The organism is Rhizobium leguminosarum bv. viciae, assembly GCF_012276115.1.
Taxonomy (GTDB): domain Bacteria; phylum Pseudomonadota; class Alphaproteobacteria; order Rhizobiales; family Rhizobiaceae; genus Rhizobium; species Rhizobium leguminosarum_T.
Window position 1 is genome coordinate 114,970 of the sequence record NZ_WIEU01000006.1, and the last position, 212,984, is coordinate 327,953.

Sequence of the window (212,984 nt, forward strand, 5' to 3'; positions counted from 1 at the left end):
GATGTGCGCGGCGAACTCGACGCCTAGCGGATGTCGCGCAAAAGTGCGTAACGGTTTGCGACAATGACATGCGACGCGCTTTAGGTGCGGATGATCTCAGGCCCTGATCGACCTAAGATCTGGCTAGGTATCAGCGAAGAAACGTAACTGCCTGCACGGCCTCGACCGCCGTCGAAAACATGTAACCGACGACAACGGTCAGGCTCTGCGAGTAGGTCTTGAGCCGATAACCCTCGCCCTCGACCGCAGCCGGGCTGCGCAGGACGAAAGGAACGCCTGGGCGCACGAAACCGGCGCGGGTCGTCAACGGACCTTCGGGCGAATGGCCGATGGCGGAGGTGTACATCAGATCGCGGGCAAGGCTGGCGGGGCCGACGGCGAATGCCGGCTCGGCAGCGGCAGTGATGGTCAGGGTCAAGGCGATGGCGGCAAGAGTTCTGTGCATGTTGAAGTCCCCGTTTGCGGATCAGCGGGCGTTCGGTTTGCCCGGCTCCAAACGATCGACGCGTCTGTCCACGCTTCGGTCGCTTTCATGAGACCACTCTACACATCAGTATTTTCAGGGCTTTTAAGCAGATCGGTCAAATTTTACGAAATTTGACTTTCCGTCCGGAAGGCTCGCGAGCGCATAGCAAAAACATTTGCTGGCCCGATGTCGAGAATGCAACATCGGGCAATTGTACCGCTGACCTGGACGCTGCATCGCAGTTTATAGAATGCGATCCAGCTTCTTGTTGATGTGCAGGTTCGGCATCAATCCCGCGCTTTGCGCGGCATGATAGGATTCTCGCGCCGCATCGAACGAGATCGACCACATGATGGCGCTGAGCAGCAGCGCGATAATATAAATCTGAATACGCATCGAACCGGCGATACGGAAAGAGCAAGGCAGTTTTGTGTCAAAACAGTGCCGCAGGGATCACGAAAAAGTGGCGGCTTTTTTGTTTTGCGGCCGGTCGGCACCAGACATATTAGTGTCGTGAAAATTAGCGATATTGTATCGCTACCTGTTAGCAGCCGACCCCGAGGCTTGGTACCCTGAGCGACCCGTTCCCACGGGTCTCTTTGCCTTGTTTCCGAACGTTTTCCAGAACAGCTGAGATCGCCCTGATCCGAATTGACGCTGAACCGCTGAACGGCACATCTCGCCCCCCAATCAGGCCACGCATCCCACCATGAGCGATGTCACGATCTTGCCTTGCCTCAGCAAAGGCATCGGTCGATACCATCTACTTTCGAAATATATCAATCGATTGACTTATTTCTCCATCGGCGTTATAAACCCATCATGACTCAGGAACGCGATAACCAACCTTCACCAGCCTCTGCCCGCGCCGAGATCGCGCGCCAGAAGATGCTGACCGCCGCTCTCGACGTCTTCGGCCGCTATGGCTTCGACGGCGCTTCGACGCGCCAGCTCACGGAAGCGGCCGGCGTCAACCTGCAGGCAATCCCCTATTATTTCGGCAGCAAGGAAGGTCTCTACATCGCCACCGCCGAATATCTGATGATGCGGATCAATACGCATGTCGGTGACATGAGGGCACGCGTCGGCGCGCATCTGCTGGCGCTCGACGCTGCAGGCAAACCGCTTGGTGAAGCGGAGGCTCGCCATTTCCTGACCGAGATTTTGCAGACCATGGTGACGCTGTTCGTCGGCAAGGAGTCCGAATCCTGGGCGCGCTTCCTGATCCGCGAGCAGATGGAGCCGACAGAAGCCTTCACACGGATCTATCAGGGCCTCATGCGGCCGATGATCGAGATGGGCCGGCGGCTGATCGGCGCCATCCTTCATGAGGATCCCGCCTCGGAACATGTGCGCCTGCGCACCTTCACCCTTCTCGGCAGCATTCTCGTCTTTCGCGTCGCCCATGCAGCCGTGCTCGCCCAGATGGAGTGGGATGGCGTCGGCCCGGAACAGGTGGAAACCGTGCGCGGCCTGGCTGCAGAGCTGGTCGATGCCATCGGACCGCTGAATGGAGGCGCAGCATGAAACGCATCCTTCCCATCGCCATCCTTCTTCTCGTTGTGGCGGGTGCCGCCGCCTGGTGGTACGCCCTGCCCCAAAAGCTCGGCTGGCGGCCCGAGGCCCGCCGGGAGTTCGTCCTTTACGGCAATGTCGATATCCGTCAGGTCTCGCTCGGTTTCCGTGTCAGCGGCCGTCTCTCCGAACTCCACGCCGACGAAGGCGACGTCATCAAAACGGGAACGGTTCTGGCAAAGCTCGATGCAGCACCCTATGAATTCGCGGTCCGCTCGGGGGAAGCCAATGTCGCAGCCCTCCAGGCAACGCTCGACAAGCTGAAGTCCGGACCGCGGCCGACAGAGATCGCCCAGGCGCGCGCCGCCTATGACGAAAGTATCGCCGATCTCCGCAATGCCAATCTCGCCTATGACCGCGCCCGCCAGTTGCGCCCGCAGGGCACGATCTCCGAGGCCAGCCTTGATCAGGCGACCGCTGCAAGGGCCATGGCCGCCGCACGCTCCGACTCCGCCAACGAGGCGTTGAAACTGCTGCTGGAAGGCTCCCGTGTCGAGGATATCGCCGCCGCCGACGCCCAGTTGAAGGCGGCGCAGGCAACGCTCGCCTCCGCCCGCACCTCGCTTGATGATACCGAACTGCGCGCGCCGAACGACGGCGTCATGCTCTCCCGCGTCCGGGAAAATGGCGCGATTGTTTCCCCCGCCGACACCGTCTTCGTGTTGTCGCTGACAGAACCCGTCTGGGTGCGCACCTATGTCGCCGAACCCGATCTAGGCCGCATCCATCCCGGCATGAAGGTTGCGGTCACCTCCGATACGGCGCCCGACAAACCCTATGAAGGCACGATCGGCTTCATCTCGCCGGTCGCCGAATTCACTCCGAAATCGGTGGAAACGCCGGAACTGAGGACCGACCTCGTCTATCGCCTGCGTGTTGTCATCGACAAGCCCGGCCCGGATCTGCGCCAGGGCATGCCGGTCACCGTGCGTTTTCCAACGCCGACGGCGGGCGGACAATGACCGCGGCCGAGACCGGCCGGGGCGACAAGCCGCTCGTCCGGATCGATGGCGTCACCAAGCGCTTCGGCGATGCGCCAGCCGCCCTTGACGCCGTCTCCGGCATGATCGGCGGCGGCGCAATCACCGGTCTCGTCGGCCCTGACGGCGCCGGCAAAACGACGCTGATCCGCCTGATGACCGGCCTGATGCTGCCCGACACGGGAACGATGGAGGTTCTCGGCTTCGACACGCGCAAGAACCCCGCCGGCATCCAGGCGGCGATCGGCTACATGCCGCAGCGCTTCGGCCTCTATGAAGACCTCTCGGTGCAGGAAAACCTCGACCTTTACGCCGATCTGCGCGGCCTGCCGAAGAGCGAACGCGCAAGCGCCTTCGACGAGTTGCTTACCTTTACCGACCTCAATCGTTTCACCGGCAGGCTCGCGGGAAAGCTCTCCGGCGGCATGAAGCAAAAGCTTGGCCTTGCCTGCGCGCTTCTGAAGAAGCCGCGCCTGTTGCTGCTCGATGAGCCGGGCGTCGGCGTCGATCCGATCTCGCGCCGCGACCTCTGGAAGATGGTCGAGAACCTGACCAAGGAAGGCATCGGCGTCCTTTGGTCGACCGCCTATCTCGACGAGGCTGAAGCCTGCGACCATGTGCTGCTCTTGAACCAGGGAAAGCTGCTGTTTTCGGGAAAACCAGCTGACATGACCGGCCGCGTCAGCGACCGGGTTTTCCGCGTCACGGGCATGACAGGGCGCCGCCGGCAGGTGCTTGCCGGACTTCTGCAGGCCGATGGCGTCATCGACGGCGTGATCCAGGGCGAAGCGATCCGCCTCGTCGCCGCCAAGGACAAGAAACCGAATATCGGCTCGGCCGGCGATGGCGCAACGCTCACCCCTGCCCCGCCGCGCTTCGAGGATGCCTTCATCGACATGCTGGGTGGTGGTCCTGGCGGCCGATCGAGGCTGGCCGAGGCGCAAGAGCCGACGAAGGGCGACGACATCAGGCCGGTGATCGAGGCCAAGGGGCTGACCAAGCGCTTCGGCGATTTCACCGCTGCCGACAATATCAGCTTCGATATCCGCCGCGGCGAAATCTTCGGCCTGCTCGGCCCGAACGGCGCCGGCAAGTCCACCACCTTCAAGATGCTCTGCGGCCTGCTGAAGCCGACCGGCGGCGAAGGCCGCGTCGCCGGTTTCGATCTTCGCCGCGACGCCGCCGAAGCCCGCAACCAGCTCGGTTACATGGCGCAGAAATTCTCGCTCTACGGCGATCTGACCGTCATGCAGAACCTCGAATTCTTTTCCGGCGTCTACGGCCTTCGCGGAAGACACCGGCGCGAGCGCATCGATCTGATGGCCAGCATCTTCGATTTCGGCCGCCATGTCAGCCAGCCGGCCAAGGACCTGCCGCTTGGCCTGAAGCAGCGCCTGGCGCTTGCCTGCGCCGTCATGCACGAGCCGCCCGCCCTCTTCCTCGACGAACCGACCTCCGGCGTCGATCCGATCACCCGGCGCGAATTCTGGACGCATATCAACGCCCTGGTCGAAAAGGGCGTCACGGTGCTTGTCACCACCCATTTCATGGACGAGGCCGAATATTGCGACCGCATCTCGCTGATCTATCGCGGCCGCTCGATCGCGCTCGGCTCGCCCGATGAATTGAAGGCCCGCGTCGCGACCAAGGAGCTGCCCGATCCGACAATGGAGGATGCCTTCATCGCCCTGGTGCAGCAATCCGAGAAGGAGGATGCAGCATGAGCACCTCCTCCGGCCGGATGCGACGTCTCCTGGCCCTGGTGCGCAAGGAAAGCTTTCAGGCGATCCGCGATCCGAGCAGCATCCTCATCGCCTTCGTGCTGCCGCTCATTCTGCTTTTTCTTTTCGGCTACGGCGTCTCGCTCGATACCACCCACACCCGCATCGGCCTCGTGACCGAGGAGATGACGCCGCTGACGCAGGATCTGTCGGCCAGTTTCCAGGCCTCGCGCTATTTCGATGTGGCCATCAGCCGCGACCGGCGTCTGTTCGAGGAAGACCTCGTGCTCGGCAAGCTGCGCGGCATCGTCATCATCCCCGCCGATTTCACCACGCGCTACACCGCCGGCAACCGTCCCGATATCCAGGTGATCGTCGATGGCTCCGAACCGAACACAGCGAATTTCGTGCAGAACTATGCCCAAGGCACTGTTGCCAACTGGGAGCGGCAGAGGCAGGCGGACGTCGCCTCCCACAGTACCGCCATTTCGGTCGAGCAGCGCTTCTGGTTCAATCCCGAACTGACCAGCCGCAATTTCCTTGTGCCCGGCTCGATCGCCATCGTCATGACGCTGGTCGGCACGCTTCTGACCTCGCTCGTCGTCGCCCGCGAATGGGAGCGCGGTACGATGGAGGCGATGATGGCGACACCGGTGACTGCAGTCGAACTGCTCGCCGGCAAGATCCTGCCCTATTTCCTGCTCGGCCTCACCTCGATGACGCTCTGCGTGCTGCTGGCGGTCTTTCTCTTCGGCGTGCCGTTCCGCGGTTCCGTCGCAGCGCTTTACGCGCTGTCGGCCGCTTTCCTGATCCCGGCGCTCGGCCAGGGCCTGTTGATATCGACCGCCACGAAGAACCAGTTCCTTGCCTCGCAGCTGGCGCTGATCTCGGCCTTCCTCCCTGCTTTCCTGCTGTCTGGCTTCCTCTTCGAGATCAATTCCATGCCGACCGTGATCCAGTGGATCACCTTCATAGTGCCGGCGCGCTACCTGATCCCCAGCCTGCAGACGGTGTTCCTGGCCGGCGACATCTGGCCGATGTTTCTGCAGGCGATCGGCGTGATGCTGACGATCGGCGCCATCATGTTTGTGCTAGCGGCCCGCAGCACCAGAAAGAGGATCGGCTGAAATGTGGACAAGGCTCTACACCCTGATCGTCAAGGAGCTGCTCGCCGTGCTGCGTGATCCGAAGGGCCGCGCCATCCTGATCGGCCCGCCGATCGTCCAGCTTCTCGTCTTCTCCTATGCGGCGACGCTCGAAGTCCGCAATGTCGACGTGATGATCCTTAACCGCGACAGCGGTCACTGGGGCCAGGAACTGATCGAGCGCATCGATGGCTCGCCGACCTTCCGGAAAATCGAGATTGCAGGAAGCCAGGCGGAGGTCCGGGTGGCGATCGACAACCAGACGGCCATTGCCGCCGTTGAGATCGGCCCGGACTTTTCCCGCAATATTGAGGCGGGAGCGCCGGCCGACCTGCAGGTGGTGCTCGACGGCCGCCGCTCCAACGCCTCGCAGATCGTCGCGGGCTATCTCTCGCAGATCGGCGCCGCCCTCGCCGCCGAGACGCCGGCCGGCAAACGTGCCGGCGCCGACATCGTCTCGACAGTGCCGCGCAACTGGTTCAACCCGAACCTCACCTATCAATGGTTCATGGTGCCGAACCTGATCGCCAGCATCGCGCTGCTGATCGGCCTCATCGTCACGGCGCTGTCGATCGCCCGCGAGCGCGAGCTCGGCACCTTCGACCAGTTGATGGTCTCGCCGCTGCGCATCCACGAGATCCTGATCGGCAAACTGATCCCGCCGATGATGATCGGCCTCTTCCACATCACCGTCTATATCCTGGCCGCCGTCTTCCTCTTCGATGTGCCGCTGCGCGGCTCTCTCTTTCTGCTGTACGGCAGCGCAATCTTCTATCTCGGTTCGGTCGCCGGCCTCGGCCTGTTCATTTCGGCGCTGTCGATGACACAGCAGCAGGCGATCCTCGGCGCTTTCCTGTTCATGGTCCCCGCCATGCTGCTCTCCGGCTTCGCGACGCCGATCGAGAACATGCCGGGCTGGCTGCAGCCGGTGACATCAGTTAATCCGCTGCGCTATTTCCTGGTGATCGTCAAAGGCGTTTTCCTCAAGGATATCCCGTTGAGCGAGGTGGTGAACCAGACGATCCCGCTGGCGCTGATTGCTGCCGTCACCCTCAGCGCCGCCGCCTGGCTCTTCCGCCGGCGGCTGGAATAACCAGTGCTTCGGCGGCCTCACAGAATGTGAACCGGCCTTCCAAAGCGTGACTCTCTCCTGCCGGAACCTCGGGATTGGCGCGGTCGTTACCCAAGCGCAACCCCAGCAAAGGAGAAGCAAAATGTACAAGATCCTACTTGTCTCCAGCGCCCTTGCGCTGTCGTCGCTCGCCACCAATGCGCTGGCTGACGGAGCCGTCACCGGTGCAGCCGGCGGCGCCATCACCGGCGCAATCGTCGGCGGCCCTGTGGGTGCTGCCGTTGGCGGCGTGGCCGGCGGTGTCGCCGGCGCAGTGATCGATCCGCCGCCGCGCGAGGTCGTCACCTATGTCCAGCAGCAGCCGGCCCCGACCGCCTCCGTGGTGGTCCAGGAACCGATCGTCGTCGGCAAGCCGCTTCCGGCTGATGTCGTCGTGACGCCAGTGCCCGACAATCCGAAATATGCCTATACGGTCATCAACAATCGCCACGTGATTGTCGAACCCCGCACCCACCGCGTGGTGCAGGTGATTGAATAAACAAGAAGAAAGGGTCCGCCTCGGGACCCTATCTTCTCTATGCGAAAACCGCCGCCCCGAAAGGACGGCGGTCGTGCTCTTTGATCGGGCAGGATCAGACCTTCAGCTCGCGGCGCTCGCGTTCGGTCACCATTGCAAGGTCGAGCACCTTCTGCAGGTTGGCGGCATGGCGGAAGTTCGGGTCCGGCTGGATGCCGCTTGCGACGGCCTCGGCAAAACGCTGGTAGTTGGTCGCCACCGGTTCAACCTCGATCTTCGTCCAGGTGGCGGTTTCGACATCTTCGCCGAGGCAGCCATGCAGCTCGGAACCACTGGGACGATGGATGACCTCGAGGCTGCCCCTCTCGCCATAAATGCGCAGCTTCAACTCGTTCAGATGCCCTGTCGCCCAGCGGCTGGCATGGATGACGCCGAGCGCGCCGTTGGCGAAATCGACAGACATGGTGAAGCTGTCATTGGCATCGAGCAGATATTCGCCGATCTGGCCGCCCGGCGCCTTGTTGAAGGTCTTCAGCCGCGCAAAGACGTGGTCGATGTCGGTCGCCGCACCATAGGCGGCGAAATCGAGAATATGGATGCCGACGTCGCCGAGCACGCCGTTCGAACCGTGGCCGGTGGAAAGCCGCCACAGCCAGGTCGATTCCGTGCGCCAGTCGCCCCAGGCGCGTGACACCAGCCAGCTCTGGAGATAGGAAGCTTCCACGTGTCTGATCGTGCCGAGCTCGCCGGCGAGCACCATCTCGCGGGCGCGCTGCAGCGGCGCGACGTTGCGATAGGTGAGATTGACCATGTTGATGACGCCGGCCTTTTCGGCCGCTTCCGTCATCTCCAGCGCCTTCGCATAGTTCTCCGCCAGCGGCTTTTCGCAGAAGACGTGCTTGCCCGCGGCAATCAGCGCCATCGTCGTCGGGTGATGGATGCGGTCGGGCGTGACATTTGTCGCCGCGTCGAATTCACCCCAGGCGATCGCCTCATCCAGCGAAAGAAACCGTTTTTCGATGTTGAACTTGTCGGCGAAGGCCGAAAGCCGCTCGGGATCGGTGTCGACGGCGCCGACCACCGTCACGCCGTCGATGAGGGGGAAGCGGGCGAGTTGGTTTTTCGCCATCACCCCCGTGCCAAGAACGAGTAGTCGCATGGATGCTCCTCAGCGGTAACCGGCTTCGCCGGCCTGGTGCAGTCTCGGGCCGCGTTCGACGATCGGCTCCAGTGCTTTTTCTACCGGCACATTTGGAGCGTCGGTGATACCAGTCAACGCCCCCTCAGGGTTATAGGCCCACTTCACGCCGTTGATCAGCACCTTCTGGACATTGACGTCGTGATAGGTCGGATAGGTCTCGTGGCCGGGGCGGAAATAGAAGATGTTGCCGGCGCCGCGGCGCCAGGTCAGGCCCGAGCGGAACACTTCGCCGCCCTGGAACCAGGAGATGAACACCGTTTCGAGCGGTTCCGGCACCGAAAACTGCTCGCCGTACATTTCCTCGTTCTCAAGCTCGAAATGCTCGCCGATGCCGGCGGCGATCGGATGGCGCTGGTTGATCGTCCACAAACGCTCGCGCTCACCCGCCTCTCGCCGTTTCAGCGCGCAGGGCGTGCCCATCAGCCGCTTGAAGATCTTGGAGAAATGGCCTGAATGCAGCACCAGCAGGCCCATGCCTTCCCAGACGCGCTTGGCGACACGCTCAACGACGACATCGGAAACTGCGCCGTGATCCTTGTGGCCCCACCAGGTCAAGACGTCGGTCTCAGTAAGACGGGCTTCGCTGAGGCCGTGTTCCGGCTCCTGCAGCGTCGCTGTCGTCGCCGAGATAGTTGGATCGGTGTTCAGCGCATTGGCGATCGTTGTGTGCATACCCTCGGGATAGATCCCCCGGACGATCTCATTGGTATTCTCGTGGATGTTTTCTCCCCAGACGACGGTGCGAATGGCCATGATGTGCTCCTGTAGAACCTGGAAGTATCGATAGGCGGGAAGGCAGGATTCAAAGCGCTTTGGAAAACGGCGCCGGCTGCGCCTCGTCTCCTCCACGTCCAAGGAACACATAGACCTTTGTCAGTATTTTGACAAAGGGGAAAATTTACCAGCCGAAGACTGAAAACCCGCTTGGCAATATAACAGCAATATCAATGCGAAACCGATTTAGAAAATAGATTGACGACCAAAACGCCTGATATGATCAGCCCGAGCCCGACGATTGCCGGCAGGTCGAGGCGCTGCTTGAAAAACACCAAACCGACTGAGGAAATCAGCACGATTCCCAAAGCGCTCCAAATCGCATAGGCGATACCGACGGGGATGCTTTTCAGCGTCAACGACAGGCAATAGAAGGCGGCCGCATAACAGGCGACGACGAGTGCCGTCGGCCCGATGCGGGTGAACTGCTGCGATAGCTGCAGCGCGGTCGTGCCGATGACTTCGAGCACGATGGCTGCAAACAGCAGCCCGTAGACGGCGGCCTGGCTCATGGCGGATTCCTTTTCGAATTACCTGCCGGTCAGTTCGACAAGGCGATCGATAAGATCCCGCCTCAGAACGCCGTCGATATCATGGCTCTCCAACGTATCTGCGAACCAAAGTCCATCGGCGGCGAAACGCACGACTTGTGCGTCGAGGGAGGAATCGGTGCCGATATATTCCTCGGCCCGCGCCTGCACCCATTGGCGCCAGCGAAGACGTAGCCGGGGTTCGGCAAGAAGCGCGATCGTCACCTGCGTCCAACTCCTGGAATCGTCGGGACGCTCCTTGAGACCGGATACCGCCCTGAGATAGGCGCGGCTGAAGCGCCCCTGTGGCAGCGGATCGCCGCGCATCAGTTCCTCTATATCGGCGTCGAACTTTTCGAGCAGGCTCTCGAACAGGGCATCGAGCAGCGCATTTTTTGTCGGGAAATGATGCAGCAGCCCGCCCTTGCTGACGCTGGACGCGGCGGAAACCGCATCGAGCGTGATGGCGGCCATGCCGTCGCTGGCAGCAAGGCGCGCGGCGACCTCCAGCAATTGCTGGCGCACGAGCACGGGCTGCTTCCTGCGATGATGAGCGTTCGACATAGAGATAAAAGATACCGTCCGGACGGTTTTGTCAAGGAGAATCGGCCGCCACCCTGCCGTCCCGGCATTATGCGCGAAATGCCGCGGCACCTTGATGACAGTTGCGATCATTTTCCCCCCGGTGCATGAAGAGGCCGGGGAATGGTTGAGGCAATTGGGATGGTTTCGTGACGGGGAAGGTCACCACCTTATATCAGGCGATCGGCGGCGATCCTGTCGTGCGGGCGCTGACGCACCGTTTCTACGAACTGATGGACAGCTTGCCGGAGGCGAGAAACGTGCGCGCCCTACACCCGCCGAGCCTTGTGGGCAGCGAAGAGAAATTTTACGAATATATGACCGGTTATCTCGGCGGCCCGCCGCTCTATACCGATAAGCGCGGCCATCCGCGTCTGCGCAGCCGCCATTTCGCCGCCGAGATCGGCCCTGTCGAGCGCGACGAATGGCTGCTCTGCTTCCGCCGCGCCCTGGACGAGACGATATCGAGCCAGGCGCTGCGCGATCTCATCTGGGCGCCGGTGGAACGGCTCGCCTATCACATGCAGAACAAGGCTACCGACAACAAGGAACAATCATGAGCTTGAACGCGCGTCTGGAGCCGGTGCTTTATCTCTTTGCCGGCCTGTTTGGCGTAGCCGGCGTGGCGCTTGCCGCCCTTGCTGCCCATGGCGGCGGCGAGGCCGATCTTGCGGCATCCGCATCTGCCATGTGCCTTGCCCACGCCCCTGCGCTGCTGGCATTGGCTCTCGGCAACGTCAGGCTCAAAACCGCCTGGCTGGCCGGTTTGCTGATGATTGTCGGAACGCTGCTTTTTGCGGGCGATCTCGTCACCCTGCGCTTTTCCGGCTCCGGCCTCTTCCCCTACGCCGCGCCGACCGGAGGCTGGGCGATGATGCTTGGCTGGCTGGCCGTTGCGGCAGGTGCGGTTCTGCGCGTCAGGCCTTGAGAGAGCTTTTTACTGACCGCTCAAGCCCTCTCCTCCCTCATTCCTGTGCCTGTCACAGGAATCCAGTGCGCCCAAGTCCTTGGGCGCAAAAGACTCTTCCCCCTCGGCATTGGTTCATTCACGGCGCAGACGCGCCGTGACTGGATTCCTGTGACGGGCACAGGAATGAGAGTGTGCGTGGGGCCAGGGCGAATACAAAGTCAAAATTTCAACCAAGAGCTAAGTCACGCCGCATCAACTACAATTAAATGCCGTCGACCACGTTGAAGCCCTCGAAGACCGGCGGCCCCTTGTAGATCGCCTTGTGATCGCCGGCATTGCGGTGCGCCGCGCGAAAACTCTCGGACTTCGTCCAGTTCTGAAAATCCGCTTCGCTTTTCCAGACCGTGTGCGAGGAATAGAGCGTATAGCCCTCCTCTTCGTTGACCTTGCCGCGCAGCAGGCGGAATTCGACGAAACCGGGCACCTCGGGCAGGCTGGAATCGCGATTACGCCAGACCGTCTCGAAATCGCCTTCGCTCCCGGTTGCAACCTTGAAGCGGTTCATTGCGATATACATGGAATCTCCCTACGCTTTCTTCTTGCCCGCCCTTGCAGAACGCAAGGGAAAGGCGAGAACATTATCGCCGTTTGCCGCTGCTGGGCCAAGCGGTCTTGTTGTCGCTTCTCCGGGCATGCGCGCTTCCCAGGTCGGGAACAGCGTCACATTCTGGTAGATCTGCTGGCGTTCGGCATGCTGCTGGAAAAGTTCGTAGAGTTCGGGCACGAGGCCCTCGCCTGTCTGCGCGGCGAGCTTATGCAGGCCGATCATGGTGAAGCCGTCGGGGCGCTGGTCGTTCATCGGGAATTGTCTCGTTCGTTCATCGTCTGCAGCGCACGTTCCAGGCTGGACTTGCTGCCGTTGCGAAGCGGGATGAAGGTCTTGCCGAATTTCTTGCAGCCGGTCTTCACACGCAGGCAGGCATCGTGGCTGATACAGTCGATCGGGCAGAACACGCAGTCGACCGAGGGAAGCACGGTATCGATGCGGGAAACCGCTTCGCGCAACCCGCCGTCATGATGAATGAGCTCGGCGCCGAAATTGCTGCAGATCTGGCGAAGATGCGCCACCTGGCAGTCACGGCCACCGACATAGAGGAAACTGCGGCCATCCAGTTTGGATCGCCCGAGGGATGCCTGACCGGCGTCCTCGCCCGCGCTATCGCGGACCTCCCGGTTCGAACCCTTCTTGCCCTTGCGAGCCATATGCCACCCGTTCGCTCGTTGATCGTCACACGATTCCTGCGTGTGCGGGTGGACCTTATTAAACCTGATTTTTAGAGTAAAGTATAAAGTTGATTATTTTTATCATATTTTATCGAGCGGTGACTTGGACAGGAAAACTGTACGAGCGCGAGGATCCGGCCCAGTCATCCGGCATAGCGGGAAGATTACAGGAAGCGATCCGGGACAAAACAGCGCCATCCACCTCGGCCAAGCCCGAACCTCGGACAAGGCCTGATGCTGTGACATCTCCGTTGCGGTTGATCGTGATGCGAACATTCAAGGATGCAGAATCGCGACGATAGCGCGATTCAATCCGGTCAACGCAACGGAATAGTCGCGAGACGATCTTGCCCTTGTAATTGGCTTCGGATGCACCGCCCGAGCCACTCCTTCCGCCCGACGTGCGTGAATTATTGTCGGAGTTGGCGTCTGCCTGCCCGTCCGCGGCGCCTCTGCGTGACTCCTGTTTGGCCTCTCCCTCTGAACCCTGTGCCTTCTTCGGGGGCTGCTTTCTTTCAACCGGCTTCTTTTCTGCCGGCTTTTCCAACTTCGGCTTCGGCTGTGGCGTGACGATCTCTGCCGGCGGTTCCGGCTCGGGAGAAATCGCGGCCGTTTCGACAGGCTTGATCTCTTCCGGCTCGGATTGCAACGCGGTTGCGACGGGTGGTTCGGCGGATGTTACCGGTATCTCCGGAGACTGCTCCGGCACCACTGTCGACATTGGCTGCGCAACAGAAGTTTCCGCAGGGGTTTCCGACACGAGCACCTCTGGTTCCGCAGTCGTCACCGTCTCCGCTGACTGGCGCGTCACCTCCTGAGTGGGCTGGACGGCCTCGACCGGCTCTGCATCAGTAGGCTGGACAGTTTCCGGTTGGACGGTCTCCGGCTGCATTTCCGCTGTTTCTACTGGCTTGACCGTGTCGGGCTCGACAGCTTCCGGAACAATTTCTTGCTGGATGGTCACCTCGGTCTCGCCAGCGGCGCTCTGATCGGCGTCAGAACTGCCGAGCATGACGACGCTGATCGCTTCGCCCGCCTCCATCAGCGTTTCTTCTGAAGGCTTAGGTATGACCAGGAGCAGCGTGACGGCTAGTGCAGTATGAAAAAAAAGCGATCCGACACAAGTCAGCGCCACCCGTCGCCGCACCGGTGCCTTCTCGTCTTCCTGCTTTTCCACCGCCGCATCCATCGGCGGCGCGGCGGCGACAACATCCGACGCGGTTTCCGGATGATCGGGAAAGGAGGAGATCTGTGCGAAGCGCGCGTAGTGGACCACCGCCTCGCCGGCCGGCTGCCGCTGCACATTGCGCAGGTCGGAAAGCTCGTGGCCGGGATGCATGTTGTTGTCGTTTAGACCGCCGTCAGCGTCCGGCTGCCCGATGAGCACCTGTCTCGATCTGGACTTCGCTGAAATTGCCATTTGTATGCCTCGGACAGTCTGGACATGCCTGCCGGGATTCATCCCCGGCGTATTCTCAGAGCAATTCCAGGAAAAGTGCGAAGCGGTTTTCCGTCCGGAATTGCGTCAAAACAAAAGGTTAGGGCGGTTCTGCGCTTCCCTCAAAAGCTGAACCGCTCTAGCCCTCGAAGGGAACCGAAATCTGCGAGCGGGTGACGAGACCCTTCATGCATTCGCCTGCCGCCGGGCCGTCGCAGACCGGCGTGTCGTTGATGATGATGCGGGTGACCGTCTCGCACTTCACATTCGGCATATCGAACTGGCGCACGCGCTTCTTGCCCTGCGGCAGATCGCGGAAGTCGAGCACGGTGATGCGGTCGACGGCATTCTTGTCGTTGAAAAAGGCGAGCTCGAAGGAGATCTTGTTGATCGGGGTCTGGAGATTGTTCTCGGCGATGAAAGTCATCATGCAGCCCTTTTGCGATGGCGCCAGAGCATTGAGTTCGACATCCAGCTTGGCGGTTGCCGCATCCTGCGCCTGGCATATGCCTGAAACCGCCATCACCATGCCGGCTGCAACAGCCGCAAACCTAACCGTCATCATCTTCTCCGCCATTGTCGCGAACCGCCGCCAGGCGGCCTCATATCAGCAATCTCAAAAACTTGACTGCAATAGTCTCCTATTGCGTCTTTAAAAAACTATGAGTAAGAAAGTCAAGATAATTGTCATCACAACCGGGGACCCCGATCACCGGCCTCACGGAATTGCCAACCGAAATGATGGTTGAAAAGCCAGATAACTTTAAGCATGTGCCGCTGCAGAGCGAGCCTGCGGCGCAGCACCGGATCGTCGAAAGCGCGGATCTTTTCCGCGGCACGAACGAGATCATGATAAGACACGACGGCTTGATCTATCGCCTGAAGATCACCCGTCAGGGCAAGCTCATTCTCAATAAGTAGGGTAGGACATGACCGAACAGACAAGACCGGCGCCAGCCGAAATCCGTGCGTTTCGCGCCGAGAATCCGAAAATGCGCGAGCGTGATATCGCCGCTCAGCTGAAGATTTCCGAGGCAGCCCTCGTGGCCGCCGAAACCGGCATCAGCGTGACCCGAATCGATGGCAGTGCGCTGAAGCTTCTCGAGCGCGTGGCCGGCCTCGGCGAAGTGATGGCGCTGTCGCGCAACGAAAGTGCCGTTCACGAGAAGATCGGTGTCTTCGAAAACATCAAGAGCGGCGCGCAGGCCGCGATCGTTCTCGGCGAGAATATCGATCTGCGCATCTTCCCGAGCCGCTGGGAGCATGGTTTCGCCGTATCCAAGAAGGATGGTGACCAGGAGCGCCTCAGCCTGCAATATTTCGACAAGGCGGGCAGCGCCGTGCATAAGGTGCACCTGCGCTCAAGCTCGAATGTCGATGCCTATCACGCGATCGTCGCCGAGTTGAAGCTGGAAGACCAGTCGCAGGAATTTGTCGAGGCTGAGACCTCTAACGCCACCGATGAGACCACCGACGTCAGCCGCGACGAACTGCGCGACAACTGGAGCAAGCTCACCGATACGCATCAGTTCTTCGGCATGCTGAAGCGCTTGAAGATCGGCCGCCAGGCGGCCGTGCGCACCGTCGGCGACGACTATGCCTGGAAGCTCGACAACAGCGCGACGGCAGACATGATGCATGCCTCGGTGAAATCCGGCCTGCCGATCATGTGCTTCGTCGCCAATGACGGCATCGTCCAGATCCATTCCGGCCCGATCTTCAACGTGCAGGCCATGGGTCCGTGGATCAACATCATGGACCCGACCTTTCACCTGCATCTGCGCCAGGATCACATCGCCGAGACCTGGGCCGTACGCAAGCCGACCACGGACGGCCACGTCACCTCACTGGAGGCTTACAATGCCGAAGGCGAGATGATCATCCAGTTCTTCGGCAAGCGGAAGGAAGGTTCCGACGAACGGGCCGAGTGGCGCGAGATCATGGAAAACCTGCCGCGGGCAGCAAGTGTGGCCGCATAAGGATCGCTACGATGACGATGCGTAACAATCTGCGCCGGATCCGCACTTGGGAACTGGCCCTGACGGCGGCCATCATGGCGCTGTCGCTGATCCCGACGGCGCCGACAGTCGAAGGCTTCGCCTTCATCCGCGCCGCCCACGCCGAGGAAAAGAAGCTCGACACGTCGCGCCTGGTTTCTGTCGGCGGCGACATCACCGAGATCGTCTATGCGCTCGGCGAGGAAAGCCGGCTGATCGCCCGGGACACGACGAGCATGTATCCGGAGGCGGCGCTGACGCTGCCGAACGTCGGTTACATGCGTGCACTCTCACCGGAAGGCATCCTCGCCATGAACCCGACGGCGATCATCGCCGTCGAAGGTTCAGGCCCGCAGGAAGCGCTGGCTGTGCTGAAGAATGCAAGCGTGCCCTTCGAGACCGTGCCGAGCGCCTTTACCCGCGACGGCATCATCGCCAAGATCGACCGTGTCGGCACGCTGCTGGGCGTGCCCGACAAGGCGAAGGCGCTCGAAGAAAAGGTCGCGGCCGACCTCGACGCGGCGATCGCCGATGCCGAAAAGCGCCCGGAGGCCGAGCGCAAGCGCGTTCTCTTCATCCTCAGCGCCCAGAACGGCCGGATCATGGCATCGGGCACCGGCACGGCCGCCGATGGCATCGTCAAACTCGCCGGCGCCATCAACGCCGTCGGCGCATTCCCGGGCTACAAGCCGTTGACGGACGAGGCGATCATCGAAGCAAAGCCCGACATCATCCTGATGATGAATCGCGGCGATGGCGCCGGCACCAAGAACGAGGACCTGCTGGCTCAGCCGGCGATCGCACTGACGCCGGCAGGCGAGAAAAAAGCGATCATCCGAATGGATGGCGTCTACCTGCTCGGCTTCGGCCCGCGCACCGCAGCCGCCGCGCGTGAGCTCAACACGGCGATCTACGGGGGCTGATCATGGCCCTGCCGCAAGCCATGATGGAACGAAGGCGACGATTCCCGATGGCGGACATCCGCGAAATCAGGCAGGCGGGCGACAGGACGCGGCTCGCCTTGCTGGCGATCGCGCTGCTCGTCGTCGGCTCGGTCTTTTCGATGCTGTTTTCGGTGACAACAGGCGCCTCGGATGCCTCGATCCTCGACGTCATCAGCAACATGGCAGGCTCCGAGGCGGCGCTCAGCACGCGTGACCGGATCATCATCTTCGATATCCGCCTGCCTAGGGCGATCCTCGGTTTCCTGATCGGCGCCTCGCTGGCCGTTTCCGGCACGGTGATGCAAGGCCTGTTCCGCAATCCGCTGGCCGATCCCGGCCTCGTCGGCGTCTCCTCCGGCGCAAGCCTCGGCGCGGTCGCCATGATCGTGCTCGGCGGCGGCCTCGCAGCTCCACTCGATGCGCTTCTCGGTATCTACGCTCTGCCGGTGGCAGCCTTCGGCGGCGGCCTCGTCACGACGCTGCTGCTCTACAGGATCGCCACCCGTCACGGACAGACCTCGGTGGCGACGATGCTGCTTGCCGGCATCGCGCTTGGCGCACTCGCCCTCGCCATCACAGGACTGCTGATCTACATGGCCAACGACCAGCAGCTGCGCGACCTGACCTTCTGGAGCATGGGCTCGCTTGCCGGCGCCACATGGACGAAGATCGCCGCCGCCAGCCCGATCATCCTCTTGTCCTTCACCGCCCTGCCCTTCATGGCGCGCGGACTCAATGCCATCACGCTCGGCGAGGCGGCCGCCTTTCATATGGGCGTTCCGGTGCAGCGGCTGAAGAATGTCGCGATCGTCGGTGTCGCTGCGGCGACCGGCGCGTCCGTCGCCGTCAGCGGCGGCATCGGTTTCGTCGGGATCGTCGTGCCGCATATCCTGCGCATGGCGATCGGCCCCGACCATCGTTTCCTGCTGCCGGCCTCAGCTCTTCTCGGCGGCTCTCTGCTGATCTTCGCGGATGTCCTGGCCCGCACCCTGGTTGCCCCGGCCGAGCTGCCGATCGGCATCATCACCGCGGCGGTCGGCGGACCGTTCTTCCTGTGGATCCTGCTGCGGCAGCGTTCGCGCCTTGCCCTGTGAGTACCCCTGTGAGTGACATTCAGATGATCGAAGTTTCCGGCGTCTCCGTGCGCCTTTCCGGCAAAACCATCATCAGCGACGTCTCCTTCACAGCAAGAGCCGGCGAACTGACGGCGATTGCCGGGCCGAACGGCTCCGGCAAGACGACGACGATGAAAGCCATTTCCGGCGAACTTGCCTATGGCGGCTCGGTGCGCATCGGCGGCGACGAGGTGAAGGGGCTGAAACCCTGGCAGCTTGCCGCCATTCGTGGCGTGCTGCCGCAGGCAAGCACCATCTCCTTTCCCTTTACCGTGCGCGAGATCGTCCGCATGGGCCTGACGTCAGGTCTCAACCTGCATCCCGACAAGGCCGAGCAGACGGCGGCGGCAGCGCTTGCCTCCGTTGACTTGACCGGCTTCGAAGGCCGTTTCTATCAGGAACTCTCCGGCGGCGAGCAGCAGCGTGTGCAGCTTGCCCGAGTGCTCTGCCAGATCGCCGAGCCCGTTGTCGACGGCAAGCCCTGCTGGCTGCTGCTCGACGAGCCGGTCTCGAGCCTCGACATCAGCCACCAGCTGACCATCATGACGCTCGCCCGCGATTTCTGCGAACGCGGCGGCGGCGTCATCGCCGTCATGCACGATCTCAACCTGACGGCGCTCTTTGCCGACCGCATCATGCTGATGAAATCCGGCCGGCTCGCGGCCGCCGGAAGCGTCGCTGAAGTGCTGACGAACGAAACGATGCTCTCGGTGTTCGGTTGCGCGCTGCGCATCAACCAGGTACCATCAGACGGCACGCCCTTCGTGCTCGCCCATAGCGCCGTTTCCCGCCCCTAAGCACTGCTCCGGCGGAACTTTTGATCGCCCGGCACGTTTCCGGCATGATCTGGGTCAATGCCGGGCGATATCATTCATGCAACGGACGGTGGTGACCCTCGTGCGAAACAGGCGGGCTTGCGCGCGCCCCAGCCAATGGAGACAGCCATGAGCTATTCTATCTTCCAGTCCGGCCGCAGCCGCCGCAACGGCACCTTCCACAATTTGGAATCCGGCATTGAGGAGCAGATCGAGGCGCTGCGCAACGAACTCGCCGAACTGACGCGCCTCGTCGGCAAGAGCTCACGCCATCAGGGCGAGAAGATCCGTAGCCAGGCCGGTGCCGGCTATGAGGAACTGCTTGGCCGCAGCGAGGATCTGCTGCGCGAATTGCAGCATGGCTATGAGCGTGGAACGACGGAAATGCGCGAGACCGTGCGCAAGCATCCCTTAGCGACCATCGGCGCCGCGGCCGCTTTCGGCCTTGCCATCGCCTTCCTCGCCCGGCGCTGAGGAAGCGCGATGCTCTTACCGATCCTCAGCCTGCTGACGGGCGCAAGCGTGCACCGGACCGTTGCGCGCGCCAAGCGCAACGGCATCTTCATTGCGCTTGCCGTGCTGTTCCTTCTCACCGCCTACGCGCTGGCTGTCACCGCCGGCGCCATCTGGCTCGCCGGCATCTACGGCCCGGTCGGCGCGGCTCTCTTCCTGGCCGCCTGCGCGCTGCTGATCGCCATCATCGTGCTGGTGACGATGTCGATTATCAATGCCCGGGAAGCACGCCGCGCTCGTGAACGCCGTGCGGCGCTCGAATCGCTGGCAACGGTCGGGCTCGGTCTTATCCGCGCCCAGCCGCTCCTGACCGCCGGTGTTCTGGCAGCAATCGTCGCGGCCAATCTGGTGGGCTCGAAGCGCGAGGATTGAAGAGGGACTCGCTCTCCTCATTATGCATACTCGCCACGAAAATGGAGAGAGTGAATAATTTTCTCCCTCACATACGAGCGGAAAATTAGGCAAGGACGCCCACCTCACACTCCCTCCTGTGCCTGTCACAGGAATCCAGCCACGGCGCGTCTGCGCCGTGAATGAACTCAATAACCGCAAGCGGGAAAAGTCTTTCGCGCCCAAGGACTTGGGCGCACTGGATTCCTGTGACGAGCACAGGAATGAGGATGGAGAGGTGGTGCCCCCGCGAAACAATCCACCGCCGTAACATTGTTCCCGACAACGCAAAAAAGCCGGCGCCCCGAGGGGCGACCGGCTTTCCTCCCAAATATAACCCTCTTCAGAATGCAAAAGCCTTCGATGTCAGCGGCGCCGAGGTGGCGTCGGGGCCGAAATCAGCTTCGCCTGATATCTGCAGCAATTCCTGCAACCGCTGGCGGGCACGGTTGACGCGGCTCTTGATGGTCCCCACGGCGCAGCCGCAGATTTCGGCGGCCTCCTCGTAGGAAAAACCCGAGGCGCCGACGAGGATGATCGCCTCGCGTTGATCCGGTGGCAGCTGGTCGAGCGCCTTCTTGAAGTCCTGCAGATCGAGCGCGCCATATTGCGAAGGGTGCATCGCCATCGATTCGGTAAACAGCCCGTCGCTGTCCTGCACTTCGCGGCCGCTCTTGCGCATCTGGCTGTAGAGTTCGTTGCGCAGGATCGTAAAGAGCCAGGCCTTCATATTGGTGCCCATCTCGAAATGATCCTGTTTGGCCCAGGCTTTCATGATGGTGTCCTGGACGAGATCGTCGGCACGATCGTGCCGCCCGATGAGCGAGATCGCGAAGGCGCGAAGGCTTGGGAGTGCCGCCAGCAGTTCCCGCTTGAAGCTGGGTTGCGATTTGTCTTCCATGCGACGATCCTATTCGGCCATCTTGGCAGAAGCCATCATTTCAGCATGGTCAAGCTTTTCGAGAAGGTCGAGAAAACGATCGGGAATCGCCTCATCCTGTGCAGCCGCATAGAGCGACCGTAGCCTGACGCCGATCTGATTGTTCGGGTCCAGGATGTCGCTTGCCCGCAGCTCCAGCTTTCGCTGGTCGGCTGCTTCTTTCTTGCGTGTAGTCATCAATTCGTCTTCTCGCCGGTTGTCTGTCCAGAGCATGATGCCGAAAAGTGGGAGCGGTTTTCGGACGACATCATGCTCTAACTTGCTAATTTAGAACAGGATTCAGATTTTAGGCCGACCCGGCCTAAAATCATCCTGTTCTAGGGGGCGTGGATGGGATCAAACACGATTTCAACCATCGACATCGAACGTTCCGTTGTCGATGTCGCTGACATTTGCCGTTGCATGGGTCAAAACGCTACGCCCTTTCTTCGTCGGCTGGAATAATGCGGCGCGACGAAAAAAGTTCCTGCCGTTCCGGAACTTTTTTATCAAGGCGGCGTTAACCGCTCATTGAAGCCAATGCCGGCCTGTATGCAGGAGCCCATTAATGACACTTTCTACTCGGATTGCGCCGCACCTTCCTTATCTGCGCCGCTATTCCCGCGCCCTTACCGGCACTCAGACTTCGGGCGACGCTTATGTCGCCGCCGTTCTCGAAGCCATTATCGCCGATCTGTCGATTTTCCCGGATACGGCGAATGACCGGGTCGCACTCTACAAACTGTTCACGCAACTGTTTGGTTCCACCGCAGTCCAGATTCCAGAGCCGACTTCGCCCTATGCCTGGGAGCAGCGCGCCACGCTGAACCTTTCCAAGGTGTCGCCGCGCGCCCGTCAGGCATTCCTGCTGGCTTCCGTGGAGAATTTCCGCGTCGCCGAAATCGCCGAAATTCTGGAAACCGAAGAACGGGATGTCATGCATCTGCTCGACGTCGCGTCGCAGGAGATTTCCCGTCAGGTCGCAACCGATATCATGATCATCGAAGACGAACCGCTGATCGCCATGGATATCGAGCAGATGGTCGAGAGCCTCGGCCATCGCGTCACCGGCATTGCCCGTACGCATGCCGAGGCCGTGGCGCTTTACAACAAGACCAAACCGAGCATGGTGTTGGCCGACATCCAGCTTGCCGATGGCAGCTCCGGTATCGACGCAGTCAACGACATCCTCAAGACGTCGAGCGTGCCGGTGATCTTCATCACCGCCTTCCCGGAACGGCTTCTGACCGGCGAGCGCCCGGAACCGACTTTCCTTGTCACCAAGCCGTTCAATCCCGACATGGTCAAGGCATTGATCAGCCAAGCTCTCTTCTTCAATGAATCGACCAGAGTAGCCGCCTGAGACGCAATTTTCCGGCCTTCGGAACTAAATCGCCAAAGCATGCGTTCCGGTGCTACCGGGACGCTCCGGTGGCTTTAACGGTTTTTTGCAGCGCTTTGTTCTAGAGTTGGCAGGCGGTGTCTGGAAGGGCGCTCCCTTCAGCGACGTTCAAGATGTCACAAGGAAAGGCGGCCGAGTGAATACGACTGAACCATTGTCCGGCATGCCTTTTACCTTCGAAGGCAAAGCCGCAATGATGGAACGCGCGCTCGGCAGCGCCGGGATTTCGATCCTCTGCCAGGACGCCCGACTGTCGATTTTCTACGCTGAAAATCTGCCGCCGCATTTTGCAGCACTCTTTGCGCCCGGCAGCAGCGACGCTGTCCTCTTTGGCGATGCGCACGGCCGATATCTGACGGCGCTGAAGCACAAGGTGCTGGAAACCGGCATCCCCAACAATGCCGAGGTCGAGATCGACGTCGACGGCGAAAGGCGCACCTATGAACTGAAGATCCAGCGCACCGGCGAACGCGGCGCGCATGGACTTCTGTCCGTCATGGCTGAAGTCACCGAAAGCCGGCATCGCGAAAAAGTTCTGAAATCACTGCTCCGCGAACTCTCACACCGCTCGAAGAACCTTCTCGCCATCATTCAGGGCATTGCCACCCAGACGGCCCGCAACACGCTCTCTCTCGACAGCTTCCTCCTCAAATTCCGCGGACGGCTGCAATCGCTTTCCAACTCGCAGGACCTGATCACGGATTCGAGCTGGCGCGGCGCCTATCTCTTCGAACTCGCCGAAAAGCAGTTTGCTCCCTATTGGCCGGAGACGGCCGGCTCCATGCCGATCTACGGCATCAATGCTCATCTGACGCCGAATGCCGCCGTGCATCTCGGGCTCGCTCTCCACGAACTCATCGTCAACTCCGCCTCTTTTGGCGCGATATCAGGCGGCGCCGCCTCCATCACGCTGAATTGCCGCGAAGCCATGATCAACGACAGGAAGGCGATCGAAGTCGCCTGGGCGGAAGTTCTGCATGATCAGGCAGAAGTCCACGAATTCAGCGACAACAGCTTCGGCCGCACCGTACTGGAGCGTGTCGTGCCTTCGTCGGTCAACGGCAAGGCGGAGTTGAACCTCGTTCCCGGCCGCATCGAGTACCGCCTCACCATTCCGGAAACAGAATTCGAGATCTTTAAGCGAGTGTGAAAGCCCTGGAGACAGCCGAAAACGGAAAAACAGCCGGTGCGAGGGCGGCGCGCCGGCTGTCTTCACTCACCGGGAGGGGACCGTGAGTACGTCCGGATAGTGGGTTGGGGGCGCGCATGTTGGGTCGATGCGATCACCATCCGGATATCGCAATAACGGCGACATCAAACTTTAGTTCCCTGCCATCCAAAAAAAATTCGGCTTTTTTGAATCTTTTTTCGGATGCCCTTCCCTCGCCGGGCGCTCAGCCGTTTCACCGATGCAGGCCGATTAAATTCTTCCAGTAAAAACAGTGGATTACTTGCGAGATCGCAGGCAAAAATCGTCAAAATTTTACCGTTTGATAAATTTTTAAACCTGAGTTACGCTTTCCCTCACAGGCCGTTTACCAATAATGAGGGAACTTCAATGGAACGACTGGAAACCGGGATTCATCCCAGCCGGCTTTCGCCCGCGGAGTATGAGGCTAATTTTTCCGATCTTCATCCGCGCCTCGATAATCATGAGGCGCTGGTCGCCGCTGACCGCTGTTATTTCTGTTATGACGCGCCATGCATGACGGCCTGTCCCACCTCGATCGACATTCCGCTGTTCATCCGCCAGATTTCGACCGGCAATCCAATCGGCTCGGCAAAGACGATCTTCGACCAGAATATCCTCGGCGGCATGTGCGCCCGCGTCTGTCCCACCGAAGAACTCTGTGAACAGGCCTGTGTGCGCAACACGGCTGAAGAGCGGCCGGTCGAGATCGGCCGCCTGCAGCGTTATGCGACCGATGCCGCCGTGCAGGCGGGCCGGCAGTTCTATGCCAGAGCCGAACCGAGCGGAAAGACGATCGCCGTTGTCGGTGCAGGCCCGGCCGGCCTTGCCGCCGCCCATCGCCTGGCAGTGAACGGCCATTCCGTCGTCATCTATGATGCCAGGGAAAAATCCGGCGGCCTCAACGAATACGGGATCGCCACTTACAAGACCGTTGACGACTTCGCCCAGAAGGAGGTCGATTACGTCCTTTCGATCGGCGGCATCGAGGTTCGGCATGGGCAGCGTCTCGGCCGCGACTTCTCGCTTTCCGATCTGCAGACGCAATATGACGGCGTCTTCCTCGGTATCGGCCTTGCCGGCGTCAACGCGCTGCGCATCGAGGGCGAAAACCTTGCAGGCGTCGACGACGCCGTCGATTTCATCGCCGCACTGCGCCAGGCCGAAGACAAAAGCGAAATCGCCATCGGCCGCCGCGTCGTCGTCCTTGGCGGCGGCATGACGGCGATCGACGCTGCCGTGCAGGCAAAGCTGCTCGGAGCCGAGGAGGTGACGATCTGTTACCGCCGTGGCAAGGAGCAGATGAACGCCTCCGAATTCGAACAGGATCTGGCAAGCTCCAAGGGCGTCATCATCCGCCACTGGCTGGCGCCGAAATCGATCCTGTCGCAGGACGGCAAAGTCGCAGCGATCGAAGTGGAATATACCAAAATCCTCGATGGCCGCCTCATCGGCACCGGCGAAACCGGTGTGATTGCCGCCGACCAGATCTTCAAGGCGATCGGCCAGAGCTTTGACGCCTCTGGTCTCGGTTCGCTGCGCATGGAATCCGGCCGCATCGCTGTCGATGGCGAAGGCCATACCTCGCTCGACGGCGTCTGGGCAGGCGGCGACTGCGTCTTCGGCGGTGACGATCTCACCGTTTCGGCCGTCGCCCACGGTCGCGACGCGGCTGAATCCATCCATCGCACCCTCACCGCAGCAGCCGCTCCGGCTGTCGCCGTCGCTTGAAGGGGAGAATGAACAATGGCTGATCTCCGTAATAATTTCGTCGGCATCAAGTCCCCGAACCCGTTCTGGCTGGCGTCTGCGCCGCCGACCGACAAGGCCTACAACGTCGAGCGCGCCTTCAAGGCCGGCTGGGGCGGCGTGGTCTGGAAGACGCTGGGCGAGGAAGGTCCGCCCGTCGTCAACGTCAACGGCCCGCGCTACGGCGCAATCTGGGGCGCCGACCGCCGCCTGCTCGGTCTGAACAATATCGAGCTCATCACCGACCGCGACCTTTATACCAACCTGCGGGAAATGAAGCAGGTGAAGATGAACTGGCCGGACCGGGCACTGATCGCCTCGATCATGGTGCCCTGCGAGGAAGAGGCCTGGAAGGCGATCCTGCCCTTGGTCGAAGAGACCGGCGCCGACGGCATCGAGCTCAACTTCGGCTGTCCGCACGGCATGTCGGAGCGCGGCATGGGTTCCGCGGTCGGCCAGGTGCCTGAGTATATCGAGATGGTCGTGCGCTGGTGCAAACAGTACACCCGCATGCCCGTCATCACCAAGCTGACGCCCAACATTAGCGATATCCGCCGCCCCGCCCGCGCCGCCAAAGCCGGCGGCACCGATGCCGTGTCGCTGATCAACACGATCAATTCGATCGTCTCCGTCGATCTCGATAACTTCGCCCCCAACCCGACGGTCGGCGGCAAGGGTAGCCATGGCGGTTATTGCGGCCCGGCGGTAAAGCCGATCGCGCTCAACATGGTGGCCGAGATCGCCCGCGATCCCGAAACCTACGGCCTGCCGATCTCGGGCATCGGCGGCATCACCACCTGGCGCGACGCTGCCGAATTCCTTGTCCTCGGCGCCGGCAACGTCCAGGTCTGCACAGCGGCGATGACCTACGGCTTCAAGATCGTCCAGGAGATGATCACTGGCCTCTCCGACTGGATGGACGAAAAGGGCCATCGCAGCCTCGAAGATATCACCGGCCGCGCCGTGCCCAACGTCACCGACTGGCAATATCTGAACCTCAACTATATCGCCAAGGCCAAGATCGACCAGGACGCCTGCATCAAATGCGGCCGCTGCTACATCGCCTGCGAGGACACCTCGCACCAGGCGATCACCAACTTCGTCGACGGCGCTCGCCATTTCGAGGTGATGGACGAGGAATGCGTCGGCTGCAATCTCTGCGTCAGCGTCTGTCCGGTCGAGAACTGCATCACCATGGAGCAGCTTCCCGCCGGCACTCTCGACAAGCGCACCGGCCGCGTCGTCGATCCCAACTATGCCAACTGGACCACACACCCGAACAACCCGATGGCCCGCCAGGCGGCAGAATAAGAATTCGCAACGCCGCGGAGAAGATCGATCCACGGCGTTGTATCCTTCTGCCAACATTCGAAGTGTCAGGCCATTCTAATCGCCGAATGACTTTCGATAGGCGCTCGGGCTCGTCCCGAGCCGCCTGCGGAAATGATGCCGCATCGTCGCCAGTGTTCCAAAGCCGCTGGCAGCGGCGATGTCGTCGAGCGAAACAGCAAGTTCCTTCTCCAGCAGGTCGCGGGCATGCCGCAGCCGCTCCTTCAGCAGCCATTCGCCGACGCTGAGGCCAGTCGTCGCTTCGAAGCGCCGCTGGAAGGTGCGTATGCTCATGCCCGCTCTTTTCGCAAGCAGGCTGATTGGCTGGTCCTCGGAAAGGCTTTCGCGCATCCATTCGATCAGCGGCCCCAGGCGGATCCCCTCTCGTTCCTCGGGAACTGGCGCGTGAATGAACTGAGCCTGTCCGCCTTCGCGGTGCGGCGGCACGACAAGGCGGCGGGCGACGCTGTTTGCGGCTTCCGAACCGAAATCGCCGCGCACCACATGCAGGCAGAGATCGATGCCGGCGGCACTGCCCGCCGCCGTCAGCAGGCTGCCCTCGTCAATGTAGAGAACGTCGGCATCGAGTGCGATATCGGGATAACGCGTGGCGATCGAGGCGACATAACGCCAATGCGTCGTCGCCCTGCGGTTCGTGAGCAGACCCGACCCGGCAAGAACGGCAACACCCGAGCAAAGCGACATGATCCGTGCGCCGCGCTGATGCGCTGCCTTAAGCGCTGAAACAAGCGGCTCGGGAACGGCGGCATCGATCGCCCGCCAACCCGGCACGATGATCAGGTCCGCCTCGTCAAGCACCTCGAGCCCGTCGTCGACCGCGACCGTCAACCCGCCCGCTGCGCGAAGCGGCCCCGGTTCGATGCCGCAGACCGAGAAGCGATACCAGTCTTCGCCCATTTCAGGGCGCGGCAGGCCGAAGACTTCGTAGGCAATGCCGAATTCGAAGGTGCAGAGCCCGTCATAGGCGAGCGCCACGACATGCGGTCCATGGGTTTGCTTGAGCGATAAATTTGGCATGATCTTTACGCTGTCGGTCATGATGGCCAATTTCGCAAAGCTCTAACATCGGCGATGATTGGCGGCAATTCGAACTCTGAAAGGAAATCACAAATGCCAAGTCCCGTCGCTGAAATCCCCGCTGCAATTCCGGAAGCCGCTGCCGCCCACTATGCAGCCAGGCTTGCCTTCGAGACCGATTGCTCCGATGTCCACGCCGCCTTCACCGCAGGCAAGGTCGATTTCGTTCTCCTCGACGTGCGCTCACCGGCGCTATTTGCTGAGTCCCACGTTCCCGGAGCCATCAACCTGCCGCACGGCAAGATGACGGCGCACCGGATGTCGGCGTGGCCCTCCGACACGCTTTTCGTCGTCTATTGCGCCGGTCCGCATTGCAACGGCGCGGATAAGGCGGCGCTGCGCCTCTCCCGCCTCGGCCTGTCCGTGAAGCTGATGATCGGCGGCATCACCGGCTGGACCGATGAAGGCCTCGCCTTCGAAAGCGCTGCCATCGCCGCCGAATGAGAAAGCGATCGTCTCAAAACTCGATGACGACCTTGCCGAACGGCCCGCGATAGAGATGATCGAGCGCCTGCGGCAGTTCCTCGAAAGCATAGCGCCTGTCGATCACCGGCTTCAGCCCGGTCTGGTCGACGGCGCGCACCAGATCCTCCAGCGCCCGCCGGTAACCGACCGAGATGCCCTGGACAACCGGCGCCTTGAGAAGCAGGGGTGCTGCAGGCCCCGACACTTCGAACCCCTCGAACACGCCGATCACCGAAATGCGGCCGTTGACCGCCACCGCCTTCAGCGCCTGGCCGAGATGCGGTCCGCCGACGATTTCGAGGACATGGTCGGCGCCGTAGTCGTCCGTCAGCTCATAGAGCTGTTCGACCCAGTCGCGCTCCCGCCGGTTGATCAGATGATCGGCGCCGAGCGCCAAAGTCCGTTCCAGCTTCTCGGTACTGCCTGAGGTGATGAACACCTCGGCGCCATGCGCCTTGGCGATCTGCAGCCCGAAGAGCGCCACACCGCCGGTTCCCTGCACCAATACTCTGTCGCCGGCCTTGAGCTTGCCGCATTCGATGAGCGCGAACCAGGCCGTCAGCCCAGCGCAGGGCAGCGTACTGGCTTCAGCCGCGTCGAGTGTATCAGGCGCAAGCGCGAACCACTCCTCGGAAAGTACCGTGTATTCGGACAGCGCGCCCGCATAAAAGCCGCCGCGCGTCTTGTAAGAGGGGTTGCGTGCGGTTCCCGGCCCCCGTCCGTCGATCCAGTCTGGCGAAAAGGTGGAAATCACCCGATCGCCAGGCTTGAAGCGCGTCACGCCAAGCCCGACGGCCTCGACCACACCTGCCATGTCGGAGGCCGGCACGAAGGGAAACTGCAATGGCAGACCCATGCCGCTCTCGAGCACCAGCCTGTCGCGGAAATTGAGGGAAACGGCCTCTGTCCGAACCCGTATCATCGTGCCCGATACCTCGGGGATACGACCTTCGCCGATCTTCAGATTGGCCTCCGGGCCGATGGCATCGGTCTGCCATTGTGTTGTCGTCTGCATCCTTCTGCTCCCGTTGATTGGAGAGCATCAATTATATCGTTGAATATTTCTCTCCAGTTGCGATATTAAGTCGCCAGAATGGTGCCATAAAGGAAACAAAGATGGAGCAGCTGAAGGGTATTTCGATCTTCGTCGAGACGGTCGATGCCGGTGGCTTCTCTGCCGCCGCCGAACGGCTGCACCTCACCCGCTCGGCTGTCGGCAAGACGATCGCCAGGCTCGAACAACGGCTCGGCGTCCGGCTCTTCAACCGCACGACCCGGGCCCAAAGCCTGACCGACGAAGGCCGGTTCTTCTACGAGCGCTGTCTGAAGGCCGTCGAGGAAATCCGGATCGGCGAGGCGCAGCTTGAATCGGGCAGGCGCGAAGTTCGCGGCAGGCTGCGCGTGTCGATGCCGGCGCTGTTCGGCCGCCATTGCGCAGCTCCGATCCTCACCCGCCTGCTTGACGAACATCCGGACCTCGAACTCGATCTCTCCTTCAGCGACCGCGTCGTCGATCTCCTGGAAGACGGCTTCGATCTTGCCGTCCGCAACGGTCCGCTGCAGGACAATCCCGACCTGATGGCACGGGCGGTCGCCCGCCAGCCCATGACGGTCTGCGCCTCGCCAGCCTATCTGGAAAAACACGGGCTGCCGCGAACGCTGGAGGATATCGCCCATCATCAGGGCATCGTCTATCGCAGGGGCGACCACGACAAGACCTGGACCTTTCCGGCGGCGGCCGGCCCGGTGCGCGAGGTGCTGCCGAAATCGCGTTTGCGGCTCGACGATCTCGCTTCGATTGCCGATGCGGCAGTCGAAGGCCGGGGGCTTGCCTGGCTGACATGCTGGCTGGTCCGCGACAAGGTGGCATCTGGCGAACTCGTGCGGGTCTTGACTGATATACCGCCGAGCATCTTCGAAGCCAGTGCCGTCTGGCCGAGATCGCCGGTGATGCTGCCGAAGGTGCGGCTCGCCATCGACACGCTGGCGGCAAATCTTCCGCGGATGATGGGCTGACGCTGTCCGCGCTCACGTCCCGCTACAGCGCCGCGTCTTTTCAGACGCGCAAAGGACGCTGTAACACTTTCAATGCTGCATAATTTTATCCTTAAATCGATTTCCGACTTAAGGATAAAATTATGCGGTGATAATCAGCCCGCTGATGAACAGTTGCTCCAGAAACCGCGCCGCATCCTCGAAGCGCCCTTCGCCTGAATGCTCCTGCCCCAGCACGGCGCGAACCTGAACATCGAAATCCGCATAATGCTGCGTCGTCGACCAGATCGAGAAGATCAGGTGGTAGGGATCGCATTTGGCGATCTTGCCTGATTTCGCCCAGGCGCGGATGACCTCCGCCTTCTCGTCGACCAGTTCCTTCAGCGGCCCCTTCAGCTCGTCCTCGATATGCGGCGCGCCCTGCAGCACCTCGTTGGCGAAAAGCCGGCTCTCGCGCGGAAAATCGCGGGCCATTTCCAGCTTGCGGCGGATATAGCTACGGATTTCCGTCTCCGGATTGCCTTCGGCGTTAAAGGCGCGCAGCGGCTCCAGCCAGGTGTAGAGCACCCGGTCGATCAGCGCCCGGTGCATGGCTTCCTTGGTGCGAAAATAATAGAGCAGGTTGGGTTTCGACATACCGGCCACTTCGGCGATCTGGTCGATGGTCGAGCCACGGAAGCCGCTTGCCGAAAACACATCGAGGGCTGCTTCCAGGATCTGCTCTTCCTTTTCCTCCTGGATTCGCGTCCGCCTCAGGGTTTTCGCTGCTCTCGGTATGGTCACAGGCTGTTATTTCCCCTTGAAATTCAATTTCTTCGCTCAAGTTTGGTTGGGGACGACCCTCGCCGCTTCCTTGAGCAACTGCCCGTATTTTTATCGGCAATTTTCGTGATTTTCGTCTTGAGCCCGGCGGTGGAAGTTGTAATGTTTACCAATCGGTCAAATTATCCGCCAGATGCAAAACAAAGGCAACTGGCGATTTTCCGGCGCTCGACAAAACCAATAAGGGGGCGCAGGAAAGGACCACGGGAACAGGCGGGCATGCCCTTTGCATGACTGCCGCAAACAGGTGAGGGCATACGAAATGGTGGCAGCACCAGGCGAGAACATGCGCGTCAATGGCGACCGTCTCTGGGACAGTCTCATGGAGATGGCGAAGATCGGCCCCGGCATAGCGGGCGGCAACAACCGCCAGACGCTGACGGACGCCGATGCGCAGGGCCGCAGCCTTTTCAAAAAATGGTGCGACGATGCCGGTTTGACCATGGGTGTCGACCGCATGGGCACGATGTTCGCCACCCGCCCCGGCGCCGATCCCGATGCTCTGCCCGTCTATGTCGGCTCGCATCTCGACACCCAGCCGACCGGCGGCAAATATGACGGCGTGCTCGGCGTACTTGCGGCCCTCGAAGTCGTGCGCACCATGAACGATCTCGGCATCAAGACCAAACATCCGATCGTCGTCACCAACTGGACCAACGAGGAAGGGGCGCGTTTTGCCCCTGCCATGCTGGCGTCAGGCGTCTTCGCCGGCGTGCACAGCTTGGACTTTGCCTATAACCGCAGGGACCCCGAGGGCAATCTGTTCGGCGACGAACTGAAGCGCATCGGCTGGGTCGGCGACGAAGAAGTCGGCGCCCGCAAGATGCACGCCTATTTCGAATATCACATCGAGCAGGGACCGATCCTCGAAGCCGAGGAAAAGCAGATCGGCGTCGTCACCCATTGCCAAGGCCTCTGGTGGCTGGAATTCACGCTGACCGGCAAGGAAGCCCATACCGGATCGACGCCGATGAACCTGCGCGTCAATGCCGGCCTCGCCATGGCCCGCATCCTGGAAATGGTCCAGGACGTGGCGATGGGCGAACAGCCAGGCGCCGTCGGCGGTGTCGGCCAAGTCTTCTTCTCTCCGAACTCCCGTAACGTACTACCCGGCAAGGTCGTCTTCACCGTCGACATCCGCTCGCCCGACAAGGAGAAGCTCGACCGCATGCGGGCAAAGATCGAGGCGAAGGCGCCTGAGATCACCGACGCACTCGGCGTCGGCTGTTCCATCGAGGCGATCGGCCACTTCGAGCCGATCACCTTCGATCCGAAACTGGTCACGTCGGTGCGCGACGCTGCCGAGCGGCTCGGCTACAGCCACATGAACATTATCTCCGGCGCCGGCCACGACGCCTGCTGGGCCGCCAAGGTCGCACCGGCAACGATGGTCATGTGCCCCTGCGTCGGCGGACTCTCGCACAATGAGGCGGAAGAAATCTCCAAGGAATGGGCGATGGCGGGGGCCGATGTGCTGTTCCATGCGGTGGTCGAGACGGCGGAGATTGTCACCGAATGAACCTTCGGCCGCCGTATCTCGCTTATGCAGTCTTCGCTTGGGCTGCGTTAGTGGGTGTATCTGACGTCTTTGGCGCAACGAGCAACGATGCGGATGCAAGACAGCTTAGAAATGTGAAAGAAAATCAGGAAGTTCACATTGCGCCAGCTGACTTTTGTACACGCAACCAAACGTTGGAGCTGATGATAGCCAATCCGGTGGTGCCAAACTCAAGATCATTGACACCAGCCACAATTACGCGTGAAGGCGACTCCGTTACAGTTATTCTTCAGGACAACAGCGACGTATGGAACACGAGGGACGCCGTTCAGAAATTGAACATGTTCATCATCGAAAGCCTAAACCGGGATTGTCTCACGTTACAAACGTGGAAAGTCAAAGGTATAACTCTGAGAGGCCTTCACATTATTAAGCGTCCTGATGGTCAACCAGATTTCGACTTTAGGAAGGACTAGGATTATGAGTACCACAGTCATCAAGAACGGCACCATCGTCACCGCCGACCTGACCTATAAGGCTGACGTGAAAATCGACGGCGGCAAGATCATCGAGATTGGTCCGAACCTTTCGGGCGACGAGACGCTGGATGCGACCGGCTGTTACGTCATGCCGGGCGGCATCGATCCGCACACCCACCTCGAAATGCCCTTCATGGGCACCTATTCCTCCGACGATTTCGAAAGCGGCACGCGCGCCGCCCTTTCCGGCGGAACGACTATGGTGGTCGATTTCGCCCTGCCCGCCCCCGGCCAGTCGCTGCTCGAGGCGTTGACCATGTGGGACAACAAATCGACCCGCGCCAATTGCGACTATTCCTTTCATATGGCGGTCACCTGGTGGAGCGAGCAGGTCTTCAAGGAGATGGAGACCATCGTCCGCGACAAGGGCATCAACACCTTCAAGCACTTCATGGCTTACAAGGGCGCGCTGATGGTTGATGATGACGAGATGTTCGCCTCCTTCCAGCGCTGCGCCGAACTCGGCGCCCTGCCGCTGGTGCACGCCGAAAACGGCGACGTCGTCGCCTCGATGTCGGCAAAGCTGCTCGCCGAGGGCAATAACGGCCCCGAGGCGCATGCTTATTCCCGGCCCGCCGAAGTGGAAGGTGAAGCCACCAACCGCGCCATCATGATTGCCGACATGGCCGGCTGCCCGGTCTATATCGTCCACACCTCCTGTGAGCAGGCGCACGAGGCGATCCGCCGCGCTCGTGCCAAAGGCATGCGGGTCTACGGCGAACCGCTGATCCAGCACCTGACGCTCGACGAGAGCGAATATTCCAATCCCGACTGGGATCATGCGGCCCGCCGGGTGATGTCGCCGCCCTTCCGCAACAAGCAGCATCAGGACTCGCTTTGGGCAGGGCTTGCCTCCGGCTCGCTGCAGGTCGTCGCCACCGACCATTGCGCCTTCACCACGGCGCAGAAGCGCTTCGGGCTCAGTGATTTCACCAAGATTCCGAACGGCACCGGCGGCCTCGAAGACCGCATGCCGATGCTCTGGACCCATGGCGTCAACACCGGCCGGCTGACGATGAACGAATTCGTCGCCGTCACCTCGACCAACATCGCCAAGATCCTCAACATCTATCCGAAGAAGGGCGCGATCCTTGTCGGCGCCGATGCCGATATCGTCGTCTGGGACCCGCAACGTTCCAAGACCATCTCGTCCAAGGCCCAGCAGTCGGCGATCGACTACAACGTCTTCGAAGGCAAGGAAGTGACCGGCCTGCCGCGCTATACGCTGACGCGCGGCGTTGTCGCGATCGAGGAAAACACCATCAAGACGCAGGAGGGCCACGGCGAATTTGTCAGGCGCGAGCCGGTCACGGCTGTCAGCAAAGCGCTTTCCCAGTGGAAGGACATCACTGCACCGCGCAAGGTGACGCGGAGCGGCATTCCGGCAAGCGGCGTATGACGATGGCGCATGACGAGATGGCCATCAACCGGGGACCGCTGCCTCTATGCCAATGATCTCACGCCGGCACCAAAGCGTCCAACTCAGGCAGAAGCACGACGCTTTCCTGCTCGTTCGGATCGGTGCGCGCGATGATCGCCGTGCACGGCGTGCTGCTGAGGTTCGCCGGCAGGTGCGGCACGCCGGCCGGGATATAGAAAAGTTCGCCGGCATGGACGATGACGTGATGCTCGAGCCGGTCTCCGTACCAGGTATGGGCTTCGCCGGAGAGCATGTAGATCGCCGTCTCGTGCGCCTCGTGCAGATGCGCCTTGGCGCGTACGCCCGGCGGGATCGTCAGGAGGTGCATGCAGATGCCCTTGGCGCCGACCGTCTCGGCCGCGACCCCTTGGAAATAGCTGAGCCCCTGCTTGCCGTCATAGGCATGATTGGGGCGAACGATGTGGCAGGTGGGCTTTGATGTCACGTCCATCCTCATCCTCCATGGAGTGTGTCGTCGATAAAACCGGCGGCAATGATAGCACGCAAACCGCGTTCCCGCGGCGAAAACAAGACTGGTCGCGTTGATGCAAACACCCTCCGTCGTATCCGCCAAGGATCTCTGTCTCACCTACCAGGCAAATGACGGCCCGGTGCGTGCACTGAGCAATGTCAATCTCGATGTCCGCAAGGGCGACTTCGTCTCTTTCATCGGTCCATCGGGCTGCGGCAAGACCACGTTCCTGCGTGTCATCGCCGATCTCGAAAAGAGCACCTCGGGCGAGATCTCGATCAACGGCATGACGCCGGAGGAGGCTCGCAAGGCACGCGCCTATGGTTATGTCTTCCAGGCGCCGGCGCTCTATCCCTGGCGCACTATCGAAAACAACATCGCCCTGCCGCTGGAGATCATGGGCTATTCCGGCGCCGACCGGACGCGGCGCATCGCCGAAGCGCTCGATCTCGTCAGTCTTTCGGGCTTCGAGAAGAAATTCCCCTGGCAGCTTTCCGGCGGCATGCAGCAGCGCGCCTCAATCGCCCGTGCGCTCGCCTTCGACGCCGACCTGCTGCTGATGGATGAGCCCTTCGGCGCCCTGGACGAGATCGTCCGCGACCATCTGAACGAAGAGCTGCTGAAACTCTGGACCCGCACCAATAAGACGATCTGCTTCGTCACCCATTCCATCCCCGAAGCCGTCTATCTCTCGACCAGAATCGTGGTGATGTCTCCGCGCCCGGGCCGCGTGACCGATGTGATCGACTCGACCCTGCCGGCCGAACGCCCGCTCGATATCCGCGAAACTCCCGAGTTCCTGGAAATCGCCCACCGCGTCCGCGAAGGGCTGAGGACGGGACACGCATGAGGAGCGGGAGCGTGTTGTTTGGCAAGACCCCTCCCCAACCCCTCCCCACAAGGGGGAGGGGCAAACACGCGGCGCTCGCTGAATTCTCCATGGAACGTCGCGGGAGAGCGCTGCCGCCACCCACGGGTTCGACGGTTAAGTCCCTCCCCCTTGTGGGGAGGGGTTGGGGAGGGGTCTAGATGCCACACTCAAACATCACCCTCAAAACCCGCCAAACGGCAAAACGCCTCCGCCGTGAACTGACAAAGGCGGAAGCTGCCAGGTGGGATATGCTTCGCGATCTCAGGCCCTATGGCGCCCGGTTTAGGCGCGAGACGCCGATCGGCCCCTATATCGCCGATTTCGCCTGGCTTTCAGCACGACTGATCGTCGAGGTCGACGGTGACAGCCACGAGACTGCCGACGGCCGCCGCCACGATCTTGCCAGGGATGCATTCCTGCGCAATGAGGGTTTCAAAGTGCTGCGCTTCGACAATGCCCAAGTACTTGATGGACCCGATTACGTGTTTCTCACCGTCGAGAAACACGCTGCTCCATTCTTGAAGGAGCCTTTGGCATGAAACCCGACACCTTCAAGGACAAGATCGTCCCGGTCACCACCATCCTGCTGGCCCTCGTCGTCATCTGGTATGTCGCCGCCATCCTGATGAACGCGCCGTTCCAGCGCGACATGGACGGCCGCGCCGGCGCCACACCGACGACCCTCGAATTCATCGGCAAAACGCTGGCGCAGCCGAAGCCGATCCTGCCGGCGCCGCATCAGGTGGCGCAGAACGTCTACGAGAACACCTTTCTGCGCAGCCTTTCGAGCAACCGCAGCCTCGTCTATCACAGCTGGGTAACCCTCTCCTCCACCCTGCTCGGCTTCGGCTTCGGCATGCTGCTCGGCATCCTTCTCGCCGTGCTGATCGTCCATAACCGCGCCATGGATCGCTCGCTGATGCCCTGGCTGGTGGCGAGCCAGACCATACCGATCCTTGCCATCGCGCCGATGATCGTCATCATCTCCTACAACGTACTGACCGGCGACAATGCCGTTGCGCATCTGTTGAACCTCGATTCCGACGCCTCCCGCCTCGTCTCCAAGGCGCTGATCTCCACCTACCTCTCCTTCTTTCCGGTCGCCGTCGGCATGGTGAAGGGGTTGCGTTCGCCTGAAATCATGCATCTCGATCTGATGCGCACCTATTATGCCAGTCCGATGCAGACTTTCTGGAAGCTGCGCGTTCCAGCCTCCATCCCTTTCCTCTTCACGTCGATGAAGGTCGCGATCGCCGCCAGCCTCGTCGGTGCCATCGTCGGCGAGCTGCCGACGGGTGCCGTCGCCGGCATCGGTTCGAAGCTGCTGGCCGGCTCCTATTACAGCCAGACTATCGATATCTGGGCCGCCCTCGTCGCCGGATCGCTGCTGGCGGGCATCCTGGTTGCGATTGTCGGCGTTGCGGCGAAGATCGTCGACCGCGCCATGGGCGGGAGGCCGGCATGAGACATCTGACCTTCTCCTGGCAAGGCGTGGTTGCCCTCCTCCTCTGTGTCGGGGCGCTGACGGCCCTGCCGCTCCTGGCCGAGGGCGCAGCGCGATCCCTTACCGACGGCACGGCAAGCCTCATTTTCACCATCGTCATCGCGGCTGCCCTGCTGTCATTCGCACCGCAGCCGCCGGCCTATCGGGCCACCGTGCTGTTTATCGGCGCGCATGGCGCCGCCTGGATGCTGCTTTCGGCACTTTCCGGCAACGAGGGAACGGCGACGCGGGCTTTCTTCCTGCTGCTCTTCGCCTGCTGGCTGCTTGCCTGGCGATGCGTCACCGAACTGTCGAAACTGCAGCCCGTCACCACTTTCGGCAAGTCGGCGCTCCAGCTCCTGATCCCGTCGATCTTCGGCGCCTGGATCCTCATTCTCTGGGAAGCGGTCACTCGCGGCGCCGGCGTTCCCTTCATCCTGCTGCCGCCGCCGAGCGCCATCGGCGCGCGGTTCATGGCGTCGCTGCCCATCCTCGGCGCGGACGTCAGGCAGACGATCTTCAAGGCGGTGCTGATCGGTTATATCGTCGGCTGCCTCAGTGGCTTCGTCGTCGCGGTGCTCGCCGACCGCATCGCCTTCCTGCGCCGCGGCCTTCTGCCGATCGGCAACATGGTTTCGGCCCTGCCGATCATCGGCGTCGCCCCTGTCATGGTCATGTGGTTCGGCTTCGACTGGCCGTCGAAGGCCGCGGTCGTCATCATCATGACCTTCTTCCCGATGCTGGTGAATACCGTCGCCGGCCTTGCCGCCTCCGGCAGCATGGAGCGCGACCTGATGCGCACCTATGCCTCCGGCTATTGGCAGACGCTGCTGAAGCTCAGGCTTCCGGCGGCAATGCCCTTTATTTTCAACGCACTGAAGATCAACTCGACGCTGGCGCTGATTGGTGCCATCGTTGCGGAATTCTTCGGGACGCCGATCGTCGGCATGGGCTTTCGTATCTCCACCGAGATCGGCCGCATGAATGTCGACATGGTCTGGGCGGAAATCGCCGTCGCGGCGCTGGCCGGCTCGATCTTCTATGGCATCATCGCCCTGACCGAACGGGCGGTGACGTTCTGGCATCCGTCTATCCGTGGTGGCTAGGCGCGCGCGGGCTCCAGAAACGGGTCCGGGCATAACTTCAGAGGGTAAGGATAAGAAAATGAGAAAGTTGATGGTTGCAATGATGGCGAGCGCGATGTCGCTTGCATCGGCCCATGCGATGGCCGCCGACAAGGTGGTGCTGCAGCTGAAATGGGTCACGCAGAGCCAGTTCGGCGGTTATTATGTCGCCAAGGACAAGGGCTTCTACAAGGAAGAAGGCCTCGACGTCGAGATCAAGCCGGGTGGCCCCGATATCGCCCCCGAGCAGGTGATTGCCGGCGGCGGCGCCGATGTCATCGTCGACTGGATGGGCGGCGCCCTGGTTGCCCGCGAAAAGGGCGTTCCGCTCGTCAACATCGCCCAGCCCTATCAGAAGTCGGGCCTGGAAATGGTCTGCCGCAAGGACGGCCCGGTCAAGACCGAAGCCGACTTCAAGGGCCACACGCTCGGCGTCTGGTTCTTCGGCAACGAGTATCCCTTCTTCGCCTGGATGAACAAGCTCGGCCTGTCGACCGAAGGCGGTCCGAACGGCGTCACCGTGCTAAAGCAGAGCTTCGACGTGCAGCCGCTCGTCCAGAAGCAGGCCGACTGCATCTCCGTCATGACCTATAACGAATACTGGCAGGCGATCGATGCCGGCTTCAAGCCTGAAGAACTGACGGTCTTCAACTACACTGAAATGGGTAACGACCTTCTCGAAGACGGCCTCTATGCAATGGAAGACAAGCTGAAAGACCCGGCCTTCAAGGAGAAAATGGTCAAGTTCGTCCGCGCTTCGATGAAGGGCTGGAAATATGCCACCGAGAATCCCGACGAGGCCGCCGAGATCGTCATGGACAATGGCGGCCAGGACGACAACCATCAGAAGCGCATGATGGGCGAAGTCGCCAAGCTGGTCGGCGACAGCTCCGGCAAGCTGGACGAGGCGCTCTATGCCCGCACGGCAAAGGCGCTGCTCGATCAGAAGATCATCAGCAAGGAGCCGTCGGGCGCCTGGACGCACGACATCACCGACGCCGCTTCCAAATAATTCGGCGAGATTGCGAAGCGAAACGCGCGGGAGATTTTCCGCGCGTTTTGTCTATTCTAGAGCATGATGCCGAAAAGTGTACGCTGTTTTCGGACGACATCATGCTCTATTTATTTGATCTAGATGCTGATTTAGATTTTAGGCCAGTCGGCTTACATTATCAGCATCTGGTAACTGGAAAAAAAGCCTTGCAACTGTCGCATTTATCGGGCGTCAAACGTCTTAGCGATAAGACGCGGTCAATCTTCGTAATGTTGACATAACCTTGCGGTGATTGATTGACGTCGGAATGGTAATTATTATCGCCAAATGAGGAATTGTTTTCTGCCGGACTTGTAGATCGAGCAAATCGATACCACCTACAAGCCGAATTTGCCGGCGAGGGATGAAGACGGCAAAGGATCGGCGGATACCTCTGAGAATGCAGGAAGGGCAGTGGCCTGATCGCGCGCTGAGTGGCAGACGCTCGAGTTCGGCCAACCTTATTATAAGATTGGACGAAGACGCATGGCACGCAAGCCGATTGGAATTCTAGGCGCCTCTACACTTTTTGCAGCGGCACTTGCTGCATCCACCGCATTTTCGCAGGAAGCGCCGGTCGCAAAACCGCAGCAAAACCTGCCGGCGATCGTCGTCACCACGGCGGTGAACCGCACCCTCGTCGACCGTGTCATCGGCACCGGAACGGTCAAACCGGTCGAGGAAGTCTATATCCAGCCGCAGGTCGAAGGCCTTTCGATTCGGACGTTGAAGGCCGATGTCGGCGACAAGGTTCAGGCCGAAAGCACGCTGGCGACGCTCAACGATGACGCGCTGGTGCTGGAGAAGAGCCAGATGATGGCGACGAGGGCCAAAGGCGAGGCAAGCCTAGCCCAGCTGCGTGCCCAACTCATCGAGGCACAGGCCAATGCCGAACAGGCTAGGCAGCAGCAGGCTCGCGCTCAGGAAATGGTCAAGAAGGGTACCGTTTCCACCGCCCAGGTCGAACAGGCCGATGCGACTGCGGCCGCCGCCAACGCCCGTGTCGTCTCTGCCGAACAGGCGATCGAGGTCGCCGAAGCCGATCTCAAGGTCTTCGACAGCCAGATCGCAGATGCGGATTTGAAGCTGGCGCGCACCGATGTGAAGACGCCGGTCGGCGGCACGATCTCGGCAAAGAACGCCAAGGTCGGCGCCATTGCCGCCGGCACCAGCGACCCGATGTTCACGCTTATCCGCAACGGCGATATCGAGCTTGTCGCCGAAATCGCCGAAAGCGACATCGTCAGGATGATGGCTGGCCAGAAGGCGACGATTTCGCTTTCCGGCAGCCGCGAGAAACTTTCCGGCGCCGTGCGTCTGGTTTCGCCGACCGTCGATCCCGTCACCCGCCTCGGCCTCGTTCATATCTCCATCGACGATGACAGCAAGGCGCGTTCCGGCATGTACGGCAGCGCCGAGATCATCGTGCGCGAGACGGAGGGCGTATCACTTCCGCTGACCGCGGTGCTCACCGGCAATGAAGGCTCCTCCGCCCGCAAGGTCGAGGACGGCGTGGTGAAATTCGCCAAGATCGAGACCGGCATCCAGGACGGTGCCTATGTCGAGATCGTCGAAGGATTGAAGACCGGCGACGAGGTCGTGGCCAAGGCGGGCGCCTACGTCCGCGACGGCGACCACATCACACCGGTGCGTGAACAGCCCCCGGCTTCCAACTAAAGAGACCATCCGATGAATTTTTCAGCCTGGTCCATTCGAAATCCGATCGCGCCGCTGCTGGCCTTCTGCCTGTTGATGTTCATCGGCATGCAGTCCTTCAATACGCTGCCGATCACGCGCTTCCCAAACATCGACGTGCCGCTAGTTTCGATTAGCGTGACGCAGAGCGGCGCTTCGCCGGCTGAACTCGAAATGCAGGTGACGAAGGAGATCGAAGACGCGGTCGCCTCGATCACCGGCATCGACGAAATCCAGTCGACGGTGACCGACGGCAGCTCGCAGACCAACGTCATGTTCCGGATGGAAGTGCCGACGGAGCAGGCTGTCCAGGACACCAAGGATGCGATCGACCGCATTCGCAGCGATCTGCCGGCAACGGCCGAAGCACCGATCGTCTCCAAGGTCGATGTCGAGGGACAGGCGATCCAGACCTTCGCCGTTTCCTCGCCTGCCATGTCGCTGGAAGAACTTTCCTGGTTCGTCGACGATACGATCAAGCGTTCGCTGCAGGGACAGGCCGGCATCGGCCGCGTCGACCGTTATGGCGGCGCAGAGCGCGAAGTGCGCATCGAACTCACCCCTGACAAGCTCAATGCCTACGGCATCACTGCCGCGAGCGTGAACCAGCAACTGCGCGGCACCAACATCGACCTCGGCTCAGGCCGCGGCCAGGTGGCGGGCAGCGAACAGGCGATCCGTGTTCTCGGCGACGCCCGCAACGTCGCCGACCTCGCCAATACGACCATTGGCCTACCGAACGGCCGCTTCGTCAAACTATCCGATCTCGGCGTTATCAAGGACACCTATGAGGAGCCGAAATCCTTCTCGCGATTCAACGCTACGCCGGTCGTTACCTTCGGCGTTTTCCGCTCGAAGGGCGCCAGCGAAGTCAGCGTCGCCGAAACCGTGGCACAGAACCTCGACAAGGTGCGAGCCGAAAATCCAAATGTGAAGATCGAACTGATCGATGATTCGGTCTATTTCACTTACGGCAACTACGAAGCCGCCATTCATACGCTGCTCGAAGGTGCGCTACTCGCTGTCATCGTCGTCCTCCTGTTCCTCAGGAATTGGCGTGCGACCTTGATCTCTGCAATCGCCCTTCCGCTGTCTGCGATCCCGACCTTCTGGGTCATGGACATGATGGGCTTCTCGCTGAACCTCGTCAGCTTCCTCGCTCTGACGCTCGCGACCGGCATCCTTGTCGATGATGCGATCGTCGAAATCGAAAACATTGCCCGCCACATCAAGATGGGCAAAACGCCTTATCGGGCGGCGATCGAGGCAGCTGATGAGATCGGTCTTGCCGTCATCGCCACCACCTTCACCATCATCGCTGTCTTCGTGCCCGTCTCCTTCATGCCGGGCATTCCGGGCCAATACTTCATCCAGTTCGGTCTGACCGTCGCCTTCTCCGTCTTCTTCTCGCTGATGGTCGCGCGCCTCATCACGCCGATGATGGCCGCCTATCTGATGCGGGCCGAAGACGGCGTCGACGACCATCACGACAATGACGGCCTGCTGATGCGCGGATACACGCGTCTCATACGTGGCACGACTGGACGCTGGTATACGCGTTATGCCACGCTGATTGTCGCGTTCGCCTTCCTGGTCGGCTCCGTTTTGCTGCTGATGCAGGTTCCCGGCAGCTTCCTGCCGCCGGAAGATGCCTCACGCATCGTTCTCTCCGTCGAGCTGCCGCCCAATGCGCGCCTTGACGACACCGAGAAGACGACGGATGCGATCTATGACCGGGTCAGGGACATCAATGGCGTCGAAAGCGTCTTCGTCCTCGGCGGTGCTTCGCCGAAGGGCGATCTCGAACTGCGCCGTGCGACCATCACGCTGGCGCTCGACAAGCTCGACCAATCGCTGGTCAAGAAGATGGTCAACGATGTGCTCGGCCGCATCCCCGTCATTGGCCCGAAACTGCCGAAGGTGGAGGTCCACGGCCGAGAACGCCCGCAGTGGGATATCGAAAAGGAAGTCTTCGCCAAGCTGCGCGATATTCCCGACGTCCGGATCTTGAAGCTCAATGACCGCGGCGAACGCGACCTCTCCTTCAACTTCCTTTCCAAGAACGACAAGGACCTGAACGACGCCGTCGGCATTCTGGAATCCAAGCTGCGCGCCGATCCGCTGCTTGCCAATGTCAGCGCCGACGGCTCCCTGCCCCGTCCGGAACTGCAGGTTCATCCGCGCATGGATGAGGCTGCCCGCCTCGGCATTACGCCGCAGCAGATCTCCGAGACGATCCGCGTCGCCACCATTGGCGATGTCGATGCCGCCCTTGCCAAGATCTCGCTCGACGATCGCCAGATCCCAATCCGCGTTCAGGCCGCGCTCGACATGCGTCGCGATCTCGCGGCCATCCGGACATTGAAGATCCAGACCGCCAGCGGCGGCACCGTCCCGCTCGCAAGTGTCGCCAATATCGACTATTCGGAAGGCGTAAGCTCGATCAAGCGCAACAACCGCAACCGCGTCGTCTCGATCGGTTCCGACCTGCCGCAGGGCGTAGCACTCGACACGGCTTCGGCCCGCTTCCGTCAGATCGTCAACGACGCCAATATCCCGGCCACGGTGCACCTTGCCGAAAGCGGCGACACCAAGGTGCAGACCGAGATGCAGCAGAGTTTCGTCAACGCCATGTTGATGGGCCTGCTGCTGGTGCTGACGGTGCTGATCCTGCTCTTCAAGGACGTGATCCAGCCCTTTACCATCCTGTTCTCACTGCCGCTCGCCATTGGCGGTGTCGCAGCCGGCCTGATCCTCACCAGCAATCCGCTGTCGATGCCTGTCATGATCGGCATCCTGATGCTGATGGGTGTCGTCACCAAGAACGCGATCCTGCTCGTCGATTTCGCAATCGAGATGCGCCATCAGGGCATGCCTCGCGTCGAGGCCATGGTCGAAGCCGGCCGCAAGCGCGCCCGGCCGATCATCATGACCTCGATCGCCATGTCGGCGGGCATGCTGCCTTCCGCGCTTGGCGTCGGCGAAGGCGGCTCATTCCGCGCGCCGATGGCAATCGCGGTGATCGGCGGCATCATCGTCTCGACCGTGCTCTCGCTCGTCGTCGTGCCCTCCTTCTTCCTGATCATGGACGACCTCTCCCGCCTGCTCGGCTGGGCTTTCGGCCGCCTGGTCGGCAGGAAGGACGACGAGGAACTGCCGCTGTCGCGCGAGGATCTCACCCGCGTCACCCGGGAGAACCGCGGCGACATCGACTCGCTGGAGGAGCGCCTGACCGCGATCGAAAAGCCGGAAAGCAAACGCAAGACGGCCAATGGCAACGACACCAACGTGCTGCGCCTGCCGCCCTTCGCGGCTGAATAAGCAAAGCCGAGGAATTGAACGGGCCGGGAGCGATCTCCCGGCCCGTTTCGCTTTTTTTCATTCATCTCTGACGGTTGACCAAAATCAATTCCATCGCCGTCTCCTTCCCGTATTTTGCCCGGCAGGCATAAGGAATTGAAAAGACCGCCATATCAGGGGACCGGGAGATGAACAGGACGCCGACATTCGACGGCCATGAGGCCGCTGTGCTCGCCAAGGCTGACTTCATGGCCGGGCTCGACCACGACGAGGCTGAAGCCCTGCGCGCCTGCGCCACCGTTCTCCTCTGCGACCCGCACGCCGTTCTCTTCGAGGAGGGCGACAAGGCGGCCTATTTCTATTGCATGCTCAGCGGTTATGTCAGGCTCTATCGTCACAACGGCGACGGCAGGCAGGCCGATATCCGCATCTGCGAGCCCGGCGACAGTTTCGCCGAATGCCTGATCCACGCCGACGAAACCTATCGTTACGGCGCGCAGGCGATGGATCATGCCGTGCTGGCATGCTTTCATATCGCCAAGGTCCGGCTGTTGCTCGATGAGCAGCCGCGGATCGGCAAGGCGATCATGCGCAGCCTGTCGCTGCATCTGATCTCGACGATGGAATGCCTGGCAAGCGACCGCATGCAGACTGCGCCGCAGCGCGTGGCTAACTATCTGCTGACCCATTGCATCGAGAACGGTGCGACCGCTTCGCTGCGGCTGCCCTTTCCGAAAAATCTGCTTGCCCGCAAACTCGGCCTCGCACCGGAGGCGCTTTCGCGCGCCTTCTCTGCGCTGAAGACGAAGGGTGTCACGGTGCGGGGCCGGGCAATCGCCGTCGGCGACGTCAAAGTGCTGCGGCAGATCTGATCGCCAAAACCATCCCGCTTTAGAGCCCGCCCTGCTCCCTGAGGAAGCTGACGATCGAGCTGACGCCGTCACCGCGCTTCATGTCGGAGAAGACGAAGGGGCGGCTCGCACGCATGCGCGTTGCATCCCGGTCCATCACCTCGAGATCCGCGCCGACATAGGGCGCCAGATCCTTCTTGTTGATGACGAGCAGGTCCGACCGGGTGATGCCAGGCCCGCCCTTGCGCGGGATTTCCTCGCCCTGGCAAACGGAGATGACATAGATGGTGATATCGGCAAGATCGGGCGAAAAGGTCGCCGCCAGATTGTCACCGCCGGATTCGATGAAGACGACGTCGAGATCGGGGATCCGCTGGTTCAAGCCGGCGATCGCCTGCAAATTGATCGTCGCATCCTCGCGGATGGCTGTATGCGGGCAGCCACCCGTTTCGACACCGACGATGCGGTCCGAAGTCAATGCCTGCATGCGCACCAGCGCCTCGGCATCCTCTGTCGTGTAGATATCGTTGGTGACGACGGCGACGGAATAGTCGTCCCGCATCGCCTTGCAGAGCTTTTCCGTCAGCGCCGTCTTGCCGGAGCCGACCGGCCCGCCGATGCCGACACGCAAAGGTCCGTTTCTTGATTTCATATGCCTTACTCCAATCGAACCCCGATGATAGCGAAGCCGCCCGCCCGCGCCACCGTCAAATGACGCAGCCGCAGCGATAATTTCGGACAATCACGAACGGAACAGCCGTGTCGCCTGCGTCTCGTGGCGCAGGCTGGCAATATCGGCCTGCACTGTCGCCGAACCCAGATCGTCGAGCGTCGAGGCTGCCGCCCGCCGGGCGACCTCCGCGATACGGTCTTCCAGACCGGCAAGAACGGCGAGGCCATCCCGTTGCCCGGCGACACCGAGGCGGATACCTGATGAAACCGCTTGTGAGACATAGGCATGCAGGAAGGCGGCGAGTGCCTTCTCGGGTTTTATGCCATGGGCGCCCGTTACCGCCCCGACCGCAATCGGATAAGCGACTTTGTCAGGTAGCCGCTCGAACACCCCGTCCGGCCAGGCCCGTGCCGCTGCGAGAAAAGCCTCGCCGAGCAGCATCGTTTCCTGATGGCGCTCGCGTGATCCGGCAAGCGCCTCGGCGAGCGCGGCGATCTCGGCAAGGCGCACGGCTTCCGCCTGGTGCCTGTGGCTTTCGGCCAGAAGCACCGCATCGTTCCAGACCGAACCATTGCCGATCAGCGTGCCGGTCCAGGCCGCAAGCGAGGCTGCATCCGTGACGAGCTCGTCGGCAACCGCCCGCTCCAGCCCGCCAGAATAGGCAAAGCTGCCGATCGGAAAGGCCGGTGAGAGCCATGCCGTCAGGCGCAGCAGTGCCTGCAGCTCGCGATCCCCAGTCATCAAAGCTCAGTCATGCTTGTGGTCGTGATGTCCGCGGCCATGATCCTGCCCGTGATCATGATCATGATCATGACCGCGATCGTGGCGGTGCTCATGCTCATGCTCGTAGCCATGTTCGTGATCATGGTCATGGCCGTGATCATGCCCGTGGTCATGCCCGTGGTCATGATTGTGATCGTGATCATGACCATGCGAATGCCCGCCTTGGGAATGGTAGGCGCCGCGCGCCGGCTGGAACGGCTCGTCGATCTCGAGGACGATGGCGCCGAGGCCCTGCAGCATGGTGCGGATGACGTGATCGCGCAGGATGACGATGCGGTCTTCCTCGATCTGGGCCGCAAGATGCCGGTTGCCGAGATGCCAGGCGAGCTCGACCAGGTGCGTGCGGTCACGTCCGCGAACCTCGAAAAGCTTCTCGTCGGCGGCGAGGATCTCGATCAGCTCACCATCGTCGCGCACGAGGAGGTCGCCATTGGCGAAAAGCACCGGATCCTTGAGATCTAGCATGACCATCTCGCCATTTTCCAGATGCAGCAGCTTGCGGCGCAGATGACGCAGATCATGCGGCAGCTTCACCTGGGCAATCGGATGGGAGGAAGGGGTTCCGGCGGGAAGATAGGAGGTGACGCGCTGCATGACATGTCCGTTTTTTCTGAGAGGACGACCATGCAAAATAGCTCTTCCCGATGCAAGCACCAATGGCCTTTCGTCCAGGCCCCGCTCTTATATTCCGTAAGCCTGCATCACATTGTCGCTCTCCGGTCCTCTGCTCTCGCCATCGCCGCCGTTATCGACGAGCCCGTGCCAGGCATGATGCAGGCCCTCTCGTTCATGTACGACGCGATTGCGCCCAAGCGCCTTGGCGAGATAGAGCGCCCGGTCGGCGGAAGCATAGACCGCCTGCTTGTTGCGCCCGGCGACCAGATCGGCAACGCCGCCGGAAACGGTGATGCGGATATCGTGCCCCTCGGCCCTGATGGCGCCGCCGGCGATCCGGGCTCGGACGCTTTCAATGCGCTCCATCCGCGCCTCCAGCGGCTCCCCGGAGACGATGACGCCGAACTCCTCCCCACCCAGCCGTGCGACGACGGACATCTCATCAAAAGCGGATGTGAGCATGCCCGAAACGGCGACGATAACGGCATCGCCGCAGCCATGGCCGAAGCGGTCATTGATCGTCTTGAAACGGTCGACGTCAAAAATCACCAGCGACGCGTTGTCATCGGTATTCTCAAGCGCCTCGGTAAAGGCGCGCCGGTTGAGCAGTTCGGAAAGCGTATCCGTGCGGCTGAGCTTTTCGAATTCCGCCCGCGAGAGCGCGAGATCGCGCATGGCAAAGCCGGCAAACAGCGACAGCATGCCGGAAACGGTACCGCCGATCAGCCAGGAAAAGATCGCGCTGAAGCCGATTGCATGGGCGAGCGTCACCGGCAGGAGCCCGAGAAGATCGAGCGACGGCATCGTCAATGCGATAATCACTCCTGAGAGAATAACGGCAAGAAAAGCCATCTTCAGGGCGAAGACATAGACGTTCCTGCGGTATTGAAGATCGCCGAAATCGGCCTGCAGCGAAATCCAGTTTCTCATGAGAATCAACCTTCCTGCTCGGCGTTTCCAGGCATTGATAAGAGCCAAATTGCTGCGGGTGTCTTAATTGGCTCGTTAAAATTCGAACGGTTTCGGACGTTTCGGTGGGCAGAATTTTTCTAGCAGGGGATGCAGCTTTCCAATCCCTGAATCGAACAGTGCAGAGAGACAGTTAAACAATTGATATAAAACGGATTTATTGAACTTCCAGATGCGGCTGTTCCAGAATGGTTTAGCTGGCGAGAATACCGATTTTTCCACCGATTTTTACAACCAAATGGAGAGCGCTATTCACAATTCACTTTAAGAGCGGACTGGCTCGACGGCTGCTTCAATTGTAGACAGCAACAGACAATCGCAATGCTTGTGGAAGCGGGTTCCATATGCCGGTTCGAAGCCCAGCCGAGCGCAGGGCAGCGGCAGTCCAGGTGTTGCAGCCGAAGAGGGCGTTGAAGTATCCCCTGGCCTCGAAGAACCGGTCGATCTCACCGTAACCCGCATCCGCAATCGGAACCACCGCGCCCGCGTCACGGACGAAGCTGTCCGAGATAAAAGCGCGCAGCTGCGCCAATTGATCCTCACTGACATCGAATGCCGTAACGGTGGGCTGCGGCTCGGTGATAGGGCCGGCAAGGTCTACATGCAGCACTGAACGGTCGATCGTCAGCGCGCGCAACACCGGCAGCGGCTTCAGCTCCGCCCATGTGGGCGTTTCCAGATAGAAGGCACGACCGCCCCAGCCGATAATGAGCCACTCCGCGCTCGGATGGCCGAGCGGAAAATCGGTATTGTTGAGGAAGGAAAAGGCAGCCCGCGTTTCCGCGTCGAGCGGAATGGCAATATCGGTATGGATCGAGCCTGACAGCAGCAGGATCCGATGCGTCACTGCGGCAGACGACGCTTCGACCGGCGCAATCAGCGGCCGGGGAATAAGGGTCCCGCAGACCGCCGAAAGCACGAGCAGGAATACGATCCGCAACAACCAGCGGATGCCTGTCCTCATCGCAACCGTCCATCACACATCGGACGTGGGCCTAGAACAGGAAATAGCGCTGCGCCATCGGCAGCACCGTCGCCGGCTCGCATGTCAGCAACTCGCCGTTCGCCCTGACCTCGTAGGTCTCCGGATCGACCTCGATCTCGGGTGTCAGGTCGTTGTGGATCATCGATGCCTTGGAGATACCGCCGCGCGTATTCTTCACCGCGACCAGTTCCTTGGCGACGCCGAGCCGGCCCTTCAGGCCGGCATCGAGCGAGGCCTGGCTGACGAAGGTGACGGAGGAATTGGTGAGGCTCTTGCCATAGGAGGCAAACATCGGCCGGTAGTGCACCGGCTGCGGCGTCGGGATCGAGGCGTTCGGATCGCCCATCGGGGCGGCCGCGATCGAGCCACCGAGCAGCACCATATCGGGCTTCACCCCGAAGAAGGCCGGATTCCACAGCACGAGGTCGGCGCGCTTGCCGACTTCGACCGAGCCGATCTCACGGCTGAGACCATGGGCGATCGCCGGATTGATCGTGTATTTGGCGATATAGCGGCGGACGCGGAAATTGTCGTTGTCGCCCTTTTCCTCCTTCAGCCGGCCGCGCTGGCGCTTCATCTTGTCGGCCGTCTGCCAGGTGCGGATCGCCACTTCGCCGACGCGGCCCATGGCCTGGCTGTCGGACGAGATGATCGAGAAGGCGCCGATATCGTGCAGGATGTCTTCGGCGGCGATTGTCTCCTTGCGGATCCGGCTTTCGGCAAAGGCGATATCTTCGGGGATCGACGGCGACAGATGGTGGCAGACCATCAGCATGTCGAGATGCTCGGCAATGGTATTGACCGTATAGGGACGCGTCGGATTGGTCGACGACGGGATGACGTTCGGCTGGCCGCAGATCTTGATGATATCAGGCGCATGCCCGCCGCCCGCCCCTTCCGTGTGGAAGGCATGGATGGTGCGGCCCTTGATGGCACCGATCGTATCCTCGACGAAGCCGCTTTCGTTCAGCGTATCGGTGTGGATCATCACCTGCACGTCGTATTCGTCGGCAACCGACAGGCAGCAGTCGATGGCGCCAGGCGTCGTGCCCCAATCCTCGTGCAGCTTTAGCGAAGTGGCGCCGGCCAGCACCATTTCGGTCAGCGCCCCCGGCAGCGAGGCATTGCCCTTGCCGGCAAAGGCGAGGTTCATCGGAAAGGCGTCGGCCGCTTCGATCATGCGCGCGAGATGCCAGGGACCGGGCGTGCAGGTGGTGGCGAGCGTGCCGTGCGCCGGTCCGGTGCCGCCGCCGAGCATGCAGGTCATGCCGCTCATCAGCGCTTCCTCGATCTGCTGCGGCGCGATGAAATGGATATGGCTGTCCATGCCGCCAGCGGTGACGATCTTGCCTTCGGCGGCGATCGCCTCCGTGCCCGGGCCGACGATGATGTTGACACCCGGCTGCATGTCGGGATTACCGGCCTTGCCGATCGCGACGATGCGCCCATCCTTGAGGCCGATATCGGCTTTGTAGATGCCTGAATGATCGACGATCACCGCATTGGTGATGACCGTATCGACCGCGCCATCCGCCCGCGTCACCTGGCTTTGGCCCATGCCGTCGCGGATCACCTTGCCGCCGCCGAACTTCACTTCCTCGCCATAGGTGGTGAAATCCTTCTCGATCTCGATGAAAAGCTCCGTATCGGCAAGGCGCACCTTGTCTCCAGTGGTCGGTCCGAACATGCCGGCATAGGCGGCGCGCGAGATCTTGTAGGGCATCTATCAGGCTCCTTGGGAGGAAGAGACGAGTGTTTCTCCGCCGAGCCGCTTGAGGCGGCCAGCGGCAATATAGCTATCGACAAGTTGTCGTTCGGCCGAAAACGGGTGCCATTCCCAGCCGACGTGGCCAAAGCCGGCAAGTGTCGCCTCGGCGTCGGCATATGTGTTCAGCACCTCGGCAATGACGATCATACCGCTGCTCGGCACGACATAGGGCGCTGGAGAAAACGCCGAAATCGCTGCATCGACGGCATCGTGAATCGACTTGCCGATGACGACGTGCGTCTTGCCGGTGTCTGCGCAGAAGGCGCTGAACTCAGCGGTATAGTCGTCGCAGAAATCATCAAGTTCCGGATGCGAGACGGCAAGCGGCGCCCGCATCGCGGCGAATTTTTCCGGGTCGCGCACGCTCCATATTTCGCCGGCCGACACGACGCCCGGATGGGCGCGCCACTCACGCGAACCGAGCATCGCCTTTGCCGGCCTGCCGGTGTTGCAGACCGCGACGGCATCCGTGCGGCTGCCGCCGGCGCCATAGGAGCGGCAATCATTGAAGCGGATGACAATATCGGCGGCATCGATGATGCCAGCCCCGCCCTCCTCAATGTCGCCATTGCCGACGATCATGATTTTCCTGATCACCCTAGTTGCTCATCGTATCTTCGAGCTCTTTCAGCTCTTTCGTGCGTTTGTCCGTAATGTTGGCGAGACACCCGGCGACCAGCATCGGCTCCATCGTGCCGCCGCGGGCCTGAAAGCCGAAAGCGTCGCATTCGGCATCGCGATAATCGATCCAGGCGCGCTGCGCCTTGACCAGCGCCTGCTCCGCGCCCTTCATGTCGCCATCCAGGTCCTTGTCGATCGCCGCCAGGGCGGCGCGCGTCTTCTTATATTGCGTATTCAGCGCCTTGTCGGCAGTCTCGTGGCGCGCCGCCTCGCAGCCAGTCATGTCCGATTGCGTCTTGGGATTGTTGCAATCGATATCCTCCGCAGAGGCAGCACCTGCCGTCAGCAGCATCGCCGCCCCGACGAGGCAGATATTCAAACGCATGCATTCCTCCGGATTATTGTTCTTAAAGCTTGCCCATCACCAGCTGCCGGAAGCCGTAAACCTCGCGCTTGCCGGAAAGCGGGATCAGCGTCACCGAGCGAGTCTGCCCCGGCTCGAAGCGCACTGCCGTTCCCGCCGGAATATCGAGCCGCTTGCCATGCGCTACCGCGCGATCGAAGGAAAGTCCCGCATTGGTCTCGGCGAAATGATAGTGGCTGCCGACCTGCACCGGCCGATCGCCCTTATTGGAAACCTCCAGCGTCACCGTCGGCGCGCCGGCATTCAGTTCGATGTCGCCGCTCGCGGCAATGATTTCGCCTGGAATCATCTCGTCCTCCTTAAGCCGCCTTGGGCACGCAGCCCTCGGCTTTCAGCACACGCTTCGTCGACGCCGGATTTTTGACAAGCATCGCCGCCGGCCGAATAGGCCTCGCAACGAGATTGCCGCCGCAGTTCGGGCAGACACCCTTCAGCACGCCGTCCACGCAATCGGCGCAGAACGTGCATTCATAGGTGCAGATCCGTGCCTCGGTGCTGTCAGGCGGCAGATCCTTGTCGCAGCATTCGCAATTGGGCCTGAGCTCGATCATCCCTATCTCCTCACCGGATCGGCTCGTGCACGGTGACGAGCTTGGTTCCATCAGGAAACGTCGCCTCCACCTGCACGTCGTGGATCATCTCGGCAATGCCCTCCATCACCTGGGAGCGGCCGATCACATGGGCGCCGGCTTCCATCAGCTCGGCAACCGGGCGGCCATCGCGGGCGCCTTCGACGACGAAGTCGCTGATCAGCGCGATCGCTTCGGGGTAATTCAACTTGACGCCGCGCTCCAGCCGTCGCCGCGCCACCATCGCCGCCATCGAAATCAACAGCTTGTCTTTTTCTCTCGGAGTGAGGTTCATCGCTTGTCCATCTGCTTGACCGAATGCTTACGTTCATAGATTCCAGACTTTCGGCACAGGCGCACCATTGCGCAAGGCGGAAATGACGGGGATCAGGATTTTTCTGAGTGAGAAGCCGTCGGCTGCTGCTAGGCGGACGACCAGCTTGCCATTCCAAGCGCTCGCGCCGCCCATCGATCCTTCGACGAGCGGCCGGACCTTCCCGAGATAGGCTTCCGAAAGCGGCCCGGCATAAAGCAACGTCGCAAAGGCCACCTGTCCGCCGAGCACGGCCTGCCGCGCCGCCAGCGCCGCCACACCTTCGGAAAGTCTGAGTTCCTCGGCATGGATAAGTTGACCCGAGCGGCGGATGCGCCAGCGGTCGCGGAACAGCCCTGATACCACCGCCTCACCCATCGCCTTGCGGCCGAGCAGCACCGCTTCGACAGCCAGAAATTCGGCGCTCTCGTCAAGATCGACATCCAGCCGGCGGAAAAGTGCGGCCCGGTCGAAGAGGATCGTTTCCTGCGGCAGCCAGTCGACGCGGGCTTGGGCCCCGACCTTGATGCTGGTTGCCACCTCGGCGATGCCGGCCGATGCCTTGTAGATCTTCTCGCAAGCTTGAGTGGTGACGTCGATGCGCGTGCCGGCGCCGGCATCCACGCTCCAATCCATCCGATCGCCGCCTGTCAAACCGCCAGCAGTATTGATGATGACGGCTTCCATGGAGGCATCGAAGGTATCGGGCAGGCGGATCTTCGCTGCCCCCTCCTGATAGAGTTCACGAATGCGCGTGCGGCCATCGAACAGCTTTGCCGCCAGATGCCCGCGCCCTTCCGCTCTTTGCGGTCTCGTGCCTGCCGCCGCAATCGTCATATCGTCCCTTTCGGCCGTGCCCCTGGTTTTCATTCAAGCGCGCGGATAGCGGAAAGCAAGCAATTCCTATGCCGCGCCGAGCAGACCTTCGGCAGCGGCGGAAGGTTTTCCAGGCGCCGCGCCTTCTGCTGCAAAATGCGGCATCTGCCGGTCAGACAGTCAGGTGGCGGCGGGCCTCCGGCGTATCCAGCGTCTCGGCAAGCCCTTCATGCACGATTTCGCCGCGGTCCATGATGTAGACATAGTCGGCAAGCTCACGGCAGAAATCGAGATACTGCTCGACGAGCAGGATCGCCATGCCTGTGGAGTCGCGCAGGTAGCGGATCGCCCGGCCGATATCCTTGATGATCGATGGCTGAATGCCCTCGGTCGGCTCGTCGAGGACGAGAATCCTCGGCCGCGTCACCATGGCGCGCCCGATCGCCAGCTGCTGCTGCTGCCCGCCGGAAAGATCGCCGCCGCGACGTGACAACATCGACTTCAGCACCGGGAAGAGACTGAAGATGTCATCGGGGATGTTGCGGTCGCGGCGGCCAAGCGGAGCAAAGCCGGTTTCGAGATTTTCCTTGACGGTGAGCAGCGGGAAGATTTCGCGCCCCTGCGGCACATAGCCGATGCCCTGCTTGGCGCGGGCAAAGGGCGGCAGGCCGTTAAGCCTGGTATCGTTAAAGGTGACGGTGCCCGCTGACAGCGGATGCTGGCCGGTAACGGCGCGCAGAAGAGAACTCTTCCCCACGCCGTTACGCCCCAGCACGCAGGTGATCTTGCCCATCTCCGCTTTGATCGAGATGCCGCGCAGCGCCTGAGCGGCGCCATAATGCAGGTTTGCGTTTTCGACTGTCAGCATGATGCCGTCTCCTGAATCTTTGCGGGTCCAAAAAAGACCCCTCCCCAACCCCTCCCCACAAGGGGGAGGGATAAACTCGGAGCTACCGTCCCACTTCTCAGGAGATCATAGGAAAGCTGGCAATCGCAGCGATGAGCGAGCGCCCAGGTTAAGCCCCTCCCCCTTGTGGGGAGGGGTTGGGGAGGGGTGACACACCCATCAACATCCGATGTATCCATCATCCCTCACCGCCCCAAATAGTTCTCGATGACCTTCGGATCCGAACTCACAAAATCGATCGAGCCTTCCGCCAACACCGATCCTTCAGCAAGGCAGGTCACCTTGACGCCGAGGTCTCGGATGAAGCCCATGTCATGTTCGACGACGACGACTGACCGGGTTTTGGCTATATCCTTGAGCAGGATCGCAGTTTCCGCCGTCTCCGCATCGGTCATGCCGGCCACCGGCTCGTCGACGAGCAGGAGCTTCGGCTCCTGCGCCAGCAGCATGCCGATCTCCAGCCACTGCTTCTGTCCATGTGAGAGATTGGCGGCGAATTCGTCGCGGCGGTGCGTCAGCCGCACCGTGTCGAGGATTTCCTCGATACGTGCCCTGTCCTCGCCCGAAAGCCGATAGAACAGCGTCGAGAACACGCCACGACGGCGGTTCAGCGCCAGCTCCAGATTGTCCCACACCGTATGGCTTTCGAAGACCGTCGGCTTCTGGAACTTGCGGCCGATGCCGAGCTGGGCGATATCGGCCTCGTCCTTCTTGGTAAGATCGATCGTGCCGTTGAAGAACACCTCGCCCTCGTCAGGCCTGGTCTTGCCGGTGATGATATCCATCATCGTCGTCTTGCCGGCGCCGTTCGGGCCGATGATGGCGCGCAGCTCGCCGGGTTCGATGACGATCGACAGCGAATTCAGCGCCTTGAAGCCATCGAAGGAAACCGAGACGCCGTTCAGATAAAGCACGCTGTTGGGTTTGACGTCGGGGATCATGGTGCTCACTCCGCTGCCTGTATTTTCGGCTCGATGCCATCTTCCTGCACCGCCGGCGGAGCAGAATTGGAGACCTTCTTCCGCTTTCCGAGATATTGGGCGATCGTGCCGACGACGCCCTTGGGCAGGAAGAGCGTGACGGCAACGAAGAGGCCGCCGAGCGCAAACAGCCAGAACTCCGGGAAGAGGCCGGTGAAGATCGTCTTGCCGCCGTTGACGAGGATCGCGCCGATGATCGGGCCGATCAGCGTCGCCCGCCCGCCCACCGCCGTCCAGATGACGACTTCGATCGAATTGGCAGGCGCGAATTCGCCGGGATTGATAATGCCGACCTGCGGCACGTAGAGCGCACCGGCAATACCAGCCATCATCGCCGAGACGACGAAGGTGAAGAGCTTGAAGTGCTCGACGCGGTAACCGAGGAAGCGCGTGCGGCTTTCAGCATCGCGCACGCCGACCAGCACCTTGCCGAACTTTGAGCGCACGATCGCCGAGGCGAGCAGCAGCGACAGCGCCAGGAAGATCGCAGTTGCGGCAAAAAGGACTGCACGCGTGCCGTCAGCCTGGACGTTGAAACCGATAATGTCCTTGAAGTCGGTAAGGCCGTTATTGCCGCCGAAGCCCATGTCGTTGCGGAAGAAGGCCAGCAGCAGCGCATAGGTCATCGCCTGGGTGATGATCGAGAGATAGACGCCGTTGACGCGTGAGCGGAAGGCAAACCAGCCGAAGACGAAGGCGAGCAGGCCGGGCACGACGAGCACCATCAGCGCCGCAAACCAGAAATGGTTGAAGCCGAACCAGAACCAGGGCAGATCCTTCCAGTTCAGGAACACCATGAAGTCGGGCAGGATCGGATCTCCGTAGCTGCCGCGCGTGCCGATCTGGCGCATCAGATACATGCCCATCGCATAGCCGCCGAGCGCAAAGAAGGCACCGTGGCCGAGGGAGAGGATACCGCAGAAGCCCCAGACGAGATCAAGCGCCAGCGCCAGCAGCGCATAGGTCAGATACTTGCCGAACAGCGACATGATATAAGTCGGCACGTGCAGCGGATTGCTCGGCCCCGTCATCAGGTTCAGGACCGGCACAAGAACCGCGACCAGAAGCAGGAGGGCGATGGCAATGACGATCTTGCGATCGAGTGATCGGAGAAGGAAGGCCGTTATCATGCTTCCACCGCCCTTCCTTTGAGTGCGAAGAGCCCGCGGGGACGCTTCTGGATGAAGAGAATGATGAGGACGAGCACCAGGATCTTGCCGAGCACGGCGCCGGCGAAGGGCTCGAGGAACTTGTTGACGACGCCGAGCGAGAGTGCACCGACCAGCGTGCCCCAGAGATTGCCGACACCGCCGAAGACGACGACCATGAAGCTGTCGATGATGTAGGATTGACCGAGGTTCGGCGAGACATTGTCGATCTGGCTGAGCGCCACGCCGGCGATGCCGGCAATGCCCGAGCCGAGCGCGAAGGTGAAGGCATCGACCCAGCCGGTGCGGATGCCCATCGACGACGCCATGCGCCGGTTCTGCGTAACGGCACGCATCTGCAGGCCGAAGGCGGACCGTTTGAGCAGCAGGAGCAGCGCCACAAAGACCACCATCGAAAAGACGATGATCCACAGTCGGTTCCAGGTGATGGAGAGCCCGCCGAGATCGAAGACGCCGGACATCCAGGTCGGATTGCGGACCTCGCGGTTGGTCGGGCCGAAGCTGCTGCGCACCGCCTGCTGCAGGATGAGCGACACGCCCCAGGTGGCGAGCAGCGTTTCGAGCGGCCGGCCGTAGAGATAGCGGATGACGGCGCGCTCGATCACCAGACCGACGAAGCCGGTAAAGACGAAGGCCGCAGGCACGGCAAAGGCCAGCGAATAATCGGCAAGTTCAGGAAAGGCGGAAGTAATGTATTCCTGCACCACATAGGTGGTGTAGGCGCCGATCATCACCATTTCGCCATGCGCCATGTTGATGACGCCCATGACGCCGAAGGTGATGGCAAGGCCGATCGCGGCAAGCAGCAGGACCGAGCCGAGAGACAATCCGTACCAGATGTTCTGGACGATATCCCACAGCGCCAGGCTGCGATTGATCGAGCTGATATCCGCCTGGATCGCCGGCTTCAGGTCGTCAGGCGCGGTTTCGAGTGTGGTCGTGAGGATGGTCAGCGCATCGCGATTGCCGCGCGCTGCGATCGTATCGATCGCAGCCTTCTTGTCTTCGACGCTCGCATCCGTCTTGAGCAGCAGCACTGCGCGCGCCGCTTCCATCGTATTCTTGATCTCAGCGTCCTTTTCGGCCGCAAGCGCCGTGTTCAGCAGGTCGAGATTGGCGGGATCGGCATCTTTCAGTAGGCCCTGCGCCGCGGCAAGCCGCGCGGAGCGGTCCGGGCTCATCAGCGTCAGCTGGCTGGTGGCGGCGCCGATGACGCCGCGAAGCGCGTTGTTGATCTTGACCTTCGTCATCAGATCCGGATCGACATCGGCAGCGGCTTCGCCGGTGATCGGATCGGAATAGGTCGGTTCGTCATCGGTACCGCCCTGGAGAAGAACCGGGCCCCCATCGGAATTGACGTAGAGAAGGCCGTCGCTCAACTGCTGCAGGATCTGGCTGACATGCGGATCCTTGGAAGCGACCAGCGCCTTGATGGCCGCTTCGCGTTCCGGGAAGTCGCCGACGCCGAGCGCATCGATGAGCACGTGGATATCGTCCTGGGCCTGGACTTCGCTCGAGATCATCACGCCCGAAAATGTCAGGCCCGAAAATGCCAGGCAAACCGTGATGAGGAAAATCTTTATGGCGCGATACATCGGCTTTCTCGCCCTTGATAGTGTTGGCCTCGCGGCGCAATCGCTGGGACGGAGCTTCCGCCCGGGATCAAACCCGGACGGAAGCCTTCAGGCAATCATCGGATCGAGGTCGTACTCAGGAGCCCTTGCCACCGCACTTGCCGGTAGCAACATTGAAGTTGCCGCAGGACATCGGCTTGCGCCAATCGGAGATCAGGTCCTTGGAGTCAGGCAGGAAATCTGACCATTCGTCGCCGACGACGGCAGGTGTCTGCTGGACGATTTCGAACTGGCCGTCGGCCTGGATTTCACCGATCAGCACCGGCTTGGTGATGTGGTGGTTCGGCATGACGGTCGCATAGCCGCCCGAGAGGTTCGGAACGCTGACGCCGATGATGGTATCGAGAACCTTGTCGGTATCGGTCGTGCCGGCAGCCTGGACGGCCTTAACCCATGCGTTGAAGCCGATATAAGCAGCTTCCATCGGGTCGTTCGTCACGCGCTTGTCGTTCTTGGTGAAAGCGTGCCAGTCCTTGATGAACTTCTTGTTGGCCGAGCTTTCGACCGATTCGAAGTAGTTCCAGGCAGCGAGATGGCCGACGAGCGGCTTGGTGTCGAGGCCGGCAAGCTCTTCTTCGCCAACCGAGAAGGCGACGACGGGGATGTCGGTTGCCTTGATGCCCTTGTTGCCCAGTTCCTTGTAGAACGGAACGTTGGCATCGCCGTTGATCGTAGAGACGACGGCGGTCTTCTTGCCGGTTGAACCGAATTCCTTGATCTTGGAAACTTCGGTCTGCCAGTCGGAGAAGCCGAACGGCGTGTAGTTGGTCATGATGTCTTCTTTCGGAATACCCTTCGAAATCAGGTATGCCTCGAGAATCTTGTTGGTCGTGCGCGGATAAACATAGTCCGTACCTTCGAGAACGAAGCGCTTGACGCCTTCTTTTTCCATCAGGTAGTCGACAGCAGGAATGGCCTGCTGGTTCGGAGCAGCACCGGTGTAGAAGATGTTGCGCGAGGACTCTTCGCCTTCATACTGGACCGGGTAGAACAGGATCGAGTTGGTCTCTTCGAAAACCGGCAGAACGGACTTGCGCGACGAGGACGTCCAGCAACCGAAGACGGCGGCAACCTTGTCCTTCTGGATCAGCTCACGTGCCTTTTCGGCAAACAGCGGCCAGTCGGAAGCCGGGTCGACGACGACGGCCTCAAGCTTCTTTCCGAGAAGGCCGCCCTTCTTGTTCTGCTCGTCGATGAGCATCAGCATGGCGTCCTTGAGCGTGGTCTCGGAGATGGCCATGGTGCCGGAGAGCGAGTGCAGAATGCCGACCTTGATCGTGTCATCGGCGGCAACTGCACCGCTAAAGGCGGCCGACGCCGCCATGACGGCGCCGAGCGCTGCGCCCGTAATAGTGGATTTGAGATTCATCTGGTTGAACTCCCCTCTTCTTGTTCCGCAACAGACCGGAAACGGAGATTAACTGTTGCTTAAAGAACTATCGGGTGCTGCAGCGCGAAAACACATACGTCGATTGACGTAGGCGCGGGGGTCAAACAGGCAGCAGGCCGGGAGAGAGGTGGCATCCCCCACCGCGGGAGATGCCCCGTCGATTCTCTCGGAGGAATTATCCGTCGATCGTCAAGACGATGGCCGTCGGACCGTAAGAGAGGCTCGCCCTATGGCCTGCGACGGTCAGCTTTTCGAAGGCGCCGGTCACGGCGCTGGCCTTCAGGATCTCGATCTTCGTTCCAGGCGTCGGGACAAAACCGTCGGCAAGCGTCACATCGAGCTCGCCGGCTAGCACCGCCTTGCCATGAACGATCAGCGTACCCTCGCCGTTCGCGCCGAGCCTCTGCTTCATCACGGCCGTGGCAAGCTGCTGATAGTCGCCGCCGACGGTCACGGGCTTGTCCGCCGCCAGAACGAGCGAACCGCGGTCAGCCGTCAGGCCGCCAGTACCGAAGGCCGACGGCGAGAGGGCCACCAGCGCGCCCTCTTCCAGCACGGTGCCGCCGGCATAGCTGTTCGCACCCGACAGCCCGAGGATGCCTTCGCCGTGCTTCACCAGCCTGCCCTTGCCGGTGATGTCGTTCCGCCAGGTATCGATCGCATTGAAACCGCCCTTTGCCGCATCCATCGTCACGGTCACGTCTTGTTCGAACGCGCCGTAGCCATCGGCGGCGGCAAACAGGTTGAGACGGCCGTAACCTTCCGCATCGTCGAGCAGCGGATAGCCGGAGGCGATCTCCGTCGTCTTCAGCACGTCGCGGCGCTGCTCGCCGTCCAGATAGGGCAGACGCGTTTCGAGAAGCGCTTCGGCGCCCTGCGGCACACGCGCCGGCTGATCGGTCGCATGGATCGTCGGCAGGCCATAGCTCAGGCGCTGCAGCACGTAAGCGCGATTGGCGTCACGATCGGCGAAACGATCTGCAGCCAGCGGTGCCGCATGGGCGGCAACCTCGAGCGCGCCCGCATCCGCAACGCCTGATTTGGCGACGAGCCATGCCTGCGCTTGGGCGTAAGCATCGCTCTTCAGCGCCGCATTGTCGGCCTTGTTCAGATTGTAGACGACCGTGGCGGTGCCGAGCATCCGGCCGCCCATCACGTCGAGAGGAGAATGCATGCCGGCAAGGATGCGGTCTTCACCCAGCTCGCTGGCGCGCGTGATCATTTCCTGAAAGCGCTGCGGCACGAGATAGGCCATGGCGAGCCCATCCCGCCAGGCTTCCGCCGTATGCCCGCTCGGGAAACCGCCGTCCTCAACCGGCTTGCCGCTCTTGGCAGGCTCCAGCGTCGGGACGACAGATACCTCCTGGCTCCAGCGGTAGGGACGGCCATATTTGAAATAGCGCTTGGCCGGCTCCGTCGAGCCGTCACCGCTGGCGGCAATGATGAAGTCGATTGCAAGGCCCATGTCGGGGTTGGCATCGGTCTTGCTTTCCGTGTCCGGCTTGCTGCCGGCGCCGCGATTGTTGCCCTTGTCGTCATATTTGACCGTTGTCGCGTCGGCCGCCACCTCGGTGATCGTGGTGGTCTGCTTCGAGCCGGCCTTCCAGGCATCCGTCAGCGGACCGAGGCCATCGACGATGCTGGCATTCTTGCCGCGCCGATCGTCGAGATAGGCGGCCACCGCCTGGTCGGCCGTCCGCGCCCGCGTCGCATTGACGACATAGGCAATGTTGGCGTCATGGACGGCCTGGTTGACGATATGGCCGTCAGTCTTGCTGGCGGGAATACCATCCCAATCCGTCTTGGCGACCGCCGGGCAATTGTCCTTTGCCGGAGCTTCGACACCCGCATCGACGAAAGGCGTGCGCGGGGTCCAGATTTCGAGGAAGCCGGAGAGAAGGTGAACGGCGGCGTTGGTGTTCGCCGTCGAGAAGCAGGCGTCACCGCGTTTGTTGGTGTTTCCGGCCTGCGCATAAGGCGCTTTCGCCGCCGTGGACTGCTCGGCACTGGCAAGCGATGGCACGATGGAAAGGAGGCAGACGAGAGCGGTGCTCAGGCGGCAAAGGCTTAAAACAGACATGGTGATACCCGAAATGGTTGAACGAACGCCGGGAGAGTTAGAGCTCTTATGTGACAGATCAATTGCAAAAATATTGCCATTCTGTGAACCAGTCGGTGCCTGCCTCTTGCCTTTCCCAACCATCCCGCCAAAACTGCCGGAGAGACGATGAGCCCAACCGGAATGCCGGAAAGGAAGACATGGCAGCGCGCCAACGCATCATTCCGGTGAGACGCGAATATAATCGCTGGGTCGCCAACCAGACGCTGGAAGATTACGCGCTGCGCTTCACTGCCAAGAGCGCCCGCCATTTCTCCTCGCAGCGCATCTCACAGACGGCGATCGGCGCAATCTCCTTCCTGGCGCTGGAGGCAATCGGCGGCGCAATCACCCTCTCCTATGGCACCACCAACGCCTTTTACGCCATTGTCGTCGCCTCGGTCGCCATGCTGGCGATCGGCCTGCCAATCAGCCGCTACGCCATTCGCCACGGCGTCGACATCGATCTGCTGACGCGCGGCGCGGGCTTCGGCTATATCGGCTCGACCATCACCTCGCTGATTTATGCGAGCTTCACCTTCATGCTGTTTGCCATCGAGGCTTCGATCATGTCCGGGGCGTTGGAGCTCACCCTCGGCATCCCGCTCTGGATCGGCTACATCATCAGCGCCGTCATGGTGATCCCCCTGGTAACGCACGGCGTACGGCTGATCAGCAAGTTCCAGCTGATGACCCAGCCCTTCTGGATCGTGCTGAATATCCTGCCCTTCATCTTCATCGCCCTGCTGGACTGGGAAAAATTCGATCTCTGGCGCGCCTTTGCCGGCATCCGCCATGCCTCCGGCCCGCCCGGTACCATCGCCGAATTCGATTTGGTGGAGTTCGGCGCGGCCTCCGCCGTCATCCTGGCGCTGATGTCGCAGATCGGTGAACAGGCCGACTTCCTGCGCTTCCTGCCGCCGGACCCGCAGCGCAAGTGGCGCCACCGCCTGGCGATCTTTCTCGCCGGGCCCGGCTGGGTCATCATCGGCGCGCCGAAGTTGCTTGCTGGTTCATTTCTGGTCGTGCTGACCTTCACCTCGGGCGTCCCCCTCGATCGCGCCGCCGACCCGGCGCAGATGTATCTGACCGCCTTCGGCTACATGGTCCCCTGGCATAATGGCGCGCTGCTGTTGATGGCCGCCTTCGTCGTCGTCTCGCAGCTGAAGATCAATGTGATGAACGCCTATGCCGGTTCGCTCGCCTGGTCGAACTTCTTCTCGCGGCTGACCCACAGCCATCCCGGCCGCGTCATCTGGCTGGTGTTCAACGTCGCAATCGCCCTGCTCTTGATGGAACTCGGCATCTACCGGCTGCTGGAGGAGACGCTCGGCATCTTCTCGATCATCGCCATGGCCTGGCTCTGCACGATCTCCGCCGATCTCTTCATCAACAAGCCGCTGGGACTGGCTCCCCCCGGGATCGAGTTCAAGCGCGCCCACCTCTACGACATCAACCCGGTCGGCCTCGGCGCCATGACGCTGTCGGCGACGGTGTCGCTGATTGCCCATTTTGGCGCCTTCGGCGAGATCGCCGCCTCGCTCGCTCCCTATATCACCCTCGTCATCGCGGTGGTCGCCTCGCCTGTCATCGCCTGGGCGACGAAAGGCAAGTTCTATCTCGCCCGCAAGCCGCGCCAGAGCTGGAAGAACCTGACGAACATCACCTGCTCGGTCTGCGAGCATCCCTTCGAGCCGGAGGATATGGCCTGGTGCCCGGCCTATGCCGCGCCGATCTGCTCGCTCTGCTGCTCGCTCGACAGCCGCTGCCACGACATGTGCAAGCCGGCCGCCCGTTTCAACGCGCAGGTCGGCACCGTCGCCAAGGCGCTGCTACCGGAAGCCATTCTGGGGAAGCTGACGACGCGCCTTGGCCGCTACGGCATCGCCGTCGTGCTGGCATTGACCGCCATCGGCGCAATCCTGGCGATGATTGCCCATCAGGTTGCCTCCGCCTCGCCCGAGACGGGCGAGGTCGTCAACCGCACCATCCTCATCGTCTTCTTCGTCTTCTCGGTGATCTCAGGCGTCGTCTGCTGGTTCTATGTGCTCGCCCATGACAGCCGCGTCGTTGCCGAGGAGGAATCCTCACGCCAGAACACGCTGCTGCTCAAGGAAATCGCCGCCCACAAGAAGACCGACGCCGCCTTGCAGAACGCCAAGGAAACCGCCGAGGCCGCCAACCGCGCCAAGAGCCGCTATGTCGTCGGGCTCAGCCATGAATTACGCACGCCGCTGAACGCCGTGCTCGGCTACGCCCAGATCCTCGAACGCGACGAGACCATCCCGGCGCCGCGCCAATCCTCGATCAAGGTCATCCGCCGCAGCGCCGAACACCTCTCCGGGCTGATCGACGGCCTGCTCGATATTTCCAAGATCGAGGCCGGCCGCCTGCAGGTCTATTCCAACGAGATCAACATCCAGGATTTCCTCGACCAGATCGTCGATATGTTCCACCCGCAGGCGCAGGCAAAGGGGCTTGCCTTCATCCATGAGCGCTCGCCAGCCTTGCCGCAATTCGTCCGCACCGACGAAAAGCGCCTGCGCCAGATCCTCGTCAACCTGCTCTCCAATGCCATCAAGTTCACTGACGAGGGCAGCGTCACCTTCGATGTCGGCTATCGCAGCCAGGTCGCGACCTTCATCGTTGCCGACACCGGCCGAGGCATCACCGAGAATGACCTGCCCCGTATCTATGAGCCCTTCCAGCGCGGTGAGGCCGAAAGCGTGCGGCCGATGCCGGGGCTCGGCCTCGGCCTCACCATCACCCGGCTTTTGACCAATACGCTCGGCGGCGAGATCTCGGTTTCAAGCGTGAAGGACGAAGGCTCGATCTTCCGCGTCCGGCTGATGCTGTCCGCCGTCATGCGTGCCGTGGCCGCCGCGCCGCAGGAGAAGCGCGTTGTCGGTTATAACGGCCCGCGCCGCACGGTCGTCGTCGTCGACGATAACGAGGACCACCGCGAGATGATGCGCGAGATCCTGGTGCCGCTCGATTTCATCGTGCTGACGGCGGCAGGCGGCGGCGAATGCCTGACGCTGATCGAGGGCATCATGCCGGACCTTTTCCTTGTCGATATCCTGATGCCCGGCATGAACGGTTGGCAGCTCGTCTCGCGTCTGCGCGAAGCCGGTCAGACGGCGCCGGTGCTGATGCTTTCGGCCAATATCGGTGATGCGGCCGTTCTCGGCGACAGCGACGACAGCCACAATGATGCGATCGGCAAGCCGGTCGACATCCGCCAGCTGCGCGACAAGCTCGCCCTGCATCTTGGCCTGACATGGATCTATGCCGATGCCGCGCCAGCCCTTCCTGTCAAGATCGAAGCGCCGATGCTCAGCCCAGGTGCTGCCCATGTGCAGGAATTGCTGCGGCTCGGCGAGATCGGCTATATCAGAGGCATTGAAGCCAAGCTTTCGGACCTTGCCAAGGTGGAGGCAAATCAGCCATTCACGGAGGAACTTCGCGCCTATGTCGCCGCCTTCGATCTGGCCGGCTTCATGACCTTCCTGCACGACTTCGACGAAAAGGTGGAATCCATTGGCTGAGCCGGCCCTCCCCCGCGACATCGTTCTGCTCGTCGACGACTCCGCCGAAGCCCTCGGCTTCATGACCGACGCGCTCGAACAATCCGGCTTCTCCGTGCTGATCGCCACATCGGGCACGGCGGCACTTGGTATCGTCGAGCGCATCACGCCCGATCTTATCCTGCTCGACGCGGTGATGCCGGGTATGGATGGCTTCGAGACTTGCCGCCGGCTGAAGGCGAATGCCGCGGTAGCGCAGGTGCCTGTCGTCTTCATGACCGGCCTGACCGAGACCGAGCATGTCGTGCACGCGCTGGAATCCGGCGGCGTCGATTATCTCAGCAAGCCGATCAACATCGATGAACTGCGCGCCCGCATCCGCGTCCATCTGCGCAACGCTCGCTCGGCCCAAAGCGCCCGCATCGCCCTGGACGCAGCCGGCCGCCATCTGCTGGCAGTCAAGGGCGACGGCGCCATCCACTGGTCAACGCCGCAAGCGACACGGCTGGTCAATGCCGCCATGGGCAGCGACGACGGCATGGAAATCGTCGTCCGCCACATCGCCGGCTGGATGCGCGACCGCGTCGCCGCAGTGCGCGACGGCATCATCTCGATCGCCCATGCCGGCCAGGCAGCGCTGCAGCTCGCCTTCCTCGGCGCAATCGGCCCTGACGAATATCTCTTCCGCCTCACCGCCGCCAGTCAGCGCAGCGACGACGAGGTGCTGCGTCAGCGCTTCTCGCTCACCCAGCGCGAATCCGAAGTGCTGCTCTGGATCGCCAAGGGCAAGGCCAACCGCGACATCGGCGAAATATTGGGACTGTCGGCGCGGACGGTGAACAAACACCTCGAACAGATTTACGTGAAGCTCGGCGTCGAGAACCGCGCCTCGGCCGCCGTGAAAGCCACGCACGTGCTGTACGAGATGTAAGAGGGTGATGGAGGCTAGTTCCGTGGCGCTGCCGAGATGCCGCGGGACCATGACGGTCTCCATTCGCCGAAGCGCCGGATCGTACCATTTTCGCCGTCAGCACCCCCTTCACCGAAGCGGGCTGCCGGGCGCCGTAACGCGCCGTCTTCGTGGATCGATCGATGAGCGATTGCGGCACGGTAGCCAAGCCGGAATTGAAATACCCGCAAAAAGAAAGAAGCCCGGTCGGAACCGGGCTTCGATAATCATGTCCCATAAAAGGAAAGCGAGGCTTACATGCCCTGCGGGAAGTAGCTGTACTTGCCGTCCGGACCCTTCTTCCATTCATACATGACGTAGCCAGGGATCTTCGGGTCGCCCTTTTCGTCGAACGAAATGTCGCCGAGAACGGTCGGGAACGGGCCCTTTTCCTTCATGGCCTTGGCAACGGCCTCAGGATCCAGCGAACCGGCAGCCTTGGCGGCCCCGGCGATCGCCTGCATCGCAGCGTAGGAATAGAGCGTGTAGGCTTCCGGATTGAAACCAGCGGCCTTGAACTTTTCGACGAGTTCCTTGTTCGCAGGGTTCGCCGTCGGATCGGGGCCGAAGGTGTTCAGCGTACCGGCGACGGCGTCGCCAGCGATCGAGGCCAGTTCGTTCGAAACGATACCGTCGCCAGAAACCAGCGTTGCCTTCAGGCCCTGGTCGGCCGCCTGACGGATGATGAGACCGGCTTCGGTGTGCAGACCACCCCAATAGATGATCGAGACGCCGGCTTCCTTCATCTTGGCGATGAGGGCCGAGAAGTCCTTGTCGCCGACGTTGATGCCTTCATATATGACTTCCGTGACACCGGCGGCATTCATAGCCTTCTTGGTTTCGTCGGCAAGGCCCTGACCGTAGGGGGTCTTGTCGTGAACGACAGCGATCTTGGCGTCCTTGAAGTGATCGGCAAGATATTTGCCGGCGATGGCACCCTGCTGGTCGTCACGGCCGCAGGTGCGGAACGTGTTCCAGAGGCCCCGCTCCGTAAAGGTCGGGTTCGTCGCGGCCGGGGTGATTTCGAGGATGCCGTTTTCGGCATAGACTTCCGAAGCCGGGATCGAAACGCCCGAGTTGAAGTGACCGACGACAAACTTGACGCCGTCAGCTGCGAACTTGTTGGCGACCGAAATACCCTGCTTCGGGTCGGAGACGTCGTCGCCGAGCTCGATCTTGATCTGCTCGCCGTTGATGCCGCCAGCCGCGTTGATGTCGGCGGCTGCCTGTTCAGCACCCTTCTGGAGCTGAGCGCCGAACGCGGCGTTCGGACCAGTCAGCGGACCAGCGACAGCGATAAGTACGTCGGCCCACGCGTTGCCGCTGAAGGCGACCATCGCCGTCAGAGCCACCGCCGACAGAAGAGACTTCTTCATATTATTACTCCCAATTTTTGGGCGGGTTCCGGTCTAAGGCCCAGCGCACTACCCACCATTGACTGCGCCAGGAAAGCTGTTCCACTCGGAAGGCAATTCATGCCTAGTTTCAACGGACTGTCAATGTTTGTCCTTCCACGAAAACGCGGAAGTTTTTTCGTACAGCCAGTAATAGTTGTTAACCATCTGATTGGTGCGGCGGTAGCGGAAGCCGGCCGTCGAGAACACCAGCAGCGTCACGAAGTCGAGGATATAGTAGAAGGCGTTGAGCATCGGCCCATTGAACAAGGCATGATGCAGGAACTGCATCGCCCAGGCGAGCAGAAATGTATAGACGATGACCAGCGGATAGTCGCTCCAGCCCTCGGCAACCGCTTTGCCGGCGCGCCAGGCCGTCCAGAAGCCTAAGAGCAAGACGATGACACGGATCGCCACGAGGGGGCCGGCATCCGCTTCGAAGAAAAGTCCCTGCATGTCAAACTCTCCTTTCGACCTAGTGTCTTCCGCCTTCGAGATAGGCGGCGCGAACCTCGGGATTGGCAAGAAGCTCCTTGCCGGAGCCGCTCATCGTCACCTTGCCGTTCACCATCACGTAGGCGCGGTGAGAAAGCCTGAGTGCGGCGAACGCGTTCTGCTCGACGAGGAAAACGGTTAGCCCCTCCGCCTCGTTGAGCTTCCTGATCGCCTCGAAGATGCCCTTGACGATCAGCGGCGCAAGACCGAGCGAGGGTTCGTCGAGAAGCAGCAGCTTCGGGCGCGCCATCAGCGCGCGGCCGATCGACAGCATCTGCTGCTCGCCGCCCGAAAGTGTTCCACCCCGCTGGGCGTGACGTTCCTTGAGACGCGGGAAGAGCGTGAAGATCTTCTCGACGTCTTCGGCGAAGTGTTTCAGATTATCGAGGCCAGCGCCCATCTGAAGATTTTCCAGAACCGTCATACGCGGGAAGATGCGGCGGCCTTCCGGCGACTGTGCAATGCGCAGACGGGCGATTTCATGCGTCGGCATGCGGGTGATGTCGCGGCCCTCAAAGACCACCGAACCGGTGCGGGCCTGCGGGCTGCCGCAGATCGTCATCATCAGTGTCGACTTGCCGGCGCCGTTGGCGCCGATCAGGCTGACGATCTCGCCCTTGCTGACGTGGACATCGACGCCGGCCAGCGCCCGGATATTGCCGTAATAGGTTTCGACGCCATTCACCTGAAGGAGCGGTTGACCCGTCATTACTTCATCGCCCATCAGTTTGCGCCTCCTTCGAGCTGCTCGACGGCTGCGATCACCTCTTCCACTTCTTCATCCTCGACACCGAGATAGGCCGCGATGACCCGCGGATCGTTCTTCACGTGATCCGGCGTGCCATCGGAAATCTTCTGACCATATTCGAGGACGACGACGTGGTCGGAGATTTCCATGACCACAGACATGTCGTGCTCGATCAGCAGGATCGACGTTCCGGTTTCGGCGCGAATGCTCTTCAGCAGTGCGTTGAGCGTTGCCGATTCCCGTGGGTTGAGGCCGGCAGCCGGTTCATCCAGGCAAAGCAACTCCGGGCCGGTGCACATGGCGCGGGCGATTTCGAGACGCCGCTGGGCGCCGTAGGGCAAATCGCCGGCGGGGTCGTCGGCGCGGTCGATCAGGTCGGCCTTCTCAAGCCAGAAACGGGCAAGCTCGATCGCTTCGGCCGCTTCGCGCCTATAGGGGCCGACACCGATAAGGCCGAGGATCGTATAACCCGATGCCTTCATCAGCTTGTTGTGCTGGGCAACCAGCAGGTTTTCGAGAACGGTCAGGCCGGAGAACAGCCGGATGTTCTGGAAGGTACGCGCGACCTTGGCTTCCCTGGTGATGCGAAAGTCCGGCAGGCGCTCCAGCAGGTATTGCTTGCCGCTCTTCTGGTTGAACGTGATCATGCCCATCGTCGGCTTGTAGAAGCCGGTGATGCAGTTGAAGACGGTGGTCTTGCCGGCGCCGTTCGGCCCGATCAGCGCGGTGATATCGCCACGCTTGGCTTCGAAGGAGAAGTCGTTGATGGCCATCAGGCCGCCGAACTTCATCGACAGGTGTTCGACCTTGAGAAGAGTGTCGTCAGACATCGTATTCGTCGTTACGGGGCTCATCAACCATGGCCCTCCTTGATGAAGCTTCCGGATATCGCCTTGCGCTCCCTGAGGAAGGCTGTCGGCTCACGCGAGCCGACGAAGCCGCGCGGCTTGAACAGCATGACGACGACCATGGCGAGGCCGAAGATCAACATGCGGTATAGTTCCGGCGTAAAATCTGGTCCGAAGATGAGTTTTAGGAAGCTCATCTCGCGCAGCAACTCGGTGCCGCCGACCATGACGATGGCGGCGATCGCGATGCCGGTCAACGACCCCATGCCGCCAAGGACAACAATGGCGAGAATGACGGCCGATTCCAGGAAGACGAAGGATTCCGGCGAGACGAAGCCCTGGCGGGCGGCGAAGAACGAGCCAGCGAAACCGGCAAACATCGCACCCGTCGCAAAGGCGGTGAGCTTGGTCGTCACCGTGTTGATGCCGAGCGAACGGCAGGCGATCTCATCTTCGCGCAAAGCTTCCCAGGCGCGTCCGATCGGCATGCGCCGCAGCCGGATGGTGACATAGGCCGTCAGCATGCAGAGCGCCAGGATCAAATAGAACAGGAAGATCTTGTAATAGGCCGAGGATATCGGCAGGTGAAAGAGCTTAGCAAAGCCGCCGGCCGTCGCATCGAAGGGAATGCCGAAGAGTGTTGCTTTCGGGATGCTCGATATACCGAAGGTGCCCTTCGTCACTTCAGTCCAGTTGATGAGGACGAGACGAATGATTTCACCGAAGGCAAGCGTCACGATGGCAAGGTAATCGCCGCGCAGGCGCAGCACCGGGAAGCCGAGAATGACGCCCCAGAGTGCCGCGAAGATGCCCGAAAGCGGCAGCAGCACCCAGAAGGACAGGCCGAAATAGCTCGAAAGCAGTGCGTAGGAGTAGGCGCCGACGGCATAGAAGGCGACATAGCCAAGGTCGAGCAGGCCGGCGAGGCCGACGACGATGTTCAGCCCCCAGGCGAGCATCACATAGATCAGGATCTGGATGCCGAAATTGTCGACATATGTCAGCGAGCCCTGAGGGCCTTTGATCGCCACCACCACCATGGGATAAAGCAGCAGCGCTATCAGCGCGATCTTCAGGAAATGCCGGTGGAAGAAGCTCTTCTCTGTCGAGATGTCGAGTTCGCCCTCGCGCGCCTTGCTGAGCTTGCGGCGGTCGATATTCGGCCTGATGAAAACGACCATGGCGAAGCGGCCGATGGCGGCGACCGCGACGAAGATCGCAAGCAGGCCCCAGCGCTGGACAATGATCAACTCGTTGCTGATGTTCTGGTCGGTCTTGAGGCCGACATAGAGAACGAACATGCCGAACGACAGCACGGCGGCGAAAAGAGCTTCGGTAAGGCCTTTGCGGACAAGTCCGGCATCGGGCTTGCCTGCAGAATTTTCGATGTTTGCCATGACGTTATACCTTCTCGACTTCCGGCCGCCCGAGGATGCCGGTCGGCTTGAAGATCAACACGAAAGCCAGGATCGCAAAGGTCGCGACGTCCTTGTAGGCAATGGTGAAGTATGCCGACCACAGCGACTCGATAAGGCCGATAAGGAGGCCGCCGAAGACGGCGCCGGGCAACGAACCGATACCGCCGAGAACGGCTGCCGTGAAGGCCTTCACACCAGGCGTGAAGCCGTCGTTAAACGAGGCGACGCCATAATACATCAGGTACATCGTGCCGGCCACGGCCGCGAGTGCCGCACCCATAACGAAAGTGATGGAGATCGTCTGGTCGACGTTGACGCCGAGCAGCGCGGCCATCTTGCGATCCTGCTCAGTGGCGCGCTGGGCACGGCCGAGTGCCGTACGATTGACGATGTACCAGAAGATCGTCAGCAGCACTGCGGTGATCACGATGATGATGATCTGCTTCAGCGACACCGAGATGTTGCCGAACTGGTAGACCGAGCTCACCATCGGCGGGATCGGCTTGTTGCGTGGACCCTGCGTCACCTGGATGAAGTTGGACAGCGTGATCGACATGCCGATCGCGGTAATCAGCGGCGCCAGGCGGAAGGACCCGCGCAGGGGCCGGTATGCGACGCGCTCGATCGTCCAATTCCATAAACTCGTCATCAGCATCGCAACGACAAGCATCACCAGCAGCAGAACGGCCACCGGGAGACCTGCGAAGATGGATGTGAGGACGAGGAAGACGATAAGAGCGGCGAAGCCACCGAGCATGAAGATGTCGCCATGGGCGAAATTGATCATGCCGATAATGCCGTAAACCATCGTATAGCCAATAGCCACAAGGCCATAGATGGATCCGAGCGTCAGCCCGTTTAAGAGCTGCTGGACGAAATACTCCATATGTCGTTTTCCCCTGGATGCGAGCGAAACATGCTGCATCTCTTTTTGGTTCTTCAGTTCTCCGTTTCAGAGAACCTCATAGGCCGAATGCATAGCGGTTTCGTTGGAAATGTGAAGACAAAAAGGATTTACCCCGACAGATTCTTGTCAGAACAGGGCTAGATGGCGCGTTTTGAACCAAAATCCACAGAAAAACGGCAGACCAGGGCCTATTTTTAGCCAGAAACTGCCACTGGGTTAACCATCCGGAGATATCGCCGCCGATTTCCTGCACTGCTTGCTGCGTAAGCTATTCCACAGAATTGGAAGATGGAGCAAATTCCGACCCCAAGGCAGCCGGTTTGACGAATGCCATTTCACCAGCGATGCCGCATCTTCGTCTGACAAGGCTGAAAACTTATGGTAGCATCATCAGGCTGCGTATTGAGGGATGCGGAGCACGGCGGGGAACGCCATATAAACTTGCGTATCTGGTTGTGACAGGGATGGTTTGCGGACGAGCGACAGCGGGGTGCTCGCCGCGTGGCGAACGGCAAAAGGACAATGCTGAGGACATTTGAAAAGGCGGCGCTCGAAGCCGGCAAGGCCATCATTACAGTCTTGCGCGAAGGCTTCCCTGTCGCCATGAAGGCGGATGCAAGTCCGGTCACGGTCGCCGACGAAGAGGCCGAACGCATCATCCTCGCTCATCTCGCCAGAGATTATCCCGAAATACCCGTCGTGGCGGAAGAATCGGTCGCCGCCGGCAAGGTGCCTGACATCAGCGGCCGAGGCTTCTTCCTCGTCGACCCTCTCGACGGCACCCGTGAATTCGTCGACGGACGACAGGAATTCACCGTCAATATCGCCTATATCGAGAACGGCGCCCCGGTGGCCGGCATCGTCTATGCACCGGCGCTCGCGCTTGCCTTCTCTGGAGAACGCGGCCACGCCGAAAGGCTCGTCGTCATGGACGATTTCACGGTTGGCGCACGCAGCGCAATCACGGTGCGCGAACAGCCGGACGACAGGCTGGCGCTTGCAAGCCTTCGTCACAACAGCCCGGAGACCGGAAGCTTCCTCGCCGACCACGCGATCTTCAAATGCACCAATATCGGCTCCTCGCTTAAATTCTGCCTGCTGGCCGAGGGCAAGGCCGACGTCTATCCGCGCTTCACCCGCACGATGGAATGGGACACTGCGGCCGGTGATGCGGTGCTGCGTGCCGCCGGCGGTTCGACGGTGACGCTTGACGGAATGCCGCTGACGTACGGAAAGACAGGAATGGCGGCCGATTTCGACTTCGCCAACCCGAACTTCATCTCCTGGGGTGGCAGGAAACGCGTTCTCGAACCGGCGTAATCACCCGCGGATATCGCTGAATACCGGCAGGCGGCGCAATCCTTTGCCTCGCCGCCAATCCGCGATCTCCGACAAACGCCCCCTGAGCGGGCCGTCTCTTTGCCCGCCAAATAACCTCCCCCTGCGTGTCTGGAAGCATGTCTATTTCGAGCTGTGGAGTGATTCGCGCGATCGGGTCTCACCAACTGATTCTGGCCGTAAACTCGTCGTCTGCATCTTTTCCAGACGCTATCCCTTCACCAAGCCCGCCTTGATTCTGTCACATTTTGACACGGCTTCTAGGATGATCGATATCTTCACCAGAGAAATTTCGCCTCGTGTTCCCTTAAGAAATACAGTTAAGAGACCTAGGTCACGTGCCGGAACGGCGCATCGCCAGCCCCGGCGAACCCCCGCCAAAGTCCTAAAAACCTTGACGAAATTCCAATTATTAACGAAATATCATGAGCTTGCCTCAACTTAACGCACATGCGAAAGATTTGCTGCGATGCGATATTTCTCTGGACACCATTACACAATTGTCGCATTTTTCCGTTTTAGTAGGGTTACCAAGACCTAAGTGCAGCCCTGGTGACAGGGTTAACCATTGATCGCCTATTGCCGCCGCGCCCCCTCGAAGACAACAGAGTACGATCCTTGAGCATCACGGAATTAAACAACAGCATTTCGACAGAGTCCTTCCGGCCGAGCCGCCGCCAGCAGCCGAGCCTGAAGATTCAGACCCCTGTTATCCACAGCGATGCGCCGCAGGCGCCGTTGGTGGATTTGGTCCTGAAGCGGGCGTTCGACATTGTTTCGTCGTTGAGCGCCCTCCTCGTCCTCGCCCCTTTCCTTCTGTTCGTCGCCCTGCTGATCAAGATCGACAGCCCAGGGCCGGTGCTCTTCAAGCAGACCCGCTGGGGCAAGAACTGCAAGGCTATCAAGGTCTACAAGTTCCGTTCCATGCGCACCGACCTCTGCGACGTCTCCGGCGTTGCCCAGACGGTGATGAACGATCCGCGCGTCACTCGCGTCGGTGCCATTCTGCGCCGCACGAATGTCGATGAGTTGCCGCAGCTGCTGAACGTACTGCTAGGCCACATGTCGGTCGTCGGCCCGCGCTGCCATGCGATCGGCATGCGCGCCGGCGGCGTGCTCTACGAAGAGCTCGTACCGGAATACCATCAGCGCCATGCGATGCGCCCCGGCATGACGGGTCTTGCCCAGATGCGCGGCCTGCGCGGTCCGACCGATCGTCCGGCCAAGGCGCGCGCCCGCATCGCCAGCGATCTCTACTACGTCGGGAATTTTTCGATCTTGATGGACATGCGCATCATTTTCGGAACCATCGTGTCGGAGCTGACCCGCGGAAAAGGCTTCTAAAGCGCGTCGCGATCTTTCAGATTCGCTCCTCGCGCTTTTTTTATCTTTGTTTTTGCGCATGTCGCACAAAAAGCGATGCACATTTTGCGCGACATGCTTCCCAGCTTTAGCTTTGTGAGAAAGGCCGGCTGCCTCAGAGCAGCCGGTACCGGAATGCTCTGGCGACCGCCTGCATGCGGCTGACCGAATCGAGCTTGCGCATCGCGCCCTTCAGATAACCCACCACCGTATGCGCCGAGAGATCGAGAATGATCGCGATCTCGTCGCTGCTCTTGCCGGCCGCCGACTACAGCGCCGCGCGTCTTTTTAGATGCGCAAAGGACGCTGTAGCACTTTGAATTGCTGCCTGATTCCTTAAATCGATTCCGATTTAAGGAATCAGGCAGCGTCGCAGGCATTCGATTTCGCGCCGGGTGAGCGTCTCCAACGGGCCATCCTCCACGCTGCTGCTACGCGAAACCTTGTCCAGAAGCTCCGTGCAGCCGTAGAGCAGCGCCATCGCCTGCTCTCGCGTGGGCATAGGACAGCCGCCTGAGAAGGCGAAGATGTATTGTTTCAGGTCAGCGTCGTGCAGCGTGAAGGCGAAGGTATTCTTCAGCCCGTGCATTTGAAAGAGCGCGTTGAGTTTGCGGTTTTCCTGATTGGCGGCGCTGCCCGCAAACGACCCCTCCTCGCAGAAGATCGGCACGATTGTCCGCTTCATCGCGGTCACCAGTCTGCTGCAATAGAAGAGATCGGCAGCCTCGTAAAAGCCGACAAGGCTTTGCGGCCAATTGCTGATCAACCGGTTTTCGGTGAAAGCTGTGCGGTCGCCCCGCGGGAAAGCCGAGAGCAGATAGAAATCGAAGTCCGCAAGCTTCGCCATCGCGTCGAGCCGTTCCTTGCCGTCGTCGGCCGAAACCCCGGCGCCACCGGCCTGCGAAGGCGAAAATGCAACATCCTCAGCGCAGTCGCCGACTGCGCGCTCACGTCTCTTCAACTTCATATCCTCGTATGGCCAGCTTCGGCTCGACCTCGCTGCCGGCGGCGAAAACTTCGCGCCGGGGCATCAGCAAAGACGGTTTCTGCCCCGCATCCCGAGGATACGAAGCATCAAAAACACGAACTGGACTGATACAGCGGGAAGAACGGAGACGAAGTCTTGCGCTCATTCTTATGTTGCCGCCCTTATAAGATCGTCCCGGGAAATCAGCTAATATTTATTCCGCATGGCTCCCATGCAGACGCTACAAATTGACGTAGCGGCAGGCAGCCGCCCTACATCACCAGCCAGGGCGGGCGTCTAAATTTGTTATCAAAGTCTTACGATGGGTTTAGGCAATTTTTAAATGTGGCACGCTAGAGTGGGGCTCGTGGTCTTGCGTTGTGTAGAGAGTCCAATGACCGAAATGATACGTCCCCGAGTAAAATATGTCATCGGCCCCGATGGCAGCCCCCTGACGATCGCGGATCTTCCGCCGCCCAATACGCGGCGTTGGGTGATTCGCCGGAAGGCAGAGGTTGTCGCGGCTGTCCGCGGTGGCTTGTTGAGCTTGGAAGAGGCCTGCGAGCGTTACACGCTCACGGTCGAAGAATTCCTATCCTGGCAGTCGTCGATCAACAGCCACGGTCTTGCCGGCCTGCGCACCACGCGCATTCAGCAATATCGTCACTGATCACACTCCAGCATCGACGACATTTATTTCGGGCCGGACGCATCTCCCATGAGGGAATGAAGAAGGCCCGAAATCATTGACGAGGCCGCGTAGCACCAGAGGCCGGGCTGCGTGAAGGCATCCGCCAGCCCCGTCGTCTTCGCCGCCGCAATGACGATCGCGACGAGCAGCACATCCATCATCGACCACTTGGACAGATGCGGTACGACGCGACGATAGAACAGGCTGCCGGCCCCACTCCCGGCGGCCGTCGCTTCTGCGGTGATCCCCATCGCCTCCACGGTGATGCCGATCATCTTCAGAAACGGGAGCAGGATCGAAACCAGGGCGACGATTGCCGCCAGCAGCCCGTCCCCGCCTTGCCAAAGCGAGACGATGATTTCGATGAGCGACGGCGTTTCGTCGAAGAAATACAGCGTCTCGAAACGGACCAGCGGCAAGACGAGGCCGAGCGCCAGGAAGAACGGCGCAGCCACGAGAAGCACGGGGCGAGCCATCGAAAGCGCACTCATTGCCCCGAACCTCTCATCGATCCGACATTTTGCATGAACACTCTGTCTCCTGCCTGTATTGCCTCCACGGCTTGGCACGACCGCGCCGCCATGTCACGGTCCGCTATGACAATATCGGTTATGAGGAAAGACAATGGACATTCGAAGTGAGGAAGGCGTCTCCGGCGGCCGCTATGCGGCCGAGGTCGAAGGGCACGAGGCGGAGATGACCTATTCACGCACATCGCCGAAGCTGGTCATCATCGATCACACGGCCGTTCCCGATTCGCTGCGCGGTAAAGGTGTCGGCCAGGCACTGGCGCTCCACGCCGTGGAGGCAGCCCGCACCGGCGGCTGGAAGATCATCCCGCTCTGCCCCTTCTTCAAGGCGCAGGCGCAACGCCATCCGGAATGGAAGGATGTGGTGAATTAATGCATGTCGCCCAAAAGCGCACAGCGGGTTTGGGACAAGGAAATGCATAAAATAAATCGTCCCTGCGGGGGACGAATCTCGTTTCCGGTGGGAGCGACGCCATAAGGCAAACACCAAAAGCCATGTATAACGGACAGCGCGCCCATCATACATGGCTTCTCAGTGGCGATCCCAGGGCGCCGAAGCCGGCACCCACCGTTTCTCTTACGCCCTTGCTCTGGCGCCGCCGTCACGCTCTTCCAGCGCTGTGGCCCTTGCATATTCCGCTTGCATCTCCTCGAGCGCCATTTCCAGCGTCTCTTCCTGCAACTTCAGTTCCTTGATGGAAACCTGCAGGTTGTCGGCCCGCTGACGCGCAGCCTTGGCGAAGGTCGGATAAGCAAAGTGATTCGGGTCGGAAATACCGGACTTCTTTTCTTCGACGACGATCTGGCTCTCCAGATCCTTCGTCATCCGTTCGAATTCGGACATCATCATCTGCAACTGCTGCAACTGACGTCGTTTTTCGTTCACCTGAAATTCCTTCAGGCGAACGAGACTTTCTCGCGACTTCATACGCATTACTCCCGTGATGCGAGACCCCGGCTCAACTTGAAACCGCCCTGCGCGCCGCTTTGACACGGTTTGCTAAAAAATTTCCCGCGATATTAACAAATACCTACCGCTGGTAACCTTTCGTTTACGGGCATCGTTAATGATAGGCCCGATGATTTAAGGGTCGGTAAATGCCGAGGCATGAAGTTCGAACCTTTTCATTGGCGAGTCGGATGAATCACTTAGCGCTGTTTCCTAATGTTAAAGTTGAGGAGCACCTTTTTGAGATTCCTATTGGAAAACAGAGAAATGGAAAAATTGCTTAATAAATTCGATACTCCTTGCCAGAGTGAATTAGAATTTGTTAACCATTTCGTGGCAGCTTTCAAATCACGTAGCGTGTTCGGTATCGTGTAGGGGGCCAGACCACCTTTCGGCGGCGGTAAAGGGGATAATTATGCGGGTACTTCTAATCGAGGATGACAGCGCGACAGCGCAGAGCATCGAGTTGATGCTTAAATCAGAGAGTTTTAATGTTTATACCACCGATCTCGGTGAAGAAGGCGTCGATCTGGGCAAGCTGTATGATTATGATATCATCCTTCTCGATCTGAACCTGCCCGACATGTCCGGATATGAAGTGCTTCGCACTCTCCGGCTGTCCAAGGTCAAGACGCCCATCCTTATTCTGTCGGGCATGGCCGGCATCGAAGACAAGGTTCGCGGCCTCGGTTTCGGCGCTGACGACTACATGACCAAGCCGTTCCACAAGGACGAGCTCGTCGCCCGCATCCACGCCATCGTCCGTCGCTCCAAGGGCCACGCCCAGTCGGTCATCATGACGGGCGAGCTGATCGTCAACCTCGATGCCAAGACGGTCGAAGTCGGCGGCCAGCGCGTCCACCTGACGGGCAAGGAATATCAGATGCTGGAGCTGCTTTCGCTCCGCAAGGGCACCACCCTCACCAAGGAAATGTTCCTGAACCACCTCTACGGCGGCATGGACGAACCGGAACTGAAGATCATCGACGTCTTCATCTGCAAGCTCCGCAAGAAGCTCGCCAACGCTGCCGGCGGCGCCAACTACATCGAGACCGTCTGGGGCCGTGGTTACGTTCTTCGCGAGCCGGATGGTGCAGAATACGCCGAAACCGCCTGATATTTTTTTCCGATCCCCCTTATCGGATAAACGAAGATCCCGCCTTTTCGGCGGGATTTTTCGTTTCTGCCTGCGCAATAAGGATCCGCCCTCACTCAGGCCGGATCGGCCTGAAATCCTCTGTATTCGATCAAGGAAATAACGTGGGGTCGCCGAAACCGCTTGCACACGGCATCATGGTCCAGTGGTGCCGATATCGGCGGAAGAGATCTGCCCGTCAGGCGGCGATCGCGCGGTTTCCGAAAACGGCGGTCAGGATCTTGCGATCGAACGGCTTCAGCAGGAAGTCGGTGGCACCGGCCCGTTTGCCCGCCATCAGTTTCTTCAGATCCGCCTCGACGACGCAGTAATAGATCTTGACCTCTTTGCCGCCCTCCATGGCACGGATGGCGGCGATGAGGTCGAGGGCGCCTTCCATGCCGGAATCGACGATCAGATATTCCGGCAGCTCCGCCTGGCAGCGCTGCAGCGCCTCGCCGGCGTTGGAGGCCTCGCTGACCAGAAAGTCGAGTTCGGAGAGAATGCGCTTGCCGACCTTGCGGACGATGTCCGAATTATCGGTGATCATGAACCTTTGCATGGCCGCTCCTTTGCCCCCGCATTCGTCGCAGCAAGAGCCTCTTACAACCCTGGAGAATAGGTCCATCAGGCTAACGAATCGTTACCGGACGGGGCGCCGACACAGGTCCGCGCCCCGAAATCAGGCTGCCGCAGCCACTGCCGTGAACACCAGTTCGTCGGCGCTGGCGCTGTGATCAAGCGTCATTCCGCACTCCTGCGCCAGGAGCACGGTGTAATAGGGCTGGATCGAATGGGCATCGATCGCTTCCTCGATAGTGCCGGTCGATATCTCGACGAACTTCGGCGGCAGGCGCATCAGTTTGCCTTTGGACGTGAGCTTGAACTTCGCATCGAACTCGGGATTTTCGAGCGTTACCTCGAGCACGCCGCCGCGCGGAATGGCGGAATAGGCAACGAGGAAGAGGTTGAGCAGCAGCTTGACACGGTTCTTGGCGACGATGGCGCGCGGTCCGTTCCAGATCACCTCGGTCTTCTTTTCGGCGACGGCGAAATCCTTGGCTGCACGCTCGGCCTCGCCGGTGTCGATCGAGGCGCCGACGGAACCCGACGCGCCGAAGGCGAGACGTGCGAATTTCAGGCGGACGGAAGCATTGAGCGCGCTGGTGCGGATCAGGTCCATCGCATCGGCATCGGCGCCGCCTTCATCCAGGAGCTCCAGCCCGTTATTGATCGCGCCGACCGGCGAGATGACATCGTGGCAAACGCGGCTGCAAAGAAGCGCGGCCAGATCCGGGCCGGACAGGGTGAGATTGGGGTTCTTGGACATCATTGTCTCCTGATGGGCGGCAATTTCATTGCGCCCGGAATATGCTTCATCAAAATTGCGCGAAGTTTGCGATCGTACTCGGTGCCATAATGACACCATATTTGGTAAACCGATTGTTAAGATCATCGGCGCAAAATGCACCAATCGCCGCGAGCGGTTGCCCGCTCTCAGCCAAACGACGAACGGATGACACCATGCGCCCTCGATTTCCGCACCGATTCATCGGCTTCTGCAGGTTACTTTCGGCCCTCATCTTCTCCTCGCTGATGATTGCCGGGCCGGCCGCCGCCCAGGACAACGGCCAGTACACGATGCAGGAAATCGTCGACGCCGGCCACTCCTTCTTCGGCTCTGCCAGCGGCGGACTTGCTAAGGTCGTCGAGAGTGCCTTCCAGAAATACGGCTTGCCGAACGGCTACATCCTCGGACAGGAAGGCGGCGGCGCCTTCATCGCCGGCCTTACCTATGGCGAAGGTCAGCTGAACACCAAGAACGCCGGCGAACATAATCTCTACTGGCAGGGACCCTCGCTCGGCCTCGATTACGGCGGCCAGGGCTCACGTGTGATGATGCTGGTCTACGACCTGCCCTCGGTCAACGGCATCTATGCCCGCTTCGGCGGCGTCAGCGGCTCGGCCTATGTGATCGCCGGCTTCGGCATGACGCTGCTCAAGAACAACGACGTGCTGGTCGTGCCGATCCGCACCGGCGTCGGTGCTCGCCTCGGCGTCAATGTCGGCTATCTCAAAATCACCCAGGCGCCGACCTGGAACCCCTTCTGAGGCCTCAAAGCCGCTGGAATCTGCCGCCGTCCCCACCGGCGGCCTTGCCATGCGCGTCACGCGTGCTTAATCATCGCGGCTGACCTCGTATCAACCTTCTTACCGATGGCCGCGCCGTGATCGAATATGCTCTCTTGTTCGGATTGGGCTTCCTGACCGCGGCCTTTCTCGTCTTTCTGGTCTCGCCCGCCGTTCACCGCCGCATCGTCTGGTATACGGAGAACAGGCTGAAAGCGACGATGCCGCTGAGCCCGCAGGAGGTCCGCGCCCAGAAAGACATGGTGCGCGCGCTTTATGCCGCCGAAAACGCCCGCACCACCCAGGACCTTCTGCGTGAGCGCGAGAAATCCCTGTCGTTCCAGCTTCGCCACGACGCCCTCGCCGTCGATGCCGGCAGGCTTGCCGCCGAGATCGGCGAATTGCAGGCCCAGATCGGCGAGATGCATGTCGAGGCGGCCGACCAGCGCTCGCATCTGCGCAAGGACGAGAACTATATCAGCCAGTTAAAGACCAATCTGCATATTGCCGAACAGTCCGCTGCCAACAAGGAGAGCGAACTGGCGACGATGCGGACGCGGCTGAGCAAGCTCGGTGAACAGGCCGATGGGCTGAGAATAGACCTGGCCGCGCGCGAGACCGAGGCCGAGAGCCTGAAATTCCGCGTTAACGCGCTGCGCGACGAACGCGACACGCTGCGCCAGGACGTCAGCCTGCTGCAAAAGCGCGCCAAGGATGCCGAACAGAAACTGACGCAGCAGCAGCATATGGTGATCCGCCTGGAGGATAAGGCCGCGCGCGAGAGCGCTTCCGCCATCGAAAAGGAAACACTGGTCGCGCGCCGCCAACAGGAGATCGCCAGGCTGAAGGAGCAGTTGAAGGCCGCCAACGCCGAGATCCGCAAGGTCAACCGGGTGCTGCGCGACGCCGGCCTTGCCGGGATGGCCGCGGAGCTGCCGGCGGAAATGACGGAAGACACGACCACATCCATGCTCGACACCGCCATCGTCACGGCTGAGATGGGCGAGGATGTCCGTAAACGCAGCGCCGCCCTGGCCGAGCGCCTGCAAAAGGCAAAGGCCGTAGCCGGACGTGATGGTGCGATCCGCGAGGAGATCGCCTCGATTGCCGCCAATATGGTGGCGCTGACCGCACTGGACGAGGGGCCTTCCTCACCGATCCGGACGCTGCTCGTCGAAGCTGCTGAAAAGAAGCCGAACGATCGCGTCAACCTTGCCGACAGGGCAGCCGCGATCCTCGCCGATCCCCCGAGCGTCCGATAGGACGCGCGGCGCGCCATCATGTTTGACCATCATGTTTGAATTGACGCAGAACCCTGAAATCAATCCGATTTGAGAGGATATGCGTTAGACCCGGCCCATCGCCGAGGCCATGGAAAACAGCGCGATCCCCGTCGCCGTCGCCGCATTGAGGCTGTCGAGTTCCTCCGACTGTGGAATGCGCGCGCTCTGGAACCGCGCAAGCAGCGCCTCCGGCAACCCCTCGCCCTCGGTGCCGACGACGAGCGCCATGCGCATCGAGGCCGGAATGGCGCGGATATCGGTCTTGCCGTGCGGTGAAAGCGTCCAGATGGCAAAGCCCCGTTCGGCAAGCGCCACGAGTACATCCAGCGCCTTGCCGCCGCGACGGTGCGGAACGCTCAGCACCGAACCGACCGAGACACGCAGCGCCTTGCGGTAGAGTGGATCACAGGAGGTTTCGTCGAGCAGCACTACATCCGCCCGGAAGGCGGCCGCATTGCGGAAAATCGAGCCGGCATTGTCGTGATTGGAAATGCCGCAGCCGACGAGCACCAGCGCCCGTTCCGGCAGCGCGTCGAGAAGTGCCGCCTCCCCGCGGTCCAGTCGCCGGCCGAGCGCGAGAACACCGCGATGCAGATGGAAACCGACGACGCTATCGAGCACATCCGCCCCGGCGACATAGACCGGCACATTGACCGGAAACCGCTCCAGGATGGGCAGCACGCCTTCGACGCGGTTGCGCAGCAGCAGGATCTTCTCGGCGAGAAAGCCGCGGCCTGCCGCATGCGCCTCGGCGAGGATGCGCAGCACGACGGTGCCTTCGGCGATGAAGCGGTTCTCTCGGCCTGTCAGGTCGCGCTCGCGGATCTCGCGGAATTCAGCGACGCGCGGATCGTCGGCGCTGTCGATGTCGATCGGGACGGCGGCCATGCCGGCCTCAATTGCCCGTAACAGTGACGTCGGCGACGGTGCGGCCGGTCCTGAGGTCGTAGACCAGCGCCTTGTTCTTGCCCTCGACCGTTTCGCCGTAGAACAGAAGCTGCCCTGCGGAAAACGAAGTGGACTGCACCTTGAAGCCGAGCGGCAGGGAAACGGTTGCCGCAAGCGGCGCATCCGAGGGTACGCCGGAGGCGGTAATAGCGGACGCCGTCTCCTTCGCCTCGCTGTGCATCACCTTGTAGACAACCGCGCCGAAGACCGCCATAAGGCTCACGAACATGATGGCGCCGGAAACGATCTGCAGGCGGACCATCTTGCGCCGGACACTTTCCATCGCCGGATCAAGGGGCTTCTCTTCCTGGTCGTCTGGCTCGATTGCTGTCATCTGTGCGTCCCGTTCTAAAAAATACGTCGGAGAAGAAGCGTCTTGAGCGACCCCTTTAAACAAGCAGCCGGCAATAGAAAAGTCCTGACCGCCGATGAAACTGCCGAAGGCCGGTTGGACGCCTGGCTGACGGCGCAGGTCGGCGAGGAATTTTCGCGCAGCCGCATCAAGGCGCTGATCAAGGACGGCCAAGTTTTTCTGCGCGGCGAACCCGTCACCGACCCGCAGCGCAAGGTGCGCACCGGCGATAGTTTCGAACTCACGCTGCCGGAGCCGGAAGACCCGACGCCGCAGGGCGAGGACATCCCGCTCGATATCCTCCATGAGGACGACGACGTCATCGTCATCTCCAAACCTTCCGGTCTCGTCGTCCATCCCGGCGCCGGCAACTGGACGGGAACGCTGGTCAACGCGCTGATCCACCATTGCAGCGATACGCTTTCCGGCATCGGCGGCGTGCGCCGCCCCGGCATCGTCCACCGTCTCGACAAGGACACGACAGGCGTCATGGTCGTCGCCAAGAACGACATTGCCCATCGCCACCTGTCGCTGCAATTTGCCGACCATGGCCGCACCATGCCGCTGGAGCGGGCCTATCAGGCAATCGTCTGGGGCCGGCCCCGCACGCTGTCGGGCACGGTCGACGCGCCGCTCGGCCGCGCCACCGGCGACCGCACGCGCCGCGCCGTCAAACGCCCCGACAGTCAGGACGCCGACGAGGCGATCACGCATTACCAGGTGATCGAGCGCTTCCATGAGAAGCCGGACGCAACCGCGTTCGCCTCGCTGGTCGAGTGCCGCCTGGAAACCGGCCGCACCCACCAAATCCGTGTCCACATGGCCCATATCGGCCATCCGCTGCTCGGCGACACGGTTTACGGCGCCGGCTTCAAGACCAAAGCCAATCTCCTGCCCGAAGAGATCCGCAAGGTCGTCAACGGTTTCGGCCGCCAGGCGCTGCATGCCTTCATGCTGCAGTTCGAGCATCCCCGCACCGGCGAAATCATGCATTTCGAGGTGCCGCTGCCGAATGATATGGTCGAACTGGTCGAAGCGCTGCGGCGATAAAGCCAGGCTCCGAATGCCGCCTGCCCAACTCACACCTGCGTGAGCGGCACCTTGAACCGCCGTTTCGCCACACTTATCTGTATATTGACCTAGTGCGGGCTCGCAGTAGAGCCGCACGTCCCGGTTTGCCTTTTTTAACGCGAGGATGCGTTTCCATCGGGAACCGGAATTCACTTTAGGAGGGTGCACTATGGCCCGAAATACCTTGCCGTCCATTACCGCCGGTGAAGCCGGTCTCAATCGTTACCTCGACGAAATCCGCAAGTTCCCGATGCTGGAGCCGCAGCAGGAATATATGCTCGCCAAGCGTTATGCCGAGCATGGTGACCGCGATGCCGCCCACAAGCTGGTCACCAGCCATCTTCGCCTCGTCGCGAAAATCGCGATGGGCTATCGCGGCTACGGCCTGCCCATCGGCGAAGTCGTCTCCGAAGGCAATGTCGGCCTGATGCAGGCCGTCAAGAAGTTCGATGCCGAGCGCGGCTTCCGCCTCGCCACCTACGCCATGTGGTGGATCAAGGCTTCGATCCAGGAATATATCCTGCGTTCGTGGTCGCTGGTGAAGATGGGCACGACCGCCAACCAGAAGCGCCTGTTCTTCAATCTGCGCCGCCTGAAAGGCCGCATCCAGGCAATCGATGACGGCGACCTGAAGCCCGAGCACGTCTCGGAGATCGCCACCAAGCTGAACGTCTCGGAGGAGGAGGTCATTTCGATGAACCGCCGCCTCTCCGGCGACGCCTCGCTGAACGCGCCGATCAAGGCAGCCGAAGGTGACGGCGGCCAATGGCAGGATTGGCTGGTGGATGACCACGACAGCCAGGAAGACGTGCTGATCGAACAGGATGAACTCGACACCCGCCGGCGCATGCTGGCGAAAGCGATGAGCGTGCTGAACGAGCGCGAACGCCGCATCTTCGAGGCCCGCCGCCTCGCCGAGGATCCAGTGACCCTGGAAGACCTTTCGAGTGAATTCGACATCAGCCGCGAACGCGTTCGCCAAATCGAGGTTCGCGCCTTCGAAAAGGTGCAGGACGCCGTCCGCAAGGAAGCCCTGGAACGCGCCAAGGCCGTCCGGGTCGTCGAAGCCACGGCATAAGCCCGTCGCGTGATACAATTGAAGAAGGCGGGTCCTTGCGGCCCGCCTTCTCTTTTTCATTCATCTTTGTCCGCAGCCTCGGCACCGCGCCAAGATCGGGAAACCGTCACTGGCTCGTCGACACATCTCCGAGCGCAGTCCATTCCTTGATCGCGGTATTGAAGGCGTCCGTTCCGGTACCGCCCTTTTCCATCGTCAGCAGCGCGCGGCGGCCGTTGCGGTAGGTGATCGGAATATCGATCCAGTTGCGGGTCGACATCAGGTCGAGATTGGCCTTGCGCGCATCAGGGTAGTCGTTGAGCGCGATCATGTGGAAATCGTCGGTGATCTTGGCCGGAACCGCGATCAGCGCGTCACCGCGATCCTGCTCCGTGCGCTTCATCGAGATGCGCTGGACGCTGTCGATGCTGCCGCCTTCGAAATTCGGCGGCACCGAGAAGACGATCTCGACGAGATGGCTTGCCGGCAGCGACGGATCGGAATTGCGCTTGAAGGTGACGAGAGCCGAAAGATTGCGCTCGGGAACCGTGACATTGCCCTGCACCGTCGCCTCCTGCCGGCCATCCTGGCCAGCCTCGTGCTGCACGCTCCAGACGACCGATCCCTCGATCGCCGTCGGCGAGCTCTGGCCGATGCGCTCCTCATAGAGGAACATCTTTTGCGACGAGCCGACGGGCGCGGTCTGCGGCGGCGATGCCACCGGGCCATTCGGCGTCCGCGCGTCGGCGGGTGCCGCATCGCCCTGCGCGCTGGCAGGCGGTGTATCGGCTGCCGCAACATTCTGTTCGGCGACCGACTTTCCTTCCGCGGTCGGCGTTCCCGGCACAGTCGCCGGGCCACTGTCGACCTCGGTTCCATCGGTGAGCAGCCGCTGGGTGAATTTCGAATTGGCCGCAGCGCCGTCATTGTTCACTGACGCTACCTGCGGATTCGGCTGCGCCGGCGCCGCTGGAGTATTCTGCGCTCCTGGTGTGGTTGGCTGGGCTGGCGTCACCGCGCCCGGCTGAGCAGGCGTCGCCGAGCCATCCGGCGGCGTTGCCGCCTCGTTCCTGGTCGCCTGCGACGGTGCCGAGCTGACGAGCCCGTCGACCATCGCCACCAGCGCCTCCCTGTTCGTCCAGCCGGCATAGGCGCCGCCACCGATCAGGATGAGTGCGAAGATGAGCGTGATCACGGTGCCGATGCCGAAGCGGCGGCGCTTCGGCTCCATACGGAAGCTCTTGCCCTGCAGCTTGGAGGCGACAATCTGGTCGATATCCATCGACGGATCGGCGTCATCGTCATCAGCGGCGACAGAGCCGCGGCGGTCGTAGCCGCGCAGCGCCTTCGCCTCGCGCCAGTCCTCGCTCGGCGCGCCGCTAGCAGGCGCTGGCTTGCCGTTGTGTACTTCGGCAAAGATATCGACATCGTCGAAATGAGAGGCAACCGGCGTCTTCTTATTGTTGCCGGCCTCGATCGGCGGCAGATCGTCGAAGGCAGCCGTCTCCCAGGAAAAACTTTCCTTGGCGGCCGGCATGACGGCGGCGGGTGCCACCTTTTCGAGGCTCGATATCACCTCCTCGAAGGCGCGCGCCGAGGCATCGGCGGTAATCGGCGCCGGCGCCGTCTCCGAATATTGCCGGAGTTCCTCTTCCGCCCATTCGGTCTCCGCATCCTTAGGCGCCGGAGCCGGCGTTTCGGCAACGGGCTCTGTCCAGACGGGGTCGAAATGCGCCGCAGCTTCGGCCTGCAACGGCTCCTCGCGGCTGTGCTCGACGAACTCCCGCGGACGATCGAAATCGGCGACCGGCTCCACCAGACGGTTGGATGCGTGGTCTATGCCGCGGGTGATCGGCGGCAACGGCTCGACGGGCTCGTAGGCCTCCTCGGCCTCCGGCTCCTCGCTTTCCACCGCCGCCGGTTCGTCCGCGATCTCGTCGGCTTCCAGGGAATGCTGCTCGTCAGCACGGTCTTCGTCGGCTTGCTCGTCGCGATGCTCGGAGGCTGGCGCTTCCCAGCCGTCATGTTCGGCCGGCACGTCTTCGGCAGTGACGTCGCGCGCCTCGCTGGCATGCCACTCCTCGGCCGGCGCTTCCTCCTCCTGCGAGGGATGCCAGTATGTTTCGGCCGGACCGGATGTCTCCGGTGAAACCGATGTCTCGGCGGAAACAGGGGTTTCCGCGGGAACGGATGTTTCAGTGGAAACGAGCGTTTCCTGGGAAAGAGGCTCCTCCGCAGCGACCTCTTCCTCAGTTTCCTCCGACGCGGCGGCTTCCACATGATCGGGCTCGTCGGCGGCCTCGGCCGCCTGCGGTTCCGCATAGGTTTCGTCGACCGGTTCCTCGACAGCCGTCTCCGGCGCCGGTTCGCTTTCGTCGGGAACCGCTTGTTCTTCGAAGGATTCCGCCGCGACGACGGCCGCAACCGGCTCATCGAGCGGCATCGCCTCGGAGTGTTCGCCTTCCACTTCGCGGATGGCAGCCTCGAGCTTTTCGAGCTGGCGTTGCAGCATGGCTTCCGGCGGACGCGGCTTCATGTTCTCGAGCTGCCGCTGCACTGCGCCGCGGGCACGTTCGTAGACCTTCACCCGCATCTCGGGGGTATTTTCAGCCAGGCCGTCGACGGCCCGCCGAATGACTGCAATAAAATCCGCCATCAGTACTTTCTCAAGAAGTCCGGCACTCTACCGAACCATCCTCCACAGTGACCCGTGAGCTTAATCCTCAAACGGATCGGTCACAAGTATCGTGTCATCCCGCTCCGGGCTGGTGGAAAGGAGCGCGACGGGTGCCCCGATCAGCTCTTCGACCTGGCGAACATATTTGATCGCCTGTGCCGGCAGATCCGCCCAACTGCGGGCGCCAACGGTCGATTCCTTCCATCCCTCCAGGGTGACGTAGATCGGTTCGACCCTAGCTTGCGCTCCCTGGCTTGCGGGAAGATGATCAATCTGTTCGCCGTCGAGCATGTAGCCGACGCAGATCTTCAATTCCTCGAGCCCGTCGAGCACGTCGAGCTTGGTGAGCGCAATGCCCGTGATGCCGTTGGTGGCGACCGACTGGCGTACGAGTGCGGCGTCGAACCAGCCGCAGCGGCGCTTACGCCCCGTCACAGTACCAAATTCATGCCCCTTATCGCCCAAGAACTGGCCAATTTCGTCGGTGAGCTCGGTCGGGAATGGGCCTTCGCCGACGCGCGTCGTATAGGCCTTGGTGATGCCGAGAATGTAACCGAGCGAGCCGGGTCCCATGCCGGAACCGGCTGCCGCCTGGCCGGCCACCGTGTTCGAGGAGGTCACGAAGGGATAGGTGCCGTGATCGATATCGAGCAGGCTGCCCTGCGCGCCTTCAAAGAGGATGCGAGCACCCTTGCGGCGCTCCTTGTCGAGGAAGAGCCAGACCGTATCACGGAAAGGCAGTACCCGATTGGCGATCGAGGTCAGTTCGTCCATGATCGCCTGGTGGCTGACTTCGGCAACGCCAAGGCCGCGGCGAAGCGCATTGTGATGCGTCAGAATACGGTCGACCTTGCCGGAAAGACTCTCGAGATCGGCAAGATCCATGACGCGGATGGCGCGGCGGCCGACCTTGTCTTCATAGGCCGGGCCGATGCCGCGGCGCGTCGTGCCGATCTTGGTGCCGCTGTTCGAGGCCGCATCCTCGCGCATCGCGTCGAGCTCGCGGTGCAGCGACAGGATGAGCGTCGCATTGTCTGCAATGCGCAGATTGTCAGGCGTGACCGCCACGCCCTGCGCCTCCAGCCGGCCGATCTCGGCGATCAGCGCATGCGGATCGACGACGACACCGTTACCGATGACGGCCATCTTGCCCGGGCGCACGACGCCGGACGGCAGCAGCGAGAGCTTGTAGCTCGTGCCGTCGATGACGAGCGTATGGCCGGCATTGTGTCCGCCCTGATAGCGCACAACGATATCCGCACGCTCCGAAAGCCAGTCGACAATCTTGCCCTTGCCTTCGTCACCCCATTGCGAACCGACCACGACTACGTTCGTCATCCAACTCTTCCTGTTACCGGCGCGGAACCGCGCACCTGCTCAAACCCGCGCATCTATAAAGCTTTGTTTTTTGGAAAGCGACCCTGTTGTCACAGCAGATTGGGCTTTTTACGTGACAAATCAGCAGCCGACAGGCTATTTCCCCTCACAAAACGCCGCTCGGCGATCGCGGAAAGACGGGAAGAACGCTCTTGCAAGCCACGGCCTATATCTGCCTCGTGATCGCCACCCTCTGCTGGGGCGGCAACTCCGTCGCCGGCAAACTCGCGCTCGGGCATATCAGCCCGATGATGCTGACCTTCCTGCGCTGGTTCCTCGCCGTCGCGATGATCGCCGTGATTTCAGTACCGCAACTGCGGAAGGACTGGCCGGTAGTCAGGAAGAACCTGCCGCTGCTCCTCTTCTACGGCGTCATCGGCTACACCCTTTTCAACGCCATGCTTTATTCGGCCGTGCAATATACGACGGCGATCAACGTCGCCATCGAGCAGGCCGGCATCCCGATGCTGATCTTCCTGCTGAATTTCATGTTCTTCCGTACCGGCATCTCGCTGGCGCAATGTCTCGGTTTCGGCATGACGCTGATCGGCGTCGCTCTGACCGCCGCACATGGCGACCTCGCAACGCTGCTGCAACTCAGCCTCAACCGCGGCGACGGGCTGATGCTGATCGCCATTGCCGCCTATTCGGTCTACACGATCTTCCTGCGCTGGAAGCCGCCGCTCGACTGGCGCACGCTGATGGCGGTCCCGGCGCTCGGCGCCATGCTGACTTCGCTGCCGCTGCTCCTCTGGGAGGCCGGCCGGGGTGCCGCGCAATGGCCCGACCAGGCCGGCTGGGTCATCACTCTCTACACGGCGATCTTCCCCTCGCTGGTGGCGCAGATCCTCTATATCAAGGGCGTCGTGGCAATCGGCGCCAACCGCGCCGGCCTCTTCATCAATCTCGTGCCGGTGTTCGGAACGCTGCTCTCCGTCGCCCTGATCGGCGAGCAGCTGCAGTCCTTCCATGTGATCGCACTGGTGCTGACCTTGGGCGGCATCGCGATCGCCGAAAAGGGCCGTCCGAAAGCTTCGTCGCCGACCGTGCCCGCCTCACCCATGGATTAAAACCTTTTCCTGGTCAGGAAAGGCTTTAACCAAGCTCCAGCGTCGTCACGCCGAAGACGTGCTTCAGCGGGATGGCCGGTGCCGGTCCGCGATACATGCGTGTCGTCTCGAATACCGGTTGAAGGCCGATGCCTTCGGCAAGCGCGACCGCCTCGTGGTTCTCTGCGGGAATGTCGATGAAGACCGCGGCCCCTTTCGCCTCGGGGATCAATTCGGCAAGCAGCGCCGCGGCGCTATCGGCATCGTTGGCAAAGAGCGGGCCGATCTTGTAGCCCTCATAGCAGCGGCGGATCGTGCCGTAACCGCGGATCTTGTGGCTCTTGCGCACCACCGCCGAACGACGGCCCTTGCGGGCGGTGCACCAGGCAGCGAGAAAGGCATCCCGCGGCTGCGGAAAGATCGACGAATCATATCGCTGCAGGCCTTCGAGGCGTGAATCCAGCACCGGTTGCGCGACAAGCGTCGAGACAGGCAAGGAAGTAGCGACACCGCCATAGCGAATGGTGGAATAGGCGGGTTCGAAGCCGGCCTTGCGGTAGTTGTCCTGCTGTGCGGCGACGCCGTCGAGACCGATCGTGCGGTCTCCCGCGCTGGCAATGCCCGCCGCCCAGATCGCCTTGCCATAACCCTTGCCACGAAAATCGGGATGGACGATGTAGAGGCCCAGGAAGGCGAAAATATCGCCATATTTGACGACCGAGATCGAGCCGACGGGGACTTCACCGATGGATCCGACGAAAAATCCCGACGGATCAGCCTCGTTGAATGCAAGCGAATCGTCGAGACCAGGGTTCCAGCCTTCCTGACGCGCCCATTCGAGCACGAGTTCCAGTTCGCCGGGCCGCATCGAACGAACGGCAAATTCCGAATTCATGCAACTTTCCCAGATTGAATGTCCCGCAAGTCCATCCCGGCAACGGCAAAGCAATTGTCAGGCCCCAGCTCCCGATTGCACCTGCGAACGATGGAGAGCCGCGCTCATGGACTTGACGACGCGTATAATCATTTTTCGATGCAATACAGAAAGCTTCGTTTCCGCATTACCATGAAACAATGCCGTTGCAAGCTCAAGAAAATTACTTGGGCCTCAATTATCTTCCAGCCGATGCGAATAAAAAGCCGCGCCGAAAAGATGCCGCCCTGCCAATTTGAAAGACGAGAGAAGCATCCGTCCGAAATCACTTCCGCGACGCGGCAAAAAACCGGGAGCGACGACAGTCGCCCGCGGAAGGATCACCGGCCGTTCAACTGCTCATCGCGGCCTTCTGCTTTTCGATTCGGCTCGTCAGCGATGAGAAAAGACGGTCTGTCTCGGCCGCCGGTGCGGGATAACCGAACGCATAACCCTGCAGGCCGTCGCAGCCGAGCTGCGCCAGCACCACGGCATGCGCCTCGGTCTCGATACCCTCGGCGATCACCTCGACATCGAGTGCCTTGGCGATTTCCACGATAGAACCCACCACGCGCCGCTGCTCCGCGGAGCTGACGACCTCTTTGACGAGCTGCCGGTCGATCTTCAGCCGCTTCGGCCGCAGCTTGACGAGACCGATCAGCGAGGCATGGCCCGATCCGAAGTCGTCGATCTCGATGTCGATGCCCATCTGTTTGATATCGCCGATATGAGCGAGCAGTTTTTCGTCGCTGTCGTCGAGGAAAATCGTCTCGACCAGTTCGAAGACGATCACGCCGGGCGGGATATCGAGTTTCCTCAGCTTGTCGAGCAACGCCGGATCGGCAAGGCGCGACGCCGAAATATTGACGGCGATGCGCGGAACCGCAAGGCCGTGCAATAGCCAGAACAGCCGATCTTCGAGAACGCTTTTGAGGATCGCCGCGTCGATCTCCGCCGCAAGTCCGTGCTCGTCGGCGATCTTCAGGAATATGCCGGGGGCGAGCACGCCCTTCTCGGGATGTTTCCAGCGCGCCAGCGCCTCGAAGCCGATGACCTCCCGCGTCCGGGCGTCGAGCTGCACCTGATAATAGGGAAGGATCTCGCCGCGCTCCAGTCCGAGCTTCAGCTCTTCGGCGAGGCGACGCTTGGAGCGCAGATCCTCCTGCAATTGCCGTGTGAAGAATTCGACGCGGTTGCGCCCGAGCTTCTTGGCCTGGTAGAGCGCCAGGTCGGATTCTGCAAGCAGGTTGCGCGCCCGCCGATCGCCGCTCCAGGAAACGCCGATCGAGGCGCCGGACGGCAGCATCGCCTGGCCGAAGCGGATCTTCTTCCGCAGCCGGCGCTGGACATCCTCGGTGATCTGCTTCAGCTCTGCGAGATCGGTGAAATTGACCAGCACGATGACGAATTCATCGCCGCCGACACGGGCGACCATGCCATTCGCAGGAATGACGGCAGTGATGCGAAGGGCCGCAGCCCTGAGCACGGCATCGCCTGCCGCATGACCGTGGCTGTCGTTGATCTGCTTGAGCTGGTCGAGGTCGAGATGCAGCACGCCAAGCGTCGTGATGCTTTTGTCGGCCGGCAGTTCCGCCAGCCGCTTGTCGAGAAGGCGCCGGTTCGGCAAGCCGGTGAGATAGTCGTGATCGGCGACATGCTCGATGCGCGCATTGCTTTCTTCCAGCGCCAGCGCCCTCGCCTCGGCCACCACCTTCTGCCGCGCGAGTTCCGCGTTGAGCAGGACGTCGGCCGTCACATCCCATTCGGCGCCGATGAAGGACGGCAGACCCTCCGCATCAACATAGAAATGGGCGCGCGAACGTAGATGGCGGATTTCGCCGCTGGGCAATATGATCCGGAATTGTGAGTTATAGGCGCCGCGCGTCCCGATCGCCTGCTCGAAGTCGCCTTCGGCCCGCTCGCGATCATCGGGATGGATGGCGTTCGACCAAAGCGATGCCGGCACCAACCGGCAGGTCTCGCCGGTCTCGTAGAGACGATGCATCTGCGCATCCCACAAGATCCCGCCCTGCTCGATGCTGTGCTCCCAGACACCGATCCGGGATGCATCGAGAGCGAGTTCGAGCCGACGCAGAAGATCCTGAAACTCTCGTTCGGATCGTGTGGCTTTGTTCTCTGGCAACGCGGTCCCAGCCTTAGAAGCTTGCATAACGGCAATATGGTCTCAAGCCGGCATTAATGAAGCCTTGTCCTGATGACCGAACTAGTGACTAGGTGAACTGTTCGTTACGACTTCTCCTTTTGGATCAAAGGACTTGCAGTCTGCGGCAGCTTCAAGATCAGTGGTTGTGCCGCGGCGGGTTCTTTGCGATCTGGCGGAATTCCGTAGCACCCTCCAGCACCGCGCCATCCGACAATTGCGTCACCGAGCGGCGGTAGATCTGCTGCCACGGCGTCGCATCCGCCGGCACCGGCGGGATGCCATCGCCCTTGCGCCGTTCGATCTCGGCGTCCTCGACCAGCATGTCGCAGCGCCCGTGATTGAAATCGATGCGGATGATATCGCCGGTACGAAGCCAGGCGAGGCCGCCGCCGGCGGCGCTTTCCGGCGAGGCGTTGAGGATCGAGGGACTGTCCGCCGTGCCCGATTGGCGGCCGTCGCCGATCGTCGGCAGGCTGTGGATGCCGCGCTTCAGGAGATGATCCGGCGGCTGCATGTTGACGACCTCAGCCGAACCCGGCCAGCCGATCGGCCCGGCGCCGCGGATGACGAGGATGGTATTTTCGTCGATGCCGAGTTCGGGATCGTTGATGCGTTTGTGATAGTCCTCGGAACCATCGAAGACCACCGCCCTGCCCTCAAAGACGCCTTCGCGCCCGGGTTCTTGAAGGTAGCGCCGGCGGAAATCCTCAGAGACCACGCTCATCTTCATGATCGCGAAATCGAAGAGATTGCCTTTGAGAACGAGGAAGCCCGCCCGCTCCTTCAGCGGCTTAGCGAACGGCGTGATGACCTCGCGGTCGCGCGCTTCCTTGCCTTCCAGGTTCTCGGCCATCGTCCTGCCCGTCACCGTGCGACAGTTGCCATCGAGCTTTCCGGCCTGCAGCAGTTCCCACATGATCGCCGGCGTACCGCCGGCGCGATGAAAGCGCTCGCCGAGATAGGCGCCCGCAGGCTGGACATTGGCCAGCAGCGGGATATCGAAACCATGCACCTGCCAGTCGTCGGGATAGAGTTCGACGCCGGCGTGCTTCGCCATCGCGGCCAGATGCGGCTGCGCGTTGGTCGAGCCGCCGATCGCCGAATTGGTGCGGATCGCATTCAGGAAAGCCTCACGCGTCAGGATATCCGACGGCTTCAGATCCTCGAACACGATTTCGACGGCGCGTCGCCCGGTGCGATAGGCCATCTGGCCGCGCTCGCGGTAGGCGGCCGGAATGGCGCCGCAGCCGGTCAGCGAAAGGCCGAGCGCCTCGGCCAGCGCATTCATCGTCGAAGCCGTGCCCATCGTATTGCAGTGGCCGACGGAAGGCGCAGAATCGAGCGCCGCCTGCAGGAACTCCTCCCGATCGATCTCGCCTGCGGCATATTTCCGCCGCATCCGCCAGATCACCGTGCCGGAGCCCGCCAGTTCCCCCTCGTGCCAGCCGTCGAGCATCGGGCCGCCGGAGAGCACGATCGCCGGGATATCGACCGTCGAGGCCGCCATGATCGCCGAAGGCGTGGTCTTGTCGCAGCCGGTGGTCAGCACGACGCCGTCGAGCGGATAGCCGTAGAGGATTTCGACGAGGCCGAGATAGGCGAGATTGCGGTCGAGTGCGGCTGTCGGGCGCTTGCAATTCTCGAAGATCGGATGTGTCGGAAACTCGATCGGAATGCCGCCGGCATCGCGAATGCCGTCGCGCACGCGTTTGGCAAGCTCAATATGCACCCTGTTGCAGGGCGTAAGATCGCTGCCGCTCTGGGCAATCCCGATGATCGGCTTGCCGGAGCGCAGCTCTTCCGGCGTGATGCCGTAATTCATGAAGCGCTCAAGATAGAGCGCTGCCATGTCGATATGATCGGGATTGTCGAACCAATCCTGCGAACGTAGGCGCCGCTTCGGCGAATTGCTGTCTGTCACGTCTTTCCTCCCGGCCGGGCATTCTTCTCTTCAAGATGGAGGAGCAGGCCGCTGTGATCCTTTTCGCCATTGCCATTGGCGACGAATTCGCTGAATTCGGCATGTACCGCCGCAGTCAGCGGCAGCGTCAACGACAGGGTCTTGGCCGTCTCCATGGCGGCGTTCAGATCCTTCAGCTGGTTGCTGGACGAACCGCCTGGCGTAAACTGCCGCTCGACCATGCGCTTGCCGTGCAGCTCAAGGATACGGCTCTCGGCAAAGCCGCCGCGAATGGCGTCCCGAAAGGCCGCCTGCGAGCCGCCGCCCGCTTCGATCAGCATCATCGCTTCGGCGACGGCGCCGATCGTCACCGCGACGATCTGCTGGTTGGCAAGCTTGGCAAGCTGGCCCGCCCCGCTTGAACCGACGCGGGTCACGCGCCCCATCGGCGCAAAGACATCTGCAAGCCCGTCGATCACGTCCTTGTCGCCGCCCGCCATGATCGCGAGCGTACCCGCTTCCGCGCCGACGACGCCGCCAGATACCGGCGAATCGACATGATGGATGCCGCGATCGGCAAGCCTCGCCGAATGGTCGCGGGCGAAATGTGGGGCAATCGAACTCATGTCGATGACGGTTGTGCCAGGCGTCATCGCATCGACCGCTCCGCGGTCGAACAACACGTCCTTCACCGCCTCGGCGTTGGTGAGCATGGTGATGACGACGTCGGCGCCCGAGACGGCATCATCAGGTGTTCTCGCGCAAATCGCCCCGTCTCCCGCAAGCGGCTCGGCCTTGCCGGGATCGCGATTCCAGACGGTGACGGCAAAGCCCGCGCCAAGCAGCCGGCGAGCCATCGGCGCGCCCATCAGGCCGGTGCCGAGAAAGGCGATCCGCCTGCCGTCATGGCCGTCTCTCGAATTCGTCATTCAGTCCTCCCAACTGTTGTCCGTCTTTGATAGTCCCCTCGCCCATCGTTGCAAACCGTTTTGACGGACGTAACGCATTTTTGTCACATGCCCTGGCGGGTTGTCCGAAGGCCGCGCACAATTCGCCTCATGCCCTAAAAACGATACGGGCGAGAACCGAAGTTCCCGCCCGATTTACCCGACAAAGGAAGGTTGAATTCCGTTTATTCCGCCGCGAGCCGGATGACCTCCGCCTCTTCTTCCTTGTGTTCGTCCGGCTTGTGCTGGATGAGCGGACGGTTGCCCGTCAGCCGCCGCAGCAGCACATAGAACACCGGCGTCATGAAGATGCCGAAGAAGGTCACGCCGATCATGCCCGAGAAGACCGCGACACCCATGGCCGCACGCATTTCCGCGCCGGCGCCGGTGGAGACGACGAGCGGCACGACACCCATGATGAAGGCAAGGGAGGTCATGAGGATCGGGCGAAGGCGAAGGCGGCTGGCCTCGATCGCGGCCTCTCGCGGCGTCCTTCCCTCGAACTCCAGTTCGCGCGCGAATTCCACGATCAGGATCGCGTTCTTCGCCGATAGACCGACAAGCACCACAAGACCGATCTGGGTGAAGATGTTGTTGTCTCCACCGGTGAGCCAAACGCCGGTCAGCGCGGCCAGCACGCCCATCGGCACGATCATGATGATCGCAAGCGGCAGCGTCAGGCTTTCATACTGGGCGGCCAACACGAGGAAGACGAGCAACAGTGCCAGGGGGAAGACGACGATGCTCGAATTGCCGGCCAGGATCTGCTGATAGGTCAGATCCGTCCATTCGAAGTCGATGCCCGCAGGCAGGGTCTCGTGAAGGATCTTCTCGATTGCCGCCTGCGCCTGACCCGACGAGAAGCCCGGTGCCGGACCGCCGTTGATATCGGCGGCAAGGAAGCCGTTGTAGCGGTTCGCGCGTTCCGGACCGGTGCTCGGTTCCACCTTCAAGAGGGCCGAAAGCGGGATCATCTCACCCGATGCCGACCGGACCTTCAACTGGCCGATATCTTCCGGCTGGGCACGGAATTTCGCATCGGCCTGCACACGGACGCTGTAGGTGCGGCCGAAGGCGTTGAAGTCGTTCACATAGAGCGAACCGAGATAGATCTGCAGCGTCTGGAAGACGTCGGTGACGGAAACCCCGAGCTGCTCGGCCTTGGCACGGTCAAGATTGGCATAGAGCTGCGGCACGTTGATCTGGAAGCTGGAGAACAGCCCGGCGAGCTCAGGCGCCTGATAGGCTTTTGCAAGCACGGCCTTGGTCGCCTCGTCGAGCGCCTGGTTGCCGAGGCCGGCACGATCCTCGATCTGCAACTTGAAACCGCCCGTCGTGCCGAGACCATTGACCGGCGGCGGCGGGAACATGGCGATGAAGGCATCCTGGATGACGCCGAACTTCTGGTTCAGCGCCATGGCGATTGCGCCGCCCGAGAGATCAGGCGTCTTGCGCTCTTCGAAGTCCTTCAGTGTCACGAAGACGATGCCGGCATTCGAGGAGTTGGTGAAGCCGTTGATCGACAGGCCCGGGAAAGCAATCGCATTGGCAACGCCCGGCTGCGCCAGCGCGATGTCGGTCATGCGCTTGATGACGTCTTCCGTGCGGTCGAGGCTTGCGGCATCCGGCAACTGGGCAAAGCCAATCAGATACTGCTTGTCCTGCGACGGCACGAAGCCGCCGGGGACCGTGCTGAACAGGCTGTAGGTCGCACCGACCAGCGCCAGATAGATCACCATGACGATGCTCTTGCGCGACAACAGCCCGCCGACGCCCTTGCCGTAGGCATTCGAGCCCGCGCCGAAGACACGGTTGAAGCCCCGGAAAAACCAACCGAAGATAGCGTCCATGAACCGCGTCAGCCAATCCTTCGGCTGATCATGGCTCTTCAGGAGAAGGGCTGCCAGCGCCGGAGACAGCGTGAGCGAGTTGAAGGCCGAGATGACGGTCGAAATCGCGATAGTCAGCGCGAACTGGCGGTAGAACTGACCCGACAGGCCGGAAATGAAGGCGAGCGGCACGAAGACCGCAACGAGCACCAGCGCAATCGCGACGATCGGACCGGAGACTTCCTTCATAGCCTTGTAGGTGGCAGCCCGCGGCGACAGGCCTTCCTCGATATTGCGCTCGACGTTTTCGACCACCACGATCGCGTCGTCGACGACGATACCGATCGCAAGCACCAGTCCGAACAGACTGAGCGCGTTGATCGAGAAGCCGAAGACATACATCACTGCGAAAGTGCCGATGATCGAGACAGGAACGGCGATCAGCGGGATGATCGAGGCGCGCCACGTCTGCAGGAACAGGATGACGACGAGGACGACGAGCGCGATGGCTTCGAGCAGGGTGTCGATGACCTTCTCGATCGAGGCCCGCACGAATTTCGTCGTATCGTAGACGATCTCGTATTTGACGCCCTCAGGCATGGCGAGCTGCAGCTGATCCATGGTCGCGTTCACATTGTCCGCGATCTCGATCGCGTTCGAACCTGGCGCCTGAAGAACGGCGACGGCGACGGCCGGCTTGCCGTCGAGCAGCGAACGCAGCGTGTAGTCCGCAGCACCGAGCTCGATGCGGGCGACATCGCGAAGGCGGGTGATCTCGCCATTGGCGCCCGTCTTGACGATGATGTTGCCGAACTCTTCGGGCGTGCGCAGGCGGCCCTGGGCATTGACGTTAAGCTGCAGGTCCACACCAGGCTGGCTCGGCGATGCGCCGATGATACCGGCGGCGGCCTGGATGTTCTGGGAACTGATCGCACTGCTGATGTCGCTGGCGGCAAGATTGTGCTCGGCGGCCTTCTGCGGGTCGATCCAGACACGCATGGAATAGTCGCCGGCGCCGAAGACCTGCACCTGACCGACGCCTGCGATGCGGGCGAGCCGATCCTTGACGTTCAGGGTCGCATAATTGCGAAGATAGGTGATGTCGTGATTGTTCCCGTCGGAGACGAGATTGACGACCATGATGAAGTTGGGCGAGCTCTTGACTGTCGTGATGCCGAGCGAACGGACTTCCGCCGGCAGGCGCGGTTCGGCCTGTGAAACGCGGTTCTGCACGAGCTGCTGCGCCTTGTCGGGGTCGGTGCCGAGCTTGAAGGTAACGGTGACGTTGAGCACGCCGTCCGATGTCGCTTGGCTGGCCATATAGAGCATGCCTTCGACGCCGTTGATCTGCTCTTCGAGCGGCGTCGCCACCGTTTCGGCGATGACGCTTGGGTTGGCGCCGGGATAGGTAGCGCGCACGACGATCGACGGCGGCACGACCTCCGGATATTCGGAAATCGGCAGCGCGCGCAGGCCGATCAGGCCGGCAACCAGGATGAGGACCGAAAGAACGCCGGCAAAGACCGGGCGGTCGACAAAGAATCTGGAGATGTTCATATCAAAGCCCTCTCCGGGGTGAACATGGATGCAAAGCCCCTCTCCGGCGGTTTGGCAGCCGCCGGCGGGTCATATCATTTCGAGTATTGGCCCTCCCCTCAGGGGAAGGCCAAAGTCTCTACTGCGCGGTCGCGACCTTCTCTTCCATCTGAGGCGCGACGACTGCGCCTGGACGGATGCGCTGCAGACCGTTGACCACGATCTTCTCGCCGACGTTCAGGCCGCCATCGACCACCCGCTGACCGTCAGCCACTGTGCCGAGCTGGACCTGCCGATAGGCGACCTTGTTTTCGCCATCGACGACGAAGACGAACTTCTTGTCCTGGTCCGTGCCGACGGCGCGGTCACTGATGACGATCTTGTTCTCGGCCTTCGGCTGGCCCATGCGCACCCGCACGAACTGGCCGGGGATGAGACGCCCGCCCGGATTATCGAAGACGGCGCGAACGCCGATCGTGCCGCTTGATGCATCGACCTCGTTGTCGATCAGTTGCAGCTTGCCCTTGATCGGCGTGCCGCTGTCGGTCAGCGTGCCGACCTCGACAGGGATCTGCTCGACGGCAGGCAGGGCGCTGTCCGTCTGCGGAAGCTGGGCAAGCGCCCGCGTCACCATCTCTTCGCTGGCATTGAAGCTCGCATAGATCGGATCGACCGAAACGAGCGTCGTCAGCGCCGGCGAGGCCGACCCGGCCGCAACAAGGTTACCGGCAGTCACCTCGATCTTGCCGATGCGGCCGGAAACCGGAGCCCGCACCTCAGTGTAATCGAGATCGAGCTGAGCCGACTGCAGTGCGGCCTGCGCCGAACGCAGCCCCGCCTGAGCCTCGGCCAGCGCGCTCTGGCGCTGATCGAGATCGCTCTGGGAGATGGTGCGGTTGTCGGAAAGCTTGCGGCCGCGATCGAGTTCGGTCTGCGCCAAGCTGACTTTGGCTTCGGCCGAAGCGACCTGGCCCTGCGCCTGCGCCACGCTCGCCTGGTAGGGAGCCGGATCGATGGTGAAGAGCAGGTCGCCCTGCTTGACCAGCGCCCCTTCGCGGAAGGCCACCGAAAGGATGGCGCCGGCGACGCGGGAACGCACCTGCACCCGGTCGACCGCTTCGAGACGGCCGGAGAAACTTTCCCAGGCCGTCACGTCGCGCGCCGCGACGACGGCAACCGTCACCGGCACAGCGGGAGCCTGCGCGGGGGCGGAAGCGGCCGTGGCGGTCGTGCTCATCGGCAATTCGAAAAACAACGCAGCGCCGGAAATGGACGCAATAAGGGCTATGCCGGCACCCATCAGGGCCCAGCGCTTACTTCTGGACGTCATCAGTACTCTCCTTGCGGCTCTAAGCCGCCGAAATATCAGGTCTTCTTCAATGCAATTGCGGTTGGACGCTTACCTCCCGAAGGAAGCTTCCGAAATGGCGGCTGACGTTTTCCTGCCAGTCGGGCGCTCCGTCGGATTTCCCACCATAAATCGAGGGCCAGCCCGTCCCGGCGGGAAGGACATGCTGGCGCACACCGACGCCGGCCTGTTTCAGGCGGACACCGTAACCAATCGTTTCGTCGTGCAGAGGATCATCCTCCGCGGTAAATATCAGCGCCGGCGCGACGCCTGAAATACGCGAACAGAGGCAAGGCGCCGCATAGGGGTGGCAACCGCCGCCGCTCAGATAGTGGCTCCACCCCTCCGTCCAGCGCTGGCGCATGCCGATGGCTTCCGCCTTGCGGATCGAGGACGTGCCCATGAAGGGATCGAGCAGCGGCGAAATCAGGACCTGACCGTCGAGCGCGTCCGGCATCTGGTCGCGTGCCTTCAGTGCGACGCCGGCAGCGACATTGCCGCCGGCCTCTTCGCCGGCGACGAAGAGCAACGACTTTCGGTCGCCAAGACCGGCGCGTTTGTTGGCGAGGTAGGTAAAAACTGAGAAGGAAACTTCCAGCGCCTTCGGAAATATGTTGCCGGACAGCGTGCTGTAGTCAGCGTCGACGACGATGGCGCCGGCCTTGGCGAGGCTCATTGCCACCGGCCGGTCGGCCGCCTTGTCGCTGTCGAGAAAAGCCCCGCCGTGCAGGTAAAGCACGATCGGCGGGCCCTTGCCATAATCGGCGCCCATGTAGATACGTGCGGAAACGGGGCCGATGGCCACCTTATCCAGCATCATATCTTTCCATTCCACCGACATGGTTCCGGTCTCTTTTGCGTCAGTCACAAGCCGACAACGGCTGCCGCTTGCATTTTGAATAAAAAAGATATTGTTATTCCAATCAAGGAATAAGAAGCTATATCGCGATAACACTGTTCCAGATCTCGAACAATGGTGCAACGCAAACTGCGGACTTGAAACCGATGGACCAGCTCTCGGCAATGCGCGTCTTCATCCGCGTCGTGGAGACGGGCAATTTCACCCGCGCCGCCGACATGCTCGCCATGCCCAAGGCGACGGTGACCAATCTCATCCAGGGCCTGGAAGCGCATCTGCGCACCAAGCTTTTGAATCGGACCACGCGCCGGGTCATGGTGACCACGGACGGCGCGCTTTATTACGAACGCGCCGCCCAGATCATTTCGGAACTGGAGGAGCTCGATGGCAGCCTCTCCAATTCGCAGAGCTTGCCGAGCGGACGGCTGCGTGTCGAGATGGCCGGCGCTTTCGCCGATTGGATCGTCGTTCCGGCACTTTGCGATTTCTATCAGCGTTACCCCGATATCCGTATCGATCTCGGTGTCGGCGACCGCACGGTCGATTATCTTGCAGAAAATGTCGATTGCGCGCTGCGGGCCGGCACGCCGACCGACCAGTCGCTGATTGCGCGGCGCGTCTCCGAAGTCGAGATGATCACCTGCGCTGCGCCGGACTACATCCAGAAATTCGGCATGCCCGAGCGGCCCGAGGATCTGGAGGCCGATCATTACACCGTCAACTATTTTCGCGCCCAGAACAACCGGACGCTGCCCTTCGAATTTCGCCGGCACAACGAGGTGATCGAGACCAGCCCGCGTTACATCGCCTCGGTCAACGATAGCCGCACCTATCTAACGGCGGCGCTGACCGGCCTCGGCATCGCGCAGGTGCCGATCTTCATGGCGCGCGAGCCGATGGCAAGGGGCGAACTCATTCGCGTGCTGCCGGATTGGCGCCGCGATCCGCTACCGCTCTACGTCGTCTATCCGCCGAACCGCCACCTCAGCAACAAGGTGCGCGTCTTCGTCGACTGGCTGGTGAAGCTTCTGGTCGAAGCGAAACTGAACGACGGTTGAGCGCCAGAACAACTACGGCCCGGGAAGGCAGGGGAAACCTTCGACGGGCCGCAATCCATAACTTTGAACATCAAGCCTGTCGCACCGTAGCAAGGGCGCGGCAGGCTCAGGAGGTTCGCAAAGAGAGCGGCAGGGAATTCCACTTTCTCGCGATAAAGCAGATATACGCACTCCCCATAGGATTGTAAGGAAAAATTCCGCAAGCACGTTCACATAATTGCGATGAGGGCTTGGCTCCCATGTTCCCGCGCGGGCGGCGGCCTGGTTTCAATTTCTGACAGCCGGCTTCAGCAGGTCCTCGAAGCCGATGCGGCGGAACAATTCCGCCCGGACCCGGTCGGCAACGCCGTTGACGATCTCCGCGCCGTCCTCGGACGGATCGATATGGACGCGGAACGGCCGGGTGCCAAACGGCTTGCCGACGACATCGACGATGGCCGCGGCAACCGCGCCGGCATCGGCGTCGGCAGGTTCGAGCGCTGCCAGGCCCTGCAGCGCCTGTTCCGGCACGCCCTTGTAGGGCCCTTCATTGTATTCGGCGGCGCGGGCCGTATCGGCGGGTGAGCCGGAATGGGCGAAATGGTTGGTACCCTTGGTGAAGGCGCCGGGCACGATGATCGAGGTCTCGATGCCCCAGCGGGTAAGCTCGCCGGCATAGGAGACGGCAAGTGAATCCATCGCCGCCTTGGCAGCGAAATAGGGCGAGAGGTAGGGAGGCGTGCCGCCGCGGCTGCTCGACGACGATACCCAGACCACCAGGCCCCTGCCCTGCTTGCGGAAATGCGGAAGTGCTGCTCGGTTCACGCGCTGGGTGGAGAGCACGTTGATGTCGAAAAGCTCGGCGAACTGTTCCGGCGTGAAGGCTTCGGCCGGGCCGAAGGACATATGGCCGGCATTGTGCACGATGACGTCAAGGCGGCCCGCATCGGCGATGATCCGGGCGACGCCGGCCTCCACTGAAGCGTCGGAAGCGACGTTGAGTTCGACCGAACGCAGATCGACATTGTTTTCCCTGGCGAATTCAGCAGCATCGGCGACGGCCGGAGCGTTGCGGCGTTTGGTGGCGCGCATGCCGGCATAGACGGTATGGCCGGCCTTTGCGAGGGCGCGGGCGGTAAGAGCGCCGAAACCGCTGGAAGCGCCTGTGATGACGATGACTTGCTTGCTCATGATCGTATTCCTTCCGATTGGGGTTGGTTGGCAAATGGAAAGCTCTGAACGAGCGCGGCCATAAAGCCGCCGGCTTCGTCAGATCACTCCGCCATTGGCGCGTAGCGTCTGGCCGTTGATCCAGCCGCCGTCCGGGCCGGCGAGGAAGGCAACCGCAGAAGCGATGTCTTCCGGTGTGCCGAGGCGCTCCAGCGGGTTCATCTTCGCCGTGCGGGCGATGAGTTCGTCCGACTTGCCGTTGAGGAAAAGCTCGGTGGCGACAGGACCGGGCGCGACGGCGTTGACGGTGATGTTGCGGCCGCGCATCTCCTTGGCCATGATCGCCGTCAGCGTTTCCACGGCTGCCTTGGTAGCGGCATAGACGCCGTAGGTTTCGAGCTTCAGGCCGACGACCGATGTCGAGAAGTTGACGACCCGGCCGCCGTCGCGCAGACGCTTGGCGGCTTCCCTGAGCGTATTGAAGGTACCCTTGAGATTGACGCCGATCTGGCGATCGAAATTGACGTCATCGGCCTCGGCAAGCGCAGAGAGCATCATGATGCCGGCATTGTTGACGAGCACATCGACGCCGCCGAAAGCGGTTTCCGCGGCATCGAACATGCGGCGGACGGCTTCGGTGTCGCTGACATCGGCTTTCGCCGTCAGCGCCTTGCCGCCGGCCTGCTCGATCTTCCTTGCCAGTTCCTCGGCCGGGGCGGCATTGCCGGAATAATTGATGACGACGGTGAAACCGTCCTTGGCGAGACGCTCGGCGACCGCTGCTCCGATGCCGCGGGACGAGCCGGTCACCAATGCGACCTTGTTTTCGTTGGAAGCCATTGTCCTTCTCCTTCATTCTGCGCCGCAGCGCGTTTTCGATGAGGAGAAGATGCGCCCTTTCCTTTTGCGGATAATCGGGCATTATTCCGCATCACTATCCGGGAATAACGAACAAACAGATGGACAGATTTGACGCCATGCGCGTGTTTTGCCGTGTCGTGGATCGCCGCAGCTTCACGCTTGCCGCCGAGGACACCGGCCTGCCACGCTCGACTGTCACCGATGCGGTAAAGGGGCTGGAAGCCCGTCTTGGCGTGCGCCTGCTCCAGCGCACGACGCGCCACGTCAGCCCGACGCTTGACGGCGAGGCCTATTACCAACGCTGCCTGTCGATCCTTGCCGATATTGAGGAAGCCGAAGGCGCTTTCGCCGGCGCCAAGCCGAAGGGCATGCTGCGCGTCGACGTGCACGGCACGCTCGCCCGCCATTTCGTGCTGCCGAGCCTGCCGTCCTTCCTGGAGACCTATCCGGAGATCGAATTCTACATGAGCGAGGGCGATCGGCTGGTCGATCTCGTGCGTGAGGGCATTGATTGCGTGCTGCGCGTCGGCACGCCTGGAGATAGCGACATGGTCGCCCGGCGCGTCGCCATGCTCGATGAGGTGACTGTCGCCTCTCCTGCCTACATCGCCCGCCACGGCCTGCCGCAGGATCCCGACCGGCTTGCCGGCCATCGCATGGTCGGCTTCCACTCCAGCGGCACCGGCAGCCTGCTGCCGCTCGAATTCACCGTCGACGGCACGGTGCGTGACATCACCATTCCCGCCATCGTCGCGGTCAACGCCGCCGAAAGCTATATTTCAGCGGCGAGGATGGGCCTCGGCATGATCCAGATCCCGCGCTATCACGCCGAAGAAGACCTTGCCGCGGGAACGCTGGTCCAGATACTGCAGGATTTTCCGCTGACCCCGACACCGGTTTCCCTGCTCTACCCCCGCAACCGCCAGCTTTCGCCACGCGTGCGCCTCTTCATCGACTGGCTAGTGAAGGTCTTCGCTCGACAAAATTCCGAAAACGCGCTTCACTAAAATGCATCTCACTAAAACGCGCATTGCTAATGTGATCGCCCTCGGAGAACGGCCATGGCACTCAGCGATATCACCGTATACCAGACGGAAGATGGCTTCGTCGTCGAATTCGGCGGCGAAGGCGAAGACAGCATTGCCGTGACGCTGCGGAGCACGCCTGAGCTGACGTCGGAAAATGCCGTCTTGCGGGCCAAGACCCTGCTTGCCGCCGCAATCGAACCTGCCCATAGCGACGGCGCACGCAGCAAGGATCCCGCTTTGCTCGAAGAAGAGCTGGAGGAGGGTCTGGAAGATACCTTCCCGGCAAGCGACCCGGTCTCGGTCACATCATCCTCGATCCCGATGCGCGATCCGAATGCCGGCCGCTGATGTCTCCGGCCGAAAAACATGAAGCGGTTTCGGGATGACGGCGAGCGCGCTGAATGTTATCTGCGTCGTCCATGACCGATGGTGGAACGATATCAGGGGCGATCGGCACCGGCACGCTCACCGGCGAAAGCCTCAGGACGTTTTTCGAGCGCGATGCGATCGCCGTCTCTCGCGACCTGCTCGGCTGCCATCTGACCGTGGACGGCGTCGGCGGACGCATCACCGAGACCGAAGCCTATTTTCCCGATGACGAGGCTTCGCACAGCTTCCGCGGCCCGACCAAGCGCAACGGCGCTATGTACGGCAAGCCGGGCAATGTCTATATTTACCGCATCTACGGCATGTACTGGTGCCTGAATTTCGTCTGCCATCCGGGCTCGGCTGCACTCATCCGCGCGCTGGAACCGGAAACGGGAATTTCTGCGATGATCGAACGGCGCGGCACCGATATGCTGACGTCGCTCTGCAGCGGTCCCGGCAAGCTCTGCCAGGCGCTCGGCATCGATATCGCGATCAATGACAGGCTGCTCGATCAACCGCCCTATGCGATCGCGCCGTCAGCACCCGTGCCGATCGTCTCGGGAAAACGCATCGGCATCACGAAAAATGCCGAAGCACCGTGGCGCTTCGGCATTCAGGGATCTCGGTATCTCAGCAAGCCGTTCCGCTGATCATTCCATGACGGCGCTGTGGTCGACGGCGGGTGCTGCCTTCGGCTTGCGCAGCAGCAGCACCAGCGGAATGACCGCAAGCGACATCAGCATCAGCAGCTTGAAATCGTCCATATAGGCGATGATCGTCGCTTGCAGCGTGATGATCTCGTTGAGCGAGGCGCGGCCGGCCGCCGTCACCGGGCTCAGCCCCTGCGCAGCCACCGCATTGAAGGCGTGGTTGAACGGCGTCACATAGGCCGCGATCGATTCATGATTGCTCTGCGTGTTCTCGACGATCAGCGCCGAGACGATCGAGATGCCGACCGCCGAGCCGATGTTTCGCGACAGGTTATAAAGACCGGTGCCGTCGCCGCGCATATGGGCGGGCAGCGTGGAAAAAGCGATTGTCGTCAGCGGCACGAACAGAAAGCCGAGGCCGGAGCCCTGGATGAAGCCGACCGAGACGATCGTCCATTGCGAGACGTCGGGTGTCCAGCCGGTCATGTCGTACATCGCCCATGCGGTGAGCCCCAAGCCGAGCGCCAGCAACGCGCGCGTATCGACCTTGCCGACCAGCCGCCCGACGATGAACATGCAGAGCATGGTGCCGAGCCCGCGCGGCCCCATGACGATGCCGGCGGTGATGACGGGATAGCCCATCAGCGTCTGCAGATAGGGCGTCATCAGCGCCAGTGAGGCGAGATAGGTAATGCCGACCACGAAGATGAAGATCATGCTGATCGAGAAATTCTGGTCGAGGAACAGCTTCGGGTTTACGAAGGATTTCTCGGCCGTCAGCGTATGCACGATCAGCAGATAGAAGGCTGAGGCACAGACCAACGCCTCGAGCATGATCTCACCGGAAGAGAACCAGTCGAGCTGCTCGCCGCGGTCGAGGAAGAGCTGCAGCGCGGCGATGCCGAGGCTCATCATCCCGAAGCCAAACCAGTCCAGTTTGGCGAGCAGATCCCTCTTGGTCTCGGTGACGAAGACGACGATGCCCATGAAGGCCAGCGCGCCGATCGGCACGTTGATATAAAACACCCAGCGCCAGCTGATATTGTCGGTCAGCCAGCCGCCGATGACAGGCCCAAGCACTGGCCCGACCATGACCGAGACGCCGAAAAGGGCCATGGCCGAGCCGCGCTCCTCGACCGTATAGATGTCGAGGAGGATGCCCTGGGAAAGCGGCACCAGCGACGCGCCGAACAGCCCCTGCAGCAGGCGGAAGGCGACGATCTGATTCAGCGATTGCGCCAGGCCGCAGAGAACGGAGGCCGCCACGAAGCCGGCAATGGCGACGAGCAGCACGCGTTTGCGGCCAAACTTGGCGGCAAGGAAGCCCGACGGCGGCGTCATGATTGCCGCCGCGACGATATAGGAGGTCAGCACCCAGTTGATCTGGTCGGCGGAGGCCGACACGCTGCCCTGGATATAGGGCAGCGCCACGTTGGCGATGGTCGTGTCCAGCGCCTGCATGATGACGGCGAGAATGACGCAGGCTGTGATCGCACCGCGATTGGCAATCGGCGTCGCCGGAGAAGCGGAAGCGTTACTCATGACCCTTGCCCTGAGGCCGGCCCAGAAGCTTGTTGACGAAATCAGGCAGGCCGCGCGCATGACCGGTCTCGACATCGACCACCGTGCTCATGCCGACGCGCAGCGGCGGCTTGCCGTCGGCGGCCTCGATGCTGACGCGCATCGGAATGCGCTGGACGACCTTCACCCAGTTGCCCGTGGTGTTCTGCGCCGGCAGCAGCGAGAAGCTGGAGCCGGAGGCCGGGCTGATGCTCTCGACCTTGCCCTTCCAAGTCACGCCGGGATAGGTGTCGACATAGATCTCGGCCGTCTGACCGGGCTTGACATAGGTAAGCTCGGTTTCCTTCGGGCTGGCGGCGATCCACAGATGGTCGGTGGCAACAAGCGAGAAGGCCTGTTGCGAAGCCTGCAGGTAGGAGCCGACCTGCAGCGCGTTGACATTGGTGACGATGCCGTCGAACGGCGCCTTGACGACACTGTGGTCGAGTTCGCGCTGGGCATTGTCGACCTGCGACTTGGCCTGCAGGTAGAGCGGGTTTTCCTCGGTCGGCTGGTCGGCATTGCCGCCGAGCTGGGCGAGTGTCGTTGCAGCTTCCGCCTTGGCGACGGCAACCTTCTGCTGCGCGGCTTCCAGATTGTGCTTGGCTTCGTCATAGGCCGACTGCGTCGCGCTGCCGTTGTTGACGAGGTTCTGCTGCCGGTCAAACTGATCCTGATAATAGGGCAGATCGGCTTGCGCCTGGGTGATCTCGGCAAGCGACTGCTGATAGCTGGCCTTGAGATTCATGATCTGGTTGCGCTGCGCGCCGAGCTGCGCCTTGGCGCCGTCAAGCGCGATCTTGAAAGAATCCGACTGCAGGCTGAAGAGCACCTGTCCCGCCTTGACCGCCTCGTTCTCATGCACATCGATCTGGTCGACGATACCCGAGACATCGGTGGTAAGCCCGACCATGTCGGCCTGGATATAGGCGTTGTCGGTCGACATCACCTGGCCGCCATTGACGTAATAATAACCGCCAACGGCGAGCGCCACCGGCAGCAGGGCAAACAGGATCGGCCGCGTGAGACTGCGCCGGCGGCGGACCTTGTTGCCGCCAGGCGCAGCCACGGCGGCAGCCGGCGCTGAATTGGATGAAGGCGCTTCGGCTACCGTTTCCTGCTGTTTCGTTTCGTTTTCTTCGACAGGGGTCTCGGTCTTGGCATTGGCGTCGGCAACGACGCGGAGGGGAGATTGATCAGCCATCGTTCGTCTCATTCTCGTCAACCGGGCTCCGGCATGCCTGAACCAGGTTCGTCTTCATTACGGATAGGATGTGGAAAAGCTGCTCGCGCTGCTCGGCCGGTACACCTTGCAGCGCTTCCGCGCGGGTGGTGTCGCCGAGCTCGCGCATTTCGGCAAGCAGCGGGTGCGCTTCGTCGCGCATATAAAGCATCCAGATACGCCGGTCGGTCGGGTGCTGGCGGCGCTCGATCAGCCCGCGCTCGGCGAGCTTGTCGAGAATGCGCACCAGCGTGATCGGCTCGACTTCGAGGATTTCGGCAAGGCCACCCTGATGGATACCTTCGTTATTCGAGAGATAGGCAAGCGTCTGCCATTGCGACCGGGTCAGCCCAAGGCACTTCGCGCGCTGCTCGAACCGCTTACGCAGCAGCCGTGCGACGTCGTGGAGAAGGAAACCGAGGGTCGGAGTGGCGTTCATGAAAACCTGTGACCGTTATTTATAAGCATCCTCATAATATCGGTAAATATATTGAGCATGTACACTGCACAAGAGCATAGACGACAGATTCAACGGCAGCGGCGAAAATGCCGCAGCCCAGCTCTGCCCCAATTCTGTGGTACTGGACCGAACTCACTGCCCTGCCGCCCGGCAGAGACGAGATCGTCGAGAGCTGATGCCCTCTGTGACGTTTTGATGGATTCCAGAACCGCAGCCAATTGGCATTTGCAATTTTTCGCCGCTGCCGTTTATATTCCAATTCCATAGGGTTACGATTTTTCTGATCGACATTGCCTGCCGGCCTTCCTTTTCCAAGGGACTGAACGCCGGAGAAATCACGGGGGCCAGAGGCCTTCGTTCAAAGCAGCGAGACATGAACAGCATCACTTCATCTTGAGGTTGGCGGCAGTGAATCGGCCGTCGAGATTGGAGGACCGGTATGACTTACGCGCTTCGACAGATGGTGGTGCTTGCCTGTATCGCCGCATTCATGCCCCTCCCCGCGCTGGCCCAAAACGCCCCGCCGCCGCCACCCGTCACCGTCGCCAAGCCGGTCGTTCGCGATGTCGTCGACAGCGACGAGTTCATCGGCCGGTTCGAGCCCGTCGACGAAGTCTCCGTTCGTTCGCGCGTCGGTGGTTACCTGGAGGAAATCCATTTCCAGGACGGTGCCTTGGTCAAGCAGGGCGATCTGCTCTTCGTCATCGACCAGAGGCCATTCGTAACCGCGCTCAATCAGGCAAAGGCGACGCTCGAATCGTCGCAATCCGCCCTGGTCTTTGCCGATGCGCAGTATAAGCGCGCGCAGTCGCTTGCTTCGAGCGGCAGTCAGTCGGCGCAGACGCTGGAAGATCGCCGCCGCGAATTCAATTCGGCCGAGGCCAATGTCCGCGGCGCGCAGGCCGCAGCCGATCGCGCGTCTCTCGACATGGAGTATACCGAGATCAAGGCGCCGCTCAGCGGCCGCATCGACCGCCGGCTGATCTCGGCCGGCAACCTCGTGCAGACCGACCAGACAGTGCTGACGACAATCGTTTCGCTCGACCCGATCGATTTCTATTTCGACGTCGATGAGCGCCGCCTGCTGAATTTCGCCGACACCGCGCGCAAACTGGGCAAGGATCTCCAGCAGGGTGGCGGCGGCCTGGATGTATCCGTCACAATCTCGGATCCCACCGCCAAGCCATTCAAGGGGAAGCTCGATTTCGCCGAGAACCGGGTCGACAATGAGAGTGGCACCATTCGTCTGCGTGCCCGCTTCCCCAACCCCGATCTCGTCCTTCAGCCCGGCCTCTTCGGTCGCATACAGGTCGAAGCCTCCAACACCTACCAGGCCATTCTCGTCCCCGACGAGGCAATAGGCTCGGACCAGAATGAGCGCGTCGTCTATGTCGTCGCCGAAGACGGCACGGTGTCGACCAAGCCCGTCAGGCCCGGACCGCGTCTCTACGGCTACCGCGTCATACGCGAGGGCCTCGACGGCACCGAGACGATCATCGTCAACGGCCTGATGCGCGCCCGGCCGGGGGCAAAGATCACGCCTCAGATGACCGAACTGCCGCCGGAGCGGCAGGACACAGCGCCCGAAACCGCCGGCGCGGAGAACGGACAATGAGATTTGCTCATTTTTTCGTAGACCGGCCGATCTTTGCGGCGGTCATCTCGATCCTTTTTCTCGTCGTCGGCGGCATTGCCTATACGCAATTGCCGGTATCGCAGTATCCCGAGATAGCGCCGCCGACCATCGTCGTGCGCACCTCTTATCCGGGTGCCGACCCGCAGACGATCGCCGATACCGTTTCGACGCCGCTCGAACAACAGATCAATGGCGTCGAAGACATGCTTTACATGTCGTCCTACTCCAGCGCCGACGGCGCCATGTCGCTGACGATCACCTTCAAGCTCGGCACCGATCTCGACAAGGTGCAGGTGCTTGTCCAGAACCGCGTGTCCATCGCCCTTCCCCGTCTTCCCGAGGAAGTCCAGCGGCTTGGCGTCACCACCGACAAAAGCTCGCCCGATCTGATGATGGTGGTGCACCTGCTGTCGCCGTCGCACCGCTATGACCAGCTTTACGTCTCGAATTACGCCCGCAACCGCATCCGCGACGTTCTCGTCCGCCTTGACGGCGTCGGCGACGTGCAGCTCTTCGGCGAGCGCCAGTATTCGATGCGAATCTGGCTGGACCCGGAAAAGCTTTCCGCCTACGGGATGACATCCGATGACGTCGTCGCCGCGCTGAGAGATCAGAACGTCCAGGTGTCGGGCGGCAAGATCGGCGCCCCACCCGTGACCGGCAAGAATGCGTTCGAATATACGGTGCGAACGGACGGGCGCTTCTCCGACGTGCGCGAGTTCCGATATGTCATCGTGAAATCGACTGGCAGCGGCCGGCTCGTGCAGTTGCAGGACGTCGCCCGTATCGAACTCGGCGCGCAGGATTACGTCACCAACAGCTATCTCAACAACAATCCCGCGGTTGCTCTCGGCATCTTCGCCCGGCCGGGAACCAACGCCCTGGACACCGCCCAGCAGGTCCAGACGATCATGAAGGACCTTTCGCAGAATTTTCCTCAAGGGTTGGAATATCGCATCGTCTACGATACGACCGAATTCATCTCGGATTCGATCACCGAGGTCTATCGAACCATCGCCGAAGCGGCCATCCTGGTGGCAATCGTCGTTCTCGTCTTCCTGCAATCCTGGCGAACCGCGATCATTCCGATCATTGCCATCCCGGTATCGCTGATCGGAACCTTCGCCGTCCTGCTGGCCTTCGGCTTCTCGCTCAACATGCTCACCCTGTTCGGCCTCGTGCTGGCAATCGGTATCGTCGTCGACGACGCGATCGTGGTGGTGGAAAACGTCGAGCGCAATCTGGCGCGCGGGATGACGCCGAAGCAGGCGTCCCATGTCACGATGGACGAAGTCGGAACCGCCGTCGTCGCCATCTCGCTGGTGCTGATCGCGGTATTCGTGCCGACGGCCTTCATTCCAGGCATCTCTGGCCAGTTCTACAGGCAGTTCGCGGTCACGATCGCTGTCACCACTGCAATTTCCGCATTGAATTCGCTGACACTGTCGCCCGCGCTCGCAGGCATATTGCTGAAAGCCCATGACCATGAAACCAAGCGCACGAATGTCGCATCACGCCTGGGAAGAGGGCTTGCGGACGGCTTCAACCATGGATTCGATCGGCTGAGTTCCGGCTATTCATGGACCGTTCGGCATCTGGTCAGCAGCTGGGTAGGATTGACCGCCGCGATGGTCACCTTCGTCTGCCTGCTCGGCGCGACCTGGTACATGGGCACGCGGGTTCCCGCGGGCTTTATCCCGACCATGGACCAGGGTTACGCGATCATCGTCATACAGCTGCCTGATGGAGCCTCGCTTGCGCGTACCGACGCCGTCGTCAAAGAGGTGGGCGAAATCGCCCGCACCGTGCCCGGCGTCGGCAACGCCGTGCAATTTGCCGGCTTCAGCGGAGCGACATTCACCAATGCCTCGAATGCCGGCGTCGTCTTCGTCCCGTTCAAATCCTTTGCCGAACGTGAAGAAGGCGGCGAGAACGCCAACAAGATTATCGGCGAGCTTTTCGGCAAACTGCAAAGCATCCAGGAAGCCTTCATCATTGCCATCCCGCCGCCATCCGTGCGTGGCGTCGGCAATTCCGGCGGCTTCAAGATGCAGATTTCCGATCTCGAAAACGCCGATATGACGCGCGCGCTCGGCCTCGCCCGGCAGATGATGGGTGCAGCCGCAACGACCGAGGGTTTGACGGGCGTCTTTACGACGTTCTCCGATGCCAGCCCGCAATACTTCCTGGCGATCGACCGCGACAAGGCGCGCTTCCTGAATGTGCCGATTCCCAATATCTTCAACGCCCTTTCCATCAATCTCGGCGTCGCCTACGTCAACGATTTCAATGCTTTCGGCCGCGTCTACCAGGTTCGCGCCCAGGCCGACCGGCAATATCGCATGGACCGGGAAGACATCCTTGCGCTGAAAGTCCGCTCGGCGACCGGCGCGCTAGTTCCGCTTGGAACCTTGATGGACATCCAGGATGCCAGCGGCCCGGCGCTTGTCCAGCGCTACAACATGTACGTCTCAGTGCCGCTTCAGGGCAATCCGACGCCGGGCACGTCGACGGGCGATGCCATCGCCAAGATGGAAGCGCTGGCGGCGAAGATCCTGCCGCAAGGGACGACCTTCGAATGGACGGAACTCGCCTATCAGGAGACCCACACCGGCAACACCGCCATCTACATCTTCGCCCTGTCCGTCGTCTTCGTTTTCCTGGCGCTGGCGGCACAATATGAAAGCTGGGTTCTGCCGCTCGCGATCATTCTCATCGTCCCGCTTGCGGTGCTCGCGGCGCTGATCGGAGTCTCCCTGAGGGGAATGGACAACAATGTGCTGACGCAGATCGGCCTGATCGTCCTGATCGGCCTTGCGGCCAAGAACGCCATTCTGATCGTCGAGTTCGCCAGGCAAGCGGAAGAGGAGGGCAAGTCGCCGGTGGAGGCGGCGATCGAGGCCAGCCATCTTCGCTTGCGCCCGATCCTGATGACCGCGTTCGCCTTCATCTTCGGTGTTCTGCCGCTTGCCATCGCCACCGGCCCCGGTGCCGAAATGCGCCAGTCGCTCGGGACCGCCGTCTTCTCGGGCATGCTCGGCGTGACGATCTTCGGCCTGTTCCTGACGCCGGTCTTCTACGTCGTGCTGCGCGGCTGGGGCCGTAAACGGCCGGCCACTGTAGAACCAGCGAAGACGGAGCCGGTCGACGAAGGGGTCGTCTGAGACGATCCCACCGGCTGAGGAAACGGAAGTCAGGTCGAAAACAGATGCACTCGGCCTTGCCACAAGCGGGCGACGGTGAGTTTGCCGCTGCGATAGGCGCGCGTATCGATGTTGAGCCGCCTCGGCCGTATGTCGGGTTCATCATTCGGCGTATGACCGTGAACGACGAGTTTGGGCAACGGCACCCGGCTTTCGAGAAACCGCTGGCGGATGAGGACCAGATCCTCGTCCGTCTGCTTGCCGAGCGGCAACTTCGGATTGATGCCGGCATGCACGAAAATCACGCTAGGCGTCTCCAGCATGACCGGCATCGCCCGCATGAAATCGATATGCGTCCGCGGCAACGAATGACGAATGAAGGCATCGAGCTTCGCGCCGGAGGGGAAGATCAGTGGCAGATGCTCCGGATCGAGGCCATAGGATTTGAGCAGCTCCGCCGACCCCATCTGCATCCAATCATCATAGGAGGCCCAGCCGTCGATATAGTCGAGCATGGCGATTTCGTGATTGCCGGCAAGGCAGATGCGATCGAATCCGTCCGGCGGCGGCTCCATCAGATGGGCAATGACCTGTGCCGATTCCGGGCCGCGGTCGATATAGTCGCCGAGCGTGACGATCAGCTTTCGCCCGGGCAGCCGCGCGCCGTCACGCAGGATCGCCTCCTCGGCTTTCACAAGCAGGTCGTACCGGCCGTGAATATCGCCGATCGCATAGGTTGGGATAGCGGCAATATCCAGCGTCAGACGCGGTCTCGGCTGGCGTGCCATTTTCGAAACCTCGCTGTTGCGAGCACGAGAGTCGCTCATCATATTTCTCAAGGAAGCCCCACACCCTAAGTAGAGTAAAGGACAAGGCAATCAAGCTGGTAAGAAAATCCAAACCATTCGGGTTTTGTAGAAAAACCGGCCTTATCATTCGAGGGGCAATCCCTCACTCCTGTATCCGTCGAGAAAAGAGTGACCGATGGGAACGGTATCGCAGTTTCATCAGAGCCTCAGGCCTCCCGCGCATCGCATCGAAAGCGAAGAGGAGGCGATATCCACGGCCCGCGACCTCGCCGCCGCATTCCGGCATCAGGCGAGCGAGCGTGATATCAACCGCATCCTGCCCTTTGCCGAGCTTGATGCGCTGTCTGTATCGGGGCTGACGGCAATCACTGTTCCGCCAGACCATGAAGGGCTCGACGTGTCGAACGCCCTGCTCGCCGAAATCGTTGCGATCATCGCCGAGGGCGATGCCTCGATCGGCGAGGCGCTGGAAAGTCATTTTTCTGCGCTGGAAACGCTCCGCATTCAAGCTTCCGAGGATTTGAAGGCATCGCTGTTTGCCCGTGTGCTGCTCGGCGACCGCTTCGCGGGCGCCGCCTTCACCGACGGCACCGAACTGACTGCCGAAGGTCCAGGCTACCGCCTGAGCGGGCGCACGTGGCAGGCGCCCGGTATTCTATTCGCCGACTGGATCGCCGCTGCCGCCACCGCTCCTCCCAGCCGCCCGGTGACGCTCTACCTCGCACGCGGTGAAGAAGGCGTGCAGGTGGTCGATGATTGGGACGGCTTCGGCCAGCGCACCAATGGATCGGCGACGGCGATCGTCGGAACGCTTCATGTCAATGCCGATGCGATTGCGCCTGCTCCCTCCTCCGGACATTCGACCGGCATCTCGCTCGGCCTGCTGCTCAAGGCGGGCGTCAGCCTGGGCATCGCCCGGGCCGCATGGAGCGACCTGATGACCGCAATTGGCGATCGTAGCACGACCGTCCTTCCCCAGATCGGCGAACGCGCCATTCGCATCGAAATGGCGGCGGCAGCCTTGGAACGGGCTGGCCGCAAACTCGACATTGCCCAGGTCAATCCTGTTGAGGCCGCGATGGCGGACGCGCATTTCTCCGCCTCGGCGGCCGTAATCCTTGCCGGGGAAACGGCGCTCGACACCGCAAATGCGCTGTTCGAACTTGCAGGGGAAACATCGGCGGGCATCGGCCTCAATCTCGACCGCCATTGGCGCAATGCCCGCATTCACGCGCTATCGCTGGCGCGGGATAAGTTGCTGCACACCGCAGGCGAATATATGTCAGAGCCTGGGAGGACCTAATTCAACTGGCGGCGGAGATCGGGAATTCTTCCCTCGCGCCGTCGATGCGGCCCCCGTCGGCGACGAACTGCTCGAGGGTCATATTGTCGAGAATGGCAGCGATCGCGTCCCGAACCTCGGTCATCGAGCGCCGCACCTGACAGGTTTCCGGATCGGCACAGTCGTCGCAGGCCTCGTAAGCCGTACGGCTGGCGCAGCGGATCGGCGCTAAGGGCCCGTCGAGCGTGCGGATGACATGGCCGATGCGGATTTCGGTTGCCGGCCGCGACAGGGAGTAGCCGCCGCCCGGTCCCTTCTTCGAGCGCAGGATGCCGACATTGCGCAGTTCGAGCAGGATCGTGTCGAGAAACTTCTTCGGGATATTGTTGCGGGCCGCGATGTCGTTGATGAAGGCGGTCTCACCCGGCGCCAGCCGCGCCAGGTCGACCAGCGCCTTCAGCCCGTATTTTCCCTTTTTCGTCAGCATCGTCGTCGCCTTGTAGAAATTGTAGTATTTATCCTGCCAATAGCAGGCAAATAGCGTCAAAAGCGTGAACATACAACAAAATAGCTATTATTTATAGCTTGTATCGGCAACGGCCACAGGCTCGCGCGGCAGCCTTGAGAAGCACCGGCCGCCGCGCGCCTCGTCAGCCGCCTCGATTAAATCGTCTTCAGCATGCCGCCATCGACGAAATAGGTCGAGCCGATGCAATAGCTCGCACGTTCCGAACTCAGGAAGACGAAGACGTTAGCCAGCTCCTCGGGCGTGCCGAAGCGTTTGGAGGCGGCGTGCTCGTTGGCGACGCTCTGCAGATAGCCTTCCCAGTTGCCGCCGCTTTCCGCCGTCAATTGCTTGGCGGTCTTGATCCAGTCGGGCGTCAGGATCAGACCGGCATTGACGCAGTTGACGCGGATATTGTCCTTGATGAGCTCGGTCGAAAGCGTCTTCGAAAACATCATCAGCGCCGACTTGCTGACATTGTAGATCGGCTCGTACCAGAGCGGCTGGACGGCGCAGATCGATGCATTGTGCAGTATCACCCCGCCGCCGCGTTCCTTCATCTGCGGCGCGATGCCGCGCGCCAGCCGCACGGCCGCCATCACATGCAGGTCCCAATAGTCCTGCCACTTCTCGTCGGGCGCCTCCATCACCGTCTCGTTCGATCCGGTGCCGGCATTGTTGATGAGGATATCGGCGCCACCTTTTGCGGCCGCCGCCGCGATGATCGCCTCGGTTCCCGCAACTGTCGCCACATCGGCCGCTACAGCGGCGGCGCTGACGCCGTACTTCTCGGCGATACGGGCGGCTTCCGCCTCGAGCCGTTCGCCGCCACGGGCTGCCAGCACGAGGTCGGCGCCCTCAGCCGCCAGCCCCTCGGCGATCGCCAGCCCGATGCCGACCGACGCACCTGTTATGACGGCAGTCTTTCCCTTCAATCCGAGATCCATGTCTTCCTCCGCAAACGGCCGGAGATCCCGGCCTGATGTGCTGAGTGTTCCGCCAATGAACACCGGGCGTCAAGCGCCTGCACTCCTCTTGCGGCAGGCGCCGATCTGTCGCATGCCTGCATCAACAGATGGGAGGAGTTTTCATGCGACGTTATTCAGCCTGCATAGAGTGGCTGTTTGCCGAAGAGGGCGACAGCTTTGCCGATCGCATCCGCCGCGCCCATGCGGCCGGCCTGACGGCGATCGAATTCTGGCGCTGGACCGACAAGGATCTGGATGCGATCGAGGCGGCGCTGAAGGAAACCAGCCTTGCCGTCTCCAGCCTCGTCGCCGAACCGATGATCGCGCTGACCGACACTGCCAACCGGCAGGCCTGGCTGAAAGGCCTTGCCGAATCCGTCGCTGTCGCCAAGCGTCTCGGCGCGCCGGTGTTGATTGCCCAGGCGGGCGACGATCTCCCGGGCTTGAGCCGCGAAGAACAGCGCAGGGCACTCACCGAAACGCTGAGAGCCGGCGCCGATATCCTCAAAGGCAGCGGTGTCCGTCTCGGCGTCGAGCCGCTCAATATCCGCATCGACCATGTCGGCTATTTCCTCGACTCGACCCGGGAAGGCCTCGACATCATCGATGACGTCGCCCACCCCGAGATCGGCATCGTTTACGACATCTACCATTCCGCCGTGATGGACGAGCGCACCGAGGAGGTGCTGAACGGCCGTCTCGACCGTATCATCCACGTCCATGTCGCCGATCACCCTGGCCGCAACGAACCGGGCTCCGGCAATATTGACCTTGCCCGACGCCTCGACTGGATCTTCGCCAACGGTTACGACGGCGCCGTCGGTCTGGAATACCGGCCGACCAGGCCCGGCGCGGACGCAGTCAAGGCTGCGATTGTTTCGCTCGGCGGTTAAACCTCGGCGGCATCGACGCTCGCCGCCGCCTTGCAGGGTCCGGCCGAGCGGCGCTCGATAATGCGCGAGGCAATCATGATACGCCGCGCCGGCATGCCCGGCAGGCGTGGATTCTCGATGCGCTCGAGCAAAAGCCGCAGCCCGACCGCCCCGCATTCCTGCCCCTCCATCCTCACCGTCGTCAGCGCCGGCGAGATCTGCGTTGCCGGCGAGTAGTCGCCGAAGCCGACGACCGAAATATCGTCGGGAATGCGATATCCTTGACCGAGCAGCTCGGAAACCACGGTCAGTGCCAGCCCGTCATGGGCGCAGAAAAAAGCCGTCGGCCGGATGCCTTTTTCCACGAGCGCTCGGAAGGCCGCGCTGAAGCCATTCTCTTCGTCGAACTGCATAACATGAAGCGCAACGTCAGGATAACGCTCGGCGATTTCGCGGGCACCGTAGTGCCGCTCTTGGCGCCCCCGCAGGCCTGGCATGCCATAGACGTAAACAATGGACCGATGGCCGAGCCCTACCAGATACTCCACCACCGCCTGCCCTGCCTCATGGTCGGTGCCGCCGACATGGTCGATCTGTTCGAGCGCATCGACCCAGCCGAAACGCACGATCGGAACGCCGGTGGCACTTACCGCCGCCACGGCCTCACGAGCATGCGGACCGACGAGCATCAGCCCGTCGCAAGTGCGCGCCAGCTCCTCCAACTGGCCGGAATCATGGGTCCAGCGTACGCGCAGCGTCATGCCAAGCCGGTGAGCCTCGCGCTGCACACCGTTCTGCACCTGCATATAGAGCTCACTGTTGACGGCATCGAGATCGTGAAAGACAACCGCGACCTCGCCGGTGGAGCCCTGCCCGGCGGGCTTGGTATAGCCGAGGCGCTGCGCAGTCTCGCGGATCAGCGCGCGCGTTTCCTCGCTGACGCCGCTCTTGCCGGCAAGCGAGCGCGAGACCGCATATTTCGACAGGCCGACCTCCCGCGCGATCGTCTGCAATGTAACCCGGCCCCTGCTTCCCACGTGGCACCTCAGCGTTCGATTGATGCGCGCTGGCTATAGCAATCGCGCCGGTAAAGCAAATTTATACACTAACGTAAACATAACGCTTTACCTAACAATATCCAAATGTAATCTTTTCCCCATCCAAACCCCACAGCAAAAATAATGATAAGGGCACGGATTTTTTGGAGGAGATCCCCTATGATCAAGCTGAAACGACGTGCGTTTCTGGCCGGGACATCGGCCGCCCTGATATTGCCGGCCTTGCCGGTTTTCGCCGCTGACTTCAAGGAAGCGGATATCCTGAAAACGAAGGTGTCAAGCGGCGCCCTGCCAGGGCTGAAAGAGCGGCTTCCTGAAAATCCACTCGTCGTCAAACCGGTCGAAAGCGTTGGCAAATACGGCGGCGACTGGAACATGGCGCTGGTCGGCGGCGGGTCGCTGTCGATGCTGTTCCGCTACCAGGCCTACGAGCCGCTGTTGCGCTATACGCCCGACTGGTCTGGCGTGACGCTGAATGTCGCCGAGTCCTTCGAGGGCGACGCCGACTCCAAGGTCTATACGATCCGCCTGCGCAAGGGCATGAAATGGTCGGACGGCCATCCCTACACTACCGCCGACATCAAGTTCTGGTACGACACCGTTTTCACCGACAAGCGCGTCGCCTTTGTCGGTCAGGATCACTGGAAGTCCGGCGGCAAGCCGGCCAAGCTGGAGATCGTCGACGAACAGACCTTCAAGGTCACCTTCGACAAGCCGAACGGCCTGTTCCCGCTGCAGGTCGCCTGGGCAAACAACGACCAGACGACGCGCACGCCGAAACATTATCTCGAGCAGTTCCACATCGACTTCAATCCGAAGGCCGATGAACTCGCCAAGCAACGCGGCTTCGAAAGCTGGATCGCCTCCTTCCAGGCGGCCGCCGGTTTCCAGGACGACAACGCCTTCTTCCTGAACTCCTCGAAGAAGCCCTGCGTGCATGCCTGGATGTTCACGATAGCACCCGGCGAAAACACCGAACGCGCCGTTGCCGAACGCAATCCCTACTATTGGAAGGTCGACACCGAGGGCAACCAGCTGCCCTATATGGACCGTATCGTCTACCAGATGGTCGCCGACCCGCAGGTTCTGCTGCTGAAGGCCATGCAGGGCGAAGTCGACCTGATGGACCAGTATATCGCCACGCCGAACAACAAGTCGGTTCTCTACGATGCGCGTGAGCAGGGCGGCTATGATTTCTACACGCTGACTTCGACCGAAGCCAATGTGATGAATTTCATCTTCAACCTGAACCACAATGACGAGACCAAGCGGAAGCTCTTCCGGAACAAGGATTTCCGTGCGGCACTCTCGACAGCACTCGACCGGCAGTCGCTGATCGATGCGGTGCTCGTCGGCCAGGGGGCGCCTGCCCAGGCATCGGTCAAGAAGGAGGACCCGCTCTACAATGAGCAGCTCGCCACGCAGTTCACGGCCTATGACGTCGACAAGGCGAATGCCATGCTCGACCAGCTCGTGCCGAAGCGCGACGACCAGAACTTCCGCCTCGACGAAAAAGGCCGCCGCCTGACGATCATCTTCGAGATCGACCAGGCGCGCGCCGTCTTCCTCGATCTCTTCCAGCTGGTGATCCCGATGTTCCAGGCGGTCGGCATCGATGCGCAGATGCGCTCGATGGACCGTTCGCTCTGGGAGACGCGCGTTCGCCAGGGCCGCGATTTCGACGCGACCGCCCACCAGTTCGGCGCAAATGGCGGCGTCGCCGCCATGCTCGACCCGCGTTATTACGTGCCGACCGATGCCAACGCCATGTATGCCCCGGCCTGGCAACTCTGGTATCGCGACCGCGCCAATGCCAATGCCGAGGAACCACCGGAAAGCACGAAGAGCCAGCTTGCGCTCTACGACAAGCTGAAGGCGACCTCCGACGCGTCAGGCCAGCGCGATGTCATGAAGCAGATCCTTCAAGGCGCCGCCGACAATTTCTATGTCTTCGGCATCTCGCTGCCGCCTGACGGCTACGGCATCGTCAAGAACAACATGAAGAACATCACGAAGATCATGCCGAACTCTTTCGGCTGGCCGACGCCCGCCCCGACCATGCCGGAACAGTTCTATAAGGCCTGATGACCCATTCCCCATGATGCATGCCAGGCGCCGGCCCCTGCCGGTTGGCGCCGAGGCCCTTCTTTTGCCAATGATTGGATGAAGACGATGCTCGATGCCAGAAAACAGAACACCCATACGCTGAGGACGCCGGATTGGTTCAAGACGGCGACCCGCTGGACCCAGCTGACCTTCGTGGAAGACGACGCGGAGAAATACGACCCGGCCTTCTGGATCGATGTCTTCAAACGCACGAAATCGAACGCGGTCTGCCTCAGTGCCGGCGGCTATATCGCCTATTATCCGAGTGAAGTGCCTTACCACTATGTGAGCAAATATCTCGGCGACAAGGATATCTTCGGCGCGCTCGTCGATGCCGCCCGCAAGCTCGACATGCATGTCATGGCCCGCGTCGACCCGCATGCGATCCATGACGATGCCGCCAAAGCCCATCCCGAATGGGTGATGATCAATGCCGACGGCACGCCGCGCCGCCACTGGGCCTATCCCGATGTCTGGGTGACCAATGCCTATGGCGACTACAACAGCGTCTTCATGCCTGAGGTGGTCAAGGAGATCGTCCGCAAATACGATATCGATGCTGTCTTTGCCAATCGCTGGCAGGGCCACGGCGTCGATTATAGCCAAGATAGCGCCCGCCGCTTCAAGGACATGTCCGGCCACGCCCTGCCTGTAAAACCCGATGCCGAGGATCCGGCCTGGCAGGCCTGGGTGCAATGGCGCCGCCGCGTGCTGACCGACATGATCGCGCAATGGGACGATGCCGTCAAAGCGATCCGCCCGCATGCGAGCTTCATTCCGAACATGGGCGGCGCATCGCTGATGGAATTCGACCTCTCGGTCATCGCCAGGCACTGCCCCTTCCTCGTCGTTGACCATCAGGGCCGCAAGGGCCTCGAGCTCGGCTGGTCGGCTGGCCGCAACGGCAAGCGCATCCGCGCCACCTTCCCGGACCGCCCGGTCGTGCTGATCACCTCGATCGGCCCGGAGGAGGAATATCGCTGGAAGGATGCCGTCACCTCGGGTGAGGAGATGCAGCTCTGGATCAATGACGGCACTGCCCACGGTCTCTATGCCTGGTTCACCAAGTTCAACGGTGTCGTGCCCGACAAACGCTGGGTCGAGCCGGTGGCCGACGCATTCGGCCTGCAGGCAGCCGTCGAGCCGGTGCTGGAAAGCATGAAGCCGACCGCCGAAATCGCCGTCATCGATCCCTCGACAACGCTGCGCCACTGGGCGCCGGAAGAGCGGCATTCCGCCGAGAAACACGATCTCGGTCTCTATCACGCCCTCGTCGAAGCCCGGCTGCCCTTCGAGCTGCTCTCGGACCAGGTGCTGAGTGAGGAAAACCTCGACCGCTTCAAGCTCATCATCCTTGCCAACGCCTCCTGCCTTTCGGATGCGCAGAACGCGGCGATCCGCGCCTATGTCGATCGCGGCGGCAGCGTCATTGCCTCTTACGAGACGTCGCTACGTGACGAATTCGGCAAGAAGCGTGACGAATTCGGTCTGGCCGAGGTGCTCGGCGCCAGATACGTCTCCGGCCCGCGCGGCATCGTCAAGAACGCCTATGTTGCCCTTTCCGGCGATCACCCGATCAACCAGGGTTTCGACGGCGCCGAGCGCATCATGGGCGGCACCCGCCTGATCCATGTCGATCCATCCGACGACGCGGCGACACCCTTCCTCTACGTTCCCGACTTCCCTGACCTGCCGATGGAAGAAGTCTATCCGCGTGAAGGCCCGAAAGGTGCTGCTGTCATCGCCCGCGAGACTGGCAAGGGTGGCCGCACAGTCTATATCCCCTGGAATATTGGCGAGATCTTCTGGGAGGTCTTTGCGGTCGACCACGCCCGTCTCATCGCCAACGCCATCCATTGGGCACTCGGCAAGACACCGCGTGTCACAGTCAAGGGCAAGGGTGTCGTCGATCTGGCGCTGCGCGAAAACGGTGAGGGCTTGGCGCTCAGCCTCTTCAACCTCACCAACCCGATGATGATGAAGGGCCCGATCCGCGACAATTACCCTCTGGCAGCGCAGACCGTTTCGGTGGAGATTCCGGAGGGCCGATCGGTGGCGAAGGCCTGGCTCGTCGTTGCCGACCGCGCCGCAAGCTTCAGCTTCGGGAATGGCCGCGCGCAGGTGGAGGTGCCTGATATCGATCGGCTGGAGGTCCTGCATCTCACCTGGAAATGAGATGACACGCGACGGAGGGAGCGCTTTCGGCTCGGAAGGCCGAAAGCGGGTGAATATCCGGGGAAGCGCGCCACAGTGTTTCCCGACGGGAGGAGAAACATTCCGATGCTTGGCTATATCTTCAAGCGCGTGCTCTACATGATCCCGACGCTGTTCGGCATGTCGCTGATCTCGTTCCTGATCATCCAGCTGCCGCCGGGTGACTATCTGACGTCGATGATCGCCACGATGAGCGACAGCGGGCAGACCGTCGATCCCGCGCAGATCGAGCGGCTGAAGGAAATCTACGGCTTCGACGACCCCTTCTATGTCCAATATCTGAAATGGATCTGGGGCATCGTCAGCCGCGGCGACTTCGGCTACTCCTTCGAGTGGGGCCAGCCCGTCTCCGGGCTGATCTGGGCGCGCATGGGCTCGACGCTAGTGATCTCGCTCCTAAGCCTGCTCTTCGTCTGGATCGTGGCTTTGCCGATCGGCATCTATTCCGCCGTCCGCCGCCACTCCGTCGGCGACCATGTCTTCACCTTTCTCGGCTTCATCGGCCTTGCCGTACCGAACTTCATCCTGGCGCTGACGCTGATGTACATCGCTTATAAATATCTCGGCCAAAGCGTCGGCGGGCTGATCTCGCCTGAGTATGCCGAGGCGCCCTGGAGCCTCGCCAAGGTCGGCGATTTCCTCGCCCATCTCTGGATCCCGATCATCATCATCGGCGCATCCGGTACGGCAGCGATGATCCGTATCCTGCGCGCCAATCTGACCGACGAGCTGCACAAGCCCTATGTCGTCACCGCCCGCGCCAAGGGACTGCCGGAATGCAAGGTCATCTTGAAGTATCCGGTCAGAATCGCACTCAATCCCTTCGTCTCGGCGATCGGCTGGGTGCTGCCGCATCTTGTCTCCGGCGTCACCATTACCGCTATCGTGCTGAACCTGCCGACGGCCGGCCCGCTGCTTTTCCGCGCGCTAATCTCGCAGGACATGTATCTCGCCGGCAGCTTCATCCTGCTATTGAGCGCGCTGACCCTTGTCGGCATGCTGCTGTCGGATCTGCTGCTGGCGCTGCTCGATCCGCGCATCCGGTTCAATTGAGGGGGATGCGATGAGCACGCACGAAACCTTCGGAGCCCATGCTGGTCCGCTTCACACTGTTGCCGACGGTCCCTCGATCAGCCCGCTGAAACAGGGCAAGACCGTCTCGACCGCCGCGATCGGCCCCTGGCGGCTGGTCGCCGGCAAACTGGTCCGCCAGAAAGTGGCGATGGTGGCCGGCGCCATCATCCTCTTCCTCTATCTGGTTGGCCTCTTCGCCGAATTCCTGGCGCCGGCTTTGCCGATGACCTCACGGCCGCAATATACCTATGCACCGCCGCAGGGCTTCAGCTTCTTCGTCGAAAAACCGGACGGCAGCTCGGAGTTCAATTTCCACGTGAAGGGCTACAAGGTCGAGATCGACAAGGTGGCGCTGCGCCGCACCTTCGTCGTCGACGAAACCAAGGTCGTCCCGATCGGCTTCTTCGTCAAAGGCGCGGCCTACGATCTCTGGGGCCTGATCCCGATGAACCGTCACCTGATCGGCCCCCTTAACCAGAACGACCCAATGTATCTGCTCGGCGCCGACCGGCTCGGCCGCGACGTCTTCTCGCGCCTCGTCTACGGCACCCGCGTATCCATGTCGATCGGCCTCGTCGGCGTCGCCATGTCGTTGATCCTGGGCGTCGTTCTCGGCTCGATCTCCGGCTTCTACGGCGGCTGGGTGGATACGCTGATCCAGCGCGTCATCGAGGTCGTCAGCGCCATGCCGACCATCCCGCTATGGCTCGGCCTGGCGGCGGCGATCCCGCTGACATGGTCGCCGGTCAATGTCTATTTCGTCATAACGATCATCGTCTCGCTGCTCGGCTGGACCAGCCTGGCGCGGGAGGTGCGCGGCCGGTTCCTGGCACTGCGCAGCGAGGATTTCGTCGTCGCCGCCCGGCTCGACGGATCGAGCGAAGCGCGGCTGATCTTCCGCCACATCCTGCCGTCGCTGACGAGCCACATCCTTGCGGTCGTGACGCTGGCCGTGCCGACGATGATCGTCGCCGAGACCTCGCTGTCCTTCCTCGGCATCGGCCTCAAGCCGCCGGTCGTCAGCTGGGGCGTGCTGCTGCAGGACGCCCAGAACATCCGCACCGTCGCTACCGCGCCGTGGCTCCTGATCTGGCCGTCGCTCGCAGTCGTCGTCGCCGTCCTATCCTTCAATTTCTTCGGCGACGGCCTGCGCGATGCCGCCGACCCTTACGACAATTGAGGAGGAAACCATGGCCGATCTTTCAAAAGACGTCGTTCTCTCCGTCGAAAACCTCTCGATCGATTTCAGGCTGCGCACCCACATCCTGCACGCCGTCGAAAATGTCAGCTTCGAGCTGAAGCGTGGCCAGACGCTCTGCCTCGTCGGCGAAAGCGGCTCCGGCAAAAGCGTCACCGCCCGCTCGCTGCTGCAGATCGTCGACAGCCCCGGCAGCATCGTTTCCGGCCGCATCCTGCTCAGCAATGGCGACGGGGGTAACGGGGTCATCGACATTGCCGCCTTGAAGCCGTCCGACCGGGCGATGCGCGCCATCCGCGGCCGCCGCATCGGCCTGATCTTCCAGGAGCCGATGAGCTCGCTGTCGCCGGTGCACACCATCGGCTCGCAGATCATCGAGGCGGTGCGCCTGCACAGCAATCTCGATCATCGCGCCGCCCGCGAAAGGACCGTCGAACTGCTGCGCCAGGTCGAGATCCCGAACCCGGACAAGATGGCCGACCGCTACACCTTCGAATTCTCCGGCGGCATGCGCCAGCGCGCCATGATCGCCATGGCGCTTGCCGGCAATCCCGATATTCTCATCGCCGACGAGCCGACGACGGCGCTCGACGTCACCACCCAGGCCGAAATCCTCGACCTGATCAAGCGGCTGCAGGTCGAACGCGGCATGGCCATGCTGCTCATCACCCATGACATGGGGATCGTCGCCGAAGTGGCCGATGATGTTGCCGTCATGCGCTTCGGCCGCATCGTCGAGCGCGGACCGGTCGATGCGATCTACCACGCCGCCGAGCATCCCTATACCCGCCAATTGCTGGCCTCGACGGTCAAGCTCACCCACCATGTCGAAGGCAGGCTGCCCGCCGTGGCGCTGTCGCCGGAGGCACCGCAGCCGATCCTGTCCGTCCGCAATCTCGGCAAGATCTACGGTTGGCACGGCAAGGCCAATACGCTGCGCGCCGTCGACGACGCCAGCTTCGATCTTTATCCCGGCGAAAACCTCGGCATCGTCGGCGAAAGCGGCTCCGGCAAGACGACGCTCGGCCGGCTCATCCTGCGCACCGTCGAGCCGACATCGGGCAGCATCAGCTATCGCGGCAAGGACGGTAGCGAGATCGACGTCACGAAACTCACCAAGCGCGAACTCCGCACCTTCCACCGCGAAGTCCGCCTGGTCTTCCAGGATCCTTTCGCCTCGCTCAATCCGCGCATGACCGTCAAGGAAGTGATCGGCGATCCGCTTGTTGTCAACGGTCTGGCCAAGGGCAAGGCGCTGGAGGACCGCGTCGCCGAACTGATGCGCCTGGTCGGCCTCGATCCGATGGGCATGGAGCGTTATCCGCATGCCTTCTCCGGCGGCCAGCGCCAGCGCATCGGCATCGCCCGCGCCCTTGCACTCGATCCGCGCATCATCATCGCCGACGAGGCAACGTCGGCACTCGACGTCTCGATCCGCAGCCAGATCCTCGACCTGTTGCTCGATATTCGTCAACGGTTGAACCTGAGCTTTATCTTCATCTCGCACGACATTTCGGTCGTGCGTTATTTCTGCGATCGCGTCGCCGTCATGCATCGCGGCAAAATCGTCGAACTCGGCGAGGCCGAACAGATCTGCACCGCTCCCGAGGAGGCCTATACGAAGAGCCTCATCTCCGCCGTTCCCAATCCCGACCCTCGCGACAAGCGCATGCTGCACCGGCATCGTTTCGTCGCGCCTGCCAATATTTAAGGACGATCCCGTGCCGAATTTTTCCGCCAACCTTTCCTTCCTCTACCAGGACCTGCCCTTTCTCGACCGCTTCACGGCAGCCGCAGAGGACGGCTTCGGCGCCCTCGAATATCTCGGCCCCTATGCCGAACCCAAGGAGAAGGTCGCCGAGGCGCTGGAGGCGAGCGGCCTGAAACAGGCGCTCTTCAACGTGCCATCAGGCGACTGGGCCGGCGGCGAGCGCGGCATCGCCTGCCTGCCGGAGCGCGTAGAGGAGTTCCGCAACGGGATCGCGCAGGCGCTCGACTATGCCGCAGCGCTCGATTGCCGGCAGGTGAATGTCATCTCCGGGCTGGTGCCGAAGGGTGCGGACCTTCAAACGCTGGAAAATGTGCTGGTCGACAATCTGAAATATGCTGCAAAGCGTTGTGCCGACGTCGGCGTCAAGCTGCTGGTCGAGCCGATCAACCTGCGCGATATTCCCGGCTTCTTCCTGTCGACCACCGCTGATGCCGAACGCATTCTCGACCGGGTCGGCTCGGACAATCTCTACATCCAGTATGATTTCTACCACATGCAGATCATGCAGGGCGACCTGATCCCCACCTTCACAAGACTGAAGGAGAAGATCGCCCATGTGCAGATCGCCGACAATCCCGGCCGCAACGAACCCGGCACCGGCGAGATCAATTACGGTTTCATCCTCTCCGAACTCGACCGCCTCGGCTACGACGGCTGGGTCGGCTGCGAGTACAAGCCGAAATCCGGCACCAGCGAAGGCCTCGGCTGGATGAAACCCTATCTGACGTCAGCGAGGACAGCATGAACATCGGATTTATCGGACTGGGCGTCATGGGCCGCCCGATGGCGGAACACCTGATCAACGCCGGCCACACGCTGCATCTGAGCCGCGTGAAGGGAATCTCGCAGCATCTTGTCGACAAGGGCGGCAAAGCCGCAACAAGCGCCAGGGCGGTGGCGCACGCTTCCGACATCATCATCCTGATGCTGCCGGATACACCAGATGTCGAGGCGGTGCTGTTCGGCGAAGACGGCGTCGCCGCCGGCCTTTCCCAGGGCAAGCTGGTTATCGACATGAGCTCGATCTCGCCGGTCGCCACCAAGACTTTCGCCAAACGCATCGAGGCGCTCGGCTGCGACTATCTCGATGCCCCGGTTTCCGGCGGTGAGGTCGGCGCCAAGGCCGCCACGCTGACGATCATGGTTGGCGGCAAGGAGCAGGTTTTCGAGCGCGCCAAGCCGCTTTTCGAAAAGATGGGTAAGAACATCACCCATGTCGGCGGTAGCGGCGACGGCCAGACGGCGAAGGTCGCCAACCAGATCATCGTCGGCCTGACGATCGAGGCGGTTGCTGAAGCGCTGCTCTTTGCCAGGAAGGCCGGCGCCGATCCGGCCAAGGTGCGCGCAGCACTGATGGGCGGCTTTGCCGCCTCGCGCATCCTCGAAGTGCATGGCGAGCGCATGGTCAAGGAGACCTTCGAGCCCGGCTTCCGCATCCGCCTGCACCGCAAGGACATGACGCTCGCCGTCGATGCCGCCCGCGCGCTCGACCTGTCGCTGCCGAACACGGCCGCCACCCAGCAACTGATGAATGCCGCGATCGCCAATGGCGACGGCGAACGCGACCACTCCGCCCTCATCCGCACCCTGGAACTCCTCGCCGGAGGACCGCGCTAGATCAACGCTTTTTAGAACAACCGGACGACATCTTCGATTGCCGACTGCCGGAGCCTTCTTTCCGGACGGCGAAGCCATGTCCGGTCATCGATAGAGAAGGACAGGAAAATGCTCAATAAAGATATCCAGCTGCCCTACGGCGCCGTCTATTTTCGCAAGTCGAATCCGCCCAGCGAAGATTGGGAACGCGACTACACCACCGCCGGGCAGGACGGCCTCAACATCTTCCGCCACTGGTTCATGTGGAGCGCGATCGAAACCGCCCCCGGCGTCTACGATTGGGAGGAATACGACCGGCAGATGGACCTTGCCGCCGCAAACGGCATCAAGACCGTTATCGCCGAATTGATCCATGCCGTGCCGGACTGGGCAGTGCGCAAATATGCTCATGCGCTGCAGGTCAATGCCGACGGCACCAAACTCGGTTCCTATATGGGCGTCTCGTCGGCAACCGGCGGCTTTTCCAACAATGGCGGCGGCGCCGGCGCCCTGACGCTGAACTGCCCCGAAGTGAAGGAAGCCGCCGGCAAGTTCCTGACCGCGCTCGCCACCCGCTACAAGGATCATCCGGCGATCTATGGCTATGACGTCTGGAACGAGTGCAACTATTCCGCCGATGTCGATTACAGCCCCTATACCAAATCAGCCTTTCGCAAATGGCTGGAGAAGAAGTACGGCAGCCTGAAGGTCCTGGCGAAAGCCTGGTACCGCTACAGCTATGCCGAATGGGACGATATCGAGCCGCCGGTGCACATGGCGCCCTACCCCGAATGCATCGACTGGCTGCAGTTCAAGCGGGACAATTTCTACGACCAGATGCAGTGGCGCATCGACACGATCCGCGCCGTCGACCGCAAGAATGTGATCGCCGCCCACGGCATATCGGGCGCGATGCCCAACATGGCGGCCAACGGCTGCGACGACTGGCTCGCTGCCTCCAAGGTCGAGGTCTACGGCTTCACCTGGATCCAGGCCCGCAAGGGATCGGAAGCCTGGAAGAACTGGTATGGCGTCGACATCAACCGCGCTGCCGCCCGCGGCAAGCCGTTCTGGCATGCCGAGCGCCAGGGCGGCCCGCTCTGGCTGCAGCCGCAGGTGATCGGCCGCGACAAGGAGGATGGCCGTGTCGCCGAGCCCGAGGATATCCGCCTCTGGAGCATGACCTCGCTTGCCGGCGGCGCCCGCGGCGTGATCAATCTGCGCTGGCGCCCGCTGCTCGATGGCCCGCTCTTCGGCGCTTTCGGCTCCTACGGCATGGACGGCTCGCGCACGCCGCGCTCCGACATGGCAAGCGCCATGGCGAAATGGGCCAACGACACGGCGCAGGCTGCCCTCTGGGAGGCAAAGCCGGTGCGCGGCGAGGTCGGCATCCTCGTCGTTCGCGAAACCCAGGAATTCGATTACCTCCTGAACCACGACCGCAAGGAGAAACCCTATCCCGAAGCCATGTGGGGCGCCTATCGTGCCTTCCTCGAAAATGGCGTGCAGCCGGACTGGGTGCATATCGACGACATCGCGGCCTATGATTTCCTCTATTTCCCCTATCCGATCATGTTTACATCCGAGCAGGCAAAGAGCCTGAAAGCCTGGGTCGAAAACGGCGGCACGCTGATTGCCGAGGCATGCCCCGGCTATTTCGGCGATCGCGGCCATGTCGGCACCGTGCAGCCGAACATGGGCCTCGACGAGATCTTCGGCGCGCGCGAGGAGGAAGTCGAATTCATGCCCGATATCGGCGACCGCATCCATTTCGATCTCGACGGCGCGGCGGTCGACGGTGGCGGCTTCCTGCAGTCTTATCGGCTGGCCGGCGGAACGGGACGCGGCCACTTCACCGACGGCCGTCTTGCCGTCGTCGAAAATGCCTATGGCAAGGGCCGCACGCTGCTGATCGGCACCAATCCTTCCGTTGCCTATTACCGCACGCAGGGGAAGGCGAACGGCGCTTTCTTCGCTGAACTCTTGAGATGGAGCGGGAAGAAGCGCCACGTGACGCTGTCGAATGCCGCACTCTTCGCCCGTATCCACGAGGGAGAAAAGGGCAGCTTCCTCTGGCTCGTCAATCCGACGAGAACGGCGCAGAAGACCGAGGTGACGCTAGCCGAAGGAGCGCTTGCGCAAAGCCAGGCAGTCTGGCCGATCGACCATATCGGCAATAGCGGCATCGAGGTGCCGCCGCGTGATGTGCTGATCCTGCCGCTCGATAGCTGAAACTTCAGGATGTGGATGAACTGGCGCCTTCGGCAAAGGCTTCAAGCTCGGAATCGAAATCGACCTCGACGACATTGTTGAAGACGGCGGTGGCCAGCATGATGCCGGCAAAGGCGACGAGATCGACGAGCACCTTGGTCTCGTAGCGCTGTTTCAGCTTGCCCCAGAGTTCGGCGGGAACGGCGTTGGAATCGGCGACGATCGCCTTGCCGAAGGCGTCGAGCAGCGCTTCCTCGTCTGAAAACTCCAGCGCATCGGGATTGAAACCCTTGTTGATCAGCGCCCGACGAAAGAAGGTGACGGCGATCTTCGATTTCGCCGCCTTCGAGATCGCATGCGAGAAGATCCAGATCGACCGGTCGCTGACGGCAGGATCGAGCTCGGCCCGCAGCGTGAACCATTCTGCATAGATGCGGTGGGCGGCGGGCGAATGCAGCAGCGTGCGCTTCATGTTGGTCATGCGCCCGCGTAGCGTGACTTCTTCGTCATGCGCCGCACGAACCTCTTCCGAAGCGGTGTCGTAGTCGATTTGCGGGAGGTGGCTCATCGGGCCGGTCCTTTCCTTGTGCATAGAAGCTATTGGGGCGCTGCGGCTGCGCAGCGGCAAATCCGCTTGGCCGCCGCCGGGCTCAGGCCTAGACTGATCAAATCGAAGCTGGAGGCAAGGCATGAGCGACGACCACGAGCATCATCATGTCGACTGGCGGGAACATGGCGTCAAGGTCACCCCCGGTAATTCGCTTGATCCGAACACCGCGCAGACGCCGGGCATGAATCGCGCGACCGCGATCAACAATGCGCGCGCCGGCGCCGAAAAGATCTGGGCCGGCACGGTGACGATCCATGCCAACGCCAAGACTGGCGCCCATCATCACGGCGACCTCGAAAGCATCATCTACGTGGTCAAGGGCAGGGCCCGCATGCGCTGGGGCGAGCAGCTGGAATATACCGCCGAGGCCGGCCCCGGCGACTTCATCTATGTTCCGCCCTATGTGCCGCACCAGGAGATCAACGCCAGCCGTGACGAGACGCTGGAATGCGTTCTCGTCCGCTCAGGCCAGGAACCGGTCGTCGTCAACCTCGACATCGAGCCGGTCGAAAAGCCGGAAGACGTCGCGTGGATCGACCCGATCCACCGTTAGAGCAATTCGCCTTCGAGTAAGCGGCTGACACCCTCAGCCGCCGAACGCTCTGCAAGGCCCATCGAAGACTGCTTTAGGCGTGAACGGCACCTGCACCTGCTATAACCGGGTTCTCGATGATCCGGCCGGTATCGGCGGCATAGAGGTGGATCTGGTCGTAATCGATCGCGATGCCGATCGGGTCGCCCGACTTAACCTTCACCGCTTCGGTCAGCGCCACGGCAAAGGGCAGCCCATCGAAATCGGCGTGGACGATGCGGCTTGCGCCGAGCTCTTCAATGAAATCGGCCGTTGCGGTGAGGGCGCCCGGCGCATCCAGGGCGACCAGCCGGGCGGCCTCGGCGCGCATCCCAAGCACGACGCGTTTGCCTTTCAGCGGTGCGGCGCGCTCGCGCGGCAGCACGACCTTGCGGCTTTGATCGTAGACGAAGACGCCCTCGTCATTGATCGTGCCCTCGAGCAGGTTCATCGCCGGTGTACCGACGAAGCCCGCGACGAAGCGCGAGACCGGATGATGATAGACCTCTTCCGGCGTGCCGACCTGCTCCACCCTGCCGCCGTTCATCACCACCAGCCGGTCGGCCAGCGTCATCGCCTCGGTCTGGTCATGCGTGACGAAGATCGAAGTGGCGCCGAGGCGGCGGTGCAGACGGCGGATTTCAGCGCGCATGGCGATACGCAGCTTGGCGTCGAGGTTCGACAACGGCTCGTCGAAGAGAAACACCTTCGGTTCGCGGATCATCGCGCGGCCCATGGCGACGCGCTGGCGCTGACCGCCGGAAAGAGCGGCGGGCCGGCGTTCGAGGAAGGGTTCGAGGCTGAGCGCCTTGGCGACCTCGCCAATGCGCCGCTGACGCTCCGCCTTCGAGACGCCGGCCACCTTCAATGCGTAGCCGATATTCTCGGCAACGCTCATATGCGGATAAAGCGCATAGTTCTGGAAGACCATAGCACAGCCGCGCTCGCGCGGCTCCAGCTGGTTGACGACGCGGCCGTCAATAGCGATTTCACCGCCGGTGATTTCCTCGAGGCCGGCGATCATGCGCAGCAGCGTGGACTTGCCGCAGCCGGACGGGCCAAGGATGACGATGAACTCACCCGACTGGATGTCGAGATCGACGCCGTGAACGACGGGGGTCTTGCCGTAGTTTTTCTTCACGCCACGAATGGAGATCGGTGCCAAGGGAATACTCCTTCACTTCTCGGTGGAGATAAGGCCGCGTACGAACCACCGCTGCATCAGAATGACGAGGATCAATGGCGGCGACATGATGATCAGGGTTCCGGCCATGGCGACGTTCCAGTCGGGCAGGCCGAATTCGGACGGGATGAGGGTCTTGAGCTGCGTCACGGCGATGCCAAAATTCGGATCGGTGGTAATCAGCAGCGGCCAGAGATACTGGTTCCAGGCCCAGACGAACATGATGGTGAAGAGCGCGATCATATTTGGCCGTGAGAGCGGCAGCAGAATATCCCAGAAGAACCGGACAGGCCCCGATCCATCCATCTTCGAAGCCTCGGCAAGCTCGTCGGGAACCGTCAGGTAGAACTGCCGGTAGAGGAAGGTGCCGGTCGCGGTTGCGACCAGCGGCAGAACGAGACCGGGATAGGAATTCAGCAGGCCCCATTCGAGCTTGATCTGGATGCCGGTGATCTGCGCCACGAGCCAGCTTATGCCGGTAACGTCTAGGATCGTCTGGAAAGGCTGCAGCGCGTTGGCCGCAATCGAATAGGTCGGCACGATGCGGACTTCAAGCGGCAGCATCAACGTGATGAAGATGATCCAGAAAATCACATACCGGCCACGGAAGCGGAAGTAGACGATCGAGAAGGCTGCCATGGAAGACAGCATGACCTTGCCGGCGCCGACGGTTGCGGCGAAGATGATGCTGTGGAACAGCTTGTTGCCGAGATCGGCGCGAACCCAGGCTGTCTCAGCGTTTTCCCAGAAATGCGAGCCTGGAACCAGCGGCAGCGGCACGCGATTGACCGTCTCCAGATCAAGCGTCGAGGCGATGATGACAATGGCGAAAGGCAGAAGCGCGATCACCATGCCGAGCGCGAGAAGGCTATAGCAGATGAAGTTGAATATCGGCGTGCGTTCGATCATGTCCGCGACCTCACTTGTAGTGCACGCGCCGCTCGATGAAGCGGAACTGGAAGATGGTGAGCAGGACAACGAGCACCATCAGGATGATGGACTGCGCTGCGGCGCCCGAATAGTCGAGACCTCTGAAGCCGTCGAAATAGATCTTGTAGACCATGAGCTCGGTGGCGCGCGCCGGGCCGCCCTGCGTCATGACGTCGACGATACCGAAGGAATCCTGGAAACTCTCGGTGATGTTGATGACGAGCAGGAAGAACAGCGTCGGTGTCAGCAGCGGCAGCTGGATATCCCAGATCCGGCGCATCGGCCCCGAACCGTCCATTGCGGCGGCCTCGATCAGCGAGCGCGGAATGCCTTGCAGCGCCGAGAGAAAGAAGATGAAGTTGTAGCCGATATATTTCCAGGAGAAGGCGACGACGACGGCGATCATCGCATCCTTGCCGTCGAGCGCGGGATTCCACAGGCCGGGCCAGACGTGGTTGATAACAGACAGAAGGCCGGCCTCCGGCGCCAGGATGAAGCGGAAGGCGAGGCCGAGAGCGGGAGCAGCTATCGCGTAGGGCCAGATGAAGACCGACCGGTAGACTTTGTGGCCGCGCAGTTCACGATCCGTCAGAAGCGCCAGGATCAGCGCCAGCCCCATGGCGATGGCCGTCGAGCTGAAGCCGAAGATCATGCTACGGGTGATCGAGTCCCAATAGATCGGATCGGTGAGCAGCTGTCTGAAATTGTCGAAACCGACCCAGGCATTACCACCGCCCCATGGCTGCTCGAGCGTGAACGCCCAATAGAGCGCCTGCGCACTCGGCCAGTAGAAGAAGACGAAAATCAGCAACAGCATCGGAAATGCAAAGAGCAGTCCGATCGTCGTCGACGAGAAAGTGACACGCTTTTCCATGAGTGGTCGTTTTCGTCCTGGTTTGGTTTAAAGCATGTCGCGCAAAAGTGTGCAGCGGTTTTGCGGTAACGACATGCGTCAAAATAAAGATCTAAAGCGCGAGGGGCGCGCTTTAGGCGCGGGCGGCGAGTTCGCATCCGCGGCCGACTGAGGAACTACAAAGACGCACCCGGCGCGCGAAGTGCGGCCGGGTGCGGCTCATATCAAGCGATCAGGGGAGCTGAACGTTCTTGTAGGTCTGCTGGAAACGACGCAGCAGCGTGTTGCCGCGTTCGGCAGCGCTGTCGAGCGAAGCCTGGACATCGGCATTGTTGACGAAGATTGCCTGGAGACCATTGGCGATTTCGGTGCGGACCTGCAGCAGGCCACCAAGGCGGATGCCATGCGGAGCCGCATCGTCAGCGGGCGATGCGGTCAGGCTCTGAATAGCGAGTTCGCGGCCGGCATAAGGAGCCTTGTCGTAGAAGCCCTGCTTCTTCAGATATTCGAAGCCGGAGTTACGAACTGGGATGTAGCCGGTAACGGTCGACCAGGTGAGAGCTTCTTCCGGCTTTGCGATGAAGTTGAAGAAGGCAGCTGCAGCCTTGTATTCGGCGTCGGAATGACCCTTCAGAACCCAGAGCGAAGCGCCGCCGACATAAGAGCTGTGCCGGGTTGCATCGCCGTAGGTCGGGAGCATGGCAACGTCCCAGTTCATGCCTTGCTTGGCGGTGCGGCCAACGTTGCCGTGGTCGCCGACCGAGGTCAGGATGACCTGGCAATCGCCAGCGGCAAAGGCTTCGACGAAGGTCTGGCCGACAGCCTTGTTCTTGATGACGGCAAGCTTGTTGTCGTACCAGGACTTGAGATCCTTGACGTAGCTGACGAGAAGCGGGTTCTTGTTGAACACCAGCTCGGCGTCGAGACCTTCAAAGCCGTTCTTCTTCGTGGCGATCGCTTCGCCGTTGACGGCTTCGAACTGCTCGATGTACTGCCAGACTTCGTTGTTGGAGATGTCGAAGCCGAGCGGGCAAGCATAGCCTGCATCCTTCAGAGCCTTGAGGTCCTCGCCTGCTTCCTTCCAGGTCGCCGGAGCATGATCCTTGCCGATCTTGGCGAAGGCGTCCTTGTTCCAGTAGAGCAGAGCGGTCGAGGAGTTGAAGGGGAAGGAGTACATCTCGCCCTTCGATGTCGCGTAGTAGCCGGAGATACCGGAGAAGTAGTCCTTCCAGTCGACGGTGTAGCCCATGTCGGTCATCAGCTTGTTGGCCGGGTAGTAGGCGCCGGAGAGCATGATGTCGAGCGTGCCGGCGTCGGAGACCTGAGCGATGGTCGGCTGCTTGCCGGCGCGGAAGGCAGCGATGGTGTTCTGCAGGGACGCGTCGTAGCTGCCCTGGCTGGTGCAGACGACTTCGTAGTCGGCCTGCGATTGGTTGAAGCGATCGCACTGCTCCTGGACACGCTTTGCGATGTCACCGGAATTGCCGAACCAGAAGTCAATCTTGGTCTTATCGGCGGCGGCAGCGGGACCAGCAAGAAACGCTGTAGCGAGAAGGGCGCCAACGGCGCCGAGAAGCTTGGCTTGCATGAGAACCTCGAACGTAAAAGGGACGCGCACTTTCAGCGCACGCCCTATTAGCTGGTTCAAATTCCGTCTACCAATGAAGATTACATGACATGAAATGATCGAAACCCAGTTGTCACAAAACCTTCATACAATTGTTATTCGCCAATCTCGGGGAAATATTTACAGAAATTTCGTCTATTGCTTCAGCATGCTGCCAATAAGTTACACCTATATTCGAAAAAATGGATACTCAGGGGATATTTAATATTTATTTATATTACGACGGAGTGCGGTTATTCGCCTGTTCCGCTGCAACGAAACTTGCAAAACCACTGACATTTTTGCCGTTGCACTGGTGTGCAACCTGAGGATTTAAGCCTCAGGATTGAAGGGAATCCTTCAGGATCGCCGCAAAACGCGGATCGAATGCACGGCTGATCGGTCCGGCGGCAGCCCCGAGCGCCACCGACCAGGGATCGGACATGCCGGGCTGCAGGCGCGGCAGCGTTCGGCCACGCCGTTCGGCGATCGAGGGCAGCAACGGGCCGATTGCCGCAATCAACCTGTTCACCAGCGCCTCCGGCGCGCTGCCGCAGAGGATCACCGTCTGCGGATCGAACAGCGTCTCAATGAGATGGATGCTCCAGCGCAGGTCCACTGCCGCTGCTTCGACCCAAGCGCCGATGCTTTGATCGCCCCTCAAGGCAAGGTCGTTGATCCGTGCATAAAGGCCGGGATCGGCGGGATCGACCGACAGATGCTGATAGAGCGAGGCGAGCGAGGCGCGATGTTCGAGCGGCGTCGATTTGCCGTCGGCAAACAGCAGCGCCATGCCGATCTCGCCGGCATTGCCGTTGGTGCCGCGGTAGAGCTCGCCATTCAGAATGAGGCCGGCGCCGATGCCATAACCGACGAAGAGGCAGACGGCATGGTCGATGCCGTGGGCGGCTCCCACCATACGCTCGGCGGTCGCTGCCGCCGCCGCATCGTTCTGCAGGCTGACATCGAGCCCGGTGCCGGCGGTCAGCGTTTCCAACAACGGAAATTTCTGCCAGGCCTCCATCATCCAAGGATCATCGCCGCTGCCGGCGACTCCGAAAGGCCCGGGCATGGCGGCCCCGAGGCCGACCAGCCGCTTTTCCGACTGCTGGGCGATCCCGGCAAGCTTTGAGCGTACGCCGGCGACGAGGTCAAGGATGACCTTCGTCCCGTTCGACGGACCTCCGGGTGGTAGTCCGGCCTCATCTCGCACGAGAACGCTGCCGACGAGATCGACGGCGACCGCCCGCGTCACATGCCGATCGATCTGCAGGCCGATTGCAAAGGCGCCTTCGGGCACGAGACGATAGGGTGTCGACGGCTGCCCCCTGCCCCTCCTCACCGCCTCTTGCGAACTGACGAGACCGTCACGCTCGAGTTCCTCGATGATATTCGACACCGTCTGCTTGGTCAGCCGCGTCGCCCGTGCCAGATCGGCGCGTGAAAGCGCGCCGTTGATCCTCAGGGCATCGATCATGACGCGCCGGTTATGCGCGCTGGTGCCTTCGTGATTGGTGCCGCTCTTGGCCCGGATCGGGCGGCTGTCATTCATGTGCAATTCCCTCTTGACTCCAATAGAATGTTGAAGAAGTAATAAGTCAAGACACTTGACTTAATGAGGAACCGAAGAGTTCCAGGGAACGCAGGAGGCGGGCAACGGCTCCGATGACGCTCCGAGACGACGAACCGGCACGTTTTCGCGCGTGCCTTCTCGAACACCGATGGCGGAGGGCCGCCCTCGGCAATGCGTAAATGTCAAAAACTGGAGGCTGCAATGCTGAAATCCTTTAACAAGACTCTTCTGGGTGCGGCCTTGATCGGCGTGTCCCTTGCGCCGCACGCTTTCGCCGAAACAACGCTGAACGCGCTTTTCATGGCGCAAGCCGCCTATAGCGAGGCCGATGTGCGCGCTATGACCGACGCCTTCGCCAAGGCGAACCCCGATATCAAGGTCAATCTCGAATTCGTCCCCTATGAAGGCCTGCACGACAAGACGGTGCTGGCGCAGGGTTCCGGCGGCGGTTATGACGTCGTCCTCTTCGACGTTATCTGGCCGGCCGAATACGCCACCAATAAGGTGCTTGTCGACGTCTCCTCGCGCGTCACCGACGAGATGAAGAAGGGCGTGCTGCCGGGCGCCTGGACCACCGTGCAATATGACGGCAAATATTACGGCATGCCTTGGATCCTCGACACCAAATACCTGTTTTATAACAAGGAAATCCTCGAAAAGGCCGGCATCAAGGCTCCGCCCAAGACCTGGGACGAGCTGACCGAGCAGGCAAAGACCATCAAGGACAAGGGCCTGCTCGCCACGCCGATCGCCTGGAGCTGGTCGCAGGCCGAAGCCGCGATCTGCGACTACACCACGCTCGTCAGCGCCTATGGCGGTGATTTCCTCAAGGACGGCAAGCCGGCCTTCCAGACCGGCGGCGGCCTCGATGCGCTGAAATACATGGTTTCCAGCTATTCCTCCGGCCTCACCAATCCGAACTCCAAGGAATTCCTCGAAGAGGACGTCCGCAAGGTCTTCGAAAACGGCGATGCCGCCTTCGCGCTGAACTGGACCTACATGTACAACATGGCCAACAATCCGAAGGACAGCAAGGTCGCAGGCAAGGTCGGCGTCGTGCCGGCGCCGGGTATTGCCGGCAAGAGCGAGGCTTCTGCCGTCAACGGCTCGATGGGCCTCGGCATCACCTCGGCCAGCCAGCATCCTGATGAGGCCTGGAAATACATCACCTTCATGACCTCGCAGGCAACGCAGAATGCCTATGCCAAGCTCAGCCTGCCGATCTGGGCGTCCTCCTATGAGGATCCTGATGTCACCAAGGGCCAGGAAGAGCTGATCTCGGCTGCCAAGGTCGGCCTTGCCGCCATGTATCCGCGCCCGACGACGCCGAAATATCAGGAGCTTTCGACGGCGCTGCAGCAGGCGATCCAGGAAGCGCTGCTTGGCCAGTCCTCGCCCGAGGACGCGCTGAAGTCGGCAGCCGACAATAGCGGCCTCTGAGCAACGCATGAAACCCCGGGCGGCGCCTGCCGTCGCCCGGTCTCCAAAACCTATAATGAAGAAGGGTCGCCTCGATGTCGGGCACTTGGCTGACAACCCGCGCGTGGCTTTTGATGCTGCCGCTTCTCGTGGTCATGATTTCAGTCATTGGCTGGCCTCTGATCGACACCGTCGGCCTCTCCTTCACCGATGCCAAGCTGGTCGGCACGGAAGGAAACTTCGTCGGCGTCGACAATTACGCGAAGATGATCTCCGGCTCGAATTTCCAGCGCACGCTGATCACCACCGCATGGTTCGCGATCGTCTCGGTCGCCGCCGAAATGGTAATCGGCGTGCTCGCCGCCCTGCTGCTGAACCAGCAGTTTCGCGGCCGCACCGCGCTTCGCGCGCTGATGATCCTGCCCTGGGCGCTGCCGACCGTCGTCAACGCCACGCTCTGGCGGCTGATCTACAATCCGGAATATGGCGCGCTGAATGCCGCCTTGACGCAGCTCGGCCTGCTGGAGGCCTACCGCTCCTGGCTCGGCGAGCCGGGCACGGCGCTGGCAGCCCTGATCGTCGCCGACTGCTGGAAGAATTTCCCGCTGGTGGCGCTGATCGCGCTGGCCGCACTCCAGGCCGTGCCGCGCGACATCACCGCCGCCTCGCTGGTCGACGGCGCCGGCGCTTTTGCCCGCTTCCGCTTCGTCATCCTGCCCTATCTCGCCGGTCCATTGATGGTGGCCCTGGTGCTGCGCACGATCGAGGCCTTCAAGGTGTTCGACATCATCTGGGTCATGACCCGCGGCGGCCCGGCCAACAGCACGCGCACGCTGTCGATCCTCGTCTATCAGGAAGCCTTCTCGTTCCAGCGGGCGGGCTCCGGCGCCTCGCTGGCATTGATCGTCACGCTGCTGGTGACGCTGCTTGCTGCCGGCTATGCCGCTCTGGTGCGCAAGACGGCCGGGAGCGCTGCCTGATGGAACGCCAGACCCCGCTCTTTTCCGCCTTCATATATGTCTGCGCGCTGCTGCTTGCCGCCGTCATCCTGGCGCCGATCCTGTGGCTGTTCATCATGAGCATCTCACCGGCCGCCGACCTTGCGGCAAAGCCGCTGCGCTGGTGGCCGCAGACGGCGGATTTCTCGCGATACGGCGTGCTGCTCTCGACACTCGAAAACAGCGCCGGCGCCGCCTTCACCTCGTCGCTGCGCAACAGCACCGAGGTGGCGGGCATGGCGACGATCGCCGCCATTGCGCTGGCCATTCCGGCCGGCTGGGCAGTATCACGCACGCCGTCCGTCGGCTGGTCGCTGTCGATGGTGATCGCCACCTACATGCTGCCGCCGGTGGCGCTCGCCGTGCCGCTCTATATGGGGCTTTCCCATCTCGGCATGCTGAACAACGTCTTCGGCCTCGCGCTCGTCTATCTGACCATCCTGGCGCCCTTCACCACCTGGCTGATGAAATCGGGTTTCGATTCCATCCCGAGGGAGATCGAATCCGCCGCGATGATCGACGGCGCCGGCCTGTTCCAGACGCTCAGGATCATCACGCTGCCGCTGGCCGCCCCCGTGGTCGCAACGTCCAGCCTCTTTGCCTTCCTGCTTGCCTGGGATGAATTCTTCTATGCGCTGCTCTTCACCTCCGACCAGCGCGCCAAGACGCTGACCGTCGCCATTGCCGATCTCGCCGGCGGCCGCGTTTCCGATTACGGACTGATCGCGACGGCAGGCGTACTCGCCGCCCTGCCCCCGGTGCTGATCGGTCTTGTCATGCAACGCGCCCTGATTTCGGGGCTCACCAGCGGCGGCGTCAAGGGATGAACATGACAGAAGAAAGAACCCGGCCGGCCGGACTTGCCGCGATCGACCGCGAAATGGCGCGCCAGTATGCCGATGCGCTCGCCTCCTATCACGCCGCCGGGCCGATGGCGGTCGGGGCCGCCGCTTCGCTGAAGAAGACCGCCCGGCTGCTCCTGCTCGGCATGGGCGGTTCACATGCCGTCAACCGCGCCGTCGAGCCGCTCTACCGTGCGCTTGGCATCGATGCCATCGCCCTGCCGCTGTCCGAACAGCTGGGCCAGCCGCTGCCGATCGTCGGCCGGACGATCTTCGTCACCTCGCAATCCGGCGAAAGCGCCGAGGTGGTGCGCTGGTTTAGCGAGACGGGCGGGACGGAGGAGACCTTCGGCCTGACGCTCGAAGGCGGCTCCTTCCTCGCAAGAACCGCCCCGTCGCTGGCGGGCGCCGGCGGCACCGAGCTTGCCTTCGCCGCGACCCGCAGCCTGACGGTGACCTTCGCCCTGCATCTGGCAATCCTTTCCGCCCTCGGCGAAGATCCTGACACCGCACTTGCCGCCCTCAAGGCGCCGGAAGATCATGACATCGCCGCCGCTCTCTCGGCGCTCGAAAACGTCGCGACCATTGTCACGTCAGGCCGCCGGCTGCAGGGTATCGCCGAGGCGCTCGCGCTCGGATTGACCGAGCTGTCGCGCCGTCCCTGCTTCTCGCTCGAAGGCGGCCAGCTGCGCCATGGGCCGATGGAGATGCTGGGGCCGGAAATCGGCGTCGTGCTGTTCCGCGGCTTAGACGAGACGGCTGGCCTGGTAACGGCAATGGCGACATCCGCCGTCGAGACCGGCGCCCCGGTCATCCTGTTCGACGCCTCGGGCGAAGCGCCGGTCGCCGGCGCGGTGACGATCCGCTTTGCGCCTGCAACCGGTCTTGCCGCGATCTTCGCCATGCTGCCCGTCGCCCAGCGGCTGATGATCGCCTTTGCCGATACCCGCGTGGAGAATGCGGGAACGCCGGTTCGATCCACCAAAATCACCCGGAGCGAATGAATGCGGCCGCTTGCAGTCATCGGCAACGTCAATGTCGACCTGATCCTTGGCCCGGCCGCCCCCTGGCCGAAGGCCGGGACGGAAATCATCGTCGACCATGACGAGTTGCGCGTTGGCGGAGCCGCCGGCAACAGCGCCCTCGCCTGGCAAGCGCTCGGCGTCGAATTCGAGATCGCCGCCAATATCGGCAGTGACCAGTTCGGTCGTTGGCTGAGCGAAGCCTTCGGCCGCCGTTCCGACAAGTGGCCGGTACGTCCTGAGAAAACGACGCTCTCCGTCGGTATCACCCATCCGGACGGCGAGCGCACCTTCTTCACGACGAGGGGCCACCTGCCGCGTTTCAGCCTGGCAGACGTTTTCGCCGTCATCGAGGGCGCAAGACTTCAGGGCGGCTACGCGCTTCTCTGCGGCTCGTTCCTGACCGACGATCTGACAGAAGAATACGGCCAGTTCTTCGACTGGGCCGACAGCCATGGCATTACCGTCGCGCTCGATACCGGCTGGCCGCTCGACGGCTGGACCGACGAGAATTGCGCCGCGACACGCGCCTGGCTCTCCCGCAGCGGTGTCGCGCTGCTGAACGAGGTCGAATCGACGACGCTTGCCGGCATCGCCGATCCGATCGAGGCCGCGCGTCACATCAAATCGCATATGCCGGCGGGTGCGATCGTTGTCGTCAAACGCGGCCCGGACGGCGCTCTCGCGATCGGGCCGGACGGCAGTTCGGTTTCGGTGGCAGCGCCCGTTGTCGAAGTCGTCGATACGATCGGCGCCGGCGATGTCTTCAACGCCGCCTTTCTCGCCGCGCTCGCAAGCGGTGAGCCGCTGGTTTCCTGCCTGACGGCGGGAACCGAGGTTGCCTCGCGCGCCATCTCCACTCTTCCCCGCAACTATGGCGGCACGACATCTCTTCAGGAGCCCTTGCGATGAGCGCGCTCGAAATTCAAAACATCCGCAAGACCTATGGCGACGTCGAGACGCTGAAGGGCATCGACATCTCGTTGGAAAGCGGCGAGTTCCTGGTGCTGCTCGGCTCCTCCGGCTGCGGCAAGTCCACGCTGCTGAACATCATCGCTGGCCTTGCCGAGGCGACGAGCGGCGATGTCAGGATCGGCGGCCGCTCGGTGCTCGGCGTGCATCCGAAGGACCGTGACATCGCCATGGTCTTTCAATCCTACGCGCTCTATCCCAATCTGACGGTGCACCGGAACATCGGTTTCGGCCTGGAAATGCGCAAGGTGGCAGCACCCGAGCGCGACAAGGCCGTGCGTGATGCCGCAAAGCTCCTGCAGATCGAAAACCTCCTCGACCGCAAGCCGAGCCAGCTTTCCGGCGGCCAGCGCCAGCGCGTCGCGATCGGTCGCGCGCTGGTGCGCAAACCTGAGGTATTCCTCTTCGACGAGCCGCTCTCCAATCTTGACGCCAAGCTGCGCATGGAGATGCGCACCGAGATCAAGCGGCTGCATCAGATGCTGAAGACCACGGTCGTCTACGTCACCCATGACCAGATCGAGGCGATGACGCTGGCAAGCCGCATCGCCGTCATGCGCGACGGCCGCATCGAGCAGCTGGGCACGCCGGAGGAGATCTACAACCATCCGGCAACGCTCTATGTCGCGACCTTCGTCGGCGCGCCGCCGATGAACCTGCTGAAGGCGAGCGCGCGAGACGGTCGCCTGGCGCTTTCCGGCGCCGATGCCAGCCTGCCCCTACCCGCCCGTTTCCGCGAGACGGTCGGAAACGGCCGCGAGCTTATCCTCGGCATTCGCCCCGAGGCGCTTCGCACGGACGGCGCCGGCCCGTCGATCGAGGCAACCCTTGAGGTCGCAGAGCTGACCGGCCCGGAACTCGTCGTCACCGCCCTTGCCGGAAATCAGCGCCTGATGGCCTGCCTGCCGCCACGCACACCGATCCGCGACAACGAAAAGCTCACCCTCTTTTTCGACGAGGAGGCAATGCATCTCTTCGACCCGGAAACCGGTCTCAGCTGCGGCCGTTAGCGACGGTTGTCCGTCAGTTGTTCAATTCGCTGCGTCAGTAGGCTTCCGCTGGTACACGTGAATATAGTCGACGAGTAGAATGGAAGGATTCGGCGTTTCATCAATCGGCCAACCCGAGCCGAGTGCCAGGTTCACCAGCGGATAGAACGGCATGTGGAATTCCTTCGGCGTGTCGAAGCTCCAGATGAACTGACGGTCGAAGTAGAAGCTCGTCTTGTCGGCTTGGATATCGACGCCGTAGGTGTGATAGTCGCTGTTTAAAATGCCGTCCTGGACCTTTTGCCAATGGCCGCCGGTCGTGTTCTGGCCGCCTTGGCTCTGACGCCAGATATGAAAGCCCATACTGAATTCGTAGGGTGCGCGTCCGTAATATTCCAGGACGTCGATCTCGGCGGTGTATTTCGACCGGTCGAGCCCGATGAGCCAGAATGCCGGCCAGACGCCCTTGCCCGGCGGCAGCTTCATCCTTGCTTCGAAATAGCCGAACTGCTGCGAGAACCCTTCGCCTTTCGGGTTCACCGACGACAGCAGGCCCGAGCGCCAGGTTCCATCGGCCTCCTTGCGCGCTTCGATCTTCAGAATTCCCTGATCGGTGGTAAACGGAAAGCCGGGGGCCGGATCTGTGAAGCGGGCGTCACCGAAATCGCCGTTCCAGGGCGTATGGGCGATCCAGCGGGAGCTTCTCTCCCCCCAGGCCGAGACGTCGAGACTGTCGAAACTCTCCTCGAACGTCAGCTGGTACGCATTGATATTGAGTGGTTCCTGAGCCACGCTGGGTTGGCCGGGCAACGCGCCCAGACCAAGAACGATAAGCAAAGCCAGAGCCTTAGAAAATATCCCGTAACGCATTCTGCTCCTCCGAAAACGCCAAACCAATCGTTGGGCTGCACTTGTCTCGATCATGAGATGAGAACTCCGTTTCGTCGCGGCATGAGCCTTTGGACGACGATGGTCTCAATGCCGTCGGGCCTTCCGACAATTTGCCACACGAGCAGCGCGAAGCCCCAGAAGATCGCCACTGCCGCCCCGCCGCAAAGCGCCAGCCTGACGATCAGGTTGAGGCCGACAGGCATGGCGGCGAGCATCGGCTCCATCCACAGCAGGAAAGCGATCATCGGCAAGCTCGCGGCCAGAGGCCTTAAAAAGGCGTGCAACTGAGCGGCAAACGTCGCGCCGATCAGCCGCCGCGTGATAATCAGCGATGCGGCATAGGCAACAAGCACCGCCACGATCCGTGCGCCCAGTGCTCCTGCCACCTGAAAATAGACAATGCCCAGGATGGTGACCGGAACCCTGACGGCGAACTCGGCAAACATCCGGAGAGCGAGATAACGGGTTTTGTTGAGCACCATAGCCAATGGCGGCATCATGTTCGTTGGAAGACCGAGCAGACTGCCGATGCACAGCCACTGCAGAATCGGCGCGGCGGATGCCCATTTCTCGCCGACGATGATCCGCACGGCCGGCTCGGCAAGCAAAGCGAGCGCGATGAGGATGGGCGCTGCCACAAAGGTGATCGCGTTCGTCGCCTTCAGATAGGCAGCGATCAGATTACGACGGTCATCGACGGTCGAGAATGCCGCCATCAGCGGACGCAACAATGGCCCGACGAAGGTCTGGTATGGAATAGCGGCGATATTGTCGGCGACGCTGAAGGCGCCGAAAGTCGACAGGCCCGTGAATCGCGGCAAAAGCAGCCGGTCCAGTTGCCAGTTGATCGAACTCAGCACCTGCGAGACGGTGTTCCAGCTGATCATGTCCTGAAAGTGCGTCCACTCGGAAAGGCTGAATCTCGGTCGCATCGGCGCGAAGATATAGGAGGTGATCGCCGCGGCGGTCGGGCCCGCAACCGCGCCGATCGCCAGTCCCCAATAGCTGCCGGTCGCGACCGCCACCCCGACACCGAACAGCAGTGTCGACCCCTTGGTAATAAGATCGAGTGCGAATTCGCGTTTGAAATCGAACCGCTGCATGAACAGAACCATGCGCGGGCTGATCACGCTGCGCATGGCAGGCGCAATCGAGAGCACGGCGACAAGGGAGAAAAGCCGGGGATCGTCATAGATCAGAGCCATCGGCCAGGAGATGGTCATCATCAGCACGCTGATGGCCACGCCTCGAAGAAGGCTGAGGGTAAGGGCGGTAGCAAACATATCGTCCGAAGGCGACGGCTGGCGCATCAGGGCCTGCGTCAGCGGCAGATCCAGGATTGTCTCGACGATGACTAGAACCGAGGTCGCGATGGCGACAAGGCCGAAATCCGCCGGGCTCAAAAGCCTTGCGAGGATCAGGAGGCTGACGAAATCGAGCAGTCGCGCCAGGAACTTTCCGCTGATAGTCCAGATACTTGCCGTCGCCGTCCTCTGAGATACGCTTGACATGATCTATTTTCTATTCCTCGTCGACGGTTTCGGTCGCAGCGGCAAGACAGGCAGCTCCGTTCCTTGCCCTCAGCCCGCTCGTCTTCTGAAGACCTCGGCGGATCGGTCGCCATGGTCGGTCAGTTGCTGCTCGATCAGGCGGGAGAGGCGGTCGCGGAACACGGCGGAAGAAAATTTCAGCGAGTGCGCGCGGATGGCATGCGGATCGATATCGTCCTCCACCTCTTCGAACGCCGCCATTGTTTCCAATAGAGCTTCCGTGGTCTGCTCAGCGAAGCGAAAGCCGACCTGCGGCGAGCAAACGGTTTCCCTGGCGCCGCCGGCATCGAAAGCCAGGACCGGCCGCCCGGATGCCATGGCTTCCACCGGCAGGATGCCGAAATCCTCCGTGCCCGGAAACAACAGGGCGCGGCATCGCGACAGATGGTCGCGCAGAACGTTGAAGGGCTGATGGCCGAGAAACTGCACGGTCGGTCCGGCAATCGACTTCAGATGGGCCAGTTGTTCTCCCTCGCCGATCACGACCAGCTTTCGGCCGGCCTCGGTACAGGCGCGAACGGCGATGTCCGGCCGCTTGTACGTGGTCAGCTGTCCCGCATAGAGATAAAATTCGCCTTTCCCCTTCCCCACCGCAAAATCGTCGGTCGCAACCGGCGGATGGATGACGATGGATTCCCGGTCGTAGAAGCGGCGGATACGGCTTGCGACATAATCGGAATTGGCAACGAACACATCGACCCGCGAGGAGGTCGTCACGTCCCAAGCGCGCAGCATGGGTGCGGTGATCGACATCAAGGCGCGACCCACCCAAGGCAGACCATGGCGGTAGACATGGAACTGATCCCAGATGTAGCGCATCGGCGAATGGCAGTAGCAGACATGCAGGGCGTCGGCGCGCGTGATGATGCCCTTGGCGGGTCCGGATTCGCTCGACAGCACGAGATCGTAATCCTGCAGATCGAACTGCTCGAGCGCGAAAGGCATCAGCGGCAACATCTTGGTATAATGCCGCTTTGCACCGGGGATCTTCTGCAGGAAGGATGTGCGGATGTTCCGCGTCTTCAGAAAATCGCTGATGCGATCCCGGTTGCAGACGAGGGTGAAGATGTCGGCCTGCGGAAACATGCGGCACAGCTCTTCGACGACCTTCTCGCCACCGCGCATCGAAACGAGCCAATAATGCACGATGGCGACACGAAGCTGCTTGGTATCGCTCGCGCTTCCGGCATCAGTGACACGTCTTTTCGCCATGACTGGCGCATCGCCGAGAAATGCCCTCGCGTCGGGAAGAGAGGTTGTTGCCTTAAGGGTCAACTCAATACTCCTTGTATCGCCACACCGTCTGTCAGGTCGGGAACCGCATTCGTCGAAATCAGGCTGTGGTATTCGCAAAGAAGCGCGTCGCGCCATTCCTCGTGAGTCGACGCAAGATCCGGCGACTTCAGGAAAGCCCGCTCGCTCATGGCGCGGACCTCGTGCCTCGGCATTTGGCTAAATCGCTTCAAAGTATCGGCAAAGGCGCTTTCGTCAGCCGTATCGCAGGCGATCGCCATGCCGGCTCTTTGCATTTCCTCGGCAAGAAAGGCGCTGTGCGACATGATGACCGGTAGCCCGCTCCTGGCCGCTTCGATAGCGACGAGGCCGAATGGCTCGGGATAGCGAGACGGCATCAACAGTGCACGCGCCTTGCGGATGGTCGGGCCGATCTCCGCATGCGACTGCCAGCCGACGGCCCTGACGTGATCTCCCGAAGCCGCAACCAGCGGCATCAGCGGCCCGTCCCCGATCACGCAGAGCCTGACGCCGGCTTTGCGTGTGGCGGCCACGGCGTCCTCTATGCCCTTCTCTTCGTCCAGCCGCCCGATGAAGACGAACTCCTCGTTGGCCTCCGCCTCGATGCGTTTAATGGAGAGCGGAGCGACGGGATTGCGGATCGTCGTCAGTCGTTCGGGCCGATATCCGGCGCCGACGAGGAAGCTTGCCATCTTCTCGTGCAGCAGGATGATCCGGCCGAAATCGGCCTGATCCTTCAGCCGCCGGAGGATATTGGAGCCGCGGGCAACCCGCCATAATTTGTGCGAATAACTTCTCTTGTCGCAGGCCGTCGCAATGCAGCCTCCGCCGAGCGGGCGTCGAAGGCAGACTTCCTGCGCCTGATAGTCGAAGAAGGCGCCGTTGGGGCAGGCGGTGAAGAAATCATGCGCGTGCACCACGCATCGTCTGGCGACCGGCATCAACGCCCTGAAAATCGCCGGAGACAGGATCTGGTGCCAGCCATGCACATGATAGACGGTATTGGCGGTGTCGTTTGCGGCAATCCAGTTCGCGACCATGCGGACGGCGGCGCCATTGTGAATGCCGGTCACGAAAGCCTTCGCACGCTCGGCACTGAGCAGGTCGCGGCTGTTCAGCCCGACCATTAAGACCCCGAGTGCGACGAGCTCCGCATTGGCGGCGTCATCCCCGCAAATATAGGTCACGGGGATGTCGAGGCCCCGAAAAAGCTTGGCGGACAGCACCGCCAGCGCCGTCGCACCGCCTCTGGCCACCGAATAATCGTCGATGATGACCACGCGATCGATCTTTGTCGTGCCGGGGCTGGGAAACCGGCCGACGCTTGCGGCGGATCGAAGGACCTCGGGAAGCGACGGGCGCATCACTTCACCGAAACTGCGCCGTTGGCACAGGCCTCCAGCGCCTTGCGGTTGAGGATGCGGATCTTGCCCTGGCCCCCGTCGATGATCTTGCCTTCCCGCAGGCGCCGCAGGCATTGATTGACCTTCTCGCGGGACGCCGGCAGCGTCGCGGCCAGATCATTTTGCGAGATGATCAGTTCGTCGCCGCTGTTTGCCGGATCTTTTCCATAAACAGTGGAGAGCCGCAGCAGCGTGCTGGCCAGCCTCGATTGCAGGCTCGACGCCGCATTCGCAATGATCCGGAGTTCGAGCTCTGAAATGCGCGCCAGCGCCCTGGAGAAGACTTTTTCGCGAAAGCAGGGATCGCTGGCGTACATGTCACGCAGCAGCCGGCCTTCGAAGAAATGCAGCTCGCAGGCGGAACCGGCACGGTATTCGAGGCTCAACGTCTGCCTGCGCAGAACCTCGAGCTCGCCGATGAGGCCGGATTTCGGAATGATCTCGACGATGAATTCCCGGCCGTCGGGCAGCATCGTGCTTGCGCTGACCACCCCCGAATGAACGCGCGCGAACGTATCGACGAGGACGCCGGCCCCTGCGATGATCTCGCCGCGCCGGAAACGCCGGACGCTCGACCGGCAGGAAAGGAATTCGTCGTCGATGACGATGCGGCTGTTCAGATGAATGCCGCCGTTAGCTGATATCGCCGCCTTGCCGATGCCGGCCCTGCGATCTGATGCGTGTGTCGCCCCATCCATGCGCATAACTCCACTCGATAACCATAGGCAATGCTGCACTGCATCATTTATATTGTCTTAATATGAGAGTCAAATAACATCACGGAGATATGACGTAAAGATAAAGTATACATTTAACTTCAAAACAAAATATACACCATAAAAAGGACAAAAAATCTCAAAGAAGCCAAAAAGCCGCCACGCGATCGAAGATCTCTGCCTATTAAAACGGCTTACTGAATAAAAAACGGCAATAATCAAAGTGATGACATCAAAACTGATAAACAAGCGTCAGCGGATAATCACCACGAATTAGATTAGATTATCGTTTTAAATGAAAAGAAGGCCATCAAGGTGTAGTCCGAATTCTCGATTGCCCGTTAGTAGCATAAAGAATTTGTTAAGGATTATGACCTTGGTAACAGACAACCAGAGTGCGGCGCAGCAAACTTTGAACGGTTCTTAATCGGAATGTTTTGGAGACCACCGATGACATGGGAAGCACATAGTTTCGAGGCTTGGTCGCGTGTCGGACGGTCCGCGAAAGGCGGCGATCTCCATTCGTCCCGGCCTCGTGCGGCAGGCAGATCGTCGAAGCGCGCGCTAGACCTTGTGATCGCAGTCACGGCGCTGATCCTGCTTTCCCCGCTTCTGTTGATCGTCGCAATGATCGTGAAGATGAGCGACCGCGGCCCGGTCTTCTATTCCCATACGCGTATCGGCGTCGGCGGAGCGCCGTTCGGATGCCTCAAGTTTCGCACGATGAAGACCAACGCGAGTGCTCAGCTTGCCGAATTGCTGCAAAACAACCCGGCTGCGCGAAGCGAATGGGAAGAGACACGCAAGCTGAAGGACGATCCGAGGATCACCGCCGTCGGTGATATCCTCAGGCGGTCGAGCATCGACGAGCTTCCGCAACTGATCAATATCGTGCGTGGCGACATGAGCCTTGTCGGCCCCCGGCCGATCACGGCCGAGGAATTGCCGCGCTACGGCGAGCATATATGGGCCTACATGGCCGTCCGCCCGGGCCTGACCGGTCACTGGCAGACCAGCGGGCGCAATGATGTCAGTTACGAGTACCGGGTTTCCCTCGACGTTCACTATCTCAACAACTGGTCGCTCGGCCGGGACTTCATCATCATTGCCAAGACCATTCCCGCTCTGTTTTCGCAGCGTGGCTCGTATTGAGCATTCATGGGGAGAGCCGCCGATCATGCCTGGAATCGGAAGACACGTTACTTCCCCGTCCCTCCAAGCTGCCATTACCTGGTTACTCCGTGAGCTCGCCATTCTGGATTAGGACGACATGACCTCAAGCACGATCTTCAGTGGTGTTTCTCCGATATCTCTGCCTCCCGCAGCCACTGGCGGGAATTCGCCGCTCACCTTGCGGGATATGCTCTTCTTTATCAGAATGCGCTGGCTGTGGATTGCGGCGACGACTTTCGCTTTCCTCGTATTGGCAGGGAGCTACGTGCTGACCGCCGAACCGACGTTCGTTGCCAACACGCAACTTGTGATCGTCCCCCAGGTCAGCGGCTCCGAAGCACAGAGGGCTTTCGCGGAAGACGCATTCATCGAGGGACAGTTGGAGATCGCCAAATCCAGCGATGTCGTCGGTGGAACGGTAACGGCACTTGGTCTCGATACCGATCCTGACTTTGTCGACCAGACGCCTTCGCTGCAGGATCGGGCAAAGAACTGGTTGATGGGCGCTTCTTCCGAACCGGATACGGCATCGCAGGAAGCGGCGGGCGCAGGACCGCGTGACAGACAGCCGCAACAGCAGATCGAGGACGGGCGGATCCATGATCGGGCGGTCGCCACGCTGCTGAACATGATGGGAGTACGCCGGATCGGGAGTTCGACGATCATCGAGATATCGGCTGCAGCATCGACCCCGCAGCAGGCCGTCGACATCGCCGACACGCTGGCCAGGCAGTATATCCAGAAGAATATCGCGATGAAGGCCAATGCGTCCCGGCAATACAGCGAATGGCTGACCAGATTCGTAAGCGAGCAACAGCGCGGACTGGCCGAAGCTGCCAGTGCCCTGGCCAGCTTCACGAGCAATCCGCGCGATCAGTTCAAGCTTGCGGAGCTGCAGAGCGCGACTGACGCCCGCCGCACCCTTTATGAAAATACCTTGAACCAGCTGACGGAAGCCAAGCAGCGCATCACCTACCCGGTGTCGGATGCCACGATCGTCTCTCGGGCCACCCTGCCTCTTTCGAAAGCCAGACCACGCAGCACGCTCATCATTGCATTTGCGGCGGCGGTTGGTCTTGGCGTCGGCTTCGCACTCGCCCTGATAAGGCACGCCGGCGATCGCCGGATCGTCCGGCCCAATCAGATCGCGGATGCCGGTGGGCTGCCCTTTGTCACTTTGCTGGCGACATCGAGGACCAGCAATGGTCACTCGGCGCGTTTCCTCGCTGCCGGTACCGGCAACAGCACCGCAGCCGCCTATCCTGTTATCCCAGGCATGGCGGAGCTGAGCGCGACGGTCGTTGGTCTTCGGCGCAAACGCCGGGTCGTCATCGGAATCGTCGCTGTCAATCCCGGCAGCGGGGCATCGACCATCGCATGCGAACTTGCGGTGCTCTCGTCGATATCAGGAGCGCAGACGCTGCTGATCGATGCGGCTGCACAGAAATCGTCGCTCAGCAAATCGATTGCGCCCCATAGTTCAACAGGCCTCGTCGATGTTCTCGACAATGGCGAACTGATCCGGACGGCGGCACTGCCCCTCACCCCGACGCTGAAATTCCTACCCCTCGGCAAAGTCGTAGCGGCGTCGCCGGCCATTCGCCTCAGTTCCCGCCGCACGCAGTTGAGCTTCGCCGAACTGAAGAAGGAGTTCGACGCCATATTCGTCGACATTTCCGCATTCTCTGCTTCGCCGGATGCCAATGCGATCGCGCCGGAATTGGACGGTGTCCTCGTGGTCACGTCGCACGGGCACACTTCGATCGACGATACCATGCACGTCATCGAGACCCTGCGGAATGTCGGCGCGGAGATCCTCGGCGCGATCATCAACCATGCACCGAAAAGAATAGAGTCATGACTTCACCTTCGGCAGAAGCAACGAGGCAAGATAGCCCGATCGGACCGGCGCCTGTTTCTCGCGGCGCTGAAGCCATGGCGGGCCGCGCGCGCCGTCCATTGCGACTGGCTGTGGGGATTGCTTCGGCAGGCCGCCCCTCGATACTCAAGGAGACTGTCGATTATCTCACGGCCCTGCCGGACCAGGCCGAGCGGCTGATCGTCTGCGTGCCGGTGATCGACGACGCCGCCGGCCTCGCCGACCGCCTTGATGTGGAAGTCATCGTCGGCAGCCGTGGCCTGACCTCCCAGCGCAACAGGATCATCCAGGCCGCCGCCGACACGGATATTCTGATCTTCCTGGATGACGACTTCATTCCCGCCGCGACCTTCCTGTCGCGGATGGCGGCTGTCTTTGCAGCAAACCCGGACGTGGCGATCGCCACTGGCGAAGTCCTGGCCGACGGCATCCTCGATGGCGGCCTCAGCATGCCAAAGGCCCTGCAGGTTCTTGAAACAGCCGGTGAAAGGGCCGAGCAGGTGACGGAGGTCTATAACGCCTACGGATGCAACATGGCGGTTCGCCTTTCACCCGTTCTCCTGCACGCGCTGGCCTTCGATGAACAGCTACCGCTCTACGGCTGGCTCGAAGATGTCGATTTCAGCCGGTCCATCGCCCGCTACGGCAGGTCCGTGCGTGTCGAAGGCGCTCGCGGCGTGCATCTCGGCGTCAGATCCGGGCGCCAGCCCGGCCGAAGGCTCGGCTATTCGCAGGTTGCCAATCCTGTCTACCTGATCCGGAAGGGCACGATGTCGAAGGGCCGTGCTGTCGCACAGATCGGCCGCAACATCCTGGCGAATACGCGGGGTCTATTATTCAATGACCGCCTGATCGACCGATGGGGACGCTTGAACGGCAATTTGCTGGCGCTTTCCGACCTTCTTGTCGGCCGCCTCTCTCCGTCCCGCATCCTGGAATTCGGCAATCCCGCGCCGCGCGAAATGCCTTCGCCGTCGATCGCAACGAAACGGAGATAGCAGACAATGCAGCGCACATCCTTGTCCGGTCGCCTCATCTCCATCGCCCTTGCCTTGCTGGTATTTTCCGGCGTGACCGGCTGGAGTGTCGCCCATGCGGAAAACTATACCCTCGTGCCGGAAGATCAGGTGAGACTGCGTGTCGTCGAATGGCGATCGTCGGATTCCCGGTATGCCAGCTGGGAAGCCCTCGGCGGAACATATACAGTCGACGATGCCGGTAATCTGGCGATTCCGATCGCCGGCCAGGTGCAGGCGATCGGCAAGACGACGGAGCAGGTTTCCGATGCGATCGCCACCGCGCTCTCCGAAAAGGCGGAACTGCCGGGAAAGCCGTTCATCGCCGTGGAAATTGCCCAGCATGCGCCGATCTTCGTAACCGGGACCGTGCAGACCCCCGGGCGCTATGCTTTTGAGGCCGATATGACGGTCATGAAGGCCGTCAGCATCGCCGGCGGCTTCCTTCGGGAGCGCGAAGAGAATACCGTCTTCGAGCGCGACCGGATCGAGGCTGCCGGCGCCTACCGAACGGCCATTCTCAACCGGCGTGATCTTCTGATGCGCCAGGCGCGGTTGCGCGCCGAGATCGCCGGCGAACAGAGTTTCGAGATCCCTGCAGAACTCGCCGGAACACCCGATGTGGACAAGCTGAAGGCGCAGGAATTGAACCTGATGCGGCTGCGACGCGTCGATATCGAAAGCCAGATCGAAGCGGCAAGCGACCTCGCCCGTCTCTACGGCCAGCAGGTCCAATCACTCGAGGCCAAGATCAATTCGCAAAAGCGGCAGATCGACCTTGCGCAAAAGGAACTGGATAATGTCAACAGCCTGGTGAGCAAGGGTCTGGTCAGCAATTCCCGGCAGGTCACGGTCGACCGCGGCGTTGCGGACGCACAAGGCACCCTGATCGATCTCGAAGTCGCCCTGACCACGGCTCGCCAGGGGCTCAGCGAAGCCGATCGCTCGAAGATTAATATCGTTAACCGGCAGAACAGCGAAAACCAGGAGCTGCTCAACCAGGTCAATCTCGCGATCGGCAGGGCTGCGATCGACATCCAGGTGGCCCAGCTTCTGGGCGAACAGGCTGGCTACAGCGCGCAACTCGCCCAGATGAATACGGACGTGCCGGGTCTTGGCAGAGCGCAAAAGAACTACAGGATCGTGCGTCGCAACGACGATGGCACCTATCGCAACATCGAGGCGGACGAGACGACCAGCTTGCGGCCGCATGATGTCGTCGAAATCGGCATCGACACGGATCTCCAGACGCCGTCGCCTCCGCTGCAGCTGCAGTCCGCGCCACAGCAGCAAAGCTCGGCAGTCCCCCTGTCTAATGTAGCAGGCGACAATCAGACGGCTCCCGGCTGGATATCCCAGACGGGATCGAATTAGGGGGGCGGTCGTGACCATGAACGACAGCTGGCGGCTTTCGCCTCGGGCATTGCGCCGGAAGGCGGATGCCGGTTTTCGGCAAACCCGATGCCTCCGCCGCTCTCCGTCCGGATCGGGATCTGAAGCATGTCGATAGAACCGATCGGCTTCATCGTTCTGCTGCTTGGCCTGCTCAGCATGGTCAACGGCGCGCGTTTTGCGATCACGACCCTTTGCCTGTCGACGCTGCTCGGAGCGGCCGCGGCTCTGCAATTGCCCGCGCTCGGCGGCAGCAGCATCCAGCCAAGCCATCTTCTCGTGCTTTTTCTCGTGGTAGCCGCCCTGCTGCGCCCGGCTCAAACACAGGCGACGCTCGCCAGCATGGCCTATCCGGGTCCCGGTTTCTGGTTTGCCGCCTACATCCTGTTTTCCGTGGCATCATCTTTCTTTTTGCCGCGCATCTTTGCAGGCGCGACCCTCGTTTACTCCTCTGCACGCGACACCACGGGCATGATGTCGACGGTGGCCGCTCCCCTGTCGCCGGGTTCGTCCAATCTCAGCCAGTCTGTCTATCTGCTCGGCGACCTCGCCTGCTTTGCCGTCGTCTCGGGGCTTGCCAGGCTCGGCTATGCCCGTTTCATCGCACTGCAGTTAATCGTCGCCTCGATCGCATGTTTTACCCTGGCATTGATTGATATCGGAACATTCCTGACCGACCAGTCCTACCTGCTCGATGTCATCAGAAACGCGAACTATACGATGCATACGGCCGAGACGATCAGCGGCTTCAAACGCATCGTCGGCCCGTTCCCCGAAGCAAGCACTTATGGCGCAGTCGCATTAGCCTATTTTTCCTTCACGCTTCTGCTCTGGCTGGAGCGCGTCCAAATCCGTATGGCAGGACTTGCAACGCTTTTCATCGGCCCGACGATCGTCCTCTGCACATCGACAACCGCTTATATTGCCGGCATTTTCGTTGTCTGCATGTTCGTTCTGTTTTGCCTGAAACGACTGATTAGCGGCCCCGCCAAGACCCCGCATGTGACTTTCCTGGTGATCACGCTGTTTTTGATTCCCTGCGCCATCGTCGCACTCAGCCTTGTCCCCGATGCGTGGAATTCCATCGCCGGCCTGATGAGCACCACCTTGTCGGACAAGCTCCAATCGCAATCCGGTGAAGAGCGCACCGCCTGGAATACACTGGCATTGATCGCATTCGTCGATACCGCCACCTTCGGCGCCGGGCTCGGCACGGTTCGGGCCTCGAGTTTTATCGCTGCGTTGCTCTCCAATGTCGGATTGACCGGCACTCTTCTCTTCGCCGCCTTCCTGTACAGCCTTGCAAGGGCCTCCGGCCGGCACATGTCAAGCGATCGGGAGACGCAAGCGATCGGAAACGCTGCGGTTATGGCATCCATCGCGCAGGTCGCCTCCGCGGCGATCTCGGGGAGCGGCACGGATCTCGGCTTGCTGTTCAGCACCACGGCAGGTCTGGCGGCCGGCTGCCTGGCAACCAATACCTCTCCCCGGCGCGCGACCCGATCGCTCGCTAATCGAACCCCGCTGGAGGCATCGACATCTCTGATGAGAGCGCCGATGTTTTCAACACGATGACGCCCGCTTTGGAACTCCGCCAGGGCGCGGGATGGCAATCTCGTCGAGCCATCGGCGTGCCCGCATTGGGCCGAAGCCGGCCGGCCGCACCGCATCTTTCAAGGATCGCCTGTAAAAGCAGTCCATCGAATAAACGCCGTCGGAGGTCAGTCGCGGAAGGCCATGCTGCAGGCTTTATGTCGACGTCAGCCTTGCGGGTGTTCGCTGGTGGTCGCGACGCTATCTGCAACGGAATTGTTTTCGCGCAGCTTAGCACTGCGCCGCAAAAGCCCCGACAGGAACACGCCTGCCAGATAGCCGATTTCCATGAGCACGAGGATGGCGATACCGGAGAGCATGGCCGCGATCACGGACGACCCGCCGGCAAAAGCCACGCCGCCGAAGCCGATTGCCACCAGGATTGCAAAAATCGCGAAAGCCCAGGCACGGATGGAAGCCCCGGCAGCGATCGAAATCACCGCTGCCCCGAGTGTGGTGATCAACATGACAATCCCCCTTCCCTCCGCATTCCGACAAGGGTCCCGGCACCAATCGCCGTACCGCGAAACAACATGTCGAAACATAGCCTGATGACAGGCAAGGCACTCTTCATGGTGAATATCTCAACAATGAAACATACAAAAGCCGCCGACAGCCAGACACCGATTCAGCACCAGCGCACTGGATGCTGGCCTATATATACCGAACAGGGCCTTCATATGACAGACCCGTCGGCTCAATTCACAACTGGTCCCTCGCCTCGCAAAGACAATACCGATTCACTTGTATTGCGCCCAATCGGAAAGGTGATGACATGAACAACCAGTGCGTCGTCTACGTCACGGATGTCGAGTATTCATTTCCGACCATTCTCTCGGCGCTTCAAGCTCGCAAATTCGCAAGCTCTGCGACTGACGTCTGCGTTCTGATGTCGGAACATCTCGACAATTTCGAAGAGCTGAAAGCCCTGCTCGCAAGGAGTGGGGTCATATTGACCGATGCGACCGAAGCGCTGCAGGACTCGCTCGGCAAGCTCGACAGTTCGCATTTCCAAGGACGCATCAGCGTCAGCACAATGGCCAAGCTGGTCCTTTGCGAGATCCTGCCTTCCAACTATACCCAGATCATCTACCTCGATGGGGATACCCAGATCGTCAGCGATCTCGGCGCGTTCGAAAGTGCCACTGTGCCCGAGGGCAGGTTTTTCGCGGCGCGCGATTACACGGCGATCCATGACTTCCTCGACACCGGAAGGGACAGCCACTATTTCAACGCAGGCGTCCTGAAATTCCATCGAAACGGCTGGATCGGGCAGGAGGCGCTCGAGCTTTTTGCTAGAAATCCCGAGGCCTGCGAGGGCAAACATGATCAGGGCGCATTGAATTACGTCTGCGGTTCATCGCTGATGCTGGTATCGAACCGCTGGAACTTTCCTAAACAATTCCTTCATCTGGTGAACATCTCCTCCTTGTCGATCGTCCATTATATGGCGCATCCGAAGCCATGGCATGGAACTTTCTTTCCGTGGACCGATAAGGAAAGCCAGGTATACGTCGACCTGCGCAAAGCACATCCGATTTACAACTCGCTCTATCGCGGGATAACCTTCGATCGGAAGATGCTGTATAAATACCGGTCTATACGGGCGCGCATCGAGAACGCAATTGAGAAACAAGGACCCAATCCCAGGGTCCAGAGCCTGCTGGTTGGCGACTACGCCGTATGATGATGTATTGTTGGTCCGACTTGAATGTCCGCGTGACTGAACTCAGCGTCGCCGGTCGAGCCGTGGATTTGCAGACGGAAGCGCAAACTATTCATCCATTCATTCCAGGAATGGATAATCTTCAGGACAGAATATGAGTTATCGGGCTTCCGCCGTCAGTATCTCGCATTACGTGAAAGCCCGTCTGCGCCGGTCGCTCAAGGCTCGGCAGGTTCGCTATGACCTGCTGCGCAACGGGCTCAAGCAGGCGCGCCACGTCGTCATCTGCGTCATCCGTGACGAGGGGCACCGGTTGGCCTTCTTCCTTCAGTATTATCGCGATCTCGGCTTCGAGCACTTCATCTGTATCGACAACGGCTCGACCGACGGCACGGCCGAGTTGCTGTCCGGCTTCGACGATGTCTCCCTTCTTTCGGCTCATGGTTCCTACAAGGCGGCGAGGTTCGGAAACGACTGGATCAACGAAGTCATCAATCGCCACTGCCGGGAGAAGTGGGTCCTGTATGTCGATGCAGACGAGTTCCTGGTCTATCCGCATTGCGACACACGGCCGATCGATCAATTGACTTCCTATATCGCTTCCATGGGCGGCCATTCCCTCCGCTCGGTGATGATCGACATGTACAGCCCGCATCCCGTTCTCGAAAACATATGCGAACCCGGTCGCAACCCGCTCGAGGTCTGCAATCTCTTCGACCGCTCCGGCTATGTGGCGCATTTCGACAAACGCAACTGGACGATATGGATCAAGGGCGGCGTTCGCGGGCGTGTCTATTTCCACGACCGGCTCTGGGACGGCCCCGCGCTCAACAAGATACCCCTCGTCTATGTGGCGGGTGAACGTCTGTTTCTCAAATCATCGCACCAGCTCTGGCCGCTCTCCCTGAATTTGGGCGACATGCGCGGAGCGCTCGGCGTATCCGGCGCCCTTCTGCATTTCAAGTTCCTGTCGACCTTCGTGCACAAGGTCGCCGATGCGGCACACCGGTCCCAACATACGGAAGAATATACCGTATACTCCTCAGGCAAGGACATGGATGACTTCGTCTACGACGATACGGGCACCTACAGAAGCTGGAAGGACCTGTCCGATCACGGGCTCATCCAAGGTGAAGGCTGGAAATACTGGAGGAATGCTTCCGAGAGCGAAGTCTAAGTATGCACGACGTGCATGAAGACAAGTGCTAACACGCCAACCTGATCTTTTCGCCTGCTTCGTCTGACTATCAACTCGCACTGTCATCACAAAACCCGCCAGCGGCGGGTTCTGTCGAGGCTTTCTGCCGTTTCGTTTTTTATCGCGGCAACGCCTCAGGCGAGACCCGCCCCCTCGGCATAAGCCTCCAGCGCCTTCCGATTGAGAATGCGGATTTTGCCCTGTGTCCCGTCGACCACTTTGCTCTCGCGCAGGCGCCGCAGGCATTGGTTGACCTTTTCACGCGACGCCGGAAGTGTCGCGGCCAGCTCATGCTGGGAGATGATCAGCTCGTCGCCGCTATTTTGCGCATCCATTCTGTACAGGGCAGAAAGACGCAGCAGCGTCCGGGCCAGTCTCTGCCTTAGACTCGATCCGGCATTGGAAATGATCCGCAGTTCCAGTTCGGAAACACGCGCCAGCGCCTTCGACAGGATCTTCACCTGAAATTGCGGATCGTTCGCACACAGGTCCCGCAGCAACCGACCGTCGAAGTAATGCAGTTCGCAATCCGACGAGGCCCGATATTCCAGGCTGAGAGACTGCTTGCGGAGCACCTCCAATTCGCCGATCAAGCCGCCTTTCGGAACGATTTCCACGATGAACTCTCGTCCATCGGCAAGCGGGGTGCTTGCGCTTACCATTCCGCGCTGTACGCGGGCGAACACGTCGAGGACGACGCCGGCGCCGGCAATAATCTCACCGCGGCGAAATTTTCGAACACTCGAGCGGCAAAACGGGAACTCGTGATCCAAATCCGCCCGGCCGTCGTAAACAATAGCTGCAGACCCGCAAGTAACCGCTTCGCTTATTCGCGCTGCGTTTCCTCTAGGTCTGTTGTCCCTGGTGCTGATCACCCCGTCCATACGCACAACTCCACACAGACTAAATAACTTATTATCTGGAGCGACATTCGTAATAGATTAAATTAGAAAGTCAAACAATAATAAAATAAAAAATTCGTGCTCAAACTATACATTATTATGTATAATCCTCATCTTTATATATCATAAAATTCATATTGAATTCTATCGCAGACAAGTCTTAGGGGCGGCGTGACGATTTTTATACAATTTATGACAATTGCCTGCCTGCAGAATACATTTAACAAATACAATAACAACTCAGAATTTTAAAATAAATCTGAATAGATTTCTACTATATAGTCAAAATCAGATGTAATATTTTTAATATTGGCAATAATTTCTTAAGATAATAAAGAATATATTCATGATTATGACCTCGGTCACAGACATCAAACTTGCATTAAAACAAAGCTTTGGCTGTGATTTCTGGAATTCGTCTAACGGAGACGCGGGTGGCGGGAAAAAATCAGGGCATCAACCCAACTGGACCTTGGCGGGATTTCGCCAGGGCTCGACAGGAAAGGCATCCATTCAATTCGTCACAACCCCATCTGATCAGCAGAATTCTGAAGCGCGCATTGGACATCATCATTGCGGCAAGTTTCTTATTTTTTCTGTCGCCGCTCCTTCTGTCGGCGGCAGTCATCGTCACGCTAAGTGATTGGGGCCCTGTTTTCAATTCTCATCGCAGGATCGGCTATAAGGGAAAAGAGTTTGGTTGCCTCAAGTTTCGGACGACAGGATCCGACGCAACGACCGACGCGCACGTTACGGTCGTCGGCGATATTTTGAGGCGATCGAGCCTCGACAAGCTTCCGCAATTGATCAACGTGTTGCTGGGTCAAATGAGCCTCGTCGGGCCTCGCGCCATTACCAAAGAAGAGCTGCCGCGTTACGGTGAACATGCCTATGCCTACATGGCCGTCCGTCCCGGCCTGACTGGCCGTTGGCAAACCAGCGGGCACAACGACGTCAGCTATCCGAATGAAATTTCCCTCGACGTCGAATATTTGTCCAAATGGACGCTCAGGCTGGATTTCGTGATCATGGCAAAAACGCTGTCGGCGCTGCTTTCCCGGCACGCGTTGCTGCCCAAAGTCGATTCCTAAAGCATGTCGCGTAAAACTGTGCTGCGGTTTTGCGATAGAGACATGCGCAAAACCAGAGACTAAAGCGCGGGCCAAGCGGACCTAAAAGATCGCGCCGCGCTTTAGCACCCTGACATAGCGCAGCCGAGCATTCTGCCGCCTCGGTCATGTCATTACCCATGAGGACGCTTGCCGGTAACATGGGAGCGCTCAGTAATGGAGTTCTTTTTGCGGCGCTTTTGAATATGCCACAAGGAGAAGGCGAATAGACCCGCCAGATAGCATATCTCCATCAATACAAGCACTTCGACGCAAGAAACGACCGCCTCCGTCAAGGAGGAACCTTTCAGCAGGATCACGCCGCCCAAGGCCGCGACCACCAGAAATGCAAAGATTGCAAAGGCCGAGGCGCGAATGGTCGCTCCGGCGGCGATAGAGACGGCAACCACGACGAGCGTGCTCTTCAGCATTATTCTGATCCTCTCTTCACACCTCCTTCAAGCCACCGTCAGCCCTCGATGACATGACAAAACCCAAAGTCGAAACGAAGTCCGATCAAAGTATTTTACCTATTGTGGTTAAAATATTGCTAATAGCAGCCCAGCAAATCGACGGAACAACGCCGGAGAATATCCGACTATTCATCCAGCGGGGCCGTTCTACCGATTAAACCCAAGAAATCCTTGGATATTGCGGTCAGAAAGATTTAGGTATCTGAGGCTTATACAGGAGCCGATAATGCAGCTGCGGCGTTCTCTCGCCGAACTGAACGCTCATTTGATATCCCTGAAAAGATGAATTTAGCCATAGGCTTACGCTCGAGCGCATATGCGCCTGGCAACGAACAGGCTTATGCTCGTCCGGCAAGCGTGACATCGACCGCATCAAGGTTGCGCAGCAGCCTACGGGAAACTCGGCCCATCGATGGACCCGGATACTTGTCCGAGGTGATCGGTCAGGCAACAGCGAAACAGGGCCGCCGCTATGGCGAGCCCTGCTGATGTCCTTGCCGGTTGAGCACCTGGATTGAGTTGCCAGCCTCGAGGCCGATATCGACAAACCTATTTCGAGACCGCGCCCGCCAGTTGCCGTTTTACGCCGCGTTGGAGACGGAGGTTTTCCAGCCAGGTGACTTGTTTCCTCAATTTCAACGCCGGCTTTTCGATGAATCTCCACGAGAAGGCGGCAAAGCAAGCGGCAACAATGCTGCAGACGATGCCGTTCAACCACCAGTTATGCGCCCAGGGACCAAGCGCTACGAACGCCTGTTGGATCGGATAGCCATAGAGGAAGACGCCGTAGGAATAGTCGGCCCCACGCAGGACGCCGAGCTTGCGGGGCGAGGTGAGACCAAGGAAGACCGTGACATATCCCATGGCCGGAATGGCAATGAAGTCCCCAAAGGAAGTGAACCAGTAGGCCCACAAAATCATTGCCACAGAGGCGAGGAAAATTCGGATATCCCAAAGAACCTTGTCCTTGTAGAGATAGAAGGTCACCCCCACAAGAAAAGCACAAATGAGCAGATTGCCCGACGCGGTCGTCGGCATGGCTGCCCAATCGCTTCCATGTTTCCAATATCTTGCAATACCGAAGGCTATGATCAACGCCGGCGTGGCGATAAGGGCAATCACCCGCCGCCTGACCACGCCGAGCAGGAAGAGAACGGCGATCACGGCATAGCACTCAAGTTCGAAGGGCACCGTCCAGAGCTGCCCGTTCACCATTGCGGCGTCAGGATTGTCAAGGAATACCCCGGGTAGATTGAAGTGAATGTGCCCTGTGACATTCATCAGATATGTAAAGAACTGAGGATCGGTGAAATAGTCACGCAGGTCATACTCTGTATAGATCGCTCCGAGTATAAAGGCAGCCAGCAACACCTCTACCGCGAGAGCGGGATAGATCCGGATAAATCGATTGCCGAGAAAAGAGATCAATGTCTTCGATCGTTCGAGACTGCCAGCCACCAGAAACCCGCTCAGGACAAAGAACATGGGCAGAACTGACTTTATGACAGGGCGGAATGGTGACTCCCAGAGAAACAGGTCGTCGCCATAGGTGACGCGAGCCGTGTGTATCCAAAGCACTGAAAAGGCTAACAGTAATCGCATATAGTCGAATCCTGTCGGTCGCCCGTTCGCTAGATCAAGCTTTTCGCCGAGAACCATCTGTGCCCCTTTCAGAAGTATTGACTCGATTTGGAATGGCAAGCCGTTGCCGCAGAGCGGCGGCGGCATCATTGCCGGGTCGAGGCCGCGTGTCAGTGACCACAGGTACATCAGGTAAAAATTGAACGAGAGAGCAGCCCTCTCCCGAAGACGCGTCTCTGACCATCAACCCATGGCCCTGTGCTTCCCGAGGGCCATGCGACGGTCGGAGTTGGAATTCAGGTGATCGGGCGGCGGATTGGATGAGGAGACTATGAAATTTCTGGCCACCCTGTTCTGTATTGTTCTCGCCCTCATCGGATTGGGGCTGATCGGAGGCGGCGCCTGGTTGCTGCGCCTCGGCGGCTCGCCCTATTACGCCATCGTCGGGCTTGCCTATGTGGTTGCCGCGCTTCTGCTGTGGCGCCGGAAGACGCCAGGCGGGCTCATCGTCCTGCTTGTCGCCGTTTTCACCCTTCCCTGGGCGCTATGGGAGTCGGGTCTCAATTTCTGGGCGCTGTTTGCCCGCTTGATGTCCCCCATCGCGCTGGCGGGCTTTGCCCTTCTCTTTGCACCGTCGCTTTCCCCGGCCGCCAACCGGAAGCTCTTTTATGGCGGCGCCTTGGTGACCGCTCTCATCTTTGTCGCGGGTTTCGGTCTCAGCTTCGTGCCGCATGGGATCATCCAGCCCTCCGCCGACATCACCGCCTATAAGGTCGTCAAGGGCGACAACTCTCCCTCCGACTGGACATCCTATGGCCGCACCACGGCAGGAGATCGTTATTCACCATTCGATCAGATCAACCGCGGAAATGTTTCCAAGCTCGATCTCGCCTGGACATATCGCACCGGAAAAGGCGATGGCGCCGATCAGAACACGCCTCTGCAGATCGGCGATACCGTCTACACCTGCACGCCGACAGATGTGATCGCAGCGCTCGATGCAGATACCGGCAAACCCCGCTGGACTTTCGATCCCAAGGCGACGGCGCCTTATTGGCAACGCTGCCGCGGCCTCGGTTACTACAAGATGCCGACGGAAGCCCAGTCCGCCGATGGTCTTTGCAATGAGCGCCTTGTGCAGACGACGATCGATGCCCGTCTCCTGGCGATCGACAGCAAGACCGGCGCGCCCTGCAAGGACTTCGGAGACAATGGCACCGTCCAGCTTTCCCAGGGCATGGGCGAAGTCAAGACGGGCTATTATTTTCAGACATCGGCGCCACTGATTGCCCGCAACCTGATCGTCGTCGGAGGCTGGGTCACGGACAATCAGGAGGTCGGCGAACCCTCTGGCGTCATCCGTGCGTTCAACGTCGTCACCGGCGAGCTCGAATGGGCATGGGATCTCGGCAACCCGGAGACCACCAAACTTCCGCCGGAGGGCCAGACTTATACGCGGGCCACGCCCAACATGTGGACGACGGCCGCATTCGACGACAAGCTTGGCCTCATCTATGCACCGCTCGGCAATACCACGCCGGATTATTACGGCGTCAATCGCCCTGCTTTCGCCGATCAATACAATGCGACATTGGTGGCACTCGATGTGACGACGGGGCGGGAGAAATGGAAATTCCAGACCGTGCATCACGACATCTGGGACTATGATCTGCCGGCTCAACCGGTCCTGGTCGACCTGCCTGACGGCAATGGCGCCACTGTGCCTGCTCTGCTGCAGACCACCAAACGCGGGCAGCTTTTTCTCCTCGACCGTCGAACCGGCATAGCGCTTGCCGAAGTTCAGGAGAAGCCGGTGCCGCAGCAAGGCGGCGTGCCGGAAGAGAAACTCTCCCCGACGCAGCCCTACTCTGTCGGCATGCCGACAATCGGTGCTGAGCGCGTGACGGAGCAGACGGCCTGGGGCCTGACGATGTTCGATCAGCTGGCATGCCGCATCGCCTTCCGCAAGATGCGCTATGACGGTGATTTCACCCCGATCGGCACGCAATATGCGATCCAGCAGCCGGGAAATCTGGGTGGCCTCAATTGGGGAAGCGTATCGGTCGATCTGCCCAACAACAGGGTCTTCATGAACGATATCCGCGTTCCCAGTCTCTTCGCACTCATCCCACGCGAGGAGTATGTCGACTTTGCCCTCACCACGACCGCACACGGCCCCTCCGCCCCGCAGCGCGGTACGCCTTACGCCATGGCCACCGAGATGTGGACATCGAGGCTCCGCGTTCCCTGCACCCAACCGCCCTTCGGCACCGTCACTGCAGTGGATCTGAGGACGCGCAAAGTCGCATGGCAGGTTCCGGCCGGCACAGCCGAAGAACTCGGGCCGTTCAAGATCAAAACCAAGCTGCCTATGCCGATGGGCCTGCCGAGCTACGCCGGCACTTCGGCGACCGCCGGCGGCGTCGTCTTCTTCGCCGGCTTCCAGGACTATTATATCCGTGCCTATGACGCCGAGAACGGTGCCGAGCTCTGGAGATATCCCCTGCCGGTCGGCTCGAGCGCGACGCCCATGACCTACGTTTCATCGAAAACAGGCAAGCAATATGTCCTGATATCGGTTGGCGGCGCACCCTATTCGAAAGACGTCGGCGACTACGTCCTTGCCTTCTCTCTGAAAGACGGAGCTTAGCCGCGGATATCGCTTAGGCTTCACCGACCATCTTCAAATCCAAGCAACCCGCCACCGGACCGCTTCTCAGCGAAGGCAATCGGATTTGGCGGCGTTGCCGGTCACACTGTGTTATTTTGATCCGACGAGGAATTGGGACTTACGAGCGTGACGCGAAAACTGGCGGCGATCCTGGTCGCAGATGTGGTCGGCTACAGCCGCCTCGCCGGTGTGGACGAGGATCGCATCCTGGCGCGGCTGAGAACGCTGCGCAGCGACCTGGTCGATCCGACCATCGCCGTGCACAATGGCCGTGTCGTCAAGCGTACCGGTGACGGAAGCCTCATCGAGTTTCGCAGCGTTGTGGACGCTGTGCGCTGTGCGATCGAAGTGCAGACTGCCATGGTTGAGCGCAATATCGGCGTGTCGCCTGAACATCGCATCGAGTTCCGGGTGGGGATCCATCTGGGAGATGTGGTCGAGGAGAACGACGGCGACTTGATGGGCGACGGCGTCAATATCGCCGCGCGGTTGGAAGGAATTGCCAAGCCCGGCGCCATTTGTCTTTCCGAAGATGCCTACCGCCAGGTGAAATCGCGGCTCGATCTTGCCGTGACCGATCTCGGCAAAATTGAGCTCAAGAATATTGCTGAACCGATGCGGGTCTATTCGCTTCAGATCGGAACTCCGCAGCCGACCCCGGCACCACAGGTGCGGCCCGCAATCGAAATGCCGTCAGTTCCGGCCGTTCCCGACAAGCCGTCCATCGCCGTACTGGCGTTCAACAACATGAGCGGCGACGCCGAACAGGAGTATTTCTCCGACGGTATCAGCGAGGACATCATCACCGACCTCTCGAAGCTGTCCAAGTTGCACGTGATCGCCCGCAACTCATCCTTCGTCTACAAGAATGTAACAGCCTCCGTGCCTGAGATGGCCAAGGCGCTCGGCGTCCGCTATGTCCTAGAAGGCAGCGTGCGCAAAGCCGGCAACCGTGTGCGTGTCACCGCCCAATTGATCGACGCGAGCAATGGCGGACATATCTGGGCCAGCCGGTTCGATCGCGACCTCACCGACATTTTCGCAGTTCAGGATGAACTCACGCAGGAGATCGTGGCCGCGCTCAGGCTGAACCTCACGCATGGCGACCAGGATCGATTGGCCCAAGGGCGCGCACTCAATGTCGACGCTTACGAGTTGTTATTACGTGGCCGCGAGCAGGCATCGGCCCATACCCGAACCGGAAACAGAGCCGCCCGCAGCCTGGCGGCCGACGCCCTCGCCATCGATCCGCAATATGCGGCCGCCCAGGCACTCATCTCCTTCACCCACGTACTCGACTACGTCAACGCCTGGAGCAACGATCCGGAAGGCTCGCTGCGGATCGGGATGGATCTCGCGCAGCAGGCCGTGGAAATGGCCGAGGAACAGCCCAACGGCCGCTTCGCACTGGGCATGGCTTGCATGTGGAACCGGGAACTGGACCGGGCGCGGGCAGAAGTGCGGCAGGGCCTCACGCTTTCCCCCAACTCCGCAGATCTCCTGATACTGATGGCCCATATCCAGATATTCTCCGGCGATCCCGCCGGCGCCCTGGAAACACTCGATGCATCGATACGGCTCGACCCGCACCATCCGGAAATTCTCTTCCAATTTCGCGCCGATGCGCACTTTTCTCTCGGCGAGTATGAACAAGCGATTGTCGCCATCGAGCAACGGCTCCAACAAAACTCCCAATCGGAGACCGCCTACGCCCTGCTTGCCTCATGTTACGGCCACCTCGGTCGGTCGGAGGAGAGCCGTCAGGCCTGGGAGAAGGCACTCCGGATCAATCCTGATTTTTCTGTCGAGCGCCGCCGGCGGATCCTTCCATTTCGAAACACCGAGGACTTTAACCGCCGTGTAGAAGGACTCCGTAAGGCAGGACTTACAGGTCCGAATCTTGGTCAATGCTGAAGGAAACTCCTGTCGACCCGATATCGCGGGCTGCTCATTCTATGGGCGGACGTGCGAGAAGCCTCTCAGATTGCGCCCTCTCCACGGAGCATTTGGCCGGCGAACGTGACGCCAGTTCGGGCGACTCTGATAGCAACGGCACGGCACCTGCTGTAAGATAACGGTAAGGTTCGGACACCCGGAAAGAGCTGGTATGGAGCGCCGCCTTGCAGCAGTCCTGATTGCGGATGTGGTCGGTTACAGCCGCCTGAGCGAGATCGACGAAGAGGGAACGCGTATCCGCTTCCACACCGACCTTCACGAACTCTTCGAACCGAAGATCGCCACGCATCACGGCCGCCTGATCAAGACCATGGGCGACGGGATCCTGGTTGAGTTCCATAGCGTGGTGGATGCCTTGCGATGCGCCGTCAAAATCCAGCAACAGAAGGCTGAACGCAATGCGGCGCTGCGGCCCGAGCAGCGGATGTTTTTCCGCATCGGCGTCAATCTCGGCGATGTCATCGTCGAAGGAGAGGACATTCACGGTGACGGCGTCAACATAGCGGCGCGGCTGGAAAGTCTTGCCCAGCCCGGCGGAATTTGCATATCCGGCACCGCATTCGATCACACGGTACACAAGGCTGAAGTTGGCTTCTCCTCTCTCGGTGAGCAGCAACTGAAGAACATCGCCGACCCGGTTCGCGTCTATCGTGTTCTGTTGGATCCCTCTAAGGCAGGCAAGGTCGTCGCCTCCCGTCGGCCGCGCCGCCGGGCGATCATTCTGGCCACACTTGCAGCGCTGCTGATCGCGGCCGCTGCGATTGTCTTTGCCTGGCTATGGCCGTTTGTGCCGCAACGTCCATCTGTCGCGGTGCTTCCTTTCGTCAATTTGAGTGGCGACCCGGTCCAGGACTATTTCACCGATGGCATCACCGACAACCTGATTATCGATCTCGCCAGACTTTCGGACATTGACGTCATTTCTCGGAATTCGGCGTTTGCCTACAAAGGCAAGCCATACGTTATGGCTGACATCAAACGCGATCTCGGGGCGCGCTTTGTCGTCGAGGGCAGCGTACGGCGGACCGGCGATCAAATCCGCGTCAATGCGCAACTGATCGATGCTGTCAGCGGCGACCATCTGTGGGCCAACCGATTTGCCCGCGGCGGGGCGGATGTGTTTGCCGTGCAGGACGAGCTCAGCCGCCAGATCGCCGACGCGCTCGGCCTGGAGCTGACGCCGTCCGAGGCCGAGCGGATTGCCCGGCCGCCGACCGCCAATCTCGAAGCATACGACTACTACCTGCGTGCCAAGCAGGCAACGCGGACCGGCCGCCGCTCCCGGATGCTGGAGGCACTGGCGCTCTTCGACAAGGCGGAGGCGCTAGACCCCGGTTTTGCCGAGGCCTTCGCGGCCGACGCGCATGCCACTGCCTATGTCTGGCGTAGCGCCTACGATGACGTCCTCCAGAGCGCGTTGGCGCGAAAAAGGGCCTACGACAAGGCAAGTCGCGCCCTTGCCCTCGACCCCGAACTTCCATCGCCCTACGCCGTTCTTGCCGTCATGCAGGTCGTGGACCGCCGCTACGAGCAGGCGATCGGCTCGGCACAGAAAGCGGTGTCGCTTGGGCCTGTCGATGCCGAAGCTCATATGGCGTTTGCCTATGTTCAATTGATCTCCGGCAATCATGCCGAAGCGGCCGCCGCCGTCGAGACGGCGCTCAAGTACGATCCGAACCTCTCCGCCATCGACCGATACACGGCCGGCCTGATTTTCTATCTACAGCGCGATTACGACAGGGCCATCGACAACTTCCAACGCGCACGCGACGGTTCGCCGGGGAATGGTGATTTCGTGACACCTCTTGCCATGGCCTATGTCCGCTCCGGCCGCCTTGATGACGCGCGTGCGGCTGTCGCCGAAGGCGGCCGTCTTCTCCAGGGGCGCGATTGCCTGGCTGGCTGGCGGATCGCCAATGCCCATTTCCGCGAGGAGGATCTGGCGTTTATCGTCGATGCCCTGCGCGAGGCCGGCCTGCCGGAATGGCCCTTCGGTTTCAAGGGAGACGGGCATGACCGGCTGAACGGTGACGAAATCGGAAGCACCGTCCTCGGCAAGCTCCTGCGGGGCAAGACCGAACCCTTGGGAAACCCGGCGCTCATGCAAATCGACCTTGGCGGCAAGGCGGCATTCCGCTCGGCGACGCAGTTAATGACCGAAACGGTATTCGTCGATGGCGACCTGCTCTGCGAGCAGAGTGAAAATGCCTTTGGCCGCGCCGATTGCGGCCCGGTCTACAGACACGCGAATTCGCCCGATGAAGCCGGCTACACTTACGTGAATTCGACCAAGGTCTTCTATTTTTCGCCCGTCAAATAGACGCGAGACGTGTCATCAATGATACTGATCCAGCTTGAGATCGGCTGCGATCTTCGGCCAGTTCTCATCCGCTTTCGCCACGGCTTGCTCCGCATGGGCGGCGAACCACTCCGCCGATCCCTTGTCGTAGATCAGGTAAAGCTTGCCGTCGATGATCTTGAATGCTTCCGGATCGTTGTTGACCGTGACCGATCCGAGAGCCACTTCGCCCGCACAGTAGCCGCCATACTGAGGCGCGTATTTGAGCGGCTCGCTGATGAACATGTCGCGATGTTTGGCATTGGCGAAATGCCACGGCGTTCCCAGCCATTCGTAGGCGAATTTCTCCGACCCCTTGGTTGCCTTGCCTTCGGTGAAATAAGCGACCGTGTCGTATCCCATGATGGCCACGCCGCCGAAGTAACCTGTATTTACCGGATCGTCGGCGAAAGCCTGAGAGCCACCGACGGCCGCTGCCACAGCCAAACCGATCACCGCGACGGAACGACCAATCCCTCGTGCACCGCTTCTGGTCACTGTAGACATCTGCGCCTCCTGTTCACTCGTGAATTTCCATGCACTTCGCGTAATTTTCCTCGCCGAGGAGGCTGACCGCGCAGGTCGCGCCATGCCGCTTGAACAACAGGATGACGTCCTTGTTGCTCTTCCAGAACGCCCGCGTGATCGGCGTGTAGCCGTGAACTTCCGCATGACCGACATCGGCCCCCCGGGCGATCAGGAACGCGGCGAGATCGATGTGGTTTTCTTCACCGGCCACCATCAGCGGCGTCACTCCCGCCTTGTTGGCCGCGTCGTCGAGCGTCGCGCCGTTTGCGAGCAGCAGCTTGGTGATCGACAGGCTGCCGGAAAAGGCCGCGGCATGAAGCGGCGTAAAACCGCCGGAGTTGCGCGCCATGACGTCGGCATTTTTGCCGATCAACAATTCGGCTATGGCGAACTGGTCTGCGAGCGCGGCGTTGATGAGAGGAGTTGCTTGGTCGTCTGCCCGGCTGTCGACATCGGCACCGGTAGCCAGAACCTGCTCGACGACGGCGGTGTTTCCAGTGGCAACGGCATCGAACAAAGGGCTCCCCGCAGCGGCCACCGTCGCTGTGAAAATCAACGCCACCGATGCAAGCAGCCCACGCATGGCTCAGCCCCCGAAGGTTGCCAAGGAAAGTAGCACAAGCCGCGGGTTTTGGGTAGGCATCGAGGATCGCAGGAGGTTGAATTCCCCTGCATCAAGCTGTCGGCAACGCGCCAGCCGGACAGGATGCAAAAATCTATCGTGACCACCGGGCTATAATTTCGTCGGTATTTGCCAGCACCTTGCGGACTGCGTTGCGCGCCATGTTCGGTCGCTGCAATCGGATGCTTTTCTCAATATTTTCATGAAGTTTCAGCGCGTACCGCAAATTGTCTTCCTCCCGCGTCACATGGGCGAAGAGGTGGTTCAGCGCCGATTCGATCAAGACGCCGAGCGGCACCAGCAGATCATTTCCGGAGGCGCGTAAGATCGCGATATGAAATCGCGTGTCGGATTCCGTCCGCTGCTGGAGCGATGTCGCCTGATCCATGTCATGCAGAGCCTGACTGATCGCGGTCATCTGCTCCTCAGTTCGCCGCTCCGCAGCAAGCGCAGTCGCTTCCGGCTCGATCATATGCCTGAGTTCTTGCACGGCCCTCAGAAAGGATTCGCGATCGGGAGATGCCGCATACCAGCCCAAGACATCTCGATCCAGCAGGTTCCAACGTTCCTTGGGTTCGACCCAACTGCCGATTTTCGGGCGGGAAGAAAGCAGGCCCTTGGCCATCAACATCTTGATCGCTTCACGCACCGCTGATCGGCTGACCTCAAAGACTTCCGACCATTTTGCCTCATTTGGCAGGATCGTGCCCGGCGGATAGTCGCCGCGCACGATTCGCAGACCGATCTCGCCTGCCAACGACACATGAACACTCGCCCCGGTCATGCGGGGAGAATTTGGGCGCCTTGTGGTGGCCGAGCGGTCAACCATCTCCACCTCGACCGCAGCCGTTGGCTTTCCCGATTTTTTGTCAGGCATTTATTCTACTGCCTCAGCATTCTTTCGACTGTCTGCACGTATGATCAAAACAATCGTAATAACGAGGAAGTCGCCTGCGATTGACGCCGGCACAAAGCGCGGAATTCAGGGCGCGTCAAGCCCAGCGGATCTCTCGATCCGTCTCGTGAGGACAGTCGGCGCACCCTTGAACCGGGTGCGCCAAACCGTGAACCTACTTTTGAATGCAGGTGTCGACTGTATCCTTCGTGCACTCATCGAGCCCGGTGAAGACCGGATCTTCAACCGGTTTGCCGGCAATCAGATCCATCATCACCGACGGTGCCTTGTAGCCCATCTCGAACGGCCGTTGGCCGACGAGCGCCGTCACCAGTCCTTCCTTCGCAATGGCGACCTCGTCGCCGATCGTGTCGGCCGCACCAATGACGAAATCGTTGCTGGCGATCTTGTCGGCCATCGGCTTGAACAGGTCGCGATAGGGTTGCGGTGCGCCGAACAATGGCCAGCCACCCATAATGCCGAATGCGTCCAGGTCGGGATTGGCCGCGAGGATATCGGTCATTGCCTGAACGCCCTTGGCACCGTCGTCATTGGTGAACACCGGGCAGCCGGCGACCTCGGTCCAGCCACCCTCGCCTTTCAGCTCGGTCAAGCCTTTCTGGCCAGTAAGCGTGTCGCGCATCCCTTGTGCGCGGCGTAGAATATTGTCTGCTCCCGGATTGCCTTCGATCGTGCAGATCTTGCCGCCCTTCGGCTTGCCCTTCTTGATGTACTCCCCGATGCGTGCGCCCATCAGATAGTTGTCGGTGCCAAGATAGGTCTTGCGCAACGCTGCGTCCTCGGCTGCAAGATCGGCATCAAGCGTCATCACCGGAACCGTCGGATTGGCGGTCTTCAGGGTCTGGGCGATCAGCTTTGCATTTGACGGCGAGATTGCAATTGCAGCCGTGTCTGCCTTGCCCAACATATCCTGAACGATCTGCGCTTCGCCGGCTTCATCGGATGTCGATGCCGGACCGGTGTAGAAGCATTCGTATTCCGCCGTGGGGTTCTCCTTGTTCCATTTCTGGCAACCTTGATTGATTGCTTCGAAGAACGGATTGTCGAGGCCCTTGACGACAATGACGAGTTGCTTCTTGGCCAGGGCCTGCCCGGCGGTCAGTGCTAAAACTGCGGCTGTAAGTAGTAATGCCTTCCTCATAGTTTCCTCCCTTGAAACAGACGGACACGGCGTGCCCGCCACACGAAATCAACCCGGATACCAGACGATGCGAGGCTCCTCCTTTGAACGCTCGTATTGCCAGGCCGCGTCGATAAGCATTTCGAGATCGTAGTTTGGCTGCCAATCCAGCAGGTATTTGGCCTTGCTGTTGTCCATCCAATTGGAATGAAAGCGGCTCGGTATGTCGACAGAGCCGAGATTGCGCGTGCGCAGGAGATAGGCGGCGACTTCAGCATAGTCGACGGGGCGATCCATGCAGATATTGAAGAGCTGCCGCTCCGCCCGCGGGTTGTCGATCGCTGCCAGTATTGCCGATACAAGGTCGTCGACATGGACGAAATTGCGCTTCAGCGGACGACCGTCGGCATCGAGCAGCAGCGGCACCGTACCCATCGCCGCATAGCGACGTGCCGCTTCTTCCGGAACGAGCGTCTTCCAGTCCGGACCGCCAAAGACGTCGTCTCCAAAAGACAGCGAATACTTGAAATCGTCCTTTTCCATGATCCAGGGCGCGCGCAGACAACAGCCATTGAGGCCGTACTGAATGCCAAACTGCTCCAGCATGACCTCTTCCAGGACTTTGGAGAGGGCATAGCTTCCCGGATAGGCACAATGGCGAGCGTTCTCGGTGATCGGGCCGTCGTGGCGGTAGTGGAAATGTCCCACACCCGCATCACCACCGATCAGGATGAACTGGCGTGCGATGACGCTCGTACGGAACTCCTCGAGCAGCCAAAAGAGACCTTTGACCGTGACATCCATGATGTCTTCAGGCGTTTCCTTGCATGTGGCGAGATGCACGACATGGGTAACGTCATCCAGCGCCTTTGCCACGACATCGCGATCGGCGATCGAGCCTTGGAAGACATCGACACGGTCGGTCGCCTCGTACAAACGGTTATGACAAAGCGCACGAATACGGGCTTTGGAAAATCTCGGATCGTCAAGCAGCCCAGCAATGAAGCGCCGCCCGACCTTGCCCGTCGCACCGGTCACAAGGATCAGCATGCTCTTTCTCCCCCATTGATAGCTAATATCCGAGCGGCACTCTCGTCAAATGATATTTGTCTGACAAAACAGATTTTTGCGACAATAAGGTCAATGGCCGGGACAATGAGTTGACGCTGTCGCAGGGTTTTGCGTAAATGCTCCCAATCGCTTTCCTGGGAGGATACCGGAAAAGCGAACTCGCCGGAGCCTTGCCTCGAAGACAAGCAGGTTCGGTGCGATGGATAGCCCGCAGGTTTTGGGAGGTGAGGAGGCTGGTGGCGGTTCTTGAGCTCAGCAATATTTCCAAACATTTCGGTGCCATCCAGGCAGTCAACGATGTTTCGTTTTCACTCGAAGCGGGGCAGGTTGTCGGCCTGATGGGCGATAACGGCGCTGGCAAGTCCACATTGGTGAAGATGATCGCCGGCAACTTCCGGCCGAGCCATGGAACCATGCGCCTCGACGGCGCCGATCTCGTGCTTCATCGGCCGAAGGAAGCGCGCCAGCATGGCATTGAGATCGTTCACCAGGACTTGGCGCTCTGCAACAATCTGACGGCGGCAGCGAACGTGTTCCTCGGACGAGAATTGCGCCTCGGCGTATGGCCTCTTCGCATCCTCGACCACAAGGCCATGTACAAGCGCGCCGGCGAGATATTTCGCGAGCTCAAATCCGAGACGCGGGCGCGCGATCTCGTCAAGCAAATGTCAGGTGGCCAGCGCCAAGCGGTCGCGATCGGCCGCACGATGCTGTCGGAAGCGAAAATCGTATTGATGGACGAGCCGACCGCAGCCATTTCCGTGCGCCAGGTCGCTGAGGTTCTGAATCTGATCCGCCAATTGCGGGACCGGGGCATTGTCGTTGTCCTGATCAGCCACCGCATGCCCGACGTCTTTTCGGTCGCCGACCGTGTGATCGTGATGCGGCGAGGCAGAAAAGTAGCCGACAAGCAGATTGCGGCAAGTTCGCCGGAGGAAGTGACGGGACTGATTACCGGCGCCATCGAACAGGTGTGATCGATGCTATCCGTTGCAACAGGAAGGAAGAAGGTCGACGATGGCGATTACACTTGACCAAACGATCGGACAGAAGCAACGGAGCTGGCTTGCAACGATCATGAGCGGCCAGACATTCTGGGTGCTGATTGCAGTCATTCTAGCCTGCATTTTTCTGTCGATGGCAACGGACTCCTTTGCGACCGCGAAGAACATCTACAACATCACCCGCAACGTCACCTTCGTCGCAATTATCGCGCTGGGCATGACGCTGGTCATCATCACCGGCGGCATCGATTTGTCCGTTGGCTCCGTACTTTGCCTGTGCAGCATGGTGCTGGCGGTGGTCATGCACGCGGGATACAGTATTGAAGTCGGCATCGCCGCCTCGATCGGTACGGCTCTGTTGGTCGGAGCTTTCAACGGCGTCTTGATTGCCTATCTCGGCTTCCCGCCTTTCGTCGTCACACTCGGCATGTTGTCGATTGCGCGCAGCCTTGCGATGGTTGCATCAAACAACACTGTGGTTTTTGAGTTCGGACCTGATCACGACAAACTATTGGCGCTGGGCGGCGGCGCCTGGGTTTTTGGCATCGCCAATCCAGTGCTTTACATGGTCGTGCTGGCACTCATTACCGGTTTCGTGCTGCGCTGGACCAAGTTCGGCCGCTATGTCTTTGCGATCGGCGGCAATGAGCACGCCGCGACACTGACGGGCGTTCCCGTGCCAAGGATCAAGGTCATCGTCTATATGATTTCTGCCCTCTCGGCGGGGGTTGCCGGCATCATTCAAACCGGTTGGCTCGGCGCCGTCACCACAAATATCGGTGCCGGGATGGAACTTCAGGTCATTGCCGCTGCGGTTATCGGCGGCGCCAATCTGGCCGGCGGCGTTGGCACCGCCTTTGGAGCCTTGGTCGGCGCCGCACTCATCGAAATCATCCGCAACAGTCTTGGCCTGCTTGGCATCAACGCGTTCTGGCAGGGCTGCTTTATCGGTGGCGCAATCGTGCTCGCCGTCCTTTTCGACCGGCTTCGCAACTTGCGCCAGGGCGAGTAGACGAGCCGGCTCTTAAGAGACTTCTGCGGCTCGCGCCCGCGCCAGGAGCGGCGGTACGCTCAAGCAGTCCGGCCTTGTTCCGTCCGCTTTGTTGTCTGCCCGTTGCCATTGAAAAAGTGCACCTTCGAGACATCGGCGGTGAGCCCTATTTGGTTTCCCGCCTTCATGTCTCCACCGTCGTGCAGGACGAGGCAATCATGCCCAGCCGGCAGCTTGACGTGGAGCAGCGTTACCGCCCCGGTATATTCGCAAAGCCCGACGGTCCCGCGCAGCGTCCCCTCTCGAGGCTCCACGACGCTTAGATGCTCCGGCCTTATCCCGATGGTCTCGGCGGCGGTATCCGCTGCCGTTGCGCCTGTCAGCAAAGGCGCGATATCTGCCGGGAGCAGATTCATTTTTGGGCTTCCGATGAATTGCGCCACGAAGATATTTGCCGGCCGCTCGTATAGTTCCCGGGGGGAGCCGACCTGCTCGACACGGCCGTCGCGCAGAACCACGATCTTGTCGGCGAGCGTCATCGCTTCGATCTGGTCGTGCGTTACATAGATCATCGTCGTGGAGAGCCGCTTGTGTAGTGCGGCGATTTCAGAGCGCATGTGCACGCGCAACTCTGCATCGAGGTTCGACAGCGGTTCGTCGAACAGGAAGACATCGGGATTGCCGACGATGGCCCGGCCGATCGCGACGCGCTGCCGCTGACCGCCGGAAAGCTCGCGGGGGTAGCGATCGAGCAATGCTTCGAGCTTCAGCGTGGCGCTTGCTTCATCGACGCGCTTCTGACGCTCCTGTGCCGGAACTTTGCGGACTTTCAGCCCGAAACCCATATTGTCCCGGACGGTCAGGTGCGGATAAAGGGCATAGGATTGGAAGACCATGGCAACGCCGCGTTTCGAAGCCGGCACTTCGTTGACCACCCGGCCGCCAATCGCAAGTTCACCGCCGCTGAGATATTCCAGCCCCGAAATCAGCCGCAGCAACGTGGACTTGCCGCAGCCCGACGGACCGACGAATACGACGAACTCGCCCGGATCGATCCTGAGATCGACGCCGCGGATGACCTCGACGGCGCCGAAGCGTTTTTCGATACCTTTAAGCGATACACTGCTCATGAGCGTAAATTCCTCATCCCTTCACGCCTGATAGCGCAAAACTTTCGATGATCTGCCGCTGGGCGATCAGATAGACGATCAGGATCGGCACCACGGCAAGACTGGTAGCGGCAAGTTGCAGGTTCCACAGCGGTAAGCCGTAGCTGTCGTTGAAGTTGGACAAGGCCAAGGGCAGCGTGAACATGTCGAGCGAGCTCAGAAAGATCAGCGGCTCCAGGAACAGGTTCCACGAGAACAGAAAAGTGATGATGGAAACCGCCGCCAGGGCCGGACGCGCCATCGGCAGCGCTATCTTCCACCAAACGCCGAAGCGTGAGAGGCCGTCCATCTTGCCGGCTTCTTCCAGTTCCTTGGGCAGGGCCAGGAAGTACTGGCGCATCAGGAACGTTGCCATCACCCCATGAGGGCCGAAGGTGGGCAGCAGGATCAGCGGCCAGTGAGTATCCACCAAACCAAACCAGCGCATCAGGAAGAAGTTCGGAATGATCGTCACTTCCTCCGGCACCATGAGCGCCGAGATCAGAAAAAGCATCAGCAGCCCGGCACCGGCAAACCGCATGCGCGCCAGCGCATAGCCGGCCAGGGACGAGATGACGAGGGTGAGCGCCGTCACCACGATCGCGATGTAAAGCGAGTTGAAATACTGCCGCGCGAACGGCTGGTAGGTGAACACTTCGACGAAATTCTGCCAGCGCCAGACGCGGGGAATAAGCGTCGGCGCACCGAATATCTCGGTCACGCTCTTGAAGCCGGCAGACACCATCCAAACGAATGGGAAAACAAAAGGTATGGCGGCGATCAGCAGCGCGATCGTCCAGCAGGTGCGGTAGAGGATCTGGATTTGGCGCTGGGTCATTCCGATCCCTTTCTCCGCAGCATCACCTGTACCAGGGTCAGCGCCATGATCATCACGAACATGATCATCGCGAGCGCCGAGGCATAGCCGACATTGAAGAACTTGAAGCCCTGCTGGTAGATGTAGAAGGCAAGCACCAGCGTGCCGTTTTCCGGGCCGCCACCGGTCATCTGATATATGTGATCGAAGACCTTGAAAGAACCGATCGTCGTGATGACCATGATGACGAGCGTGGTCGGCGCCAGCAACGGCCAGGTGATCATGCTGAAGATCTGCCGGCGCGAGGCGCCTTCCAGGCGCGCTGCCTCTTCATAGTCCCGCGGGATCGCCTGCAGCGCCGCAATGTAGAGGATCATGTTGAGGCCGACCATCTTGATGACGCGGGTGACGATGACCGCCGCCATGGCCCAGTTCGGTTCACGCAGCCAGTTTGGACCGGTGATCCCGGCCAGCGCCAGTACCTGGTTGATGAAACCACCTTCTCCCTGCAGCAGAAATTTCCAGACGATCGCCCAGGCGATGGCCGAGGTGATGACGGGAGCGAAAAACACCGTGCGAAAGAACACGACCCCGAAGAACGGCCGGGAAAGGGCGAGCGCCAAGGCGAGCGCGAGCGCCATGTTGAGCGGCACGAGACCGATCGCGAAAATAACCGAATTGCGTACCACAAGCCAAAAGTCAGGGTTTTCGAGCAGCGCATTCTGAAAATTGGCAAGGCCTACGAAGGTGGCCTGCTGGCTGAGCAGGTTCCATTCGGTCATTGAATAATAGACCACTGCGCAGAGCGGACCGAGGAAGAAGATGAGGAAGCCGATGAAGGTGGGGCTGACAAACAGCCACGCCTCCATCATCTCTCTCATCTTCAACGTCAGCCAGGTCTTTTGGCCGGTTCGAATGGAGTTATGAACGGTATCGGCCATCTTCGTTCTGATCAAAGCAGGGGCTGGATTGCCGCGCAGATGCCCTTGATGGCGGCATCGACATCGGCATCCGGCTTCCACAAGGCGTCGACGCGAGGCGCCATAGCGGCAAGGATCTGGGGCGCTTTTTCGTTAGCCGAGACCACCCGGCCCTTTTCTATCGCGGCAGCCACATTCTTCATCATCTCGGGCGGCACGAGCTTGTTGCCGTTGATGAATGCATCGGCCTGCAGAACGCTCTTGCGGGCCGGCGGGAAGAACTGCGCCATGGTGGCGACGTTCTCCTTATTGGTCATATGCGCCACGAATTCTGCGGCGATTTCGGTATTCTTGCCTTGGGCGAACACAACAAGACCGGCCTGGCCAATAACGGGTGACTCACCACCTGGGCCGGTGGGCAACGGTGCGATGCCCCACTTGAAGCCGGCTTCCGCCATCTTCGAAGCACGGGAAATCTGGTTGACCGTCATCGCCGAATTGCCGGAGAAGTAATCACCCTGTTCGCCCGGCGGAACGATGGACTTGTCCTTGAAGACCATGTCATGCAGCTGCTTGACCGCCTTGACGGCTTCTGGCTTGTCGAAGCCGCATTCCTTGTTCGACCAGATGTCGCCGCCATAGGCGCGGATTGGCGGCAGAAGGGCATGAGTCATGCGAGAGGCATAGCCTTCGCCATCCTTGAACTCGAAGCCCCATTTGCCGGGATTGGCTGCCGCGAGCTTCTTGGAGACTTCCTGGAACATGTCCATGTTCCATTCGCCCTTGGCGGCGAGCGTCAGCGGATCTTCGAGCCCGGCTTTATCGAACATGTCCTTGTTGTAGTAGATCATGAAAGGCGAGGTGGAGAACGGAATGCCGTACACCGTTTCATCCTTCTGCCAGAGGCCCATGGCTGGCTTTGAGAAATCATCGAAATCATAGCCTTCCGCCGCCTTGAGCGTCGGGCCGAGATCCATCAGAAGATTGGCGTTTTCGAAAGCCGGAGCGGCATCCTCCATCATCCAGGCTACATCGGGAGCATTGCCGCCGGCGATCTGGAAGGTTAGTTTCTGCGTGTAGTCGTTGACCGGCACGGTCTCGAACTTCACGTTGACGTCGGGATGTGTGGCTTTGAAGCTCTCCGCAATGCCATTCAGCATCTTCAGATGAGCCTCGCTCCCGGTCCAGACCGTCATGCGGAGATCCGTCGCGAAGACGGCAGACGTCGATATGCACAATGTCAACGCGGATGCTGCGATACCTGCTAATGCGGCCTTCATGGTTTCCTCCCCTTTTGGTCGTCGGCAATCAGCCTTCACCGATTGAATGCAAACGGCATTCGCCTGGAATTTGGCTGCAAGCTGCGGCGGATGGTTCCGCCGCATGATCTCGAAAACCTTGCCGCAGGCCGTTCACCCGGCAGCGTGCGGAAGGCTCCCGGGCGCGTCTCCGATCGACCATCCTCCGTCGACCGGAATATTTGCACCCGTAATGTAGCTGGCAGCATCGCTGCACAAAAAAACAAACGCCCCAACCAGGTCCTGCGGCTGGCCCGGCCTGCCCACAGGGATCTTGGCGGCTACCGCTTTGCGGAACGCCGGGTCGCCGTAGCGCGCGGCATTGGCCTCGATCTCGATCGCACCCGGCGAAACCACATTCAGCGTGACGCCGCGATAGCCGATTTCGCGCGCAATCGACCTGATCGCAGTCAACTGCGCCGCCTTGAGCGACGCATAAACAACCGTTTCCGCCCGCGGTCGCACCGCCATGATACTGCCTGTGGCGACGACCCTGCCCCAGCCCCGCTCGGCCATCGGTGGAACCAGCTTTGCCGTCAGCGTCAGCAGCGCCGAGAAATTCGATGCCACATGGGCGTTGACATGCGCCTCATCCAATTCCTGCCAGGGCCGCCGACGTTCGATGGCGGCATTGGCAATGAGGATATCGATCGGGCCGTGTGTTTTGAGCACTTCATCGGCAAAAGCCTGCGTCGCACGCCCGTCGGTGAAGTCTGCTTCCAGTACCGGCGCCGTCCCTCCGGTCGCCCGGGCCACCTCACGCGCGCCCGTTTCATTACCGAAATGATGCAGGATCAGTTCCGCTCCATGCTCCGCAAGGCCAAGCGCAACAGCCCGACCGATGCCGGAACTGGCACCGGTTACCAGCACGCGTCGGCCTTTCAGTGAGAAGCGCGCGGCGCTCATCGCTCGGCATCTTTCAACTTGTCGGCCACCTCAAGCGAGGCAATGTCGGCAGCTTCGAAATGCTCCCGGATTTTTTGCTCGGCGAGGTCGGCATCACCAACTGCAATTGCGTCGTAGATCGCCTGATGCCGGCCAATCGTTGCCCGCCAGTCAGCGTCGCTGCGATTGGCGCGACGTGAAAACAATTCCGACACCTCGCGCTGCACGGAACGCATGCTCTCCATGTGCACGCGGATCATGTAATTACCCGTCGTCACGGCGAGGCCGAGGTGAAACAGGATGTCGGCGGCGGTAAAGCCGGAGGGCTCCTGGACGGAAGCCAGCATGCCCGCCAGGCCCTGCCGCATAATATCCAGACCTTCCGGATCGCGACGTTCGGCGGCGAGTCGGGCAATTCCCGTCTCGACGACGCGGCGCATTTCATTGGCTTCGCGCAGCCGCTTGAGACTGGAGCGGACCGCGTAGCCGTAGATTTTGTCCATCGATTCGCCGCTCAGCGCCTTGGCCCGGGCAACCTTGCCTTGTTGGGTGAAGATCAGCCCGGCTGCCGTCAGCTGGCGAAGCGCCTCGCGGGCGATAGGCTTCGAGACGCCGAACTCCCTAGCGATCTCCCCTTCGGGCGGCAACGGCTCGCCAGGCGAGATGCGCCCATCAAAGAGCGCGGCGGCAATCGCATCGGAAACCCCATCCGCCAACCGCGAAGGGTTGGGCGGCTTGGCGGTGAAAACGGGTTTCCTTTCGGGAATTTCACTCATCTCGATCCTCATATTCACAAAGCTAACACGCAGTTTCCAACTTAGCAACTAGGTTTATCAGTTGCCAAGTCACCAACATCTAGCTAGGAATAACAGACACGCCCCAAAGCAGCGAGCAAAACCAAGAGCAACGAGCAAAACATTGGGAACGAAAGAGCCGATGGATTCTGTGCAACCTTCGACCGGACCGGCGATCATTATTTCAGATGTCATCGCCCATCCGCTCAGCCAGACGCTGCCCAAACCGACCGTCACGTCCTGGGGCACCTATCACAAGGTCTCGATGGTTCTTGTCGAGTTGCGCACAGATGCCGGCATCGTCGGCGTCGGTGAGGTTCTGGCCCGGTTTTCGCCTAAGGCCTATGCGGAACTGATCGAAACCTCGTTAAAACCACGGCTGATCGGACAGGACGCGCGCAACATCGGCGCGCTCTGGCAATCCATGCGGCGCTCGCTGTCAGGCCGCGCCGGCGGCATGCTGATCGAGGCGATCGCAGGCGTCGACATTGCGCTGTGGGACATCATGGGCAAGGCCGCGGGCATGCCGATCGCCAAGCTGCTTGGCGGCATCGGCCGGGAAACGATCGAGGTCTATGCCGCCGCCGTAAACTGGGTCGACGATGCTGAGGCGGATCGGGAACTGGAGCGCTATATCGGCGAGCGATTCCCGCGCATCAAAGTCAAGATGGCCAATCCGGTCAGACAAGCCTGCCGGCGCATCGAACGGCTGCGCAAGCGCGCCGGCGACGATATCGAACTCTGTGTCGACGCCAACTGGGCCTACGATCTGGACCAGGCGATCGAGGTCGGCAGGGCACTTTCGGCCAACGGCTACTTCTGGTTCGAGGAGCCGCTGGCGCCGGAAAACGAGCAAGGCTATGAAGAACTTCGCAAACGCTGCGACGTGCCGCTCGCAGCCGGAGAGAGCAACTTTACCGCCGATCAGGCGCAGCGTCTCGTCGCCAACCGCACCCTTTCAATCCTGCAGCCGGATGTCGCCCGTGCCGGCGGCATATCCGAAACACGGCGCATGGCAGACTATGCCGCCCTGCACGATGTGGGCTACGCCCCGCATATCGGCATGTCCGGCATTATCTGCGAGACGGCCAGCACGCATCTGGCGGCCGCCCTTCCGAATTTCCGGGTGATGGAATGCGAATGCGATCTTAGCCCCTTCAAGCGCGACCTGGCCGATCTGGCGCCCGGCTGCCTGCGCCAGAAGAATGGCCGGCTCGACGTGCCGACACGGCCGGGTCTCGGCATCGAAATCGATTGGGACGCCGTCAAACGGCTCCGCGTACAGTGAGGTCAACACCATAATGACGACATCAGCCCCCTCTTCCACAGTCGACATGATGGAAGCCATGAGGCTCGCCATGCTTCGCGCAGATCCGGCGCTCAGCCGTTTCGATCCTCTGCCGCGCATCCTGTCGTTTGACGATTTTTCGCGCGGGCATTGCGGCTGGTCGCAGTTGGTCGGCAATTACGAGGACACACTCGACGTCATGCTGCCGGGCTTTGCCCAGCACTCGAGCGCCATGCTCTCAACTCTCGGGCATTGGGATGCGGGGTCCCACGGCGGCATGGATTCGTCCTATGCGCTAAAGATCGCCACAAAGGCAAAACCGGGCGCCCAGAACGTTGCAATCAAGCGTCATACCTTCCGCAAGCGCGGCCCGATCCGCTTTGAGATTTTCTTCACGTTCAAGCCGGAGGCGACGGAACTGAAACTATCGGAAACCGACGTGCGATCGATCGGCTTCCTGTTCGACCTGCAATGCGGCGATCGGGACGGAGATGGCGAGCGGGTGATGCCGCATCTGCGCTTTCTCAATGCACTCGACGGCAAGCACTTGCAGAAATGGCAGTACAAACGCGAAACCACGCCCTTCACCGCCATCGGCCGGGAAGACAAGACCGTAAGCCACTATCACCTGGCGCCCGAAGGCTGGCTGGACTTGCCGGATGGTGAACAACGGCTCTGCTACAACGAGATCCCGACGAAGGTGAACTGGAGCTATATGCGCTTCGATTTCGACCTCGCCTCCATGAAGGCGACCGGCTTGCAATGCAACGACCGGAATTTCGATGTATCCGGCTTCGAGTCGATCCGGATTCCGGCGATGAAGAACCTCTGGTGCATGCTGAACTTCTGCCTGTTCGCCGAGACGGATGTCGCCAAGCGCGCCTTTCTCTATGTCGATTCCATCTGCATTTCAGGGGATTTTTGATGCTTCCCGAAAACATCACGGCGGTGATAACCCGCAATGAGCGCTGGAGCGGTGACGCCGCGAGCGAACCCTATGAGGCCGGCTGGGCGCATGAAGCCGTGTTCTTCATTCGGGCATTGAAGCCTCCCGTCGGCGCTGCACCCAAGGGCTGGGTGGAAATCTCGCCTGATGGCATGCACTGGGTTCGCGAAGGAACGGAATTCGCCATGCCGGGCGAACAGGACGGCGTTGCCGTGGCCCGGCTCAACGCCTTCGGCAATTGGCTGCGCGTTGCAACCCGATTTGCCGATGGCGCTGAATGCACCGTGCTGGTGACCCTTCATCTGAAGGCCTGACTTGAGAAAACGCGGGTATCGCTCCCCGCTTTCTCCTTCCGTCAGCCAAGATAGGCGCCCTGGGCCAGAAGTTCCCTGCGCAAGTCCGCGTAGTCGACATGCCGGGGACTGGCCCTGTTGCCGACCGAAAGTGCCGCGGCAACACCGGCCGCCTGGCCGAGCGCAAAACAGGGCGGCATGACGCGAATGGCGCTGAGCGCCTCATGCGTCGCCGAGACCGCGCGGCCGGACACCAGCAGGCCCTCATGAACGCGCGGCAACATGACCCGGTAAGGTATCTGGTAGATATTCGCCGCATCAAGCCCCTCGCCACCGGTCCCACCGCCCGAGCCTGTGGGGTCGTGAATATCGAGCGGATAGCCGCACAACGCCACGACATCGTCGAAGGCGCGGCCGGAATGCAAATCTTGCAGCGTCAGTTCGTAGGCGCCATCGATCCGTCGGGTTTCCCGTACGCCGATCTGGGTTGCCGTGTCCCGCAGTTCCACCTGTTCGAAGCCGGGCAGATTGTTGCGGAAGAAATCGAGCAGCGCCACGGTCTGCTCCCGGCCTTCGACCTCGGCAAGCGAGAGCTCAAGGGAGTCAGCCCCATTGCGGCGCAACACGCGGCCGGTATTGATGCGCCAGACGCCCGGTTCCATGGTTTTGTAAAGGCCGATGCCGCGGCGAGGCGCGGGAAAGCGGCCCTCGGCCGTCGCCTTGGCGACGATCGAGGCGAAAGGCCGAAAATCCTGCGGATGCGCGCGGATGTAGTCCTCCACCGCCTGGTCATCGACGTTCTGCACGCGGAAGAACAGTGTCTGCGGCTGGGAAAGGCCGTCGCTTTCCCGCCCCTGACGGGTATGGACACCGGCATAATGGGCGACATCGCCGTCGGCCGAGCAATCGACGACGACCTCGGCACGAACGCTCCTCAGCCCGCCCTTGCAGGCGCAAACGACCCCGAGCACCCGGGGATTGTCCGCGTCATGGTCATCGACGATGGCATCGACGACCATGGTGTGCAGCAACAATTCCACTCCCGCCTCGACGCACATGCGCTGCGCCGCGACCTTCGCCGCCTCAGGTTGGAAAGGGGTCACCTTGTCGTGGCCGTAGACGATGAAGCCGCAATAGGCCGAACCTGCCGGGATCGTACTCGGATGCAGCGCGCCGCCAAGCGCCATCATCCGCTGAACGAATTCTTCGTAGATGCCGCGGATCAGTTGCTGGCTGCCGTCGAGCGAATAGGAGGTCATGCAGGGGCCGACGAGGCCCGCCGTGAGGTTGCCGCCGAGGAAGCCGTAGCGCTCCACAAGGCGTACCCGCACGCCAAGACGTGCCGCCGCGACAGCGGCCGATAATCCCGATGGTCCTCCCCCGACGACGAGCACATCGACACCATCGAGTTCGGGAATATCAGCCGAATAGGCGTAACGGCGGGCTGTCTGCTGCATACTTCTATCCCCTCCCCGTCTAGCGGAACATCGATCCGCCATCGACATCGAGCGCGGCGCCGTAGGTAAAGCTGGCTGCATCCGAGCACAGGAACATGATTGCCGCCGCCATGTCCTCCGGCCGCCCCATGCGCCGCATCGGCAGATTGCCGGCGATTCGGTCCTTCAGCGACTGATCGATATGGGAGTGCATCGGGGAATCCGTCGGTCCGGGGTTCAGCGCGTTGATGCGGATCTTCTTGCCCGCAAGTTCCCGCGCCACCGATTTGACCATCGACAAGGTCCCGGCTTTCGATGCCGCATAAGCGGTATCGGCAATCAGCCCGCCGCCGCCATGCACGCCGGCATCCGAGGCGATACAGACGATGTTGCCGCCATCGGTGTTATCGAGCATGCGTTTGACCGCCGCCTGCACGACGAAGAAGCTGCCGAGCAGATTGACATCGAGCACGCGATGCCAATGCGCCCGATCCTGCTCGAATATACGTTTGGCTGTGATGATCGCTGCACACGTCACGACGTTATCGAGACGCACCAGATTGGCGTCACAATAATCGAAGGCCTTGTCGATGCTTTCCTGATCGCTGACATCCACCGTCACGGTGTGAACAGCCGCGCCGCCATTGTGCAGTTCCGCACCGTAGCGCTTCAGCCCCGCCTCATCACGATCGGCCATGACCACTTCCGCGCCCTTGCTGGCAAAGGCTCTTGCAGTTTCAAGACCCATTCCACTCGCGGCGCCCGTGATAAGGACGGTTCGGCCCGCAAAACTATCGTCGGAAAAGGTAGCATAGGTCCCAGACATCGTCGCAGCGTCCTTCATCAGGGCAGCCCAACACCAGTCAGCAGGCTCGCCTCACCATTGCTAGTAACGTAGCAACTATGTTATATAGTTGTAAAGCGCAATGTGGAGGCGATACGCAGGCTGGAAACAGAGTTTCGCGTGGGCAAAATACTCAGGACGGAGGGGCAAACTGTTGATCGCGCTGATTTCAAAAAGCGCGGCAGGCGGCGAAAATACGGGCTCGGGAAGGGCGATGTTCTCTTCCCGAACTGAACTCCGGCGCGATCATCCGGGGCGACTCCGCGCGAGTCGTGAGCCGGCAATGGGATGGGCGCCGCCCTGCAATGCGCCGGCCCTATTTCTCCGCCGGCGCCACGATCTTCATCACGAACGAAGTCGACGCCTCGCCCGGCCCGAACGGTCCGGGCACCTTGTTGCTCACCGCCGGCAGGCTCTTGAGATAGGCCGCAATCGCCCCGGCGTCAGAATCGGTGAGCTCCGCTAATGCGGCCCACGGCATGATCGGAGCCAGCATGCGTCCGTCGGGGCGCTTGCCTGTCCGGATCGCCGTGACGATATCACGCTCGCTCCAGCGCCCGAGACCCGTCTCCTCGTCGGGCGTGAGGTTGGAGCCGTAGAAGACCCCGACATCAGGGATCTCGAACCCGACCTCGGAGCCGCCGAGGTGACGCGTCATGTCCGGCTTGCCGAGGAAATGTCCCGGCGTGTGGCAATCGGTACAACTCGCGATGGTCACCAGGTATTTCCCCCGTTCGACCAGCTCGCTGTCGGCCGCGCCGGCAGGCGGCGATCCAATCGCCGCCGCCAGCGCCGCGAATGCTGCGGGCAACACCCGCCTGGCCGCCTGCGACGCCACGCGCGTCGCCGCAGATCCGAAGTCGTGAATACTCATGCTTGCCTCCGTCCCGTTGCTCTGGAGCATGATGCCGAAAAGTGTGCGCGGTTTTCGGACGACACCATGCTTTGATTTAGATCAGGTCTCATATTCTAGGCCGATCGGGCGTAAATCATGCTGATCTAGGGCTTGCTGCCGATCACGGCGCCGTTCGCGGCGGGTGCGTCGAACCAGACCGTCTCGATGTGTCGGAATCCGGCTTCATCGAGCCACGCCGAATATTCGGCCGGCGTGTAGTTTCGCCCTTCCGTCTCGATCAGCATGTTGAGACTCATCAGCGCAGCCGGCGCCGGCCCGGTCTTTTCGTCATTGACGAGAAGCTCGCTGATGACGACTGCGCCGCCGCTCGGCAAAGCCTCGAACGATCGGCGCAGCAGGGCGCGGTTCTTCGCCTCGTCCCAATCGTGCAGGATCATCGACAAGAGATGCACGTCGTGATCCCCGGGAAGCTGTTCGAAGAAGTTGCCGCCGCCGGTCTCGATGCGGTCGGTCAAGCCGGCCTCGGCAATCTTTCCCGCGGCGATCGCGGCCACATGCGGCAGATCAAACACGGTCGCGCGCAGCGCCTCATACTGTTTGCAAAGCACGATGTCATAAGCGCCCGATCCGCCGCCGATGTCCAGGAGGCGGCGGAAATGACTGAGATCCAAGGCTTCGCCGAGCTTACGCGCGGTCATCATGGAGAGCGAATGCATCGCCTCCCAGAAGAGTGCCAGCATCGTCGGATCCTCGCCGTCGAAGATCGAGGATTGCACCGCAGGGTCCCACGTGGTTGGCCGGTTCGTGCGCAGCGCTTCGGTAAGTTTGCCCCAGCCCGCGTAGAGCCGCTTGTCGGCCATCCGCACGAAGCCACCAAAGTAATACGGCTTGCCCTTCACGAGATAGGCTTCGCTTAACGGCGTATTGCGATAACGGCTCTCCGTTTTCTCCAGAAGCCCGAGTGCAGCGCAGCCGGTCAACAGCATCTCGGCCGGGCGTGGATGCAGACCGAGCGCTTGCGCCAGCTCGCCAGCTGTCGTGCCCGGGCCGCCCGCAAGGCGGCTGAAGAGGTCCAGCTCGTGCGCGGCGGCCAGAGTCTTGAAGGCCCAGAAACCGGTCGAAAGCGCCATTAGCGGGACGGCGGAAGGAAGTTCCTGCGTGCGCATCATTTTACTCCTTTCATGACAGACGGACCGCGCGGGTTCCAAGCCCGCTGAATCTCGGCAGGCCAGTTACGGCTGAAACGGCCCGGTGGTCGGCTTATCTCATCGACATCAGGTACGTGATCAGACCTGGCTTGACTTCAAGCACTGCCGCTGGCGCCTCGGCATGACCGATGTCTCTCAACTGATCGGGGCTTAAATCCGCGATTGCCCGATGTCTTGAGACGGTCAATTGCCAAGTCTTGAAGGCTGCGACCGTGGCCTTCACAAATCCAAGTCGTCGCACTCTCGACGAGTGATCGACGCGAATTTCCGCTCGAGGCATTTCAGCCTCCCATTTCCAGCCATCCGCGCGAGTTCCTCGGGAGGTTGCGGCCCAACGGCCAGTTCGTCGGCGACGTTCAGCTTCGCCGCCACCAATAGCAATTGCGTTATCAAGTAACCGCATGTTCTTTCCTCGCTCTGCTACAGCATCGGCCTGAAAATCGGAATCGATTTTCGGAAAGCACGATGCGAGGATTGAAAGAGTTAGAGCGTCCTTTGTGCGTCCGATTGGACGCACGGCGCTCTAAGACCTCCCACAGGCCGACACATAGCGCAGGCACCGCGGCGCTGTCAGTCCAAAAGCTCCGGGTTTTGTTCTGATCTTGCTGCGGAATGGGCAGCGGTGTTGCTAGCCGGCAGAGATTTTGGTTAACTGACGTTGCCATGTTACGATTGCAGGACTACGCCATCTTCAGCCATTTGCAGCAGTCGGGTGTTCCTTTGCGAGCCTCGGCACGCTTCGGGGAAGGCTTGGCGGCCGCGCTCTGGGAGCGGGAGGGACGCGGGCATTACCACTACAACCCGGCCAATCACCATACACTCAGTTTTTGGGTCGCCGAGGGTGCGGGCTTTCGCCGGCTGCGCGGACGCGGCTACGATCCCATCCATGGCGAAAGCAGCCTCTGGGTTGTGCCGGCCGGCGCGCCGACGGCTTGGGAAGCTGCCGGGAAAGGTCGGCTTCTCCACTTCTACATCCCGACGCCGGTGTTTGAATCCCGGGTGGTGGAGACGCTCGATGCCGACCCCAGCCTGATAAGCTTGCGCGAAGAGGGCCTCCAACGCGACCCGTCACTCGAAAACATCATCCGCGCCATGGTGCTGCCGCTGTCGTGGGAGGAGCCGGCCGACCGCATCGCGATAACTCAGGCTGGCGAAATGCTGACCGCCTACCTCGCGGCCCGCTGCAGCGAACGCCCGCCGAAAGCGCTCTTCATCCGCGGAGGTCTGGCGCCAGTCGTTCTGCGTCGGGTGCAGGAGTATGTCGAAGCCCATCTGGAGCAGGACCTGACGATTGAGGACCTGGCTGCCGTGGCCGGTCTGAGCCCTTATCACTTCGCCCGTGCCTTCAAACGCTCGACTGGTTTTGGCCCCTATCGCAACGTGTTGCGCAGGCGTATCGAGCGTGCCAAGCGGCTTATTGCAGCAGGCAAGGTTCCATTGTCCGACGTGGCACAGGCCTGCGGCTTCGGCAGCCAAAGTCATTTTTCCGCCCGCTTCCGAGAGGTAACCGGACTGACCCCACGCCAGTTTGGCCGCTGCTTTCATGACCGGTCCTTGGTCGCTCGCGTCGGGTGAACGCAATCCACCGAGAACGGCACGAGCTCCTCGGGGACGCGATCACCCCGTGAGTTTGCAGAGCATATCGAGCTCGTCCCGTCGACAACGGGGCTTCATCTCACCGCTCCGGCCCGGAAAATGTCGGTAGACCAGATCGCCGTGATCGCCCGCCGCGCTGCCGATCGCGGCGTCGCCATCCAGATCCTGTCGCATTTCGCCGTGAGTGCGATCCCACGAGTCGGTATTATGCTGGGATACGGCGCTATTCCCACGACCCGCATCGACGAAGGGATGCAATTGCTCCACGCTTGTTTCGATAGTGAACCGCAGTGAACCAAGCTCGAAGATCACGTCCGGGCGATAGGCTAACTTCGGTTCTCCAAGCGGTTTGTTTTGCGCCACTCTTCGTATTCTCCGCGGGCATCGTCATGCAGCGGATAGTAGCGCTGCAACGACCCGCCCTCCATAAGCTTCACTCGCGAGAACTCCTCCCAATCGTGATGCTTTTGCGACTCTTCGATTACCTTCGCGGCCATCGCGACTGGAAGTACCACCACCCCATCATCGTCGGCGACGATGATGTCGCCGGGGATTACCGTGACACCGCCGCAGGCAATCGGAACGTTGACCGCATTCGGATAGATGCTGGTCTGCACATGGTAGTTGGGCGTCCAGCCACGTAGCCATAGGGGGAGATCCAGCTTCTCGACATTGGGCCGGTCGCGCATGCACCCATCGATCACGATGCCAGCGCCGCCTCTGCCTTTGAAATAGGTCGACATCATATCGCCGAAGACGCCCGAGCTCATGTCGCCGCGCGCGTCGACCACGACCACATCGCCCTCCTGCACGTGATAAAGCACATGGCGGTGCAACTGCGTCTCCGGATCTGCATATTCTCCCTCGGTGAAGAGGTCCGGCCGCTGAGGCATGAATTGAAGCGTCAGGGCCGGCCCGACGATCGACTTCCCGCGATTCTGCGGCACGGGACCGACCATGTGCGGATTGCGGAAGCCCATGTGGCCAAGCGTGCCGGAAATCGTCGCGGCGCCGATTTCCTTCAATGCGTCGATCAGCTCTTTGGGCGGTCGCGTAATGTCGGGCGTATGCGTCATTTTTGGCTCCGGTGGATGAAACTACCAGTTCGTGACAGAACCGTCGCGGCGCTTCAGGTGCGGCGCTTCCCAGAAACGAAAGCTCTCCGTCTTGACCGCCTCTTCGTTGACCTCGACGCCGAGCCCCGGCAGGTCGCTGACCGGATAGTCGGGGCCGTCGAGCCTTGGTTGCACGGGGAAGAAGTCGGAATTATCGAAGCCCAGTTTTGCTTCGGGCGCTCTGGTCTCGAGCCAGGCGAAATTCGCTACCGCGGCGGCGAGATGGATGGTCGCGGCCGTGCAGATCGGGCCGAGGGGGTTGTGCGGCATCAGGTCCACATAGTGCGCCTCGCTCCAGCCGGCGACCTTCATCGCTTCGGTGAGCCCGCCAACATTGCAAACATCGAGCCGGTTGAACTGATGGATGCCACGTTCGATGTAGGGCAGGAATTGCCACTTGCTGGCAAATTCCTCGCCGATGGCGAAGGGGATGTCAGTCATCGTGCGCAGGGATTCGTAGGCCTCGGGCGTCTCGTCTCGTATCGGCTCCTCGAGGAAATCAAGCACGCCACGGCCGAGCTTGTTGCAGAAGCTCGCCGCCTCTGCCACCGACAGCCGATGATGATAGTCGATGCCGAGGACGACCTCGTCGCCCAGCGCCTCGCGCGCCTTATTCAGCATAGTTGCGGTCGCGCCGATCGACTGGCGCGGTTCAAAGATGCCCTTGCTGTTTTGCCCGATAGGAAAGAAGCGGATCGCCTGCCACCCTTGTTCGCGTAGTTCGCGGGCTCGTTCGATGGCAACATCGCCCTCGGCCTCGTCACCCGTCGAGGCGAAGGTAGGAATACGGTCGCGCTGCTTGCCGCCCAGCAGTTCGTAGGCCGGCACCCCCAGCGCCTTGCCCTTGATGTCGTGAAGGGCGATGTCGATGGCGGAAATCGCCGCCTGCAGAACGCGCCCGCCTTCGAAGTATTGGCTGCGATAAACTTCTTGCCAGATCCGACCAATCTGCATCGGATCGCGGCCGATGAGAAACTCGCGATAGTGCTCGATCGCGCCGGCCACGGCCTTTTCGCGACCGCTCAAACCGCTCTCGCCCCAGCCGAAAATGCCGTTGTCGGTCTCGACCTTGACCAGCATCTGGTTGCGCGTTCCCACCCATACTGGATAGGGCTTGATTGCCGTGATTTTAAGCTTCGTAGTCATTCACGCCCTCGTTTCGCACGCATCGGCTCTGTCTCAGTGGGCCTTGAGGGCCATTTCTGTTTCGCCGTCGAACAGATGCATCCGCTCCTGATCGAACTCGAGCCAAATCTGTTCGTCGGGCGCGACGGCAATGGTCGGCGGCACGCTGACATTGACGATGGCGCCGGAAAGAAACGCCTGCACGAAGGTGACGTCTCCGGTCGGCTCCACCGTGTAGGCCTTGGCAGGAATGCTGCCTGGCACCGCACTCTTGTGCAGCTTGATCGTCGAGTGACGTGCGCCGAGCACGACTTTCTTGGTTGTCGCCCTTGAGACCTTCTGAGCGTTTTCTGGCGAGAGCTCGAGGCGCCAGCCCTCCGCACTCGTCAACACAGTGTTGCCGCTTGCCGTTGACGTCTCCAGCGGAACAAGGCTCATCGCCGGGCTGCCGACGAAGCTGGCGACGAACATGTTCACCGGATGGGCAAAGACCTGCGCCGGTGAATCGTATTGCTGTAGGTAGCCGCCGTTCATCACCGCCATCCTGTCGGCCATGGTTACCGCTTCGAGCTGGTCGTGCGTCACGTAGATGATCGTCGCCTTGAGGTCCTGGTGGAAACGCTTGATCTCCGACCGCATCTGCACGCGCAGCTTTGCGTCGAGGTTGGAGAGTGGTTCATCCATCAGGAATACCGCCGGATCGCGAACGAGTGCACGACCGAGCGCCACGCGCTGCTGTTGCCCGCCCGAAAGTTCGCGTGGCTTGCGCTCGAGCAGCTGCGTCATGTCGAGCACTCGCGCTGCTTCCTTGACCTTCTTGTCGATCTCGTCCCTTGGCAATTTGCGCATCTGCAGCGGGAACGCCAGGTTTTTGTAGACCGATTTCTGCGGATAGAGCGCGTAGTTCTGGAACACCATTGCGATGTCCCGGTCCTTGGGGTCGAGGTCGTTGACCACCCGGTCGCCGATGACGATATCGCCAGATGTGATGGGGATGAGCCCCGCCACAAGATTGAGTGTGGTTGTCTTGCCGCAGCCTGAAGGGCCGACGAGCGCTACAAATTCGCCGTCGTTGACCGTCAGCGAAACATCGTTGACAGCTTTGAAGCTGCCATAGGTCTTGACAAGATCTTTGAGGACCACGTGGGCCACCGGCAACTCCCTAGTGCTTGACTGCGCCTTCCGTGAGGGCGCGTACGAAGTATCGTTGCAGGACGAGGAACAGGACTACGACGGGCACGCTCATCATAAAGCTGGCCGCCATCAGGCCCGGAAAGTCCGTCGAATTTTCTGAGAAGAAGCGCTGGATGCCGACCGGCAGTGTCAACTGCTCGTTCTTGGAGAGGAAGGTGTAGGCGTAGATGTATTCGTTCCACGCGCCGATGAAGGAATAGATCGCCGTGGCGATGATTCCTGGCGCCGAGAGCGGCATCACGATCAGGACAAAGGCCTGGAACCGCGTTGCCCCATCGATGCGCGCGGCCTGCTCGAGTTGCACCGGGATGTTGTCGTAGAAGCCCTTGAGGAGCCAGATTGCCAGCGGCAGGCCGAATGTGAGGTAAGTGAGGATGAGCGAGCTATGCGTGTTCACCAGCCCGATCGCGCGCATCAGGATGAAGAGCGGCACGAGAAAGATCACCGCCGGGAACATGTTGCGAAGCAAGACGCCGAAGAACAGAAAGTTTCTGCCTGGGAAGGTGAAGCGCGAAAACGCGTAGGCCGCAGGAACCGCCACGATCACCGAAAGGATGGTCGTAACGGTGGAGACGAAAAGGCTGTTCCAGAAGAAACGAAGGAAGTCCTGACCGACGCTGTTTTGCGGATCGAGCAGCTTCTGGTAGCTGGCAAGAGTAGGTTGGTCCGGCCACCATTGCGGCGGGAATTGCATGGCCGCGAAGCCGGACTTGATCGAGGTGATCAGCATCCAGATCATCGGTAATGCGGTGTAAAGCAGCATGAACACAAGGAAGATGCGTCCGCCCCACCGCCATCCATCGATGCGCATACGGCGACGCGCCTGGCCTTGAGCAGTCTCGACAATCGTGCTCATTCGCTCCCGTCTTTCTGGTCGTTGCCGCTCAGCGCACGAACGTAGAAGTAGCCGAGCGACATCAGGATCAGGAACAGCAGCACCGAATAGGCCGATGCCACCCCCCAGCGCTGGCGGCCGAAGGCGAGTTCGTAAATGTGAGTGATCCAGATATGCGATGCATTCGACGGCCCGCCGCCGGTCATGATCCAGGGGATGATGAAAGAATTGAAGTTGGCCACTGCCAGCAGAAGGATCGTCACCGTCGAGACGTTTCTCAAGTGCGGAAAGGTGACGTGCCAGAACCGCTGCCATGCATTGGCTCCGTCGACTTTTGCGGCGCGCAGCAATTGGTCGGGAACCGTCTGCAGGCCAGCCATCATCATGATCATGGCGAACGGAAATTCTCGCCAGATATTCACGACGATCAGCGAGGGCAACACCGTACTGACGCTGTCGATGAAATTCGGCGGCCGGTCGCTCAATCCCAGGCCAACCAGCACTGAGCCAATGATCCCAAAGTCCGAATGGTAGATCCATTTCCAGATATATGACGCTGCAACCGCGCTGATGACCCAGGGAATGATCAGGATGGCGCGCAGGATGGCGCGGCCGGCGAAGTCACGATGAAGTGCGAGGGCGCAAGCGAACCCCAGGACAAATGAGATGAAAGTCGATCCCGCTGTCCAGATAAGAGTGTTCGAGGTAACCGTCCAGAACACCGGACTTTTGAGGATGGCGGTGTAGTTGTCGAGACCGACGAAAATCTTGTCCCGAAGCTGCAGACCAGGCGGTGTATTGAAGAACGACAGCTCGATCGTGTAATAGATGGGGTAGGCTATGACGATGAGCATCACGGCGATCGCAGGAAGCACGTACGCGTAGTCAGCGCGATGCTCCCAGACCTTTCGCAGCACTCTGGACCTATGAGGTCGTAGTCGTCGGGAAACCTCGGCCTTCCCAGTCAAGATCGTCACCGTGCAGAGCCCTCATCCTTGGGAACAAAACCGGCTGCGACCGATGTGCAGCCGGTCAGATCGTCGGACTTGGACTAGAGCCCACCGTCCATCAGGTCTTTGACCTTCTTGGCCGCATCGTCTGCTGCCTGGTCGACGGTCATGGCCCCAGTCAGAGCATTCTGGAGCATGTCCGGGACGATGATGTTCATGATCTCGGGGGACTGTGGCAGTGCCGGGAACGGGATGCCGTAAGGCAGCATCGAGGTCGTGACATCAAGAAACTTGATGCTGTCCAGGCGTTCCTTCATCCATTTTGTCTTGAAGCCGTTGAGGTTTCCCGGGTTCGAGCCGGCATAAGCCATCTTCAGTGACCATTCGGGGCTTGTCCACATGCAGATGATAGCTTTTGCCGCCGGCTCGTCTACCTTGCCGCCTTCGACATATTCGGGCTTCAGGATGTGAATGTTGGAGCCGCCAAACACGACGGCACGTTTGCCGTCGGGGCCAGTCGGAATCAAGCCATAGCGCATGTTGTCGATCACGGTCTGCGCCTTGTCCTTGTCGGTGGCCGTCGCCTTTTTCTGCAGGTCGAGCATGACGTTGTAGTCGGACGGGTGCGAGATCATCATGCCGAGCTGGCCAGCGAGGAAGAGGGGCTGGTTGTCGGCCTGCTGGTTGGTGAGCGCCGAAACCGGAACCGACTTGTCGCGAACATACATATCGTAGGAGGCTTGCAATGCCGCTTTGCTCTGCGGGCTATCGAGCTCGACCTTCTTATACGTCGGGTCGGCGGTGGCCTCGTCGAAGACGCCGCCGCCATAGGCCCACAGCTGCGGCATGAAGCGGTACGGCGTATTGCCGGCATTCTTGCGAGCCACGAGGCCGTAACCGGCAATGCCGAGCTTGTCGTGGATCTGCTTGGAATACTTGACGACGTCGTCCCAGGTTGCCGGAGCCTTGTCCGGATCGAGGCCTGCACGCTTGAAGATGTCGGCGTTCCAGATGAACGCCATCGTCTCGTTGTTGGTTGGAATGCCGTAAGTCACATCTTCCCAGGTTACAGCCTTCATTGCGCCGGGCCAGAAATCCTCGGTCGAATACCCTACATCCTCAGGTTTGAGCGGCTCCAAATATCCCTTTGAGGCGAACTCGGTGCCGCCCAGGATTTGCAGGCGGACCGCCATGGGCGCTGCATTGCCCAAGAGCGCGGTCCGGAACTTGTCCAAGAGGTCGTTATAGGTGAGGGCTTGTTCCTCAAGCTGGATGTTTGGATAGGTTTTGCGGAAGGTCTCGAAGAACTCCTTGTAATACTGGCGCAGGAGGTCGGGGTCGCCCTCGAACACGCCCTGATACCAGAAAGTCAGCCGCCCCTTATAGTCGAGAGGGGTGACCTTGCCGCAATCAGCTGCCGTGTCAAAATTCTGTGTGCCGGCAATGGAGCGCACATATTGCGGCGACCATTTGCTCAAGTCGACCGGCGCCCCCAGCGCAGACGCAGACATCAACGATACCATCAAAGCAGTCGAGACAGCGCCGCGTAGGACGGCACCGAGTGAAATCCTCGTCATAAGGTATCCTCCAGGTTCTCCCATGCCGCTCTGCGTCGAGGCGAGCGGTCTTTGCTCCCCGGCCGCGGGACTGTCCACCCAATGTATCCCTTTGGCCTAATCATACGTTTTCAGATTGTAGATTGCCTGTCAATTGAATAAATCATACATTGTTTACAGAAGGCTGGCGTGATATCCGAGCAATGTGTGTATTGATTTGGGGACAGCCTTGGCCGAAACAAGCGATTTTAAAGCAAAGCCACCCGAAGGGATCGACGCTATCGGGGCCTCCAGCGAGGGCGCCTCGCTTTATCAACTGATCAGGGAAGACATCATCGAAGGGCGGCTCGCTGCCAACGAGCGGCTTGTGGTCACCGATCTCGCCCGGCGCCACGGCACCTCGACCAACCCCGTGCGCGAGGCCCTGCAACTGTTGCGTGGGGAAGGCTTTGTCACCCTTGTTCCCAATCGCGGAGCGCGCGTCCGGCCCATAGATCAGGATTTTGTCCGGGACATCTACGAGATAGGAGTCTTGATCGAGCCGGCACTGACGCGATGGTTCGTGAATATGGCCACCGTCGAGGACATTGCTGAACTCGAACGCATCCAAGGCCTCATTGAAGAGAACAACTTCGCCGACACGTTCAGGCACAGCGAGCTGGACACCGCCTTTCACACCGTAATGTACCAAAAGCACTACAACCGCCATGCCGCCGAGCTTTGGTGGAAGCATCGCGAAGTGCTTCGAGCCGTGAGCCGGCGTTTCAACTTCACGCTCGCCCGGCGTGCCGCGATCCTTAGCGAGCATCGCGAGCTGATCGCGCATGTAAAAGCCGGAAACGCGAACGAGGCAGGCGAACTCATTGCACGCCATGTCGAAGGCTCCGGCCGGCATATCCTCGAACACATGCGTGCGCGTAACGCCGCTCGGGCAGGATAGAATACCTGGCCTGAATATCGCTCTCCCGACCACTTCAGACAAAGGCAGTTGAGATGAAAATCACCAGCGTTCGGCCGTGGCTCATCAAGTCCGATGCTTCTTATTGGGGAGAGTTTCTGTTCGTCGAAGTGACGACCGATGAGGGGGTGAGCGGCTGGGGAGAGATCACCACCACGACGAGGCTCGCCAATCGCGCCCTCTGCACGATCCTAAGGCAGATCGGTGCCGCTGTGACAGGCGAGGATCCGGCGCGTATCGAGTATCTGTGGCACAAGATATTCCGCAGCTTCACCTACATGGGCAGTCGCGGTGCCGCCGTCGAATGCGTGAGCGCCATTGACATAGCCCTCTGGGACATCCGGGGCAAAGTCCTGGGTAAGCCGATTTACGAGCTGTTGGGTGGGCCGGTACGCGATGAAATCGCGCTCTACACCCACCCCAATCAGGCCAAATTTACCAGCAAGGAGGCTGTGGTCCGCGAAATTCGAGACATCGTCGAGTCCGGCCACACTGCGCTCAAGTTTGATCCTTTCCCCCAACAAGGCCGCACCGCCGATGGACAGCCTCGAGAACAGCGCGACGGCTACCTCGATGGCAGCATGACCCGCAAGGATGAGCGCGAAGCCGCCGAACTCACGGCTCTGATCCGCGAAACGGCGGGCTCTGATGTCGACATCCTCATCGATGCGCATGGCCGCTTCGACGTTCCCACCGCCATTCGCCTTTGTCGGAGCCTTGAGGAAGCCGGTCAGATCGACTGGTTCGAGGAGCCCTGTCCACCGGAGAGCCTCAATGCGCTGAGACAGGTCCGTGAAAAGGTCAGCGCCGCTATCTCGTGGGGTGAGCGCGGTCATACGAAATGGGATTTCGTGGCGGTGCTCGAAAACAGACTAGCTGATTACATTATGCCTGACGTCACATGGACCGGCGGCATTACCGAACTCAAGAAGATTTCTGCCCTATGCGAAGCCTACTACATTCCCGTCTCGCCGCATGACGCGGCAGGGCCGATCAACGTGGTTGCGGGAGCGCAGGTGATGATGACCGTTCCTAATTTCTACAAACTCGAAACGTCGGAGTGGAACCTGGGCAAATACGATCACCTCATCGACAGGCCACTCGATGTCTCGAACGGCAGCCTCAAGCTTACGCCCAAGCCCGGTCTCGGCATTGAAATGAACCGCGACTACCTTCAAAGCCACGAGATAGAGCTGGACTAGCAACGCCCTACGCCACCCCAACGTGCGCGGTGGTGAGCCCCGCGGACTAAAACGAGGATAAACCATGCTAGAGGCAGATGGAGCCGACGAGGCGCTCGATCGTGTGAACACGCATTCCAAGCCGTCCGACCTTCGTATCACCGACATGCGGGTAGCCGAAATCGTCGGCGCGCCGTTCACCTCAGTGCTGCTTAAGATCTACACAAATCAGGGCATTGTCGGCCTTGGCGAGGTGCGCGACGGTGCCAGCGCCACTTACGCACTGATGCTGAAGAGCCGGTTGCTTGGCGAAAACCCTTGCAACATCGATCGACTTTTTCGCCGGATCAAGCAATTCGGCGGGCACGGCCGGCAAGGCGGCGGCGTATCGGCGGTGGAAATCGCGTTGTGGGATCTTGCCGGAAAGGCCTATGGCGTCCCCGTCTACCAGATGCTCGGCGGCCGTTTTAGGGAGAAAGTGCGCGTTTACTGCGATACCGACGCCACCGTGCCGAGCGGCACCGAGACGGGCAAGCGCCTCAAGCAGCGCATGGAGCTCGGCTTCACCTTCCTCAAGATGGATCTGGGGCTGATGCAGATCGCGGATGTGCCAGGGGCGGTCGTGTCTCCTGCCGGCTCACTTGAAGGCTACCGCAACCACCCCGGCCGCGGTCCGCTGAAGACCATTGAAGAGCGGCGCGTCCGCAACGCTGCATATGATTTGCATAACGTCCCACACCCGTTTACCGGGCTCCACTTTTCCGACAAGGGCCTCGACTTCCTTGAGCAATACATTGCCGAGGTTCGTGAGGTCATCGGCATGGATGTGCCGCTCGCAATCGACCATATCGGCCATATCTCGATGCAGAACGGCATTCGCCTTGCCAGGCGAATTGAAAAATACGTGCCAGCCTGGCTCGAGGATGTGATCCCGTGGCAGTATACCGATCAATACCGACAGCTGCAGGACGCCACAACAGTGCCCATCTGCACTGGCGAGGACATATACCTCAAGGAGGGCTTCGAGCCTCTGCTCAAGAACGGCGGCGTCTCCGTTATCCACCCGGACCTGCTCACCAGCGGGGGCATCCTTGAGACAAAGAAGATCGGCGACATGGCGCAGGACCATGGTGTCGCCATGGCCATCCACATGGCAGAAAGTCCAATCGCCGCAATGGCCGCGGCACATGTCGCGACCACGACTGAAAACTTCATGGCGCTCGAATACCACTCTGTCGATGTCGACTGGTGGGACGATATCGTCACTGGCCTTCCCAAGCCGCTGGTGAAGGACGGCTTTGTCACTGTTCCAGACAAGCCGGGCCTGGGGATTGACGACGTCGTCGACGAGGTGATCTCGCAGCATCTGCAGGCGGGTGTCAGCGGCATCTGGCTGCCTACGGATCACTGGGACGATGAGTATTCCTGGGATCGCACCTGGAGCTGAGGCGAAAAGGAACGAAGATGAAGATCACCGATCTCCGCTGCGCCGTTATCGGCAGACACCCGATCGTCCGCATCGTCACGGACGAGGGCCTCTATGGCTTGGGCGAAGTCGAATTCACCAAGACCTACCTCAAGCCCTTTGTGCTGCATTTCCGCGAAGCGCTGATCGGCGAGGACCCGACCGACGTCGAAAGAGTAATGTTGAAGATCCGTCAACGCGGCTCTTTCAAGCCGTACGGCGCGGCGGTAAGCGCTATTGAGCATGCCCTGTGGGACATTGCCGGCAAGGCCGCGGGCGTGCCCGTCTATAAACTGCTCGGCGGCAAGGTGCGGGACAAGGTGCGCGTCTACAATGGTTCGATTCGCCAGGAACGCAGGGGCGACCGGCCGGAGGATTACGCCGCCGACGTCAAATGGATGATGGAGCAGCCGCAGAACTTCTTCATGGTCAAGCAAGGAATCTCCTTCCACTCCAACATGAAGGACACTTTCGAGGACTTCCACTACGGCGTGACGCAGAAGAAGGCAGGCTATCACGGTGCCATGGATCAGGGCATGATCAGCGAGCGCGGCTTCAATCACATGCTCGACTGCGTGATCGCGATGAAAGAAGTGCTGGGCGACAAAGTCAGCCTGGCGCTCGACTGCGGCCCGGGCTGGATGCTGCCCGATGCGATCAAGTTCGCGCGCGCGGTCGAGAAGTACAATTTGATGTGGCTCGAGGACATGCTGACTGGCGACTACGTGCCGTGGGTCAATCCGCAGGCCTATCGGGAACTGACGACTTCCACCTCGACGCCAATCCACACTGGTGAGCAGATCTATCTGCGGCACAATTTCAAGGAATTGATCGAGACGCAGGCGGTGCGCGTCATCGGCCCCGATCCAGCCGATGTTGGCGGCATTGCCGAGCTCAAATGGGTCGCCGAGCACGCCTACATGCACTCGATCCTGATGGCACCGCACGGCACCGCTAACGGCCTGCTGGGCCTCGGCGCATTGATCAATGTCTGCGCCACGTTGCCGGCAAATTACATCGCCTTCGAATATCCGACCGCCTCCGATCCCTGGTGGCAGGACCTGGTAATTGGCTTACCGCCGCAGATCGTGAAGGACAGCATGGTGGACCTACTGGAAGCGCCGGGGCTTGGCCTTGATATCGACGCCGAAGCGGCCAGGAGATATCTTAGCGAAGAGGATGCGGGCTTCTTCGACTGAACCTCCCTCCCCTCTATATCGTCGGCATATCGTCGGCGATCGCAGCCTCTGGGAAACCTTGCCTTACTTCAAGGGAGACAGCGAGTGCCTTGGAGACAATACAGGCAGCAGAATTCCTGGCTCGGAATGAGTTGAACTGAAGGATGCGGATCCGGATTACTGCATCCTGGATGCCTGCCTCGACCCACTTCTGCGTATTGTTTTTATGGAAAGTTTGGTTTCGGTTTCAGGCTTTGTTGTTTTCTGTCCAGCTGCGTCGGCTACGCCTTCTTGCCGGCCCTGAGGCGTTAACCCCTCGACCCGTTACCAAACAAAAAGCCGCCCTGGAGGCGGCTATTTGTTTGGTAACGGGGGTCTGATTGCATGGAAAGTTGTAGATTTGCGCAAGCTGGACTTTCTAACCTGCCAAACGGCCATCATAACCGCAGGCCCTTTGTTTCGTTCTGTTAGGGGGCGGACGCAAAATGCGGCGTCTCTAGGCCGCGCGTCAGCGGCACCGACCTAGGCAACATTTCTTAACATCACAAAACCCAAGTTAACGACGTCGTCTGGGACGGTGCGACCGCGAGAGGCCGGCGCGTCGGGCTTTCATGCTTTGTACGCGTAAGAATTCTCTATCGGATCCCAGGAGCCAATTGGAATGCCATTGACCAAATCCTTTTAGGCCGTCCGCGGCGTATCGCGATCGCTGCGGGGCTCGCAGTCGCTGCTTGCCCGCTCTCCCAGGCCCGCGCCGCCGACCCTTATGAGAGTGAAGAGCCCGCTATCCCTCCGACGGAAAACTTCGACAAGGGACGGTTTGGGGGCATACGCCAGAAGCTTTCCGACTGGAATGTTATGGTCGGCGCTGGAGCCATATATGCGCCGAAATTCGAAGGATCGGACGAGTTCCAACTGGCCCCCATTCCCATGATCTCCGCGACCTTCGGTGATCGCGTCACTGTCGATCCGACCGGGCTGGAAGTCGAAGTGCTGAAATCCAACGGATTTAAATTCTCGGTAAAGGGCGGTTACGACATGCGGGGTGGGCGCGATGAAGATGATTCCGATCACCTCAAAGGTCTGGGTGACATCGATGCTGGCGCTCTAGTCGGAGCGCAGCTCTCGTATGAAATGGGACCGGTGGAATTCTATGCTTCTGTCGACAAGACGATTGGGGGCAGCGACGGGCTGGTCGGTCAGGTCGGAGCAAATGTCTCGCATCAGTATGATCGTTTCATCCTTTCCGCGGGCGCTTCCGCGACATTTGCCGATGACAATCATATGGAGAGTTATTTTGGGGTAACCGCAACACAGTCTGCAAGATCGGGACTGCGGCAATATGAGGCGGGCGCGGGACTGAAGCGTTTCGACGTCGAGGCATCGGTAACATACATGGCGACGGAACACTGGATTATCCGCAGCCAGGCAGGTATCGGTTTCCTGACCGGCGACGCGAAGGACAGCCCGATCGTTCAGAACGACGTGCAGCCATCTGCGATGCTGATCGTCGGTTACAAATTCTAGGCGCCCGGTAAGGCGCAGCAAGGCCGCTGACATCCTTTTTCGTTGGTCCTGGTTTCTTGTACTCGTCTCTGCATCGAATCTCATTTCCATCGCAGAGCCTGTGGTCGCTCAACAGAACGAGGCAGCAGCGCTTACCGTTGCCGTGGCAAAGCCGGTAGAACGCCGGTGGCCCGAGACGGTACCGGCCAGCGGCTGGCTGAAACCCTGGCATGAGGCTATCATCGCCGCGGAAATCGATGGCCTGCGTGTGATCGATGTCCTTGTCGATGTCGGTTCGGTTGTCTCGAAAGGACAACCCCTCGTCCGGCTTGCCGACGAATCCGTGCGCGCGGAGCTGCGTAACCAGGAGGCCGCACTGGCAGGCGCCGAGGCCGCCCTTGCCAAAGCGAGGGCGAATGCCGACCGGGCACGAAAGATCCAGGGAAGCGGCGCGCTTTCGGATGAGAAGATCAGCGAGTATCTGATCGGCGTTGACGCTCCTCGCGGTCTTCCTGCCAACCGCCTTCATGAGCGGCATTCCCCGGCTGATCTTCCGCCAGTTCGGCATAACAGCCGCAGTGGCGGTTCTCGCCTCACTGGTCGTTGCCCGCCTACTGACACCGATGATGGCCGCCTACCTGATGAAGGGGCATCCCGTCGAAGTGAAAGACAGCCGGATCATGCGCGCTTATATAGCCCTCGTCAAAACCTGCTTGCGCTTTCGTAAACTGACCATCCTCGGCGTCTGCATATTCCTCGGCCTGTCGCTTTCGACCCTTACCATGCTCAGCTCCGGTTTCCTGCCGCCATCGGACGACGCGCAGACGCAAGTCACGCTAACGCTTCAGCCTGGCAGCTCGCTTGGTCAAACGGACGCCGTGACGCGACGCGCGTCAGATATCGTTTCCAGCCTGCCGGACGTGACGCGCGTGTTTACTGCCGTAGGAAGCGCATCATCGCGCGACTTGATCGATTCCTCCGTAACCATGGACACGGCGACCGCGTCGCTCGTTGTCGATCTGAAGAAGATCGGCGAGCGCAGCCGCAACAGTCTGAGATCGAAAATGATATCCGCCAGGCGCTCGTCGTACTCCCAGGTGTCCGGATCGAAGTGGGCACAGGCGGCAATGGCACTAAACTGGACATTACTCTCGCGAGCGACGACTCCAATACACTTGCCCAGGCATCCGCCGCACTCGAAGAGCAACTGCGCACGCTCCCAGGCATCGGCGCAGTGACAAGTGCCTCCCTGCAAGCACCGGAAATCCAGATCATTCCGAATCTTGACAGCGCCGCCGCCCTTGGCGTCACGTCAGAAGCAATTTCCAAGGCAGCTCGCGTGGCGACGAGTGGCGACTATTCCTCCGCGCTCGCCAAGCTCAACCTGCCTCAGCGGCAACTTTCGATCCGGGTCCGGTTCGATCCGAGCAACCGGACGACGATCGATGACATCGCCAATCTCCGCGTCACCGGCGTCAGGGGAAGCGTCGATCTCGGCTCGGTCGCCGACATCCGCGTCGGCGGCAGCCTTTCGGAGATCAACCGCATCGACCGCTCTCGAAACGTCACACTCTCGGTCGAGCTCAATGGCCGCATTCTTGGTGACGTCTATAGCGAGGCGCAGGCACTGCCCGCCCTTCAGGGCCTTCCAGACGGAGTTGAGCTTGTCCAGCAGAGCGAACTGGAGCGCAGCTCGGAACTTTTCGACAGTTTCGCCATCGCCATGGGGATCGGCGTATTCTGCATCTACGCCGTGCTGGTTTGCTCTTCCATGATTTCTTACAGCCGCTGACGATCCTGACGGCGCTTCCACTATCGCTCGGCGGCGCCTTGCTGCCGCTGGTGCTGACCGGCACGAGCTTCTCCATGCCTGTTTTGATCGGCCTCCTCATGCTGATGGGTGTGGTGACGAAGAATTCGATCCTGCTTGTCGAATATGCGATCATGTCACGGCGCGCAGGTCTCTCGCGCTTCGACGCCCTGGTCGACGCCTGCCACAAGCGGGCGCGCCCGATCGTCATGACAACGATCGCCATGGGCGGCGGCATGCTTCCCGTAGCCCTGAGCCTCAGCGGCGGCGATGCGAGTTTCCGTCAACCGATGGCGATCGTCGTCATCGGCGGCCTCATGACATCGACCGTCCTCAGCCTCGTCGTTATCCCCGTGATCTTCACCTTTGTCGACGACTTCCTGCTGCTTCTCAAGCGAATCTTCCGAGGAGGACAGCAGCAGCCAGAGCCTGTTTCATGAATTGACAATCGAGGCTGACCGTCCCCCGCCAATCTGGCGAGCAACGGCGTGAACCAGATTTGTCGAACCTGGCGTGCGACATATCCCCAGTGGAGCAAGCGTCACACTTCGATTGCGCGACAGATCTTCAGTCGCCGAAGAAGTCCATGGCGGAACCACAGTAACAAAATTAAACACAATTGGGCTGACACCCGTGATAAAAAACGGGCTAACTGAAAGTCGGATTTCCGACACAGATGGCTAGGGCTATGAATAACGTCGCATCCAATGTTCTTACTCAAGCGTCAGCTCGAATCCTCGTCGTCGAGGATGATCGGGATATCGCGAATATGCTGATCGATCTGATCAAGGAGGCGGGTTATGCCGCCGAGGCGGTCGGGTCGGCCGTTGAAATGGACGGTGTACGGAAGACGAAGGAGTTCGATCTCATAGTGCTGGATGGAATGCTGCCAGGTGAGGACGGTTTCAGCATATGCAGAAGGATCAGGTCGTCCGATACAATCCCCATCCTCATGCTTACGGCGCGAACGAAAGAGATAGACCGGGTTGTTGGATTGGAATTGGGCGCCGACGACTATGTCACGAAACCGTTTAAATCCAGGGAGCTTTTGGCCAGAATAAAAGCGCTTCTCCGGCGATCTTCATATTCAACGCAAGTTAAGCCGCCCCAGGAACCTATGACATTTGCAGGCTGGCGAATTGACCCGGTCACCCGCGAACTGACGGACACTGACGGTTTTCATGTGTCGCTTACGACGGCTGAGTTTGATGTGCTGTTGGTGTTCTGTCGGAATCCTCGACAGGTCATGAACCGCCAGGAAATACTTGCCCGTACCCACGCAGGCGCTGCCGGACCCATTGAACGCAGCATCGATGTACATGTCAGTCGCGTCCGGCAGAAAATCGAACCAAATTACAAGGAGCCGACATTCATCAAAACCGTGCGTCTGGGCGGGTATGTCTTCACGCCCGAGGTTGCGACAGTGCCATGATTGATCGCTTTCGCAAGGCGTCCATATGGCTCCAGTTCGTAGTGTTCGCGTCTGTTCCTGTTCCGTTGATCGTTATCGGTATTATTGCGATTCTACCTGAGCCATTCATTTTCCATAATGAAAAAATGCTTATGGTTAAAGGTGCTCAAATCGAGCTGATCGTGAATCAGGTCAGAAGCGCCAGAAATGACGTCGAAGTCGAGAATGTGGTGAGGGCAAGCGCCTCTAGCGGTCTCGAATTGAAGATTCTGCCATGGAGCGATGTCAGTAGCGAAGGGGCGCGTCAAACGGATGACCATCTCGTCTCGGATGAGCTTCAGGGCGTCCTTCCTGCCGATTTTGAAGCGGTCGTTCTTGAAAACACTCCGGATGGCGAGGGACACAGTACTCTTGCGGTGCGCCTTGACGCGTTGCGTGCTCTCGTCATTGGGTTCTCCGGTGCCGATGTTTCCCCCTCATCCTTCAGCGCAGTTGTGGAGTTCATCGCCAAGGCCATCGTTCTGATGCTGCCGATGCTTCTCTTGGTACTTTACATAAGTCGCATGATTACATCGCCTCTCGTTCGCTTTGCGGACGCGGCAAGGAAACTGCGCCTCGACGGTAACGATGAAGCACAGTTCACCGCCGAAGGCGCCAAGGAACTTCGTACGCTTGCGATGTCGCTCAACAACATGCGTCAACGTATCCGCAAAATGGTCGATGATCGCACACGGATGCTGACGGCTGTGAGCCACGATTTAAGGACGCCTTTGACGCGACTGAGAATGCGCGTCGAACGCTCGAAGGACCCCGCCTCAAGGGAAGCCATGCTGGCGGATATCGACAACCTTACCACGATGATTGAGGAAAGCCTTCAATATCTAAGCAGCACTGCGATAGTAGAACCGCTTCGAAAGGTTGATATTTCAAGTCTGTTGCGGACTATCACATCGGAATTTTGTGATCTTGGGCATGACGTGATTTACAACGGACCTGAGCGGCTTGGATATTTGTGCCAGCAAAAAGCGCTCATACGCGCCATCACCAATATAGTGGAGAACGCGGTAAGGTTCGGCAAAAAGGTAACTGTCGAGTTACGCTATAGCCCGCACGGTGGAGCCTTAATCATCGTAAGCGACGACGGCCCCGGTCTTGAAGAAGGGCTCCAAGACAAAGTTCTGGAACCCTTCTTCAAGGCCGACGAGGCCCGGTCACAAAATCTCAACAGCGGTTTTGGGCTGGGACTTTCGATTGCGGATGAAATCGCAAAAAGCCACGGTGGCTCGCTTTTGCTGGAGAACATATCGCCGCATGGCCTCCGCGTGACGGTACAATTGCCGCCGGTACAGGCTAACTCTAAAAATATGATGGCTTCCATGGACAAAGGAGAGGTGCTCGGTCGAAAAGCGCTCGCTGGCGATAGGCAGACCACCGGGATTTGGACTTTGTGACAATCTCCATCCAGGCGGGCATTGCGGCAACAATAGAGACGGCGACAATCAGGCCGCACCTCAATCGCCCGGAGGAACGGCTGCAGGCAGCGGAGGTACTTCGGCCGCTGGTCGAGAGATCGTGCTTACGCCCGGCCCGAAACGCGGCCAAATCGACGCGGTGCTCTATGGTGAACTGGGCACGATCCTCAACTGTGTCGAGCAGCAAGCCGTTGGAAACGCTACAAAACGACACTCCCGGAGGAGGCCTCACGGGAGTGTCAGTCTCATTGGTTTTGGTTTCAGGCTTTGTAGTTTTCTGTCCCGCTGGGTCGGCTTGGGCTTCTTGCGGGGGGCGTTAACCCCTCGCCCCGTTACGAGATACGACAAAGCCCGCACGAGGCGGGCTTTGTCGTATCTGGTTGCGGGGGCAGGCTTTGCCCCGTTCGGGTCTTAAAACGTAAGCGGCAAGCTGACCCCATCTGGCGTTGGTAGCGTTGGCGCCTGTATTGCGGACAGACGATTCACAAACTGTGAGCTTCTATGTCTGCGCCTAGCTCTGGAACTAGAAACTTCCATATGATCGAGGCCGTTGCGGAACGGCTTGAGGGCGCGCCGCGGCAATTTCGACGGCGCTGGTCCGATGAATTCAAGGAGCGGCTGTGGCTGAGGCGATGGAGCCTGGTGCAAGCGTGTCAGCGATTGCGCATCGCATCGGCATACATCCGTCCCAACTATTTGGCTGGCGCCGCGATGCTCGTGCCGGACAACGATCGCTTTGTCGCTTACGGGCCCTAACGTAAGCGGTGCCTTGACCCCACCTTCCGGATCAGCGTGTGATTGTTGATGTTGTTGCCGAACGAGGCTTCGACATATGACGATTACAGGATTTACGCATGGCACCAGTGAAGATGTGCCGTTGCAA

At 60.8% G+C, this 212,984-nt stretch carries 196 protein-coding genes and 3 pseudogenes (1 of these 199 running past the window's edge); 95 read left to right on the forward strand and 104 right to left on the reverse strand.

Going from position 1 to position 212,984, the window contains the following annotated elements; all coding sequences use genetic code 11:
- On the forward strand, nucleotides 1-27 hold the final stretch of the coding sequence (locus tag GFM02_RS13590) for an NAD-dependent epimerase/dehydratase family protein (protein WP_168272568.1). Its footprint begins 990 nt before the window's first position; only the last 27 of its 1,017 coding nucleotides appear in the window; its start codon lies off the left edge, out of view; its stop codon occupies nucleotides 25-27.
- Between the two features lie 103 nt (nucleotides 28-130).
- Here GFM02_RS13590 and GFM02_RS13595 read toward each other — a convergent pair whose 3' ends face one another.
- Nucleotides 131-445 carry a hypothetical protein gene (locus GFM02_RS13595; RefSeq protein WP_168321891.1) on the reverse strand — a complete coding sequence of 105 codons (315 nt, stop codon included), beginning with the start codon at nucleotides 443-445 and terminating at the stop codon, nucleotides 131-133.
- Between the two features lie 264 nt (nucleotides 446-709).
- Nucleotides 710-862, reverse strand: coding sequence for a hypothetical protein (locus tag GFM02_RS13600; protein ID WP_009988813.1), 153 nt, complete (start codon nucleotides 860-862; stop codon nucleotides 710-712).
- Between the two features lie 426 nt (nucleotides 863-1,288).
- Between GFM02_RS13600 and GFM02_RS13605 the strand changes: the two genes are divergently transcribed.
- The 6 genes from GFM02_RS13605 to GFM02_RS13630 all read left to right on the forward strand — a co-directional run bounded on the left by GFM02_RS13605 (nucleotide 1,289) and on the right by GFM02_RS13630 (nucleotide 7,497).
- A complete protein-coding gene (locus GFM02_RS13605; RefSeq protein WP_168272566.1) occupies nucleotides 1,289-1,993 on the forward strand; it encodes a CerR family C-terminal domain-containing protein in 705 nt (234 codons plus the stop codon).
- Nucleotides 1,990-3,003 (forward strand): secretion protein HlyD, encoded by a 1,014-nt coding sequence (hlyD, locus tag GFM02_RS13610; RefSeq protein ID WP_168272565.1) that lies wholly within the window; start codon nucleotides 1,990-1,992, stop codon nucleotides 3,001-3,003. Before GFM02_RS13605 ends, hlyD begins: the two co-directional genes overlap by 4 nt.
- Complete coding sequence (locus tag GFM02_RS13615; RefSeq protein ID WP_168321892.1) at nucleotides 3,000-4,745, forward strand: ATP-binding cassette domain-containing protein; 1,746 nt, start codon at nucleotides 3,000-3,002, stop codon at nucleotides 4,743-4,745. Before hlyD ends, GFM02_RS13615 begins: the two co-directional genes overlap by 4 nt.
- Nucleotides 4,742-5,869 carry an ABC transporter permease gene (locus tag GFM02_RS13620; protein WP_168321893.1) on the forward strand — a complete coding sequence of 376 codons (1,128 nt, stop codon included), beginning with the start codon at nucleotides 4,742-4,744 and terminating at the stop codon, nucleotides 5,867-5,869. Before GFM02_RS13615 ends, GFM02_RS13620 begins: the two co-directional genes overlap by 4 nt.
- Nucleotide 5,870: 1 nt before the next feature.
- Nucleotides 5,871-6,980, forward strand: coding sequence for an ABC transporter permease (locus GFM02_RS13625; RefSeq protein WP_168321894.1), 1,110 nt, complete (start codon nucleotides 5,871-5,873; stop codon nucleotides 6,978-6,980).
- A 121-nt stretch (nucleotides 6,981-7,101) separates the two neighbouring features.
- Nucleotides 7,102-7,497: a DUF1236 domain-containing protein gene (locus GFM02_RS13630; protein ID WP_168321895.1), complete on the forward strand. Its 396-nt coding sequence runs from the start codon at nucleotides 7,102-7,104 to the stop codon at nucleotides 7,495-7,497.
- A gap of 94 nt (nucleotides 7,498-7,591) precedes the next feature.
- Here GFM02_RS13630 and GFM02_RS13635 read toward each other — a convergent pair whose 3' ends face one another.
- The 4 genes from GFM02_RS13635 to GFM02_RS13650 form a co-directional block, all read right to left on the reverse strand.
- Nucleotides 7,592-8,635 (reverse strand): Gfo/Idh/MocA family protein, encoded by a 1,044-nt coding sequence (locus tag GFM02_RS13635; RefSeq protein WP_077979059.1) that lies wholly within the window; start codon nucleotides 8,633-8,635, stop codon nucleotides 7,592-7,594.
- 9 nt (nucleotides 8,636-8,644) lie between these two features.
- Complete coding sequence (locus GFM02_RS13640; protein WP_168321896.1) at nucleotides 8,645-9,430, reverse strand: ThuA domain-containing protein; 786 nt, start codon at nucleotides 9,428-9,430, stop codon at nucleotides 8,645-8,647.
- Nucleotides 9,431-9,621: 191 nt separating this feature from the next.
- On the reverse strand, nucleotides 9,622-9,963 hold the full coding sequence (locus GFM02_RS13645; protein ID WP_168253327.1) for an SMR family transporter: 342 nt from the start codon (nucleotides 9,961-9,963) through the stop codon (nucleotides 9,622-9,624).
- A gap of 18 nt (nucleotides 9,964-9,981) precedes the next feature.
- Complete coding sequence (locus tag GFM02_RS13650) at nucleotides 9,982-10,545, reverse strand: TetR/AcrR family transcriptional regulator (RefSeq protein WP_168321897.1); 564 nt, start codon at nucleotides 10,543-10,545, stop codon at nucleotides 9,982-9,984.
- A gap of 167 nt (nucleotides 10,546-10,712) precedes the next feature.
- On the opposite strand from GFM02_RS13650, the gene GFM02_RS13655 reads away from it, so the two are divergent.
- Nucleotides 10,713-11,123 carry a group II truncated hemoglobin gene (locus tag GFM02_RS13655; protein WP_168321898.1) on the forward strand — a complete coding sequence of 137 codons (411 nt, stop codon included), beginning with the start codon at nucleotides 10,713-10,715 and terminating at the stop codon, nucleotides 11,121-11,123.
- A complete protein-coding gene (locus GFM02_RS13660) occupies nucleotides 11,120-11,491 on the forward strand; it encodes a DUF423 domain-containing protein (RefSeq protein WP_168321899.1) in 372 nt (123 codons plus the stop codon). The genes GFM02_RS13655 and GFM02_RS13660 overlap by 4 nt, the downstream gene beginning before the upstream one ends.
- Before the next feature lie 244 nt (nucleotides 11,492-11,735).
- On the opposite strand, the gene GFM02_RS13665 is transcribed toward GFM02_RS13660, so the two are convergent.
- The 5 genes from GFM02_RS13665 to GFM02_RS13685 form a co-directional block, all read right to left on the reverse strand.
- The gene (locus GFM02_RS13665; protein WP_020051304.1) at nucleotides 11,736-12,050 is read right to left on the reverse strand and encodes an antibiotic biosynthesis monooxygenase family protein; all 315 of its coding nucleotides are present in this window, start codon (nucleotides 12,048-12,050) and stop codon (nucleotides 11,736-11,738) included.
- A 9-nt stretch (nucleotides 12,051-12,059) separates the two neighbouring features.
- Nucleotides 12,060-12,332, reverse strand: coding sequence for a hypothetical protein (locus tag GFM02_RS13670; protein WP_168321900.1), 273 nt, complete (start codon nucleotides 12,330-12,332; stop codon nucleotides 12,060-12,062).
- Nucleotides 12,329-12,736, reverse strand: a complete 408-nt coding sequence (locus GFM02_RS13675; protein ID WP_017994944.1) for a DUF2325 domain-containing protein — start codon at nucleotides 12,734-12,736, stop codon at nucleotides 12,329-12,331. Before GFM02_RS13675 ends, GFM02_RS13670 begins: the two co-directional genes overlap by 4 nt.
- Before the next feature lie 109 nt (nucleotides 12,737-12,845).
- On the reverse strand, nucleotides 12,846-14,177 hold the full coding sequence (locus GFM02_RS13680) for a TonB C-terminal domain-containing protein (protein ID WP_168321901.1): 1,332 nt from the start codon (nucleotides 14,175-14,177) through the stop codon (nucleotides 12,846-12,848).
- A 157-nt stretch (nucleotides 14,178-14,334) separates the two neighbouring features.
- Nucleotides 14,335-14,757, reverse strand: coding sequence for a hypothetical protein (locus GFM02_RS13685; protein ID WP_168321902.1), 423 nt, complete (start codon nucleotides 14,755-14,757; stop codon nucleotides 14,335-14,337).
- A gap of 176 nt (nucleotides 14,758-14,933) precedes the next feature.
- Here GFM02_RS13685 and hemP point away from each other — a divergent pair, with 176 nt between their 5' ends.
- From hemP to GFM02_RS13720, 7 genes are all read left to right on the forward strand, one after another.
- Nucleotides 14,934-15,116: a hemin uptake protein HemP gene (gene hemP / locus GFM02_RS13690; RefSeq protein ID WP_062943529.1), complete on the forward strand. Its 183-nt coding sequence runs from the start codon at nucleotides 14,934-14,936 to the stop codon at nucleotides 15,114-15,116.
- Nucleotides 15,117-15,124: 8 nt separating this feature from the next.
- Entirely contained in the window at nucleotides 15,125-16,174 is a 1,050-nt protein-coding gene (locus GFM02_RS13695) for a hemin-degrading factor (protein ID WP_168321903.1), read from the forward strand.
- Nucleotides 16,175-16,185: 11 nt separating this feature from the next.
- Nucleotides 16,186-17,115 carry a heme/hemin ABC transporter substrate-binding protein gene (locus GFM02_RS13700; RefSeq protein ID WP_168321904.1) on the forward strand — a complete coding sequence of 310 codons (930 nt, stop codon included), beginning with the start codon at nucleotides 16,186-16,188 and terminating at the stop codon, nucleotides 17,113-17,115.
- Nucleotides 17,116-17,117: 2 nt separating this feature from the next.
- On the forward strand, nucleotides 17,118-18,230 hold the full coding sequence (locus GFM02_RS13705; RefSeq protein ID WP_168321905.1) for a FecCD family ABC transporter permease: 1,113 nt from the start codon (nucleotides 17,118-17,120) through the stop codon (nucleotides 18,228-18,230).
- A 23-nt stretch (nucleotides 18,231-18,253) separates the two neighbouring features.
- On the forward strand, nucleotides 18,254-19,048 hold the full coding sequence (locus GFM02_RS13710) for a heme ABC transporter ATP-binding protein (protein WP_168321989.1): 795 nt from the start codon (nucleotides 18,254-18,256) through the stop codon (nucleotides 19,046-19,048).
- Between the two features lie 147 nt (nucleotides 19,049-19,195).
- Nucleotides 19,196-19,540 carry a DUF883 family protein gene (locus tag GFM02_RS13715; RefSeq protein WP_003542229.1) on the forward strand — a complete coding sequence of 115 codons (345 nt, stop codon included), beginning with the start codon at nucleotides 19,196-19,198 and terminating at the stop codon, nucleotides 19,538-19,540.
- Nucleotides 19,541-19,549: 9 nt separating this feature from the next.
- Entirely contained in the window at nucleotides 19,550-19,951 is a 402-nt protein-coding gene (locus GFM02_RS13720) for a hypothetical protein (protein ID WP_020051312.1), read from the forward strand.
- Between the two features lie 361 nt (nucleotides 19,952-20,312).
- Here GFM02_RS13720 and GFM02_RS13725 read toward each other — a convergent pair whose 3' ends face one another.
- Entirely contained in the window at nucleotides 20,313-20,870 is a 558-nt protein-coding gene (locus tag GFM02_RS13725; RefSeq protein ID WP_003542247.1) for an RNA polymerase sigma factor, read from the reverse strand.
- A 9-nt stretch (nucleotides 20,871-20,879) separates the two neighbouring features.
- Entirely contained in the window at nucleotides 20,880-21,086 is a 207-nt protein-coding gene (locus tag GFM02_RS13730) for a NepR family anti-sigma factor (protein ID WP_024319398.1), read from the reverse strand.
- Between the two features lie 370 nt (nucleotides 21,087-21,456).
- On the opposite strand from GFM02_RS13730, the gene GFM02_RS13735 reads away from it, so the two are divergent.
- From GFM02_RS13735 to preA, 4 genes are all read left to right on the forward strand, one after another.
- Nucleotides 21,457-22,251: a response regulator gene (locus GFM02_RS13735; RefSeq protein ID WP_020051313.1), complete on the forward strand. Its 795-nt coding sequence runs from the start codon at nucleotides 21,457-21,459 to the stop codon at nucleotides 22,249-22,251.
- A 193-nt stretch (nucleotides 22,252-22,444) separates the two neighbouring features.
- Nucleotides 22,445-23,440, forward strand: a complete 996-nt coding sequence (locus GFM02_RS13740; protein ID WP_020051314.1) for a sensor histidine kinase — start codon at nucleotides 22,445-22,447, stop codon at nucleotides 23,438-23,440.
- A gap of 408 nt (nucleotides 23,441-23,848) precedes the next feature.
- Nucleotides 23,849-25,210 (forward strand): NAD(P)-dependent oxidoreductase, encoded by a 1,362-nt coding sequence (locus GFM02_RS13745; RefSeq protein ID WP_168321906.1) that lies wholly within the window; start codon nucleotides 23,849-23,851, stop codon nucleotides 25,208-25,210.
- 15 nt (nucleotides 25,211-25,225) lie between these two features.
- Complete coding sequence (gene preA / locus GFM02_RS13750) at nucleotides 25,226-26,539, forward strand: NAD-dependent dihydropyrimidine dehydrogenase subunit PreA (RefSeq protein WP_020051316.1); 1,314 nt, start codon at nucleotides 25,226-25,228, stop codon at nucleotides 26,537-26,539.
- Nucleotides 26,540-26,614: 75 nt separating this feature from the next.
- Here preA and ftrA read toward each other — a convergent pair whose 3' ends face one another.
- Complete coding sequence (ftrA, locus tag GFM02_RS13755) at nucleotides 26,615-27,616, reverse strand: transcriptional regulator FtrA (RefSeq protein ID WP_168321907.1); 1,002 nt, start codon at nucleotides 27,614-27,616, stop codon at nucleotides 26,615-26,617.
- A gap of 72 nt (nucleotides 27,617-27,688) precedes the next feature.
- Between ftrA and GFM02_RS13760 the strand changes: the two genes are divergently transcribed.
- The gene (locus GFM02_RS13760; RefSeq protein WP_020051318.1) at nucleotides 27,689-28,099 is read left to right on the forward strand and encodes a rhodanese-like domain-containing protein; all 411 of its coding nucleotides are present in this window, start codon (nucleotides 27,689-27,691) and stop codon (nucleotides 28,097-28,099) included.
- 13 nt (nucleotides 28,100-28,112) lie between these two features.
- On the opposite strand, the gene GFM02_RS13765 is transcribed toward GFM02_RS13760, so the two are convergent.
- Nucleotides 28,113-29,135 carry a zinc-dependent alcohol dehydrogenase family protein gene (locus GFM02_RS13765; protein WP_168321908.1) on the reverse strand — a complete coding sequence of 341 codons (1,023 nt, stop codon included), beginning with the start codon at nucleotides 29,133-29,135 and terminating at the stop codon, nucleotides 28,113-28,115.
- 101 nt (nucleotides 29,136-29,236) lie between these two features.
- Here GFM02_RS13765 and GFM02_RS13770 point away from each other — a divergent pair, with 101 nt between their 5' ends.
- Nucleotides 29,237-30,136, forward strand: a complete 900-nt coding sequence (locus GFM02_RS13770) for a LysR family transcriptional regulator (protein ID WP_168321909.1) — start codon at nucleotides 29,237-29,239, stop codon at nucleotides 30,134-30,136.
- 120 nt (nucleotides 30,137-30,256) lie between these two features.
- On the opposite strand, the gene GFM02_RS13775 is transcribed toward GFM02_RS13770, so the two are convergent.
- Nucleotides 30,257-30,898 (reverse strand): TetR family transcriptional regulator C-terminal domain-containing protein, encoded by a 642-nt coding sequence (locus GFM02_RS13775; protein ID WP_168321910.1) that lies wholly within the window; start codon nucleotides 30,896-30,898, stop codon nucleotides 30,257-30,259.
- A 301-nt stretch (nucleotides 30,899-31,199) separates the two neighbouring features.
- On the opposite strand from GFM02_RS13775, the gene GFM02_RS13780 reads away from it, so the two are divergent.
- The 3 genes from GFM02_RS13780 to hydA are packed head-to-tail and all read left to right on the forward strand — an operon-like array spanning nucleotide 31,200 to nucleotide 34,373.
- The gene (locus tag GFM02_RS13780; RefSeq protein WP_168321911.1) at nucleotides 31,200-32,456 is read left to right on the forward strand and encodes a Zn-dependent hydrolase; all 1,257 of its coding nucleotides are present in this window, start codon (nucleotides 31,200-31,202) and stop codon (nucleotides 32,454-32,456) included.
- The gene (locus tag GFM02_RS13785) at nucleotides 32,453-32,911 is read left to right on the forward strand and encodes a hypothetical protein (protein WP_164053757.1); all 459 of its coding nucleotides are present in this window, start codon (nucleotides 32,453-32,455) and stop codon (nucleotides 32,909-32,911) included. Before GFM02_RS13780 ends, GFM02_RS13785 begins: the two co-directional genes overlap by 4 nt.
- A gap of 4 nt (nucleotides 32,912-32,915) precedes the next feature.
- Nucleotides 32,916-34,373 (forward strand): dihydropyrimidinase, encoded by a 1,458-nt coding sequence (gene hydA / locus GFM02_RS13790; RefSeq protein ID WP_168305439.1) that lies wholly within the window; start codon nucleotides 32,916-32,918, stop codon nucleotides 34,371-34,373.
- Between the two features lie 58 nt (nucleotides 34,374-34,431).
- On the opposite strand, the gene GFM02_RS13795 is transcribed toward hydA, so the two are convergent.
- Nucleotides 34,432-34,845 carry a cupin domain-containing protein gene (locus tag GFM02_RS13795; RefSeq protein ID WP_003542280.1) on the reverse strand — a complete coding sequence of 138 codons (414 nt, stop codon included), beginning with the start codon at nucleotides 34,843-34,845 and terminating at the stop codon, nucleotides 34,432-34,434.
- Nucleotides 34,846-34,939: 94 nt separating this feature from the next.
- Here GFM02_RS13795 and GFM02_RS13800 point away from each other — a divergent pair, with 94 nt between their 5' ends.
- From GFM02_RS13800 to GFM02_RS13835, 8 genes are all read left to right on the forward strand, one after another.
- Complete coding sequence (locus tag GFM02_RS13800; RefSeq protein WP_163881943.1) at nucleotides 34,940-35,716, forward strand: ABC transporter ATP-binding protein; 777 nt, start codon at nucleotides 34,940-34,942, stop codon at nucleotides 35,714-35,716.
- Nucleotides 35,717-35,895: 179 nt separating this feature from the next.
- Complete coding sequence (locus GFM02_RS13805; RefSeq protein ID WP_168321912.1) at nucleotides 35,896-36,276, forward strand: endonuclease domain-containing protein; 381 nt, start codon at nucleotides 35,896-35,898, stop codon at nucleotides 36,274-36,276.
- The gene (locus GFM02_RS13810) at nucleotides 36,273-37,202 is read left to right on the forward strand and encodes an ABC transporter permease (protein WP_130684414.1); all 930 of its coding nucleotides are present in this window, start codon (nucleotides 36,273-36,275) and stop codon (nucleotides 37,200-37,202) included. The genes GFM02_RS13805 and GFM02_RS13810 overlap by 4 nt, the downstream gene beginning before the upstream one ends.
- Nucleotides 37,199-38,326 (forward strand): ABC transporter permease, encoded by a 1,128-nt coding sequence (locus tag GFM02_RS13815; RefSeq protein WP_020051327.1) that lies wholly within the window; start codon nucleotides 37,199-37,201, stop codon nucleotides 38,324-38,326. Before GFM02_RS13810 ends, GFM02_RS13815 begins: the two co-directional genes overlap by 4 nt.
- Nucleotides 38,327-38,384: 58 nt before the next feature.
- Nucleotides 38,385-39,356, forward strand: coding sequence for an ABC transporter substrate-binding protein (locus GFM02_RS13820; RefSeq protein ID WP_131665206.1), 972 nt, complete (start codon nucleotides 38,385-38,387; stop codon nucleotides 39,354-39,356).
- Between the two features lie 507 nt (nucleotides 39,357-39,863).
- Complete coding sequence (locus GFM02_RS13825) at nucleotides 39,864-41,054, forward strand: efflux RND transporter periplasmic adaptor subunit (RefSeq protein ID WP_168321913.1); 1,191 nt, start codon at nucleotides 39,864-39,866, stop codon at nucleotides 41,052-41,054.
- Nucleotides 41,055-41,066: 12 nt separating this feature from the next.
- Nucleotides 41,067-44,393 carry an efflux RND transporter permease subunit gene (locus tag GFM02_RS13830; RefSeq protein WP_168273124.1) on the forward strand — a complete coding sequence of 1,109 codons (3,327 nt, stop codon included), beginning with the start codon at nucleotides 41,067-41,069 and terminating at the stop codon, nucleotides 44,391-44,393.
- Nucleotides 44,394-44,560: 167 nt separating this feature from the next.
- Entirely contained in the window at nucleotides 44,561-45,244 is a 684-nt protein-coding gene (locus GFM02_RS13835) for a Crp/Fnr family transcriptional regulator (RefSeq protein WP_168321914.1), read from the forward strand.
- Nucleotides 45,245-45,263: 19 nt separating this feature from the next.
- Here the strand turns inward: GFM02_RS13835 and ureG are convergent, their stop codons facing one another.
- From ureG to GFM02_RS13925, 18 genes are all read right to left on the reverse strand, one after another.
- Nucleotides 45,264-45,875 (reverse strand): urease accessory protein UreG, encoded by a 612-nt coding sequence (gene ureG / locus GFM02_RS13840; protein WP_003542294.1) that lies wholly within the window; start codon nucleotides 45,873-45,875, stop codon nucleotides 45,264-45,266.
- Between the two features lie 90 nt (nucleotides 45,876-45,965).
- Nucleotides 45,966-46,637, reverse strand: coding sequence for an urease accessory protein UreF (locus GFM02_RS13845; RefSeq protein WP_168321915.1), 672 nt, complete (start codon nucleotides 46,635-46,637; stop codon nucleotides 45,966-45,968).
- A 6-nt stretch (nucleotides 46,638-46,643) separates the two neighbouring features.
- Entirely contained in the window at nucleotides 46,644-47,273 is a 630-nt protein-coding gene (locus GFM02_RS13850) for an urease accessory protein UreE (RefSeq protein WP_168321916.1), read from the reverse strand.
- Nucleotides 47,274-47,360: 87 nt separating this feature from the next.
- Nucleotides 47,361-48,224, reverse strand: a complete 864-nt coding sequence (locus tag GFM02_RS13855; protein WP_168321917.1) for a GGDEF domain-containing protein — start codon at nucleotides 48,222-48,224, stop codon at nucleotides 47,361-47,363.
- A 331-nt stretch (nucleotides 48,225-48,555) separates the two neighbouring features.
- Complete coding sequence (locus GFM02_RS13860) at nucleotides 48,556-49,227, reverse strand: TIGR02117 family protein (protein ID WP_168321918.1); 672 nt, start codon at nucleotides 49,225-49,227, stop codon at nucleotides 48,556-48,558.
- Nucleotides 49,228-49,258: 31 nt separating this feature from the next.
- Nucleotides 49,259-50,971 (reverse strand): urease subunit alpha, encoded by a 1,713-nt coding sequence (ureC, locus tag GFM02_RS13865; RefSeq protein ID WP_003561946.1) that lies wholly within the window; start codon nucleotides 50,969-50,971, stop codon nucleotides 49,259-49,261.
- Between the two features lie 3 nt (nucleotides 50,972-50,974).
- Nucleotides 50,975-51,598, reverse strand: coding sequence for a Urease operon accessory protein (locus tag GFM02_RS13870; RefSeq protein WP_168321990.1), 624 nt, complete (start codon nucleotides 51,596-51,598; stop codon nucleotides 50,975-50,977).
- Nucleotides 51,599-51,614: 16 nt separating this feature from the next.
- Complete coding sequence (locus GFM02_RS13875; protein ID WP_168321919.1) at nucleotides 51,615-52,022, reverse strand: lysozyme inhibitor LprI family protein; 408 nt, start codon at nucleotides 52,020-52,022, stop codon at nucleotides 51,615-51,617.
- A 22-nt stretch (nucleotides 52,023-52,044) separates the two neighbouring features.
- Nucleotides 52,045-52,350 carry an urease subunit beta gene (locus GFM02_RS13880; RefSeq protein WP_168321920.1) on the reverse strand — a complete coding sequence of 102 codons (306 nt, stop codon included), beginning with the start codon at nucleotides 52,348-52,350 and terminating at the stop codon, nucleotides 52,045-52,047.
- 10 nt (nucleotides 52,351-52,360) lie between these two features.
- On the reverse strand, nucleotides 52,361-52,612 hold the full coding sequence (locus GFM02_RS13885) for a DUF1272 domain-containing protein (RefSeq protein ID WP_168321921.1): 252 nt from the start codon (nucleotides 52,610-52,612) through the stop codon (nucleotides 52,361-52,363).
- Between the two features lie 10 nt (nucleotides 52,613-52,622).
- Nucleotides 52,623-52,925 (reverse strand): urease subunit gamma, encoded by a 303-nt coding sequence (locus GFM02_RS13890; protein WP_003542318.1) that lies wholly within the window; start codon nucleotides 52,923-52,925, stop codon nucleotides 52,623-52,625.
- 33 nt (nucleotides 52,926-52,958) lie between these two features.
- Entirely contained in the window at nucleotides 52,959-53,780 is an 822-nt protein-coding gene (locus GFM02_RS13895; RefSeq protein WP_168306864.1) for an urease accessory protein UreD, read from the reverse strand.
- A 151-nt stretch (nucleotides 53,781-53,931) separates the two neighbouring features.
- Nucleotides 53,932-54,627: an urea ABC transporter ATP-binding subunit UrtE gene (urtE, locus tag GFM02_RS13900; protein WP_003581844.1), complete on the reverse strand. Its 696-nt coding sequence runs from the start codon at nucleotides 54,625-54,627 to the stop codon at nucleotides 53,932-53,934.
- 224 nt (nucleotides 54,628-54,851) lie between these two features.
- On the reverse strand, nucleotides 54,852-55,607 hold the full coding sequence (urtD, locus tag GFM02_RS13905) for an urea ABC transporter ATP-binding protein UrtD (RefSeq protein ID WP_026265401.1): 756 nt from the start codon (nucleotides 55,605-55,607) through the stop codon (nucleotides 54,852-54,854).
- A 5-nt stretch (nucleotides 55,608-55,612) separates the two neighbouring features.
- Entirely contained in the window at nucleotides 55,613-56,776 is a 1,164-nt protein-coding gene (gene urtC, locus GFM02_RS13910) for an urea ABC transporter permease subunit UrtC (RefSeq protein WP_168321922.1), read from the reverse strand.
- Nucleotides 56,773-58,410 carry an urea ABC transporter permease subunit UrtB gene (gene urtB, locus GFM02_RS13915; RefSeq protein WP_168271809.1) on the reverse strand — a complete coding sequence of 546 codons (1,638 nt, stop codon included), beginning with the start codon at nucleotides 58,408-58,410 and terminating at the stop codon, nucleotides 56,773-56,775. The genes urtC and urtB overlap by 4 nt, the downstream gene beginning before the upstream one ends.
- 115 nt (nucleotides 58,411-58,525) lie before the next feature.
- Nucleotides 58,526-59,818 carry an urea ABC transporter substrate-binding protein gene (gene urtA, locus GFM02_RS13920; protein WP_163883402.1) on the reverse strand — a complete coding sequence of 431 codons (1,293 nt, stop codon included), beginning with the start codon at nucleotides 59,816-59,818 and terminating at the stop codon, nucleotides 58,526-58,528.
- A 196-nt stretch (nucleotides 59,819-60,014) separates the two neighbouring features.
- Nucleotides 60,015-61,919 (reverse strand): acid phosphatase, encoded by a 1,905-nt coding sequence (locus tag GFM02_RS13925; protein ID WP_168271808.1) that lies wholly within the window; start codon nucleotides 61,917-61,919, stop codon nucleotides 60,015-60,017.
- A 179-nt stretch (nucleotides 61,920-62,098) separates the two neighbouring features.
- Here GFM02_RS13925 and GFM02_RS13930 point away from each other — a divergent pair, with 179 nt between their 5' ends.
- Together GFM02_RS13930 and GFM02_RS13935 are read left to right on the forward strand one after the other, a co-directional pair.
- The gene (locus tag GFM02_RS13930; protein WP_168271807.1) at nucleotides 62,099-65,485 is read left to right on the forward strand and encodes a hybrid sensor histidine kinase/response regulator; all 3,387 of its coding nucleotides are present in this window, start codon (nucleotides 62,099-62,101) and stop codon (nucleotides 65,483-65,485) included.
- On the forward strand, nucleotides 65,478-66,395 hold the full coding sequence (locus GFM02_RS13935; protein ID WP_017961753.1) for a response regulator transcription factor: 918 nt from the start codon (nucleotides 65,478-65,480) through the stop codon (nucleotides 66,393-66,395). The genes GFM02_RS13930 and GFM02_RS13935 overlap by 8 nt, the downstream gene beginning before the upstream one ends.
- A gap of 272 nt (nucleotides 66,396-66,667) precedes the next feature.
- Here GFM02_RS13935 and GFM02_RS13940 read toward each other — a convergent pair whose 3' ends face one another.
- The 6 genes from GFM02_RS13940 to GFM02_RS13965 all read right to left on the reverse strand — a co-directional run bounded on the left by GFM02_RS13940 (nucleotide 66,668) and on the right by GFM02_RS13965 (nucleotide 72,202).
- Entirely contained in the window at nucleotides 66,668-67,789 is a 1,122-nt protein-coding gene (locus GFM02_RS13940) for a branched-chain amino acid ABC transporter substrate-binding protein (RefSeq protein WP_020051347.1), read from the reverse strand.
- A 120-nt stretch (nucleotides 67,790-67,909) separates the two neighbouring features.
- Nucleotides 67,910-68,263, reverse strand: coding sequence for a DUF6867 family protein (locus GFM02_RS13945; RefSeq protein WP_017961754.1), 354 nt, complete (start codon nucleotides 68,261-68,263; stop codon nucleotides 67,910-67,912).
- 19 nt (nucleotides 68,264-68,282) lie between these two features.
- A complete protein-coding gene (locus GFM02_RS13950; RefSeq protein ID WP_020051348.1) occupies nucleotides 68,283-69,026 on the reverse strand; it encodes an ABC transporter ATP-binding protein in 744 nt (247 codons plus the stop codon).
- The gene (locus GFM02_RS13955) at nucleotides 69,026-69,904 is read right to left on the reverse strand and encodes an ABC transporter ATP-binding protein (protein WP_003542337.1); all 879 of its coding nucleotides are present in this window, start codon (nucleotides 69,902-69,904) and stop codon (nucleotides 69,026-69,028) included. Before GFM02_RS13955 ends, GFM02_RS13950 begins: the two co-directional genes overlap by 1 nt.
- Complete coding sequence (livM, locus tag GFM02_RS13960; RefSeq protein WP_020051349.1) at nucleotides 69,904-71,295, reverse strand: high-affinity branched-chain amino acid ABC transporter permease LivM; 1,392 nt, start codon at nucleotides 71,293-71,295, stop codon at nucleotides 69,904-69,906. The genes GFM02_RS13955 and livM overlap by 1 nt, the downstream gene beginning before the upstream one ends.
- Before the next feature lie 4 nt (nucleotides 71,296-71,299).
- Nucleotides 71,300-72,202 (reverse strand): branched-chain amino acid ABC transporter permease, encoded by a 903-nt coding sequence (locus GFM02_RS13965; protein ID WP_003542342.1) that lies wholly within the window; start codon nucleotides 72,200-72,202, stop codon nucleotides 71,300-71,302.
- Nucleotides 72,203-72,745: 543 nt separating this feature from the next.
- Between GFM02_RS13965 and cysQ the strand changes: the two genes are divergently transcribed.
- Entirely contained in the window at nucleotides 72,746-73,543 is a 798-nt protein-coding gene (gene cysQ / locus GFM02_RS13970) for a 3'(2'),5'-bisphosphate nucleotidase CysQ (RefSeq protein ID WP_168271806.1), read from the forward strand.
- A gap of 636 nt (nucleotides 73,544-74,179) precedes the next feature.
- A complete protein-coding gene (locus tag GFM02_RS13975; RefSeq protein ID WP_026265403.1) occupies nucleotides 74,180-74,905 on the forward strand; it encodes a sugar transferase in 726 nt (241 codons plus the stop codon).
- Nucleotides 74,906-75,038: 133 nt separating this feature from the next.
- On the opposite strand, the pseudogene GFM02_RS13980 reads toward GFM02_RS13975, so the two are convergent.
- Nucleotides 75,039-75,884 (reverse strand): annotated as a pseudogene (locus GFM02_RS13980) (LuxR C-terminal-related transcriptional regulator).
- Between the two features lie 400 nt (nucleotides 75,885-76,284).
- Here GFM02_RS13980 and GFM02_RS13985 point away from each other — a divergent pair.
- The gene (locus GFM02_RS13985; RefSeq protein ID WP_007533628.1) at nucleotides 76,285-76,560 is read left to right on the forward strand and encodes a DUF1153 domain-containing protein; all 276 of its coding nucleotides are present in this window, start codon (nucleotides 76,285-76,287) and stop codon (nucleotides 76,558-76,560) included.
- A 23-nt stretch (nucleotides 76,561-76,583) separates the two neighbouring features.
- Here GFM02_RS13985 and GFM02_RS13990 read toward each other — a convergent pair whose 3' ends face one another.
- Nucleotides 76,584-77,150 carry a paraquat-inducible protein A gene (locus GFM02_RS13990; RefSeq protein WP_020051355.1) on the reverse strand — a complete coding sequence of 189 codons (567 nt, stop codon included), beginning with the start codon at nucleotides 77,148-77,150 and terminating at the stop codon, nucleotides 76,584-76,586.
- 55 nt (nucleotides 77,151-77,205) lie between these two features.
- Here GFM02_RS13990 and GFM02_RS13995 point away from each other — a divergent pair, with 55 nt between their 5' ends.
- On the forward strand, nucleotides 77,206-77,484 hold the full coding sequence (locus GFM02_RS13995) for a GNAT family N-acetyltransferase (protein WP_020051356.1): 279 nt from the start codon (nucleotides 77,206-77,208) through the stop codon (nucleotides 77,482-77,484).
- A gap of 204 nt (nucleotides 77,485-77,688) precedes the next feature.
- Here the strand turns inward: GFM02_RS13995 and GFM02_RS14000 are convergent, their stop codons facing one another.
- A complete protein-coding gene (locus GFM02_RS14000; protein ID WP_168321991.1) occupies nucleotides 77,689-78,039 on the reverse strand; it encodes a flagellar export protein FliJ in 351 nt (116 codons plus the stop codon).
- A 436-nt stretch (nucleotides 78,040-78,475) separates the two neighbouring features.
- Here GFM02_RS14000 and ctrA point away from each other — a divergent pair, with 436 nt between their 5' ends.
- Complete coding sequence (ctrA, locus tag GFM02_RS14005) at nucleotides 78,476-79,177, forward strand: response regulator transcription factor CtrA (protein ID WP_003542362.1); 702 nt, start codon at nucleotides 78,476-78,478, stop codon at nucleotides 79,175-79,177.
- A gap of 217 nt (nucleotides 79,178-79,394) precedes the next feature.
- On the opposite strand, the gene GFM02_RS14010 is transcribed toward ctrA, so the two are convergent.
- Both GFM02_RS14010 and chpT read right to left on the reverse strand, forming a co-directional pair.
- Nucleotides 79,395-79,757, reverse strand: coding sequence for a response regulator (locus tag GFM02_RS14010; protein WP_003542364.1), 363 nt, complete (start codon nucleotides 79,755-79,757; stop codon nucleotides 79,395-79,397).
- A 120-nt stretch (nucleotides 79,758-79,877) separates the two neighbouring features.
- Nucleotides 79,878-80,525 (reverse strand): histidine phosphotransferase ChpT, encoded by a 648-nt coding sequence (chpT, locus tag GFM02_RS14015; RefSeq protein ID WP_003542366.1) that lies wholly within the window; start codon nucleotides 80,523-80,525, stop codon nucleotides 79,878-79,880.
- A 194-nt stretch (nucleotides 80,526-80,719) separates the two neighbouring features.
- Here chpT and GFM02_RS14020 point away from each other — a divergent pair, with 194 nt between their 5' ends.
- Together GFM02_RS14020 and GFM02_RS14025 are read left to right on the forward strand one after the other, a co-directional pair.
- Entirely contained in the window at nucleotides 80,720-81,307 is a 588-nt protein-coding gene (locus GFM02_RS14020) for a DUF1134 domain-containing protein (protein ID WP_027663852.1), read from the forward strand.
- Between the two features lie 116 nt (nucleotides 81,308-81,423).
- Nucleotides 81,424-82,587: a hypothetical protein gene (locus tag GFM02_RS14025; RefSeq protein WP_168321923.1), complete on the forward strand. Its 1,164-nt coding sequence runs from the start codon at nucleotides 81,424-81,426 to the stop codon at nucleotides 82,585-82,587.
- Nucleotides 82,588-82,671: 84 nt separating this feature from the next.
- On the opposite strand, the gene GFM02_RS14030 is transcribed toward GFM02_RS14025, so the two are convergent.
- Both GFM02_RS14030 and GFM02_RS14035 read right to left on the reverse strand, forming a co-directional pair.
- Nucleotides 82,672-83,496 (reverse strand): TrmH family RNA methyltransferase, encoded by an 825-nt coding sequence (locus GFM02_RS14030; protein ID WP_168321924.1) that lies wholly within the window; start codon nucleotides 83,494-83,496, stop codon nucleotides 82,672-82,674.
- Nucleotides 83,497-83,503: 7 nt separating this feature from the next.
- Nucleotides 83,504-83,890, reverse strand: coding sequence for a hypothetical protein (locus GFM02_RS14035; protein WP_168321925.1), 387 nt, complete (start codon nucleotides 83,888-83,890; stop codon nucleotides 83,504-83,506).
- 42 nt (nucleotides 83,891-83,932) lie between these two features.
- On the opposite strand from GFM02_RS14035, the gene GFM02_RS14040 reads away from it, so the two are divergent.
- Together GFM02_RS14040 and rpoH are read left to right on the forward strand one after the other, a co-directional pair.
- Nucleotides 83,933-84,958 carry an RluA family pseudouridine synthase gene (locus GFM02_RS14040; protein WP_168321926.1) on the forward strand — a complete coding sequence of 342 codons (1,026 nt, stop codon included), beginning with the start codon at nucleotides 83,933-83,935 and terminating at the stop codon, nucleotides 84,956-84,958.
- Between the two features lie 190 nt (nucleotides 84,959-85,148).
- On the forward strand, nucleotides 85,149-86,057 hold the full coding sequence (gene rpoH / locus GFM02_RS14045; RefSeq protein ID WP_168321927.1) for an RNA polymerase sigma factor RpoH: 909 nt from the start codon (nucleotides 85,149-85,151) through the stop codon (nucleotides 86,055-86,057).
- Between the two features lie 106 nt (nucleotides 86,058-86,163).
- Here rpoH and GFM02_RS14050 read toward each other — a convergent pair whose 3' ends face one another.
- Together GFM02_RS14050 and GFM02_RS14055 are read right to left on the reverse strand one after the other, a co-directional pair.
- Nucleotides 86,164-88,692, reverse strand: coding sequence for a hypothetical protein (locus GFM02_RS14050; RefSeq protein ID WP_168321928.1), 2,529 nt, complete (start codon nucleotides 88,690-88,692; stop codon nucleotides 86,164-86,166).
- A gap of 60 nt (nucleotides 88,693-88,752) precedes the next feature.
- Nucleotides 88,753-90,051: an adenylosuccinate synthase gene (locus GFM02_RS14055; protein ID WP_168321929.1), complete on the reverse strand. Its 1,299-nt coding sequence runs from the start codon at nucleotides 90,049-90,051 to the stop codon at nucleotides 88,753-88,755.
- Nucleotides 90,052-90,242: 191 nt separating this feature from the next.
- Here GFM02_RS14055 and GFM02_RS14060 point away from each other — a divergent pair, with 191 nt between their 5' ends.
- Nucleotides 90,243-91,160, forward strand: coding sequence for a DMT family transporter (locus GFM02_RS14060; RefSeq protein WP_062942729.1), 918 nt, complete (start codon nucleotides 90,243-90,245; stop codon nucleotides 91,158-91,160).
- Nucleotides 91,161-91,185: 25 nt separating this feature from the next.
- Here the strand turns inward: GFM02_RS14060 and GFM02_RS14065 are convergent, their stop codons facing one another.
- The 7 genes from GFM02_RS14065 to GFM02_RS14095 form a co-directional block, all read right to left on the reverse strand.
- A complete protein-coding gene (locus GFM02_RS14065; RefSeq protein WP_027663845.1) occupies nucleotides 91,186-92,034 on the reverse strand; it encodes a GNAT family N-acetyltransferase in 849 nt (282 codons plus the stop codon).
- 370 nt (nucleotides 92,035-92,404) lie between these two features.
- Nucleotides 92,405-94,222, reverse strand: a complete 1,818-nt coding sequence (locus tag GFM02_RS14070) for a putative bifunctional diguanylate cyclase/phosphodiesterase (RefSeq protein ID WP_168321930.1) — start codon at nucleotides 94,220-94,222, stop codon at nucleotides 92,405-92,407.
- Nucleotides 94,223-94,352: 130 nt separating this feature from the next.
- Complete coding sequence (locus GFM02_RS14075; protein ID WP_168321931.1) at nucleotides 94,353-96,137, reverse strand: dihydroxy-acid dehydratase; 1,785 nt, start codon at nucleotides 96,135-96,137, stop codon at nucleotides 94,353-94,355.
- On the reverse strand, nucleotides 96,134-97,045 hold the full coding sequence (locus tag GFM02_RS14080; protein ID WP_168321932.1) for an NAD(P)-dependent oxidoreductase: 912 nt from the start codon (nucleotides 97,043-97,045) through the stop codon (nucleotides 96,134-96,136). The genes GFM02_RS14075 and GFM02_RS14080 overlap by 4 nt, the downstream gene beginning before the upstream one ends.
- Before the next feature lie 203 nt (nucleotides 97,046-97,248).
- Nucleotides 97,249-100,449, reverse strand: coding sequence for an efflux RND transporter permease subunit (locus GFM02_RS14085; protein WP_168321933.1), 3,201 nt, complete (start codon nucleotides 100,447-100,449; stop codon nucleotides 97,249-97,251).
- A gap of 118 nt (nucleotides 100,450-100,567) precedes the next feature.
- Complete coding sequence (locus GFM02_RS14090) at nucleotides 100,568-101,758, reverse strand: efflux RND transporter periplasmic adaptor subunit (RefSeq protein WP_168321934.1); 1,191 nt, start codon at nucleotides 101,756-101,758, stop codon at nucleotides 100,568-100,570.
- A gap of 46 nt (nucleotides 101,759-101,804) precedes the next feature.
- Nucleotides 101,805-102,617, reverse strand: coding sequence for an alpha/beta hydrolase fold domain-containing protein (locus tag GFM02_RS14095; protein ID WP_026265404.1), 813 nt, complete (start codon nucleotides 102,615-102,617; stop codon nucleotides 101,805-101,807).
- A gap of 164 nt (nucleotides 102,618-102,781) precedes the next feature.
- On the opposite strand from GFM02_RS14095, the gene GFM02_RS14100 reads away from it, so the two are divergent.
- Nucleotides 102,782-103,693 (forward strand): LysR family transcriptional regulator, encoded by a 912-nt coding sequence (locus GFM02_RS14100; RefSeq protein ID WP_168321935.1) that lies wholly within the window; start codon nucleotides 102,782-102,784, stop codon nucleotides 103,691-103,693.
- 267 nt (nucleotides 103,694-103,960) lie between these two features.
- Here the strand turns inward: GFM02_RS14100 and GFM02_RS14105 are convergent, their stop codons facing one another.
- Both GFM02_RS14105 and GFM02_RS14110 read right to left on the reverse strand, forming a co-directional pair.
- The gene (locus GFM02_RS14105) at nucleotides 103,961-104,863 is read right to left on the reverse strand and encodes an SDR family oxidoreductase (protein WP_168321936.1); all 903 of its coding nucleotides are present in this window, start codon (nucleotides 104,861-104,863) and stop codon (nucleotides 103,961-103,963) included.
- A 78-nt stretch (nucleotides 104,864-104,941) separates the two neighbouring features.
- Nucleotides 104,942-105,682, reverse strand: coding sequence for an SDR family oxidoreductase (locus GFM02_RS14110; protein ID WP_168321937.1), 741 nt, complete (start codon nucleotides 105,680-105,682; stop codon nucleotides 104,942-104,944).
- Nucleotides 105,683-105,801: 119 nt separating this feature from the next.
- On the opposite strand from GFM02_RS14110, the gene GFM02_RS14115 reads away from it, so the two are divergent.
- The 3 genes from GFM02_RS14115 to GFM02_RS14125 are packed head-to-tail and all read left to right on the forward strand — an operon-like array spanning nucleotide 105,802 to nucleotide 107,750.
- Nucleotides 105,802-106,710, forward strand: a complete 909-nt coding sequence (locus tag GFM02_RS14115) for a LysR family transcriptional regulator (RefSeq protein ID WP_168321938.1) — start codon at nucleotides 105,802-105,804, stop codon at nucleotides 106,708-106,710.
- A gap of 54 nt (nucleotides 106,711-106,764) precedes the next feature.
- Entirely contained in the window at nucleotides 106,765-107,079 is a 315-nt protein-coding gene (locus GFM02_RS14120) for a hypothetical protein (RefSeq protein WP_168271791.1), read from the forward strand.
- Between the two features lie 53 nt (nucleotides 107,080-107,132).
- Nucleotides 107,133-107,750 carry a DNA-3-methyladenine glycosylase gene (locus tag GFM02_RS14125; protein WP_168271790.1) on the forward strand — a complete coding sequence of 206 codons (618 nt, stop codon included), beginning with the start codon at nucleotides 107,133-107,135 and terminating at the stop codon, nucleotides 107,748-107,750.
- On the opposite strand, the gene GFM02_RS14130 is transcribed toward GFM02_RS14125, so the two are convergent.
- Genes GFM02_RS14130 through GFM02_RS14140 form a run of 3 tightly spaced genes read right to left on the reverse strand, consistent with a single transcriptional unit; the run spans nucleotide 107,751 to nucleotide 110,971 of the window.
- Nucleotides 107,751-109,292: a DHA2 family efflux MFS transporter permease subunit gene (locus GFM02_RS14130; RefSeq protein WP_168321939.1), complete on the reverse strand. Its 1,542-nt coding sequence runs from the start codon at nucleotides 109,290-109,292 to the stop codon at nucleotides 107,751-107,753.
- Entirely contained in the window at nucleotides 109,285-110,514 is a 1,230-nt protein-coding gene (locus GFM02_RS14135; RefSeq protein WP_168321940.1) for an HlyD family secretion protein, read from the reverse strand. The genes GFM02_RS14130 and GFM02_RS14135 overlap by 8 nt, the downstream gene beginning before the upstream one ends.
- Nucleotides 110,507-110,971, reverse strand: a complete 465-nt coding sequence (locus tag GFM02_RS14140; protein ID WP_020051379.1) for a MarR family winged helix-turn-helix transcriptional regulator — start codon at nucleotides 110,969-110,971, stop codon at nucleotides 110,507-110,509. The genes GFM02_RS14135 and GFM02_RS14140 overlap by 8 nt, the downstream gene beginning before the upstream one ends.
- Nucleotides 110,972-111,431: 460 nt before the next feature.
- Between GFM02_RS14140 and GFM02_RS14145 the strand changes: the two genes are divergently transcribed.
- Both GFM02_RS14145 and GFM02_RS14150 read left to right on the forward strand, forming a co-directional pair.
- Nucleotides 111,432-112,607 carry an efflux RND transporter periplasmic adaptor subunit gene (locus tag GFM02_RS14145; RefSeq protein WP_168321941.1) on the forward strand — a complete coding sequence of 392 codons (1,176 nt, stop codon included), beginning with the start codon at nucleotides 111,432-111,434 and terminating at the stop codon, nucleotides 112,605-112,607.
- Entirely contained in the window at nucleotides 112,604-115,792 is a 3,189-nt protein-coding gene (locus tag GFM02_RS14150; RefSeq protein WP_168321942.1) for an efflux RND transporter permease subunit, read from the forward strand. Before GFM02_RS14145 ends, GFM02_RS14150 begins: the two co-directional genes overlap by 4 nt.
- 29 nt (nucleotides 115,793-115,821) lie before the next feature.
- Here GFM02_RS14150 and GFM02_RS14155 read toward each other — a convergent pair whose 3' ends face one another.
- The gene (locus tag GFM02_RS14155; RefSeq protein WP_020051383.1) at nucleotides 115,822-116,598 is read right to left on the reverse strand and encodes a metallophosphoesterase family protein; all 777 of its coding nucleotides are present in this window, start codon (nucleotides 116,596-116,598) and stop codon (nucleotides 115,822-115,824) included.
- A 157-nt stretch (nucleotides 116,599-116,755) separates the two neighbouring features.
- Between GFM02_RS14155 and GFM02_RS14160 the strand changes: the two genes are divergently transcribed.
- Nucleotides 116,756-117,883: a monooxygenase gene (locus tag GFM02_RS14160; RefSeq protein WP_168321943.1), complete on the forward strand. Its 1,128-nt coding sequence runs from the start codon at nucleotides 116,756-116,758 to the stop codon at nucleotides 117,881-117,883.
- 1 nt (nucleotide 117,884) lies between these two features.
- Here GFM02_RS14160 and GFM02_RS14165 read toward each other — a convergent pair whose 3' ends face one another.
- Nucleotides 117,885-118,349, reverse strand: a complete 465-nt coding sequence (locus GFM02_RS14165) for an RrF2 family transcriptional regulator (protein ID WP_026265406.1) — start codon at nucleotides 118,347-118,349, stop codon at nucleotides 117,885-117,887.
- A 176-nt stretch (nucleotides 118,350-118,525) separates the two neighbouring features.
- Nucleotides 118,526-119,314, reverse strand: a complete 789-nt coding sequence (locus GFM02_RS14170; protein ID WP_168271783.1) for an SDR family NAD(P)-dependent oxidoreductase — start codon at nucleotides 119,312-119,314, stop codon at nucleotides 118,526-118,528.
- Nucleotides 119,315-119,457: 143 nt separating this feature from the next.
- On the opposite strand from GFM02_RS14170, the gene GFM02_RS14175 reads away from it, so the two are divergent.
- On the forward strand, nucleotides 119,458-120,228 hold the full coding sequence (locus GFM02_RS14175) for a TIM barrel protein (protein WP_168321944.1): 771 nt from the start codon (nucleotides 119,458-119,460) through the stop codon (nucleotides 120,226-120,228).
- Here the strand turns inward: GFM02_RS14175 and GFM02_RS14180 are convergent.
- The gene (locus tag GFM02_RS14180; RefSeq protein WP_131666157.1) at nucleotides 120,225-121,244 is read right to left on the reverse strand and encodes a LacI family DNA-binding transcriptional regulator; all 1,020 of its coding nucleotides are present in this window, start codon (nucleotides 121,242-121,244) and stop codon (nucleotides 120,225-120,227) included. The genes GFM02_RS14175 and GFM02_RS14180 overlap by 4 nt on opposite strands.
- Before the next feature lie 180 nt (nucleotides 121,245-121,424).
- Between GFM02_RS14180 and GFM02_RS14185 the strand changes: the two genes are divergently transcribed.
- From GFM02_RS14185 to GFM02_RS14220, 8 genes are all read left to right on the forward strand, one after another.
- Nucleotides 121,425-123,350, forward strand: coding sequence for an ABC transporter substrate-binding protein (locus GFM02_RS14185; RefSeq protein WP_168321945.1), 1,926 nt, complete (start codon nucleotides 121,425-121,427; stop codon nucleotides 123,348-123,350).
- A gap of 87 nt (nucleotides 123,351-123,437) precedes the next feature.
- Nucleotides 123,438-125,546 carry a family 10 glycosylhydrolase gene (locus GFM02_RS14190; protein ID WP_168321946.1) on the forward strand — a complete coding sequence of 703 codons (2,109 nt, stop codon included), beginning with the start codon at nucleotides 123,438-123,440 and terminating at the stop codon, nucleotides 125,544-125,546.
- A 105-nt stretch (nucleotides 125,547-125,651) separates the two neighbouring features.
- On the forward strand, nucleotides 125,652-126,638 hold the full coding sequence (locus GFM02_RS14195; RefSeq protein ID WP_168321947.1) for an ABC transporter permease: 987 nt from the start codon (nucleotides 125,652-125,654) through the stop codon (nucleotides 126,636-126,638).
- A gap of 10 nt (nucleotides 126,639-126,648) precedes the next feature.
- Complete coding sequence (locus tag GFM02_RS14200; protein ID WP_011653238.1) at nucleotides 126,649-127,839, forward strand: ABC transporter permease; 1,191 nt, start codon at nucleotides 126,649-126,651, stop codon at nucleotides 127,837-127,839.
- 10 nt (nucleotides 127,840-127,849) lie between these two features.
- Entirely contained in the window at nucleotides 127,850-129,568 is a 1,719-nt protein-coding gene (locus tag GFM02_RS14205; RefSeq protein WP_168271779.1) for an ABC transporter ATP-binding protein, read from the forward strand.
- 10 nt (nucleotides 129,569-129,578) lie between these two features.
- Nucleotides 129,579-130,373 carry a 2-oxo-tetronate isomerase gene (gene otnI, locus GFM02_RS14210; protein ID WP_168321948.1) on the forward strand — a complete coding sequence of 265 codons (795 nt, stop codon included), beginning with the start codon at nucleotides 129,579-129,581 and terminating at the stop codon, nucleotides 130,371-130,373.
- Nucleotides 130,370-131,245 carry a 2-hydroxy-3-oxopropionate reductase gene (locus tag GFM02_RS14215; RefSeq protein WP_168321949.1) on the forward strand — a complete coding sequence of 292 codons (876 nt, stop codon included), beginning with the start codon at nucleotides 130,370-130,372 and terminating at the stop codon, nucleotides 131,243-131,245. Before otnI ends, GFM02_RS14215 begins: the two co-directional genes overlap by 4 nt.
- Before the next feature lie 108 nt (nucleotides 131,246-131,353).
- A complete protein-coding gene (locus tag GFM02_RS14220) occupies nucleotides 131,354-133,456 on the forward strand; it encodes a beta-galactosidase (protein ID WP_168321950.1) in 2,103 nt (700 codons plus the stop codon).
- Between the two features lie 4 nt (nucleotides 133,457-133,460).
- On the opposite strand, the gene GFM02_RS14225 is transcribed toward GFM02_RS14220, so the two are convergent.
- Entirely contained in the window at nucleotides 133,461-134,003 is a 543-nt protein-coding gene (locus GFM02_RS14225; protein WP_168321951.1) for a hypothetical protein, read from the reverse strand.
- 121 nt (nucleotides 134,004-134,124) lie between these two features.
- Between GFM02_RS14225 and GFM02_RS14230 the strand changes: the two genes are divergently transcribed.
- Complete coding sequence (locus GFM02_RS14230; protein WP_168321952.1) at nucleotides 134,125-134,598, forward strand: cupin domain-containing protein; 474 nt, start codon at nucleotides 134,125-134,127, stop codon at nucleotides 134,596-134,598.
- 73 nt (nucleotides 134,599-134,671) lie between these two features.
- Here the strand turns inward: GFM02_RS14230 and GFM02_RS14235 are convergent, their stop codons facing one another.
- The 5 genes from GFM02_RS14235 to GFM02_RS14255 all read right to left on the reverse strand — a co-directional run bounded on the left by GFM02_RS14235 (nucleotide 134,672) and on the right by GFM02_RS14255 (nucleotide 140,740).
- Nucleotides 134,672-135,781, reverse strand: coding sequence for a sn-glycerol-3-phosphate import ATP-binding protein UgpC (locus GFM02_RS14235; RefSeq protein ID WP_168271773.1), 1,110 nt, complete (start codon nucleotides 135,779-135,781; stop codon nucleotides 134,672-134,674).
- A gap of 12 nt (nucleotides 135,782-135,793) precedes the next feature.
- Complete coding sequence (locus GFM02_RS14240; protein ID WP_168321953.1) at nucleotides 135,794-136,708, reverse strand: ABC transporter permease subunit; 915 nt, start codon at nucleotides 136,706-136,708, stop codon at nucleotides 135,794-135,796.
- A gap of 10 nt (nucleotides 136,709-136,718) precedes the next feature.
- Nucleotides 136,719-137,603 (reverse strand): carbohydrate ABC transporter permease, encoded by an 885-nt coding sequence (locus GFM02_RS14245; RefSeq protein WP_027663811.1) that lies wholly within the window; start codon nucleotides 137,601-137,603, stop codon nucleotides 136,719-136,721.
- Between the two features lie 211 nt (nucleotides 137,604-137,814).
- Entirely contained in the window at nucleotides 137,815-139,170 is a 1,356-nt protein-coding gene (locus GFM02_RS14250) for an extracellular solute-binding protein (RefSeq protein ID WP_168321954.1), read from the reverse strand.
- A gap of 358 nt (nucleotides 139,171-139,528) precedes the next feature.
- On the reverse strand, nucleotides 139,529-140,740 hold the full coding sequence (locus tag GFM02_RS14255) for an ROK family transcriptional regulator (RefSeq protein ID WP_168271769.1): 1,212 nt from the start codon (nucleotides 140,738-140,740) through the stop codon (nucleotides 139,529-139,531).
- 222 nt (nucleotides 140,741-140,962) lie between these two features.
- Here GFM02_RS14255 and GFM02_RS14260 point away from each other — a divergent pair, with 222 nt between their 5' ends.
- The 6 genes from GFM02_RS14260 (at nucleotide 140,963) to GFM02_RS14285 (ending at nucleotide 147,024) form a co-directional block, all read left to right on the forward strand.
- A complete protein-coding gene (locus tag GFM02_RS14260; RefSeq protein ID WP_168271768.1) occupies nucleotides 140,963-142,201 on the forward strand; it encodes an extracellular solute-binding protein in 1,239 nt (412 codons plus the stop codon).
- Between the two features lie 74 nt (nucleotides 142,202-142,275).
- Complete coding sequence (locus GFM02_RS14265; RefSeq protein ID WP_168271767.1) at nucleotides 142,276-143,160, forward strand: carbohydrate ABC transporter permease; 885 nt, start codon at nucleotides 142,276-142,278, stop codon at nucleotides 143,158-143,160.
- Nucleotides 143,160-144,005, forward strand: a complete 846-nt coding sequence (locus tag GFM02_RS14270) for a carbohydrate ABC transporter permease (RefSeq protein WP_168271766.1) — start codon at nucleotides 143,160-143,162, stop codon at nucleotides 144,003-144,005. Before GFM02_RS14265 ends, GFM02_RS14270 begins: the two co-directional genes overlap by 1 nt.
- Nucleotides 144,002-145,024: an SIS domain-containing protein gene (locus tag GFM02_RS14275; protein ID WP_168321955.1), complete on the forward strand. Its 1,023-nt coding sequence runs from the start codon at nucleotides 144,002-144,004 to the stop codon at nucleotides 145,022-145,024. Before GFM02_RS14270 ends, GFM02_RS14275 begins: the two co-directional genes overlap by 4 nt.
- Nucleotides 145,025-145,954, forward strand: a complete 930-nt coding sequence (locus GFM02_RS14280; protein WP_168271764.1) for a PfkB family carbohydrate kinase — start codon at nucleotides 145,025-145,027, stop codon at nucleotides 145,952-145,954.
- Nucleotides 145,951-147,024 (forward strand): ABC transporter ATP-binding protein, encoded by a 1,074-nt coding sequence (locus GFM02_RS14285; protein ID WP_168271763.1) that lies wholly within the window; start codon nucleotides 145,951-145,953, stop codon nucleotides 147,022-147,024. The genes GFM02_RS14280 and GFM02_RS14285 overlap by 4 nt, the downstream gene beginning before the upstream one ends.
- Nucleotides 147,025-147,045: 21 nt before the next feature.
- Here the strand turns inward: GFM02_RS14285 and GFM02_RS14290 are convergent, their stop codons facing one another.
- From GFM02_RS14290 to GFM02_RS14310, 5 genes are all read right to left on the reverse strand, one after another.
- On the reverse strand, nucleotides 147,046-147,873 hold the full coding sequence (locus GFM02_RS14290; RefSeq protein ID WP_168271814.1) for a glycoside hydrolase family 16 protein: 828 nt from the start codon (nucleotides 147,871-147,873) through the stop codon (nucleotides 147,046-147,048).
- Nucleotides 147,874-147,923: 50 nt separating this feature from the next.
- Nucleotides 147,924-149,405, reverse strand: coding sequence for a lipopolysaccharide biosynthesis protein (locus tag GFM02_RS14295; RefSeq protein WP_168271762.1), 1,482 nt, complete (start codon nucleotides 149,403-149,405; stop codon nucleotides 147,924-147,926).
- Between the two features lie 69 nt (nucleotides 149,406-149,474).
- Entirely contained in the window at nucleotides 149,475-150,719 is a 1,245-nt protein-coding gene (locus GFM02_RS14300; protein ID WP_168271761.1) for a glycosyltransferase family 4 protein, read from the reverse strand.
- Complete coding sequence (locus GFM02_RS14305) at nucleotides 150,716-152,065, reverse strand: glycosyltransferase family 4 protein (protein WP_206105931.1); 1,350 nt, start codon at nucleotides 152,063-152,065, stop codon at nucleotides 150,716-150,718. Before GFM02_RS14305 ends, GFM02_RS14300 begins: the two co-directional genes overlap by 4 nt.
- Nucleotides 152,062-152,799: a Crp/Fnr family transcriptional regulator gene (locus tag GFM02_RS14310; RefSeq protein WP_026265410.1), complete on the reverse strand. Its 738-nt coding sequence runs from the start codon at nucleotides 152,797-152,799 to the stop codon at nucleotides 152,062-152,064. The genes GFM02_RS14305 and GFM02_RS14310 overlap by 4 nt, the downstream gene beginning before the upstream one ends.
- Nucleotides 152,800-153,267: 468 nt before the next feature.
- On the opposite strand from GFM02_RS14310, the gene GFM02_RS14315 reads away from it, so the two are divergent.
- The 5 genes from GFM02_RS14315 to GFM02_RS14335 all read left to right on the forward strand — a co-directional run bounded on the left by GFM02_RS14315 (nucleotide 153,268) and on the right by GFM02_RS14335 (nucleotide 159,852).
- Nucleotides 153,268-153,969, forward strand: coding sequence for a sugar transferase (locus GFM02_RS14315; RefSeq protein WP_168271760.1), 702 nt, complete (start codon nucleotides 153,268-153,270; stop codon nucleotides 153,967-153,969).
- Nucleotides 153,970-154,087: 118 nt separating this feature from the next.
- The gene (locus GFM02_RS14320; RefSeq protein ID WP_168321956.1) at nucleotides 154,088-155,851 is read left to right on the forward strand and encodes a polysaccharide biosynthesis tyrosine autokinase; all 1,764 of its coding nucleotides are present in this window, start codon (nucleotides 154,088-154,090) and stop codon (nucleotides 155,849-155,851) included.
- Nucleotides 155,848-156,867, forward strand: a complete 1,020-nt coding sequence (locus GFM02_RS14325) for a glycosyltransferase family 2 protein (protein ID WP_205930306.1) — start codon at nucleotides 155,848-155,850, stop codon at nucleotides 156,865-156,867. Before GFM02_RS14320 ends, GFM02_RS14325 begins: the two co-directional genes overlap by 4 nt.
- 6 nt (nucleotides 156,868-156,873) lie before the next feature.
- On the forward strand, nucleotides 156,874-158,259 hold the full coding sequence (locus GFM02_RS14330; protein ID WP_168321957.1) for a polysaccharide biosynthesis/export family protein: 1,386 nt from the start codon (nucleotides 156,874-156,876) through the stop codon (nucleotides 158,257-158,259).
- Between the two features lie 126 nt (nucleotides 158,260-158,385).
- Nucleotides 158,386-159,852 carry a hypothetical protein gene (locus GFM02_RS14335; RefSeq protein ID WP_168321958.1) on the forward strand — a complete coding sequence of 489 codons (1,467 nt, stop codon included), beginning with the start codon at nucleotides 158,386-158,388 and terminating at the stop codon, nucleotides 159,850-159,852.
- A 185-nt stretch (nucleotides 159,853-160,037) separates the two neighbouring features.
- On the opposite strand, the gene GFM02_RS14340 is transcribed toward GFM02_RS14335, so the two are convergent.
- Nucleotides 160,038-160,337, reverse strand: a complete 300-nt coding sequence (locus tag GFM02_RS14340; RefSeq protein ID WP_077979160.1) for a hypothetical protein — start codon at nucleotides 160,335-160,337, stop codon at nucleotides 160,038-160,040.
- A gap of 308 nt (nucleotides 160,338-160,645) precedes the next feature.
- Here GFM02_RS14340 and GFM02_RS14345 point away from each other — a divergent pair, with 308 nt between their 5' ends.
- Both GFM02_RS14345 and GFM02_RS14350 read left to right on the forward strand, forming a co-directional pair.
- On the forward strand, nucleotides 160,646-161,557 hold the full coding sequence (locus GFM02_RS14345; protein ID WP_168305548.1) for a glycosyltransferase family 8 protein: 912 nt from the start codon (nucleotides 160,646-160,648) through the stop codon (nucleotides 161,555-161,557).
- Nucleotides 161,558-161,690: 133 nt separating this feature from the next.
- The gene (locus tag GFM02_RS14350) at nucleotides 161,691-162,713 is read left to right on the forward strand and encodes a glycosyltransferase family 2 protein (protein ID WP_168321959.1); all 1,023 of its coding nucleotides are present in this window, start codon (nucleotides 161,691-161,693) and stop codon (nucleotides 162,711-162,713) included.
- A 155-nt stretch (nucleotides 162,714-162,868) separates the two neighbouring features.
- Here the strand turns inward: GFM02_RS14350 and GFM02_RS14355 are convergent, their stop codons facing one another.
- Nucleotides 162,869-163,618, reverse strand: coding sequence for a Crp/Fnr family transcriptional regulator (locus GFM02_RS14355; RefSeq protein ID WP_168321960.1), 750 nt, complete (start codon nucleotides 163,616-163,618; stop codon nucleotides 162,869-162,871).
- Between the two features lie 452 nt (nucleotides 163,619-164,070).
- Between GFM02_RS14355 and GFM02_RS14360 the strand changes: the two genes are divergently transcribed.
- Nucleotides 164,071-164,727 carry a sugar transferase gene (locus GFM02_RS14360; protein WP_168321961.1) on the forward strand — a complete coding sequence of 219 codons (657 nt, stop codon included), beginning with the start codon at nucleotides 164,071-164,073 and terminating at the stop codon, nucleotides 164,725-164,727.
- A 152-nt stretch (nucleotides 164,728-164,879) separates the two neighbouring features.
- On the opposite strand, the gene GFM02_RS14365 is transcribed toward GFM02_RS14360, so the two are convergent.
- Together GFM02_RS14365 and GFM02_RS14370 are read right to left on the reverse strand one after the other, a co-directional pair.
- Complete coding sequence (locus GFM02_RS14365) at nucleotides 164,880-165,176, reverse strand: hypothetical protein (RefSeq protein WP_168321962.1); 297 nt, start codon at nucleotides 165,174-165,176, stop codon at nucleotides 164,880-164,882.
- 591 nt (nucleotides 165,177-165,767) lie between these two features.
- The gene (locus GFM02_RS14370) at nucleotides 165,768-166,988 is read right to left on the reverse strand and encodes an acyltransferase family protein (protein ID WP_205930308.1); all 1,221 of its coding nucleotides are present in this window, start codon (nucleotides 166,986-166,988) and stop codon (nucleotides 165,768-165,770) included.
- 142 nt (nucleotides 166,989-167,130) lie between these two features.
- On the opposite strand from GFM02_RS14370, the gene GFM02_RS14375 reads away from it, so the two are divergent.
- The 3 genes from GFM02_RS14375 (at nucleotide 167,131) to GFM02_RS14385 (ending at nucleotide 173,746) form a co-directional block, all read left to right on the forward strand.
- On the forward strand, nucleotides 167,131-169,449 hold the full coding sequence (locus GFM02_RS14375; RefSeq protein ID WP_168321963.1) for a membrane-bound PQQ-dependent dehydrogenase, glucose/quinate/shikimate family: 2,319 nt from the start codon (nucleotides 167,131-167,133) through the stop codon (nucleotides 169,447-169,449).
- A 147-nt stretch (nucleotides 169,450-169,596) separates the two neighbouring features.
- Complete coding sequence (locus tag GFM02_RS14380; protein ID WP_168321964.1) at nucleotides 169,597-171,384, forward strand: tetratricopeptide repeat protein; 1,788 nt, start codon at nucleotides 169,597-169,599, stop codon at nucleotides 171,382-171,384.
- Nucleotides 171,385-171,577: 193 nt separating this feature from the next.
- Nucleotides 171,578-173,746, forward strand: coding sequence for an adenylate/guanylate cyclase domain-containing protein (locus GFM02_RS14385; RefSeq protein WP_168321965.1), 2,169 nt, complete (start codon nucleotides 171,578-171,580; stop codon nucleotides 173,744-173,746).
- A 15-nt stretch (nucleotides 173,747-173,761) separates the two neighbouring features.
- Here the strand turns inward: GFM02_RS14385 and GFM02_RS14390 are convergent, their stop codons facing one another.
- The 5 genes from GFM02_RS14390 to GFM02_RS14410 form a co-directional block, all read right to left on the reverse strand.
- Entirely contained in the window at nucleotides 173,762-174,271 is a 510-nt protein-coding gene (locus tag GFM02_RS14390; RefSeq protein ID WP_205930310.1) for a YHS domain-containing (seleno)protein, read from the reverse strand.
- A 13-nt stretch (nucleotides 174,272-174,284) separates the two neighbouring features.
- Nucleotides 174,285-174,875 carry an ankyrin repeat domain-containing protein gene (locus GFM02_RS14395; RefSeq protein WP_168321966.1) on the reverse strand — a complete coding sequence of 197 codons (591 nt, stop codon included), beginning with the start codon at nucleotides 174,873-174,875 and terminating at the stop codon, nucleotides 174,285-174,287.
- Between the two features lie 133 nt (nucleotides 174,876-175,008).
- Nucleotides 175,009-175,791, reverse strand: a complete 783-nt coding sequence (locus GFM02_RS14400; RefSeq protein ID WP_168321967.1) for a FadR/GntR family transcriptional regulator — start codon at nucleotides 175,789-175,791, stop codon at nucleotides 175,009-175,011.
- A gap of 193 nt (nucleotides 175,792-175,984) precedes the next feature.
- A complete protein-coding gene (locus tag GFM02_RS14405) occupies nucleotides 175,985-176,971 on the reverse strand; it encodes a substrate-binding domain-containing protein (protein ID WP_003542530.1) in 987 nt (328 codons plus the stop codon).
- A 48-nt stretch (nucleotides 176,972-177,019) separates the two neighbouring features.
- Nucleotides 177,020-178,000, reverse strand: a complete 981-nt coding sequence (locus GFM02_RS14410) for an NAD-dependent epimerase/dehydratase family protein (protein ID WP_168321968.1) — start codon at nucleotides 177,998-178,000, stop codon at nucleotides 177,020-177,022.
- A gap of 257 nt (nucleotides 178,001-178,257) precedes the next feature.
- Here GFM02_RS14410 and GFM02_RS14415 point away from each other — a divergent pair, with 257 nt between their 5' ends.
- Nucleotides 178,258-178,998, forward strand: a complete 741-nt coding sequence (locus tag GFM02_RS14415) for an ATP-binding cassette domain-containing protein (protein ID WP_020051434.1) — start codon at nucleotides 178,258-178,260, stop codon at nucleotides 178,996-178,998.
- 40 nt (nucleotides 178,999-179,038) lie between these two features.
- Nucleotides 179,039-180,037 (forward strand): ABC transporter permease, encoded by a 999-nt coding sequence (locus tag GFM02_RS14420; RefSeq protein WP_017961842.1) that lies wholly within the window; start codon nucleotides 179,039-179,041, stop codon nucleotides 180,035-180,037.
- A gap of 59 nt (nucleotides 180,038-180,096) precedes the next feature.
- Here the strand turns inward: GFM02_RS14420 and GFM02_RS14425 are convergent, their stop codons facing one another.
- From GFM02_RS14425 to GFM02_RS14450, 6 genes are all read right to left on the reverse strand, one after another.
- A complete protein-coding gene (locus tag GFM02_RS14425; RefSeq protein WP_168321969.1) occupies nucleotides 180,097-181,146 on the reverse strand; it encodes an ABC transporter ATP-binding protein in 1,050 nt (349 codons plus the stop codon).
- A 13-nt stretch (nucleotides 181,147-181,159) separates the two neighbouring features.
- Nucleotides 181,160-182,002, reverse strand: a complete 843-nt coding sequence (locus GFM02_RS14430; protein WP_164053858.1) for a carbohydrate ABC transporter permease — start codon at nucleotides 182,000-182,002, stop codon at nucleotides 181,160-181,162.
- Entirely contained in the window at nucleotides 181,999-182,922 is a 924-nt protein-coding gene (locus GFM02_RS14435; protein WP_020051437.1) for a carbohydrate ABC transporter permease, read from the reverse strand. The genes GFM02_RS14430 and GFM02_RS14435 overlap by 4 nt, the downstream gene beginning before the upstream one ends.
- Nucleotides 182,923-182,933: 11 nt before the next feature.
- Nucleotides 182,934-184,181: an ABC transporter substrate-binding protein gene (locus GFM02_RS14440; RefSeq protein ID WP_131642819.1), complete on the reverse strand. Its 1,248-nt coding sequence runs from the start codon at nucleotides 184,179-184,181 to the stop codon at nucleotides 182,934-182,936.
- 132 nt (nucleotides 184,182-184,313) lie between these two features.
- Nucleotides 184,314-185,105 (reverse strand): SDR family NAD(P)-dependent oxidoreductase, encoded by a 792-nt coding sequence (locus GFM02_RS14445; protein ID WP_168321970.1) that lies wholly within the window; start codon nucleotides 185,103-185,105, stop codon nucleotides 184,314-184,316.
- Nucleotides 185,102-185,860 carry a FadR/GntR family transcriptional regulator gene (locus tag GFM02_RS14450; RefSeq protein ID WP_077979277.1) on the reverse strand — a complete coding sequence of 253 codons (759 nt, stop codon included), beginning with the start codon at nucleotides 185,858-185,860 and terminating at the stop codon, nucleotides 185,102-185,104. The genes GFM02_RS14445 and GFM02_RS14450 overlap by 4 nt, the downstream gene beginning before the upstream one ends.
- Before the next feature lie 160 nt (nucleotides 185,861-186,020).
- Here GFM02_RS14450 and GFM02_RS14455 point away from each other — a divergent pair, with 160 nt between their 5' ends.
- From GFM02_RS14455 to GFM02_RS14465, 3 genes are read left to right on the forward strand one after another with little or no spacing between them, the layout of a single operon-like run.
- Complete coding sequence (locus GFM02_RS14455; protein WP_168321971.1) at nucleotides 186,021-187,166, forward strand: mandelate racemase/muconate lactonizing enzyme family protein; 1,146 nt, start codon at nucleotides 186,021-186,023, stop codon at nucleotides 187,164-187,166.
- A 58-nt stretch (nucleotides 187,167-187,224) separates the two neighbouring features.
- Nucleotides 187,225-188,091 (forward strand): DUF6772 family protein, encoded by an 867-nt coding sequence (locus GFM02_RS14460; protein WP_072637332.1) that lies wholly within the window; start codon nucleotides 187,225-187,227, stop codon nucleotides 188,089-188,091.
- The gene (locus GFM02_RS14465; protein ID WP_168305563.1) at nucleotides 188,091-188,426 is read left to right on the forward strand and encodes a hypothetical protein; all 336 of its coding nucleotides are present in this window, start codon (nucleotides 188,091-188,093) and stop codon (nucleotides 188,424-188,426) included. The genes GFM02_RS14460 and GFM02_RS14465 overlap by 1 nt, the downstream gene beginning before the upstream one ends.
- Before the next feature lie 41 nt (nucleotides 188,427-188,467).
- Here GFM02_RS14465 and GFM02_RS14470 read toward each other — a convergent pair whose 3' ends face one another.
- The 5 genes from GFM02_RS14470 to GFM02_RS35095 form a co-directional block, all read right to left on the reverse strand.
- Nucleotides 188,468-189,862, reverse strand: coding sequence for an FAD-dependent oxidoreductase (locus GFM02_RS14470; RefSeq protein WP_168321972.1), 1,395 nt, complete (start codon nucleotides 189,860-189,862; stop codon nucleotides 188,468-188,470).
- 19 nt (nucleotides 189,863-189,881) lie between these two features.
- Nucleotides 189,882-190,685, reverse strand: coding sequence for an SDR family NAD(P)-dependent oxidoreductase (locus GFM02_RS14475; protein WP_168321973.1), 804 nt, complete (start codon nucleotides 190,683-190,685; stop codon nucleotides 189,882-189,884).
- A 316-nt stretch (nucleotides 190,686-191,001) separates the two neighbouring features.
- Complete coding sequence (locus tag GFM02_RS14480) at nucleotides 191,002-191,559, reverse strand: c-type cytochrome (protein ID WP_168321974.1); 558 nt, start codon at nucleotides 191,557-191,559, stop codon at nucleotides 191,002-191,004.
- A gap of 125 nt (nucleotides 191,560-191,684) precedes the next feature.
- A complete protein-coding gene (locus GFM02_RS14485) occupies nucleotides 191,685-192,707 on the reverse strand; it encodes an acetylserotonin O-methyltransferase (protein WP_246792233.1) in 1,023 nt (340 codons plus the stop codon).
- A gap of 94 nt (nucleotides 192,708-192,801) precedes the next feature.
- Nucleotides 192,802-193,152 (reverse strand): hypothetical protein, encoded by a 351-nt coding sequence (locus GFM02_RS35095; RefSeq protein ID WP_246792235.1) that lies wholly within the window; start codon nucleotides 193,150-193,152, stop codon nucleotides 192,802-192,804.
- 260 nt (nucleotides 193,153-193,412) lie between these two features.
- Between GFM02_RS35095 and GFM02_RS14495 the strand changes: the two genes are divergently transcribed.
- Nucleotides 193,413-194,324, forward strand: coding sequence for an AraC family transcriptional regulator (locus GFM02_RS14495; protein WP_168321976.1), 912 nt, complete (start codon nucleotides 193,413-193,415; stop codon nucleotides 194,322-194,324).
- A 42-nt stretch (nucleotides 194,325-194,366) separates the two neighbouring features.
- Here the strand turns inward: GFM02_RS14495 and GFM02_RS14500 are convergent, their stop codons facing one another.
- The 7 genes from GFM02_RS14500 to GFM02_RS14530 form a co-directional block, all read right to left on the reverse strand.
- Nucleotides 194,367-194,708 (reverse strand): hypothetical protein, encoded by a 342-nt coding sequence (locus tag GFM02_RS14500; RefSeq protein WP_155247518.1) that lies wholly within the window; start codon nucleotides 194,706-194,708, stop codon nucleotides 194,367-194,369.
- A complete protein-coding gene (locus tag GFM02_RS14505; RefSeq protein ID WP_168321977.1) occupies nucleotides 194,672-195,421 on the reverse strand; it encodes a ribonuclease activity regulator RraA in 750 nt (249 codons plus the stop codon). Before GFM02_RS14505 ends, GFM02_RS14500 begins: the two co-directional genes overlap by 37 nt.
- A 21-nt stretch (nucleotides 195,422-195,442) precedes the next feature.
- Entirely contained in the window at nucleotides 195,443-196,606 is a 1,164-nt protein-coding gene (locus GFM02_RS14510) for a mandelate racemase/muconate lactonizing enzyme family protein (RefSeq protein WP_168321978.1), read from the reverse strand.
- Nucleotides 196,607-196,639: 33 nt separating this feature from the next.
- A complete protein-coding gene (locus GFM02_RS14515) occupies nucleotides 196,640-197,737 on the reverse strand; it encodes an ABC transporter ATP-binding protein (protein WP_131666203.1) in 1,098 nt (365 codons plus the stop codon).
- Nucleotides 197,738-197,747: 10 nt separating this feature from the next.
- Nucleotides 197,748-198,635, reverse strand: coding sequence for a carbohydrate ABC transporter permease (locus tag GFM02_RS14520; protein WP_168321979.1), 888 nt, complete (start codon nucleotides 198,633-198,635; stop codon nucleotides 197,748-197,750).
- Nucleotides 198,632-199,591: a carbohydrate ABC transporter permease gene (locus GFM02_RS14525; RefSeq protein ID WP_026265420.1), complete on the reverse strand. Its 960-nt coding sequence runs from the start codon at nucleotides 199,589-199,591 to the stop codon at nucleotides 198,632-198,634. The genes GFM02_RS14520 and GFM02_RS14525 overlap by 4 nt, the downstream gene beginning before the upstream one ends.
- Before the next feature lie 74 nt (nucleotides 199,592-199,665).
- The gene (locus GFM02_RS14530) at nucleotides 199,666-201,141 is read right to left on the reverse strand and encodes an ABC transporter substrate-binding protein (protein WP_168321980.1); all 1,476 of its coding nucleotides are present in this window, start codon (nucleotides 201,139-201,141) and stop codon (nucleotides 199,666-199,668) included.
- 208 nt (nucleotides 201,142-201,349) lie between these two features.
- Between GFM02_RS14530 and GFM02_RS14535 the strand changes: the two genes are divergently transcribed.
- The 10 genes and pseudogenes from GFM02_RS14535 to GFM02_RS35100 all read left to right on the forward strand — a co-directional run bounded on the left by GFM02_RS14535 (nucleotide 201,350) and on the right by GFM02_RS35100 (nucleotide 212,862).
- Entirely contained in the window at nucleotides 201,350-202,060 is a 711-nt protein-coding gene (locus GFM02_RS14535) for a GntR family transcriptional regulator (RefSeq protein ID WP_168321981.1), read from the forward strand.
- Between the two features lie 53 nt (nucleotides 202,061-202,113).
- Nucleotides 202,114-203,280, forward strand: a complete 1,167-nt coding sequence (locus GFM02_RS14540; RefSeq protein WP_168305573.1) for a mandelate racemase/muconate lactonizing enzyme family protein — start codon at nucleotides 202,114-202,116, stop codon at nucleotides 203,278-203,280.
- A 64-nt stretch (nucleotides 203,281-203,344) separates the two neighbouring features.
- Nucleotides 203,345-204,706, forward strand: a complete 1,362-nt coding sequence (locus GFM02_RS14545) for a mandelate racemase/muconate lactonizing enzyme family protein (protein ID WP_168321982.1) — start codon at nucleotides 203,345-203,347, stop codon at nucleotides 204,704-204,706.
- A gap of 17 nt (nucleotides 204,707-204,723) precedes the next feature.
- Nucleotides 204,724-205,923, forward strand: coding sequence for a mandelate racemase/muconate lactonizing enzyme family protein (locus GFM02_RS14550; protein WP_168321983.1), 1,200 nt, complete (start codon nucleotides 204,724-204,726; stop codon nucleotides 205,921-205,923).
- Between the two features lie 645 nt (nucleotides 205,924-206,568).
- A complete protein-coding gene (locus GFM02_RS14555) occupies nucleotides 206,569-207,429 on the forward strand; it encodes a MipA/OmpV family protein (protein WP_432444448.1) in 861 nt (286 codons plus the stop codon).
- An 82-nt stretch (nucleotides 207,430-207,511) separates the two neighbouring features.
- Nucleotides 207,512-207,892: pseudogene (locus GFM02_RS14560) on the forward strand (efflux RND transporter periplasmic adaptor subunit); the annotation flags it as partial.
- Nucleotides 207,893-207,935: 43 nt separating this feature from the next.
- A pseudogene (locus tag GFM02_RS14565) lies at nucleotides 207,936-209,658 on the forward strand (efflux RND transporter permease subunit).
- Between the two features lie 236 nt (nucleotides 209,659-209,894).
- On the forward strand, nucleotides 209,895-210,650 hold the full coding sequence (locus tag GFM02_RS14570) for a response regulator (protein ID WP_168321985.1): 756 nt from the start codon (nucleotides 209,895-209,897) through the stop codon (nucleotides 210,648-210,650).
- Nucleotides 210,647-212,080, forward strand: coding sequence for a sensor histidine kinase (locus GFM02_RS14575; protein ID WP_168321986.1), 1,434 nt, complete (start codon nucleotides 210,647-210,649; stop codon nucleotides 212,078-212,080). The genes GFM02_RS14570 and GFM02_RS14575 overlap by 4 nt, the downstream gene beginning before the upstream one ends.
- A 653-nt stretch (nucleotides 212,081-212,733) precedes the next feature.
- Nucleotides 212,734-212,862, forward strand: coding sequence for a transposase (locus GFM02_RS35100; RefSeq protein ID WP_246792237.1), 129 nt, complete (start codon nucleotides 212,734-212,736; stop codon nucleotides 212,860-212,862).
- Nucleotides 212,863-212,984: the final 122 nt, after the last annotated feature.

Coding starts and splice junctions, on each gene's coding strand:
- GFM02_RS13595 (WP_168321891.1), bottom strand. CDS start 445: ATGCACAGAACTCTTGCCGCCATCGCCTTGACCCTGACCATCACTGCC.
- GFM02_RS13600 (WP_009988813.1), bottom strand. CDS start 862: ATGCGTATTCAGATTTATATTATCGCGCTGCTGCTCAGCGCCATCATG.
- GFM02_RS13605 (WP_168272566.1), top strand. CDS start 1,289: ATGACTCAGGAACGCGATAACCAACCTTCACCAGCCTCTGCCCGCGCC.
- hlyD (WP_168272565.1), top strand. CDS start 1,990: ATGAAACGCATCCTTCCCATCGCCATCCTTCTTCTCGTTGTGGCGGGT.
- GFM02_RS13615 (WP_168321892.1), top strand. CDS start 3,000: ATGACCGCGGCCGAGACCGGCCGGGGCGACAAGCCGCTCGTCCGGATC.
- GFM02_RS13620 (WP_168321893.1), top strand. CDS start 4,742: ATGAGCACCTCCTCCGGCCGGATGCGACGTCTCCTGGCCCTGGTGCGC.
- GFM02_RS13625 (WP_168321894.1), top strand. CDS start 5,871: ATGTGGACAAGGCTCTACACCCTGATCGTCAAGGAGCTGCTCGCCGTG.
- GFM02_RS13630 (WP_168321895.1), top strand. CDS start 7,102: ATGTACAAGATCCTACTTGTCTCCAGCGCCCTTGCGCTGTCGTCGCTC.
- GFM02_RS13635 (WP_077979059.1), bottom strand. CDS start 8,635: ATGCGACTACTCGTTCTTGGCACGGGGGTGATGGCGAAAAACCAACTC.
- GFM02_RS13640 (WP_168321896.1), bottom strand. CDS start 9,430: ATGGCCATTCGCACCGTCGTCTGGGGAGAAAACATCCACGAGAATACC.
- GFM02_RS13645 (WP_168253327.1), bottom strand. CDS start 9,963: ATGAGCCAGGCCGCCGTCTACGGGCTGCTGTTTGCAGCCATCGTGCTC.
- GFM02_RS13650 (WP_168321897.1), bottom strand. CDS start 10,545: ATGTCGAACGCTCATCATCGCAGGAAGCAGCCCGTGCTCGTGCGCCAG.
- GFM02_RS13660 (WP_168321899.1), top strand. CDS start 11,120: ATGAGCTTGAACGCGCGTCTGGAGCCGGTGCTTTATCTCTTTGCCGGC.
- GFM02_RS13665 (WP_020051304.1), bottom strand. CDS start 12,050: ATGTATATCGCAATGAACCGCTTCAAGGTTGCAACCGGGAGCGAAGGC.
- GFM02_RS13670 (WP_168321900.1), bottom strand. CDS start 12,332: ATGAACGACCAGCGCCCCGACGGCTTCACCATGATCGGCCTGCATAAG.
- GFM02_RS13675 (WP_017994944.1), bottom strand. CDS start 12,736: ATGGCTCGCAAGGGCAAGAAGGGTTCGAACCGGGAGGTCCGCGATAGC.
- GFM02_RS13680 (WP_168321901.1), bottom strand. CDS start 14,177: ATGGCAATTTCAGCGAAGTCCAGATCGAGACAGGTGCTCATCGGGCAG.
- GFM02_RS13685 (WP_168321902.1), bottom strand. CDS start 14,757: ATGACGGTTAGGTTTGCGGCTGTTGCAGCCGGCATGGTGATGGCGGTT.
- hemP (WP_062943529.1), top strand. CDS start 14,934: ATGATGGTTGAAAAGCCAGATAACTTTAAGCATGTGCCGCTGCAGAGC.
- GFM02_RS13695 (WP_168321903.1), top strand. CDS start 15,125: ATGACCGAACAGACAAGACCGGCGCCAGCCGAAATCCGTGCGTTTCGC.
- GFM02_RS13700 (WP_168321904.1), top strand. CDS start 16,186: ATGACGATGCGTAACAATCTGCGCCGGATCCGCACTTGGGAACTGGCC.
- GFM02_RS13705 (WP_168321905.1), top strand. CDS start 17,118: ATGGCCCTGCCGCAAGCCATGATGGAACGAAGGCGACGATTCCCGATG.
- GFM02_RS13710 (WP_168321989.1), top strand. CDS start 18,254: ATGATCGAAGTTTCCGGCGTCTCCGTGCGCCTTTCCGGCAAAACCATC.
- GFM02_RS13715 (WP_003542229.1), top strand. CDS start 19,196: ATGAGCTATTCTATCTTCCAGTCCGGCCGCAGCCGCCGCAACGGCACC.
- GFM02_RS13720 (WP_020051312.1), top strand. CDS start 19,550: ATGCTCTTACCGATCCTCAGCCTGCTGACGGGCGCAAGCGTGCACCGG.
- GFM02_RS13725 (WP_003542247.1), bottom strand. CDS start 20,870: ATGGAAGACAAATCGCAACCCAGCTTCAAGCGGGAACTGCTGGCGGCA.
- GFM02_RS13730 (WP_024319398.1), bottom strand. CDS start 21,086: ATGACTACACGCAAGAAAGAAGCAGCCGACCAGCGAAAGCTGGAGCTG.
- GFM02_RS13735 (WP_020051313.1), top strand. CDS start 21,457: ATGACACTTTCTACTCGGATTGCGCCGCACCTTCCTTATCTGCGCCGC.
- GFM02_RS13745 (WP_168321906.1), top strand. CDS start 23,849: ATGGAACGACTGGAAACCGGGATTCATCCCAGCCGGCTTTCGCCCGCG.
- preA (WP_020051316.1), top strand. CDS start 25,226: ATGGCTGATCTCCGTAATAATTTCGTCGGCATCAAGTCCCCGAACCCG.
- ftrA (WP_168321907.1), bottom strand. CDS start 27,616: ATGACCGACAGCGTAAAGATCATGCCAAATTTATCGCTCAAGCAAACC.
- GFM02_RS13760 (WP_020051318.1), top strand. CDS start 27,689: ATGCCAAGTCCCGTCGCTGAAATCCCCGCTGCAATTCCGGAAGCCGCT.
- GFM02_RS13765 (WP_168321908.1), bottom strand. CDS start 29,135: ATGCAGACGACAACACAATGGCAGACCGATGCCATCGGCCCGGAGGCC.
- GFM02_RS13770 (WP_168321909.1), top strand. CDS start 29,237: ATGGAGCAGCTGAAGGGTATTTCGATCTTCGTCGAGACGGTCGATGCC.
- GFM02_RS13780 (WP_168321911.1), top strand. CDS start 31,200: ATGGTGGCAGCACCAGGCGAGAACATGCGCGTCAATGGCGACCGTCTC.
- GFM02_RS13785 (WP_164053757.1), top strand. CDS start 32,453: ATGAACCTTCGGCCGCCGTATCTCGCTTATGCAGTCTTCGCTTGGGCT.
- hydA (WP_168305439.1), top strand. CDS start 32,916: ATGAGTACCACAGTCATCAAGAACGGCACCATCGTCACCGCCGACCTG.
- GFM02_RS13795 (WP_003542280.1), bottom strand. CDS start 34,845: ATGGACGTGACATCAAAGCCCACCTGCCACATCGTTCGCCCCAATCAT.
- GFM02_RS13800 (WP_163881943.1), top strand. CDS start 34,940: ATGCAAACACCCTCCGTCGTATCCGCCAAGGATCTCTGTCTCACCTAC.
- GFM02_RS13805 (WP_168321912.1), top strand. CDS start 35,896: ATGCCACACTCAAACATCACCCTCAAAACCCGCCAAACGGCAAAACGC.
- GFM02_RS13810 (WP_130684414.1), top strand. CDS start 36,273: ATGAAACCCGACACCTTCAAGGACAAGATCGTCCCGGTCACCACCATC.
- GFM02_RS13815 (WP_020051327.1), top strand. CDS start 37,199: ATGAGACATCTGACCTTCTCCTGGCAAGGCGTGGTTGCCCTCCTCCTC.
- GFM02_RS13820 (WP_131665206.1), top strand. CDS start 38,385: ATGAGAAAGTTGATGGTTGCAATGATGGCGAGCGCGATGTCGCTTGCA.
- GFM02_RS13825 (WP_168321913.1), top strand. CDS start 39,864: ATGGCACGCAAGCCGATTGGAATTCTAGGCGCCTCTACACTTTTTGCA.
- GFM02_RS13830 (WP_168273124.1), top strand. CDS start 41,067: ATGAATTTTTCAGCCTGGTCCATTCGAAATCCGATCGCGCCGCTGCTG.
- GFM02_RS13835 (WP_168321914.1), top strand. CDS start 44,561: ATGAACAGGACGCCGACATTCGACGGCCATGAGGCCGCTGTGCTCGCC.
- ureG (WP_003542294.1), bottom strand. CDS start 45,875: ATGAAATCAAGAAACGGACCTTTGCGTGTCGGCATCGGCGGGCCGGTC.
- GFM02_RS13845 (WP_168321915.1), bottom strand. CDS start 46,637: ATGACTGGGGATCGCGAGCTGCAGGCACTGCTGCGCCTGACGGCATGG.
- GFM02_RS13850 (WP_168321916.1), bottom strand. CDS start 47,273: ATGCAGCGCGTCACCTCCTATCTTCCCGCCGGAACCCCTTCCTCCCAT.
- GFM02_RS13855 (WP_168321917.1), bottom strand. CDS start 48,224: ATGAGAAACTGGATTTCGCTGCAGGCCGATTTCGGCGATCTTCAATAC.
- GFM02_RS13860 (WP_168321918.1), bottom strand. CDS start 49,227: ATGAGGACAGGCATCCGCTGGTTGTTGCGGATCGTATTCCTGCTCGTG.
- ureC (WP_003561946.1), bottom strand. CDS start 50,971: ATGCCCTACAAGATCTCGCGCGCCGCCTATGCCGGCATGTTCGGACCG.
- GFM02_RS13870 (WP_168321990.1), bottom strand. CDS start 51,598: ATGATCGTCGGCAATGGCGACATTGAGGAGGGCGGGGCTGGCATCATC.
- GFM02_RS13875 (WP_168321919.1), bottom strand. CDS start 52,022: ATGCGTTTGAATATCTGCCTCGTCGGGGCGGCGATGCTGCTGACGGCA.
- GFM02_RS13880 (WP_168321920.1), bottom strand. CDS start 52,350: ATGATTCCAGGCGAAATCATTGCCGCGAGCGGCGACATCGAACTGAAT.
- GFM02_RS13885 (WP_168321921.1), bottom strand. CDS start 52,612: ATGATCGAGCTCAGGCCCAATTGCGAATGCTGCGACAAGGATCTGCCG.
- GFM02_RS13890 (WP_003542318.1), bottom strand. CDS start 52,925: ATGAACCTCACTCCGAGAGAAAAAGACAAGCTGTTGATTTCGATGGCG.
- GFM02_RS13895 (WP_168306864.1), bottom strand. CDS start 53,780: ATGACGATTGCGGCGGCAGGCACGAGACCGCAAAGAGCGGAAGGGCGC.
- urtE (WP_003581844.1), bottom strand. CDS start 54,627: ATGCTGACAGTCGAAAACGCAAACCTGCATTATGGCGCCGCTCAGGCG.
- urtD (WP_026265401.1), bottom strand. CDS start 55,607: ATGATCCCCGACGTCAAACCCAACAGCGTGCTTTATCTGAACGGCGTC.
- urtC (WP_168321922.1), bottom strand. CDS start 56,776: ATGATAACGGCCTTCCTTCTCCGATCACTCGATCGCAAGATCGTCATT.
- urtB (WP_168271809.1), bottom strand. CDS start 58,410: ATGTATCGCGCCATAAAGATTTTCCTCATCACGGTTTGCCTGGCATTT.
- urtA (WP_163883402.1), bottom strand. CDS start 59,818: ATGAATCTCAAATCCACTATTACGGGCGCAGCGCTCGGCGCCGTCATG.
- GFM02_RS13925 (WP_168271808.1), bottom strand. CDS start 61,919: ATGTCTGTTTTAAGCCTTTGCCGCCTGAGCACCGCTCTCGTCTGCCTC.
- GFM02_RS13930 (WP_168271807.1), top strand. CDS start 62,099: ATGGCAGCGCGCCAACGCATCATTCCGGTGAGACGCGAATATAATCGC.
- GFM02_RS13940 (WP_020051347.1), bottom strand. CDS start 67,789: ATGAAGAAGTCTCTTCTGTCGGCGGTGGCTCTGACGGCGATGGTCGCC.
- GFM02_RS13945 (WP_017961754.1), bottom strand. CDS start 68,263: ATGCAGGGACTTTTCTTCGAAGCGGATGCCGGCCCCCTCGTGGCGATC.
- GFM02_RS13950 (WP_020051348.1), bottom strand. CDS start 69,026: ATGGGCGATGAAGTAATGACGGGTCAACCGCTCCTTCAGGTGAATGGC.
- GFM02_RS13955 (WP_003542337.1), bottom strand. CDS start 69,904: ATGAGCCCCGTAACGACGAATACGATGTCTGACGACACTCTTCTCAAG.
- livM (WP_020051349.1), bottom strand. CDS start 71,295: ATGGCAAACATCGAAAATTCTGCAGGCAAGCCCGATGCCGGACTTGTC.
- GFM02_RS13965 (WP_003542342.1), bottom strand. CDS start 72,202: ATGGAGTATTTCGTCCAGCAGCTCTTAAACGGGCTGACGCTCGGATCC.
- cysQ (WP_168271806.1), top strand. CDS start 72,746: ATGCTGAGGACATTTGAAAAGGCGGCGCTCGAAGCCGGCAAGGCCATC.
- GFM02_RS13985 (WP_007533628.1), top strand. CDS start 76,285: ATGACCGAAATGATACGTCCCCGAGTAAAATATGTCATCGGCCCCGAT.
- GFM02_RS13995 (WP_020051356.1), top strand. CDS start 77,206: ATGGACATTCGAAGTGAGGAAGGCGTCTCCGGCGGCCGCTATGCGGCC.
- GFM02_RS14000 (WP_168321991.1), bottom strand. CDS start 78,039: ATGAAGTCGCGAGAAAGTCTCGTTCGCCTGAAGGAATTTCAGGTGAAC.
- ctrA (WP_003542362.1), top strand. CDS start 78,476: ATGCGGGTACTTCTAATCGAGGATGACAGCGCGACAGCGCAGAGCATC.
- GFM02_RS14010 (WP_003542364.1), bottom strand. CDS start 79,757: ATGCAAAGGTTCATGATCACCGATAATTCGGACATCGTCCGCAAGGTC.
- chpT (WP_003542366.1), bottom strand. CDS start 80,525: ATGTCCAAGAACCCCAATCTCACCCTGTCCGGCCCGGATCTGGCCGCG.
- GFM02_RS14020 (WP_027663852.1), top strand. CDS start 80,720: ATGCGCCCTCGATTTCCGCACCGATTCATCGGCTTCTGCAGGTTACTT.
- GFM02_RS14030 (WP_168321924.1), bottom strand. CDS start 83,496: ATGGCCGCCGTCCCGATCGACATCGACAGCGCCGACGATCCGCGCGTC.
- GFM02_RS14035 (WP_168321925.1), bottom strand. CDS start 83,890: ATGACAGCAATCGAGCCAGACGACCAGGAAGAGAAGCCCCTTGATCCG.
- rpoH (WP_168321927.1), top strand. CDS start 85,149: ATGGCCCGAAATACCTTGCCGTCCATTACCGCCGGTGAAGCCGGTCTC.
- GFM02_RS14050 (WP_168321928.1), bottom strand. CDS start 88,692: ATGGCGGATTTTATTGCAGTCATTCGGCGGGCCGTCGACGGCCTGGCT.
- GFM02_RS14055 (WP_168321929.1), bottom strand. CDS start 90,051: ATGACGAACGTAGTCGTGGTCGGTTCGCAATGGGGTGACGAAGGCAAG.
- GFM02_RS14065 (WP_027663845.1), bottom strand. CDS start 92,034: ATGAATTCGGAATTTGCCGTTCGTTCGATGCGGCCCGGCGAACTGGAA.
- GFM02_RS14070 (WP_168321930.1), bottom strand. CDS start 94,222: ATGCAAGCTTCTAAGGCTGGGACCGCGTTGCCAGAGAACAAAGCCACA.
- GFM02_RS14080 (WP_168321932.1), bottom strand. CDS start 97,045: ATGACGAATTCGAGAGACGGCCATGACGGCAGGCGGATCGCCTTTCTC.
- GFM02_RS14085 (WP_168321933.1), bottom strand. CDS start 100,449: ATGAACATCTCCAGATTCTTTGTCGACCGCCCGGTCTTTGCCGGCGTT.
- GFM02_RS14090 (WP_168321934.1), bottom strand. CDS start 101,758: ATGACGTCCAGAAGTAAGCGCTGGGCCCTGATGGGTGCCGGCATAGCC.
- GFM02_RS14095 (WP_026265404.1), bottom strand. CDS start 102,617: ATGTCGGTGGAATGGAAAGATATGATGCTGGATAAGGTGGCCATCGGC.
- GFM02_RS14100 (WP_168321935.1), top strand. CDS start 102,782: ATGGACCAGCTCTCGGCAATGCGCGTCTTCATCCGCGTCGTGGAGACG.
- GFM02_RS14105 (WP_168321936.1), bottom strand. CDS start 104,863: ATGAGCAAGCAAGTCATCGTCATCACAGGCGCTTCCAGCGGTTTCGGC.
- GFM02_RS14110 (WP_168321937.1), bottom strand. CDS start 105,682: ATGGCTTCCAACGAAAACAAGGTCGCATTGGTGACCGGCTCGTCCCGC.
- GFM02_RS14115 (WP_168321938.1), top strand. CDS start 105,802: ATGGACAGATTTGACGCCATGCGCGTGTTTTGCCGTGTCGTGGATCGC.
- GFM02_RS14120 (WP_168271791.1), top strand. CDS start 106,765: ATGGCACTCAGCGATATCACCGTATACCAGACGGAAGATGGCTTCGTC.
- GFM02_RS14125 (WP_168271790.1), top strand. CDS start 107,133: ATGTTATCTGCGTCGTCCATGACCGATGGTGGAACGATATCAGGGGCG.
- GFM02_RS14130 (WP_168321939.1), bottom strand. CDS start 109,292: ATGAGTAACGCTTCCGCTTCTCCGGCGACGCCGATTGCCAATCGCGGT.
- GFM02_RS14135 (WP_168321940.1), bottom strand. CDS start 110,514: ATGGCTGATCAATCTCCCCTCCGCGTCGTTGCCGACGCCAATGCCAAG.
- GFM02_RS14140 (WP_020051379.1), bottom strand. CDS start 110,971: ATGAACGCCACTCCGACCCTCGGTTTCCTTCTCCACGACGTCGCACGG.
- GFM02_RS14145 (WP_168321941.1), top strand. CDS start 111,432: ATGACTTACGCGCTTCGACAGATGGTGGTGCTTGCCTGTATCGCCGCA.
- GFM02_RS14150 (WP_168321942.1), top strand. CDS start 112,604: ATGAGATTTGCTCATTTTTTCGTAGACCGGCCGATCTTTGCGGCGGTC.
- GFM02_RS14155 (WP_020051383.1), bottom strand. CDS start 116,598: ATGAGCGACTCTCGTGCTCGCAACAGCGAGGTTTCGAAAATGGCACGC.
- GFM02_RS14160 (WP_168321943.1), top strand. CDS start 116,756: ATGGGAACGGTATCGCAGTTTCATCAGAGCCTCAGGCCTCCCGCGCAT.
- GFM02_RS14165 (WP_026265406.1), bottom strand. CDS start 118,349: ATGCTGACGAAAAAGGGAAAATACGGGCTGAAGGCGCTGGTCGACCTG.
- GFM02_RS14170 (WP_168271783.1), bottom strand. CDS start 119,314: ATGGATCTCGGATTGAAGGGAAAGACTGCCGTCATAACAGGTGCGTCG.
- GFM02_RS14175 (WP_168321944.1), top strand. CDS start 119,458: ATGCGACGTTATTCAGCCTGCATAGAGTGGCTGTTTGCCGAAGAGGGC.
- GFM02_RS14185 (WP_168321945.1), top strand. CDS start 121,425: ATGATCAAGCTGAAACGACGTGCGTTTCTGGCCGGGACATCGGCCGCC.
- GFM02_RS14190 (WP_168321946.1), top strand. CDS start 123,438: ATGCTCGATGCCAGAAAACAGAACACCCATACGCTGAGGACGCCGGAT.
- GFM02_RS14195 (WP_168321947.1), top strand. CDS start 125,652: ATGCTTGGCTATATCTTCAAGCGCGTGCTCTACATGATCCCGACGCTG.
- GFM02_RS14200 (WP_011653238.1), top strand. CDS start 126,649: ATGAGCACGCACGAAACCTTCGGAGCCCATGCTGGTCCGCTTCACACT.
- GFM02_RS14205 (WP_168271779.1), top strand. CDS start 127,850: ATGGCCGATCTTTCAAAAGACGTCGTTCTCTCCGTCGAAAACCTCTCG.
- GFM02_RS14215 (WP_168321949.1), top strand. CDS start 130,370: ATGAACATCGGATTTATCGGACTGGGCGTCATGGGCCGCCCGATGGCG.
- GFM02_RS14220 (WP_168321950.1), top strand. CDS start 131,354: ATGCTCAATAAAGATATCCAGCTGCCCTACGGCGCCGTCTATTTTCGC.
- GFM02_RS14225 (WP_168321951.1), bottom strand. CDS start 134,003: ATGAGCCACCTCCCGCAAATCGACTACGACACCGCTTCGGAAGAGGTT.
- GFM02_RS14230 (WP_168321952.1), top strand. CDS start 134,125: ATGAGCGACGACCACGAGCATCATCATGTCGACTGGCGGGAACATGGC.
- GFM02_RS14240 (WP_168321953.1), bottom strand. CDS start 136,708: ATGATCGAACGCACGCCGATATTCAACTTCATCTGCTATAGCCTTCTC.
- GFM02_RS14245 (WP_027663811.1), bottom strand. CDS start 137,603: ATGGAAAAGCGTGTCACTTTCTCGTCGACGACGATCGGACTGCTCTTT.
- GFM02_RS14250 (WP_168321954.1), bottom strand. CDS start 139,170: ATGCAAGCCAAGCTTCTCGGCGCCGTTGGCGCCCTTCTCGCTACAGCG.
- GFM02_RS14255 (WP_168271769.1), bottom strand. CDS start 140,740: ATGAATGACAGCCGCCCGATCCGGGCCAAGAGCGGCACCAATCACGAA.
- GFM02_RS14260 (WP_168271768.1), top strand. CDS start 140,963: ATGCTGAAATCCTTTAACAAGACTCTTCTGGGTGCGGCCTTGATCGGC.
- GFM02_RS14265 (WP_168271767.1), top strand. CDS start 142,276: ATGTCGGGCACTTGGCTGACAACCCGCGCGTGGCTTTTGATGCTGCCG.
- GFM02_RS14270 (WP_168271766.1), top strand. CDS start 143,160: ATGGAACGCCAGACCCCGCTCTTTTCCGCCTTCATATATGTCTGCGCG.
- GFM02_RS14275 (WP_168321955.1), top strand. CDS start 144,002: ATGAACATGACAGAAGAAAGAACCCGGCCGGCCGGACTTGCCGCGATC.
- GFM02_RS14280 (WP_168271764.1), top strand. CDS start 145,025: ATGCGGCCGCTTGCAGTCATCGGCAACGTCAATGTCGACCTGATCCTT.
- GFM02_RS14285 (WP_168271763.1), top strand. CDS start 145,951: ATGAGCGCGCTCGAAATTCAAAACATCCGCAAGACCTATGGCGACGTC.
- GFM02_RS14290 (WP_168271814.1), bottom strand. CDS start 147,873: ATGCGTTACGGGATATTTTCTAAGGCTCTGGCTTTGCTTATCGTTCTT.
- GFM02_RS14295 (WP_168271762.1), bottom strand. CDS start 149,405: ATGTCAAGCGTATCTCAGAGGACGGCGACGGCAAGTATCTGGACTATC.
- GFM02_RS14310 (WP_026265410.1), bottom strand. CDS start 152,799: ATGGATGGGGCGACACACGCATCAGATCGCAGGGCCGGCATCGGCAAG.
- GFM02_RS14315 (WP_168271760.1), top strand. CDS start 153,268: ATGACATGGGAAGCACATAGTTTCGAGGCTTGGTCGCGTGTCGGACGG.
- GFM02_RS14320 (WP_168321956.1), top strand. CDS start 154,088: ATGACCTCAAGCACGATCTTCAGTGGTGTTTCTCCGATATCTCTGCCT.
- GFM02_RS14325 (WP_205930306.1), top strand. CDS start 155,848: ATGACTTCACCTTCGGCAGAAGCAACGAGGCAAGATAGCCCGATCGGA.
- GFM02_RS14330 (WP_168321957.1), top strand. CDS start 156,874: ATGCAGCGCACATCCTTGTCCGGTCGCCTCATCTCCATCGCCCTTGCC.
- GFM02_RS14335 (WP_168321958.1), top strand. CDS start 158,386: ATGTCGATAGAACCGATCGGCTTCATCGTTCTGCTGCTTGGCCTGCTC.
- GFM02_RS14340 (WP_077979160.1), bottom strand. CDS start 160,337: ATGTTGATCACCACACTCGGGGCAGCGGTGATTTCGATCGCTGCCGGG.
- GFM02_RS14345 (WP_168305548.1), top strand. CDS start 160,646: ATGAACAACCAGTGCGTCGTCTACGTCACGGATGTCGAGTATTCATTT.
- GFM02_RS14350 (WP_168321959.1), top strand. CDS start 161,691: ATGAGTTATCGGGCTTCCGCCGTCAGTATCTCGCATTACGTGAAAGCC.
- GFM02_RS14355 (WP_168321960.1), bottom strand. CDS start 163,618: ATGGACGGGGTGATCAGCACCAGGGACAACAGACCTAGAGGAAACGCA.
- GFM02_RS14365 (WP_168321962.1), bottom strand. CDS start 165,176: ATGCTGAAGAGCACGCTCGTCGTGGTTGCCGTCTCTATCGCCGCCGGA.
- GFM02_RS14370 (WP_205930308.1), bottom strand. CDS start 166,988: ATGTACCTGTGGTCACTGACACGCGGCCTCGACCCGGCAATGATGCCG.
- GFM02_RS14375 (WP_168321963.1), top strand. CDS start 167,131: ATGAAATTTCTGGCCACCCTGTTCTGTATTGTTCTCGCCCTCATCGGA.
- GFM02_RS14385 (WP_168321965.1), top strand. CDS start 171,578: ATGGAGCGCCGCCTTGCAGCAGTCCTGATTGCGGATGTGGTCGGTTAC.
- GFM02_RS14390 (WP_205930310.1), bottom strand. CDS start 174,271: ATGTCTACAGTGACCAGAAGCGGTGCACGAGGGATTGGTCGTTCCGTC.
- GFM02_RS14395 (WP_168321966.1), bottom strand. CDS start 174,875: ATGCGTGGGCTGCTTGCATCGGTGGCGTTGATTTTCACAGCGACGGTG.
- GFM02_RS14400 (WP_168321967.1), bottom strand. CDS start 175,791: ATGCCTGACAAAAAATCGGGAAAGCCAACGGCTGCGGTCGAGGTGGAG.
- GFM02_RS14405 (WP_003542530.1), bottom strand. CDS start 176,971: ATGAGGAAGGCATTACTACTTACAGCCGCAGTTTTAGCACTGACCGCC.
- GFM02_RS14410 (WP_168321968.1), bottom strand. CDS start 178,000: ATGCTGATCCTTGTGACCGGTGCGACGGGCAAGGTCGGGCGGCGCTTC.
- GFM02_RS14420 (WP_017961842.1), top strand. CDS start 179,039: ATGGCGATTACACTTGACCAAACGATCGGACAGAAGCAACGGAGCTGG.
- GFM02_RS14425 (WP_168321969.1), bottom strand. CDS start 181,146: ATGAGCAGTGTATCGCTTAAAGGTATCGAAAAACGCTTCGGCGCCGTC.
- GFM02_RS14430 (WP_164053858.1), bottom strand. CDS start 182,002: ATGACCCAGCGCCAAATCCAGATCCTCTACCGCACCTGCTGGACGATC.
- GFM02_RS14435 (WP_020051437.1), bottom strand. CDS start 182,922: ATGGCCGATACCGTTCATAACTCCATTCGAACCGGCCAAAAGACCTGG.
- GFM02_RS14440 (WP_131642819.1), bottom strand. CDS start 184,181: ATGAAGGCCGCATTAGCAGGTATCGCAGCATCCGCGTTGACATTGTGC.
- GFM02_RS14445 (WP_168321970.1), bottom strand. CDS start 185,105: ATGAGCGCCGCGCGCTTCTCACTGAAAGGCCGACGCGTGCTGGTAACC.
- GFM02_RS14450 (WP_077979277.1), bottom strand. CDS start 185,860: ATGAGTGAAATTCCCGAAAGGAAACCCGTTTTCACCGCCAAGCCGCCC.
- GFM02_RS14455 (WP_168321971.1), top strand. CDS start 186,021: ATGGATTCTGTGCAACCTTCGACCGGACCGGCGATCATTATTTCAGAT.
- GFM02_RS14460 (WP_072637332.1), top strand. CDS start 187,225: ATGAGGCTCGCCATGCTTCGCGCAGATCCGGCGCTCAGCCGTTTCGAT.
- GFM02_RS14465 (WP_168305563.1), top strand. CDS start 188,091: ATGCTTCCCGAAAACATCACGGCGGTGATAACCCGCAATGAGCGCTGG.
- GFM02_RS14470 (WP_168321972.1), bottom strand. CDS start 189,862: ATGCAGCAGACAGCCCGCCGTTACGCCTATTCGGCTGATATTCCCGAA.
- GFM02_RS14475 (WP_168321973.1), bottom strand. CDS start 190,685: ATGAAGGACGCTGCGACGATGTCTGGGACCTATGCTACCTTTTCCGAC.
- GFM02_RS14480 (WP_168321974.1), bottom strand. CDS start 191,559: ATGAGTATTCACGACTTCGGATCTGCGGCGACGCGCGTGGCGTCGCAG.
- GFM02_RS14485 (WP_246792233.1), bottom strand. CDS start 192,707: ATGCGCACGCAGGAACTTCCTTCCGCCGTCCCGCTAATGGCGCTTTCG.
- GFM02_RS35095 (WP_246792235.1), bottom strand. CDS start 193,152: ATGCGGTTACTTGATAACGCAATTGCTATTGGTGGCGGCGAAGCTGAA.
- GFM02_RS14495 (WP_168321976.1), top strand. CDS start 193,413: ATGTTACGATTGCAGGACTACGCCATCTTCAGCCATTTGCAGCAGTCG.
- GFM02_RS14505 (WP_168321977.1), bottom strand. CDS start 195,421: ATGACGCATACGCCCGACATTACGCGACCGCCCAAAGAGCTGATCGAC.
- GFM02_RS14510 (WP_168321978.1), bottom strand. CDS start 196,606: ATGACTACGAAGCTTAAAATCACGGCAATCAAGCCCTATCCAGTATGG.
- GFM02_RS14520 (WP_168321979.1), bottom strand. CDS start 198,635: ATGAGCACGATTGTCGAGACTGCTCAAGGCCAGGCGCGTCGCCGTATG.
- GFM02_RS14530 (WP_168321980.1), bottom strand. CDS start 201,141: ATGACGAGGATTTCACTCGGTGCCGTCCTACGCGGCGCTGTCTCGACT.
- GFM02_RS14540 (WP_168305573.1), top strand. CDS start 202,114: ATGAAAATCACCAGCGTTCGGCCGTGGCTCATCAAGTCCGATGCTTCT.
- GFM02_RS14545 (WP_168321982.1), top strand. CDS start 203,345: ATGCTAGAGGCAGATGGAGCCGACGAGGCGCTCGATCGTGTGAACACG.
- GFM02_RS14550 (WP_168321983.1), top strand. CDS start 204,724: ATGAAGATCACCGATCTCCGCTGCGCCGTTATCGGCAGACACCCGATC.
- GFM02_RS14570 (WP_168321985.1), top strand. CDS start 209,895: ATGGCTAGGGCTATGAATAACGTCGCATCCAATGTTCTTACTCAAGCG.
- GFM02_RS14575 (WP_168321986.1), top strand. CDS start 210,647: ATGATTGATCGCTTTCGCAAGGCGTCCATATGGCTCCAGTTCGTAGTG.
- GFM02_RS35100 (WP_246792237.1), top strand. CDS start 212,734: ATGGAGCCTGGTGCAAGCGTGTCAGCGATTGCGCATCGCATCGGCATA.